The sequence below is a fragment of the Thalassotalea montiporae genome, from assembly GCF_053485855.1.
On the sequence record NZ_JBQRUO010000005.1, the window covers coordinates 57,672 to 279,543 of the forward strand.

General features: G+C 43.0%; 169 protein-coding genes, 7 tRNA genes and 1 pseudogene (1 of these 177 running past the window's edge). 69 read left to right on the top strand and 108 right to left on the bottom strand.

Annotated features, from left to right (window positions below; genetic code table 11):
• On the top strand, window positions 1-246 hold the end of the coding sequence (maiA, locus tag ACSLUR_RS14495) for a maleylacetoacetate isomerase (RefSeq protein WP_448555713.1). 396 nt of this gene lie to the left of the window's left edge; only the last 246 of its 642 coding nucleotides appear in the window; its start codon lies beyond the left edge, outside the window; it ends in the stop codon at window positions 244-246.
• A gap of 6 nt (window positions 247-252) precedes the next feature.
• Here maiA and ACSLUR_RS14500 read toward each other — a convergent pair whose 3' ends face one another.
• Window positions 253-1,197, bottom strand: a complete 945-nt coding sequence (locus tag ACSLUR_RS14500) for a LysR family transcriptional regulator (protein ID WP_448555715.1) — start codon at window positions 1,195-1,197, stop codon at window positions 253-255.
• A gap of 395 nt (window positions 1,198-1,592) precedes the next feature.
• Between ACSLUR_RS14500 and ACSLUR_RS14505 the strand changes: the two genes are divergently transcribed.
• A complete protein-coding gene (locus ACSLUR_RS14505; protein WP_448555717.1) occupies window positions 1,593-2,510 on the top strand; it encodes a DMT family transporter in 918 nt (305 codons plus the stop codon).
• On the opposite strand, the gene ACSLUR_RS14510 is transcribed toward ACSLUR_RS14505, so the two are convergent.
• Complete coding sequence (locus ACSLUR_RS14510) at window positions 2,507-3,409, bottom strand: LysR family transcriptional regulator (RefSeq protein WP_448555719.1); 903 nt, start codon at window positions 3,407-3,409, stop codon at window positions 2,507-2,509. The genes ACSLUR_RS14505 and ACSLUR_RS14510 overlap by 4 nt on opposite strands.
• A gap of 125 nt (window positions 3,410-3,534) precedes the next feature.
• Here ACSLUR_RS14510 and ACSLUR_RS14515 point away from each other — a divergent pair, with 125 nt between their 5' ends.
• Window positions 3,535-4,257: an SDR family oxidoreductase gene (locus tag ACSLUR_RS14515; protein ID WP_448555721.1), complete on the top strand. Its 723-nt coding sequence runs from the start codon at window positions 3,535-3,537 to the stop codon at window positions 4,255-4,257.
• Window positions 4,258-4,418: 161 nt separating this feature from the next.
• Here ACSLUR_RS14515 and ACSLUR_RS14520 read toward each other — a convergent pair whose 3' ends face one another.
• The 4 genes from ACSLUR_RS14520 to ACSLUR_RS14535 form a co-directional block, all read right to left on the bottom strand.
• Window positions 4,419-7,574 (bottom strand): beta-galactosidase, encoded by a 3,156-nt coding sequence (locus ACSLUR_RS14520; protein WP_448555723.1) that lies wholly within the window; start codon window positions 7,572-7,574, stop codon window positions 4,419-4,421.
• A gap of 233 nt (window positions 7,575-7,807) precedes the next feature.
• Window positions 7,808-9,091: an FG-GAP repeat protein gene (locus ACSLUR_RS14525; protein ID WP_448555726.1), complete on the bottom strand. Its 1,284-nt coding sequence runs from the start codon at window positions 9,089-9,091 to the stop codon at window positions 7,808-7,810.
• A 226-nt stretch (window positions 9,092-9,317) separates the two neighbouring features.
• Complete coding sequence (locus tag ACSLUR_RS14530) at window positions 9,318-9,497, bottom strand: DUF2986 domain-containing protein (protein ID WP_448555728.1); 180 nt, start codon at window positions 9,495-9,497, stop codon at window positions 9,318-9,320.
• 140 nt (window positions 9,498-9,637) lie between these two features.
• On the bottom strand, window positions 9,638-10,648 hold the full coding sequence (locus ACSLUR_RS14535) for a threonine dehydratase (protein WP_448555730.1): 1,011 nt from the start codon (window positions 10,646-10,648) through the stop codon (window positions 9,638-9,640).
• A gap of 82 nt (window positions 10,649-10,730) precedes the next feature.
• On the opposite strand from ACSLUR_RS14535, the gene ACSLUR_RS14540 reads away from it, so the two are divergent.
• Window positions 10,731-12,194 carry an aminotransferase-like domain-containing protein gene (locus tag ACSLUR_RS14540; protein ID WP_448555732.1) on the top strand — a complete coding sequence of 488 codons (1,464 nt, stop codon included), beginning with the start codon at window positions 10,731-10,733 and terminating at the stop codon, window positions 12,192-12,194.
• 48 nt (window positions 12,195-12,242) lie between these two features.
• Here the strand turns inward: ACSLUR_RS14540 and ACSLUR_RS14545 are convergent, their stop codons facing one another.
• The 7 genes from ACSLUR_RS14545 to ACSLUR_RS14575 form a co-directional block, all read right to left on the bottom strand.
• Window positions 12,243-12,986 carry a PepSY-associated transmembrane domain-containing protein gene (locus ACSLUR_RS14545; RefSeq protein ID WP_448555734.1) on the bottom strand — a complete coding sequence of 248 codons (744 nt, stop codon included), beginning with the start codon at window positions 12,984-12,986 and terminating at the stop codon, window positions 12,243-12,245.
• Window positions 12,973-13,872 (bottom strand): PepSY-associated transmembrane domain-containing protein, encoded by a 900-nt coding sequence (locus tag ACSLUR_RS14550; protein WP_448555736.1) that lies wholly within the window; start codon window positions 13,870-13,872, stop codon window positions 12,973-12,975. The genes ACSLUR_RS14545 and ACSLUR_RS14550 overlap by 14 nt, the downstream gene beginning before the upstream one ends.
• Window positions 13,873-13,957: 85 nt before the next feature.
• On the bottom strand, window positions 13,958-17,110 hold the full coding sequence (locus ACSLUR_RS14555) for an efflux RND transporter permease subunit (protein ID WP_448555738.1): 3,153 nt from the start codon (window positions 17,108-17,110) through the stop codon (window positions 13,958-13,960).
• Window positions 17,107-18,708 carry an efflux RND transporter periplasmic adaptor subunit gene (locus tag ACSLUR_RS14560; RefSeq protein WP_448555740.1) on the bottom strand — a complete coding sequence of 534 codons (1,602 nt, stop codon included), beginning with the start codon at window positions 18,706-18,708 and terminating at the stop codon, window positions 17,107-17,109. The genes ACSLUR_RS14555 and ACSLUR_RS14560 overlap by 4 nt, the downstream gene beginning before the upstream one ends.
• A gap of 20 nt (window positions 18,709-18,728) precedes the next feature.
• Entirely contained in the window at window positions 18,729-20,156 is a 1,428-nt protein-coding gene (locus ACSLUR_RS14565; protein WP_448555742.1) for a TolC family protein, read from the bottom strand.
• A 232-nt stretch (window positions 20,157-20,388) separates the two neighbouring features.
• Window positions 20,389-20,877, bottom strand: a complete 489-nt coding sequence (locus ACSLUR_RS14570) for a hypothetical protein (protein ID WP_448555744.1) — start codon at window positions 20,875-20,877, stop codon at window positions 20,389-20,391.
• A 107-nt stretch (window positions 20,878-20,984) separates the two neighbouring features.
• Complete coding sequence (locus ACSLUR_RS14575; protein ID WP_448555746.1) at window positions 20,985-23,933, bottom strand: DUF2339 domain-containing protein; 2,949 nt, start codon at window positions 23,931-23,933, stop codon at window positions 20,985-20,987.
• Between the two features lie 225 nt (window positions 23,934-24,158).
• On the opposite strand from ACSLUR_RS14575, the gene ACSLUR_RS14580 reads away from it, so the two are divergent.
• Window positions 24,159-25,349: a MerR family transcriptional regulator gene (locus tag ACSLUR_RS14580; RefSeq protein ID WP_448555748.1), complete on the top strand. Its 1,191-nt coding sequence runs from the start codon at window positions 24,159-24,161 to the stop codon at window positions 25,347-25,349.
• Window positions 25,350-25,400: 51 nt separating this feature from the next.
• Here ACSLUR_RS14580 and ACSLUR_RS14585 read toward each other — a convergent pair whose 3' ends face one another.
• Complete coding sequence (locus ACSLUR_RS14585; protein WP_448555750.1) at window positions 25,401-26,891, bottom strand: coiled-coil domain-containing protein; 1,491 nt, start codon at window positions 26,889-26,891, stop codon at window positions 25,401-25,403.
• A gap of 1,193 nt (window positions 26,892-28,084) precedes the next feature.
• Here ACSLUR_RS14585 and ACSLUR_RS14590 point away from each other — a divergent pair.
• Genes ACSLUR_RS14590 through ACSLUR_RS14600 form a run of 3 tightly spaced genes read left to right on the top strand, consistent with a single transcriptional unit; the run spans window position 28,085 to window position 29,882 of the window.
• Complete coding sequence (locus ACSLUR_RS14590) at window positions 28,085-28,552, top strand: GNAT family N-acetyltransferase (protein ID WP_448555753.1); 468 nt, start codon at window positions 28,085-28,087, stop codon at window positions 28,550-28,552.
• Window positions 28,545-29,303, top strand: coding sequence for a hypothetical protein (locus ACSLUR_RS14595; protein WP_448555755.1), 759 nt, complete (start codon window positions 28,545-28,547; stop codon window positions 29,301-29,303). The genes ACSLUR_RS14590 and ACSLUR_RS14595 overlap by 8 nt, the downstream gene beginning before the upstream one ends.
• Before the next feature lie 3 nt (window positions 29,304-29,306).
• A complete protein-coding gene (locus ACSLUR_RS14600) occupies window positions 29,307-29,882 on the top strand; it encodes a hypothetical protein (RefSeq protein WP_448555757.1) in 576 nt (191 codons plus the stop codon).
• Window positions 29,883-30,766: 884 nt separating this feature from the next.
• Here ACSLUR_RS14600 and ACSLUR_RS14605 read toward each other — a convergent pair.
• The 21 genes from ACSLUR_RS14605 to ybgC form a co-directional block, all read right to left on the bottom strand.
• Window positions 30,767-31,333, bottom strand: coding sequence for a recombinase family protein (locus tag ACSLUR_RS14605; RefSeq protein WP_448555759.1), 567 nt, complete (start codon window positions 31,331-31,333; stop codon window positions 30,767-30,769).
• A 370-nt stretch (window positions 31,334-31,703) separates the two neighbouring features.
• Window positions 31,704-33,209, bottom strand: a complete 1,506-nt coding sequence (locus tag ACSLUR_RS14610) for a KAP family P-loop NTPase fold protein (RefSeq protein WP_448555761.1) — start codon at window positions 33,207-33,209, stop codon at window positions 31,704-31,706.
• A 350-nt stretch (window positions 33,210-33,559) separates the two neighbouring features.
• Window positions 33,560-34,471: a hypothetical protein gene (locus tag ACSLUR_RS14615; protein WP_448555763.1), complete on the bottom strand. Its 912-nt coding sequence runs from the start codon at window positions 34,469-34,471 to the stop codon at window positions 33,560-33,562.
• Window positions 34,472-34,482: 11 nt separating this feature from the next.
• Entirely contained in the window at window positions 34,483-34,944 is a 462-nt protein-coding gene (locus ACSLUR_RS14620) for a hypothetical protein (RefSeq protein WP_448555765.1), read from the bottom strand.
• A 126-nt stretch (window positions 34,945-35,070) separates the two neighbouring features.
• Window positions 35,071-36,234 (bottom strand): tyrosine-type recombinase/integrase, encoded by a 1,164-nt coding sequence (locus ACSLUR_RS14625; RefSeq protein WP_448555767.1) that lies wholly within the window; start codon window positions 36,232-36,234, stop codon window positions 35,071-35,073.
• A 94-nt stretch (window positions 36,235-36,328) separates the two neighbouring features.
• A complete protein-coding gene (locus ACSLUR_RS14630) occupies window positions 36,329-38,041 on the bottom strand; it encodes a DUF6538 domain-containing protein (RefSeq protein WP_448555769.1) in 1,713 nt (570 codons plus the stop codon).
• Window positions 38,042-38,136: 95 nt separating this feature from the next.
• Window positions 38,137-38,224: transfer RNA gene (locus ACSLUR_RS14635), tRNA-Ser, on the bottom strand.
• Window positions 38,225-38,420: 196 nt separating this feature from the next.
• Complete coding sequence (gene nadA, locus ACSLUR_RS14640; protein WP_116000554.1) at window positions 38,421-39,461, bottom strand: quinolinate synthase NadA; 1,041 nt, start codon at window positions 39,459-39,461, stop codon at window positions 38,421-38,423.
• Window positions 39,462-39,991: 530 nt separating this feature from the next.
• A tRNA-Lys gene (locus ACSLUR_RS14645) sits at window positions 39,992-40,067 on the bottom strand.
• Window positions 40,068-40,312: 245 nt separating this feature from the next.
• A tRNA-Lys gene (locus ACSLUR_RS14650) sits at window positions 40,313-40,388 on the bottom strand.
• Between the two features lie 46 nt (window positions 40,389-40,434).
• Window positions 40,435-40,510: transfer RNA gene (locus ACSLUR_RS14655), tRNA-Lys, on the bottom strand.
• A 61-nt stretch (window positions 40,511-40,571) separates the two neighbouring features.
• A tRNA-Lys gene (locus ACSLUR_RS14660) sits at window positions 40,572-40,647 on the bottom strand.
• 65 nt (window positions 40,648-40,712) lie between these two features.
• Window positions 40,713-40,788 (bottom strand) — tRNA-Lys (locus ACSLUR_RS14665).
• A 54-nt stretch (window positions 40,789-40,842) separates the two neighbouring features.
• Window positions 40,843-40,918: transfer RNA gene (locus ACSLUR_RS14670), tRNA-Lys, on the bottom strand.
• Window positions 40,919-41,064: 146 nt separating this feature from the next.
• Window positions 41,065-41,832, bottom strand: a complete 768-nt coding sequence (ybgF, locus tag ACSLUR_RS14675; protein ID WP_116000558.1) for a tol-pal system protein YbgF — start codon at window positions 41,830-41,832, stop codon at window positions 41,065-41,067.
• Between the two features lie 40 nt (window positions 41,833-41,872).
• Window positions 41,873-42,418 (bottom strand): peptidoglycan-associated lipoprotein Pal, encoded by a 546-nt coding sequence (pal, locus tag ACSLUR_RS14680; RefSeq protein ID WP_116000559.1) that lies wholly within the window; start codon window positions 42,416-42,418, stop codon window positions 41,873-41,875.
• 42 nt (window positions 42,419-42,460) lie between these two features.
• Window positions 42,461-43,810, bottom strand: coding sequence for a Tol-Pal system beta propeller repeat protein TolB (tolB, locus tag ACSLUR_RS14685; RefSeq protein ID WP_258872251.1), 1,350 nt, complete (start codon window positions 43,808-43,810; stop codon window positions 42,461-42,463).
• 81 nt (window positions 43,811-43,891) lie between these two features.
• Window positions 43,892-44,836, bottom strand: a complete 945-nt coding sequence (tolA, locus tag ACSLUR_RS14690; protein ID WP_448555772.1) for a cell envelope integrity protein TolA — start codon at window positions 44,834-44,836, stop codon at window positions 43,892-43,894.
• Between the two features lie 3 nt (window positions 44,837-44,839).
• Complete coding sequence (gene tolR, locus ACSLUR_RS14695) at window positions 44,840-45,262, bottom strand: protein TolR (protein ID WP_448555774.1); 423 nt, start codon at window positions 45,260-45,262, stop codon at window positions 44,840-44,842.
• Window positions 45,263-45,277: 15 nt separating this feature from the next.
• Entirely contained in the window at window positions 45,278-45,955 is a 678-nt protein-coding gene (gene tolQ, locus ACSLUR_RS14700) for a protein TolQ (protein WP_116000562.1), read from the bottom strand.
• A complete protein-coding gene (gene ybgC, locus ACSLUR_RS14705) occupies window positions 45,945-46,355 on the bottom strand; it encodes a tol-pal system-associated acyl-CoA thioesterase (protein ID WP_448555776.1) in 411 nt (136 codons plus the stop codon). Before ybgC ends, tolQ begins: the two co-directional genes overlap by 11 nt.
• A gap of 1,076 nt (window positions 46,356-47,431) precedes the next feature.
• Here ybgC and ACSLUR_RS14710 point away from each other — a divergent pair.
• Window positions 47,432-48,301 (top strand): tetratricopeptide repeat protein, encoded by an 870-nt coding sequence (locus ACSLUR_RS14710; protein WP_448555778.1) that lies wholly within the window; start codon window positions 47,432-47,434, stop codon window positions 48,299-48,301.
• 352 nt (window positions 48,302-48,653) lie between these two features.
• Entirely contained in the window at window positions 48,654-49,523 is an 870-nt protein-coding gene (locus ACSLUR_RS14715) for a tetratricopeptide repeat protein (protein ID WP_448555781.1), read from the top strand.
• 147 nt (window positions 49,524-49,670) lie between these two features.
• Here ACSLUR_RS14715 and ruvB read toward each other — a convergent pair whose 3' ends face one another.
• The 5 genes from ruvB to ACSLUR_RS14740 form a co-directional block, all read right to left on the bottom strand.
• Window positions 49,671-50,675 carry a Holliday junction branch migration DNA helicase RuvB gene (gene ruvB, locus ACSLUR_RS14720; RefSeq protein ID WP_448555783.1) on the bottom strand — a complete coding sequence of 335 codons (1,005 nt, stop codon included), beginning with the start codon at window positions 50,673-50,675 and terminating at the stop codon, window positions 49,671-49,673.
• Window positions 50,676-50,740: 65 nt separating this feature from the next.
• On the bottom strand, window positions 50,741-51,361 hold the full coding sequence (gene ruvA / locus ACSLUR_RS14725) for a Holliday junction branch migration protein RuvA (protein ID WP_448555785.1): 621 nt from the start codon (window positions 51,359-51,361) through the stop codon (window positions 50,741-50,743).
• A 129-nt stretch (window positions 51,362-51,490) separates the two neighbouring features.
• A complete protein-coding gene (gene ruvC, locus ACSLUR_RS14730) occupies window positions 51,491-52,021 on the bottom strand; it encodes a crossover junction endodeoxyribonuclease RuvC (RefSeq protein WP_116000568.1) in 531 nt (176 codons plus the stop codon).
• A gap of 144 nt (window positions 52,022-52,165) precedes the next feature.
• The gene (aspS, locus tag ACSLUR_RS14735; protein WP_448555788.1) at window positions 52,166-53,947 is read right to left on the bottom strand and encodes an aspartate--tRNA ligase; all 1,782 of its coding nucleotides are present in this window, start codon (window positions 53,945-53,947) and stop codon (window positions 52,166-52,168) included.
• Between the two features lie 153 nt (window positions 53,948-54,100).
• Window positions 54,101-56,947, bottom strand: coding sequence for a transporter substrate-binding domain-containing protein (locus ACSLUR_RS14740; protein WP_448555790.1), 2,847 nt, complete (start codon window positions 56,945-56,947; stop codon window positions 54,101-54,103).
• Window positions 56,948-57,055: 108 nt separating this feature from the next.
• On the opposite strand from ACSLUR_RS14740, the gene cmoA reads away from it, so the two are divergent.
• From cmoA to ACSLUR_RS14755, 3 genes are all read left to right on the top strand, one after another.
• Entirely contained in the window at window positions 57,056-57,799 is a 744-nt protein-coding gene (gene cmoA, locus ACSLUR_RS14745; RefSeq protein WP_448555792.1) for a carboxy-S-adenosyl-L-methionine synthase CmoA, read from the top strand.
• 15 nt (window positions 57,800-57,814) lie between these two features.
• Window positions 57,815-58,780 carry a tRNA 5-methoxyuridine(34)/uridine 5-oxyacetic acid(34) synthase CmoB gene (gene cmoB / locus ACSLUR_RS14750; RefSeq protein ID WP_448555794.1) on the top strand — a complete coding sequence of 322 codons (966 nt, stop codon included), beginning with the start codon at window positions 57,815-57,817 and terminating at the stop codon, window positions 58,778-58,780.
• Between the two features lie 271 nt (window positions 58,781-59,051).
• Window positions 59,052-60,395, top strand: a complete 1,344-nt coding sequence (locus ACSLUR_RS14755) for an anti-phage deoxyguanosine triphosphatase (RefSeq protein WP_448555796.1) — start codon at window positions 59,052-59,054, stop codon at window positions 60,393-60,395.
• Window positions 60,396-60,428: 33 nt separating this feature from the next.
• Here the strand turns inward: ACSLUR_RS14755 and ACSLUR_RS14760 are convergent, their stop codons facing one another.
• The 11 genes from ACSLUR_RS14760 to seqA all read right to left on the bottom strand — a co-directional run bounded on the left by ACSLUR_RS14760 (window position 60,429) and on the right by seqA (window position 75,689).
• Window positions 60,429-60,698, bottom strand: coding sequence for a hypothetical protein (locus ACSLUR_RS14760; protein ID WP_448555798.1), 270 nt, complete (start codon window positions 60,696-60,698; stop codon window positions 60,429-60,431).
• A gap of 225 nt (window positions 60,699-60,923) precedes the next feature.
• Window positions 60,924-63,755, bottom strand: coding sequence for a TonB-dependent receptor domain-containing protein (locus tag ACSLUR_RS14765; protein ID WP_448555800.1), 2,832 nt, complete (start codon window positions 63,753-63,755; stop codon window positions 60,924-60,926).
• 249 nt (window positions 63,756-64,004) lie between these two features.
• Entirely contained in the window at window positions 64,005-64,388 is a 384-nt protein-coding gene (locus ACSLUR_RS14770) for a VOC family protein (RefSeq protein ID WP_448555802.1), read from the bottom strand.
• Window positions 64,389-64,429: 41 nt separating this feature from the next.
• A complete protein-coding gene (locus tag ACSLUR_RS14775) occupies window positions 64,430-66,337 on the bottom strand; it encodes a protein kinase domain-containing protein (RefSeq protein WP_448555804.1) in 1,908 nt (635 codons plus the stop codon).
• A 553-nt stretch (window positions 66,338-66,890) separates the two neighbouring features.
• Window positions 66,891-68,741: a dihydrolipoyllysine-residue acetyltransferase gene (locus ACSLUR_RS14780; RefSeq protein WP_448555806.1), complete on the bottom strand. Its 1,851-nt coding sequence runs from the start codon at window positions 68,739-68,741 to the stop codon at window positions 66,891-66,893.
• Window positions 68,742-68,755: 14 nt separating this feature from the next.
• Entirely contained in the window at window positions 68,756-69,733 is a 978-nt protein-coding gene (locus tag ACSLUR_RS14785) for an alpha-ketoacid dehydrogenase subunit beta (RefSeq protein ID WP_448555808.1), read from the bottom strand.
• A 2-nt stretch (window positions 69,734-69,735) separates the two neighbouring features.
• A complete protein-coding gene (locus ACSLUR_RS14790) occupies window positions 69,736-70,932 on the bottom strand; it encodes a thiamine pyrophosphate-dependent dehydrogenase E1 component subunit alpha (protein WP_448555810.1) in 1,197 nt (398 codons plus the stop codon).
• 596 nt (window positions 70,933-71,528) lie between these two features.
• A complete protein-coding gene (astE, locus tag ACSLUR_RS14795) occupies window positions 71,529-72,590 on the bottom strand; it encodes a succinylglutamate desuccinylase (RefSeq protein ID WP_448556005.1) in 1,062 nt (353 codons plus the stop codon).
• A gap of 264 nt (window positions 72,591-72,854) precedes the next feature.
• A complete protein-coding gene (locus tag ACSLUR_RS14800; protein WP_448555812.1) occupies window positions 72,855-73,181 on the bottom strand; it encodes a hypothetical protein in 327 nt (108 codons plus the stop codon).
• Window positions 73,181-74,827 carry a phosphoglucomutase (alpha-D-glucose-1,6-bisphosphate-dependent) gene (pgm, locus tag ACSLUR_RS14805; protein ID WP_448555814.1) on the bottom strand — a complete coding sequence of 549 codons (1,647 nt, stop codon included), beginning with the start codon at window positions 74,825-74,827 and terminating at the stop codon, window positions 73,181-73,183. The genes ACSLUR_RS14800 and pgm overlap by 1 nt, the downstream gene beginning before the upstream one ends.
• Before the next feature lie 301 nt (window positions 74,828-75,128).
• Window positions 75,129-75,689, bottom strand: coding sequence for a replication initiation negative regulator SeqA (seqA, locus tag ACSLUR_RS14810; protein WP_448555816.1), 561 nt, complete (start codon window positions 75,687-75,689; stop codon window positions 75,129-75,131).
• A 335-nt stretch (window positions 75,690-76,024) separates the two neighbouring features.
• On the opposite strand from seqA, the gene ACSLUR_RS14815 reads away from it, so the two are divergent.
• The 6 genes from ACSLUR_RS14815 to ACSLUR_RS14840 all read left to right on the top strand — a co-directional run bounded on the left by ACSLUR_RS14815 (window position 76,025) and on the right by ACSLUR_RS14840 (window position 82,524).
• Window positions 76,025-76,801 (top strand): alpha/beta fold hydrolase, encoded by a 777-nt coding sequence (locus tag ACSLUR_RS14815; RefSeq protein ID WP_448555819.1) that lies wholly within the window; start codon window positions 76,025-76,027, stop codon window positions 76,799-76,801.
• A gap of 55 nt (window positions 76,802-76,856) precedes the next feature.
• The gene (locus ACSLUR_RS14820) at window positions 76,857-77,078 is read left to right on the top strand and encodes a DUF2788 domain-containing protein (RefSeq protein WP_448555821.1); all 222 of its coding nucleotides are present in this window, start codon (window positions 76,857-76,859) and stop codon (window positions 77,076-77,078) included.
• 2 nt (window positions 77,079-77,080) lie between these two features.
• A complete protein-coding gene (gene ybfE, locus ACSLUR_RS14825; protein WP_116000584.1) occupies window positions 77,081-77,359 on the top strand; it encodes a LexA regulated protein in 279 nt (92 codons plus the stop codon).
• Between the two features lie 29 nt (window positions 77,360-77,388).
• Entirely contained in the window at window positions 77,389-77,916 is a 528-nt protein-coding gene (gene fldA / locus ACSLUR_RS14830; protein ID WP_116000585.1) for a flavodoxin FldA, read from the top strand.
• 462 nt (window positions 77,917-78,378) lie between these two features.
• Window positions 78,379-80,913 (top strand): EAL domain-containing protein, encoded by a 2,535-nt coding sequence (locus ACSLUR_RS14835; protein ID WP_448555824.1) that lies wholly within the window; start codon window positions 78,379-78,381, stop codon window positions 80,911-80,913.
• Window positions 80,914-80,919: 6 nt separating this feature from the next.
• Window positions 80,920-82,524, top strand: coding sequence for a methyl-accepting chemotaxis protein (locus ACSLUR_RS14840; protein ID WP_448555826.1), 1,605 nt, complete (start codon window positions 80,920-80,922; stop codon window positions 82,522-82,524).
• Between the two features lie 210 nt (window positions 82,525-82,734).
• Here the strand turns inward: ACSLUR_RS14840 and ACSLUR_RS14845 are convergent, their stop codons facing one another.
• A complete protein-coding gene (locus ACSLUR_RS14845; protein WP_448555828.1) occupies window positions 82,735-83,208 on the bottom strand; it encodes a DUF4442 domain-containing protein in 474 nt (157 codons plus the stop codon).
• A gap of 165 nt (window positions 83,209-83,373) precedes the next feature.
• Between ACSLUR_RS14845 and fur the strand changes: the two genes are divergently transcribed.
• Window positions 83,374-83,817: a ferric iron uptake transcriptional regulator gene (gene fur / locus ACSLUR_RS14850; RefSeq protein WP_448555830.1), complete on the top strand. Its 444-nt coding sequence runs from the start codon at window positions 83,374-83,376 to the stop codon at window positions 83,815-83,817.
• Window positions 83,818-83,931: 114 nt separating this feature from the next.
• Here the strand turns inward: fur and ACSLUR_RS14855 are convergent, their stop codons facing one another.
• The 8 genes and pseudogenes from ACSLUR_RS14855 to ACSLUR_RS14890 form a co-directional block, all read right to left on the bottom strand.
• The gene (locus ACSLUR_RS14855) at window positions 83,932-84,693 is read right to left on the bottom strand and encodes a M48 family metallopeptidase (RefSeq protein WP_448555832.1); all 762 of its coding nucleotides are present in this window, start codon (window positions 84,691-84,693) and stop codon (window positions 83,932-83,934) included.
• The gene (locus tag ACSLUR_RS14860; protein ID WP_448556007.1) at window positions 84,690-85,064 is read right to left on the bottom strand and encodes a TM2 domain-containing protein; all 375 of its coding nucleotides are present in this window, start codon (window positions 85,062-85,064) and stop codon (window positions 84,690-84,692) included. The genes ACSLUR_RS14855 and ACSLUR_RS14860 overlap by 4 nt, the downstream gene beginning before the upstream one ends.
• Window positions 85,065-85,091: 27 nt before the next feature.
• A pseudogene (yidD, locus tag ACSLUR_RS14865) lies at window positions 85,092-85,301 on the bottom strand (membrane protein insertion efficiency factor YidD); the annotation flags it as partial.
• 3 nt (window positions 85,302-85,304) lie between these two features.
• Window positions 85,305-85,520 carry a DUF4177 domain-containing protein gene (locus ACSLUR_RS14870; RefSeq protein WP_116000591.1) on the bottom strand — a complete coding sequence of 72 codons (216 nt, stop codon included), beginning with the start codon at window positions 85,518-85,520 and terminating at the stop codon, window positions 85,305-85,307.
• A 121-nt stretch (window positions 85,521-85,641) separates the two neighbouring features.
• On the bottom strand, window positions 85,642-86,199 hold the full coding sequence (locus ACSLUR_RS14875) for a GNAT family N-acetyltransferase (protein ID WP_448555835.1): 558 nt from the start codon (window positions 86,197-86,199) through the stop codon (window positions 85,642-85,644).
• A 118-nt stretch (window positions 86,200-86,317) separates the two neighbouring features.
• Window positions 86,318-86,830, bottom strand: coding sequence for a GNAT family N-acetyltransferase (locus ACSLUR_RS14880; protein WP_448555837.1), 513 nt, complete (start codon window positions 86,828-86,830; stop codon window positions 86,318-86,320).
• A gap of 182 nt (window positions 86,831-87,012) precedes the next feature.
• Window positions 87,013-88,683 carry a glutamine--tRNA ligase gene (gene glnS / locus ACSLUR_RS14885; RefSeq protein ID WP_448555839.1) on the bottom strand — a complete coding sequence of 557 codons (1,671 nt, stop codon included), beginning with the start codon at window positions 88,681-88,683 and terminating at the stop codon, window positions 87,013-87,015.
• A 146-nt stretch (window positions 88,684-88,829) separates the two neighbouring features.
• Window positions 88,830-89,288 carry a VOC family protein gene (locus ACSLUR_RS14890; protein WP_448555841.1) on the bottom strand — a complete coding sequence of 153 codons (459 nt, stop codon included), beginning with the start codon at window positions 89,286-89,288 and terminating at the stop codon, window positions 88,830-88,832.
• A gap of 62 nt (window positions 89,289-89,350) precedes the next feature.
• On the opposite strand from ACSLUR_RS14890, the gene ACSLUR_RS14895 reads away from it, so the two are divergent.
• Entirely contained in the window at window positions 89,351-90,196 is an 846-nt protein-coding gene (locus ACSLUR_RS14895) for a substrate-binding periplasmic protein (RefSeq protein ID WP_448555843.1), read from the top strand.
• A 50-nt stretch (window positions 90,197-90,246) separates the two neighbouring features.
• Here the strand turns inward: ACSLUR_RS14895 and ACSLUR_RS14900 are convergent, their stop codons facing one another.
• Window positions 90,247-91,023: a hypothetical protein gene (locus ACSLUR_RS14900; RefSeq protein ID WP_448555845.1), complete on the bottom strand. Its 777-nt coding sequence runs from the start codon at window positions 91,021-91,023 to the stop codon at window positions 90,247-90,249.
• A gap of 470 nt (window positions 91,024-91,493) precedes the next feature.
• Here ACSLUR_RS14900 and ACSLUR_RS14905 point away from each other — a divergent pair, with 470 nt between their 5' ends.
• Window positions 91,494-91,973 carry an aminoacyl-tRNA deacylase gene (locus tag ACSLUR_RS14905; protein ID WP_116000598.1) on the top strand — a complete coding sequence of 160 codons (480 nt, stop codon included), beginning with the start codon at window positions 91,494-91,496 and terminating at the stop codon, window positions 91,971-91,973.
• Between the two features lie 114 nt (window positions 91,974-92,087).
• Here ACSLUR_RS14905 and ACSLUR_RS14910 read toward each other — a convergent pair whose 3' ends face one another.
• The 3 genes from ACSLUR_RS14910 to ACSLUR_RS14920 form a co-directional block, all read right to left on the bottom strand.
• Entirely contained in the window at window positions 92,088-93,392 is a 1,305-nt protein-coding gene (locus ACSLUR_RS14910; RefSeq protein ID WP_448555848.1) for an inosine/guanosine kinase, read from the bottom strand.
• 303 nt (window positions 93,393-93,695) lie between these two features.
• The gene (locus ACSLUR_RS14915) at window positions 93,696-93,998 is read right to left on the bottom strand and encodes a hypothetical protein (RefSeq protein WP_448555850.1); all 303 of its coding nucleotides are present in this window, start codon (window positions 93,996-93,998) and stop codon (window positions 93,696-93,698) included.
• 286 nt (window positions 93,999-94,284) lie between these two features.
• Window positions 94,285-95,163, bottom strand: coding sequence for a LysR substrate-binding domain-containing protein (locus tag ACSLUR_RS14920; protein ID WP_448555852.1), 879 nt, complete (start codon window positions 95,161-95,163; stop codon window positions 94,285-94,287).
• A gap of 369 nt (window positions 95,164-95,532) precedes the next feature.
• Here ACSLUR_RS14920 and ACSLUR_RS14925 point away from each other — a divergent pair, with 369 nt between their 5' ends.
• Complete coding sequence (locus ACSLUR_RS14925) at window positions 95,533-95,856, top strand: hypothetical protein (RefSeq protein ID WP_448555854.1); 324 nt, start codon at window positions 95,533-95,535, stop codon at window positions 95,854-95,856.
• A 173-nt stretch (window positions 95,857-96,029) separates the two neighbouring features.
• Here ACSLUR_RS14925 and ACSLUR_RS14930 read toward each other — a convergent pair whose 3' ends face one another.
• Window positions 96,030-96,287 carry a DUF2999 family protein gene (locus tag ACSLUR_RS14930; protein ID WP_448555856.1) on the bottom strand — a complete coding sequence of 86 codons (258 nt, stop codon included), beginning with the start codon at window positions 96,285-96,287 and terminating at the stop codon, window positions 96,030-96,032.
• 222 nt (window positions 96,288-96,509) lie between these two features.
• Here ACSLUR_RS14930 and ACSLUR_RS14935 point away from each other — a divergent pair, with 222 nt between their 5' ends.
• Entirely contained in the window at window positions 96,510-96,905 is a 396-nt protein-coding gene (locus ACSLUR_RS14935; RefSeq protein WP_448555858.1) for a response regulator, read from the top strand.
• Window positions 96,906-96,986: 81 nt separating this feature from the next.
• Here the strand turns inward: ACSLUR_RS14935 and ACSLUR_RS14940 are convergent, their stop codons facing one another.
• On the bottom strand, window positions 96,987-97,847 hold the full coding sequence (locus ACSLUR_RS14940) for a LysR family transcriptional regulator (protein WP_448555860.1): 861 nt from the start codon (window positions 97,845-97,847) through the stop codon (window positions 96,987-96,989).
• A 99-nt stretch (window positions 97,848-97,946) separates the two neighbouring features.
• Here ACSLUR_RS14940 and ACSLUR_RS14945 point away from each other — a divergent pair, with 99 nt between their 5' ends.
• A complete protein-coding gene (locus tag ACSLUR_RS14945; RefSeq protein ID WP_448555862.1) occupies window positions 97,947-99,011 on the top strand; it encodes an HlyD family secretion protein in 1,065 nt (354 codons plus the stop codon).
• Window positions 99,012-99,034: 23 nt separating this feature from the next.
• Window positions 99,035-100,075 carry a DUF2955 domain-containing protein gene (locus ACSLUR_RS14950; protein WP_448555864.1) on the top strand — a complete coding sequence of 347 codons (1,041 nt, stop codon included), beginning with the start codon at window positions 99,035-99,037 and terminating at the stop codon, window positions 100,073-100,075.
• Window positions 100,076-100,187: 112 nt separating this feature from the next.
• Here ACSLUR_RS14950 and ACSLUR_RS14955 read toward each other — a convergent pair whose 3' ends face one another.
• Complete coding sequence (locus ACSLUR_RS14955) at window positions 100,188-101,351, bottom strand: alkene reductase (RefSeq protein ID WP_448555866.1); 1,164 nt, start codon at window positions 101,349-101,351, stop codon at window positions 100,188-100,190.
• 84 nt (window positions 101,352-101,435) lie between these two features.
• Between ACSLUR_RS14955 and ACSLUR_RS14960 the strand changes: the two genes are divergently transcribed.
• Window positions 101,436-102,329 (top strand): LysR family transcriptional regulator, encoded by an 894-nt coding sequence (locus tag ACSLUR_RS14960; protein ID WP_448555868.1) that lies wholly within the window; start codon window positions 101,436-101,438, stop codon window positions 102,327-102,329.
• Window positions 102,330-102,438: 109 nt separating this feature from the next.
• Here the strand turns inward: ACSLUR_RS14960 and ACSLUR_RS14965 are convergent, their stop codons facing one another.
• From ACSLUR_RS14965 to ACSLUR_RS14975, 3 genes are all read right to left on the bottom strand, one after another.
• Complete coding sequence (locus ACSLUR_RS14965; protein WP_448555870.1) at window positions 102,439-104,472, bottom strand: EAL domain-containing protein; 2,034 nt, start codon at window positions 104,470-104,472, stop codon at window positions 102,439-102,441.
• Window positions 104,473-104,544: 72 nt separating this feature from the next.
• Window positions 104,545-105,087 (bottom strand): YfiR family protein, encoded by a 543-nt coding sequence (locus ACSLUR_RS14970; protein WP_448555872.1) that lies wholly within the window; start codon window positions 105,085-105,087, stop codon window positions 104,545-104,547.
• 38 nt (window positions 105,088-105,125) lie between these two features.
• Entirely contained in the window at window positions 105,126-106,190 is a 1,065-nt protein-coding gene (locus tag ACSLUR_RS14975) for a transporter (RefSeq protein WP_448555874.1), read from the bottom strand.
• A 467-nt stretch (window positions 106,191-106,657) separates the two neighbouring features.
• Here ACSLUR_RS14975 and ACSLUR_RS14980 point away from each other — a divergent pair, with 467 nt between their 5' ends.
• From ACSLUR_RS14980 to ACSLUR_RS15000, 5 genes are all read left to right on the top strand, one after another.
• Window positions 106,658-107,380, top strand: a complete 723-nt coding sequence (locus ACSLUR_RS14980; RefSeq protein ID WP_448555876.1) for a sulfite exporter TauE/SafE family protein — start codon at window positions 106,658-106,660, stop codon at window positions 107,378-107,380.
• Between the two features lie 237 nt (window positions 107,381-107,617).
• Entirely contained in the window at window positions 107,618-108,427 is an 810-nt protein-coding gene (locus ACSLUR_RS14985; protein WP_448556009.1) for a hypothetical protein, read from the top strand.
• Between the two features lie 195 nt (window positions 108,428-108,622).
• The gene (locus ACSLUR_RS14990; RefSeq protein WP_448555878.1) at window positions 108,623-110,701 is read left to right on the top strand and encodes a S9 family peptidase; all 2,079 of its coding nucleotides are present in this window, start codon (window positions 108,623-108,625) and stop codon (window positions 110,699-110,701) included.
• 240 nt (window positions 110,702-110,941) lie between these two features.
• Window positions 110,942-111,172 (top strand): DUF350 domain-containing protein, encoded by a 231-nt coding sequence (locus ACSLUR_RS14995; RefSeq protein ID WP_448555880.1) that lies wholly within the window; start codon window positions 110,942-110,944, stop codon window positions 111,170-111,172.
• A 3-nt stretch (window positions 111,173-111,175) separates the two neighbouring features.
• Window positions 111,176-112,006, top strand: a complete 831-nt coding sequence (locus ACSLUR_RS15000) for a transglutaminase domain-containing protein (RefSeq protein WP_448555882.1) — start codon at window positions 111,176-111,178, stop codon at window positions 112,004-112,006.
• 120 nt (window positions 112,007-112,126) lie between these two features.
• Here ACSLUR_RS15000 and ACSLUR_RS15005 read toward each other — a convergent pair whose 3' ends face one another.
• On the bottom strand, window positions 112,127-112,357 hold the full coding sequence (locus tag ACSLUR_RS15005) for a glutaredoxin family protein (protein WP_116018757.1): 231 nt from the start codon (window positions 112,355-112,357) through the stop codon (window positions 112,127-112,129).
• Between the two features lie 244 nt (window positions 112,358-112,601).
• Between ACSLUR_RS15005 and ACSLUR_RS15010 the strand changes: the two genes are divergently transcribed.
• The 5 genes from ACSLUR_RS15010 to ACSLUR_RS15030 all read left to right on the top strand — a co-directional run bounded on the left by ACSLUR_RS15010 (window position 112,602) and on the right by ACSLUR_RS15030 (window position 117,936).
• The gene (locus ACSLUR_RS15010; RefSeq protein ID WP_116000615.1) at window positions 112,602-113,060 is read left to right on the top strand and encodes a YHS domain-containing (seleno)protein; all 459 of its coding nucleotides are present in this window, start codon (window positions 112,602-112,604) and stop codon (window positions 113,058-113,060) included.
• 183 nt (window positions 113,061-113,243) lie between these two features.
• Window positions 113,244-113,702 (top strand): VF530 family DNA-binding protein, encoded by a 459-nt coding sequence (locus ACSLUR_RS15015; protein WP_448556011.1) that lies wholly within the window; start codon window positions 113,244-113,246, stop codon window positions 113,700-113,702.
• A gap of 395 nt (window positions 113,703-114,097) precedes the next feature.
• The gene (locus ACSLUR_RS15020) at window positions 114,098-115,417 is read left to right on the top strand and encodes a spinster family MFS transporter (protein WP_448555885.1); all 1,320 of its coding nucleotides are present in this window, start codon (window positions 114,098-114,100) and stop codon (window positions 115,415-115,417) included.
• 447 nt (window positions 115,418-115,864) lie between these two features.
• A complete protein-coding gene (locus ACSLUR_RS15025) occupies window positions 115,865-116,014 on the top strand; it encodes a hypothetical protein (RefSeq protein ID WP_448555887.1) in 150 nt (49 codons plus the stop codon).
• Between the two features lie 701 nt (window positions 116,015-116,715).
• A complete protein-coding gene (locus tag ACSLUR_RS15030; protein WP_448555889.1) occupies window positions 116,716-117,936 on the top strand; it encodes a hypothetical protein in 1,221 nt (406 codons plus the stop codon).
• Between the two features lie 122 nt (window positions 117,937-118,058).
• Here ACSLUR_RS15030 and sucD read toward each other — a convergent pair whose 3' ends face one another.
• The 8 genes from sucD to sdhC form a co-directional block, all read right to left on the bottom strand.
• The gene (gene sucD / locus ACSLUR_RS15035; protein WP_116000620.1) at window positions 118,059-118,931 is read right to left on the bottom strand and encodes a succinate--CoA ligase subunit alpha; all 873 of its coding nucleotides are present in this window, start codon (window positions 118,929-118,931) and stop codon (window positions 118,059-118,061) included.
• Complete coding sequence (sucC, locus tag ACSLUR_RS15040; RefSeq protein ID WP_116000621.1) at window positions 118,931-120,097, bottom strand: ADP-forming succinate--CoA ligase subunit beta; 1,167 nt, start codon at window positions 120,095-120,097, stop codon at window positions 118,931-118,933. Before sucC ends, sucD begins: the two co-directional genes overlap by 1 nt.
• Before the next feature lie 820 nt (window positions 120,098-120,917).
• Window positions 120,918-122,408: a 2-oxoglutarate dehydrogenase complex dihydrolipoyllysine-residue succinyltransferase gene (odhB, locus tag ACSLUR_RS15045; RefSeq protein ID WP_448555892.1), complete on the bottom strand. Its 1,491-nt coding sequence runs from the start codon at window positions 122,406-122,408 to the stop codon at window positions 120,918-120,920.
• A 49-nt stretch (window positions 122,409-122,457) separates the two neighbouring features.
• The gene (locus ACSLUR_RS15050; protein ID WP_448555894.1) at window positions 122,458-125,265 is read right to left on the bottom strand and encodes a 2-oxoglutarate dehydrogenase E1 component; all 2,808 of its coding nucleotides are present in this window, start codon (window positions 125,263-125,265) and stop codon (window positions 122,458-122,460) included.
• 81 nt (window positions 125,266-125,346) lie between these two features.
• Entirely contained in the window at window positions 125,347-126,057 is a 711-nt protein-coding gene (locus ACSLUR_RS15055; RefSeq protein WP_116000624.1) for a succinate dehydrogenase iron-sulfur subunit, read from the bottom strand.
• An 11-nt stretch (window positions 126,058-126,068) separates the two neighbouring features.
• The gene (gene sdhA, locus ACSLUR_RS15060) at window positions 126,069-127,841 is read right to left on the bottom strand and encodes a succinate dehydrogenase flavoprotein subunit (protein WP_448555896.1); all 1,773 of its coding nucleotides are present in this window, start codon (window positions 127,839-127,841) and stop codon (window positions 126,069-126,071) included.
• The gene (gene sdhD, locus ACSLUR_RS15065) at window positions 127,842-128,189 is read right to left on the bottom strand and encodes a succinate dehydrogenase, hydrophobic membrane anchor protein (RefSeq protein WP_116000626.1); all 348 of its coding nucleotides are present in this window, start codon (window positions 128,187-128,189) and stop codon (window positions 127,842-127,844) included.
• A complete protein-coding gene (sdhC, locus tag ACSLUR_RS15070; protein WP_116000627.1) occupies window positions 128,183-128,557 on the bottom strand; it encodes a succinate dehydrogenase, cytochrome b556 subunit in 375 nt (124 codons plus the stop codon). The genes sdhD and sdhC overlap by 7 nt, the downstream gene beginning before the upstream one ends.
• A 370-nt stretch (window positions 128,558-128,927) precedes the next feature.
• Between sdhC and ACSLUR_RS15075 the strand changes: the two genes are divergently transcribed.
• The 3 genes from ACSLUR_RS15075 (at window position 128,928) to tcdA (ending at window position 132,870) form a co-directional block, all read left to right on the top strand.
• Window positions 128,928-130,214 (top strand): citrate synthase, encoded by a 1,287-nt coding sequence (locus tag ACSLUR_RS15075; protein WP_116000628.1) that lies wholly within the window; start codon window positions 128,928-128,930, stop codon window positions 130,212-130,214.
• Window positions 130,215-130,375: 161 nt separating this feature from the next.
• Window positions 130,376-131,914, top strand: coding sequence for a hybrid sensor histidine kinase/response regulator (locus ACSLUR_RS15080; RefSeq protein WP_448555899.1), 1,539 nt, complete (start codon window positions 130,376-130,378; stop codon window positions 131,912-131,914).
• 164 nt (window positions 131,915-132,078) lie between these two features.
• Window positions 132,079-132,870 (top strand): tRNA cyclic N6-threonylcarbamoyladenosine(37) synthase TcdA, encoded by a 792-nt coding sequence (gene tcdA, locus ACSLUR_RS15085; RefSeq protein WP_448555901.1) that lies wholly within the window; start codon window positions 132,079-132,081, stop codon window positions 132,868-132,870.
• A 115-nt stretch (window positions 132,871-132,985) separates the two neighbouring features.
• Here tcdA and ACSLUR_RS15090 read toward each other — a convergent pair whose 3' ends face one another.
• A complete protein-coding gene (locus ACSLUR_RS15090) occupies window positions 132,986-134,659 on the bottom strand; it encodes a SufS family cysteine desulfurase (RefSeq protein WP_448555903.1) in 1,674 nt (557 codons plus the stop codon).
• A 145-nt stretch (window positions 134,660-134,804) separates the two neighbouring features.
• Here ACSLUR_RS15090 and ACSLUR_RS15095 point away from each other — a divergent pair, with 145 nt between their 5' ends.
• Complete coding sequence (locus ACSLUR_RS15095; protein WP_448555905.1) at window positions 134,805-135,032, top strand: hypothetical protein; 228 nt, start codon at window positions 134,805-134,807, stop codon at window positions 135,030-135,032.
• Between the two features lie 80 nt (window positions 135,033-135,112).
• On the opposite strand, the gene ACSLUR_RS15100 is transcribed toward ACSLUR_RS15095, so the two are convergent.
• From ACSLUR_RS15100 to rimP, 9 genes are all read right to left on the bottom strand, one after another.
• Window positions 135,113-136,561: a hypothetical protein gene (locus ACSLUR_RS15100; protein WP_448555907.1), complete on the bottom strand. Its 1,449-nt coding sequence runs from the start codon at window positions 136,559-136,561 to the stop codon at window positions 135,113-135,115.
• 42 nt (window positions 136,562-136,603) lie between these two features.
• Complete coding sequence (gene nlpI, locus ACSLUR_RS15105) at window positions 136,604-137,479, bottom strand: protease adaptor lipoprotein NlpI (RefSeq protein WP_448555909.1); 876 nt, start codon at window positions 137,477-137,479, stop codon at window positions 136,604-136,606.
• Window positions 137,480-137,781: 302 nt separating this feature from the next.
• Window positions 137,782-139,911 (bottom strand): polyribonucleotide nucleotidyltransferase, encoded by a 2,130-nt coding sequence (gene pnp, locus ACSLUR_RS15110; protein ID WP_448555911.1) that lies wholly within the window; start codon window positions 139,909-139,911, stop codon window positions 137,782-137,784.
• 332 nt (window positions 139,912-140,243) lie between these two features.
• Window positions 140,244-140,513, bottom strand: coding sequence for a 30S ribosomal protein S15 (gene rpsO, locus ACSLUR_RS15115; protein WP_116000636.1), 270 nt, complete (start codon window positions 140,511-140,513; stop codon window positions 140,244-140,246).
• A 202-nt stretch (window positions 140,514-140,715) separates the two neighbouring features.
• On the bottom strand, window positions 140,716-141,657 hold the full coding sequence (gene truB, locus ACSLUR_RS15120; RefSeq protein WP_448555914.1) for a tRNA pseudouridine(55) synthase TruB: 942 nt from the start codon (window positions 141,655-141,657) through the stop codon (window positions 140,716-140,718).
• 3 nt (window positions 141,658-141,660) lie between these two features.
• Window positions 141,661-142,077 (bottom strand): 30S ribosome-binding factor RbfA, encoded by a 417-nt coding sequence (gene rbfA, locus ACSLUR_RS15125; RefSeq protein ID WP_448555916.1) that lies wholly within the window; start codon window positions 142,075-142,077, stop codon window positions 141,661-141,663.
• 161 nt (window positions 142,078-142,238) lie between these two features.
• Window positions 142,239-144,899 (bottom strand): translation initiation factor IF-2, encoded by a 2,661-nt coding sequence (gene infB, locus ACSLUR_RS15130; RefSeq protein ID WP_448555918.1) that lies wholly within the window; start codon window positions 144,897-144,899, stop codon window positions 142,239-142,241.
• Window positions 144,900-144,920: 21 nt separating this feature from the next.
• Complete coding sequence (nusA, locus tag ACSLUR_RS15135; RefSeq protein ID WP_116000640.1) at window positions 144,921-146,417, bottom strand: transcription termination factor NusA; 1,497 nt, start codon at window positions 146,415-146,417, stop codon at window positions 144,921-144,923.
• Between the two features lie 28 nt (window positions 146,418-146,445).
• Window positions 146,446-146,901, bottom strand: coding sequence for a ribosome maturation factor RimP (gene rimP / locus ACSLUR_RS15140; RefSeq protein WP_116002404.1), 456 nt, complete (start codon window positions 146,899-146,901; stop codon window positions 146,446-146,448).
• A 461-nt stretch (window positions 146,902-147,362) separates the two neighbouring features.
• On the opposite strand from rimP, the gene ACSLUR_RS15145 reads away from it, so the two are divergent.
• The 8 genes from ACSLUR_RS15145 to nth (ACSLUR_RS15180) all read left to right on the top strand — a co-directional run bounded on the left by ACSLUR_RS15145 (window position 147,363) and on the right by nth (ACSLUR_RS15180) (window position 156,455).
• A complete protein-coding gene (locus ACSLUR_RS15145; protein ID WP_448555921.1) occupies window positions 147,363-149,237 on the top strand; it encodes an EAL domain-containing protein in 1,875 nt (624 codons plus the stop codon).
• 149 nt (window positions 149,238-149,386) lie between these two features.
• On the top strand, window positions 149,387-149,968 hold the full coding sequence (gene rsxA / locus ACSLUR_RS15150; RefSeq protein ID WP_116000642.1) for an electron transport complex subunit RsxA: 582 nt from the start codon (window positions 149,387-149,389) through the stop codon (window positions 149,966-149,968).
• Complete coding sequence (gene rsxB / locus ACSLUR_RS15155) at window positions 149,968-150,525, top strand: electron transport complex subunit RsxB (protein ID WP_116000643.1); 558 nt, start codon at window positions 149,968-149,970, stop codon at window positions 150,523-150,525. Before rsxA ends, rsxB begins: the two co-directional genes overlap by 1 nt.
• Window positions 150,526-150,544: 19 nt before the next feature.
• Complete coding sequence (gene rsxC / locus ACSLUR_RS15160) at window positions 150,545-153,157, top strand: electron transport complex subunit RsxC (RefSeq protein ID WP_448555923.1); 2,613 nt, start codon at window positions 150,545-150,547, stop codon at window positions 153,155-153,157.
• A 3-nt stretch (window positions 153,158-153,160) separates the two neighbouring features.
• The gene (rsxD, locus tag ACSLUR_RS15165; RefSeq protein ID WP_448555925.1) at window positions 153,161-154,225 is read left to right on the top strand and encodes an electron transport complex subunit RsxD; all 1,065 of its coding nucleotides are present in this window, start codon (window positions 153,161-153,163) and stop codon (window positions 154,223-154,225) included.
• Window positions 154,222-154,854: an electron transport complex subunit RsxG gene (gene rsxG / locus ACSLUR_RS15170; protein WP_448555927.1), complete on the top strand. Its 633-nt coding sequence runs from the start codon at window positions 154,222-154,224 to the stop codon at window positions 154,852-154,854. The genes rsxD and rsxG overlap by 4 nt, the downstream gene beginning before the upstream one ends.
• Window positions 154,851-155,555, top strand: a complete 705-nt coding sequence (gene rsxE / locus ACSLUR_RS15175) for an electron transport complex subunit E (protein WP_448555929.1) — start codon at window positions 154,851-154,853, stop codon at window positions 155,553-155,555. The genes rsxG and rsxE overlap by 4 nt, the downstream gene beginning before the upstream one ends.
• A 192-nt stretch (window positions 155,556-155,747) precedes the next feature.
• Complete coding sequence (gene nth / locus ACSLUR_RS15180; protein WP_448555931.1) at window positions 155,748-156,455, top strand: endonuclease III; 708 nt, start codon at window positions 155,748-155,750, stop codon at window positions 156,453-156,455.
• Window positions 156,456-156,500: 45 nt separating this feature from the next.
• Here nth (ACSLUR_RS15180) and ACSLUR_RS15185 read toward each other — a convergent pair whose 3' ends face one another.
• Window positions 156,501-157,334 carry a sulfite exporter TauE/SafE family protein gene (locus tag ACSLUR_RS15185; protein ID WP_448555933.1) on the bottom strand — a complete coding sequence of 278 codons (834 nt, stop codon included), beginning with the start codon at window positions 157,332-157,334 and terminating at the stop codon, window positions 156,501-156,503.
• An 89-nt stretch (window positions 157,335-157,423) separates the two neighbouring features.
• Here ACSLUR_RS15185 and ACSLUR_RS15190 point away from each other — a divergent pair, with 89 nt between their 5' ends.
• The 3 genes from ACSLUR_RS15190 to ACSLUR_RS15200 all read left to right on the top strand — a co-directional run bounded on the left by ACSLUR_RS15190 (window position 157,424) and on the right by ACSLUR_RS15200 (window position 160,162).
• Window positions 157,424-158,200 carry an AraC family transcriptional regulator gene (locus ACSLUR_RS15190; RefSeq protein WP_448555935.1) on the top strand — a complete coding sequence of 259 codons (777 nt, stop codon included), beginning with the start codon at window positions 157,424-157,426 and terminating at the stop codon, window positions 158,198-158,200.
• Between the two features lie 187 nt (window positions 158,201-158,387).
• On the top strand, window positions 158,388-159,020 hold the full coding sequence (gene nth, locus ACSLUR_RS15195) for an endonuclease III (protein WP_448555937.1): 633 nt from the start codon (window positions 158,388-158,390) through the stop codon (window positions 159,018-159,020).
• Window positions 159,021-159,079: 59 nt separating this feature from the next.
• Window positions 159,080-160,162: a threonine aldolase family protein gene (locus ACSLUR_RS15200; RefSeq protein WP_448555939.1), complete on the top strand. Its 1,083-nt coding sequence runs from the start codon at window positions 159,080-159,082 to the stop codon at window positions 160,160-160,162.
• Window positions 160,163-160,228: 66 nt separating this feature from the next.
• Here ACSLUR_RS15200 and ACSLUR_RS15205 read toward each other — a convergent pair whose 3' ends face one another.
• The 3 genes from ACSLUR_RS15205 to ACSLUR_RS15215 all read right to left on the bottom strand — a co-directional run bounded on the left by ACSLUR_RS15205 (window position 160,229) and on the right by ACSLUR_RS15215 (window position 162,557).
• Entirely contained in the window at window positions 160,229-161,113 is an 885-nt protein-coding gene (locus ACSLUR_RS15205) for a helix-turn-helix domain-containing protein (RefSeq protein ID WP_448555941.1), read from the bottom strand.
• Window positions 161,114-161,124: 11 nt separating this feature from the next.
• On the bottom strand, window positions 161,125-161,496 hold the full coding sequence (locus ACSLUR_RS15210) for a DUF2255 family protein (RefSeq protein WP_448555943.1): 372 nt from the start codon (window positions 161,494-161,496) through the stop codon (window positions 161,125-161,127).
• Between the two features lie 134 nt (window positions 161,497-161,630).
• Window positions 161,631-162,557, bottom strand: coding sequence for an alpha/beta hydrolase (locus tag ACSLUR_RS15215; protein ID WP_448555945.1), 927 nt, complete (start codon window positions 162,555-162,557; stop codon window positions 161,631-161,633).
• Between the two features lie 380 nt (window positions 162,558-162,937).
• Here ACSLUR_RS15215 and ACSLUR_RS15220 point away from each other — a divergent pair, with 380 nt between their 5' ends.
• From ACSLUR_RS15220 to ACSLUR_RS15230, 3 genes are all read left to right on the top strand, one after another.
• Complete coding sequence (locus tag ACSLUR_RS15220; protein WP_448555947.1) at window positions 162,938-163,633, top strand: helix-turn-helix transcriptional regulator; 696 nt, start codon at window positions 162,938-162,940, stop codon at window positions 163,631-163,633.
• Between the two features lie 14 nt (window positions 163,634-163,647).
• Window positions 163,648-164,274 (top strand): cytochrome b, encoded by a 627-nt coding sequence (locus ACSLUR_RS15225; RefSeq protein ID WP_448555949.1) that lies wholly within the window; start codon window positions 163,648-163,650, stop codon window positions 164,272-164,274.
• A gap of 314 nt (window positions 164,275-164,588) precedes the next feature.
• Window positions 164,589-165,146, top strand: a complete 558-nt coding sequence (locus tag ACSLUR_RS15230; RefSeq protein ID WP_448555951.1) for a type II secretion system protein — start codon at window positions 164,589-164,591, stop codon at window positions 165,144-165,146.
• Between the two features lie 140 nt (window positions 165,147-165,286).
• Here the strand turns inward: ACSLUR_RS15230 and ACSLUR_RS15235 are convergent, their stop codons facing one another.
• Window positions 165,287-165,895 (bottom strand): TetR/AcrR family transcriptional regulator, encoded by a 609-nt coding sequence (locus tag ACSLUR_RS15235; RefSeq protein ID WP_448555953.1) that lies wholly within the window; start codon window positions 165,893-165,895, stop codon window positions 165,287-165,289.
• 182 nt (window positions 165,896-166,077) lie between these two features.
• Between ACSLUR_RS15235 and ACSLUR_RS15240 the strand changes: the two genes are divergently transcribed.
• From ACSLUR_RS15240 to ACSLUR_RS15250, 3 genes are all read left to right on the top strand, one after another.
• A complete protein-coding gene (locus tag ACSLUR_RS15240; protein ID WP_448555955.1) occupies window positions 166,078-166,779 on the top strand; it encodes an esterase/lipase family protein in 702 nt (233 codons plus the stop codon).
• A gap of 117 nt (window positions 166,780-166,896) precedes the next feature.
• Complete coding sequence (locus ACSLUR_RS15245; protein ID WP_448555957.1) at window positions 166,897-167,427, top strand: hypothetical protein; 531 nt, start codon at window positions 166,897-166,899, stop codon at window positions 167,425-167,427.
• 7 nt (window positions 167,428-167,434) lie between these two features.
• The gene (locus ACSLUR_RS15250; protein WP_448555959.1) at window positions 167,435-167,725 is read left to right on the top strand and encodes an Rdx family protein; all 291 of its coding nucleotides are present in this window, start codon (window positions 167,435-167,437) and stop codon (window positions 167,723-167,725) included.
• 98 nt (window positions 167,726-167,823) lie between these two features.
• On the opposite strand, the gene ACSLUR_RS15255 is transcribed toward ACSLUR_RS15250, so the two are convergent.
• The gene (locus tag ACSLUR_RS15255; protein ID WP_448555961.1) at window positions 167,824-168,630 is read right to left on the bottom strand and encodes a peroxiredoxin family protein; all 807 of its coding nucleotides are present in this window, start codon (window positions 168,628-168,630) and stop codon (window positions 167,824-167,826) included.
• A 220-nt stretch (window positions 168,631-168,850) separates the two neighbouring features.
• Between ACSLUR_RS15255 and ACSLUR_RS15260 the strand changes: the two genes are divergently transcribed.
• Together ACSLUR_RS15260 and ACSLUR_RS15265 are read left to right on the top strand one after the other, a co-directional pair.
• Window positions 168,851-169,267 (top strand): VOC family protein, encoded by a 417-nt coding sequence (locus ACSLUR_RS15260; RefSeq protein WP_116000662.1) that lies wholly within the window; start codon window positions 168,851-168,853, stop codon window positions 169,265-169,267.
• Window positions 169,268-169,514: 247 nt separating this feature from the next.
• Complete coding sequence (locus tag ACSLUR_RS15265) at window positions 169,515-171,344, top strand: bifunctional diguanylate cyclase/phosphodiesterase (protein WP_448555964.1); 1,830 nt, start codon at window positions 169,515-169,517, stop codon at window positions 171,342-171,344.
• A 107-nt stretch (window positions 171,345-171,451) separates the two neighbouring features.
• Here ACSLUR_RS15265 and ACSLUR_RS15270 read toward each other — a convergent pair whose 3' ends face one another.
• Complete coding sequence (locus ACSLUR_RS15270; RefSeq protein ID WP_448555966.1) at window positions 171,452-172,579, bottom strand: pyridoxal-phosphate-dependent aminotransferase family protein; 1,128 nt, start codon at window positions 172,577-172,579, stop codon at window positions 171,452-171,454.
• 192 nt (window positions 172,580-172,771) lie between these two features.
• On the opposite strand from ACSLUR_RS15270, the gene ACSLUR_RS15275 reads away from it, so the two are divergent.
• The gene (locus ACSLUR_RS15275) at window positions 172,772-174,169 is read left to right on the top strand and encodes a M28 family metallopeptidase (RefSeq protein ID WP_448555968.1); all 1,398 of its coding nucleotides are present in this window, start codon (window positions 172,772-172,774) and stop codon (window positions 174,167-174,169) included.
• Window positions 174,170-174,281: 112 nt separating this feature from the next.
• Here ACSLUR_RS15275 and ACSLUR_RS15280 read toward each other — a convergent pair whose 3' ends face one another.
• Together ACSLUR_RS15280 and ACSLUR_RS15285 are read right to left on the bottom strand one after the other, a co-directional pair.
• Complete coding sequence (locus tag ACSLUR_RS15280) at window positions 174,282-175,205, bottom strand: DUF4437 domain-containing protein (RefSeq protein ID WP_448555970.1); 924 nt, start codon at window positions 175,203-175,205, stop codon at window positions 174,282-174,284.
• Between the two features lie 123 nt (window positions 175,206-175,328).
• Window positions 175,329-175,832 (bottom strand): GNAT family N-acetyltransferase, encoded by a 504-nt coding sequence (locus tag ACSLUR_RS15285; RefSeq protein ID WP_448555972.1) that lies wholly within the window; start codon window positions 175,830-175,832, stop codon window positions 175,329-175,331.
• 167 nt (window positions 175,833-175,999) lie between these two features.
• Here ACSLUR_RS15285 and ACSLUR_RS15290 point away from each other — a divergent pair, with 167 nt between their 5' ends.
• Window positions 176,000-177,850, top strand: coding sequence for a DUF885 domain-containing protein (locus ACSLUR_RS15290; protein WP_448555974.1), 1,851 nt, complete (start codon window positions 176,000-176,002; stop codon window positions 177,848-177,850).
• 140 nt (window positions 177,851-177,990) lie between these two features.
• On the opposite strand, the gene ACSLUR_RS15295 is transcribed toward ACSLUR_RS15290, so the two are convergent.
• Window positions 177,991-178,833 carry a mechanosensitive ion channel family protein gene (locus tag ACSLUR_RS15295; protein WP_448555976.1) on the bottom strand — a complete coding sequence of 281 codons (843 nt, stop codon included), beginning with the start codon at window positions 178,831-178,833 and terminating at the stop codon, window positions 177,991-177,993.
• Between the two features lie 87 nt (window positions 178,834-178,920).
• Between ACSLUR_RS15295 and ACSLUR_RS15300 the strand changes: the two genes are divergently transcribed.
• The gene (locus ACSLUR_RS15300; protein WP_448555978.1) at window positions 178,921-179,469 is read left to right on the top strand and encodes a DUF2780 domain-containing protein; all 549 of its coding nucleotides are present in this window, start codon (window positions 178,921-178,923) and stop codon (window positions 179,467-179,469) included.
• 92 nt (window positions 179,470-179,561) lie between these two features.
• Here ACSLUR_RS15300 and ACSLUR_RS15305 read toward each other — a convergent pair whose 3' ends face one another.
• The 5 genes from ACSLUR_RS15305 to ACSLUR_RS15325 form a co-directional block, all read right to left on the bottom strand.
• Window positions 179,562-180,896, bottom strand: a complete 1,335-nt coding sequence (locus ACSLUR_RS15305; protein ID WP_448555980.1) for an HlyD family type I secretion periplasmic adaptor subunit — start codon at window positions 180,894-180,896, stop codon at window positions 179,562-179,564.
• Window positions 180,897-180,973: 77 nt separating this feature from the next.
• The gene (locus ACSLUR_RS15310) at window positions 180,974-182,656 is read right to left on the bottom strand and encodes a type I secretion system permease/ATPase (protein ID WP_448555982.1); all 1,683 of its coding nucleotides are present in this window, start codon (window positions 182,654-182,656) and stop codon (window positions 180,974-180,976) included.
• A 40-nt stretch (window positions 182,657-182,696) separates the two neighbouring features.
• Window positions 182,697-183,386 carry a hypothetical protein gene (locus ACSLUR_RS15315; RefSeq protein WP_448555984.1) on the bottom strand — a complete coding sequence of 230 codons (690 nt, stop codon included), beginning with the start codon at window positions 183,384-183,386 and terminating at the stop codon, window positions 182,697-182,699.
• A 173-nt stretch (window positions 183,387-183,559) separates the two neighbouring features.
• Window positions 183,560-209,179 (bottom strand): Calx-beta domain-containing protein, encoded by a 25,620-nt coding sequence (locus ACSLUR_RS15320; RefSeq protein WP_448555986.1) that lies wholly within the window; start codon window positions 209,177-209,179, stop codon window positions 183,560-183,562.
• A 451-nt stretch (window positions 209,180-209,630) separates the two neighbouring features.
• Window positions 209,631-211,280, bottom strand: a complete 1,650-nt coding sequence (locus ACSLUR_RS15325) for an electron transfer flavoprotein-ubiquinone oxidoreductase (RefSeq protein WP_448555988.1) — start codon at window positions 211,278-211,280, stop codon at window positions 209,631-209,633.
• Window positions 211,281-211,569: 289 nt separating this feature from the next.
• On the opposite strand from ACSLUR_RS15325, the gene ACSLUR_RS15330 reads away from it, so the two are divergent.
• The 4 genes from ACSLUR_RS15330 to ACSLUR_RS15345 all read left to right on the top strand — a co-directional run bounded on the left by ACSLUR_RS15330 (window position 211,570) and on the right by ACSLUR_RS15345 (window position 214,576).
• Complete coding sequence (locus ACSLUR_RS15330) at window positions 211,570-212,322, top strand: electron transfer flavoprotein subunit beta/FixA family protein (protein WP_116002413.1); 753 nt, start codon at window positions 211,570-211,572, stop codon at window positions 212,320-212,322.
• Window positions 212,319-213,242: an electron transfer flavoprotein subunit alpha/FixB family protein gene (locus tag ACSLUR_RS15335; protein ID WP_448555990.1), complete on the top strand. Its 924-nt coding sequence runs from the start codon at window positions 212,319-212,321 to the stop codon at window positions 213,240-213,242. The genes ACSLUR_RS15330 and ACSLUR_RS15335 overlap by 4 nt, the downstream gene beginning before the upstream one ends.
• A 157-nt stretch (window positions 213,243-213,399) precedes the next feature.
• Window positions 213,400-213,729, top strand: a complete 330-nt coding sequence (locus ACSLUR_RS15340) for an SUI1 family translation initiation factor (protein ID WP_116000675.1) — start codon at window positions 213,400-213,402, stop codon at window positions 213,727-213,729.
• Window positions 213,730-213,778: 49 nt separating this feature from the next.
• Window positions 213,779-214,576, top strand: coding sequence for a response regulator (locus ACSLUR_RS15345; RefSeq protein WP_116018113.1), 798 nt, complete (start codon window positions 213,779-213,781; stop codon window positions 214,574-214,576).
• Window positions 214,577-214,689: 113 nt separating this feature from the next.
• Here the strand turns inward: ACSLUR_RS15345 and ACSLUR_RS15350 are convergent, their stop codons facing one another.
• Both ACSLUR_RS15350 and ACSLUR_RS15355 read right to left on the bottom strand, forming a co-directional pair.
• The gene (locus tag ACSLUR_RS15350) at window positions 214,690-215,874 is read right to left on the bottom strand and encodes a hypothetical protein (RefSeq protein WP_448555993.1); all 1,185 of its coding nucleotides are present in this window, start codon (window positions 215,872-215,874) and stop codon (window positions 214,690-214,692) included.
• A 98-nt stretch (window positions 215,875-215,972) separates the two neighbouring features.
• Window positions 215,973-217,523: a sigma 54-interacting transcriptional regulator gene (locus tag ACSLUR_RS15355; protein WP_448555995.1), complete on the bottom strand. Its 1,551-nt coding sequence runs from the start codon at window positions 217,521-217,523 to the stop codon at window positions 215,973-215,975.
• Between the two features lie 278 nt (window positions 217,524-217,801).
• Between ACSLUR_RS15355 and megL the strand changes: the two genes are divergently transcribed.
• Window positions 217,802-219,007 carry a methionine gamma-lyase gene (gene megL, locus ACSLUR_RS15360; RefSeq protein ID WP_448555997.1) on the top strand — a complete coding sequence of 402 codons (1,206 nt, stop codon included), beginning with the start codon at window positions 217,802-217,804 and terminating at the stop codon, window positions 219,005-219,007.
• Window positions 219,008-219,038: 31 nt separating this feature from the next.
• Here the strand turns inward: megL and ACSLUR_RS15365 are convergent, their stop codons facing one another.
• Together ACSLUR_RS15365 and ylqF are read right to left on the bottom strand one after the other, a co-directional pair.
• The gene (locus ACSLUR_RS15365) at window positions 219,039-219,479 is read right to left on the bottom strand and encodes an HIT domain-containing protein (protein WP_448555999.1); all 441 of its coding nucleotides are present in this window, start codon (window positions 219,477-219,479) and stop codon (window positions 219,039-219,041) included.
• A 4-nt stretch (window positions 219,480-219,483) separates the two neighbouring features.
• Window positions 219,484-220,431 (bottom strand): ribosome biogenesis GTPase YlqF, encoded by a 948-nt coding sequence (gene ylqF / locus ACSLUR_RS15370; protein WP_448556001.1) that lies wholly within the window; start codon window positions 220,429-220,431, stop codon window positions 219,484-219,486.
• A gap of 156 nt (window positions 220,432-220,587) precedes the next feature.
• Here ylqF and ACSLUR_RS15375 point away from each other — a divergent pair, with 156 nt between their 5' ends.
• Window positions 220,588-221,097: an acyloxyacyl hydrolase gene (locus tag ACSLUR_RS15375; protein WP_448556003.1), complete on the top strand. Its 510-nt coding sequence runs from the start codon at window positions 220,588-220,590 to the stop codon at window positions 221,095-221,097.
• The last annotated feature ends 775 nt before the right edge of the window (window positions 221,098-221,872 follow it).

The following is a 221,872-nucleotide window of genomic DNA, read 5'->3' on the forward strand; positions in this document are numbered from 1 at the left end:
CACTGGATAACCACGGGCTTTAGTGCGTTAGAACAGCAGCTAGTAGATGTGCAAAGCCAAGGTAACTTTTGTTTTGGTGAGCAGCTCACCCTAGCTGATATCTATTTGATACCGCAGGTCTTTAATGCACTTCGATTTAACGTCGATATGACTGCATTTCCACGTATTATGGCGATTTATCAGCATTGTAATACGTTACCTGCGTTTATTGATGCGCAACCGGCCAACCAGCCAGATGCTAGTTAGGAACATTTAAAATGCATAGCGCTGGCAAAACTGTATAAAGTTTGCCTGCGCGGTTTGGCCCTCATTCATATCAGCCAAATCACAGTCTTTAAAGCCCGTATCTTTATATCCTTTATTTTTAAAAACACTGTCTTTAAACACACAGTGAACACTTGAGCGCATGCTGTTAGCTGGCAGATTAAGCGCGGTCAGTTCGCCCTTTGCAAGTTCTTTGGCAACCGACACTTTGCTTAGTGCAGCGATGCCCATACTTAATTTTACACATGCTTTTATCGTTTCGATGCTGACAAACTCACTGACAGCCGAGGTATTATAAGCCCCAGCACTAATCAACAGCCGTTCGAATTGATTGCGATAACAGCAACCTTTTTCTGTCAGTAACAAGTGTTGCTTGGCAAGTTCATGTACCTCGACGTTTGATTTCGCTGCTAAGGGATGACTGTTAGCACAAACCACCACAATTTCTTCCTGCTGATAAGTATGCACAGTCAAGCCTTGACGCTGAAAAGGCGCTTCTAGAATAAAAGCGACATCTAAATTTTGTGTTAGTAGTTCGTTTTTTAATTTCGATGGGGGTGTTGGCTGAATAGCGAAACGCGCATTAGGGTTTTCTAGGCTGTATTCTTTTAACAGCTTAGGAAGGTAGTAGGTAATAACCGTTTCATGCCCACCAATTTTAATCGGCTCTGCTAACGGTACATTCTGCACAGCAGCCCTTGCCTCATCGCGAAGTGAAAATAATTTTTGCGTATAATCAAACAGTTGAATTCCCGATTGACTAAGCGCCACACCTCTGCCGTTACGTTCGAATAACTGAACATTAAGCTCACTTTCAAGTGCTTTAATTTGATTAGTCACCGCTGATTGCACGTAACCAAGTTGCTCTGCCGCTTCACTAAAATTGAGGGTACGCGCTGCACATTGGAAAGTTCTTAGCTTCTTAAAATCCATCGTTTTTTAAATCCATAGCTTTTTAAAGGCACAGTTTTTTACAGACCTAGTTCATAAAGATAACAAATTCATAATTTTTGATATCTGAATTCATTAACTATCATTTTACATGAACACATGAACTAGCCAAAATTCACTCGCATCTGTGTTAACTAACCTCAGGTTTGGATAAGAAATAGTGAATAACAAATTAATTCAAATGCTTATATTCATCGGTATCTTCTAGTGAGAAATTTTTGCTGATATCAAGGCAAATTTGCGCGTCAATAGCTAGTCTATTGCAAGTAAATTTAACGCTGGTAGCAGTGAAAATAGCCACTAGAAGCACATTAGTTATCCAGAGCTGAGGTTAATTACTTATCGATTTTTTTAACAATAATTACGAGAGAACCTCTGTGCCTATACCCCCTAAGTACTTGCCAAACACTTCATCCTTACCTTACTTGGCAATTGCGCTGGTCGGGCTGGTTTGGGGCAGTAATTTTATTTTTATGAAACTCGCTGCCAGTCATATCACCCCAATGCAAATTGTCTTGATTAGAGTACTGTTTGGTTTTCTCCCTATCGCCCTGTTTGCAGCTAGCCAAAAAGTGCTGAAATTTTCAGATCTAAAACACGCGCCACACTTTATTGTCATGGGCTTGCTGGCAACGGTTATCTACTATTTTGGCTTTGCCAAAGGTACATCGTTATTAAGCTCAGGCATCGCGGGGGCTATTAGTGGTGCTATTCCCTTATTTACCCTTTGCACAGCGTTGTTTGCCCTGAAAGAAGAAAAAGTCACTCTTGGCAAGTTGTGTGGTGCAATGCTTGGCTTTATTGGCGTTGTCGTACTCGCACGGCCTTTTAACGCCCAACTTGCTTCGGCAACAGGCGCTGTTTACATGGTATTGGGTTCAATCAGTGTGGGAGTGTCATTTGTTTATGCCAAACGCTTTATCACTCCTTTAAAGCTATCGGCACTTGCGCTAACTACTTATCAGCTAGGGGCAGGTTTAATTATCCTATGCTTTATTACTGATTTTGAAGGAATCGGCAACATAGCTAACGATACCAGCGTTTTACTCACCACCTTTATTGGCTTAGGTTTATTTGGCACAGGTATCGCCTACCTTTGCTACTACTTTATTATTGAAAAACTAGGGGCGTTGGTAGCATCCTCTGTCACTTATATTCCTCCTATTGTGGCACTGGCTATCGGTGCTGCAATTGTTGGCGAAAATATTGAAATGAGAGACTATGCTGCCACTGGATTAATCTTGTTGGCCGTTACTATTATTAGCATTTCGACTAAACGCGAAGCTGCCCGTTAGCCTCGCAGAATCTGCTGATATCTTTCATTAAAATGATCGGCAATCCAATTCATTAACGCTTGTACCCGGGTAAGTTGGTGTCTAATTGGCGGGCATACCAGTGAAATATCGGTTTGCTCTGACCAATCTGGCAACACTTCCACTAAGCGTCCTTGTTCGATATCTGCCTGACAGTAAACATCAGCCAAACGCGTAATACCTAAGCCACTAATGGCGGCATTATGCATCACCCGGCCACTGACTATTTTTATCCCTTTATCAATGTGAATAACACTTTGCTGATCGCCACGTTTCATTACCCAGTTATCGACAGAGCCATAAATTAAAGGCAATTTCTGTAAATCTTCTGGGCTATTAATTTTAGGGTATTGTGCTAAAAATTCAGGACTTGCGATGTATCGTGTGGTGAGTGCGCAAATTCTACGTGCTATTAAGCTCGAATCTGGCAGTGAGCCCATACGCAAAACTAAATCGTAGTGGTCTTCAATCAGGCCGACTCTAACACTAGAAAAGTCTAAATTTACTTGTACTTCAGGGTGCGCCTGCTGAAAGCTCAACACTAACGGGGCGATTAACTCTTCGCCTAACAAACCACCAACTGAGTTCATGCGAATTTTACCTTTGAGCTCATCTGTTGATTGCGACGCCCACTCTGCAGCACCATCAAGCTCACTCATCGCCCGCTTACAACGTTGATAGTAGCCTTCGCCTACTTCCGTCAGCCTTAGTTGCCGAGTGGTGCGATGCAATAGTTGAACACTTAGGCTACGCTCTAATTCAGTTACCAACTGGCTCAAATTCGCTTTTGAAAAGCCAGAGACTTCCGCTGCCGTTGTAAAGCTGCCATGTTCCGCAACGAATAAAAATGCACGAATGCCTCGCCAAGAAATATTGTTCATCTAATCCTAACAATGTTTTCAAATTACCTATATTTATCATTATAAAGCGAAACACTATAGTTATCACACTGTTGTCGAGTTGTTAAAAACAACAAACCTTTTTTGACCGTGTTGAGGAAAAAATTATGACGAAATCACTTATCGTAATTACAGGCGCAAGTTCGGGTATTGGTGCTGCAATGGCAAAGCGCTTTTCAGCTGCAGGACACTCATTGTTATTGGTTGCGCGTCGTATTGAAAAAATTGAAGCTCTTGGACTACCCAATGCGATGTGTCGACAAGTTGATGTTACAGACGCTGAAGCCTTCAAGTCTGCAATCAAAGAGGCCGAAGCAAAATTTGGCGCGGTTGATTGCCTAATTAATAACGCTGGCCTAATGATGCTAGGCCAAATTGATACTCAAGACCCTAGCGAATGGCAACGTATGTACGATGTTAACGTAATGGCGTTGTTAAATGGTATGCAAGCTGTACTAGCTGATATGAAAGCTCGTAATCACGGTACCATTATGAATATCAGTTCAATTGCGGGTAAGAAATCATTCCCAAATCACGCAGCCTACGTGGGTACTAAATTCGCAGTTTCAGCTATCACTGAAAATGTTAGAGAAGAAGTTGCAGATACGGGTGTTCGTGTTATGGCAATTTGCCCTGGCGCGGTTGAAACCGAGCTTCTAGGTCACACCAGTGATCAAGAAATCATAGACGGTTACCAAGCTTGGAAAGACGCAATGGGTGGCGTATTGCACGCTGACGATATCGCCCGTACTGCTGAATTTATGTATGCTCAGCCACAAGGCGTTAATATTCGCGACGTTGTGATCACAGCAACACGCCAGCAGCCATAACCTGCAGCCTTAATCTGTAACCATAGTCAGAAGCCTTTATCTGAAACCACTATGGGCTTAAACAGTAGGCTTAAAACAATACCTCAAAAAAGCCTGTCGCATGCATTGCTTGCGACAGGCTTTTTGCTATTTGATGCTGTTCACCAACTCGCTCATCTGGCTTATTTGGGCACTAGCACCAATTGATAGCGATAGTTTGAGTCAGCTAATAAGTACTCAGGATGCACGCTTGGGCTCCACGAATCATCGCCACCAATGCCCATATGCTGATGATCGATGTAAACGTGTACCGCATCACTTTTAACCAGCTCGTGCGTATGTTTTGCCAAAATTAAGTTTTCTTGACTGTATTGGCTAACTGCGAAATGGAAATTCCCTTCTACAGTAAGCTTATCGAGCGTCAGTGACTGACAATTAGTGCGCAAACCATTGTCGGTAGGGAAAATATAGTTCGTATGTAATTCATCAAGCGTTGCTTGATAGTGGCCAATACGCGCCGCCGTATTGCGATCGGGGTAGTTTTCAAATGGCCCTTTGCCAAGCCACTCAACACATTTTTTATCTGCAAAAGTTGCAAGCCCTAGTTCAACACCAACACGTGGCAATGGCGGTAATGCTTCGCTTAGTTGCACATCAACATCGACTATTAACTTACCTTTTGGCGTCACTTTACCTTGCCATTTAGTTTGTGCAACAAGTGTATTGCCATGGGTAAATTGGTAAAGCACGGTCACTAATACACTATTACCCGACGGTTTTGCGCTCAAATGCACACAGTTTTGCTGCCACTGCCCTAGCCCTACTTTTTTCCAGCGCTCTGCCCAAGCATTAGGATCAATATTATCCACTTCACTCACGCCAATATCGTTATCCAGTGGTGCTCGATAAAAATTATCCCGTAGCGGGGTCGCTAACAACGCCTGCTCGCCCACATGCCATTGACTTAGCAGGCCGCTAGCTTTTGACCAACTAAAAACAAAGTTATCTGTATTGTCTGCGGTGCCAGCTCCTGTAACGGAAAGCGTATCGTCGTCTTCGTTAATGGTTAACGATTGAGTTTCTGATTCTGCTGGTTCAGGCACTTTAAAAGGCACTAGGGATTGATGATTTTTCAGCGCAAACTGCTCGGTTGCCAATACATGGCCAGCAGGTGCAAAACTTGAATCAGCAATTTGCACAACATCAAGGTTTAGGTGGTATTTAGCGCCCGCTTTACGGGTAAATTCAGTTTGAATAACTAGCGCTAATGACTGCTCTGCTGCAATTAATAGCGGTAGTTGCTGGCTTTCAATCACCTTACCATCTTCTAAAATTTGCCAAACCAGCTGTTCGTTATCAGTTGCTCTGAACAAGAATTCACTGGTAATGGTTAATTCAAACTCTTGGCTAGTGGCCAAATTTGAATCATCACTTAAGCTAAATTGGAAGAACTGCTGACAATATTTTGCTTCATAAATACTTGGGTGAACACTTCTATCAGGGAAAAGTAGGCCATTAATACAAAATTGGCGATCGTTTAGCTCGTCACCAAAATCACCACCGTAAGCCCAGTACTTCTCACCGCTTTTTGTTGTTTTGGTGAGTCCTTGATCAACCCAATCCCAAATAAAGCCACCTTGTAATTTCGGGTAAGCGCGAAACGCTTGCCAATAATCAGCAAAACTACCCAAGCTGTTGCCCATCGCATGGGCGTATTCACATAAAATAAGTGGGCGGGTTTCATTGGGCAGTGACAACCACTTTTTGATCGACCATTTAGGTACTGCCTCAAACGGTTGGTCGCTATCTATACGCGCATACATCGGGCAAATAATATCAGTCGCTTTTGTATTAGCACCGCCACCCTCATATTGAACTGGGCGTGATGGGTCGTAGTCTTTTGACCATGCATACATGGCATCATGCGTGGCACCATGGCCTGATTCATTCCCTAACGACCAAATAACAATCGATGCATGGTTTTTATCGCGCTCAACCATTTGCGTGTAGCGATTTAGAAATGCTGCACTCCACTGAGGGTCAGACGCTAGCCGCCCCATCGGGAACATGCCATGCGTTTCAATGTTGGCTTCGTCGCAAACATACAAACCGTATTCATCGCACAGCTCATACCAGCGCGGGTGGTTTGGATAATGTGCAGTGCGCACCGCATTAAAGTTATGCTGTTTCATTAGCTTAATGTCGCGGATCATATCCGCTTCTGTGACCACATGACCTAGCTCTGGATGATGCTCATGACGATTAACGCCTCTAATAAGCAGCGGTTTACCGTTCAAACACAACTGCCCATCAAGCATTTCGACCTTACGAAAACCCACGTTATATGCTTCAACATCCACCACTTGCTGCTGCTCATCAAGTAACGCAATAACACAGCGGTATAGATTTGGCTGCTCTGCACTCCACTGCTTAGGCGCATTAACCTGAAGCTCGCTAAAACTAACATCTTGCCAAGCGCCCTTTTCATCAACTACTTTTTCATTAAAGCCTGATACCACAGGCTCAGTTACGGCAGTTTTTCCATCAAACAACTGAACTTGTACTTGATAGCTTTCTGGCGCACTAACGCGAGTTTGAATGGCTAAGCTACCATCACGGTAACAAGCGTCTAAATCAGGGGTGATAAACACGTCTTTAATTTGCTGCTTCGGTTTAGCCAGCAAAGTAACATCACGGAAAATACCGCTAAGCCACCACATATCTTGATCTTCAAGATAGCTGCCATCGCTCCAGCGCAATACCATCAACGAAAGGTAGTTCGCCCCTGCTTTTAAGAACGGCGTTAAATCAAATTCGCTGGGCAAACGACTGTCTTGCGAGTAGCCAACCCAATGGCCATTGCACCACAAGTAAAATGCTGAATTTACGCCATCGAAAATGACAGAATGTTGCTTTGTTAATTCAGCCTCGGCCATTTCAAATGCTGTGCGGTAACAACCTGTTGGGTTATCAGCAGGCACATACGGCGGATTGACCTCAAATGGGTATTTAACGTTGCAGTAGATTGGCTTATCAACACCATGTAACTGCCAATTGGCGGGTACAGGCAATGTTGACCAAGCTTGGCTAGCGATTAATGTTTCACTAAATGCTTTGTCATCCGATTCAACAAAACCGCTTTCAACCTGCTCCGGCGCATCATACAGGCGAAACCACCAGTCACCGTTTAGCGATCGTCTTTGCGCATGCTGATGAGAAAGCGCATCTTCGACCGTGCTAAAACCGTTTAACGGACTATGTGCGCGTATTTGATTGACTTGAAAAGACGACTGATTTTCCCAGTCGCGACGTTCAATTACTTGCTGAAAACTTGTCATGGCAATGCCTTAAAAGCTGTTTTATATGTTGTTGTGAGCGATTATTGCTTGTTGGATGTCGCCTTTTAAGTGCACAACAAACCTATTTGTATGACTAATACGATAATTCAAATTGTATCGCCACCAAAACTAGAAAGCTATGGTAAGTTGGCGTCAATCATAACTTATAATAATGACTAAAGTTTGGTGCCTTAGTTTCACATGATAAGTGCTACAAAGAGTTGATAAATACGTTATTTAGCGGTGGGCCTTAACTCTTGAATAAAGACGGCGCCCGATTCATTGCCATTGGCGGCATGATAAGGCGTAGTAATGACCGCAACTCGATCAGATAAATCAAGATTCCAGCCAAATCTATCGCCTGCCATACTGTGCTTAGCCATAATTTTGTTGGCGTAGCCCCAACCATTTTCGTCTTTTTTGTAAACATAAACAGCGCCAGTGTCTGTGCCATTAGCATCGTGATTCATCGCGCTGATAATTGCCGTATCGCCACTAAGGGCAACACCACGGCCAAATCTATCGTCCGCGTGACCATCTGGCGATGTGAGTTTTACCTGCTCTGTCCAAGTCTTACCCTCTCGAACAAAAATATAGGCAGAGCCGGCATCTACTCCCAAGCCGTCAATATCGTCTCGCCTTGCCGAAATTAACGCTGTATCTCCAGAAATGGCGACCCTAACGCCAAAAATATCAGTCTTCCCGCCATCTGATGCCATCAATTTTGCTTCTTGCTGCCACTGATTATCGTCGAACCGATACACATATACGGCACCTGCGTTTTCTGCTTTTGCGTCGTGTAAATCAGCACCAACAAGCATAGTATTGCCATCAATTGCGACACTGATTCCAAATAAATCGCCAGCGGCACCATCATTTGCCGCAATCTTAGTTTGATAGCGCCAAGTATTTTGCTCTCGCAGGAATATATACGCTGCGCCTGAATCCTTCCCCAAGACATCATTACGCGGCGCGCCGATAACTAAGTACTTGTCCGTAAGTGCGATGCTTTGTCCGAAGGCATCTCCTGGCTTTGCGTCAGGTGCGGTAATAATCTGCTTTTGACGCCAATCACTTAATGTACGTTCAAACGAAACAACGGCGCCAGCGTCTTTCCCTTTATCATCGCGTCGCATCACGCCTAGCATGGCAATATCACCTTTTAATGCGACTTTGCCACCTAAAGTGTCTTCTACGAAGGCCGGATCGGCTACCAACCTGGCCTGTTGATGCCAACCATTTTGATACTGATCGTTACTTCCTTTTACAAAAACGTAAGCCGCTCCAGCATCTGTTGTATTGTCGATATCGGCTTTAAATGCACCAACCAATAAAGTGGTGCCATCAATTGCTGCGCTATAGCCAAATGAATCACCAGCTTTGCCATCTTGAGCCAAAATCATCGCTTGGTTAGTTAAGTTGCTTACCTTAGTGGGTAAACGTTCGCTCTGATCATGGCTATTTGCAAAGGCAACTCCACAATAAAATATGGCGCAAAGCTTAATTATGCTTTTCATTGTCAGTGAATCAATCTGGATAGAATTGTGTGCTTTACGACATATAAGCGTATCTATATCGCCTGTGCAACAAACTATTCCTGCTACCAACATTTGGTTACATAATATTCAAGCGGTAAAGGTATTTAGCGCAAAAATAAGTCGTATTTTGTTACTTAAATAGCATAGTTATCAATGGCGTTTGACAAGGAGAATTAGCGCATTTATTGCGCTAGCAAAGGACGAGTTAATCTTTAGTGTCTACTACTGAGCCATTGGTTTCAGGGGCATCTGTTTCTGCTTGTTCGGCAAGCTTAGCGCGCTCTGCTTTCGAGATATATTTAGGCTTATTGCTTTTATGTAGCTTAGCATTGGCTTTTTTCTGCTTCGCCAACAAGGTTGATTTGATTTTCTTTTTACGGTTCATAAACGATTGTGCTTATCATCGCACTTATCAAAGGTAAGAAATAATTTGCCTATTGTAAGCGATTTACCCAACCAGCTGAAACTTAACTGGTAAAAATTAGCTGCTATAAACTGAGCTGATAAAAGCTAAGCGGCTAATCGCTAGGCCGCAGAAGCACCAACGCTTGCCATTAAATCACCGGAAAGGTAAGGCGATATATATTCACTAAAACGAGCAAAGTCGATGTTACCACCAGAAAGTACAACCCCGACACGCTTGCCTTTCATCTTTCCTTTCATCTGGGCTTGTTCAGCAATCAAGCCCGCGAGCGAGACAGCGCCAGCACCCTCACTTAGGTTGTGCGTCGTTTTAAAGTACAAATACATGGCCTGCGTAATTTGTTGTTCGGTCACCGTTATCACGCGACTGGCACCACCTTTAATAATCTCAAACGCCTCAGGAAGCGGCATGCGTGTGGCAACACCGTCAGCTAAGGTATTTACTTCTTGGCCAGGCATGATTTTGCCAGCGTTAAATGATTCAGCAAAAGCCGGTGCGCCCTCTGCTACCACACCCACTATTTCTGTTTTTATCCCCAATAAATCTCGAGTTTTGATCAAACCACAAATACCAGATCCCATGCCGATTGGCACATAAACGACATCTAAATCTTTTACTGCTTGCAAGAATTCAAGCGCATAAGTCGCAACCCCAATCACCAACTCTGGCGCAAATGGCGCTACTGGTTGATAGCCACTGCTTTCCACTAAAGTGGCACTGTGCTGCCTGGCCGCTTCAAAGTCTTTACCATGCACGACTAAATTGGCACCAAAACCTTTTATCGCTGCATTTTGATCCTCACTGTTGCCCTCTGGAACAACTATCGTCACTGGCATTCCGGTTTTTTGACCTGCAAACGACAAACTTTGTCCGTGATTGCCGCGTGTTGCCGACAAAATACCTGATGGTCTGTCAGCGCGTTGCATCAACTGATTCAGTAAATAAATGCCGCCGCGCACTTTAAAGGCAGTGGTTGGCGTGTGGTTTTCATGTTTTACCCAAACATCACAGCCCAATTGCTTTGATAATTGCGGCCAGTTGTATTGTGGCGTTGGCGGCATAATTTGATAAATAACATCGGCTGCGTGGTTAATATCTGACAAGTTAAACATTACGCCCTCGTTGATCTGGCTTGGCTAAAAACTTGACAAAAAGCATAGAAGTCTTAATTGTATGGTTCAAGAATTATATTGTATGGCGGACAATAAAATCTGGGCACCTAACCTTAACGAAGCACTTGCAACTAATACTTCAAAAAAAAAGCCACTTTACCTGCAAATTGTTGATGCGATGGCGCAAGATATCGCCAGCGGTAAGCTTGCGATTGGCGAAAAACTACCACCGCAACGTCAACTTGCATGGCACTTAGATATTAACCTGAGTACGGTTACCAAAGCGTTTCGCCAAGCAGCAAAGCAGCAGTTAATTTCTGGTGAAGTTGGGCGCGGTACTTATGTGCTTGGCCAAAGCGCCGAGGCTGAACTGTTTTTATTAAAACAATCGGCTGAACAAACCGTGATCGATTTAAGTACCCACCAACCTGCAAAATTACTCGACAAGCACGGTCAAGATAATGCGCTAGAGCTAGCAATTGCCAAACTCAGTGAACAAGCTGGTGGGCTTAGCGAATACCTAGATTACCAGTCACCAAGCTTTGTCGCAGAGCTGAACTTAGCAGGGGCAAAGTGGCTATCGGATTTAGGTTACCCGATCAGCGCTCAGCACTGTTTGATCACCAATACCGCACAAAATGCGCTAATGATCAGCCTAATGGCGTGTTGTCAAAAAGACGAGGTGGTATTAGTAAACGAGCTCACATTTCCCGGAATGAAAGCACTCGCCAAACAAATGGGCATCAAGCTTTATGGTGTAAAAAGCGATCATTTAGGGCTAGTGCCTGAAGCCTTGGCACTTGCCATTCGCACCACGGGCGCGAAAGTACTGGTTTCAGATCCGCTTTATCAAAACCCCACGGCTGCGTCGATGAACGACAAACGCATCAGAGATATCAAAGCAATTATTAGTCGTGAAAAGATATTGTTTATTGAAGAGTATGTCATTGGTGCGCTCTCTGGCAGACCGCCTATTTCTGCAGATATTCAATCGCAATCGATTGTGATTTCGAGCTTTGCCAAAGCGATATCGCCAGGTATTCGTTTTGCGGTAATTGCCGGTCAACACCCTGTGCTGACTCAAATTAGCCAACAAAGCCATGCCACAAGCTGGCAGCTTAGCCCACTCACTGCCGCGATTGCAAAACTATGGATTGACGATGGCACAGCGCATGCTCGAACTAAAGCACAGCAGCAAGAGATAGCAGCGCGATTTAAGTTATTTGCAACGATCTTCCCTAGCAAAGTAACTACAGCGAATGAGTTTACGGACGATAAAGTCAGAGGTAATACTCATAACCAAAAAGCTGACAACAAAAAGCAAGCAAATCCGCTTTGCTCCCATGTTTGGTTGCCGGTGAATCAAGATGCTGATATGGTCGCTGAACAGTTGGAAATTCAAGGCGTGCGAGTCGTTCCAGCGCGTGTTTTTGCGGTCAGCCACCATTTTCCAAACGCGATTCGGGTAAGCTTAACCGCAGCAAAAAGTCACAAAGAACTCGTAAAAGCACTTAACACAATCAAGCAATCTGGCTTTATCGAATAGTCATTAAAAGAATCGAAAAGTAATTAGCACTATCGAAAAGTCATGAACTTAATAGCTCTTTTTGCCAATTCGATATTCACCTTTTGCTGCTAGTTGCACAGACCAAATAACACCACTAATGGCGAGCCAAGCGAAACACAAGGCAAAGAAAATAATCAGCCCATGATTAAAATTGCCGCTTTTGCCGTAGTCCATAAAATGCAGCATAAAAGCAATATCGGCTAAGCGTTTGTGTTGGTCGCTATGCCCTATTACTCGTCCTGTCGCGGCTTCAATATAAACACTTGTCGCCAGATCATCTGCAAAATTGACCTGCCAACTTGGGTTTTGCTGATGGGGAAATTCCGGCAGGTTTGACTCATAAAAGCTCGCATTTACAATATCGCCTTGCCCTGAATAGCTTGCCTTGGCTATTTGGCGGATATGGCTTTCGTCCAAGCTAAATAGCTCGCCAGTATAGGCGTGGAATAGGCTGTATTGATTGACAAAATGGCGATACAAACCTTTTTTATGACGAACAATGTAAATCGGATCGCCAAGCAATTGCGTTAGTTGAATATCGGTTGCTGGTGTCGTTTTGCCAAGAATTACACTGGGCTCTATCAACTGACGCATATCAATATCAGATTGTTGATGCGCCGCTAGCACTGCGCTGCTGCTAGCGCGATACGTATTGCCTCGTGCCTTATGGCTATCCATGACATTAAAATACAAACCAGAAAGTAGCCACAGTAATACTTGCAACGCCAGTAGCAAAGATAGCCATTTATGCGTTGTTCTAATCCATCGCATGAGACTCTCCTTGCTGGGCGCTAGATGAGTGCACAGAGTCAGAATTTGGCTGGTGTTCTTGTCGAAGATTTGGCTTAAACTCGAGAAATTCCTTGCGAGGTGCCATGCGAGATGTCATGCGAGATGTCATGCGAGATGTTATGCGAAAGCACAGTAAAATCATACCGCTAAACACCGCAATCAAGCTTGCGATTATTGCCCAGAACAATAATTGGTTGTCAGCTTCGCCGTCTTGATAATCCATTAAATGAAAACGAAAGAAGTAATCAAAAATGCGCCAATAGTTGTGGCGTTTGGTAACCACTTGCCCCGTTAAGACTGACACATAAATACTGGCACCATCTAACCCTTGATAATCAATGCGCCAAACAGGTAAATGTCTTGCACTTAACTCAAATGGCGCATTTTCTTTAATTAACTCGACGCTCGTTACCTCACCTTCGCCCGTATATTCATGTTCAGCAACGGCGAGTGCTAATGGTTTTGAAAGCGGCGATAATTGCTCACCCGTTTGGGCGTCAACGAGTAGCGTTTGATTATTATCAATTGTGTGAGAGCCATCATCATGCTTTTCACTGGATTTTATCGTTAATTGATAAACAGGTTTATCAATTAACATGGCAATAGTGAAAGATTGAATATTAGGGTAACGCCCAGCAAGCTCTTTAACGGGGAGCCTAATATCACTTGGCGTTATTGTCGTTTGATGGTTTTGAACCAACGAGTCGCCGTGAATATAGTGAATATTAATTGCCACCATATAAAGGCCGGTGATTGCCCAAATTAAAAATGGCACACCTAACACCACCATTAGCCATTTATGCCAAATTCGGCTTAGCTGCTGCCAGCTTTTCTTACGCTTGCTTTGTTTGTATTTATTTTGCACGGATAATGGTGGTTAATGAGTTCAATTTTTAATGTTAGGAGTAGGCGCAACTCACTGTTTATAGTTCTGTTTCTTACGCCCTTTCTTACTCACCTTTTTGCCCTTTTCTGCGCCAGAGATAGTAGACAACAGGTAATACCAGTAAGGTTAACACTAGTGCCGACACCATACCACCCACCATGGGTGCGGCAATTCGTCGCATCACCTCAGCGCCCGTGCCGCTGCCATATAAAATCGGCAATAAACCAATGATAATGGTGGCGACCGTCATCACCACAGGGCGAACTCGCATTCCCGCCCCTTGCAAAACCGCTTCAATAAGCATGGTATTCGTCATTAACTGGCCGCTTTGCTGGCATTTATCTAACGCCGCTTGATAAGCTTGATTGAGATAAACCAGCATAATTACGCCAATTTCCACTGCTACGCCTGCCAAGGCAATAAAGCCAACGCCCACGGCGACAGAAAAATTAAACGACTCAAGGTAAATTAGCCAAATGCCGCCAATCATTGCCAGCGGCAACGTTGCCAGAATAATGGCAACTTCAGTGAGTTGACGGAAATTTAAATACAGTAAAATAACGATAATCGCTAACGTCAGCGGCAATACATACGCTAATTTTTCCTGCGCTCTGGCCAAATACTCATATTGCCCCGCCCAAGTGAGCGAATAGCCCGCTGGCAACGGTAATTCTTCGGCAAGCTTAGCTTTTGCGCTGGTCACATAGCTGGCAAGGTCAATACCAGCGTCAACATCAACAAAGACAATGCCATTTAACCGTGCATTTTCACTTTTAATAGCTGGTGGCCCCAATTTAATGCCAATATTGGCAACATCGCCTAGCGCAATATGTAAGCCACTAGCTGTTACTATCGGCAAGCGAGCCAGCTGCTCTGGCGAGTTGCGCAAATCTTGCGGGTAGCGCAAATTGATCGGATAGCGCGCGAGTCCTTCCACCGTTTGCCCGATGTTCATACCACCGACAGCAGTTGCCACCACTTGCTGTACCTCGGCGATACTTAACCCGTAATGCGACGCTTTGATGCGATCAATGTCGATATCAATGTAACGCCCGCCAGCAACACGTTCAGCATAAACAGAGGCTGTACCTTTATGTTCACCTAGCACTTGCTCGATTTGCTGACCAATTTGCTCGATCACCGCTAAATCACTACCTGCGATTTTAATACCAACTGGCGTTTTAATGCCTGTAGCAAGCATATCGATACGAGTTTTAATCGGCATCACCCAAGCGTTGGTTAATCCGGGGAATTTCACCAATTGATCGAGCTCAGCGATTAAATCATCGGTGGTTATTCCCGCTCGCCACTGGCTTTGCGGCTTAAGCTGAATAAAGGTTTCAATCATGGTCAGTGGCGCAGGGTCTGTTGCGGTTTCAGCGCGACCGATTTTGCCAAACACGTTTTGCACTTCGGGAATGGTACGAATCAACTTGTCGGTTTGTTGCAGTAGCTCCCTGGCTTTACCAATCGACAGCCCCGGATACGTGGTTGGCATATACATTAAATCCCCTTCGTCCAGCGAAGGCATAAACTCGCTACCAATTTGATTCACCGGCATAAAGCCAATGTAAGTCACCACCAAGGCCGCTAATACGGTCGATTTTGGAAATTTGAGCACAGCGTTTAACACCGGCAGGTAAATAGCAATCAACAAACGATTAATTGGATTTTTACGTTCAGACACCACCTTGCCACGAATAAAATAGCCCATCAGCACAGGAATTAGCGTGATCGCTAAGCCTGCTGCAGCGGCCATGGCATAGGTTTTAGTGTAAGCCAGTGGCGAAAACATTCGCCCTTCTTGCGCTTCCAATATAAATACAGGCAAAAAGCTAACAGTAATAATCAATAAGCTAAAAAATAATGCAGGCCCTACTTCCGCAGCAGATTTTGCCACTAACTGCCAGCGCGCTTGATTATCTATTGCGCCATTCGAAGAAGCTTTTTCCAGATGCTTGTGCATGTTTTCAATCATCACAATAGCACCGTCTGTCATCGCGCCAATTGCAATCGCAATGCCGCCCAGCGACATAATGTTGGCATTAATTCCCTGCCAGTACATGATGATAAAGGCCACTAAAACCCCAATTGGTAGGCTGATAACCGCGACCACAGCAGAACGCAGATGAAACAAAAATACCGCACAAACCAGTGCGACTATTGCCAATTCTTCTAACAGTTTTGACCATAGATTTTCAACAGCACGCTCAATTAAATTAGCGCGATCGTAAACAGTGACAATTTCAACACCGTCTGGCAGCCCTTGCTTTAACTCGTCAAGCTTTGCTTTGACGCCAGCGATGGTTTGCTCGGCGTTTTCACCAAAACGCATCACCACCACACCGCCAACGGTTTCACCCTCGCCATTAAGCTCAGCAATACCACGGCGCATTTGTGGGCCAAGCTGAATATCCGCAATATCGCCTAACAGCAATGGTTTACCTTGATTGTTTTTGTCGGCAGGGAGACCTAAGGGAATAGCCGCTAGGCCTTGCTTCGATTGAATATAGCCACTGGTGGTAACCATATATTCCGCTTCCGCCATTTCAACAACCGATGCCCCTACTTCTTGGTTACCCTGCTGTATCGCCATTTGAATATGACTCAGCGGAATATTAAAGGCACGCAGCTTATTGGGATTCACCACTACTTGGTATTGGTTGACCATACCACCAACGGCTGCCACTTCCGATACGCCAGCAACCGCTTGCAGTTCGTATTTTAAGAACCAATCTTGAATACTGCGAAGCTGGCTAATATCGTGCTGACCCGTTTTGTCTTGCAGCGCGTAAACGTAAATCCAGCCAACACCAGTTGCATCTGGGCCTAATTGTGGTTTTGCAGCGGCAGGTAAACTGGGCGTAACTTGTGACAAATACTCTAACACCCGCGAACGTGCCCAGTACAGGTCGGTATCATCATCGAAAATAATATAAACGTAAGAATCGCCAAAAAACGAATAACCACGCACCGTTTTTGCGCCCGGCACCGATAACATTGCAGTGGTTAGCGGGTACGTCACTTGATCTTCAACCACTTGTGGCGCTTGACCCGGATATGAGGTTTTGACGATCACTTGCACGTCAGACAGATCTGGAATTGCATCCACGGGCGTTTGTTTTAGTGCAAACAAACCGCCAGCGACAAGCATCAAGGTTAGCAGTAAAACCAATAACCGATTGTGGATTGACCAGTAAATTATACGCGCGATCATTGGCTAGCCTCGTTAGCACCGATAGCGGTTATCTCTGTTACAACAAAATCACCAGCACGTATCTCAAAAGTAAAGCGCACCTTATCGCCGATGTTCACTGCTGATAAATCCAAGTTTTCGCCAGTGATAAAATCCATGGTGGTAGCTGGTCGTTGCCACTTTTCAATCGCGTCACGGGAAATATTGATAATACGTTGTGCATTTCCCTCTTCTGCATCATCGTCAGCATGGACGATGGCATTAACAATACCGTTAACTGTCGCAGTGGCAGCTGTATCACCAGCCATCGACGACATACGCATAAAATCAGATGAAATGCTGGATTCTGAATCAATTAAAAACTGAGCGGAAATAACCACTTCATCGCCAGCTTCTAGAGCATCAAGAATAGCAACCTGCTCGCCACTCACTTGCCCTAATCTAACTGCCACTGACTTAAACTGCCCGTCACCTAATGCCAATAACACGCGATCTTGCAGCCCAGTGCGAATAACTGCCGATAATGGCACATTAACGGTCGGTTCGCTTGGTGTTGCATCTATCGTAACCTGAGCATACATATTCGGCTTTAACTGCTCGTTAGGATTAATAAACTTAAGCCGAGCGCGCAGCGTGCGGTTATCGGCACGTAAGGTTGGATAAATATAATCAACTTCACCTTGCCATGTTTGACCGGGTAAAAAATCGAGCGACATACTGACCTTGTTGCCGACAGCGATAAAGCTTGCATCACTTTCTAGCACTTGTGCTTCAACCCACACGGAAGATAAATCGCCAATACTCATCAAGGTATTGCCCGGCTCAACATAAAAGCCTTCACGAATTTTTAGGTTGTTGATAACGCCTGACTTGGGCGCGTAAAAAGTAACGGTTTGCTGCACTTGGCGTGACTTGGTTAAGAGTTCAATAAAAGATTCACTCAAGTGCAACGCACTTAAACGAGCTTTAGCCGCTTTTACTAAACTGTTATTTGGGGAGTTTTTGGAGGCATGAGCATTAGCAGTGCTAGCAACATTGGCACGGTTAAGCGCGATTAAAAACTCTTCTTGTGCATTAACTAATTCAGGCGAGTACAAGGTATAAAGCGGCTGCTCTGCCTTAATTTGATCGCCCGCAGCTTTGACAAAAAGTTGTTCAACCCAACCAGCAACTCGCGGGTGAATATGCACAATAGAATCTTGATCGTATTGCACCACACCCAGTGTATTTATTTGATGCACAAGTGGTGATTTTTTGGCGATAGCGGTGCGAACGCCAAGGTTGTTAATCACATGTGGGGCAATGGTTACCGCACCTTCACCGTAATCTTTGCCACTAGCTTGTGAGCTTATTTCATCTTCATAAACAGGAACAAGATCCATGCCCATGGGTGATTTACCCGGTTGGTCGCGGCGATAGTTAGCGTCCATTGGTGCGACCCAATACAATGGCTTTTTCTCTTTTTCACTTGCACTTTCGGCTGTTTCACTTTGACCTGTATCACGATGACTCACGCCACTCGACGGGAACAGTAAGTAGCCGCCTAACACGCCTAACGCCATGCCCAGGATTACCAATACAATCGGCTTACTCGCTATTTTTTTTAACTGTGTATTCATAAAATTTCCTAACAACAATCTTATTTACTTGCCGTATTTTCGGTCGTTGTGGTGAAGTAATAATTTAAGCGACTAACCGCTGAGAGCAGCTCTACATCTATGGTCAATGCCGTTACTTTGGCATTAAGCTCAGCGATGCGTGCTCTCACCACATCGGTAAAGTTGCCATTAGCATTGGTATAAGCCGTTAGCGTTGCTTTTGATTGCTGCTGAGTTTGTTCAAGAATTTGCGATTGATATAGTGTTTGGCGTTTTTTCAAACCGACAACATTTGCCAGCTCTTTTTCAGTTTCACCGAGCATTTTTTGCAGTAGCAAACGTTGTTCTGTTTTTACAGCTTCACTTTCTGCCGTTGCCGCTAACAGCCAATTGTCTTGGCGCTTTTCAGTAAACAGTGGCACTTCAACACTTACCCCAATAGAGAAAAAGTCAGCACGCTCGCCATCATTGCGTTCATTGATAAAGCGGTTGTCGGCATCGTCACGATAACCATAGCTCGCATTGAGCTGCCATTTAGGCTGATACTGAGTTTTGGCAAGTTTAACGCTTTGATGCGCAACTTTTTCATCTATGCCTTGCGCGCGAATTTTAGGATGCGTTAAAAAACGTTGCACAAGATTCGCCTGACTATGGCTTTTGTTGCGACCGTTAAATTCAACCAAAGGTAGTTGGCTAGGTAACTGGATTGATAAATATTCTAATCCCACTGCATCGCTCGGCAGGTACTCAAACAAGGCACCTAGTGCAGCTAAATACTTTTGCTGCTCAGTTGCCAACTTATCATCGAGCTGTAGCAACTCGAGCTGCGCCGCAATAATGTCTTGCTGCTTCACCTTGCCGCTAACACTGCCATAACTGGCCTTTGAGCTATCGACTAATTTTTCAAACAAAGCGCGATCGGCTTCAATAAATTGAATCACCTGCTGTGCGCGAAATGCTTCTAACCATAACAAAGAAACTTGGCGTTTAAGCTGCGCACTTCTGTCTAATCTCAACAGAGGTTGCTTGCCTGCTGTTAGATCAAACTGCGACTTTCGTATCGCTCGCTCACCTTTTCTTGGTAATGTCTGACTGATACCTAACCTTAGCTGTGTCATATTTTCTTGGTTAAAATCCCATGAATCGGTGGGCAAGTTTTGTACCCCAAGCGAAATTACTGGGTCTGAAAAGCTCATCGCGGCTTCGCCTTTGGCAAGGCTTGCCTGTTCTTGATATTGGCTTTGATTCAGCCAAGGATCTTCACTCACAGCGAGGTTAATAGCCTTTTCCAAGGTTAAAGTGGAGGGCACATTAGTCGCGCTGGAAACAGTACTAGCATTTCCAGCAGGTAAATAAGCACTAGCACTAACACTAGCAATAGTAATGACCAGCGACAAAGCTGAGTTATACAGCCTACCGCAGTGGCGAACTTGATAATAAAAATTAACGATACATGTAACGAAAACCATAGCGACACTCCAGTGCCTAGCCCTAGCTTCTATGTAAACACACAACCTTTAAAACCATCAGGGATAAAACCACAACCGGAATAAAGGACGTAATGCCAACTTGTAGCTAACAAGCTTTAACAACATGCACTAATCGCTAGTCAAAAAACTAACTAAAAGCGCAAAAACAATAATAAAAGATGAATTTGGGGCGCAATAAACCCTTATTTTGGGCGCAATAACGCCAAGGCTATTAATCGTGTATTGGAGGTTTGAATAAAGAAGAGAATATACCGCGCAAAGCGACTTGTGTAAGGCCAAAAACCTTATCAGAATTAAACGCTAATGCGAGTGAAGAATTGTCATTAAAAGCTGTAACACTTGAACAGCTCGCCGTTGGACATGAACAATCAGCACCGCAGCAATCCATATCACTCATATCGGCGTTATCACTGTCGCTAATAGTGTCGTTCATACTAGCCATATGCATAGCATGCTCTGCGTGCAAACTATCCTTAGATTCAGTTAGTGTTTGAACTTCTTGTTCGAGACTAGCTTGATTGTGGTGGGCTTTATTGTGATGAGCGTGGGTATTTTGTTCGGTAACCTCAGTGCTGGAAGCGTGGTTCATATTGCAGTTATGCATAGCAAATGCCGATGTCTGAGAAGACACCACCATCACCATTAACAACCACAAAATAACTTTAGAGAGAAACGCTTGCATAACAAAAGAATAGATCACAATTGGCGCAAAGGATAAAGCGCTACGCAATAAATGTAAACCCAAGTCGGCGGTATTGGGCTCTTAGCAGGAAGCCCAATAGATAAGATTTACGTAATCTTTAGAAGTTACCCCGCCTCATTAACAAATGACTTATTCAGCTCGTCAGCTTTGCCTGCTTCTTTGTTAGATAAGCGTTGATACCAAAATGATGCAACCAAAATAAATGCGCCTATGCCCATAAATAAGATAACTTTTTGCCAAAGTAAGGCATTTGCAGCGTCAATGATGGCAAGCTTAGCAATGCCAAGCAGAAGTATTGAAAATCCAAACTTAACAACCACTAAACGCTTATCTTTAAGGAATAAAATTAATGCCCCATGAATGGCTAAACTTGGCGCAATGAGCAAATCAAAGCGATAGCTAGCCAACGCCAGCATAGTCACAATATAAGAAACAGCGCCTAAAGCATGTAGCAATAATGGCGTGTTCTCACCAAAGAATCGACCAACAAGCGTGCTTTCCAATAACCCTTTTCTTTGCCAAGCAACTAATAGAAATGCCATTGGCACTATCGCGTACAGCGCGTCAACGAAGGTAAGCCCCCAAGCCAGTATTATCGACGCGCCAACCACAGCGACAATTAACCGCTCGTTGCGCATTAAGTGCGAAGAATACTTTAAGAACACTAATTGAGTAAGCCAAATAGTCGCGCCCAACAACACGCCGGTCAGCATGCTATTGGTATAGCTTGCGATATAAATAGGCAGCGCAAAGCTAAGCGACGCTATTCCCAATGAGCAAATATATTGTTCAAGCGCTTTGTCTATCGCTTGCCTTTCAATATAAAACGCGACGCCGTATAAAATTGCAAACCCAGCGATAGCAAACAGCCCCAATATAGGCTCAACAACCGCAATTAAGCCGATAAATAGTAGACTAGTGAAGAGTGTCAGCAATTTTGCTTCTTTAACAATAATGTCTTGCTTTAACTTATGCGCAAGCAAATGAGCAATCATAGGAGACAGCCAAAGAAGCGCCAGCACATCTTCATCTAAGCGCCTAGTTGCTGTACCAATCCAACAGATAGGCAATAGCAAATAGAACAGAACACGTGCTGTTTCAGCATAAGGAATGAGTTTACTTTCTACCTTTGCTCTTCGATAAAATTCAGCCCATAGCCAAAGCTGAATAAAGGCAGATACAAGCGCTAATTGAGCGAATAATGGTAAGGCTGTATAGCGGTAACTATTAACCAGTTGCGCGCCAACATTCACGTAAAAAAGAGCAACCAAAATCAGTACAACGGCTACTCCTTCAATACTTGCTTGGCGACACTGCTTTGCCCGCATTAAAACCGCAAATTGCCAAAGGATAATCACTGCTCCCGTCCAATTATCTATCCAAATAGACAAGCTAGAAACCAGCAAAATAGACAACCAAACAACTTCGATTAATTGCAAAGCTGGTTTAACGCGTTGTGTGGTGATGTTGCCAAACGGACTTGCCTGTGTGATTAACCGTTGCCAAATACCAATAGTTGCAATAATAGCAGTCGAAAGCAGCCAACCGTCAGCAGTTTGTAACGCAGGTGTTGGAAAGTATGGCGCGAGCCCAAACCAACAATAACCGAGTGATAACCCTATTAATACTTGCCCTTGGTTAACAACATTTGACATTAGGTATTGCCTGCCAAGGTAAAGTAACAGTATTCCTTCTGCCGCCCAAGCGATTCCCCAATAGCTATCGCTGACTAAACTAACAACTGTTAATACCGCCCATAGCACACCAGACAAAACGAAAAAATGTGTGTATGGCAGCTTTATTCGATAAAACATGATACTCACCGCGATTGCAGCAGCAAAATTCAGTAAAAAGCTAGCAGCCACTGCAGTTGAGCTAAAACCACTCGATTGCCAAAAAAGAAGCACTACCGCCCCAATCAAGGCAGCGAAAAAAATGAGTATGTTATTGCTTTGCTTAACACTATCTAGCGGCTTGCTCAGTACTAACGTGGTATAAGCAAAAAAGAGTAAATAGAACATATTAACGACAAACGCTGACACTTTCGTATCTTCAACACCGATCACCCACTCCAGTGCCAATACACAAAATGCCAAACAGACATTCGCTAGCCACGGCATTGCCTTGCGATAAGCCAATAGCAAGCTACTACCAGCGATAAAGAGTAACGATAGCAAATAGTAAAGTGATTCAACCTGCACGGTGTTGGACAAAATCGGCATAGTCGCAATACCGATAATCCCCATACCCGCGACGAGATTTGCCCCAAGCCAAAGTGCTAAGCCATGACAAACAATGGCAACAACAAAATACAAAAACAGTACAACAAGGCTAGGGATAAGCCCATAAACACTGCCGGTAAAATACACTGTGCTATATGCCAGCAATAATCCCAGCATCACGATGGCCGTCGCAAATTCACTAAAGCGAGTTTTAAGCCTTAATCCAATGCCTAAACCGATAACACCAATTGCCGCTAGCGCCATTAATAATGACTTAGCGCCAACGCCGAGTTGATCAATTAACAACTGCATCAGGTAACCAAAGCCCGCCAGCGTTAGGCCCACACCTGCAATAGTTAAAAATACAATGCCTAACATTCCCCGTGACTTGTAGGATTCATAGGCATTGACGAGAGGAGATAACCAATCAAAAATAGAGAACAGCAAAGGCTGTAAAAATGCCCAAATGGAAAAATACGATTTCGTTTTTGATGCCTGTGCTAATAGTGTATGGCTGCCGTCAGCTGTGGTTTCTTTAGGGTGTATTTTGCTAGTTTCTGAAGAATCGTGAGGAATTGGGCTTTGAGAAGATGAAACAGAAAAAGATGATTCAGTATTTGTTTGCCCAGAGTCGATTTGCTTATGATGCAAATCAGAATTGTCTGACGTTTCAGACACACTTGCCAGCTCATCCTGCTTACCCTGTTCACCAGCAACGTCATTACGCGCCAAGCTGTTTAAACGAGATTCCATTGCTCGAAAACGCTGATTAACATCGGCTTCAAGCGAAGCCAGCTCGGCCTTGAGGGCTTCGATTTCCTTGTCCACCATCTTGAACTTCCTGTCACTTTAGATAACTTCAATATATGACAGATAGGTTACTGCTTTCAAGTTGCTACAGCTAAGCTTGTTCATCTGCTGTTAGCCGTGTTCTTAGCGCTACTTAAGTTAATCACCACCACGCTCTAAATAATCGGTAAGCTCGTTTAGTATGTTGGTTGACCTGTCTATTACTTTATAGTTTACAGTAGCAACAAGATTAAAGTGAGCGTCCGCATGTACCGTATCTCTGAGCTAGCAAACCAAGTAGGACTTTCGAGAACAGCCCTGCTCTACTATGAAAAACTCGGGCTTATCAAAGGGCACCGACAAGCGAATGGCTATCGGCTTTATTCAGCATTAGATGTAGAGCAAGTAAAGTTTATTCAACAGCTTCAGCTTGGTGGCTTGTCGTTAAAAGAATGTAAAGCTTGTTTGGCACACCAAGTTGATAAAGAAATGCTTAAACAACGGCTTGCCAAACTAGACGAAGAGATATTACAGAAACAACAAGCCAGAGCAATGCTTGCAGCCATGGCTGGCTTAAACGCTGAGGTTAACGAACAAAGCTGGCACCAAAAGGCCATTCACGAAACACCAGAAGCCCATTTTAATTGGCTTTTAACACAAGGCTTTAACGAAAAAGAAGCCTTTCGACTGAAATGGTTATCAAAAAATATGACAAAACACGATCAATATATGAATGACTTTATGCATATTTTTTATGGGCTAGAAAGATGGGGGCCAGGCGATGAAAGCGAAACACTGCGCGCCCTTTCACTACTAACAAGCAAGCCCCAAAAGGTGCTCGAAATTGGCTGTGGTAAGGGCTTAGCAACCAAAGTACTTGCGCAGCACTTACAAGCTGAAATTACTGCAGTGGACAACGAAGAGTCTGCACTCGTCAGTGTCAAACAAATGCTTCAAAGCCAGCCTAAAGCAAAGATAAGAAGTTCAGTTAACACTCTTTGCGCGAGTATGACCGACTTGCCATTTAAGCCCAATAGCTTTGATATGATTTGGGCAGAATCATCTGCTTATATTATGGGCGTAGAAAACGCACTGACTGCTTGGAAACCACTACTAACTGATAACGGTTTACTGGTGTTTAGTGATCTCGTTTTGCTGACAGATAAGCCAAGCAAAGAAGTGGCAGCGCATTGGCAAAAAGACTACCCAGATATCCAAACCATTGATACCAGAAGACAACAAATTACCAAAGCAGGTTACGAGCCAATTGCTGATTTTACTTACCAGCAAGCCTCTTGGGATAACTATTATCTCCCCTTACAACAGCGAATTAACGAGTTATCACCTAGCATGAAAGGTTCCCAAGCACTGGCTGATTTATCACGCGAAGTTGAGTTTTATCTTAATTATCAAAAAGAATATGGGTATCAGATGTTTGCTGCTCAGTTTAAGTTGTAATAACAATCAATTAAGCAGCTAAATATTCTGAAAACACTGGTTTAAAAAGTTCTATGCTGTGTCTTGTCTTTCGACATTTTCCTCACCAACCTGAGATTTTACAATTGAAGTGACTTTATCATCGGCTTGCTTTATTTTTTCTTTGCCTTCTTTTTCTAGCTTGTTTGCCATAGCGGTAAAGCCAGGGATTTTTCTCAACTTCTCAACAGCATCAGCATATTTCACACTTTTATCTAGGGCATCCATTAAAGGGTGATCAGTTGTATTGTAATCTGAAATCAATTTACCAGGGTTTTCAGAGTTAACATAAAGAAGGTTATAAAGAAGCTTTATTTTCAAATCGTTAGAAATACTGTCTTCACCGATTTCCTCTATTTGATTTGATAAACCTTCATAAGTTTTACTCAACACTCCCTTGTGAGTGTATTCCTCTATTAACCTTTTTGATAAATTCAGTTTCTTATTTGATGAATAGGCAATCCATAGGACAGGGAAATACAATGGAAGTATCGATATTAATAGCTTCGGGGTATCTGATATCACGCTAACAAGATCTTTTCCCAAACCAATAAGTAAATATATATCAATAGCAAATGGCACTAAAGAAATAAGAACAAGAGATAAAATCGCTTTGTTAAAGCTCACTTGATATTTATCAAGTGAGCTTTCTTCCGCTTCTATCTTCTTGTCATATGCAGCACTCAAACCAGCAGTTAACGCTTCTGGAAGTAACTTCCTTATTTCTTTGTGTGTATCGTCAAAAGTTTCCTTACAGCCTTTGATAAATAAATCTAGCTTTTCCTGAGAGTTTTCCAAGATTTTATTGTACTCAATCTCAGTTTCTTCAGATAAAGTAGCCTGTTTATTTTGAAAGTCATTAAGATTCGACTCTAGACTAGTGTATGACTCTTCCAGTTTATCTTTTAAGCCTGATATTTTTATAGACTTCTCGGGGTCGTCTTCATCTTCGACTTCATAGCCAAAAACTTCATCCCTAATTTCCAATACTTTAGAGTGAACAGAGGCTACGCTTTTGAGAAGATTTTGAACCTTGGTTGAACTGCTTTCTGAGGTATCAATAAGCTCCTTAATACGCTCAATTTCACTTCCTAAATTGTCATTTTCAAACAACAATGAATTTATCTGCTCTAATGAACTGTCCAAGCCTCTGTTTTTTTCATTTACACTTTCAACAACACCATTAACTTCACTCATTACCGTTGCGGCTTCAACAGTAATTTCTTGGGCTTTAGTACTAGCTCTATCTAAACTATCCAGATATTTTGTGAGTTCATTCTTTAAACCAGATATTTCTTTACCAGATTCAATAACCTCATCTTTAATTTTCTTAATTTTACTATTATGTTGAGCAGCAGATCGAGCCGCACTCAATGCAGTCTTTTGACTATCGGTTGGCTGAATAATCTTTTCTTCAATATCTTCCAACTTAGTTAAAGTTTTTTCAGAAACTGACTCTAATGCAGATAGGCGCTTCCATAACTTACCTATTTCATCACTATTTCTCTTATCGCTTCCAAACATTTTAAGACTCTTGATATATATTTATATTGCCGAACTATGACATTAAAAATCATTGATTTTCAATAAATAAAATCAACTATTCTTAATGTTATCCAGCTTTAATCGAAATATTTTGGGCACCGATAAGTCAAAAGTCTGCAAACTGTAAATTTATAAACAAAGGGGTTCTAATCAACTTGGAAATAAATAATTTGGATGGTCACATACGAGTCACAAAAAATCAGGGGGATTTTGACAAAGCCAGTGGGAATAAGGGCTAGGGGTGGCGGTGACGGAGAGATTCGAACTCTCGATACGTAAGCAAAAAGGTAAAAACCCAATTTATCAATAAGTTAAGGTTACACAGTTTTCACCTTTTGTACTAGCTTTTTGTACTAGTGTAAAACACCACCTGATACTGCCTAAATAACCTAGCATCACAATGACAACTAACTGTTGAGTAAGGACATAAAAATAGTCAGTAAAATCAATGAACTCCAAAAAAGCCCCCTATTGAAGAACTAAAGGAAAACTCTATATACTCTTATAGAGTACTCCTATTGAGTCTCTGACTGAGTATCTAATAGAGTGTATCTACATCCGCAGACAATATTAATTGTAGTAAGCTGAAGACGCTCAAGAGGAGTCCTTAATGAGTCGTTCCTCTTCTTCTGTTCAAGTCCAATGTTAAGACTACTGTAGCCAGAAGACTCTACTATCTGCTTAGCTAGCCTATAAGATACCTTCAAGACGTATTCAGTGATCCTCTGAGCGACTTAAAAGCTTAAAGCACCCAATCATCTTACTCAGAAGTTAAGTCCTCAGTATGATCTTCTTATGCCCTCTTCTTGCTGCTTTAAGTTCCTGAGTATCTAGGTCTAGTGATGTCTTCATTGTACTAACAGAAGCATGCTCCTCTAAAAAGCCCTCCTTAGGAGAAGAAAGCCAAGCCACCTCAACACAGGCGAACAAAGGCTCTTTTCTGTGGGGGCTATAAAGTAAGCAATTGTTAACCTTGTTCATAGGTCTTCTAGCACACCAGCCCTCCTCATTCATTTTAACCACAAGTCCTATGCTGAGTGGTCTTAACGACCATTACCAGAGCTTCTAAGGAGGTCACAACTCAATATCCTAGCGACATCATAAAGACACCTGAAAGTCTCTAAAAAACACCAAAAATCAACTATCTTCCACTCAAAAAGGAGTGAAAACCATTGAAAGACATCATCCTAACCGAGGCTCGTAAGTCTCACATCGAAGACATCCTAAAGATGTCAATCAGAGCCTTCAAAGAAGGTGAAGAAGGTCATCTAACCGTTGATAAAACAAAGATGCTCAGTGTTATCTCAGAGTGCGTCCTTAGTCCTCATCAGTTAGCTGTAGTAGCTATGTCAGAGGGCAAGATAAGAGGTCTTGTGTTGGGTCACGTAGACTCACACGCCTACTGTAAGGAGCTAGTTGCTGAGGACATCTGCATCTACGTAACACCATCTTACAGACGCTCCCAATTAGGGACTCAGTTAGTAGAGACCTACATCAACTGGTGCAACCGCATACCTAAGTTAGCTGTGAGTTGCCTCGGTCTGTCGCGTCTGAATGAGACCTCTGAAGGTATGTCTGAGCTCTTTGAAAAACACGGTTATCAACTTAAAGGAAAGCAATACGCAAAGCTAAATGTCTAAAGCATTTAAGAAAATAGCAAGAGGCGTCAAGAAGCGCTTCAAGTCAGCAGTCAAGATAGTCAAGAAAGTAGCCTCTTCAAAGGTATTCAAAGCCGTAGCAATTGCAGTAGCCATCTACTTCACAGCAGGAGCAGCGGCAGGAGCATTCGGAACAGCAGCGGCCTCAGGAGGTGCCGCAGCCACAGGAGCAGGTGCAGCAGCTACGACAGCCACAGCAGGAGCTACAGCAGCGTCCACAGCAGGAGCCACAGTTGGAGCAGGGGCAGCAGCAGCTACTGGAGCGGCAACCACTGGAGCAGCGGTGACAGGAGCAGGGGCGGCTACTACGGTTGGTAGCACAGTGGCAGCTAGTGGCGGTGGAGGATTACTTGCTAGTATCGCTAGTGCTATGACCCCTACAACTGCTGGCGGTGCTTTGGTAGCTTCTACTGCGCTTAACGTGGGCGCTAACATGGCTCAGGCTTCTGTAGCAAGAGATGAACAGCGTAAATATGATAGAGAGCTGACTAGAAATAATTCTACTTATCTGCCTGTTGGTGAAGACCTATCGAACCTTAATGGTCGTTACATGCCTAAAGCCCCCTCTGTAGGCAACTCTGGAAACTTACTTGCTCGGACAGCAGAGCTCTCAAGACAAGGGAGTCAAGCGGCCGCTAGCAGCAACTCATTAATTAGTCGAGTCCCTAAGACCTCTAACACTGAAGGATCCTCAGCTCGCTACTACGATTCATCAACTAACTCATGGAGATAATAAGTGTCATTATTACAAGAAATTGAGCAGCGTAACCGTGAAGCTCATCAACAACTACTAGCTAATAGTCAAGAAGCAGAAAGGCAGCTCAACGCTCCTACTGCTCAAGAGAGCTACATCAATTCTCGTAAAGAAGTTTCTCAAGGTATGCAACAGATGCCTGATACTCAGATGCAAGAGGAAGATGCTACGCCAGAAGAGCAGGATCAATATGACCAACTAGAGCAACAAGCTATTAGTATCATCAATGAGCAATACAGCTCTGATTCGATGCTTCAAGCTATCAATACATCTGTGGACGCTGTAGAAGGCATAGGTAATGCTGCATTTGATATCATCTCTCACCTAAAAAGCAAAACGCCAGATATTAGCGGTGATATATTGCAGGCTCTAGGTGAGAATATTGTAGGCTTCATCACTGATTTATCTGAGGTCGCAAACCCGCACCTGAACCTAAGTGAAGATGATGTCGCTGAAGCATATAGCATCGCCTTACAACAGTATATGAGCGCCTACCCTCAGGAGGTGGACGATGATATGAGAGACTACCTAGCTCAGGAGCCACCAAGTCAGTTATAAGGCTTTAAAACACTGGCTTTAAGCTGAGTTGTTATTGACCGCCAAGGAAGGCAGTTGATAGTGAAAATTAAAAAAGCCCCCTTTAGAAAGACTAAAGGAAAACTCTATATACTCTTATAGAGTAGCTACTTGGTTAACTCCTATAGAGACTCAAACTGAGGCTATCAAAGAATACAACTTCATCAGCCACCCAACCAATAATCCATATCATACTGAGGTCTATAATTTCATTAGTGAGGTCATAGATTACTGTATGTCACTATTCAATGCTGAAGCTGAAGAAGTGGGAATTGCCTAGCTGCTGGCTGACCCTTCAACTACGTCAGATAAGGTAGCATCAGCAGTGTAATAATTAGGGTCAGTGGTAAGACTGTCTTGAGCCAGAATTCAATAGATAAGCCTTTCCATAGAAGCAGCTCAAGCACTACCGCAATCGTCAAAATTAACATTCTATCTCGTCCGTAAGTAAGCTGGTTTAGCAACATTGAGAGCAACACACAGTAACTCTCAATGATGCCTCATACTGTCAGTGGTCTATTTAACCCAGTAAACTTGAAACTCTTCTGCGCTAATATAGACCTCAGCTACCACTAGCCTTAAAAAGAAATGTTTCTTAGTTATCTCAAGCTCTATAGCTCCCTCGAATAGGCTAAACTCCACAAGCTTGTAGATTGATTTAATTTTCGTGTTAGCTGATTGAATTGATGATGTAAGCATGTCTGTTACTCCTTGATGCTTTTAATATTAAGTAAATTAGTCTGTTATGCCCCTTAGACACGCCCATAGCGATCCTGTAAGAGGACTTTAGGGAGTGACCTAAGGAATCGTATTGCTTTAGCTAGTTTTGATCGCTAAGACCTGCTAATAGCGTGCTGCTGATGTATCTAGTCTGATTCATTTAAGGTTGCTAAGAGTCGATAAACGGAGCTCTTATTTAAGCCGTATTTAGTGGCAACATCTTTAACTAACATGCCGCCTTCTCTATCCTCTTTCATTTGCAGCAACTGCTCATCTGTCAGCTTAGCTTTGCGGCCAAACTGAACACCTTTTGCCTTAGCTGCTTCAATGCCATCTAGTTGCCTTTCTTTGCGTATTTCATTTTCAAACTCAGCAATACTCGCTAGTAGATTGAACAAGAGCTTTCCCGTTGATGTAGAGGTATCTATTTGCTGGTCTAACACAACTAACTCCACACCTTTCTGCTTCAGCTCTTCAGCTACTCTGGTTAAGTGATAGGTAGAACGAAATAGCCTATCTAGCCTAGAGATAACTAGTTGGTCTCCTGTCCGTATATACTCAAGGCATTGTTTTAGCTGAGGTCTATCAGCAGTTGTACCTGAGTGCTTGTCTTTGAATACCTTGTCACACCCATATGCTTCTAACTTCTGTAGCTGCACCTTTAGCGACTGACCTACAGAAGATACACGAGCATAGCCTACTCTCTCACCCATACTATTAAAACTCCTAATACGTTGTGAAAAATACATTATAAGACATATTTTAAGATGTCAACACATAACATCTCATAAAGTGCACTTTTTAAGATGCTATTGATGATGCTGGCGCAGTAGTGCTTTTGTGAGCCGTTATAGCCAGCTTTAGGTATAAAGAATGAAGACTTAGTGCGGTCGTTACATTAGCTACAAGCCACGGCAGCTAAGGCTCAAAAGAAAAAGAAGAGTGAATTTGTGTGAGGTGAGGCCAACTAGGTTCACTACATTCTCTGGGCTCAGATAGAGGACCCTACCCCTTATATATGAACTCGACCTTGCCCTATCTCAGAATGGGTACACAGAAATTTTTCTAGATTTTTGGTTGGGGTTAGTCGAATAAATCAGCAACTTCAACCATATTGAAGTAATTCGTTCTTCTTTCTTTGTGCTCTTTTTGAAATTTACTCAAAGAAATGTACATCCGAGACTTAACACTAATGGAATGAATATCTTCTTCAAGACTTCTTTCAAATTCACTATCAAAGTAAATCATGTAAGACCATTCTATAATCTGTGAAACATTGACCTCAATAGAGTCAGAATCTGTGTTCGAATACTGATCAACATGTATAAAAAAAACGAACTCTGAGTGCTTTAACTCTTTTTGCAATGACCTTAAGTGCTCTCTGTGTGTAGAGTCAATACTCCCATCAGGAGAAATCCGGGTAAGTTTCCCTTCTTTGAACAGCTTGTAATGAAATGGAAACTTATGGTTAAGGCAAAACAGTAATAGCAGATATATCCAATTAATCGGTTGTGCACGAGATGCTGAAATTATAGAACTCATTAACCTATCCATGACTAGTTCTGAATCTCTCAATTTCATTTGAAATGCAGTCAATATTGCTGAGCACACATCCCGAAAGTCATTTACTTTATTCAATCCTTCTTTGATAACTGGCCACAAGTTTCTATCATATAGATATTCCAACCTATCGTTACCAACAGTCTGACATACATTCAAAAAATGCCTAACTGAGGGTTCGGGAAGCGTAAACCTTCTATGAAAAAACCGTGTCAAATACTGCCTAGAGTCAAATTCAGAACCATATAGAACCTTTATAGCACTTTGAAGTTGCTCGGTATCACTACCTATTACAAAAACAACATTAGGAATATCAAATAGATGTTTTACAACTTCTAAAAGCTCAACTGCAAAGGTAGGCCTACACCTATCGAGCTCGTCAATGAAGATATAAAGTGGATATCTATATTCTTTGTTATCTTGCTGAACTAGGGCTGATACACTTGCCGTTATTAGCAATTTGAATTCGTCAATCGCTCTGGACTGCTCATTATGTTGATCTATCAGTTGTTTAGTAGCCGCTCCAGCAACTTCAGCTAAGTTTTTTCTATCTGTGTTTTCTAGCCCTTCATCTAGTTCGTCCAGCTTAACTCCTGTAGCTTTATAAACCATAGCTTTCGCTATATGAGGAGCAACCCCTTTCAAGAAGTTGCCTACCGATTTATATGCTGTTGATGACTCTTTATGCCCCCTTAGGGTGCTAAACTGAGACTCTAAAGCAGATATTAGAGTTAAGAGCGGGTCATCAGAATAGTCATGCTTCCAAACATCGACATAAATACATGGGTACTGCCGCTGAATAGACATATACCATCGCTTCAAAAAGTATGTTTTGCCTGTTCCCCAATCACTGTCAAGATTGAGAACATAATTACGTTCTCCTAAAGATGCTATGTATGAAGTCAGGTACTCGGCATACTTATTTCTCTCCAACGCATCTGAAGGCATCACCTCTTCATTAGATGAACCTGCTGAAAGTGAAAAGTCTATAGGAGAATCCCAATCAAATTGATGCTTTTGTTCTTTCATAGATTCCTAATCCTGTTTATCGTGCGAAGATATATACTGACACCTGTATATCTAAATTATCATTATGTTACATGCAAAGTTGGTAGCTGTGAGCTCTAGTCTATACTAGTACACATTAACGAACATCGTCGAAAGGTTTTGGAATTGGGTGATTGAGCTAGAGCCGCTGAAAGCAACATCAGCTAAGGCTCAAAAGAAAAAGAAGAGTGAATTTGTGTGAGGTGAGGCAAATTAGGTTCCCTACAATTTTTAAGCTCATAGAGAAGACCCCACCCCTTATATATGAAAGCGACCTTGCCCTATCTCAGCATGGTCTCACAGAATTTTTTTGAGTTATTCTGTAGGGGTACTTATTCGTCCCTGTTTATAGTAATTCTAAACCTTGGCTCGTGGCGTTTTCTCTCCGAGACGGAATCCTGCAAAGAGTTGAAACAAGAGTGACTAAACATACTGCTAATCATTCCTAGATGCTCCAACCCCTTTAGCTTTAATGAGAAGTCATCAACTAATTTTTGACAAAGAGTCACACTTAAACCCGTTGCAATCAATTCAGATAGACACGAGCCGAGTCTGTTAAGCTTTAAGCGGCTACCATAAAGAACATCTTTCGCTACTAACTTGGAGTAATACTCTCCTCTTGAATGCTCTACAGTGGATAAGTAACGAGTATATATATCTAACCCTTTCTTCTGCTCTGACCCTTCATGATATACGCCCATAGATACCTTTTCATCGATTCCTATTAACTGGTTGATGCTGATTCTAGATAGAGAGTAATACTCTGAATGAGCTGCAACAAAATCACGAGGCACTTCCCATTGAATCTCGAAAATTTTATCTAACTCGTCAGTAACTTGCTCGATAACTTTATTAATCTGTTCAATACGGTCTCTCTGTTCCATTAGTTCAGACTGTCTAAGCATTGCTTTAGCTGATTTCTTCGCTTCTTCATTAGCCAGCTTCATCTCCTGACGAGTCAGTTTGAGCTCTTCAGTTGTATTTCTGAGCTCCTGACCTTGAATACGTATTGAATAAATCAACAGCAATACTGTAGAAAAGCCCAAAACAGGGTTTAATAGACCGCCTATATAATCACCAAACTGAGCGAAGGCTTCTTGGTCAGCTTTTCCTGTTATGAAGAAGTTGTAAATGTGGACTGTAACGATGAGCGCAAAGAAGAGAGCTATACCTATTATTACCTTAGTAACTAACCTCTGGAAGTTAGCTAGCTCATCGTTCGTGTCTTGAGGTTCTGTATTCATTGATTACCTTTTTAGTTTCCTTTTGAAGAGTTGTTTAACATATTTAACCAAGCTGCTGCTCCCATAGTTGCTTGAGCCTCTGCCGCTTGCTGTTGTGCTCTTGCGGACTGAGATAATGAGTTGCTTTTCTGGAGCTCAAGGGCATATGCTAGGTCTTGTTTGAATAGGTCTGAGCCGTGGTCATCTCTGCTGATAGTATTCTGATATATGATACCTTTATTACCTGTTAACTGTTGATTCACTGAGTAACCACTCGCCCACTTCAATCTAATGTTTGCTGTGACATTGTAAGCTGTAGGGTGAGTTGTTTGCACTCTCATTGGAGTCTGCCCCAGCACCTGACCATTCTCGTTATATATCCATGCACCGCTAGGTACACTATGAACATCAAAGAAAGCATATTGATTAGTGATTGGTGCAGCGCACCCTGCAAGAAGAATAATTGAAACTAGAGAAGTTACGAGATATCGCATAGACATTTCCTTATGATTACTACTGAAACCTAAAAGATAGGCTCTACGAAGTTTCTCACTTAAAAACAACTATATCAACCACTTAGAAACACGACGAAACCCAAGCCATAGGTTAATATTCAAGCATCAATCCCACAGCCCGCAATCTATCAGGTAGTCCTCAACTTTAGTGAGTGCAGCTAGCTTCTCATCAAAGAAGTCATAGACATTGTAAACAGAGTCAGTAACCTCTTTAAATTTATGACCCAATACCCTCTTCCTGACCTCTAGTGACACTTTCTGTATAGCCATAATTGTTCCCACTGTACGTCTTAAATCACGACAAGTAGCCTTTGCAACTAGTAGCTTTTCTGAGGCTCTTACTAAGGCTTGGTTTACGGTATCTGTCTTCAGTTCATTACCTGCTATTTGCAGAACTAATTTGTCTGTAGAGTTGTATTTAGCGAGTATGAATTTAGCTGACTCAACAAGAGGTACAATACGCTGGCAAGTCTTACTTCTCTCATCGGGAATAATAAACCTCGATTCCCTCATATTAAGCTCAGTAGGTGCTAGTAATCTTAGTTCCTCTTTACGACAGCCAGTAAGAAGGTAAAGCTTAATAGAATCAGAGGTCAGGCAAGATATGGCTTTGCTGCTATTTAAGTAGGCGAACAGCGTTTTTAGCTCATCTTCTGAATGTAATGATCTTCTCCTTGGTTTCTCAGGGTACTTCCTCAGCTTCAGCGTCACATTATAAGGAAGAACATCTGTATCAATTAAGAACTGGATTAGCTTACTAATAGCAGCCTTAGTTCTATTGGCAGTTACAGGAGCCCTGAAAGCTATCGAGTCTAAATATGCCTTCAGAACTGAACGTTTCATTAAGTAGGTGATATCTTTGAAAGGAGGATGATGCAGCAGGTTCTCAATACTTCTCCTGTACTCTACTTGAGTCTTTTCACTGAGCCTCTGCCAATCAAATGACTTATAAAATGAAGGAAGATACCTTCTTAGCCTATTGTCTCTATTACTAGGTTTTATGGGGTCATTAAGCCTATCCACTCGCAGTTCAGCACCGAGCTTTACCGCCTCCCTCCTAGCCTCCTCAACAGACATCTCACCATATGCTCCAAATGTTCTTCTAATCTTTTTGCCATCTACAACCTTATTGATCGTGTAGCAAACTCGACCCGTTTTCATGACTCGAAGCCTAAAACCTACCGTTATCAATTCAGATACAGAATATTCTCTTCCTATAGGCTCAAGGGTCTCAATATAGCTCGCTGTGAACTGAGGCACTTTAGACACAGCCACTCCCTTACTTACTAAGCAACCTGACCCTAGACTAGTAAAGAAAGTTGAATTAGTGAATGATACTTAGTATATAGGTTAAGCTCTAAAATCAATGTATTGGAGATAGTCCCAGTCGAGGAATCTTGTTGATTTCCTCACTAAGAGTCGTTAGCGGCATTTCTCCGTAGCTTCTGCTAACTGAGTTTCCCGAGTGACCTGTCAAAGCATCATGGATGTCTTCTGGTATTTTTAACGAGCGGCAAAGAGTTTTGAATGTGTGCCTAAATGAGTGTAGCGGCTGCCTGCCTTCCAAGCTTGTCGAAAGAGAATCCTCTGCTATTCGTTTAAACCACTTACCGATAGATGAAGCTCTCTTTCCATACTTGTCTTTGGGTAACTGTCCAAATAGCTCATTGCCTGAACATGAGTCGACAAACCTAATAAAGCCAAGCTCAATAAGGTGTGAATGAATTGGAACATCTCGAACACTGGATAAATTTTTGACTGTCTTACCATCCAAATCTTCTGTTATAGAGATGTAGTAGTCTCCGTTGTCGCTCTTGATGTCAGAGCGGTACAACTGAGCTAATTCTTGAATCCTTGCTCCAGTGTAATAGCATAGAATTGGCAACCAGTAGCAAGCAGCTCCGTAAGGGTGGTCAGCATTAGCATCGTTGAAAGCGCTATTACTGAATAACTCCGCAATCTCAGTCTGTTGGTAACCTTTCTCAGCTACCTTCTCCAGTTTGGCCTTTGATTTAGACGCTGTAATACCTGCTCCGTGAGCTGGATTCACAGATATAAGGGCTATATCTACCGCATACTGAAGCACACCTGATAGCAACCTGATATTCTTGTTTACTGTCGATGTAGAAAGTGTTGTCAGCCCTTCTTTTTCGGCTAACTCAACTTGCTCTAACAATGGGAGGCGCTTGATAGCAGCTTTCTTCGATTTTGGCAGCTTCAATAAACAACTTCTATAGTCGATGATATCGGTCTTGGTGATGTCTCTAACATCCTTATCTCCGATAGTTTCAACAAACCGAGTTACATCTAGCTTCGCCTCATCAAGGGTCTTTTCCTTTGAGGCAGTGTTAGCATTTTCATCTATCTTGAGCACGTACTCTCGGTACTCTTTATAGACCATAGATAATAAGCGAACATCAGCAGCTTTCCGCTGAATAGTAATTGCTGGCTTGGTGCTTTCAGATGATAAACGCTCCTGATGAATCGTTTCAGGCTTACTCACCCAATCATCATCTAAACGTTTAAGGCATAGCTGTTCTAACTTTAGCGAGGCGTTATGTACCTTGACCGCTAAGTCTTTAAACTGCTGAGTATCAAAGGGAATGGCTATTGATTGAGCCTTTAGCAAGCTTTCTATCGTGTCTCTATAGTAGCTAGCAAGAAAACTATCGTCTTTATCTTCTAGGTCTAAGAAGTCTGAAGTACCTACAAGATGCTCTCTCTGTTGTCCTCTAGTCTCATCAAAATAAGGAACTGATTGAGTATACTTTGTGAACTCTCCTGAGCTTTCTACTTCAGCAATAGCTTCATCTAACCATCTATCAGCCAATATAGCGAGGTCTCTAGGAGTTAGCTCTGATGTACTAGCTAATGATGCTCTTGCTAGAGCTATTTCATTTTCTGCTTCCGCAATATAACGACCTATACGACTCTTAGCTTCAGCCAGTACCTTAGTATCAAGAGAGGCTTTGAATTCTGTCTTTTTGAGGATGTGTCGGACGTCTTTGGGTACTCCCTTGCGGAAGTAATAAATTCCTGATGATGAATGCTGCTTAGGTGTAGTCATATTTGGCATTTTGTACTAACCTTTTGTACCAGTCAGGGTTAATACAGTTTTTGCTAACTCCTTGAAAACTAAGGACGCCAAGCAGGTTGCGGCTTGCAAGATAATGGCGGTGACGGAGAGATTCGAACTCTCGATACGTTGCCGTATACACACTTTCCAGGCGTGCTCCTTCAGCCACTCGGACACGTCACCTTATTTTGAATAGATTTTCTTGCTAAGCAACTTACAACAAGTCCTTCATTAGCTAGACAGCGCTTTAAAAAAGCTGCGCTATGGTAGAAAAAAAGCCTTGTTTTAGCAAGGCTTTCTTTATTATTTGCAGGTAACTGCTCAGTCGTTAATCAGTTCGCCTGATTTCAGCAACAAATGCTGTTGATTTACTTACAGTTTACCGCTTTAACGAGGCAGAGAATTCCAACATTCGGTTGGTTGAACGCAGTGCACCTTCGCGTAGTTCCATGTCGACGAAGATTTCTTTACCTGATGGGTCAATTAGCGCTTCTTCAATCGCTTTTAGGCCATTCATTGCCATCCACGGACAATGTGCACAGCTGCGACATGCCGCCCCTTGACCTGCTGTTGGAGCTTCGAAGAATTCTTTTTCTGGGCATAACTGCTGCATTTTGTAGAAAATGCCACGGTCGGTCGCAACAATAAACTTCTTGTTCGGTAATTCTTGTGCCGCTTTAATCAGTTGGCTAGTTGAGCCAACCGCATCCGCTAGTTCAACAATTTCCGCTGGCGATTCAGGGTGCACTAAAACGGCTGCATCAGGGTGCAGACCTTTCATGTCTTTTAGCGCTTTGGTTTTGAACTCGTCGTGAACGATACAAGCACCCTGCCACATTAGCATGTCGGCACCTGTTTGCTTTTCGATATAGTTACCTAAGTGGCGATCTGGACCCCAAAGGATTTTTTCACCTTGTTCGTCTAAATGCTCAACGATTTCAAGTGCACAAGAAGAGGTAACAATCCAATCTGCGCGCGCTTTTACCGCCGTAGAGGTATTTGCGTAAACTACTACCGTACGATCTGGGTGCTCGTTACAAAACGCATCGAACTTGTCGATTGGACAGCCTAAATCTAGTGAACAAGTGGCTTCCAGTGTCGGCATAACCACTGTTTTTTCTGGCGTAAGTACTTTGGCGGTTTCCCCCATAAAACGTACACCAGCAACAATTAGGGTGTCAGCTTCGTGCTGGTTACCAAAACGAGCCATTTCTAACGAGTCAGCAACACAGCCACCTGTTTCTTCGGCTAATGCTTGGATTTCTGGGTCTGTGTAGTAATGCGCGATAAGTACTGCATTTTTTTCTTTTAACAGCTTTTTGATACTTTCTTTGTACTGCGCTTTTTGCTCAGCAGTAAGAGGCTGAGGTTTGGCAGGAAATTGAAAATCAATATCAACTGCTAAGTTCGATTGTGACATTACCTTTCTCTAAACTAATTTTTTGACGGGAACAAAATCGGGTGACGATTATACGCCAAAGCCATTAGAAAGTGTACCTAAGGTCATGGCGTTGTCATATATCCTAGTTAAAATCCGAATAACGGTGATTGCTTTCTTCAAAGGCTATAAACAGGTCAATAATCGCTTGGGCTTATTTGATTGTTCTAACGCTGAAATAGCGAGTTTAACTCTAAAGGTTTAAGAATAAAGAGTTGGTTTTAAAGAAATTTGGCTTTTGATTGAGGTACAACAGTTAAAAGCCTTAGCTTTGATTTTTTAGGTAAATTAGGATTTGCAAGTAAGGTGGTCGGTCGTAAAAGATTTGAGCCTTCGGCACTTAATTTGGATAAAAACGTTAAAAGCCTTGGCTTTGGGAATCGCTGTAAATATTGAGTATAAGTGTAAGGTGGTCGGTCGTGAAGGATTTGAACCTTCGACACTTAATTTAGGTAAAAACGTTAAAAGCCTTGGCTTTGATTTCTTAGGTAAATTAGGATTTGAAAGTAAGGTGGTCGGTCGTGAAGGATTTGAACCTTCGACAAATTGGTTAAAAGCCAACTGCTCTACCAACTGAGCTAACGACCGATATAGATTTGATATTTTATCACCGCTCTAAAAAGATTAGAAAGGTGGTTGGCCGTGAAGGGTTTGAACCTTAGACCATTCTTTGGGTTTAAGCGTTAAAAGCCTTGGCTTTTCTCTTTACTTAAACTCATTCACCTGAAAAAGGTGCTCGGTCGTGAAGTATTTGAACCTTCGACCATTCTTTGGGTTTAAGTGTTAAAAGCCTTGGCTTTTCTCTCTACTTAAACTCATTCACCTGAAAAAGGTGGTCGGTCGTGAAGGATTTGAACCTTCGACAAATTGGTTAAAAGCCAACTGCTCTACCAACTGAGCTAACGACCGATATAGATTTGATATTTTGTCACCGCTCTAACAAGGTTAGAAAAGGTGGTCGGTCGTGAAGGATTTGAACCTTCGACAAATTGGTTAAAAGCCAACTGCTCTACCAACTGAGCTAACGACCGATATCAGATTTTTATTTCTGTTACTTACTTAACTGTCAATTACTTAACAAGATTAAGAAAGTGGTCGGTCGTGAAGGATTTGAACCTTCGACAAATTGGTTAAAAGCCAACTGCTCTACCAACTGAGCTAACGACCGATATCAGAAATTTTACGACAATTTACATCACTACTTATTTAGTATTCGCATTGCTGCGAAAAGAGTGGTCGGTCGTGAAGGATTTGAACCTTCGACAAATTGGTTAAAAGCCAACTGCTCTACCAACTGAGCTAACGACCGATATAAATTGTTGTCACAAATGAGTTACCTCACACTTCTCCTTGGTAAGAAAAGTGGTCGGTCGTGAAGGATTTGAACCTTCGACAAATTGGTTAAAAGCCAACTGCTCTACCAACTGAGCTAACGACCGACATTTGTTGTTGCGTTGCCCTCTCGTTCAACGCGCCGCATATGATACTTATAATTTTTGTCAGTGCAACAACATTTTTGATGTTTTTTAGTAATTCAGGTTTGTTTGCCCAAATAGCAAACAAATAGAATAAGTTACCGACAAATTTACTGTAAACTTTGCAATCTAGGCTGGGCTAATTGTGCTGCAGTCGAGTCTGGGTACTGCGCAATCAATTGCTGATACATAGCAACCGCTTTAGCGTTTTGACCTTGCTTTTGTGCAACCATGCCTAGTTTTAGCATAGCATCAGGGCGTTTATTTGAAGTGGTGTGACGCTGAACGACAATATCGAACTCAGCGGCAGCTTGCGCTAACTCACCTTTGTTGAATAACAACTGACCTAGCCAGTAATGAGCATTAGGTGCGTAGGAAGAATTAGGAAAGTTTTTATTGAACGCTTGAAACTCAGGAATCGCCTTATCGTACTGCTTTTCTTTAAGCACCATATTAACTGCACGATCATACGCTTGATTTTCAGTTAAATTGCTACTGTAGTTAGTTGCAGGAGCTGAACCTTGCGGTGCGGCAAGTGCAGCAGGCACTTGGGCAGGCGTTTTAAGCGCTTCAGAAACACGGCGTTCAATTTCTTGATACAGCTCGCGTTGACGTTCAAGCACTTGCGTGAGTTGGTGGCTATGTAACTCAGTTACACCACGCAATTCACTCATCTCTGTTTGTAATTCATCAAGCTGACGTTGAATATTTACTTGTGCTCGATTACGTGCGCTTAATTGACGCTCTAAATTCGCGATACGATCTGACAACGAACCAGAGCCAGCATTTACTTCTAACACCGGTGCCGGTTGCTGAGCTAACACTACAGGAGTGCTAGCTGCAACAAAAAGCCCGAATAAAACTTTATTGAGTTTCATTACCGTCCTATTTACCTAGTTACTTGTAATTAGTTACGAATTAGTAAACTAATACAGCACGACGGTTTTTAGCAAAAGCCGCTTCAGTGCGATCTTTTACCATTGGCTTTTCTTCACCGTAGCTTACAACGCTAAGTTGTGACGGAGAAACGCCCATGTTTTCTAAGTAAGTAACAACCGCTTTTGCACGACGCTCGCCAAGTGCGATGTTGTATTCTGGCGTACCGCGCTCATCTGCGTGGCCTTCAATTAATACTTTAACACCTGAGTTGTTGTTCAAGTATTTAGCATGTGCATCAAGCATTGCTGAGTAAGAGCCTGATAATGATGATGTATCGAAGTCGAAGTAAACAATGTGCTCAGAGCGAAGTTGCTCTAATTCACGACGCTTTTGCTCTTCAATTTCTGCTGCGCGTTGTGCTGCAGTTACTTGTACGTTGTCTGACGTTTGAGTTTGTGAAGCTGTTTGACTTGCGTTGGTGTCAACTTGGCTTTGACCGTCAGTGTCTGAGCTTGAGCTACAAGCTCCTAATGCAAGCATAGGTAATGCAATTGCTACACTCTTCATTACTTTATTCAAGCGCATTTTATTTTCCTTATTCATGTAAATAGAATTAACTAATAATTATTATAAAAATGGTGACCAAGCTGGCGATTTTACTTGTCCATTCAATGCCGGTAAGCGAGCTTTGAAGCGGCCATCAACAGACACTAAACTCAACACTTGGCGACTTCTGTGCATAGTGCTATAGATTATCATGCCACCATTTGGTGATACACTCGGCGACTCATCTAAGCGAGTTTTTGTTAATACTTGGAATACACCAGTATCTAACTCTTGTTTCGCTAAATGGTACTGACCGCGCGTTCGGTTAACCATAATTAATTGACGACCATCAGGAGTTAAACTACCACCTAAGTTCATTTCGCCGTCAAATGTTAAGCGTCTTACTTTACCATCGACTAAATTTACGCGATAAAGCTGTGGTTTTCCACCCCGTTCTGAACTAAAAATCAATGAATTACCATCAGGACTCCAACTTGGTTCAGTGTCGATCGCACGATGGCGAGTCACTCGACGTAACTTATTAGAAGCGATGTCTAACGTATAAATTTCAGGGTTACCATCTTTTGACAGCACTAATGCCAGTTTTTTGCCATCTGGTGAGAAACGCGGTGCGCCATTGATACCAGAGAATGAACTAATTAAACGGCGCTTACCTGTATAGATATCAATAATATGAACTTGCGCTTGGCGGTTTTCAAACGTCACATACGCTAACTGCTCAGCACTTGGGTGCCACGCTGGCGACATTAAAGGTTCTTTTGACTTTAATAGCACTTGCTCGTTGTGACCGTCGTAATCAGCAAAAACCAATTGGTAAGGGAAATCGCCATTGTCACGCACAATGACGTAAGCAATTTTCGTTAAGAATGCACCGCGCTCGCCGGTGAGCTTTTCATAAACCGCGTTACTAATTTGATGAGCAAAGCGACGAAATTGACTCGCACCAATTTGTGCGCCGCTGTCCAACATTAAGTGTGCAGAGTCTGCAACTAAACGACCGCCACTTAACATTTGAGATTTGCCGCCTGTAATTTGGCCGCGAATCACGTCAATTAACTGGTAGTTTACTTGATAGCGCCCAATACCCGCTTCACTTACGCTACCTACTACGATTGCTTCAACGCCTTCTGCTGCCCACGCGGCGTAGTCTACATCTTTATCTGTGTAAACTTGCTGTGGATAGCGACTTGCCGCAATAGGGCTAAACTTGCCACTTCGCAATAAGTCATCACTTACGACTTTGCTGATATTTTCAGGCATAGGGCCTGCGCCTTGCCATTGAAATGGCAAAACAGCGATTGGGCGTGCGCTATCAACACCTTCTGTGATGACAATTTCTAACGTTGCCGAGGCGTGACTCGACATCATTAATAGTGCAAATGACAATACCAGCTTTAGCGACTGGCGCATGGCGTTAAATTGTTGAAACATATATTTTTGCTTTACTCGTTATGGCTCTGTTAATAATTTTTATCTTGCATAGTGACCAATTTAGAACTCTGGCACTACGGTTAAGCTAATTCTTCGCATTTGCGCAAACACTTCTGGATCTTTTGATACCGGTAAAGTTGCCGCTTTATAAACCGCATTTTTAGCTGCGTTACAAACAACCGCACTGCCCTGGCCAGTTTGCACATTAGTCACAAATCCAGATGGTGCTAGAGTTATGGTCAATTTACAAGACTTTCCTTCCATCGTAGAGCGGTCGGTGATCAAGTGTCGCTTTATCGTTTGGGTAATAAGTGCTGTGTAGCGGCTGATTTCAGACTGCATTTGCTGACCACGCGCACGTTGTCTTGCAGCCATTTCTTGCGCCATTTGCTCAGCTAGTAACTGTTCTTGCCTTGCTCGCTCTTTCGCTTCTTGCGCTTTACGTTTGCGCTCTGCTTCAGCTTTGCGCTTGCGTTCTTGCTCTTTCTTTTCGCGAATAGCTTCTTCGCGTTCACGTTTCTTTTTCGCTTCAGCAGCTGCTTTTTCTTTGCGCTTGCGCTCTTGCTCTTTTTTCTTACGCGCTTTTTCTGCAGCTATTGCTTTTTGTTTGGCTTGGCGGGCTTTTTCTTCTGCAATGCGCTTATTTTTTTCCTTTTGCTTGCGCTGCTGTTCGAGCTTTTTAATACGTGCTTGCTCTTTTGCTTTGCGGCGTTTAGCCGCTTCGGCTTTTTCCTTTTGCTCGCGAATGCGTTTTTGCTTGGCCGCTTCTGCTCTTGCTTTTTCTTCACGCAGCTTTTTCGCGTGATTTTCAATTGCAGAATTGTCAACAACAACCGCTTGAATAGGGTTTAAGTTAACTTGCATTGGCGCGGGCTTAGGAGGATGCGAAGTAAAATTACCAAAAAGCAGCACCATGCCCAGCGCAAAGTGCAAACTTAGACTTAAACCAACAGGTGAGGTTAACTTGCTAAGTAGCACTTTCGAAGAAGTCAGTTTACTTGGCACGCCTTATTTCTCCGGCGTGTCTGTCATCAAGCCAACCGAAGGCACACCCGCTTTTTGCAGTAGCACCATCAACTGAATAACCGCGTCATAAGAAACCGCGCCGTCACCGTTAACGACAACGGGCTTTTTTGGGTCTTGCTGCAGCTGAGCGGCAATTTCAATTTCCAACTCTTCTGCGCTAACGCGTTTATTCTTACCTGCGCCTTCTGCAATATAGTAATTACCTTGTGCATCAACTGACGCGACAATTGGCGTTTTGCTATCTTTATCCAGCGGCTCTGAGTCAGCTTTTGGTAGATCGACTTTAACCCCTTGGGTGATAAGCGGCGCAGTAACCATAAAGATGATCAGCAACACCAACATGACATCGATGTAGGGAACTACATTGATTTCCGCAACTTTTCTTCGTCTAACACGGTTATACATAATGTACTCCGCCTCTTAGTGCTCAATCGCAGATTGACGATGTAAAATGGAAGAGAACTCTTCCATAAAGTTGCCATAGCTATTTTCAAGTTTTTCAACTTTATGACTAAAGCGGTTAAACGCCATTACCGCAGGAATTGCCGCAAACAAACCCATAGCGGTTGCCACAAGTGCTTCGGCAATACCTGGCGCGACCATAGCTAACGTTGCTTGTTGCACTGCACCTAGGGCAATAAAAGAATTCATGATCCCCCAAACGGTACCGAATAAACCGATATACGGGCTAATAGAACCTACAGTCGCCATAAAAGGTAAGTGGGTTTCTAAACTATCAACTTCACGTGACAGCGCAACACGCATAGCGCGGTGCGTACCGTCGACTATTGCTTGCGGCGATTGAATATTACTTTTGCGTAATCGGGCAAATTCTTTGAATCCAGCAACAAATAGGCTTTCAATACCTTGTACGTGCTGGCGAGATGAGATTTCGTTATAAAGCTTAGTTAAGTCAGCCCCACTCCAAAATCTATCTTCAAATTGTTTTAATTGATTTGCAGCCTGATCTAGCGCCTTTTTACGCTGAAAAATCATCGCCCAACAGGCAATTGAGAATGCTAACAAGATCAGCATTACCGATTTAACTAATAAACTAGCTTGAAGAAATAAATCAAAAATTGATAATTCAGCTGACACTTTGCAATGCTCCTAGGATAAATGCTGGTATTGGGCAGGGTTTATTTTTCGAAAAATCTACGCAAGCCACGGTAACTTCCACTCGGCAAAGTACCTTGCCGTTTTCATGGGTTATAGACTGTGAAAACATCACACTGGCTTTTTTCAGTCGTGTTATCTCGGAGTGAACCGTAATAAGATCGTCCAATCGGGCGGGTGCAATGTTGTCCATTTCAACTCGTCTGACAACAAAACCCAATGAATGTTCGAGAAAATCTGACTGAGCAATGCCTAGTGCTCTTAACCACTCCGTGCGCGCGCGTTCAAAAAATTTTAAATAATTTGCGTAATAGACAATACCACCCGCATCCGTGTCTTCATAAAACACGCGGATAGGTAATTGAAACGAAGGAGAGGTCATTAATTATTGAGTAATAGAGTTACACTAGTTGTTATGGCGATTATCTTAATAACAAAGCCCTACGCCGACAAGGGCTTGAAGCGCTTAATTCGTCATTAAATTGTAAAAAAGCGCTATCTCGAATAAAAAGCCAACATTTTCCTTACTTAATTTAACCTAATCGTAATATTCATATTTCGCGAATAAAAATTCACAAAACAACGAATAACACGCCATAACTATTCATTAGGCAGTACATACTAATCATACCTATCCATTTCGGATTAGTTTTTCTAATGCTTAAATAAAATTTTATTAGTTTGCCAACACGCTTAACCCTGCCTAAAATACCCTTGTTTTCTGAGCTAGCGCAGTGAGAGCTTCTCACAAGCACAGATACCTTGAAAAGGTGGTGATACACCATCTTCTCTCTGACATGTTTCCTGGAATTTTTTAACTTCCTTCTATCAACTTTATTAAGTTGGCCCGCTTCAAATAAGCGGGCTTTTTTTTTGCCTGTAATATAGGGCGTGTCGATCTTTCGAGATTGAATTTTGTTCAATCTAAACGCTTTCTGATCGCGGCGCTCGTTTTGTCTCATAGTCGTTCTCGGCTTTGTCTCCTGAGTCGCTCTAGCTCCTGCATCCATGCAGTCGCATGTAAAAAGCGAGCAACAAAGAGCAGGAGGCGTTTAGATGAACCCGCAGGGCAGCGTCTGTTTGAATTTTCTACTGTGTTGGCACTTATTTATGGAGAATGACTACACAGCACAAGTGCCGCCTTGTATAAAACCCAAACAGACAGCTGCAAAAGCAACCCTGAAAGATCAACACGTCCTAGTTATTTTTCAAATTGATGATGAGTATTTTTTGCCAAGTGTTTGTAATTATTACTCGTTAGTGATAGTAGTAAATGTACTAACTGCTTCGTAATTCAATTGAACCTTGGATTAAACCTGTTAGTTAAACCTGATTAAAACACTGAGAATATAGCCACTTAATTAAGGCTTTTTGCTGGCTAAATAGGTTTTTGCAGTGTACTTTTGATAGAAGTTGTTAGCGTTATAATCGGATCACACGCATCATGAGAGGGAAAATATGGCAAACTCAACAAGAATAACCTCAGCAAGCAGTACTAATAAGCGTTTATCAACATTAATCGCTGGCTATGTAGCTGCCATGTTACTCATACCTACCACATTTACTCAGCCTGCCAATGCAAATCAATTGGAAGCGTGCAACACTGAAGAGTGTGCTTCTTATTTCAAAAAGTTTAAGCGCGCAGCCCGTAAAGGATATGTTTCAGCACAGTACAATACGGCTAAGTTTTATTACTACGGTTACGGCACCGAAGCAGACAAAGCACTTGCTTTAAAATACTACAGAAAAACAGCTGTAAACGGTTCGAAAGAAGCACAATATATGACAGGCCTAATTTACGTGTCGGAGCCTGACTTGCAAGATCACGAGCAAGGTATTTACTGGCTAGAGCGAGCCGCAGCTAATGGTCACATCCACGCGGCATTTTTACTGGGCAAAGCGCATGCGCAAGGCGACACGATTAATGGTGGTGCACCAAACTATCAAGCATCAGATATATGGCTTACCAAATCTTTTGATAAACGCTACAACAAGTTACCAGCACTCGTTGAAGAGTTAAATGCGAAAAAGGTGTTTAATGAAACTAACTACCCTTCCCTTTACAACAAGTTAGTTGAGCACAATATGTGGCTAGCAAAAAACAGCGACGGCGAAGTTGCCTTGAGCAACTGGGATGGTAAAACTTATGAGCGCATTACAGTTACAGGCTACAGCCAAACAGAAGCGTTCGATAATTTGCTGGCAACTTTCCGTGGTAGAAACAACTCCACAGGCAGCCGATTAGGTAGCGACTGTCAGCTAACCGGAGCTTGCGCACGTAAATCGTTAAATGAAATGAAAGACAGTCAGTGGGTATCACAGCAATAGGAACGCTCATCACCTGAACACTGATTTTCCAATCTTCTCAACAGTATTGCCCGCACATATATGCGGGCTTATTTTTGCTAAAACTTAATAGTTTCAATTACTAACGCTGTTCGCTGATACGATAGATTTGTAATGATTACGCTTTAGTGGTAATTGTATATTTGCTAATCACTTCATAAAATCACTAAACTTGAACAGTAGCGCTGCGCAACAACACTACTGTGAAGCTAGTTGTATAGGCTAAACTTAGTTAGTTAATGTAATAACTACGTAAGTCAATAATTATGCAAGCCAATAATTACGTAAGTCTTTAGAGTTGAACACGGATCAAACACGTCAAGAGAGGGACTATATGACAAACCAAGTAAATACAAATTCCAAACGCGCTTCTTCTAAGCGTATTTCGACACTAGTTGCGGCTATTATGAGTACTCTAGTGTTCGCATCTGTAACCTACACAGGCGCTGCAAGTGCTGCACAAATAACAGCATGTGACACAGCAGAGTGTGTCTCTTATTTTAAGAAATTTAAACGTGCAGCACGCAAAGGTTACATTTCAGCTGAATACAACACCGCTAAATTTTATTACTACGGCTATGGCACCGAAGTCGACAAAACGCTTGCTCTAAAATACTACCGAAAATCGGCAGTTAATGGTTCAAAAGAAGCACAATATATGACGGGGCTAATTTTTGTCTCTGAGCCTGGCTTACAAGATCATAAACAAGGTGTTTATTGGCTAGAGCGCGCGGCGGCTAATGGTCATATCCACGCCTTGTTTTTATTAGGCAAAGCGCATGCGCAAGGTGATATTCAAAATAGTGGTGCACCAAATTATCAGGCCTCAGACAAATGGCTAAGCAGAGCATTTGATAAACGCTACAGCAAATTACCTAAGCTTGTTGAAGAGCTAAACAACCAAAAAGTGTTTAATGAAACTAATTACCCTTCCCTTTACAATAAGCTGGTTGAGCACAACATGTGGTTGGCAAAAACTGATGCTGGTAGCGTTGATTTGACTAACTGGGAAGGTAAAACATACGAACGTATAACAGTTACAGGCTCTACGCTGAAACAAGGCTTTGACATGTTGCTCGCCAACTTTCGCAGTAGAAATGACTCTACAGGCAGTAGACTTGGTGGAGATTGCCAATTAAAAGCGGCTTGTCAGCGCAAGTCACTGAATGAAATGAAAGACAGTATGTGGGTGTCGCAAAAATAACTTGCAGTGAGAGTGTGGTTTTATTTCTCTTAACGCTATTGTTCTCAGCTCACAAGCTAAAAAGGATTAACTAGATCGTTAATCCTTTTTATTATTTTAATTTCTACCGTTCTCGTACCTGTTACTGCGGATACGTTGCTGCTGATACTAAGCGGGTTTAGTTAGCCCAAAATGCTGATAAGTGCGTTCTGTAACAATTCGGCCTCTTGGTGTACGTTGTAAAAAGCCTTGCTGAATTAAAAACGGTTCAAGCACATCTTCAATGGTTTCACGCTCTTCGCCAATGGCCGCCGCTAAGTTATCAAGCCCTACTGGCCCGCCCATAAACTTATCGATTATGGCTTGCAATAGCTTTCTGTCCATAATGTCGAAGCCTTCGTTATCAACTTCAAGCATATCAAGCGCACTAGCAGCACTTTCTTTGTTAACGATACCGCCAGTTTTAATATCTGCGTAGTCACGCACTCGGCGCAATAAACGGTTGGCAATGCGCGGTGTACCGCGCGAGCGGCGAGCCACTTCTAATGCACCTTCTTGATCAATCGTCAGATTAAGGAAATGAGCGGACCGTGAAACGATATCCGTTAAATCTTTAGCTGAGTAAAACTCTAAGCGTTGAACAATGCCAAAACGATCTCTAAGCGGAGAGGTTAATGCACCGGCTCTAGTAGTCGCGCCAATCAGAGTAAAAGGCGGTAAGTCGAGTTTAATCGAGCGAGCAGCTGGCCCTTCACCAATCATAATATCCAATTGATAGTCTTCCATCGCTGGATACAAGACTTCTTCTACCATAGGACTTAAGCGATGAATTTCATCAATAAAGAGAACATCGTTTTCTTCTAAGTTGGTCAGCAGCGCCGCTAAGTCCCCTGCTTTTTCCAATACTGGCCCAGACGTAGTGCGAATACTTACGCCCATTTCATTAGCAACAATATTGGCAAGTGTGGTTTTACCTAGACCAGGCGGGCCAAAAATGAGTAGATGATCAAGCGGTTCATTGCGCTTTTTTGCCGCAGGGATAAAGATTTCCATTTGCGCTTTTACGTGATCTTGCCCTGTGTAATCCGCCAGCATTTTCGGGCGAATCGCGCGATCTACCCCTTCATCTTCTATCGTTGCTGCCGGCTGGATTAGTCGATCTGCTTCTATCATCTATATTCTTCTATTTCTGACTTGTTCTGTGTCTTATTTGCGTTTTAAGCGTAATTTTTTGCCAACTACAGCATGGCTTTGAGCGCATCTTTGATCAACTGCTCGCTAGATTTGTTAGCATCATACACAGCTTTAATTGCTTTATCAGCTTGTGCTTGTGTATAGCCAAGCGAAACCAGTGCGTTAATCGCATCGCCTTTGGCATCGCTAATTGTAAGTGCATTATCAGCGGCTAATTCAAATGGCGCAGTATCGGTTGCAGGCGTCGCTAAATCGGTTTGCCAATCTTTAATGCGATCGCGCATTTCAATTAATAAGCGTTCAGCGGTTTTCTTACCAATACCGGGAATTTTCACTATGGTTGTAACGTCGTCATGGGCAACACAACTCACAAACTGCTCTGCCGACATGCCAGACAAAATCGCGAGTGCTAGTTTTGGCCCGACACCACTGGCTTTAATTAACAAACGAAACAGTTTGCGATCCACTTGATTGGCAAAACCATACAGTAGCTGTGCATCTTCTCGCACAACGAAGTGGGTATAAAGCGTGGTTTCTTGGTTTAATTCAGGTAATGCATAAAGCGTGGTCATTGGCACTTGCACTTCATAACCAACGCCGTTGCAGTCAATGATAATATCAGGTGGCTGTTTGACTAATAATTTGCCACGTAATTGTCCTATCACGGCACATCCTCTTTACGGCTGCTAGCTCAACAACTTCTCGCTCAGCCAACTTCAGTGTTCTAACTTATTTAATAAAGCGAGCTTAACACTAGATATTTATACAGTAAACCGATTTAAATACCTAAGTACTTATTTACGCAGGCGACCTCGTACCGTTTTACTCGCCTGCCCCGCCATTTTTACAATCGAATCGTGGCTGTGTGCATGACAAAGCGCCACGGCAAGCGCATCGGCGGCGTCTGCTTGAGGTGTACCCGGCAGTTTAAGAATGGATTTGACCATATGTTGCACTTGGGTTTTATCCGCAGCACCTGTACCAACCACTGATTGCTTTATTTGGCGAGCGGAATACTCAGCAATCGACATACCCGCATTGGTTGCAGCGACAATGGCTGCCCCTCGTGCTTGCCCAAGTTTTAGCGCTGAATCAGGGTTAGTTGCCATAAACACCTGTTCAATGGCGAACATATCTGGCTTGAACTGGATAATCAGCTCTGATACACCCGCAAAGATGGTTTGTAAACGTGTACCTAAATCTTCCCCTGCCGCAATCGCTTTGATACAACCACTACCTAGATAGGTAAATTTTCGCCCGTGCTGCTCTATCACGCCATAACCGGTGAACCTTGAACCTGGGTCGATACCTAAAATAATTGCCAATGAGTTACCCTAATAATTCGTTAAAAAATTCCATAAAAAAACGCGCTGGCTCAATGCATTAATGCTAATTGATATCCTAGCGCGTTTTACCACTTTACAGAATTGGACTAAGGAAACAACTTAACTCGTCGCTTCCTATCACTACTATTCTTGTTCAGCTTTTTCGTCTTGCTTGGCAATCGTGGCAATGTTTAACTCTGCTAATTGCGCAGGGTTAGCTTGACCAGGTGCGTTGGTTAATGGACATGCCGCTGTTGTTGTTTTCGGGAATGCCATTACATCACGAATAGAGCTTGCACCTGTCATTAGCATCACTAAACGGTCAAGACCGAACGCTAAACCAGCATGTGGTGGCGCACCGTATTGTAGTGCTTCTAATAAGAAGCCAAACTTCTCTTGTGCTTCTTCATCGCTGATACCTAGAATTCTGAATACCGCTGCTTGCATTGCTTGGTCGTGGATACGCACTGAACCACCACCTAACTCACAACCGTTAAGTACCATATCGTAAGCGTTTGAAAGCGCGCCAATTGGGTTTGCTTCAAGCGCTTCTGGTGTCATATTGCTTGGTGCAGTAAATGGGTGGTGAAGTGCATGTAAGTGACCGTCAACTTCTTCAAACATTGGGAAGTCTACAACCCATAGTGGTTTCCACTCATCTGTGGTTAAGCCTAAGTCTTCACCAAGTTTTAAACGCAATGCGCCTAAAGATTCAGTAACTACGTTGTAGCTGTCTGAACCGAAGAAAATAATGTCGCCAGTTTCTGCGCCTGTACGTTCAAGTAGCGCGTTCACTGCTGTTTCATCTAAGAATTTAAGAATTGGCGATTGGATACCTTCCATGCCAGCGGCTTTGTCGTTCACTTTCAGCCACGGCATACCTTTAGCGCCGTAAATGCCAACAAACTTCGTTAAATCGTCAATGTTTTTACGTGAGAACTGGGCTGCACCTTGTGGCACGCGAATAACCGCAACGCGGCCTTTTTCATCATTCGCTGGACCTGAGAATACTTTGAATTCAACGTCTTTTAGAATGTCTGCCACGTCAACAATTTCAAGCGGGTTACGCAAGTCTGGCTTGTCTGAGCCAAAACGAGTCATCGCTTCTGAGTATGGCATACGTGGGAAATCACCTAGGTCAACATCAAGTAATTTAAGGAATAAATCACGGATCATTTTTTCCGTCACTTCCATTACTTGATCAGCCGTCATAAATGACGTTTCAATATCAATTTGCGTGAATTCTGGTTGGCGATCAGCACGTAAGTCTTCATCGCGGAAACACTTAACGATTTGGTAGTAACGCTCCATGCCCGACATCATCAGCAATTGCTTAAATAACTGCGGCGATTGTGGCAATGCGAAGAAGCTACCTTTGTGCGTACGACTTGGTACTAAGTAATCACGCGCACCTTCTGGTGTAGCTGCGGTAAGAATTGGCGTTTCGATATCCATAAAATCTTGCGACTCTAACGATTCACGAACGGCTGCTGTTACTTTCGCACGAAAACGTAAACGCTCTGTCATTTCAGGGCGACGTAAATCTAAGTAGCGGTACTTTAAGCGTTGCTCTTCAGAGTTATCTTGGTTGAAGTCTAAGGGCAATGGCGCTGCGCGGTTTAAGATATTTAGCTCTAAACCTAAAACTTCAATGGCACCTGTTGCCATATCTTTGTTAACTTGGCTTTCTGGGCGTGCACGCACTTTACCTTTAACCTGTACACAGAACTCATTGCGCAATGTGTTAGCCGTTTCAAGTACTTCGGGTAAATCTGGGTCAAATACCACTTGTACAATGCCTTCGCGATCACGCAAATCTAAAAAGATCACAGCGCCTAAGTCGCGACGACGATTAACCCAACCACATAAAGTGACTTCTTGCCCAACGTGAGATTCGTTAACCTCACCACAATAAAGAGTACGCATCTAGAAATATCCTGACATGAAAAACCCGCCATCATTAGCGGGGAATACATAAAATTGCGGATATTATATAGAAAAGCGCGCTAATGTCACCCGATGGAACCAGCTTGATTTCGCTAATTTTTAGATATCGGGTAATTACCCAAAAAGCAGTGCTTACAGATAACTATAATTGTTCTTGCCTGATGATTTAACGCGATACATTAAGTTATCCGCCATTTTAAATAAATCGGCTGCGCTGTCTGAATCATCGGGGAATACTGAAATACCAATACTGGCCCCTAACGTCGCTTTGATTTGATTGCCAATAAATGGTTTAGCAATCAAGTTAATAATTTTTTCAGCGATAAATGCAGCTTCTTCTTTATTATTTAAACTGGTTAGCAACACCACGAATTCATCACCACCAAAACGACAAACGGTATCAGATTTTCGAACACAGCTGGTTAATCGCTCTGCCACTTGTTGCAATACAACATCGCCAAAATCATGGCCGTATTTGTCATTAACGGCTTTAAAGCCATCAAGATCAACAAACATTACCGCAAGCTTCAGCCCTTGGCGCTGATGCAGTGCTATTGCCGACTCCATTTGCGTTTTAATCAATGTTCGATTGGCTAGCCCTGTCAATTCATCATGTGTGGCCATGTGTTTCATTTGCATTTCGAGTGCCTTACGACGACCTACTTCTTTATGCAGTCGACGGTTCCAAAGCACAACAAACAAAATAATCGCGAAAATCACGAAACCGACTTGGGTGGCGATCCGAGTTACGAATCGTTTATCCCAACCCGAGTGAATATTGATATCAAACCAACGGTTAAAAATTTCTTGCCGCTTTTTGTCATCAATCGTTGATAAACCTTGGTTTAAAATACTTTGCAGTACATGGTTACCTTTGTGAATACCAATGCGGCTATCTTGCGATGGAAATTCCGGTACGACAGCAACTTCTAACGGGACTATGCTCTCTTGTTTCGCGAGCTTAGATGCAACAGGCAAACCTTCAACAAAGCCATCAACAAAACCTTGTTGCACCGCTAACACCCCTTCTGTGGTTGAATTGACCAAAACTACATCAATCTCAGGGTAATTCGCTTTCACCCAGTTAGTTAATTGGTAACCTTTGACAATAGCGAGTGTTTTACCGTTTAAATCAGCCAAACTATTTATTCGCCCAAGAATACGGCGGTAAATGATACTCCACGGCATTTGCCAATAGCTGTCGGTAAATTCAAAGTCAGGGGCGCGGCTATTATCGCTCGACACACCCAGAATTAAATCAATCTCATTATCACGAAATCCAGCAACTAGCGCCGCCCAATTATCATAGGCTAAAAATTCAAGTTCAAAGCCAGCACTTTGCGTTACAGATTCAATAACATCGCGATTAATACCAAGTGGCTGACCGTCTTCACCAATAAACTCTAATGGCTCCCAGTCTTTAGTAATACCTACTTTCAATACAGGGTTTTCTCGCACCCAATGCTGTTGTTGCTCCGTGAGTGGAATTTTCGGTTCAAGCAACGAAAAATGAGAATTGGCATGTTCCTTTAGCCAAATAGATTCCAACATGTGCAGCTCTTTGCGCGGAATGCTAGCAAACCCTTGTTCAATATCGCGCATTAATTGTGTATCACCTTTGGCAACTACTGCAAAAATATCGATAGGAAAAGCTGGCTGATCAAGTAAGTAGAACAGCCCCTGCAAATTGGCATTAACTAGTTTGACTTGCATGGTTTCTACTTCAGAAATGGCAGCATCAATTTCGCCACGCTCAGCGGCGGCAATCATCTCCGCTAATTCTGAAAACATTCGGTAGTTAATCTCAGGGTACTGCTTAGTTACGCTGTCGACATAAGGCGCTGCTTTAAAAACACCAACAACTTTACCGTTAAGCTGTTCAAGCGAGGTAATATTAGGCAATCGATTTGAGACAAAAACTTGTGAACTAAGTGAATATACCTTAGCTGACTTTTGTAAGCCGCTGTTCTCGTCAAAAACACTGGTATAAGCAATATGTGCATCAAGGCTACCACGCACTAGCTGTGTGAAAGAGCGATTTAACGAATCGCCAACGAAGTTGACCTGATGACCTGTGTGTTTTGCCCATAGTCGCCACATATCAATAAATAAACCTTGCGGCTGGCCAGATGCTGAATACCCCATATAAGGTGGTAAATTACCTGCAAAACCAAGGTTGAGCACATCGCCTTCTGGCGCCATATTCAGAAACTTTTTCTCGATATCAACGCGCTCAGCTAGGGTTATTTTTGCTAAACCTTGATTGATATAATTAAGTAATTCAACATTATCGTTTGCGACCGCTGCACTATAGTCGCCGGTGAAGTAATTTAAACGCTTATATTTAGGGAAGATCGCGCCTAACTCTTTAATGCGAGGGTAACTATTGTCTAACTCTCCTTGCTCAACAAAAGCGAGTAGCTCTCCGTTAAGTACCGCGTCATAAAGCTCTGGGCGAGACTGAAATAGCTGAATACTGATATTATTGTCGGCGGTAAGAGTTTCAAGGTTAACTAGCCCGCTTACTGCGCCCACTTTGTATGGCGCAACTTGACTGAGCGTAATGGCATCCTGCACTTTACTGTCTAAATAAACAAAGCTATCGTGAGGATACAAGGCGTTAGACATCAATAACTGAAGTTTACGCGTATCACTGGGTAATAAGCCAGCGTGGAAGTCCACTTGCTGGTCAGCAACGGCTGCAAGTCCCTCAGCCCATGAATACCCATGAAATGAAATATCTACACCTTGCTTTTCAGCCCATAGTCGCCAAAAATCGATGAAGATACCTGAAGGCTGGCCTGTAGCATTGATATATTGATAAGGGTAATTCTGCTGGTAAATCGCTATTTTAAAACTTTGTTGACTAACGCTTGTGGCAGGTAACTCTGTTTGATTATTTGCGAAAACATGCCCAGAAAATATAGTGATAAGCCAAAGCACTCCTGCGATGAATGTGCTTACCTTTTTGAAATCCATTAATTACCAACCCTAAAACTACATCACATCAACCATGCAATATTATCTTATCAAGATCAATCCATTCGGGTAAAATAGCCGCCATTTTCCAGATAATGACTGCGTTATATGCAAAAAAACGACACCGACTTAATCTATTCAAACCCACATAGCCAAGTGAAAGACTTCACCTTTGATGCGCAAGTGGTTGAAGTTTTTCCTGATATGATCAGTCGCTCAGTACCCGGCTACAATACCATCATTGACACGATTGGGCGTCTTAGTCAGCAATATGTGCAAGACAACTCAACAGTTTACGACCTAGGTTGCTCGCTAGGCGCAGCCACCTTAGCGATGCGCAGAGCCATTACTGCCAGTGACGCGAAAATCATTGGCATTGACAACTCTCAGGCGATGGTTGAACGCTGCCAAATGCATGTCGCGGCGTTTAAAGGCAACACACCAGTAGAAATATTTAATGACAACATTGAAAACGTAGATATCAAAAACGCTTCAATGGTAGTACTTAATTTCACACTGCAATTTATCGAAAACGATAAACGCCAAGCCCTGATCAATAAGATTTACCAAGGCTTAAAACCGGGTGGTTTATTAGTATTGTCTGAAAAGATTGCCCATCAAAACGATCAAACCAATGAGTTATTAATTGATTTGCATCACGACTTCAAACGCGCCAACGGTTACAGCGAATTAGAAATTGCACAAAAGCGCACAGCCCTTGAAAACGTGATGCGTCCAGATTCATTAGAAGATCATGTCGAGCGTTTATCTCAAGCAGGCTTTATTAATGTTAGCCAATGGTTTCAGTGTTTTAATTTCTTATCCGTCGTGGCTTTTAAAGGTGCTAAATAAAAGGTGAAAAAATAAATGAGCCAATACAACTCTTTCTACCAAGCGATCGCCGGTAATCGATTAAGCCATTGGTTAGATACTTTGCCTGCGCAACTGACAGACTGGCAAAAAAATCATTTACACGGTGAATATGCTCAATGGCAAAAAGTTATTGAACAACTGCCAGTTACGCAAACTGACCACCTTGATATTGAAAATAGTGTAACCGTTGGATTACCTGAAGAAATTGAACCTGGCCAACTTAAACGCCTAGAGCATATGCTGAAAAAGCTAAAACCTTGGCGTAAAGGGCCTTATCATATTCATGGCCTGCACATTGATACTGAATGGCGTTCCGATTTTAAATGGGATCGCCTAGCACCGCATATTAGCGACCTTAGTAACCGTTATGTACTCGATATTGGCTGTGGCAGTGGTTATCACTTATGGCGAATGCGTGGCGCTGGCGCGAAATTTGTTGTTGGCGTTGACCCAACCCAGCTATTCGTCACCCAATTCAATGCTATTCAACACTTTATCAAAGATAATGGTGTTCACCTGCTACCATTAGGCGTTGAGCAACTGCCAGAACTCAATGCCTTTGATACTGTGTTTGCCATGGGCGTGCTATATCATCGCCGCTCACCTATCGATTTTATTTATCAACTTAAATCGCAGCTAGTCAAAGGTGGCGAGCTAGTGCTTGAAACCTTAATTGTTGATGGTGATGAAAATACTGTATTAGTGCCCGGTGAGCGTTACGCAAAAATGCGCAATGTATGGTTCTTACCCAGTGGCGAAGCCATGTGTGCTTGGCTTGAACGCTGTGGCTTTAGCAATGTTCGAATGGTTAATACCGATGTTACTGACCTTGCCGAGCAGCGCAAAACAGATTGGATTGATACCGAGTCATTAAAAGATTTTCTCGACCCGAACGACCCTAGCAAAACGATTGAAGGCTACCCTGCCCCTAAACGCGCGATATTTATCGCCAATAAATAGTTTATTGCTGAAAAGCCATCGATTAAGCCCAAACAGTACACATACTTTGTCCATTTTAACGACAATAGTATTTGCACTGTTTGCGTTGCTACCAAGATTTGGCAGTTTCAACTTCAGTTCAACTGTCTGTTCTCTTATTCACCTTTTTGCCTTTTCACCGCTTCTATAACTGTTCAATCTGCTTTAAGCCTTTCTGTGTATTGCATTTTACTGTCAAAATAAGTCAAGCTAGCAAAGTATTAACTTCGATTTCGACAGGAAAAGGAAGGCTATGAACTCAGATTGGTTAGCACGCCGCTCAACAAGCACTAATAAACGCCAGCAAGATCACCGCAGTCCATTTCAAAGAGACAGAGCCAGAATTCTGCACTCTGCTGCGTTTCGACGCCTGCAATCAAAAACACAAGTGATCAGCTCTGGGCAAAGCGACTTTTACCGCACCCGACTAACCCACTCACTTGAAGCCGCGCAAATTGGCTCAGGCATTACTGCACAGCTTAGGTCGAAGTATCCCGATTTAGCTGCGCAATTATTTCCCGACGATGACACCTTAATTGAAGCGCTTTGTTTGGCACATGATATTGGCCACCCGCCTTTTGGTCACGGTGGTGAAGTGGCACTGCATTATATGATGCGCAAACACGGTGGCTTTGAAGGCAATGGGCAAACATTACGTATTGTGGCGCGCCTAGAGCCGTTTAGCGAATGTCATGGAATGAATTTATCGCGTCGCACACTACTGGGTTTAATCAAATACCCGCAACTCATCGACAACTTAGTGCACAAAGTTCCCAATCAAGCCCCCGTGAGCTATCGCCAATTACAAGCGCGCCATTGGCATCCGCCTAAAGGGTTATATCAAGATGACAGTGACATTATTGATTGGATACTCGCGCCACTTTCATTCAATGATAGAGACTTATTCCAAACCATAGTGACACGTGACAACATGCATAGCAGAACCTGCTACAAATCGTTGGACTGTTCGATAATGGAACTCGCTGACGATATTGCCTATGGAATTCATGATCTAGAAGATGCCATTGTAACTGGGGTTGTTAACCGCAACGATTTTGACGAACACGTAATTAAGCCTTTGCTAGATATTGGCGAAGGCTGGTTGACCAACTATTGCGATGGGTTAACCGATAAACTCTTTTCTGAACATCATTATTTGCAAAAGGACGCCATCGGTGGACTCGTCAACTACTTAATCACAGCTATCGAATTACTTCCGGTCAACACAAATGCTCAAGAGTTTGCTGAGCCGCTGTTACGATACAATGCTAAACTGCCTGAAGAGCAGGCAAACGTGCTCGATATTTTTAAAAACTTCGTTTTAACTTTTGTTGTTAGGCTGCCAGCTATTCAGCGGATCGAATATAGAGGCCAGCAAGTGGTGATGGAGTTATTCGAAGCACTTTCGTCTGACCCAGAACGCTTATTGCCAACAAGCACAGCTAAACGTTGGCGAGCCGCGAGCGACAATGGTGAAAATGCCTATCGTGTAATCGCTGATTATGTTGCCGGCATGACTGACGGCTATGCAACGCGTCTGTATCAAACGTTATTTTTACCGATTAGCACAGGTGATAATTACGACGCGCACAGCTAAGACAGCTTAACAAGAATAAGTTAGCGTGCAGAATTAGCTACAAATACAAGAACCTTCACCGCGTACGCTAATTTGCACCTTATCACCTATCTGCTGCGGGTCTTGAACCTCTATTGCCTCAAATTGAGCTGCTGATAGGTGAAAAGTGCAATTACCTTGCTGACATTGCTTGGTCGAACAAAGCTGCTGACCGTTACTCATAAAGTGATTTAACGCTTTTCGATAGGCTTTCCATTTTCCGGAAGCCCGACCCGTTCCATTACTTTGAACTGTTCCGCCGCACGCTGCTATAACCATCCTCACATAGTCTATTTCCCTCTTTAGGTATAGCAGGTAAACATCAAACCTCAATGCATCGAGTTTAACTGTGACTCTATATATCAGGCTTGTTGACAACAGTTACGCACAACTCAATTACTATTGATATTCAACATAAGGTGTTGAGTATTTTGTAATAAAAAACGGCCTAATGTTTTCACATTAGGCCGTTTTGAGTCACATTTTTCGTTAACTAAAGTTTTTTGTTAACTAGAACTCTTTTGAGTAGCTCAAGTTAAAGTAGCGACCACGGTTCGAGTGCAAGGCACCAAAGTAACCATGGGCAAGCTCATCCGCTAGCGGTGGCTCTTGGTCGGAAATGTTACGAACCGTAAAGCGTATTTTACTGCCATCTAATAGGCTATCACTACCTTCGATACGGTAATCAACATACACGTTGGTTGTTGTCATGCTATCAACTGGTAATTCAATCACTTCGCCATCAACTGTTGCTGTCGTTGAGGTATCAATCACCGAGCCTACATAGTTAGAATTAATACCTGCACCCCATTGCTCATAGCGCCAGTTAATTGATGCACGGCCACGCCACTCAGGGCGACCATTTTGTTTAAGCAAGTCACCAGCACCTTGAATAACGATTGGTTGCGGGAAGCCACCAGCTTCGTTAAAAGCAATTAGCTCGCTGTCAATATCGCTTGGTTCTTGGTCAAATTTCTTCAAATGTGCAGCGTTAACGGTAAACTCAAAGTCACCAAAGTCCGTTTCAAAGTCGTAAATAACACTGAAATCAATACCTGATATTTCACGCTTACCTAAATTCAAATATTCATTATTAATACGAATTACGTCACCACTTACTGGATCACGCTCTACCGCTGAGTTTGTTGAACCTTGCGAGCGGCGCACAAAATCTAACGCTAGGTGTGAAGCTCCAGGTAAAATACCCACCAAGTCTTCTTGCTCTATTTTCCACCAGTCCGCCGTAATGGTTAAGCTTTCAGTTGGCTCAAGCACAATACCAAATGATGTATTTTCGTCATCTTCTGGCTCTAAGTCTGTCGTACCACTACGTACATCGACAACTGAGTAACTTCTGTCTTGAACTGGGTCATAAATTGTATTGGCTCTTGGTACACCTTCAGCCGTTACTTGCGGTAGACCTGGCGCTCTAAAGCCTTCAGCATATGATGCACGTAAGCTAATCCAATCTGCTGGTACCCAAAATAACGCCACTTTAGGTTTTAGGCCACTACCACCAACATCAGAAAAGTCCTCGTATCGTGCAGCTAACTGCATTTCTAGGTATTGAGAGTCACTATCAATTAGCGGAGCAATAAATTCAACAAACGCTGACGCGACATTGCGGCTACCTTTAGAGTCTGGTGTTGGGCTACTACCTAAAACGCTACTCGCGTCTTGACGTGTTGCACCTGTAACTAGGTTAGTAAACGGGCTGCTACCATCAAGTAGTGGATCGCGGTCGTCTTCAAAGCCTTCATGTCTAAACTCTAAACCAAGTGCCACACCGACATCACCTGTCGGCAGGCTGAAAAGGGCTTCATTACTGGCTTTGAAATCGATTGAAGCAAGTTCAGTTTCAGAGTCACGACGCACTGTGGTAATAAATGAATCGATAACACTTTGTGGATTAAGCGTCGAATCACCTTCATTAGGGTTGTTAACGTCACCACCAGTAAAGATGTTATAGGCAGTAGAAGGGTCAGTACTGTTCACCGCTTCTTGGAACAAAATAGCATTTACGCGATTGGCTTTATCATTGGTTTCCGCCGCTGTGTAGAAAGCTGCTGTTTCCCAATACCAATCACCCCACTCACCTTTCAAGCCAAGTAATGCGCGATAACTTGTGTCATCAACTTCGATATTACGAGGGCCAGCATCTAGTGGACGATAGCTGCGCACTAGCACTTCTTCGCCAAACGGGTTGAAAGCGGCATCTGCTGCTACCGTAAAACGCTGAGAGGTTAAGTTTGGCGTTTGCTCACGAGTTCGCTCTGCATTGGCTTCGTAATAAATAGCCTCAGCAAATAACTCCATATCATTGCCTAAATCATGAGTGATATAGGTGTAGAAATTGAAACGATCAACATCTGACACTAACGAACGAGTTGTACCGCGGTCAAAACGTAAATCACGAGGGAAACTGCCACTATCGGCACAAACACCACCAGCTAAGTCAACCACACAGTCGCCTGGTGCCATATCCGCTGGCTGCAAGTGGAAACGGCCAAGTGAATCCGACACAAAATCACCCCATGGAGTTGCAGTGGTTCTATTGTCGAGTTGAGTATCACCAATAAACTCTTCAGGCAACGTTGGGAAGTTTCTGAGATCATGGCTGCGTGAATATCTGCGCTCGCTTGCCATCATACCGTCACGGCTGTAGTAAGCGACAGAGGCTGTAACATGAGTTTTATCGCCAACATCAAAGCCTGTTAAGTAGCTAAATGTCAACTCGTCTAACGGCGTGCCTTCAGACTGGCCGTAAGAAAGGCTCAATTTATTGCCTTCATAATCATCTTGTAGTGCGTAGTTCACAACACCTGCAACGGCATCCGAACCATAAATCGCTGCCGCACCATCACGTAATATTTCTAGTGAACGAAGGCCTGAAACAGGCAAGGTATTCGAGTTAACCGTAGAAACAGGAACAAAGTTCTCAGACTGAGTGCCGGGGTGAGTAACCAAACGACGGCCATTTAACAAGGTTAGCGTGTTACCTGTACCGACACCGCGTAAGTTAATTGATGAAACATCACCACGCGCATCATTCACACCACCATTACCGGTTGAAGCACCAAAGTTCACTTCACCAATTTGTGGAATAGAACGCAATAGTTCATCACCCGTTATAGCTGCGGTATTTTCAATGTCTTGCTCTGTCATCGCTGTGACGGGCAAAGCACCAATGTCAGAAGCTCGCTTAATATTCGAACCAACAATCGAGATACGTTCAATCTCTTCTTCTTGAGGAGCTTCTTGTGCGTAACTTACCGTAGTTGCCATACCGTAACTGGCTATTGCCAACAATAAAGATTCTGAGACTTTCTTTAACTTAAACATGTGATACTTTCCCACTATTTGTTCGCTCTAACAGAGTTCTTAGTTATTAATTTTCAACGCAGTGCAATAAGTAGATTGCTTTATTTTTATTCGCTTATTTAAAATTAGATGACAAGCAACTTCTTTACTAATAAGAATAATTTATCAATCCATACCCTTAGGTTATACGGCTTCTTAATAATTTGAATAAACCATGCTTACAAGCCATTAACAACGGTAACAAAAAGTATATACGGCAAAGCTAATCAATCAACTTGAGCCTTGCTGATAAAGTGCACAAGCAGCACCTGCTGGATCTTTAATGACCACAAATCTGTCATTCCCCATGGTTTTAAATTGCGTACACAAAACGCCACCCAGTGCTTTTACATCAGCCGCAGCTTGTTCGACATTCTTAACTAAAAAATAAGGTAACCACATTGCGGGTAAGTCGGCGTTCGCACCTCGCGCATGACAAATACCAGCGACAGGTTCACCTGCTTTTGTTGGCGCCATGGCGTAATCTTGATAACCATCCATATCAACGGATTGGGCATGCCAGCCAACCACTTGTTGATAGAAGTCTCGTGTTTGCTGAGCGTTTTCAACCGTTAGATCTAGCCAAGCAATGGCGCCTAAATTCTCATCACTCACTGTTGTGCTCCTTTTTGCATTAATGAAGCTGCCAAAATCAGCTAGCGTAATTTGGGATTTTTTGGATAAAACTTATCTGGCAACTGACTAATATGCTCAAAAAACCGCGTATCTTTATAGGGTAGCTTCATAAAGCCAGATATGCCTAAGCCACTAATATTTGGTAACAGTTTTAGAATATTATGAAGGTGTTTAGTGAATTCCGCTTGTTTTTCATGATTCAGTAGCATCAGGTAGCTATGAATTTTAAGGTGAGTTGGTAATACTTCGAAAATAATACAGCCGGTATGATGAATGAAGTTCATTTTGGCAAGCTCTGCCATGATTTCATCAGGTAGGCGCAAATATTCATCTGGGTCTTTACCGTCTTCAAAATAGGAGTGGAGCCTAGTTTCATCATCAAGTTCTGGTACGACACTGACATCAAAAGGAATGGTCATTTCCTCATTGGCGATAAACGGCTCTTGTTCGTTGTCTCGCTCAATGTGCAAGGTGGTACGGGCATTGAACAAACAGCTTTTAAACATACCGATGCGAAATATGCCTTGCGCTAAATAAATCATGTTATTGACGGCGCTTTGAAAAGACTTTTTCAGTGATGGATCAAACAGCGTTAAATTGGAATCGATATAAACACCTTCTTTTTGCCAGCGCACTGCTAAACCACCAACAACCGGAAAATTACCCAGCCGACTAACTGCAGCAACAAAGGCTTTTTCGTTATCTCCCATACCGCTCAGATAGTTTTTATAATATTTTTCTAACTGAGCATCATCGACATCCGTTAAAGACTCGTCATCACTTTGCTCGCGTAAAAAAGATTTTCGCGAGCCATAAACAACAGTATCAATTAGCGCTTCACTATTTCTCACCCAAACCGGAATTAATGGTTCAATTAATGGTTCTGTGGGCTTTTCTGCGAGCACTAATTTCTTAAAAAAGCCTATTTGCTTTAGAAAGTAATCACCCGCTTGCTGCCTTGTTTTCAAGTCTTCACTCAACATACCGTCGAGCACTTGCGCCAGCGGCTTAGGCAAGCCTAAACTGCTAGCGGGGATCACTTGTTTGCCATAACGGCTGGATTGACCTGACGCAAGCGCATATAAAGTAGCTGCTGCTCCTTGTTCATCAAAACGAGGGCTTGAAAGCTCCCCATTGATTTGCTCTGGCCCGATAAAATAAATATCACCTAAGCGAGCGTTGGTATGCTGTAAATCACCACTCATTAAATCCATGACATTATTTGCTGTGGTCTGCCCCTGAGCATCTATTTGTGCGTAAACGGCTGACCCCCAGTCCACTAAATGCAGTTGCCCTGTATGCTCATCAAACACCAAATTAGATGGCTTAATATCACCGTGCACAATCGGCTTAGCCTCGCCATTTTGTTTATTGCCGCGCAAATACGTTAATAGCTCAATAAGCTGAATCGCGAACTGTACTATTTGTTCGGGAGGAAGTGGCCCGTGCTGATGGGAGTATTGTTCGAGGTTAATTCCTGGGGCCCGTGTCATTTGCACCACAGATTGGCGCTTTATTTTTCGATATTCGATAACCTTTGGCACTTGCGGATGACAAATTTGACGCTGCATATGCGCTTCTTCTTCGAATCTGTCTTGTACATGTTGGGGTAAGGTTAATCGAGAAAACTTAAACACAAAGTCTTGTAACTGTTGGCTAGCTTGTTGCTCGTGTTTGTTTTGCTGTTTTTGATGTTCTGGGTTTTGATGCTCTTGGTTTTGATAATCAGGCAAGGCTTCTCCTTGACCAGAAAATACAAAACCATAGGCTCCTTTACCTATCAATTCTATGTTGCTGTAAGCCAATAGATTTAACTGTTGCTGGCACAATTCAACCCAAGTCTTTAACTTGGTCGCATCTTTGTGACTTAGCAAGTAGATAGATTGCTCTTCGGCAATATAAAAGTGTTGTAGTTTTTTTCTTGTCACATTCGCCAGTCGTTATCGAATTGTATTGGACAAAGACTGTGCTTAGTCTTCGATAAATTAAGTGCGTTTAAGCTAACTAGTTTGTTTGCACTATACAATTTTTAGGTAATTCTTAGACAACTAGATTGTTCATTAGCTTGTATAATGTCAACACTATCAACTCAAAGCTGAGCAGCCGAGCATCGCAAAAGTGCATCTGCTGATAACAGAGTGTCACAACAACTTCATTTTTATCGTCACATAACTTTCATAAAGCTACGTTAATCTATGCCTCGTTGGATGAATTATTGCTGACCAATATTGTGAACCAGTATTGTTATCCAACATTACTATCCAAAAATAAAGAGTAAGGTAACCAAACTTATCGTTTAACTGTTGTACTTTTATTCTTTATCGGATTCTTTCTGGACATTAATCTCAGCGCACTTTTCTATGCTATCGCTTCCTTGTAATCGCTATGAAAAGCTCGCCTTTAGCTCTGCTAAGCACTACTTAGCAGAGCTTTTTTTTGCCCAATCTTTTTTTGCCTTGTCTTTTTTGCAAGTAATGCGCGCTAGCGAAGATTTACCAGCATTCGGTTTGGGTTTTCGAGTAGCGCTTTCCATGCATTAGTAAATCTTGCAATCGTGCCGCCATCGATAACGCGGTGATCACCAGACCAACTAATTTGCATAATGTCGCGCGCCTGTACCTCCCCATTTTCATTGAAACGCGGCAGCTTTTGCACTTTACCCAAAGCGACAATTGCGACTTCCGGTTTATTAATAATTGGAGTTGCGACAGTGCCACCTATTGCTCCAATATTGGAAATAGAGATAGTTCCGCCGGTCAAATCTTCAAGGCTAACGCGCCCTGCTCGCGCCTGTTCAGTTAATCTGGCAATATCTAACGCCAACTCTAAAATTGATTTTGTTTGTGCTTGTTTTACATTTGGCACTAACAAGCCAACTTTGGAGTCTACTGCCATACCGATGTTGTGATCCTCAAAATAGGTGATCTCGCTGCAATCATCGTTAACTTGCGTATTCATCAGTGGAAACTCAGTAAGTGCCATAGACATCGCCTTCATAAAAAATGGCATTAAGGTCAGTTTGACATCTTGTTTAGCGTATTGTGTTTTTAGTTGCTGACGTAACGCAATTAACTCTGTCAAATCTAGCTCTTCACAATAGGTAAAGTGAGGAATGCTAGTAACGGAATCAACCATGGCCTTCGCCATCGCCGCTTTCACACCGCGAATTGCCTCAACACGCTTACCCCCAACGGTAATTGACTTACTGCTAATGGATTCTGGCTGACTCGTTTGCTGCTGTATAGCTTGCGCCCGCTCGGCTTTTGCCTGGCTAAAACGAATAACGTCTTCTTTATATACTCGACCTTTTTTCCCAGAGCCCGGCACTTGATGAATATTAATGTCTAGTTCTCGAGCAACACGTCTAACAGCGGGACTAGCCAGAGCTTTTTTACCGTTTTTCACAATATCAGTACTGGAAATTTGTGCGGAGCTTTTTCCTGCGAAAGTGGCACTCTCTTGGTTTTTACTTTGTTGTTTTTGACTTTTTTGATTGGTAATTGCTGGCTGAATACCTGCCTGATGATTTTCGTTAGCGGTTTCAGGTAGCTTTTCTTTTTCCTTTTTGTTGTCATCATCATGGCTAAAAACATTGCCACTTGGCGCAATAGCAAAAAGTGGCGCATGAACTTTGGCAATATCACCTTTGGCATAATAAAGCTTAACGACAGTGCCAGCACAAATTGCCGGGATCTGCACAAGTGCTTTATCTGTCATCACATCAGCAACAGGTTGATCTTCCTCAATCACATCACCTTCAGCGACTAACCACTCAACAATTTCACACTCAACAATGCCCTCACCAATATCAGGCAAAATAAAGTCTTCTGAGATGCAGGCAGATTGCGGCTCAATGGCAGCAACCTTATTTGCTGAATCTAACGATTCTTCTATCTGCTCTTCGTCGCTTGCGCCTTCATCAGACGCTAAAGATTCTAATAGATTTAAGCCAGCATCCAATAATTGCGAGCCTCTAACGCTGTCATTTGTGCTTTGCTTGGCGAGCGAGGTTGCTTGATGAGTTTCAGGGATTGCGCCAACGCCATTTGATTCATTGTCAGCACTTGTTGTATTACCATCGAAAGGTGTCATTGCAACCGGAGTCATTGAAAATAAGGGCTCATGTACTTTGGCAATATCGCCTTGCTGATAATATAGTTTGTCGACCACGCCAGCATGCATGGCGGGAATTTGTACTAATGCTTTATCTGTCATCACATCGGCAATGGGTTGATCTTCTTCAATCTTCTCACCCTCTGCGACCAACCATTCCACTAACTCGCATTCGACAATGCCTTCGCCAATGTCCGGTAAAATAAAATCTATGCTCATTTGCTATCCTACCTTTAGTAATGCACGCTGCGTTTAATGGCTTCGAAAATCTTGAGATGATCTGCCATATGTTCTTTTTCAAGCGATAATGGATACGGCGTATCAACACCGCAAACTCGAGCTATTGGTGACTCTAAATGCAAAAAGCACTCATGTTGAATAGTCGCTGCCACTTCACCAGCAAAGCCACCCGTAATTGGTGCCTCATGGCTAATTAACAATCGCCCGGTTTTCATCACAGATTGAGCGACGGTTTCCACATCCCAAGGCAGAATAGAGCGCAAGTCGATTAGCTCACACGAAACCCCCTCATTAGCAGCCAACTCCGCTGCTTTTTCAATAACTTCCATTTGTGCCCCCCAACCAAGTAAGGTGATATCACTTCCTTGGCTGATAACTTCGGCTTTACCGATAGGCAACTGGTAATCGTCTTCTGGTACCTCTCCTACTGAGGCGCGGTACAAACGTTTAGGTTCAAAGAAAATCACTGGGTTGTCATCGCGAATTGACGCCAACAACAGTCCCTTTGCTTGATACGGGTTACGCGGCACAACAATTTTTAAACCGGGCGTGTGCGCAAAATATGCCTCTGGCGATTGGCTGTGATACAAGCCGCCGGCAATACCACCGCCATAGGGGGTGCGGATGGTAAGCCGACCAACATTGAATTCATTACCACTGCGGTAACGAAACTTGGCAGATTCATTCACAATTTGATCAAACGCTGGGAAGATATAATCGGCAAATTGTATTTCCGCGACCGGACGGCTACCTTGCGCAGCTAGTCCATTGGCAAACCCCACAATCCCCTGCTCCGCAAGTGGCGTATTAAAACAGCGTGCTTTGCCATATTTCTCTTGCAAGCCGGAAGTTGCTCGAAAAACGCCACCAAAGTGACCAACGTCTTCACCAAAGCACAAAGTGCTATCGTCTTCAGCCATGGCGATATCAAGCGCGTTATTGATCGCTTGCAATAAATTCATTTGCGCCATGGTTAAAATCTCCCTGCGGTAAACGGATAGGCTTCTGGATATTTGTTAATGTGCTCTTTTAGATCTGTTAATTGTTTTTCGAGATGTTTCGGCACTTGGTCATAGACATCGGTGACTAAGTCTTCAACCGGTGGTTTTGCGACTTTTTCTGCAACTTTTACCGCCGCTAGAATTTCTTCGCGCAAAGATTCATATAACGCTTTGTCACGCGCTTCATCCCACCAATTTTGATTTATTAACCAAGTTTTAAAACGCGCAATAGGATCGTGCGCTTGCCATTTCGCTTCTTCTTCTTTGCTGCGATAGCCAGACGGGTCATCTGATGTTGAATGGGCGCCCAAACGATAAGACATCGCCTCGATAAGCACAGGTGCTTGGTGCTCTAGCGCGTAACTACGTGCCAACTGCATGGCTTTCATTACCGCCAAAACGTCATTACCGTCTATGCGGATCGTTTTCATGCCATAGCCGACACCACGCGAGGCAATACCATTACCCACGTATTGCTCATCAGATGGCGTTGAAATGGCGTAGCCATTGTTTCGACAAAAGAAGATAACGGGAGCTTGATGAACGGCTGCCATATTCAGGCCCGCATGAAAATCACCTTCTGATGCTGCACCTTCACCAAACATACACAAGGTTACGGCGTCTTTCCCTTGCAGTTTTTGACCATAAGCATAACCGGCGGCTTGTGGAATTTGTGTGCCTAGCGGTGATGATATCGTCATGTAGTTTAATTCATTAGAGCCGTAATGAATCGGCATTTGACGACCTTTACCTAAATCTTTTTCGTTTGAAAACATTTGATTCATAAAGTCTTCTAAGGAAAAACCACGGTAAATTAAACAGCCTTGCTCGCGATACTGCGCCATAATCATATCTTGCGGTTCTAATGCCGCCGCGCCGCCAACTGTCGTTGCTTCCTCCCCTAAGGCGGTCATGTAAAAACTAATGCGCCCCTGACGCTGGGCAGCAATCATGCGTTCGTCAAGCACACGATGAAAGGCAAATGCACGGTAAACCTTTTCAGCTTTTGCTTGATCAAGCTCAGGTAAATCGGCACTCGGGTAAAGTGAGCCGTCTTCTTTTAGGATCTTTAAAATAGGAATAGCAACTGAATGGCCATCGATAAAGGCCGGACTATGAACCTCAGCACCGCTTGGGTACTTTTCAGGCATATGTGTTCTAGCGTTCATATTGTTCTCTTGTTTAGGCAGGCCATAACCGCCAATTGGGGGTTATGGCCTGCATTTCACTACAGAGCCGCCGCACTCATTACTAGGCTTATACCAAGCGCAGTAATAAGTATAGTTAACTCGATGAAACTTCAGCTAATTGCCAGAAATATCATGAGCTAAGGCCAAGCCTGTCATTATTATTTTGCAAGGCCTATGATGCTTCGTACTACACCTTAATACGCAGTATAGCGACCGCATTTGAGTTCTTAATGACTTTCGATCGCAGTAGCTTAGTCAGTGAGTTAACGAGTTATATTTTTGCATGTGTTAACTGCCTGACTCCTCGCTCGTTTTAGCCTAGTTTTTTAATTATGTGGCTGACGAATACGAGTGCATTGGGTGCTCTGTAGTATCGCTTGTTGTAACGGCTAAAAATTTACCTTTACGTAAACTTACATTCAAGAGAGTGGCGAGAGTGAGATGTTTTTGAGCAGAAAATTTGAACAGAAATGTTTACACTTAAGTAAGTTAAGTCAGTTTATATATCGCTGTAAAAGAATGAAAAAAGCCCCATAAAATGGGGCTTTAAACGCTGTTTAACGGTTGATTGTCTGCTACTCAATGGTCGTTGGTTTCACCGTCAGTAATGCGCGTTGGCCAAGTGCCACATTCGCATTTGGGAAGATGATAGCTTCCCCTTGTGTGCGTACTTTATGTTCAATATCGCCATCGGTGGCAAGCACATAGCCAACTGGAAAATCAGTAAAGTTTTCCGCGTCATCTGCAAAGTTTAAGACAAAATCTTCCGTGTGTTTGTTGATGGTTTGATCAATTTCAAAAATATCAAATGTGCTTTCGTCATATTCCGCTAGCTCAAGCGGCTGACCTGAAACAAATTTCGTTAATGTCTCTTTCACTTTGGTGAATTTAGCCATATCGTTTTCGCCAAATGGCATAACTTTACCCAGCTCTACGGTAAATGCATCGGCGCCAAAGTTATTTGAAGAAAAATAGCTAAACGTGGTTGTCGGTGAATGAGACAACAAAATAGTTGAAACATCACATGCTTGTAAGAAGCAAAGTTGCGACTTCTTCCAAGGCTTGCCATGTCGGAATGGATAAACAGCGAACTTATCGTTTTTTGAGCCGCGAATGGCGGTGTGCAAGTCATAATGGTAACGCTCGCGTTCACCATCTTCGCAAAGGTTGTGCTCTGCTAATTGGGTAAAGAAGTTAGTTACCGCTTGCTCAAGTGCTTTTGCGCGATCGCGCTCTTTATTTCGCACATCACCTTCGCTATGTGCCCCCGAAAACAGTCGATTAAGGTTCTCTTCAACAAAACGCTCAGCAATATTCATCGCCGCAGGGTTACCAAATAAAAATAATACACGCTCAGCTAACGCCAATTCACCCTTGATTAACTGCCCAATGATGTCAGCGCATATTTCGATTGGCGCTGTTTCATTGCCATGAACGGCGCTCGATAAAACAATGTCTTTTTGGGTTTTTCTGTCGATAGGCTCAAAAGTAATGATGCCTGTATCAAGCACAGAGACAAGTGACTTAGTGTTTGAAGCTTGATGGGTTACTTCAAAACTAAAAGGTGCAGGAATTGACCATTCATGGTTGCGTGTCAGTGATAAAAAGTCACCGCTTTGTTGTAATTGCTGTTTCATAGATTCAGAGATAGGTTGCGTTACGTTAGATGATGGGCTCACGATTGCTCTTCTGTGTAGTAATTTTGACATCAATGGCTAGTTGTTATTACTAACCACTTTAGAGGAATAATTGCAGCCTTATTGTATTCGATAGCATAGCGCTGCGAAAGGATAGTTATAGTAATGAAAGAGCGGGCGCGCTGCGAGCTTGAACGGAATTGTTTACGTTTTTGCTTTTTTTGCTGCTTTGCTGTTTTGCTGTTTTCTGCACTAAGCCTAGCACTAGTGAGTACAGAAATAGCTTTCCATCATTGACTGTGCTTGCTCAATGCTCAAGCTGGCAATTGCTATGCGCTCTTTGCGATGAATATCTCCAGCTTTGTTGCCATAGGCGACTTCCACTTGCTCTGGTTCGATATCCGGCAGTAAAAACACAATTTTCTTATCAAGTGACGGGGCATCTATGGTGATCGCATCCGCTGCCATGCCTTGTTGGCGAAGTGCCTTGTCGATAATGCCCATTAACGTATCTAAGCGCTGATGTTTTGCCATCAGCGCATCGTTTGCTTTCGCAATCACCTCTGCAAAGGCAGAAAGCTTGGGAGACATTAGATCCCTGCCTTGGCAAAAATATCGCTGACCATTACTTGCGCATCAGCAATAATTTGCTGCAAATGATCCTCATCAATAAAGCTTTCAGCGTAGATTTTATAGATTTCTTCTGTCCCTGATGGACGCGCTGCAAACCAACCATTGGTGGTTTCTACCTTAAGACCACCAATTGCCGAATTGTTACCCGGTGCATGACTGAGCTTACTTACGATAGGCTCGCCTGCAAGCTCAGTGGCGGTAATTGATTCAGGCTGTAATTGGGTTAACACAGCTTTTTGCTTGGCATTAGCAACCGCCTCAACGCGGCCATAACTTGGTGTTCCCAATTTTTCGGCAAGCGCAAGGAAATGCTGATAAGGATCTTTACCCGTTACCGCTAAAATTTCTGCCGCTAATAATGCCATAATGAAGCCGTCTTTATCCGTTGTCCAACAGCTACCGTCACGGGCTATAAAAGATGCACCAGCACTTTCTTCACCACCAAAGGCATAACTTGCTTGATGCAAACCATCAACAAACCATTTAAAGCCTACTGGCACTTCTGATAATTGCTTATCTAAGTCTTTAGCAACTCGGTCAATTAAAGAGCTTGAAACAAGGGTTTTGCCTATTTTGGCACTTTCTGGCCAGTCTCGGTGTGTCATTAAATAATGAATTGAAACCGCTAAATAGTGATTTGGATTCATTAAACCACCAGACTTAGTGACAATGCCATGACGATCAAAGTCAGGATCATTGCCCACGGCAACGTCAAATTCATCTTTTAGCGAAATTAAGCCCGCCATGGCATAAGGTGAAGAACAGTCCATGCGGATTTTGCCATCTTTATCAAGTGGCATAAACGCAAAGCTTGGATCAACAGCTTTGTTTACGACCTCAATATTGATGCCATAGCGCTTAGCAATTGCTGGCCAGTAATCAATACCTGAGCCACCTAGTGGGTCAACACCAATAGTTACACCGGCTTTTGCAATCGCTTGCATGTCAAGCACTTGGTCAAGTTGTTCAACATATTCGGTGACAAAATCACGTTTGATTAAACGTTCAGAAGCCATTGCCTCGCTAAGTGGTAAATCGAGTACATCTTCTAAATCTGCTGCCAGAATTTCGTTGGCGCGAGCTTCTATTTGCTTGGTAATTTCACCCTCAGCTGGCCCGCCATGTGGTGGGTTGTACTTAATACCACCGTCTTGAGGTGGATTATGTGAAGGAGTAATAATCAAGCCATCAGCAACTGTGTCTTCGGTTTTATTGTGGCTAATAATTAAACGAGAAATCACTGGCGTTGGAGTAAAGCCTAAATCTTGCTGAACGACAACATCTACATCATTGGCGATAAGTACACTGAGTGCGGAATTAAAAGCTGGTTCAGATAACGCATGCGTGTCTTTACCAAGATACAATGGCCCAGTAAAACCTTGAGCCTTGCGGTACTCCACTACAGCCTGACATATGGCTAAAATATGGTACTCATTAAAACTCGCTTTTAGTGAGCTACCGCGATGACCAGAAGTACCAAAACTAACCTTTTGTGCAGCGATACTGCTATCAGGTTGCGTGAAAAAGTAATCAGAAACTACTTTTGCGATGTTAATTCGGTCTTCTGGTAAAGATACTTGGCCTGCTCGTTCATGTACCGTCATGTTGTTCCCTTAATTCTTCCCTTCACTTTCCCTTAACAGGGACTCAAGTGTTCGTGCGCAATTTTTAGTGATTAACAGTTAGTTACTAATTCTTAGTGACTAACTATTAGAAAATAGCGTTTAGCACTTATTTCTTAAAGTATAAGAAATGCGTTAGTTTTGGCGTTTCAATACTTTGGTCTTTCAATACATTAAATAATGATTGGCAACCTGGCACGGGTAACTTAAGTGTTGCTTAATCTAGCCACTTTACCCGTTCACTTTGCCTATTCGCCTTAGTATTACACCTTACTCATACACTTTACGAAAGCAATTCGCGAATGCGTTCAGCATCTTTATCTGAATAACCTAGCGCGACAGCTACCTCAGTGAGCATCATTTTCTTTCGTGTGGTATTTGAGTTGGTAATAACCCAGTATGGACTCTCTGGTATTTGGCGAGGCTTAGTACTGCTGCCACTCTCGGCCAATGCACTCTCGTTGTCGGCAAAATAAAGACGATCACGGCCACGAATATCGCTTACCACATTAAATTCGTCTTGATGAACACGGTATAGGGCTTGGAGAATCAACAAAAAGCGACCAACCGCACCACGTTGTGTTGCTAATTCTTCTTTATTGATATGATCGAAAACTGTTCCTTTTGGCTTCTTAGCCGGTGCCTCAACTGCTTTAGTTTCTGGCTCTGAGTTAACGGAATTTAAGTCAACCGAGTTTGACTGAGATTTTGGCTGCGGTGAGGTCTGCACAGCAGTATCGATGGCAAGCAGACGACGTAAAATAGAAGAGGCACTTTCGCCAATAAATTGAGTTTGACTGGCAATATATTGATATAGCTCTTCGTCTATTTCGATGTTCTTCATTCATGATCCGTATATTTTTTTCAAGCGCCCCGATTATACTCACGAAGAAAAAATCTCACCAGCGCTAAATCGGCTTTAATGTTGTTTTATCTGATCCTTTCGGTCGATATTTGAGCGAAAAGATCTAGCTGATAAACTTAACTTGCAAGCGCACTAAGATTTACGAGAGAATTTCTCCTATGGTGCGCATAATTAAGCACAGGTAAGTTCACATAGCTAAGTTCACATAGCTAAGCTCGCATAGCTAAGTTCACATAGTTAATCTCGTGTAGATAAGTGTGAAACTAGCGTCAACCTCTACATAAACAAATAGCAACACAATCAAAAGAAAGCCTATGTCATTGTTAAATTTTCAGATCCGCGGCGAAGGCCAACCGTTAGTATTAATCCATGGACTGTTTGGTAGTCTCGACAACTTGGGAATGGTTGCTAAGCCTATGGCTGAAGATTATCAGGTCATCAGCATTGATGTGTGTAATCACGGTAGCTCATTTCATCGTAAAGACATGAATTACCCAACACTTGCCCAAGACGTTATTTCGGTGCTCGATCACCTGAATATTAAACAGGCAGATTTTCTTGGGCACTCTATGGGCGGTAAAATTGCGATGCAAATCGCCTTGTCATTTAGTCATTATGTTAGAAGCTTAATTGTCGCCGACATTGCACCAATTGCCTACCCTGCACACCACCAAGAAATCATTAACGGCTTGCAGCAAGTAGAGCTTCAGATAGCGAATCAACAAATAACATCGCGTAAGCAAGCCGACGAAGTACTTAGCCACTATGTTGAAACGCCAAGTGTGCGTCAGTTCTTACTGCGCAATCTGACCACTACCGATGGCGAATTGCACTTTAAGTGTCATTTACAAAACATCGCAAACTGTTACCCGCAAATTATGCAAGCGCTTGATCCAAATCAATCTTTTAGTGGAGACACCTTGTTTATTAAAGGCGGTGCCTCTAATTATATAACCGCTGAACATAGTGATGTGATTAAACCCATGTTCCCCAACAGCCGCGCCAAAATTATTGCGGGTGCTGGCCACTGGCTTCACGCCGAAAAAACGGTTGCGTTTAATAAGATTGTTAAAGATTTTTTAAACAGATAAGTGATTGGCCTATTGGGTTGTGATATAGTGCCGCCAGATTTTTTGGGGTAGTAAGATGTTAGCAGAGCATTTCGAATTAATAGAGACGATTGGTCTCAATTTATTTTTTGCTTTTATATTTATTTTCATAGGCTTATCGATAAACGATGTCATGAAAAAAAATGATGTCCCCAAAATGGGACAATTCGTTGTCTATTTCGTATTGTTTTTAGGTTGTGCTGGTTTTATTGCCAAAGGCATTATTCAATTTATCTGGGAAAGTCAGGGCGTTGGCTAACCATGGCAAAAGAAGCAGCAGATTTAACCACTATTGATTTATTTAGTGATGAGAAGCGTCCGGGGCGGCCAAAAACTAACCCTCACCCGCGCAGCGTACAAATAAAAATCAACAAGCGAAATCAGGTCAAACGAGACAAAAATAAAGGTTTAAAACGGGTTGAATTTAAAATTCATCAAAGTTTATTCGACCAGTTAGATGCGCTAGCGAAAGATCAAGGGATCAGTCGTAGCGAGCTGATTGAAAGCATGCTCGTTGACTCGTTAGCCAAGCAAAGTTAAACGAAAGTTAATTAAAAGGTTATAAGTAAATGGCAATTGTAGGTTTATTTTTCGGCAGCGATACAGGTAACACTGAAGCCGTTAGTAAAATGATCCAGAAAAAACTGGGTAAGAAAATGGTCGAAGTCAAAGACATCGCCAAAAGTACCAAAGAAGAAATCGCTGAGTTTGATTTGCTTATTCTAGGTATTCCTACTTGGTACTACGGTGAAAACCAATGTGACTGGGACGATTTCCTACCTGACTTAGAAGAAGTTGATTTCAACGACAAGCTAGTGGCAATTTTCGGTTTAGGTGACCAAGAAGATTACGCAGAATACTTCTGTGACGCGATGTTACCATTAAAAGAAATTGCTGAATCTAAAGGTGCTATTTTAGTGGGTCAATGGCCAACTGAAGGTTATGAATTTGAAGCATCTAAAGCGCTTGTTGACGACAATAACTTTATCGGTTTATGTATCGATGAAGACCGCCAGCCAGAGCTAACTGAAGAGCGTGTTGATAAGTGGGTTAACCAAATCTACGACGAAATGTGCTTAGCAGAACTTGCTGACTAACAGCGTGTTATTAAGTTTTCGAAAAACCGGCCAAGGCCGGTTTTTTTATGTCTGTTCTAAAGTACTTCTCCCTTCAACAGAAAAAGTTCAAAGCTGCTTAACCTTAGCTCGGGAGAAGAAATAGTGAAATACGATTATATTCATAAACTTACAGCTAAATTTTTCTTCTAGTGAGATACTTTTGCTGATATCGAGGCGGATTTACGCGTCAATAGCTAGTCTATTGCAAGTGAATTCAACAAAGATAGCAGTAAAAATAGCCACTAGAAGTGCATTAGTTATCCCGAGCTGAGGTTACTTATACACAAATGTGTAAACCTGTGGTTAACAAAATGAAACTATAAGTTAACCCTCTAATTTCTTTACTGTTACCCAGACTCTCTTGACCTAGATCAACAAGCAAATGTGATGCCTTTGCTATAAGTTTGCGCTTACCTTTACGCGTGACAAAGGAGTACAAGCGTGAATCAGCAAAAAATGGTTACAGCAGAAGATATCGTTCAAAGAGATGTACTAACCTGCCCACCATCGGCAACGCTTAATCAAGCCGCATCACTTATTCGTCAGCACAAAACCAGCTCTATTTTGGTTAAAAGTGAGCAAAATGATATTGTCGGTATTTGGACAGAAGCTGATTGCACTAAACTCGATTTCACGCGCCCTGCCATGTTTGAACAATCGATATCACGCTTTATGAGCTCGCCAGTGATATCGGTACAAACTGATACGCCTTTGCAAGAAATCATACTTGAATTTCATCGCCATAAGATAAGACATATTATGGTGACAGATAGCAACAACAAGATGGTTGGCATTATCAGCCAGTCTGATGTCATTAAACGCCAGCGTATTGAGCACTATCTAGAACTGAGAAAAGTCGAGCAAAGTTACAACCCGCGTATCAAGCTGCTGACTGAGCACGACTCGTTAAACGATGTTGTGCAAATTATGGCGAATAAAAAGCATTCGTCAGTAATTATTCAGCACAGCCAAACAGGTGAATACGGCATCATTACCGAGCGCGACTTACTTAAAGTATTAGCTAAGGGTGACAACAAAAAGCCAGTTTGGGAAATAGCGGCATCACCACTTATTTCAATTGGTATTGATCAATCTCTGCTTGAGGGTTACCTGACGCTACAGCGCTATCGTATTCGCCATTTAGGTGTGCTTGACAAGCACGGCAAGATTTTAGGTGTATTGTCGCAGCAAAATATTTTGTCAGACATTGAACACTCTTACTTTCAGCAGCTTAAAGAAATTATCAACGAGCGTGATCACGCCTTAAGCGCCTCGCAACGTCACCTATTCTTAGCGCAAAAGGTCATTGAATCATCACTTGATGCGATAATGATCAGTGACAAAAATGGCGTTATTTTATCGATTAACCCGGCATTCACCTCAGTAACTGGCTATAAGCCAAGAGAGGCCATTGGTAAGAACGCAAGCCTGCTAAATTCGGGTCGACACGATCAAGAATTTTATAACGCGATGTGGGAAAAACTGACCGAGGAAGGTAAGTGGCAAGGTGAAATTTGGAATAAGCGTAAAAATGGCGAAATTTATCCCGAATGGCTCACCATTGTAAAAATTGACGATGAAATGACCGGAGAAACTCATTACACCGGCATATTCTCAGATATTACTGAACGCAAAAAACACGAAGCCCGTATCAAGGCACTCGCATTTTACGATGAGCTGACTGAGCTGCCGAACCGACGGCTATTTGCCGACCGACTTGATGTTGCGATTTCAACCGCCCACCGAAACAAGCAGTTAGCAGCTCTATTGTTTATTGACTTAGATCGCTTTAAACAAATTAACGACAGTCTAGGTCACAAAGTGGGTGACGAATTGCTCGTTTCTGTATCTAAGCGAATTGCAAGCTCGGTAAAAGAAGGTGACACGGTATCACGCTTTGGCGGTGATGAGTTTGTTATTTTGCTGACAGAAATGAACTGCATGGAAGATATTGAAGGGGTAATTAACCGTATCTACCGCCAATTCAATGAGCCCTTCTACCTTGACGGCAAGGAAACCTACGCGACTTGTTCTATCGGTGCCTCAATTTACCCTTTTAATGGTACAACCGCTGATGAGCTGCTTAAACAAGCAGATATCGCTATGTACCAGACCAAACAGCACGGGCGCAATGGCTATACGTTTTATCAACGCCAAATGCACGAAAACTTGGATAACAAGCTTACCCTGCAAAACAAGTTACGAAATGCACTAAAAGACAATGAATTTCACCTGAGTTACCAACCACAAATTAATAGCGATTCCGAAAAAATTGTCGGCATTGAAACGTTATTGCGTTGGCAGCAAAAGGAACTTGGCAATATCCCCCCTTCAGTCTTTATTCCACTCGCGGAAGAACTAGGCGTTATCGTTGATATTGAGCGCTGGGTGCTAACCGAGTCTTGTAAGCAACGTAAAGCTTGGCTAGATAGCGGGCACGATGTTGGCCGCATCGCGATTAACATTTCCGCGATTCACTTTAACAATAATTTGCTCAGTTCAATTATCGCGGCGCTAGAAGCATCAGAATTGCCAGCCAAGTACTTGGAAATTGAAGTGACTGAGTCTTGTTTCATTGAAAACATCGAGGAAGCGAAGAAAAAGCTACAAGAAATCAAAGCACATGGTATTACCATTGCGCTTGATGATTTTGGTACAGGCTACTCTTCTCTCAGTTATTTAACCAAACTTTCAATAGACACATTGAAAATAGATGCTAGCTTTATTCAAAAGACACCGGAAAACCCTAAAGATTGTCAGCTAGTTAAAACCATCATTAATATGGCTGAAAGCCTTTCCATTAATATCGTGGCTGAAGGTGTGGAAAATAAAGCCCAGCAAGGCTTTTTATCGAATAACCATTGTAATACGCATCAAGGTTTTTATTACTACAAACCCGCTGACGCAGAGAGTTTGTTCTCACAAATGAGTCCAGCCTCAAACTCAAACAAACTAAAAATTGTGGAAAATAAATAGGTATTTATGCAACTTACTATCGCCCAAAAGATATATGCCGCGATCATCTTAACCAGTGTGACTTTGCTGGCCACGACAATCGCCTTTTTCTATCACGATGAAAAAGCCCTGGCAGAAGAGTTAATTGAACAGAACTTGGCAAGTACCGCACAAAACTATTTCGACTCAGTGAACACTATGATGCTAACCGGCACCACCGCCAATAGGCAAATAGTGCAAAACAAGTTGAAAGAGCAAGACGGTATTATTGAAGCGCGGATTATTCGTGCGCCCAAGGTTGCCCAAGTTTATGGTGCAGGCTTTGCCGACCAACAGGTAGAATCTGACATTGATCGCCAAGGGTTGGCTGGCGAGCAAATCACACAGATTTCGCAAAAAGACGGCCGACATATCATGGAATACATCATGCCGATCAGCGCCAGCGAAAACTATCGCGGTACCAATTGTTTGGGCTGTCACCAAGCACAAGAAGGTGAAATTTTAGGTGCGGTTAAAATTAGCTATGACTTAACCAAACTCGATAAGAAAATTAAAAGTTCACTTTATCGCGCTTCATTTATTCAAGTACTTATTTCCGTTGTCGGCTTTGGCGCGCTGGGCTGGGTAGTATACAAACTAGTGATTTTCCGTTTACGACGCCTGCGTAACAACATCAATAACGTAGCTGACAACTTAGACTTAAGTAACACCATTAAAGTGCATCATGACGATGAATTAGGTGCCGTAAGTAGTGCACTTAACCACCTCGTAATCAACTTTAGAAGCAGCTTTGAAACCGTTTCTAGCGCGACGGAAAAAATGATTTCTTCGGCTAAAGAAGTTGATGATATTTCAGATATCAGTAAATCGGCTGTGCTTGCACAAAAAAGTGCAACAGAATCGGTTGCCACCGCAATTAATGAGTTAGACGTTTCTGCTTCAGAGATTGAAAATAACGCGACCCAAACCGCACACAAATCTGTTGAAACTAAAGACATTTCAGAGCAAGGTCACAACCTAGCGCAACAAGCTAACGCAGGTATTAACCAACTCAAAAATGAAATTGCTGACAATGCGCAAATGATTGAGCAGCTAAACGCACAAACCAAAGAAGTTAATGTAGTTTTAGACATGATCACAGGTATTGCTGAGCAAACCAACCTACTAGCACTTAACGCTGCGATTGAGGCGGCGCGTGCCGGTGAGCAAGGTAGAGGTTTTGCCGTAGTTGCCGAGGAAGTCCGTTCATTAGCGATGCGCACGCAAGATGCAATTGGTCAAATTCAAGAGACCATTACGAGCTTACAATCAAATGCCGCGCAAGCTGTCGATTCGATGACGAAAACTAGTGAGCAAGCGCAACTGAAAGCGGAAGACGTTGATAATGTGTCGCAATTACTTGTCCAAATTACCGAGCATATTCATGCTCTTGATGACATGAACTGCCAAATCGACAATGCTGCGAAACAGCAAAACTTAGCGGCTGAAGAAATTAACCAACACATCGTCAACATTAAAGATATTGCCGAGCAATCAAGTGAAGATGTGATCCGTGGTAAATCAGTCAGTGTGCACTTGCTCGAACTTGCCTACGAGCTAGAAGAACAAGTGAAACGCTTTAAGCTAAATTAGCGTCTACTCAATGTATTCAAGGTGCTAGCCCACACACAAGCGAGTTATATACTGTTTTATGGTTCAGTTGGTGCGGATTAAAACACTAAAAAGGGGGACTTATTGTCCCCCTTTTTAATGCGCTAGTAAAAATGTTAATGCGTGAGCAAAAATACTAGTGCGTTACCAAAAATTTTTAAGTGTTAGCAAGCGCTACTTCTCGAAATAGCGCTAGTCATTGCGAAATCGTTTTTTTCGACGAATATACAAGGTGCGATTAACCTTAGCGACAACGTCACCCGTTTCATCTTTAATATAAGTGACCACCTCGGGCAGATACTTATCACCATTAGCAGTGTGTTTTTCGATATCTTCAAGCAATTGATCAGTAATGATAAATTCAGCATATACTCGCCCTTTTCCAGGCTTGATAAAATCGATATCTGCACATTTATCCCAAACCAAGTACTGCTGGCGCATTTTTGCCATTAACATCAACATATAAAATGGGTCTGTCATCGAAAATAGCGCACCACCAAATAAAGTACCGACACCATTGCGATTCCAGGCAGATAATTTCATTGAGACACGGGCTTCGCGAAAGTCATCACTCATATATTCGAGCTTAATTCGGGCAAAAAACAGCGGCGGCCAGATATTAATCAGTAATTTAAATAGCCAAGGGCGAGAATACATTAAATTCATTTACTACTTCCGAAGATTGTGATTAAAAACTCATCGTACCAGTACGATTATCTCAGCTAATTGTTGAAAAAAGCAAAGAAAATTACCTGAGTAGTTAACTAGGGCTTTTATCTCGACTAAGAAACTTCTATAATTTTTGAGAATTATATTTGATAGAAAATATGTATGTCAGAACAAAACGAAGAGCTAAAACGTGCAGGGCTAAAGATTACTTTACCTCGTGTAAAAATCTTAACCATACTGCAAGATCCAAACAATCAGCATATTAGTGCCGAAGATGTGTACAAAATATTGCTGGAACAACAAGAAGAAATTGGCTTAGCTACAGTTTACCGCGTACTTAACCAATTCGATGACGCTGGTATTGTTACTCGCCATCATTTCGAAGGTGGTAAATCAGTATTCGAATTATCACATAAGAAACACCATGACCACTTAGTGTGCTTAAAGTGTGGCAAAGTGATTGAGTTTGAAGACGATACTATCGAACAACGCCAACTAGATATCGCTAAAGAAAACAAAATTAAGCTGACTAACCATAGCTTATATTTATACGGTGAATGTGAAGACGAAATAGCTTGTGAAGCATATCGTAAATCACAACACTAGTTTTCATACATATAGATAACATTAAAAAGGCAACCACTATGGTTGCCTTTTTGTTACTAAGTCGAATAATTGAGTATTTATTGAAATTGGTATCAAGTATATTGAAAAAATTACTCAATCATTAGCCAAATTTTCAATACTGGTTTTACGCTCTCCAAAGGTTGGATGCGTACTCGCCCAATGAAAAGTTTCTAGATCGTTTTGCTCATAAAGAATTTCAAGCGCTTCAATCATCGCTTCATTACTGCCATAGAGCTCTTCAAGCTTCTGAGCCGCGTACGCATCCGCTTCTTTCTCAAAATCTCTGGAATAAGATAAATTAAGGCCTAAAGTCGAACCCTCGATTAGCAAATCACTAACAACACCAACGTCACCAAACATGAGTGACATGGTTATGTAAAACAGCGATACCCGAATCGTGTTTTCCATCAAGTGATTATGTTGTACATGCCCTACTTCATGTAATAAAACAGCCATTAACTGTTGCTCAGTTTCTAATTTAGCAACGAGTGAATCAGTAACAATAATAGAGCCATCCATGAGTGCAAAGGCATTCATTTGATCGTCCCAATAGCGAAAATGCAGTGGATAATCTTCTATCGACAGCGATAAATTTGTCAGTAATTCCTGATAGCTTTTACGCACGCTTTCTTGTTGCTCAGTGGCTAGATTACTTGGTGAGAACTCTGATTCGTCAAAACTCTCCAACGACGATTCACCAATGGTTTGATAAACCGACTCAGGTATTTTTTCGGCAATGTAAGTGGAGGCGGCGGGCAATAACGCGGTATAGGCGCGATAACCGACGACTGACAAACCCAGTAAAACTGCAATAGCAATAAATAGCCATTGTTGCTGCTTTTCACTTAGCTTCATGGTTGTTCGCTGGTTAGTTCACTAAGGGTGTTTCGCATTACCCCGTTATTATATTTTTGCACAATCGATTGGCTTCTAAATAACTGCGGTAATTCAATAACAATCACTAATATAAATAGCACCCAACCGCCGAATTCAAAAAATATAATACCAAGTAACATTGCCAGTAAGTTCAGTGCACCAAACAGGTTTTTACCCAAGTAAAAATGATGCAAACCAGCAAGGAAGAAATAATTTAGTACGGCATAAGTATCGGGGTCTTTAATCCGCTGCTCTTCTGTGCGGAAGTATATTTTTTTTTGTTCTGTTGGCAACGCTGCAATTTCTTTGCGCAGCTCGTCTTCTTCTAGTTTTAATTGTTCCATGCTCATGTTTATCACCTTCTCGGGCACTGGGTCGTGAATTTTATTAACGCAATCAGGATCATTACATCGCCTAATTCTCATTAGTCCCAGTTTGATTCCAGTATATGTGCCATGTTTTGATATTGCTTGATGGGTATATTCGGAGCAACTAGGTTTAAAATTACATTCAAGATTAAAGTGTTGCTTGGCGCCACCTTTAGATTGGTAACGCCGAATAGCAGCCAGAATAGCGCGTTTTAACACACGCTACCGGCCAAGTGTTACGATCACAGCTTCGCGTGACCAGAATAACCAAAAACGTTTATTTTCGATAACTTGAAAAACAACCTGCCAGCCATCCGCAGCTTCTTTGTTTAAGGTAGATTCAAGTTTTTTAAGAGGCAAGCCACTGGCGCCTAAGAAGAGTGTTCCACAGCCACCCTCAACGACATGGATGACTTTATATTCATTGTATTTGCTCATTTTTCTTCCTTTAAAAATATATTACGCTGGGCAGCTAACTATTTGATAATAATAATGCTTTCCCTAGCTAGTCAAAAAGTAACGTATTTTCAGATTAAGATCAATATAGTAAGGCTTTTACCTAATTCATAGAGTATTCTGTTGCCAACAAGCCAAAGCATTTCAAATCGTGAAACTGCCCATTCCAGTAACCACTTTCTCTACGTATACCTTCCAGTTTAAAGCCTAGCCTTTCAAGTAATGCTTCAGACGCATAGTTACCCGGTACCGTATCTGCTTGAATGCGATGAATTGCACCACACGCTAGTTCGCCAGCAAATGCCGCTTTAACAATCGCTTGCACTGCTTCGAAAGCTAACCCTTGTCGCCAAAACTTAGGGTTTAAGTCGTAACCTATCACCGCGTTTTTCATTGCGGGACTCCATGAATTAAAGCCGCAAGTACCAACAAGCTGGTTTGACTGTTTTAACCTAATTCCCCAACGAATCCCCGTAGAATCAGTAAAACGTTTGTGGAAAAAACTAATAAGATCGGTCGCTTGTGAAATTTCAGTAAATTCAGATAAATCATAATATTCAATAACCTGTGGGTTAGAGAATAGTTCCAATATGGCGGCAGCATCATCTTGAGTTAATTGTGTTAACAATAGGCGTTCAGTTGCTAATTGCGGAAAGTTCATGGTTTACCTTTCTAACGTTGTGAAATGATATCGGCTTCTAAATCACTAACGAGCTGTTAATTTAGAGGTTTTGATTAAGAGATCGAATGAATTTGTATCAGTTAAGAATTAGTATCGGTTAAGAAATAGTCCTGCCATAAACAACCTCATGGTAGAAACGCTCATTTTTATACACTGCTTTAGGAAAGTAGCCTTGTTGTGTAAAACCACATTTTTCTAGCACTTTGGCTGAGCCGTGATTCCCTTCAAAGACGCTAGCTTGCAATCTCACTAGCTGAGTTACCTGCTGAAGCTCTTCAATTAATAAACACAGCGCATTGGTTGCATAGCCTTTGCCCCAAAATTTTTCGGCTAACCAATAGCCTACTTCACCGCTAAGTTGATACTCGTGTTGACCTGGCTCAGCGCCAATACAACCGGCAAGCTCGCCATCAACGGTAATTGCGCGAATTAAACCGTTGTGGCTGCCTTTGGTAATCCACCATTTGGCATCATCAGCAGTGTAAGGATTAGGAATGCGTGATGACAGGTAATGAATAACTTGAGGGTCGTTTAAATAGTCGACTAAAAGTATCTCATCCTGCGCTTCAAAAAAACGAAGCTTTAGTATGGTGGCTGGTAAAACGTCCATGTGGCAGTCAATCAAGGGGCTAGATTTCTCTTTAAGCTAACAATACTTAATCGGCATATCAACTATAAAGAACGTTAATTATCAATTAATTGGCATAAAAAAAGAGGAACTATGTTCCTCTTTTCTTTAAGCTGATTCAGCACATTATTGATGTGTACTAGCTACCCACAATTGGTGTGTTATTAGTCGCCAATCTTAGCCCAAGTATCTCTTAGGCCAACAGTGCGGTTAAACACCAATTTACCTTCTTTAGCTTCCTTGTTGTCTAGGCAGAAATAGCCTTGACGTTCAAACTGAAACGCTTTTTCTGGCTGCGCCTGTGCGAGTGAAGGTTCAACTTTTGCTGTGTTGATTGTTACCAACGACTCAGTATTTAATACCGTATGAAAATCTTCAGCGGCACCAGGGTTTGGTACAGTAAACAATCGATCGTATAAACGAACCTCAGCATCAAGTGTTTGTGCAGCGCTCACCCAGTGAATAACACCTTTTGGCTTAGTGCCATCTTCAGGGTTTTTACCTAGAGTGTTTGGATCGTAAGTACAGTAAACCGTGGTAATGTTGCCTTCATCATCCTTTTCACAACGAGTTGCGGTCACTACGTAAGCACCGCGTAAACGCACTGCTTTGCCAAGTACTAAACGCTTGTACTTTTTGTTCGCTTCTTCACGGAAATCTTCCGCTTCAATAAGGATTTCTTTTGAAAACGGTACAATGCGATCGCCTTGGCTTTCATCGCTTGGATGGTTTTTCACCGTCAGCTCTTCAACCTTGCCTTCTTCGTAGTTCTCAATCACCAATTTAATTGGGTCAAGTACCGCCATCGCACGCGGTGCGTTGTCGTTTAAGTCTTCACGAATACAAGCTTCTAGCACACCCATTTCAACAGTGTTATCCATTTTGGTCACACCGATGCGGTTGGCAAACTCGCGAATTGACGCTGGCGTATAACCACGACGGCGGAAACCAGCAATCGTTGGCATACGCGGGTCGTCCCAACCAGACACCAAGTTTTCTTCGACCAGCGTATTGAGTTTACGCTTACTCATTACTGTGTATTCAAGGTTTAAACGCGAGAATTCATATTGACGAGGCTGTGTTTCAATCGAAACATTATCAATAACCCAGTCGTATAGACGTCGGTTATCTTGGAATTCAAGTGTACAAAGCGAGTGCGTAATACCTTCGATAGCATCCGACAAACAATGAGTAAAGTCGTACATTGGGTAAATGCACCACTTATCACCCGTTTGGTGGTGATGAGCAAATTTAACACGATAAATCACAGGGTCGCGCATACACATAAAGCTTGAGCTCATGTCGATTTTCGCACGTAGTGAACATTCACCTTCTTTGAATTCACCGTTTTTCATTTTGTCGAATAAGGCTAAATTCTCTTCAATTGAAGTGTCGCGGTAAGGGCTATTTTTACCCGGCGCTTTTAACGTACCGCGATATTCGCGCATTTCTTCACCATTTAAGAAACACACATAAGCTAAGCCTTTTTCAATTAGTTCAACTGCATAGCCATGTAAGCGATCAAAATAGTCTGACGAGTAACGAATATCGCCAGCCCATTCAAATCCTAACCACTTCACATCTTCTTGGATGGAATTAACGTAGTCGATGTCTTCTTTTTCTGGGTTAGTATCATCAAAACGCAGGTTACAAAGGCCTTGATAGTCCTGAGCAATACCAAAGTTCAAACAAATAGACTTGGCATGACCAATGTGCAAATAGCCATTTGGCTCAGGCGGAAAACGAGTTTGCACATGATCGTGCTTACCAGCACTTAAATCAGCATCAATAATTTGACGAATAAAGTTAGTTGGACGGTGTTCAGTATCCGACATCCAAAGGGCCTCTAAACTAAAAGAAAATAACAAGATAATAGCTCGGCATTATATACCTAAGCCGAGCTAAGATGCGAGTTTCCAATGACAGAAAATCGGAAGAATCAGGATTAACAATATTTACTTTTCAATGAGCGCAAAAGTGATTATTCAAAAAGCGCCTTCATCCGCTCGTTAAGCTCTTGTTCGTCAACATCTTCAATATGTGTCGCGACCGTCCAAACGTGACCATAGGGGTCTTGCAGGGTGCCCGCTCTATCACCATAAAACTGATCGACAACTGGGCGCAGTTCTTTAGCGCCAGCTGCCAACGCTTGGGCAAATAATGCGTCCACATCTTGGTGATAAATCATTAGACTGACCCCTGCTCCACCCAACGTTTCGGGGCTAATAAACCCCATTTCTGGATGTTCATCTGCTAACATAAAGTGAGAATCGCCTATTTTAAGCTCAGCATGAGCAATACCACCGTCTGGGGTATTAAGCTCTAACACATGCTCAGCGCTAAAGGCTTGTTGGTAGAAAGCTAGTGCTGCTTTGGCACTCTTTGCCACTAGATAAGGCGTAATGGCGTGATAACCATCTGGAATTGCAGAAACAGACATATTCGCTCCTGATAACGTTTTTTAACGAGTATTATTGTAGTTGATAAATTATAATTCAGCCTATGCAGCAAAATGGCTTTACCCTAAAATTTAACAACACTCGCTTAACCATATTGGCGAGTGTTTTATGCGTTTTGATTACGCTCATCTTTTCACATCGCGCCTACTCAAAAACTTACGCACTAACCAATACACAAGCTAATAAACACACCAAGGCACAAACCATCACACTTGCTGTCGGTCACGACCATCAAAGCATGCTTGAAAATCGTTATGATATCTATAAAGCCAATTGGGACGCATTAAAGATGGGCTTGGAAGATATGGGACACGAGCTAAAAGCGAGTGCCGCTCCTTGGGCGCGAGCAAAAGCTTATGTTCAATCAGGCAAATTAGACGGTTTATTTATTGCTGCTCGACTGCCAAAGCGCGATAAGTGGGCAGAATTTACCGATACAATTGGTTATGAAATTTATGGTTTTTTTGAACGCCAAAACTTTGTACCGCCCGCCCAAATCTATGCGGGTATTCGTTTAGGTGGCGAAGACCGGGTGTTGTCTTATATTCCACCTGAAAAACTGCTTTATGTGCCAACGGCTCAGCGCGGCCTAGAATTGCTAAACCAGGGTAAAGTAGATCGCTTTGCGATGTCGTATGGCTATGGCGAGTACTTGCTAAAGACTGAGCTCAAAGATTTTAAATCGAATATCAAGTTTAACCCTAGCGAGAGCGAAACCCGAAGCTTGCATATTGCCGTGTCAAAACGTCACCCGAACAAAACGCAAGTATTAAATATACTTAACAAAGCCATTGCCCATAGTATTGCCAAAGGTTACTACCAAGCAGCAATGGAGAAAAATAAAGTGCCTAAACGTATGTGGGTACATTCTGTAGCAAGCATTAATTAACACGCCGTTTCATCTACAAATTCACCAACAAAGTTGGCTCCAGATGATTTTTACGTGCTAATTTTTTCGTACATCGCTTTTACTTGCAGGTCGCCGAAGCCATAGATGCCCATTTGCTGAGAAAATTTTCTAAAAACTGCGCCAAATTCTGCAGTTTGATGATCGCTCGACGCCGACAGTTCACTGATAATCTCTCGTAAAACGCGTTCTGGCTTGCCCAATCCTTGACTATCAGGTGTTCGTGCTAGTTCAGCGTTAACGGCAGCTTGCACGAATGAAAAACGCTCGCCAAGTGCATTGGCAAATTGAGTCATTTCTGCATAATTTTTTACCGCATAGGCAAGCCATAATTGGGCAAAACATTGAACTTCATCAACCGTCAAATTAACAGCCTTATCCAAGGCATCCGTTAGTTCATTATCAGACATGTTGGCAAAACTGTATTCATTCCCTTGATTAGGCGTCACCAAATAAATGTCTTTAGCCGACGTTGTGGCGAGAAAATTCAGACAAAACCATAAGTTACATTGGCAAAAAAGATCATGTTCAAACCAGCAATAAATTTTATCGCCAGAGGTCACACTCGCTAATTTTGTAAACGTTGGTACCACATAGCTAAAATAATCAGGAAAGGTATTATCTACCGCATATTGCTTCAAATATTCGGCTCGTTGCTGAAAGAGCTTTTCGCCAACCATGGCTGTTGAAGGGCCATCAATCAAGCACTCTCGCATCACTAATTGCTCGCCATTAATAGTGGCAGGAAAGCGCTGTTTTAACGCATCACCATTGAGTAAATGAATAACTAAGCTGTTGGGTTCTGACATATTGATTCCTTTCGGTTGTTATGGCGTTCTTTGCTTTATTTGCTTTATTTGCTTTATTTGCATCAAGCTAATTTCATCAAGTAAACGTCATTATTTTCAGTGACTGCATAGCGAGTATAGAGCACCTTATTTATGTGCTCTACCCTTTATCTAGGCTAGTACTAAATGAATAAACTATTTTCAAAAGTGGCTAAAAACTGCGCCTTCGCAATACCGCCAAGTCAACAATTTAGGGCTATAATTATACTCGGTTTAGGTAACCAAATTATGCCAGCAAGTTACGCCAGTATGCGTATCGCATACAGTTGTTGCTTATCGACAAGCTTATCTTCACAAAAAGTGCGTGATATTACATAAAACATCGCATTAGCTTTCAAGTTAAAACATAGTGATAGAGCTTAACGATATAAATTGGTAACAAACGACCATAACTTGAAATAAGGTTACCGCGTTCACTTGTGGAGGTGACTATGACTATTTCTACAAAATTAATGGATTATTTGGCAGATCAGAGAATTGACTACCAAACCATCAAACATAGCCATTCAAATAGTTCGCTTGGCAGTGCTATGAGCGCACAAATACCGCTGCAAAATTTAGCCAAGGCCGTGCTATTAAAAAATCATGAAGATCGCATTGTGATGGCAGTATTACCAGCCAATCGCAAAATTAGTATTTCGGCGATTAATGATCAGCTTATGGGCAGTTATCGACTATTAAAGGAACAGGAGGTTTATCAATTATTCAGTGATTGCGAACATGGCGCAATACCGCCAGTTGCTGAAGCATTTAATATGACCAGTGTGTGTGATAACGAGCTTGATCTGCTCGACTTTGTTTACTTAGAGGCTGGCGATCACGAACACCTACTTAAAATATCACACGATGACTTTGAAAAATTGGTCAGTCGCTGTATGCACTTAACCTTTAGCCATGAGGTGTTTCACTGACGCTCTGCTCGCTACGTAATAACGCTCTTAGCACATAAAAAAACGGCAGCTTTTTAGCTGCCGTTTTCTATTCGCCAATTTATGCGTTAATTAATTCGACAAGCAAAATACGTTTTATTTAGCCCAGTAAGCTTGCTCTAGGCTATCTTCTCGCTCTGGTAAACCTCGAGATAAACGAGGCGAGTGCTGAACAAGTACTTCATAACTTGCGCGGTTAGCGTATTTACTCATTTGCGACAATGACGAATAAGTTAACGCTGATTGAATATGCTTGCTTGAGTTTTCAACATTGCGTTTGTGGTAAACATTCGCACTTAGATCATGCAAAATTGCCGCTAAGGCGGCATCGCCAGCGCCATTGGTATTCTTAATCGAGTCTGGGCCACCCATGTAAGGGGCAGTGTGCGTGTAAATGCGAATTGGCTGTTCGCAATCGCTTAAGCGCATTGGTCGAGAATATTCATAGCGATTGAAATCTGGCACATGACCCGGCATTAGCGGGTATTCAGTTTCGCGTTTGAATTTATCATCTACATAGCCCGCCATGTATAAACCTTCGGGGCCTGCAGTACAGATAACTAAATCAACCCAATCTAAACAACAATCAGCCGCTTGTAGTGGATCGCTATATCCCGTAATCGCCAGCGCTTCTTCTTCATTCATGGTAAGCACATTAACGTGCTTTTGCACAAACTCTCGCCAGAATTCTGGCTCTTTCTCGATCAGGTGTTTAGTACCTAGTGTTAGTACCACAGGAACATTAGCTGCATTAGCGCACTCGACCGCTTTAATTGCCGCCTCGGTCATTGTATCGCCGGGCTGGGTGCGCATTAAATATGAACTAATCACTAAAGCTGATGCATTAGCGATCAACTCTTCATTAATTGATTCTGGACGCAAATGGTTAATTAACCCGGCATTAATACCAAATGTACGTTCGCCTGAGTCATCAATGAGTGTAAAGCAACGACCGATTGGCCCATCAACAGGTTGCAAATGATTTAAATCAACACGAGAAGATGTGTTACTTAAAAAGCGGTAAGCGTAATCACCGACTTTAATATTGTTTGACATCACGCCCAACAACACAGAGCGATCATCTGCTAGTACAGAGTAGTTATGGATAGTGTTGGCAATCGTACCGCCAGCAAATTCATAATTCACTAAGGCTTCATCTTTTAAGCGATTATATAAGCGCTCGGTTACATCATCAGAAATCACTTGCGACATACCGCGCTGCAGACCAAATTCATCTAAAAACGCTTGATCTACTTTTGCTTCAATATCGACTAGGGTTTGATCAATACCGACAATATAGTTTCTGACTAATTGCGAGGCATGATTAACTTGGTTGGTTAATGGGTTTTTATTGTCGACAGGAAAATAATGCTTGTGCTGTCGGCGACCGGGAAACTTCATGAAGCGTAAACTAGGTGAATAATCAGGGGCGCGATTATAACGTAATTGTTTTTCAATTTCCTAGCCATTTCACGGTGATTTACGTGCGCTAATGACTTTATCGGCATACTTACCTAACGCACGTACTCGGCACAGTGCACATAAATGATTATTTTATCGTTATTTTTGTTTGTTCTATCCGACATAGGAGAGTATATACGCGTATAAAAAAGAAAAGCACCAGCCAAATCAATGACAGGTGCTTTATGTGCTTTCAGCTTTTATATGGCGTTATATAAAATTCATAACTTTGCCAACCGAATACTAGCGGCGACTTACCAAAATAACGTCACTCGCTTTGTCTTCTAATGACTTCACTTCAATAAGTTGTCGTTTCGGAAAATATGTTACCGTTGCCAATGCATCACGTTTAGTTTCGAATGTTTGATTAGCTAGCTGATTAAAAAATTCAGCGTTATCACTGTTTTGAGCAATTGTTGCAGCAACACAAGCTTGGTCTGCTGCTAACGTGGCATTATCAACACAATTCCAAATTTTGTCGTTACCAGCAATTGCTGACTGACTCACTGCGACTGTGGTAACTACTGCAAGAATATGTTTGATCATAATCGACCTCCGTTAACCATCTATGGAGTCATATTATCAAACAGACCATAAAACCACCTAGCATATTTTTATGACAACTATATTACAGTGAAAGTTAATTTATTAATTCTTGATACGAATTTTATAACATCTTGTTAATTAATGGCTTTTAAATTTTTAAATCAAAAAAAATCAAACTGCCTTGTTAATTTTGAACCTAAGATTTACGCCTAAATTGACGAAATTAACGTTTTATTTCACAAGTCGTACTATCTATAAATTCATGTTTAATATCGATATGTTGGTGTTATTGAGCAAAAAGCTGATTAATCCACCGTTCAAAGTGTTGCACTTTAGCAAATGAAAAATGATGACTAGGAGCGACTAAATACAAAGCGTGCTCCGTTTCAAAACGATAATCTAGCAACTCAACTAACGTTCCATCGGCTAAAAAGTTGCTGACTAAAGCGCGGCTTACAAAGGCCATTCCTTTGCCTGCCAGTGCGTATTGTATTAAAGGCAAAGAATCACTTGTTCTTAAGCTTATGTTAAGTTGCTCACGGTTTATTTTACACTTAGCTAAAAACTGTACGATTGCCTTTTGATATTCATCACTGGTGTCTTCTAGCAGTGGAATCGATAATATCTGCTCGACCTTTGGTGGTTGCTCACCAATTAGCGTGCTGCTTGCAACAAGCACAATATCATCATCAACGAGCTTTCTACTTTCTAGACCAACGTAATTACCTTTACCTCGCCTGATCGCAATATCTAAATTCTGACTCGCAAGATCATCCAATTTATTATTGGGTGAAAACTGAATATGAATTTCCGGATGAGCTGTATTAAATTGATCAATATTAGGAATTAAGATAAGCGAAGTCAGTGAATGAAAGGTTGTTAATCTCAGTTCATTCGGGTTGCTCGATTGGCTAAGACTAGCTAGGCCCTGCTCGAATTGATTGAACCCTTGCACAATATAAGGCAGTAATAACTCACCTTGCGTTGTTAATACGGTTTTACCTCCGTGACGATCAAATAACTGACAGCCAATGCTGTCCTCCAACAGCCTAATTTGCTGGCTTACCGCCGCTTGTGTTACGAATAAAGACTCTGCCGCTGCTTTAAAGCTACCTTGTTGTGCAGCCAACATAAAAAAACGAAGTGCCTTAAGCGGAATATGCATGCCTATCCTCTTTTATTTTTCCTAACCTGCTCGTCATCAAGCTTTTGAACTAGCTTTTCACCCAAACTTTTAACCTGGCTTTTTATTCTGCTTTTCGCTCGGCTCTTCAGTGGACTTGTCGTGCGACTATTCGTGCAAAAATTCTTTCTGTTAATTACAGCAACCAACAGCCACAACTTAAGATTTACTTAACTCAAGTTAACTTATTATCGTTTGTTTTGCCAGGCTCGACAGGCCAAACTTTGACCGTCGCAAATTAGTTAGCGCTAGCATTAAATTCACAAAGGGAGCCCTTTTTAGTGAATTAAAGAGAGAAGTGCTAACTCACTTAAATTCATTTACTTAAGCAACAATATTTAGGGGCTAAATATGAAATATTTTACACTACTAGTACTGTTATCCATCACTACCAGCCTTCTAGCTTCACCTAATGATAGTAAATTAGAGAAGATTTATAGTCATCAAGGCTATCCCTACAAACAACTGATTAATCGCGCCAACGAAGTTAAGCTTAGCTTTACCGAAACTGAATTAAATAGCACAGTGACTTGTCACGTGCTGGTTCAGTTGAATAATCAATTGTTCGAATCGGAGCAAGTGTCTATCCCTCAACAGGCTTTTGCTGAAAAGCCGTTGGCTAGCTGTTTAGATCGTCAGCAAGCGAAAAAACTTTTAGCTGCCTCATTTGATTGATTAATTGGTTTGGCCGGCTCGCTTGATTGCAATAACCGACGCGTATGAAGAATACTTAGAATAACTAAGACGACAACGAGTTTATGTTATCGTCTTAGCTTTTTTAGCAGCTAAAGCTGGCTGAACTGTCTTGTTTAGAAGTGATAAAATAGAAAAGGTAGTTTTTTATTCGCTTATTGACCTTGTTTAAAGGCTTGTTTTGCTTTTTCCATCGCCTCAACATCTAATCCCAATTCTTCAACCGCTTCTTTAATTAAGCCAGGGTTGGTCATCACTTGCATCATTACTGGTTGTAATTGTTCTTGTGGGATCCCAAGGGCAGCAATAGTATTCATCGCCATTAGAGGGTTGGTTGTTAATTCCGCAAAAATTTCTTTGATTTGATCTTCAGCAATGTTATTCGTTTGTAAAACTTGGATAATTGGATTCATTAATATAGCTCTTTGTATCAGAAAAACTTAACCATTATAACGGTTGTAATTTTATGATTCGAGCAGCAACTATATGTACTTATTTTAGGTATGAAAAACGTATTCAAGCCGTCAAAAGTTAGACTGTATAGTGAGCGGTAACTAAACCCTTGCAATGCAATATTTGGTGCTATAGTTGAATAAGTCGTTGTGTATTGGCAAAAAATAAAAGGGAATAGAATAATGCGAATATTAGTCGTTGATGATATGGACTCAATGCGTCATGTAATGATTCGTATGCTAAAAAGTATCGGTTATGAACAAGTCGAAGAAGCGGTTAACGGCATCCAAGCGTTAGATTTACTCAAAGCTCGACAATATGATGTCATCATAACCGATTACCATATGCCCAAATTAGACGGTTTCGGATTACTTCAGCGTATACGAGGTAACGAGTCGTTAGCGCATATACCTGTACTTTTAGTGACTTGTGAAGATAAGCGCAGTGAGGTTGAGCTATTTATTAAAGCTGGTGTTAACGGCGTAATGTTTAAACCTTTCACTGCCAACACATTAATCAAGCAGCTTAATTGGATTAAAGAGTCGCTGGTGAGCAAGCAAACCGCTTCTGTTGGCTGAATTTATACTAATTAAAGCCAGTATCGCGCTAATTGATGCTTGAGTGAAGGGCTGAATCGCTAAACTTAGCATCGGCACTGCTTAGCTGTATTTCTCACGGAAAATATCAATTAGCGCTTTCACTTTTCGTGGCAAGTATGACGAAGAAGGATAAATCAGCGTTAAATGCTGCTCTGGGTAACTCATCCCCGTTAACACTTCCACCAAAACACCCTGCTCTATCGGTACTCTCGTGTTAACTTTCGGTAAAAACGCTATGCCAGTGCCTGATGTTGCCATGTTCAAAAGCACATAAAGGTCATCAGATTTTAGTGCAATATTTAGGTGTGGGGCTAACAAGTCGGCATTGTATCGATTAGTTAAAATTCGGTGCTCTTTTAAATCAAGCGGTGACGATATTTTATTGTGGCGAGCCAAATAGTCTGGTGATGCAACAAGGTGACAACGGTATGGCAACACACTAAATTGAACATAACTATTGTCAGCCACTTTAACTACACTTGGTAGCACTTGAATATCGAACGACTGACGCTTTAAATCAACGCCCTCTTGGTGATTCTCAACTTCAATATTAATGTCTGGATACGTTTCAATGTATTCCGTTAATATATTGTTGAATAAGTTAGTACTCATTAGCGCCGAAGGTATCGCAATACGCAATTTCCCTGACAGCTCGTCTAAATCTCCTGTCAGCGCATTCACACCATCTAGTATTTGCTCAAGTGGCTGCTTTGTTAAGGCAAACAACTCCTTACCTTGAGTTGTTAATTCAATGTTACGAGTTGTACGAATTAGTAACTCTGTGCCCAATGCTTCTTCGAGCATTCGCAATCGACGACTGACCTTCGAGCGTTGCAAACCGTTGGCATGTGCCGCCGCGCTTATGCCTTCGTGCAGTACGGTTTGAGAAAATAAGTAAATATCGTCTAGATTAGCTTTCATTGTCCTATTTTTAGCACTTATGTGTGTTATCTATCATTCTACTGCACAACCGAGAATATATATATAATTCGCGGGATTTTGGTAACTGAGGTAACAGTTTTGTCTGCTGAAAAAACGTTTAAGCGCTGGATGGGGTCATTAATTGTCCTATTTATTTTACTATTTGCATATATTGTTGTTGCAGATCGCCATGCGCCATTAACAAGTGAAGGTCGTGTACAAAGCTATGTAGTTCAGCTATCACCTGAAATCACAGGTAATGTCGTTGACGTGCATGTTCACAACAACCAGCAGGTCAATAAAGGCGACGTTATTATCTCGATTGACCGCCGTAAGTTTGAAATTGCCTTGGATAAAGCCAAGCTATCTTTGCAATCGGCCATTGATCAAGAGAACACCCTTTACTCGCAACGTGAAGCAGCACAAGCGCGAATCGCACGTGCTAAAGCGACCTACAATAACGCTGAGCTTGAACATACCCGTATTGAAAAATTATTTGACCAAGCATTAATTTCAAAAGCGCAATTAGACGACGCGCTTGCCGCGTTGCAAGTCGCTTCAGCAAACCTAAGAGCAGAGCAAGAAAGCCTTAATGTCGTTGAGAGCCAATTAGGTGAAGCACGCGGTCAAAGTACCCCAGTTAAAATTGCACGTAATAGCATAGAACAGGCAGAGCTTGACTTGCAGTACACGCAAATTATCGCACCAAACGATGGTATTGTTACTAACTTGCAAGTACAAAAAGGTACTATCGCAAGAGCCAACCAGCCAATCTTAACCTTTGTCCCAACTGAAACTATGTGGGTAACGGCAGACTTTCGTGAAAAGTCGTTGGCCAACACCGCACAGGGCAACAGTGCTTTTGTTACCTTTGATGCTTTTCCCGGCAAAATTTATCGCTTTAGCTTAGCAAGCCGAGATTTTGGTATCTCAGCCGTGCAACAAGCGCCTGATGGCACTCTAGCAAAAGTTGAAGTGAACAACCGCTGGGTACGAGATGCGCAGCGTATTCGCGTGAACTTTGACAGTGAAGATGAACTACCTTCAGGCTTATTCGTTGGCTCACGTGCAACGGTGACCATCTACCCAAGTGATAGCGATTTCTGGTCAATGATGGCAAAGGCACAAATTAAATTAGTGAGCTGGTATCACTACATTTACTAACGCGTATTGACGGAGCTATTGGCATGAAAGCAATGCGTATTTGGTTTGTCAGCTCACTTGGGTTGGCACTGAGCATGATATTTGACTGGAACTACGGCTTCTTGGCCGTACTTATTCCAGCCTTTGTGCTTAACTTAGAGAAAGGATTTGGGCTGCCATTTATTGTCATGTTGGTGTTTTCCATCATTTTTGGCTCAGCCGAAGCAACCATTATTCTCGAGCTATTCCAAGCGCACCCGTTATTACTCACTGGTGCAGTTGCCATCTTTATGCTGATTAAATGCATTGCCATGATGCACCAAATTACTTACTTATTTGGTTTTATGGGGATCTTTATTGGCTCTATGGTGTTTAATTACGCCAGCTATGACTACTTTGATATTACCGATTTTAATATCAACATGTGGATTATCGCACTCATTAGTGTCTTCAACTACTTACTTGCGCACTGGCTGTTTCCTGATCCCAAAGGTGCTGAGCCTGCGCCAGAAGAAGACCCTTTTGCCGCTAAAACGGAAGCGGAAAAAATTGCACAAGTTGCAATGGGCTGGATAGTTGCTATGAGCTTGTTCTTTGTTTTCCAAACCATGGATCTGATTGACTCACTGCCAGTACTTGTTTCAGTGGTTATCATGCTGTCACCGCTGAGTCTGCAAGGTGGTATTGGCGTTGGCAAAGTGCGTGTTATCGGCACGGCACTAGGTTGTATTATGGGACTTGTCCTGCATGTAATGCTAGGCAAATGGATAAACAACCCACTGCTATTCTGGCTTGGTTTCACTATTTTGATGGGCGTGATTAGCCTGCTATTTAACAAAGGCATGATCCCATCAGCGATAGGCTTTTCAGCAACATCGGCATTTTCCGTTCCGTTGACAACCGCCTTTATTCCAGGTCAGCAAGATGCGACCTTCTCAATACTCTATCGCTTTAGCTCTATCTTTGTTGGTGTTGTCGTTTTGGTCATGGTGATGACCATTGCCCACCAAAGCATTAACAAATTTATTATTGGTCCTAAGCAAAAGCGTGCAGCGCGCAAGCTTGGCGATAAAAAGCCAGCTTAGCAAATGCTCTGAAAAACGAGTTAAAAAAAATAGTAATATCAAAAATTTAAACGTAAAAAAGCGAACTTAATTGTTCGCCTTTTTTGTACTTTTTAAGTTAGAACGGACTAACTTACACGGCTTGTGCATCAAGCTCTTTGTTGCTACGAGCGTTCTCATTAAAAACAGGGTAATCGGTATAACCGATATCAGTACCACCGTACATCGTTGTTGGGTCAACAGGGTTTAATGGCCAATTATTGGCGATGCGCGCCGGTAAATCGGGGTTAGCAATAAAACCTCGACCAAAGCCAAAAATATCACCCAGATTTTTCGCTAACATTTGCTCCGCTCGTTTTGCGGTGTATTTGCCAGCATACATCACCAAGCCGTCAAAGTTATCTCGAACACCTTGGTAAAACGCTTCTGGTAAACCTGAAGCCTCATCCCAGTCAGCTTCAGCGAGTGACACATAAGCTATGCCAATGTTGTTAACTGTTTTAACTGCCTCGATATAAGTCTGCTGTGGATCACTCTCGACTAACCCAAGGTACACCCTATCTTCAGTGGTGCTTTCAAACAATGGCGCAAAGCGAACGCCGACTTTATCTGGCCCCATGACATCAGCAACCGCTTGAGTGATTTCTTTCAAGAAGCGCAATCGATTCTCCAAACTACCGCCGTATTTATCGGTGCGCTGATTGGTATGCTCAGAAATAAATTGGTTAACGAGGTAACCATTGGCACAATGCAATTCAACACCGTCAAAACCCGCCGCTTTCGCGTTTATCGCTGCTTGTTTGTATAGGCCAATAAGTTCTTCTACTTCGCTGGTCGATAATGCTCTTGGTTGGCTTGGTTCAGCTAAAGCGCCTTGGCCAGGGGCAGTTTCAATGAAAACGCTTACCGCATCTGCGCGAATTGCAGACGGTGCGACAGGCGCATCACCATTTGGCTGAAGCGATGTATGCGAAACACGGCCAACGTGCCAAAGCTGCGCGAATATTGTGCCACCAGCTTGGTGCACGGCATCCGTCACTAAGCGCCAGCCAGCAACTTGGGCTTCACTATAAATACCAGGTGTCCAAGCATAGCCTTGACCACGAGGTTCAATCTGAGTTCCTTCGGTAACCATAAAGCCGGCGCCAGCACGTTGAGTGTAATATTCCGCCATAAGCTGGTTGGGAATATCACCCGGTTGTGAGCTGCGAGAACGGGTTAATGGCGGCAGTACAATACGGTTGCGTAATGAGTATGGCCCTAAATTAACAGAGCTAAATAATGAGGAATGCTGCATTTTATTTCCTGTAGCGAATTTTGTATGGAATTTTAGATTCGCCAAGATACAATTAAAAACAACTATTAACTGTTAGTGTTACAAGTGAATCTTTTATCTAAAATCGATATTCGACAATTGCAAGTGCTCAAAGCACTACTGGAAAAGCGCAACCTGTCAAAAGTAGCAGACCAACTTGGCATCAGTCAGCAAGCGGTAAGCGAACAACTAAAGAAGCTTCGCCACAATTTTGATGATCGCTTATTTATACGCACCAGTAATGGTGTTGTGCCAACGCCTTTCGCGCAATCACTGCAAGTAAAAGTGACTAGAGCACTGGCGAGCATTGAAGATCTTTTGGTCGCAGAAGAGTTCGACCCAAGAACCATTAGTACAACATTTACGATCTGCTCTACTGATCTTGAGCAAACCGTCATACTGCCAAAATTTCTTACCCTATTGCGCAAACATGCGCCCAAGGTGAAGCTGGCAGTAAAAACATTAAGCCTGGATGATATCGACTCTAGTTTGCTTACCGGCAAGGTGGATTTGGTAATAACTAACCCGATGTTTGCACCGAATAACTACCCGAGCGCAACGCTTTATCAAGAGCAATATTTATGTGTTGCCTCGAAAGATAACCAAGATATAGCTGTTCAGTCGAGCATTAGCGATGTCGCAAAGATCCCTCAACTCGTAGTGTCACCTTCAAGAGGAGAATTTAGTGGCGCAGCCAATAAATGGTTTGCCGATCAAGGTCACCCGAGAAATGTCGTACTTTCCGTACCAACATTTACCGCGGCTAAGGCATGTATTGCTCATAGTGATTTATGTGGATTTATACCTGCTCGCTTGCTACCCGATCCAACGTTGAAAATTATTAGCTTAGACAAACAAGTCCCGGGATTTGATGTCATTGCCGTATGGCATCAACGTTCAAGCCAAGACAAACTGCATACGTATATTCGCGAACTACTAATGCAAGCTGCGAGTGAATAGACCAAATAGTGTTGTTAGCATCAAGGAAAACAGCGTACTGGTCATAGACGTTTGTAGTTTCGTTAACAGGCATAATCTTCCATGCACTGCCAGTTCTCACGAATTTCTGCTAGGCCTCGGTTAGCAAAGACTTTTCTAGGAAGGTTTCGGTTAGCTGCTGAGCGGTTAGCGGTCGATGCAAATAGTAGCCCTGCACAAAATCACAACCGTGCTTGTTGAGAAAATCTAGTTGTGCTTGGTTTTCTACACACTCAGCGACCAGTTTTAACTTCAAACTATGGGCAAGCAAAATAGTAGAGCACGCAATCCCGCGACTTGACTCGTTTTCCTCTAAGTCATTCACAAACATACCATCGAGCTTTAAGGTATCAACGGGCAGGTTTTTCAAATACTGTAGCGAAGAATAGCCAGTACCAAAGTCATCTATGGCAATGCGAATACCTAGCGCTTGTAATCGCTTTAGCTGAGTGATGGTTGTGGTTGAATGGTCTAAAAATACGTCTTCGGTAATTTCTAGCTCTAGCTGATGATAACCAATCCCAGCTCTGCTCACTTGTGCTTGGATAAAGTGATATAAGTCAGGCGCGAGTAAGTGACTAGAAGAAATATTAATGCCGACCACTAAGTCGGTGATGTCTTGTTCACGCCATTTTTTAAGCTGTTGGCAAACACTCGCAATGACCCATTTGCCAAGTTCATTAATGTAACCAATCTCTTCCGCGACAGGGATAAAGTCAGCAGGGCTAACTCGGCCAAGTTGAGGATTGTGCCAGCGCAACAAGGCTTCTGCTTTTCGATAGCCACCATTACTCAGGGATACCTGAGGCTGATACACGAGATAAAATTCGTTGTTTGCTACCGCACTGCGAAGATTATTTTCAAGCTCGAGTCGCTTGTACGACAATACATTCATGTCCTTGTTATACAAACTATAGTTGCCAGGGCCTTTCGCTTTAGCGAAGTACATGCTGGCATCAGCATTTTTCAGCAGTGTTGTGCTATCTTCACCATGTTCGGGGTAAATACCCACACCAACACTTGTGCTAACGTGCAGCTCTCGGTCTTGCAGTTTAACTGGTTGAGCAAAGAGTTCATTAATCAAGTGCGCAATATTCGTTGCTTCTGCTTCATGAGGCAGCTGCTCAATCAAATAAACAAACTCATCACCACCAAGTCTTGCCACCACATCAGAGCTTCTGCAAGTTTGCTGGCTTAATCGAGACAAGCGACTGGCTATTTTCTGCAATAGTTGATCGCCGACGTTATGCCCTAAGCTGTCATTGATGATTTTAAAGCGATCAATATCCATAAATAGTACGGCAAGCTGATGGCCGTTACTTTTTGCCCTTGAAATCGCGTCATCTAGACGCGCCATCAACAAATGGCGATTAGGCAACTGAGTCAACGAGTCAAAATTGGCCTGCGTATACAATTGCTTGGTACGCTCATCGACTAATTTTTGCAGATTGTCACTGTGTTGCGTTAGCTTGTCTTCGCGCTCTTGCACGACATCAAGCATATGATTAAAACCATTTGCTAAGGTCGAAAACTCATCTTGGCTAGTTAAGCTAAGTCGCCCTTGATAATCTTTTTTCTCACTTATTTGTTCAACGTACTCCACCATCGACGCCAACGGCACTGTAATAATCCGCTGTAACAGCCGTGCAAGCACGTAGGTCAAAAGTAAACTCAAGAGCAAAACGCTCAGAATGACCTTTTGATAATACGCTCGTTTATCGTTAATTTTGTCAACATTGGCGCGAATATACACATACCCAAGCAATTCACCTTCAAGTGTTACTGGCTCAACCACATCAAAGTAGTTTGCCATCATCATTGGGCTATTGTTGAGGTTTAGTGTCGCCGGCTTTAGCTGGGTATTTTTATCAGACTCGGCAAACAAAGTATTGTCAGCAAGTAATACTGCGACGTATTCAATACCGTTTTTATTGTTGATTAACCGCAGGGTATCGCGCACGGTTGGCAGATCGTTAAAGGCAAGTGCAGACTCAATCGTAGCGCTAATCAAAGATGCCTGTATTTGCACAGTACTAATTTCTGACGCTTCTATCTGCTTAATTTCGTGACGGTAAATAAACAGTGTTGAGCTGGTTAGCACAATCATGCTAATAAGCATCATCATAAGGCTCAACTTATAGCGAATGGATAAACGTCGAATTTTGTTTAGCACTGCTGACAACACAATCTCGTTCCTTTATCGTCCAGTAATTTTCGCTAATTTTAACAGTTGAGAGCTCATTGCTAGCCCTTGCTGCTTGACTTTGGCTAAATTAATCTCAAATTTTAGCCTGCTTTGTGCCAAATAGAAGTTCACCATTCCACCAGTATCGATAAAGTCTTCATGTTGGCCGACAAGTAATATACGCTGTTGTGTGGCCAGATATTCAGCACTTGGCAAACCACTAAAAAAAGCAAGATTGCATCGTTCAAGGCTCTCGCCTTGTGAAATACGATGAATTTGTATGCTAGTTGATGCGCCTTTTGCCACTTTCGCGGCAAGTACCTGATCAATAAAGCCACCAAACATATCGTCACCGACTAAGCACAAGTGAATTTCACTAGAGTTATCTGTCCACTGCACATAGCTAGGTAATTGCAATAAGAAGCCAGCCATTACCTGATATTTTGTGCTAATTTCATCATTAGCACTTGAATGCGTCAGCGGTGCTAGGGCTAAAATTAACGCGAATATTGCTAACCTAACGTTTTGAAAGCGTTGAGTAATTAACTGAAACATGAAATAGCGAGCGTTGTGCTGTATTAAATTAGTGATAATTAGAACTCAGTTTGCCAACGCACTGCCGCATTGCCTTTTTCTTTGGTTTGAACACCGTTTAGCGATTGATAAACTGGCAAGCTATATTCCAAAGAAATTGTATGATCTGCTAACGTAAACTCTACGCCAGCAGCCGTATTCACTTGGCGACCACCATAGTTATTCGGATTCGTAATATTGGCTGGGTAAGGGAAAGGACCTGGTACCGTTATTTCATCATCACGGCCATTAATGCTGCCCCAATCGTGATAACTAACTTTGGCAAACGGCTGAACGCTATCGTTGATAGCTAAGCGTGCCCAAGTAGATAACGCAAATCGATTACCTAAACGGTAATCGCGATCGTTCTTACCTGTTCTCAGTTTTACAAATAAGTCAGCACCCAAGCGCCAATCACCAAGCGTGTGCTGATAGCCTAAGCCACCGACAAAGTCCCAAGTACCCGAGCCAAGCTGCATCGTATAAGGCAGCTGTTGGTCACCAGCAGCCCTTGGGGTATCCCCTTTTTGATCAATCGATCCGGTTGGCAATGAAACACCAACTGAATAGGTAATTTGACGCGCTAAATCACGGAATAACACTGCTTTATAGTCAATTGCCAAATCACCTAACCCCTGTGAATCAATGGTAAATTCAGGGTAGCTGGGCACAATACTGATATGATCTGTACTTTGGCGGATCAGTGGAATGGATAAACCAATCGATTGATTTTCATCGATGCGATAAGCCAGCTGTGAGATCACTGCTTCTTGCGTAATCACCGTTGGTAATATCGGGTAGTTACTGTCAGTGCGAACCTCTCCAGGACGAAATAACACCTCTTCATTGCTCAAGTCGGTGCTACCAGTCATGTAACCATCTAAACGCATTTGTTTATATAACACGCTTGCTTGCCAACGCTTATTTAACGTAGCGGCATCTTCAATGGTCAGCGAAAGTAACTGCTGCAAACTCATGTCAGCCATTTCTGAAGGGGTATTTGCATGCAATTGAAAAGAGGTTACTGACGATGCCAATAACAAAGGAACAACAACTTTTAAAGTAGAACTACAAGGATAATCCATTATATATCCATCACACTTTTTAAATGACGACAGTCCAACACTTAGTTGCCATTGAGCACACCAGCGCTTGAACACGAGTTGCAAATTATAAATTTTTTGAGTATTTATTCAAATCATACCTGTTAGCGCTTTCAATGTACCTTCAAAAACACTAACTCATATCGTTTTTCCGCATAGATTTGTTTTATACATACATAAAAGCGGAACAGTAGACAGGTGATATCGCTTAATAATTTCGCACCTAATGCAATTCACAGATAAAAGTGCTCACAAGTCACACAATCTTACAGATTCAATCGTTAAATTGCATATAATAAGAGGCTCTCGTGGCATCTCAAATCAAAGCGCTAATACTGCGTTTGCACAAGGACTGCGTTTGCACAAGGCAAAGCTAGCAACCTAACGCTGTTAGTTTAGTCACACAAATCAGCTACTAAAATTGAACACTAACCTAAAGCATACGATCGATGGAATATAACCTAATAACCTTATTATTAATTAACCTAGTGGTATTCTTTGGCAGCTTACTGCAAGGACTGATAGGCTATGGTGTCGGTATGTTCTGTGCTCCTTTACTGTTTTTAATCAGCCCAACACTTGTGCCCGCACCGCTGATTTTAATTTCTACCGTACTCACCCTTATGATGATGGTAAGAGACAAAAGTCATTTACAGTTTGATCAAGTGTCTTGGGCAATGAAAGGTGGCTTTGTCGGCACAGTTCTGGCGGGGTTAGTATTGAAAATTGCCACGAAAGATCAGTTTGAATTGTTCTTTGGACTGTTAATCTTAACAGCAGTACTTATTTCACTGCTCGGCTTTAAACCTAAGGTCAATAAACGCAACAATGTTATTGCTGGCTTTACCTCAGGCTTTATGGGCACATTAACGGCTGTGGGCGGCCCGCCAATCGCCCTGCTTTACCAGCATGGCGCGATTAAAAATATTATCGCCAACTTAACCGCATTTTTCTTGTTTTTAAATTTCGTCGCGATTATTACGCTTGCCAGTATCGGTGAAATAACCTTTGAAACACTAAAAATCGTTGCTACTGCTACACCCGGTGTTGCACTAGGTTTATATACTTCCACTAAATTCCAAGGCATTGTCAAAGCGCATTTAGCGCAGCGCTGGATACTGGTGTTAAGCGCAATTACTGCCGTGATTGCAATTGTTAGGTCTTTTTATTAGCTTTGAAGGTAGACATATCGCTTAATACATTAGGGAAATAGTAGAGTAGTGAATACTTTAGGCAGTTTCTCGGTCTAGTGAATCAAACCATAATGACTTTATATTACTCAGCGACTCGTTAATGGCTTGCGCATAGCCCAATGAAATTAACTTAGCTAGAGTGGAATTACCTAGAGTGATATAAAGTAAAGTGCTAGTTTATCTAGTTCAAAAGCGAATTTTCAAAGTTACCCTATGCTGTTATCACTTTTCCAAACTAAACCCTACCTAGACGATTCAACAACACTCTGGATCCTCGATACTTACCATTGGGCACTCACCCATTTTGACGCCCAAGAGTTTAGAAACAATAGCCAGCTAGTATTGCCAACCAGCGATTTTTATCCAGGCAAAGTATCCAGCATTGAGGAAATGGCAGCGTCAGTATTTGAGAAAACGCTCGCCTATGCAGGGATGAAAAATTGGCCAATCAAGTTAATTTCACCAATGGCCTATCAGCAAAACCCGCAGTATCAACAAATGCCCAAATTGCACTTTGGTGAGGCCATTCGCGGTAATAAAGTACAGGTATTCACCAAAGACTTTAGCCAAAACGCAAGTCAATATGTGAATAACAATATCTATGTCAGCTATAACCCAAATCAAATTAATCAGCCACAAGACTTGGTGGCTTCATATGCCCAAGCTTTTGCCGCCATCTTAATCGCTCAAAAAGGCATTACCCCGCCCGGCGGAGAAAAATTTCTGCCGCAAGCGATAGATTTAGTCGCAAGCTTTTTAGGCTTTGGAGTAATGTTTGCCAACACAGCCTATCAATTTAAAGGCGGCTGCGGCAGTTGCTACAACAAGTACGCTAATCGTGAAGTGGCATTGCCCGAAAATGAAATGGTGTATTGTTTGGCCATGTTTGCGGTGTTAAAAGATATTCCAGTAAAACAGGTAACCTTACATTTAAAATCTCATCTGCGCGGCGAATTTAAAAAAGCGGTAAAAGAATTAACCGCGAAAAGTAAAACGCCAGAGTTTAAGTTATTGACGTCAGCATAGTCTAGGCCTAGCTGCGACCATCATTTGTAAACAATACCAGTCGTCTAAACTTACCTGCAAATTAACGTATTCTCGTTGCAGAGTAACTGGAATATCGGCATATTTGACCGACAGCTTTGGCCTTTTAAGGCTCAAGTAAAAAAATAGCTAGCGCCAGCAGCCAAAGCAAACAATAAAAACGATTGGAGTGACAACATGGTTAACAAGCTAGGCAAAATTGCCATTGCCTTATATCTGGTAGCTTCCCCTGCGGTGATGGCAGCTAACACCTTTAGTGCAGAAGATATCTTTTCACTGGAATACGCCAGCAATATACAAGTATCACCTGATGGTGAGCAACTGGTCTACATTCGAAATTCAAACGATATTATGACCGACGGCAAAAACAGAAATTTGTGGTTGGTTGATATTGATAGCAAAACTCAAGTTCCGCTGTTTTCTGATCACAAACAGTACTCATCACCCCTTTGGTCGCCAGATGGCAAACGCATTGCCTTTATCAGCAATTTAACCGGTTCTAGTCAAATACATGTGCACTATCTTGAAGAAAATCGCACCGCTTTAGTTAGCCAAATTCAGGGCAATATCAGTAATTTAACTTGGTCGCCTGACGGCCAATGGTTCGCATACCACCACAAGGTGAAAGATAAACGCACTTCGCTTGTCAAAATGCCGAAAAAACCAAAAGGTGCGAAATGGTCAAAACCTGTCACGGTTATCGACCAAGCCTATTACCAAGCTGACGGCCGAGGACTCGTCGAGCCTGGTTACCAGCATATTTTTGTGATCCCCGCTGATGGCGGCACGCCTCGCCAACTAACCAGTGGTAACTATCATCACAGCGGCAAGCTTGAATGGAGCCAAGATGGTAAGCAAATTCTTTTCTCCGCCAACCGAAGCAAAGATTGGGAATACAAACGCCTAGAAAGCGATTTATATGCGGTCAATGTTACTGACGGTGAACTTAGCCAACTAACCAATGTACCCGGTCGTGAATTCAATCCTGAGTTTTCAGATAACGGTAAGAGCCTCGCCTATTTATCCACCTCAAATGCACTTAACCCATATCGAAACGCCAAATTAAATGTGATGGATTGGGCGAATAAATCAAGCAAAGTTATCGCTGAAGATTTCGACCGTTCCATTCAAAACCCTAAATGGTTATCTGCTTCGCAATTAGCCTTTAGTTATGATGACTTTGGTAAGCGAAAAATCGCCACCATTACCACCAAAGGCAAAATAAAAGACCTTACCGATACAGTTACAGGCACTACTTTAGGTCGCCCTTATATCAGCGGTGAATTTGATGCCAACAGCTCAGGTACTATTGCGTTTACACACGGCAACGCACTGCGCCCTGCCGATGTTGCGGTGGTTTCTAAAAAAGGGAAAGTTAGCCAAATCACGCAATTAAATGAAGATTTACTAGCACATAAAACCTTAGGTGAAGTGCATGAAATTAACTATAAATCGTCATTTGATGGTGAGCCGATTCAAGGCTGGTACATTACCCCACCAAATTTTGACCCAAATAAAAAATATCCATTAATCGTAGAAATACACGGTGGCCCTCACCTAGCCTATGGCCCTCACTTCTCTGCAGAGCTGCAACGTTTTGCTGAACAAGGCTATGTCGTGTTTTATGATAATCATCGCGGCAGTAGCTCTTACGGTGAGCGCTTTGCCATGTTGCTCAAATACAAATACAGCTCGAAAGAAGACTTTGCCGATCACAACTCAGGTGTTGATGCCATGATTGATTTAGGCTTTGTTGATGACCAAAACTTGTTTGTCGCCGGTGGCTCAGCAGGCGGTATTGCCGCAGCTTACGCGATAGGTTTAACCGACCGATTTAATGCTGCCCTAGTCGCTAAACCCGTTATTAACTGGCTGAGTAAAGTGCTAACCGCTGACAGTGGTCTACTGCAAATTCCAACCCAGTTCCCTGGTATGCCGTGGGAGCACGTAGAACATTACTGGCAACGCTCGCCAATGTCGTTGGTTGGTAATGTCACCACACCTACTATGTTGATTACTGGCGAAGAAGATCTGCGCACACCAATGGCAGAAACTGAACAATTCTACCAAGCGTTAAAACTACGTAAGGTAGATACTGTATTAGTGAAAGTGCCAGGTTCACCGCACGGTATTGCTGGTAAGCCATCGCGCATGATCGCTAAAATTGAGCATACATTGGCGTGGTTTGAGAAATACAAGAAAGACACGCAAGAGGCGCAAGAGGTGATGATTAAAAAGCTTAAAGCAGCGAAATAAATATTACACCTCACTATAATCAATAAGCATTAAAGGGAGTTTGGCAACATGCTCCCTTTTTCTTCTGCTTTTTCAAACCGGTACATGTGTTAGCAAAATTCGTAAAAAAACGAATTCCCTTAATACAACCAATAACTCTCTTATAGTAAAGCTTCGACTTGCCAATCGAACTAGACAAGCCATCTAAGTCTTAGTTAAGGTATATAAAAAACGCCCACTATAAGAATAATAAGGTAAATCATGGAGTTTGATTTCTTAACTGCAAGTTTCATTAACTTGCTCATAAACCTGTCTTACACCTTCATCTCACTTTTCGTTGCCGTTTTCGCACTAATCATCGTGGACAAAAAGTTGTTAAAAGGCGTAGATATTCAACAAGAGTTAAAACAAAACAATATCGCAGTTGCCATTTTCGCCTCATCCATCATGATCTTTGTTGCTGTTATTATTAGTTTTGGCCTGCAATCCTAATAAATGAAACTTTTAGTCGCGCTTGTATTTGTCATCGCTGTTATTTTTATTTCTGCGTTTGATAAACCGCCAGTTCAAGACGACTTTGACCAGCGATTGATTTGGCGTGCGGAGCACGCCCAACAGAACATCAGCAGTTATTACACAACTAATCGCTATCAGCGTGGCAACATTCATGCACTTACCGAACAATATGTATTAACCGAACATGCTATGCAGCAGAGAGTAGCTCAATACACTAAGCGCTACCCACAGCGAGGAGCCTATCTACTTGAGTGGCGAGATTCACAGCGCAATACCATTTCACTATCAGCAATGGGCTTAGACTGGCAACATCATTTCGCTAACAGTTATTTGGTAGGAATAAGGCCGTTTAAAGTAGAAAACAAGTGGCTGCCTTTGTATACCATTGCCCAAATGAAAACCTATCAAACTGACAAATTACAGCATAGCGTTCCAGAACTATGGCAAAATTCCGCACAAGCCTACACTATGCCTAGAGGGGACTGCGAAGATCACGCCATTATCTTAGCAGACTGGTTAATATCGGAAGGAATAGACGCTAGAGTTGTCGGTGGTAAATATAAAGGAGGCGGTCACGCATGGGTAATGGCAATATTAGATGATCAAGAGTTTATCTTGGAAGCAACTAGTAAACGAAAAACCAAGCACTGGAATCACTACCCATTGGCAAGCCTCGCTGCCCATTACCAACCTGAATTTATGTTCAATCGTACTCAGTTTTGGTTAAATGAAAAGCCGCAAGTTACTGACAACTATCGCGGTCTGCACTGGCGAGAAATGAGTTACTTTAAAAGTGACCATCATAAATAAAAAACTTTTGTCAGAGTGTTCGACTTCTACCACCTTTGAGCCATTAACACCAATAATGTTAGCTGTATTTTGAGCTTGGTTAGCCCAACTATGGCCTCTCTAACACTAGTTTACAATTGCCTAACCAGCGCCATAGAGCTTTTTAAAGTTCTTAAGGTTCCACCCTATCATCACCTCATTACCAATTTTAAGCACAGGGACAGAGCGTGCGCCAATCGCATCTAACTCTTTTCTACCTCGCTGCATTTTCGCATTGGTTAATCGGTATTTAATACCATTATCATCTAAGTACTTTTGTGCTTCACGACAATGTGGACATTTATCTGAAATATAAAGAACAACGCGCTTCATAGCTGGCCTTTTAAGAATCGTAATTGGCTACTATTTTACTTTATTGCTCACACAAAAACAGCAAAGCCTAGTATGTAAAGCAAGGTAGAAAGCCTATCAAGATAAAAACACCTGCAACCCGCGCCGAACTCCCAAACAATTAACAACTAAATTGCCAATATCAGCAAAACAAATAAATATTCTTGAATAGGTTTTTTGAATTTTAAGGTCTAGGATTAAGTAACTACATTTTAAAGGAATTCTTATGCGTAAACTTGTATCAGTAATACCCGTATTATTTGCTTTGTTGTTAACTGCTTGTGCAACTGTGCCATCAACGCCAGTACTAACCCTTGAAGGCGCAGCTATTGGTGGTTACGACGTTGTTGCTTATCACACCGAAGAAAAAGCGGTAAAAGGTAACGAGCAATTTACTTCACTTTACAACGAATCAGTATGGCGTTTTGCGTCTGCTGAAAATAAAGCGAAATTTGACGCTGACCCAGTAAAATACGCGCCACAATACGGCGGATACTGTGCATATGGCTTATCAAATGGTTTTATCATTGATTCAGACCCAGAAGCCTTTAGCCTAGTTGACGGTAAGTTATACCTGAACAACACGCCAAAAGTTCGCGATATCTGGTTAGAAGACACGGCATACTACATTGAAAACGCCGATGTAAGCTGGGAAAAAGCGAAAGCTAAAGCTGCAGAAAAGTAAGCAATCTATCTACCTCTCTGATTAATGATTAAGAATCCGCAGCCTTTGCAGGCTGCGGATTTTTTATATATACCGCAAACCAACGCTCTTAAGCCTTATCTGACTTCTTATACTGAAATCTGTTTTTTGAATGAGGTGATTAACCGTTATAATAACCTTAGTTTTTATCAATTAGTCACTTTCATGAGCGAACAGTCAATTTACGAAAATAATCCATTACATGGTTTGAAACTCGAAACATTATTAGAAGAGTTAATATCTCACTACGGGTGGGAAATATTGGCCGAATATACGCGAATTAACTGTTTTAAAAACAACCCAAGTATGGAGTCTAGTGTTAAGTTTTTTAAAAAGACCGAATGGGCACGAGAAAAAATAGAACGTTTCTATTTATACGAATTTAAAAACCTACCCAAAGCACCAGATGATCAATTTGAAATCCCGCCAAGAGATAGAATAATCCCTGCTCATCAAAAGCCAAGATCGCCTAAAGTGTTAATTGCAGGCCAAGCGCCGGTGCCTAGACTAGCGCCAAAGGATAAAGGTAGCTTCAACGATAAGAAAAAGCCACATAAGCAAAGAAGTAAAGTTGATAAAGGGCATACGCCCCCAAAAAACCCGTGGGAGAATTCTCCTCAGTAACACCTTTGTTGGAATGCCAGCTGCACTAGTTCAAAAAAGAGGGAAAATCCAATTGTTCCCTCTTTCAAATTCAGACAACTACTCTCTGCGTTGCTCCTTTCGTCACTAAAGATCGCAGCTACATTCATATCACTGGAAATCAGCTACTTCTAATAGGATGCTGCCCCCATTTATAGCTCTGGCAAGGTAGCATTCGTAACAAGAAACAAAGCTAAATCGGGACGAAAGGCAGCTAAGCATTGCTGATTTGAAGTTGACCTAATTTAGTTCTTCTTATCACCAAAAAGCGATGAAGCTGTAAACAATTGTCTAACGAAACTATTGACTTATCAATGTTCTCGCTTGAGTATGAAATTCGCGCCAAATAATGATAATAACCACCTGAAGAGGGAACAATGACGCAAACGAACACTCAGCATCAGGGCGTACAAGCACCCACCAAAGAAGTGAGCTATGCCACTAAAGGACAAAAATATTACGCATTAGGCCTACTCACTATCGTTTACAGTTTTAACTTTATTGACCGACAATTACTGTCTATTTTGCAAGAAGGCGTAAAAGCCGATCTTGGTCTCTCTGATACGCAACTAGGATTACTAACAGGCTTCTCGTTTGCACTTTTTTACGTACTCGCCGGCATTCCAATTGCCAAGTGGGCCGATAGCGGCAATCGCCGTAATATTATTTCACTGGCCACATTTGTCTGGAGTTTAATGACCGCTGTCAGTGGCTTTGTTCAAAACTTTGTTCACCTGCTACTCGCCCGTATCGGTGTGGGTGTGGGTGAAGCGGGCTGTAGTCCCCCCTCACATTCGATTATCTCAGATATTTTTCCACCTAATGCCAGAGCGGGCGCATTAGGCTTTTATGCTACAGGTGCAAATATTGGCGTGTTGTTTGGCTTTTTGCTTGGCGGCTGGCTTAACGAATTGTACGGTTGGCGCGTTGCTTTTATTGTGGTTGGCGCGCCGGGTATTTTACTTGCCATCATAGTGCGTATGACCCTAAAAGAACCCATTAGAGGTTTGAGCGAAAACCGCACATCAACCGAACAAGCTCCAACCTTTAAGCAAGTGATCAGCTTGCTGTTTAGCCGTATGTCGTTTCGACATATTGCGCTAGCGTCAGCCCTCACCGCATTTGTCAGTTACGGCTTAGCGAGCTGGTCGGCGTCACTACTGATCAGAAATTACAATATGCAAACCACTGAACTTGGCATTTGGCTGGCGCTCATTATCGGTGTTGGTGGCGCTATTGGCGTCTTTAGTGGTGGCGTACTCGCAGATAAACTCGCCAAGAAAGATCAACGTTGGTACGCATGGTTACCGGGTTTAGCCTCATTAACAGCATTGCCGTTTTTAATTTCATTTTGTATTGCTACCGATAAAAATGTTGCACTGATCAGCCTAATTTTACCCGCTTTTGTCGGTAACATTTACTTAGGTGTTGTTGTCGCAACCATTCACAGTTTAGTTGGTTTGCGAATGCGCGCGGTGTCATCGGCGATATTTTTCTTAATCATCAATATTATCGGTCTTGGCCTCGGGCCATCATCAATTGGTTTCTTAAGTGATATTTTATCAGCAACACACGGTGACAAATCACTTGGCTTAGCCATGTTATACCTCTTACCAATTATCAGCTTTTGGTCTATTTGCCACTTTTATTTTGCTTCGAGAAACTTACGCGAAGATCTCGCTAACGCACCAGAATAAGGGCAACACTCCCCCTTTAACTCAATATTGAGTTAAAGGGGGAGTCCTCAGTAATACCTAGTTATATTTCTTGCGCTCGTATATCTGAACAGTAAAAAGACTTTATCGAATAGTTAAACATTCCGATTCAATTGCGGCAGTGGTCGCAGCCCCCAAACAGCGAAAACAACAAATAAAATTTAGGTGATTAAAAAATACCTGACAATGTAAAACCCCTGACGCAACGCTAGTTATCAGCATCCATGATGACGGTTAAATATTTTATTTGAATCGCTGACAAGGGATTGGTGTTGAATTCAAGGCTTATTGGTTTTACTGAAAGAAATCCTAGTGCATAGAAATTCATCACTAAACCTAAACGAAGCACTACTCTGCTTAACAAACACCTGAAATAAATAAACCGATTCATGTATTGCCTGCATGGATGCGGGCAAAAGCTGTTAGCACATGGATGTGCGTTACAGCTGTTACATCGAAAATCGATTTATTTATGAAAGATTAGCGTTTGGTAGCAGCGCCATGGGGTTCCAAGGGGACAGTGGCGTTAACGTCCCCTTGGGTGCCGTCGCCACCACGACAATAAACTGGATAGATTGACGAAAGTAAGAAAGTAAGAAAGTAAGAAAGTATTTAGACAAGTCAATGATTCTAACCCCGTTGATTCACTAACTGTACACATAGTCTAATTAAACTATGTGTACGCTTCTTTTTATATTTTCCAAATAAAGTAACTCACTTTGCGAAATTAACCCGAAATACACGCAATGTATTTAATTAGGGTATGACCCCATTTGTTCAAGGGAAAAAGCGTTTGTTTACCTCTTTGTTATTTCGGCAACTTCTCCCTGTGTTACCCTGCAAGCGACATTAGTCACCAAGCTCGAACGAAGCGTTAGTCTGCTTGGCAAAATGTCTGGATGATAAATAAATTTCAGCTATTGCCATCAGGGAAGATGGCAAAGTGAAGTAGCACATGGATGTGCTATCTGAACGATAGCTAGAAAAATTTATTTTTCAGTCAGGTAAAGCATTTTGTAGCAGCGCCATGGGGTTCCAAGGGGACAGTGGCGTTAACGCCCCCTTGGGTGGCGTCGCCACCGCGACAATTAAATTGGATAGATTTACCAAAGCCATAAAGTATTTCAACAAATCAATAACTCTGATGTTTGGATTCACTCGTGTTAATTCGGATCTGATCCCATTTACTTAATTTGAATCATGTCTATTCATTTTCATGCTCCGCTATTTAGGGTAGCCTTTGCTTTATAGTTATATAAATCTAATTTAATAAACTCATTATGGATATTGAATTTATAGACTCTCACGAGTCTCTCATCATAAAAAGCTCAGGGGCGGTAATACTAGAGTTCAATAACGTTATCGATGAAGACGGAGATATATATAGAAAACTAGCAGAAGGTTATGACGAGAATCTTGACTACGATTCTTTTTTTGCGTTTGCTAATTTCTGTATGTCAGACCTACCAGAAGGCTTAGATTTGTATCACAGAGATGAAGAGAGGTTCTACCACTTTAATTCTGAGAAAAAATTTAAAAGTGTAAATTTTAGTTTAGATTTCGATTGGAGGTTATGGTCGAAACCATTCACTATGCTAGATTTTGGTAAAGAGCTGGAAAAAAGAAATCAAACAAATTATAACCCAAATATAACGATAGATTACGGTAGTTCAGAATGCTTTGTGATTGAATGTAAACTTAGCCTTCAACAGGCTACAAAGATTCCAATAAAAGAAGCTATTTTTTCAGCAAAAAAACAAGCATACGACTTATACAATTCGATTTATAAAAAGTTAGATAACAGAGCTACTACCTCTCCGCATTTAGAGAAAGAAATTACTTTCGAAAGGGAGCATCAAAAAGCTGGTATTGCGATTTTACAGAATTTTGGTTCTCTACTGAATGATAAATACCCTGAAGGTGGAGTATCTTTTTCTCTCAAACAAAGCGGGCTAAAAATTTCAATGGTCATTGAACACCCGGAAGGAGAAAAAGAAGTAATTGAGGATTATTTAAATAGATATGGCTTAGTTGTAACAGGACAAATAAAGCCCGAAGAGTTTTCTAATGAACCACTGCAGATCTTGGATTTGAAACGACAACTTATTCAATTGGAATCTGATTTAAAGTGGGCTAACGAGAAACAACAGATGTTGACCACGACCATTCAAGCTCAAGACCGTCAAATTGAATCTCTAGAAAACCATTTGAAATACTTTCAATCGACCCTAACAGATGCTTTACATAGCAGTACAATAGAGGTGCCCGATTTAATTACGATACTTCAGCAAAATGGTAAACAAACTGAAAAACTATTAAAACCGCTGATTAGAGCAATTCAAAGTAAAAATAAAGTACAGGCTAAAATTGAATTAGAAAAAATAGACAAGACTGATAAGTCTTTAAAAGAAAAGATAAATGACTTTGTTTTAACAACACTTGCTTCTGGTGGTGGGAATACGCCAGCTTGGATTGATTTTATAAACCGTTTACCGCAATAAAAAATGCCATTTAGCGCTTTTAATGCACTTAGGCTATCAATGATATTTTTGATTAGTAAGTGTAAAACAGACACAAAAAAGGTCGCCTAAGCGACCTTTTTTCAAGCTAATAAGCTAAGTGCTTACCAACCAGTTTTTTCTTTTAAAGCAGTACCGATATCAGCTAATGAACGAACGGTTTTAACACCAGCCGCTTCAAGCGCTTTAAATTTATCGTCAGCAGTACCTTTACCACCAGCGATGATCGCGCCAGCGTGACCCATACGCTTACCAGCAGGTGCAGTAACACCAGCGATGTAAGATACTACAGGCTTAGTAACGTTTGCTTTGATGTACTCAGCAGCTTCTTCTTCAGCAGTACCACCAATTTCACCAATCATTACGATTGCTTCGGTTTGTGGGTCGTTTTCGAACATTTCTAAAACGTCGATGAAGTTAGTACCTGGGATTGGGTCACCACCGATGCCAACACATGAAGACTGACCGAAACCAGCATCAGTAGTTTGCTTAACGGCTTCGTAAGTTAGAGTACCTGAACGAGATACGATACCTACTTTACCTGGCTTGTGGATGTGACCTGGCATGATACCGATCTTAGACTCGCCCGGCGTGATAACACCTGGACAGTTAGGACCAATCATGCGAACGCCAGTTTCTTCAAGCTTAACTTTAACATCAAGCATGTCTAACGTTGGGATACCTTCAGTAATCGTAACGATTAACTCGATACCTGCATCGATAGCTTCTAAGATTGCATCTTTACAGAATGGAGCTGGTACGTAGATAACTGTTGCTGTTGCGCCAGTTGCTTCTACTGCTTCACGTACTGTGTTGAATACTGGAAGACCTAAGTGCTCTTGGCCGCCTTTGCCTGGTGATACACCACCAACCATTTGCGTACCGTATGCGATAGCTTGCTCTGAGTGGAAAGTACCTTGACCACCAGTGAAACCTTGACAGATAACTTTAGTATCTTTGTTAATTAATACAGACATTATTTGCCCTCCGCAGCAGCTACTACTTTCTCAGCAGCGTCTTTTAGTGATTCAGCAGCGATTACGTCAACGTCTGAGTTAGCTAGTACTTCACGACCAGCTTCAGCGTTAGTACCTTCTAAACGAACAACGACAGGAACGTTTACGCCCACTTCTTTAACAGCACCGATAATACCTTCAGCGATCATGTCACAACGAACGATACCACCGAAGATGTTTACTAGTACTGCAGATACGTTGTCATCAGAAAGGATGATTTTGAATGCTTCTGCTACACGTTCTTTAGTCGCGCCGCCACCAACATCTAGGAAGTTAGCTGGCTTACCACCGTGAAGGTTTACGATGTCCATTGTACCCATTGCAAGGCCAGCACCGTTAACCATACAACCAACGTTACCGTCTAGTGCAACGTAGTTAAGTTCCCACTGTGCCGCGTGTGCTTCACGCTCGTCTTCTTGTGAAGGATCGTGCATTTCACGGATTTTTGGCTGACGGTATAACGCGTTTGAGTCAACGCCGATTTTGCCGTCTAGACAGTGAAGGTTACCAGCTTCTGTGATTACCAGCGGGTTGATTTCTAATAAGTCGAAATCGTGATCAGTAAACATGTTACCTAAGCCCATGAAGATCTTAACGAATTGCTTCATTTGAGTTGGGTTTAAGCCAAGTTTGAAACCTAATTCACGTGCTTGGTAAGCTTGAGGACCTACTAATGGGTCGATCGCCGCTTTGTGAATTAAGTGTGGAGTTTCTTCAGCAACTGTTTCGATGTCTACACCGCCTTCAGTTGATGCCATGAATACAACACGGCGAGAACCACGGTCTACAACAGCGCCAAGGTATAATTCGTTAGCGATGTCTGTGCAGCTTTCTACTAAGATTTTAGCAACTGGCTGACCGTTTGCGTCTGTTTGGTAAGTAACTAAGTTTTTACCTAACCAGTGTTGTGCGAATTCTTTAATTTCTTCTTTGGTTTTTACTAGCTTAACACCGCCAGCTTTACCACGGCCACCAGCGTGAACTTGTGCCTTAACAACCCACATATCGCCGCCAATTTTGTCAGCAGCTTCGGCAGCTTCTTGAGGTGTATCGCAAGCGAAACCTTCAGAAACTGGTAAACCATATTCAGCGAATAGTTGTTTCGCTTGATACTCATGCAAATTCATGGTGTTTTTCCAATTACTATTTGAGTGGAGATTAGTACGTTTGCTAAAAAATACGACATTGAGCAAATGCACTAAACGATTATAATTGTGTCGTGATTATATAGATAAAACTAAAGGGATTAAACCCCCCTTTTCATTTGAGTTTACGGTCAAATCTGCCGCCTAATAGCGATACAATTTACTCACCTAAATCGCAGCTAAATTCGGCCACTAAAATCACTCAAATAAGGTCACTATTGCAGATAAACCGATCAACACATTCAAGCAGTGCTTATAACTCTAGCCTATTTTTTCTATGCTGCTTGGTTTTTAGGAAAGCGCTTTAATATACTGCGCGTATAACCTGCATATCTTAAAACTACAGCCTAGCAGCAAGCCCCTAATACCAATTGAAATAAATACTTAATCATTCAGCGAGAATTAAAAGGCTCAGAGGCAAGGCATTGATTGCAGAGAATGGTCGCTCCCTTGTCCAAATCAATAACGCTGCATATGAGCCTTTTAAACTCGCCCTTTGGGAGCGTGTCAGCGTCGCGATAACTGCACCAAATTGATGAGATGTAGAATAACTATATCAACAAAAATTTGGCTTGTTCTCCCAACGCTGACAGCGCTCTGAATTGCTCAATTAATTAATTCAATTGGTATAACACATAGCCTAAATACATAAGCGATATAACAAAATCAATAACGCCATAAATTACAACAGCTAAAAAACGGGCACAAAAAAGCCGCTTAAAAGCGGCTTTTACGTTTTATACAGTTTATCGCTAGCTTAGATATCTAGTACTTAGATGTCTAGCTCTTAGATATCAAGTACTTATATGTCCAATAAAAGGCGTGTTGGATCTTCTAGTAATTCTTTAATCGTTACTAGGAAACCTACAGACTCTTTACCATCGATTAAACGGTGGTCATAAGAAAGTGCTAAGTACATCATAGGTAAGATTTCAACTTTACCGTCAACCGCCATTGGGCGATCTTGGATTTTGTGCATACCTAAGATAGCTGTTTGCGGTAGGTTGATAATTGGCGTTGAAAGTAGTGAACCAAATACACCACCGTTAGTGATAGTGAAGTTACCACCTTGCATATCGTCCATCGTTAACTTACCGTCACGACCTTTGATTGCTAAGTCTTTAATGCCTTTCTCAATACCAGCCATGCTTAATTGATCAGCATCGCGAAGCACTGGTGTTACTAGGCCACGTGGCGTAGATACGGCAATCGAGATATCGAAGAAGTTGTGGTAAACAATGTCGTCACCGTCAATTGAAGCGTTAACCGCTGGGAAGCGTTTTAATGCTTCAGTTACCGCTTTCACGTAGAACGACATAAAGCCTAAGCGCGTATCGTGAGTTTTCTCGAATACGTCTTTGTACTGCTTACGCAAGTCCATAATTGGCTTCATGTTAACTTCGTTAAACGTGGTTAACATTGCTGTTGAGTTCTTCGCTTCAAGTAGTCGATTAGCGATAGTTTTACGTAAACGCGTCATTGGCACACGTTTTTGGCTACGCTCACCTAATGCTGCAGCCGCGCCAGCTGTAGCTGCTGCAGTTGCCGCGCTTGCTGCTGGAGCTGCTGCTGGCTTGTTAGCCGCTGCTTCAACATCTTCTTTCGTGATACGGCCGCCTTTGCCAGTGCCTTTCACATCGCTCGCAGATAAGCCTTTTTCCGTCATTAAACGACGTACTGATGGTGACGCAATTTCATCACCTGATGCTTGCTCTTCTTGTCCTGGCGCCGCCGCTGGTGCTGCTGATGCCGTTGCACCTGCATTTAGTTCACCAATTTTTTGCTGACCTAATACTGTGTCACCTTCAGCGTTGATAATTTTACCAATCACACCGTCTTCTTGAGCAACCACTTCTAAGACAACTTTGTCCGTTTCAATATCAACTAATTGCTGGTCACGTGAAACTGCTTCACCTTCAGCTACATGCCAAGTCGCTACAGTTGCATCAGCAACTGACTCTGGTAGTACCGGTACTACGATATCAATTACTTTGCCTGAAGCAGCAGGAGCTGCTTGTGCTGGCGCTGCGTCTGCTGCTGGAGCTGCCGCTGCTGCACCAGCTGCCAAGATAGCAATTACCTGTTCACCTAAAACCGTTGCGCCCTCAACTTCTTTAATTTCAGTGATCACACCGTCAGAAGTTGCTGGTACTTCAAGTACTACTTTATCTGTTTCAATATCAACCAGTACTTGATCACGAGTGACACTGTCACCTACTTGTACGTGCCAAGTTGCAACTGTTGCGTCGGCAACTGATTCTGGTAAAACGGGAACCTTAATTTCGGTTGTCATTAATTTATTCCTTACACACTCTTTAATATTCTCTTTAAAAAAAGAGGGTCTATTCTACATTTAGCGCATCGGTTACTAGCGCTTGTTGTTCTTTTACATGGACAGACATGTAACCTACCGCAGGCGCTGCAGACGCTTTACGACCGGCATAAGTCAAATATGTACCTTCAGGAATTGTGGCACGGAAATGGTGCTGCGAGCAGTACCAAGCACCTTGGTTTTGCGGCTCTTCCTGACACCAGACAAACTGCTTAACGTGGCTGTATTGTTCTAATTCAGCAGCAAGCTCTTTTTCTGGGAATGGGTATAGTTGTTCAACACGAATAATCGCAACATTGGTTTGTTCGTTCTTACGACGTTGCTCAAGCAATTCGTAGTAAACTTTACCGCTACAGAATACAACGCGCTCAACATTTTCTGGCTTGATGTTGTCATCAATCTCACCAATCACATTTTTGTATTCGCCAGTCGCTAACTCTTCCAACGAAGAAACGGCTAACGGGTGACGAAGTAGCGATTTAGGTGACATGACCACCAATGGACGACGCATTGGACGCACCACTTGACGGCGTAACATGTTAAATACTTGCGCTGGTGTTGATGGCACACATACTTGCATATTGTGGTCTGCACAAAGCTGCAAGTAACGCTCTAAACGAGCTGATGAATGCTCAGGGCCTTGACCTTCATAGCCATGAGGTAACAACATGGTTAAGCCACATAAACGGCCCCATTTTTGTTCACCAGATGAAATAAATTGGTCAAATACCACTTGTGCACAATTAGCGAAATCACCAAATTGCGCTTCCCAAATGGTTAAACCATTTGGCTCTGCCGTTGTGTAACCGTATTCAAAGGCAAGTACTGATACTTCTGAAAGTACCGAGTCATGAACATCAAACTCACCTTGGCCTTCACGTACATTTTGTAATGGCAAATAGGTGCTTGCATCGTTTTGATTGTGCAATACCGCATGGCGGTGGAAGAAAGTACCACGACCAGCATCTTGGCCTGTAATACGAACGCGATCACCGCCATCAACGATAGCAGCGTAAGCTAAGCTTTCTGCAAAGCCCCAATCAAGAAGCTTCTCACCGGCCGCCATTTTCTGGCGATCGTCATACACTTTCTTAACGCGAGAGTGTACAGGGTGATCTTCTGGATAGCTTGAAATTGCTGTTGCTAGCTCTTTTAGCTTTTCAACCGGAATTTCGTGATTGTATTCGTCATCCCAGTCATGGCCTAGGAATGGAGTCCAGTCAACTGAGTGCTCAGTCATTGGGCGCCATTGTTCAACCGTACACTGACCTTCGTCTAATAGCTTACGGTAATAGGCTGTTAGCTCTTCAGACTTAGCTGCAGGAATTGAACCTTCAGTATTTAACTTGTCTGCGTAAATTTGACGCGGCGTTGGATGTTTCTTAATTTTTTGATACATCAACGGCTGCGTTGCATTTGGCTCGTCAGCTTCGTTATGGCCGTGGCGACGGTAACAAACTAAGTCAATTACCACATCACGCTTGAACTTGTTACGGAAGTCTAACGCGATTTGCGTAGCTAGGATAACCGCTTCTGGATCATCAGAGTTAACGTGAAGAATCGGCGCCTGTACCATTTTTGCGATTTCAGTACAGTATTCACCACTGCGTGTATCTTCTGGCTTAGATGTTGTGAAACCGACTTGGTTATTCACGACAATGCGAATGCTACCACCAACCGTGAAGGCACGCGCTTGCGACATGTTAAAGGTTTCTTGAACGACACCTTGACCCGCAATAGCAGAGTCGCCGTGAATAGTAATTGGAAGTACTGAGTCACCGTCGTTGCCTTCGCGGCGATCTTGACGAGCGCGTACAGAGCCCATCACTACAGGGTTAACAATTTCTAAGTGCGAAGGGTTAAACGCTAGCGCCAAGTGAACATTGCCACCAGGCGTAACAAAATCTGATGAGTAACCCATGTGATATTTCACATCACCTGAGCCCACTAAGTCATCGTGCTTACCGGCAAATTCATCAAACAATTTATTCGGGTTTTTACCCATAACGTTAACAAGCACGTTTAGGCGACCACGGTGAGCCATACCCATAACCACTTCTTTCGTGCCGTGAGTACCTGCGCGAGTGATTAATTCCTTCAACATAGGAATTAACGCGTCACCACCTTCAAGTGAGAAGCGCTTTGCACCTGGGAATTTTGCGCCCAAGTATTTTTCTAAACCGTCAGCAGCAATTAAGCCCTTAAGAATTTCTTCTTTTTGCTCAGCTGTGAATTGACCTTGTGACTGCACAGACTCAAGTCTGCCTTGGATCCAACGTTTTTCTTCCGTTGAGGTCATGTGCATGTATTCTGCACCAATGCTGCCACAGTAGGTTTTACGTAATGCCTTGTATAAATCGCCTAGCTTCATGGTCTCTTGACCAATGGCGAACGAGCCGACATTGAATTCTTTATCAAAGTCGTTTTCAGATAAGTCGTGGTGTGATAATTGAAGATCTCTTACCTTATCACGTTGCCATAAACCGAGCGGATCGATATTGGCATTTTGATGGCCACGGAAGCGATAGGCATTGATAAGTTGCAAAACTTTTACTTGTCTTGCGTCAGAACCACCAGAAACAATGACATTGCGAGCAGGCTGTTTTGCTAGTTCTTTAAATTCGTCACGGACGGCTGAATGTTTGTATTCAACATTCGAACCTTCAATCTTAGGGAGAGAATCAAATACATCGCGCCATTCGGCCGATACAGATTGTGAATTTTCTAAATATAATTCGTACAATTCTTCAATATAAGTAGCGTTGGCACCACTTAAATGGGAAGACTCTAACCAAGCCTTCATTACACCTTCGGGCATTAGCTGTTCCTTTACCAGGGGAAAAAGCAACCAATAAATGTGTTTAATCTGGGTGAGGCGCAAACGCCCCACCCTAGCTGATTAAACGGCTCTTTGTAAAAGCATTGACTTGATATGGCCAATAGCTTTAGTTGGGTTTAATCCTTTCGGACAAACGTCAACACAGTTCATGATGCCGTGACAGCGGAATACGCTGTATGCATCTTGTAATCCGTCCAAGCGCTCTTCTGTGGCAGTATCGCGGCTATCAATTAAGAAGCGGTATGCATGTAGAAGACCTGCTGGGCCGATAAACTTGTCTGGGTTCCACCAGAATGATGGACAAGACGTTGAACAACATGCACATAAAATACACTCGTATAAACCATCTAAGTGCTCACGCTCTTCGATAGATTGCAAGTGTTCACGCGCTGGTTGCTCTTTACCATCGTTAATTAGGTACGGCTTAATTTTTTCATATTGACTGTAGAACTGCGTCATATCAATAACTAAGTCGCGTACAACGGGTAAACCTGGTAGTGGGCGTAATACGATTTTGTTCGCTTTAACAGCAGACAATGGCGTAATACAAGCCAAACCATTTTTACCATTCATGTTTAAACCGTCTGAGCCACAAACACCTTCACGACATGAACGACGGAAAGATAACGTTGAATCTTGCTCTTTTAACAAGATTAACGCATCTAACACCATCATATCTGAGCCTTCTGGAATTTCCAGCTCGTATTCTTTCATGTATGGTGCGTTGTCAACATCAGGATTGTAACGGTAAATCGAAAAAATTTGTTTCATCGTTATGCTCCTTAGTATGTACGAACTTTCGGTGGGAATGCTTCGCGGTGAACTGGTTTCATATTCACATCACGCTTAGACATGTCTTCTGTCTCTGGCGTGTAAATAGTGTGACATAACCAGTTTTCATCATCACGGTCTAAGAAATCTTCACGTGAGTGAGCGCCGCGCGATTCGGTACGGTAGTTTGCAGCTTTTGCCGTACAGTATGCTGTTTCCATTAGGTTATCAAGCTCTAAACATTCGATACGATCAGTATTGAACTCACGAGACTTGTCAGCTAGGTGGGCATTTTTCAGACGTTCACGGATTTCCGTTAGTTCCTTCATACCTTCCGCCATTGCTTCACCTTCACGGAATACAGAGAAGTTCATCTGCATACATTGTTGTAAATCTTTGCGGATTTGAACTGGGTCTTCACCACTAGTAGAAGATTCCCAACGGTTATACCTTGCTAAAGAACTTTCAAGATCACTTTCTGTCGCTTCTTTTGCTGTTTGAGTATCAGCTAGGTATTCACCTAAGAAGTTACCCGCTGCACGACCAAATACCACTAAATCAAGCAGTGAATTACCGCCTAAGCGGTTTGCACCGTGAACAGATACGTTAGCAATTTCACCAACAGCGAATAAACCTTCGATGATCGTGTCTTCGCCAGTTTCTGGGTTGAAGTGAATTGCTTGACCATTAACGTTACAAGGTACACCACCCATTTGGTAGTGACACGTTGGAATAACAGGAATAGGCTCATCAGCAGGGTGAACGTGAGCAAACGTTTCTGAAAGTTCACATACACCAGGTAAGCGTTGCATAAGCGTTTCACGACCTAAATGGTCTAGCTTAAGCTTGATGTGTGGACCGTATTGAGGGTGGTCACAACCACGACCTTCACGGATTTCAGTCATCATTGAACGAGCAACAACGTCACGACCCGCTAAATCTTTAGCGTTAGGTGCATAACGTTCCATGAAACGCTCGCCGTCTTTGTTAAGAAGGTAACCACCTTCACCACGACAACCTTCAGTTACTAGCGTACCAGCACCTGCAATACCTGTTGGGTGGAATTGCCACATTTCCATGTCTTGCATTTGAACGCCAGCGCGAAGTGACATACCAACACCATCACCTGTGTTGATGTGAGCATTAGTCGTTGATGCGAAGATACGACCAGCACCACCCGTAGCTAGTACGGTTGCGCGAGCTTTGAAGTAACATACTTCGCCAGATTCGATATCGATAGCGGTAGCACCAACAACGGTACCTTCACTGTTCTTAACGATATCTAATGCGTACCACTCAGAAAAAACGTTTGTTTTGTTTTTAACGTTTTGTTGGTACAAGCAGTGAAGAAGTGCGTGACCTGTACGGTCAGCTGCCGCTGCAGTGCGAGCAGCTTGTTCACCACCAAAATTCTTAGATTGACCACCGAATGGACGTTGGTAAACCTTACCATTTTCAAAACGAGAGAATGGTAAACCCATGTTCTCCATTTCAATAATGGCTTCTGGGCCGGTTTTACACATGTATTCGATTGCGTCTTGGTCACCAATGTAATCTGAACCTTTAACGGTGTCATACATGTGGAATTCCCAGTTGTCCTCGTGTGCGTTGCCCAACGCTACAGTAATACCACCTTGTGCAGATACTGTGTGAGAACGAGTAGGAAAAACTTTAGAAATCAAAGCACAGCTTTGACCTGATTCAGAAATGGCTAATGCGGCACGCATACCAGCACCGCCAGCGCCAATTACAATGGCGTCAAATTCACGAACTGAAATGCTCACTTACACACCCCATACAATTAAGAAACCTGCTACGAAGTATGTTAGCAAGGTTACAGAGAAAACAAATTGCAATACACCACGTAGGAAAGTTGCTTTGATGTAGTCAGACAATACTTGCCAAATACCAATCCAAGCGTGAATAAGTAGTGCAAATAATGACACTAAGGTAAATACTTTCATCGCTAGGTTAGCGAATAAGCCATGCCAAATTTCAAACGTTATTTCAGGAGTGAAAGCAAAAAAGCCAGCAATAAATAGTACAAAAGCTGCTAATACAACAGCGCTAGCTCTTAGAAGAATAAAGTCATGTACGCCGCTACGGCCTACAGTTGCTACATTATTTACCATAACCAAACTCCCACTACTGCGGTTAGTACTACCCATAGCGCAATGATAAATTTAGCACTAGTGTTGCCAGACACTTTCTCTTCAAAGTGGCCCATGTCCATCAATAAGTGGCGGATACCACCTAGTAAGTGATAGATGATTGCAGCGGCAATGCCTAACATAATTAATTTAAAGAACACGCCATCAAGCATAGCTTTAACTTGCGTAAATTCTTCAGCGGAAGATAAGGATAATGATAGTGTCCACAACAAGATACCAATAGCAAAGATCATCGCCACACCAGAAATACGGTGCAGAATTGACGCTTTCGCTGCTGGGTGCATCTTAATTGTAGTCAGGTCAAGGTTTACAGGACGTTCTTTTTTCACGATTGATGCCTAAAGTGCTCTTGGAGCCTTCAACTTTTTTATTGTTACTCATGAAATTCTGTTGATGAGCAACCCCCCAGTGATCTACATCCGTTTACAGATGCATACGAATGCATCTCCAAACAGATGAAGATCAGACTGATTATATAGTTGAACTTTGGGAATTACAATTTCCGTTCGATTTTAACGAGTTGCGTATACTTTTTAAGCGAATGAGCTATTTATCTATCAATTTCGTAAATTCAAACACACATTTGAATTGACTTTATGGGGTGACTTTGCAGTAGAATACCCGCAGTTTTATATTCAGAAAAACTGACTAACTAGTCATAGTTATGCAGTAAGTAAAAAAATATAGGGGATAAAACATATGGCTGATATTAAAGCCTCTCTTAGTATTGATGGTAAAGAAGTTGCTGAACTACCAGTAGTATCTGGCACGGCAGGCAACGACGTAATCGACATCCGCACTCTAGGTGCTTCTGGCTACTTCACCTATGACCCTGGTTTCTTAGCAACTGCTTCTTGTGAATCAGCGATTACTTTTATCGACGGTGGCAAAGGTGTATTACAACACCGCGGTTACCCAATTGACGCATTAGCAAAAGAAGCAGACTACTTAGAAGTTTGCTACATCTTGTTAAATGGTCAAGCACCTACGGCTGAACAGTATGATGAATTCAAAAACATCATTACTAACCACACTATGGTGCACGAGAAACTAGCTCACTTCTTCCAAGGCTTCTTGCCTGACGCTCACCCAATGGCAATGCTATGTGGTGTAGTTGGTGCAATGTCGTCTTTCTACCACAGTGATTTAGACATTACTGATCACGAACAACGCATGCGTTGCTCACATCGCTTAATTGCTAAAATGCCAACAATTGCTGCGATGGCGTACAAGTACAGCATTGGTCAACCGTTCGTTTACCCACGTAACGACTTAACTTTTGCTGAGAACTTCTTACACATGATGTTCTCTGTGCCTGCAGAAGAGTACAAAGTTAGCCCAACGCTTGCTAAAGCAATGGACCGTATCTTTACACTTCACGCTGACCATGAGCAAAACGCTTCAACATCAACTGTACGTTTAGCAGGTTCTTCTGGTGCTAACCCTTACGCATGTATTGCTGCTGGTGTTGCATCATTATGGGGCCCTGCGCACGGTGGTGCTAACGAAGCATGTTTGAACATGTTAGAAGAAATTGGCGATGTATCTCGTGTTGACGAGTTTGTTGCAAAAGCAAAAGACAAAGAAGACCCGTTCCGTTTAATGGGCTTCGGTCACCGCGTTTACAAAAACTTCGACCCACGTGCAACAGTAATGCGTGAAACATGTCACGAAGTATTAGAAGAGCTTGGTGTTAATGATCCGCTTCTTGACGTTGCAATGGCACTAGAAAAAGTAGCGTTAGAAGACCCATACTTCATCGAGAAGAAATTATACCCGAACGTAGATTTCTACTCAGGTATCATTCTTAAAGCGATTGGTATCCCAACAAGCATGTTCACAGTAATCTTCGCAATGTCTCGTACTGTTGGTTGGTGTGCACATTGGGATGAGATGTTATCTCAACCAGGTCAAAAAATCGGTCGTCCTCGTCAAAAATACACTGGCGAAATCAACCGTGAATTTACACCACTTAAAAACAGATAATCTCTGCTTTATATAGTGTTGATTAAAAAGCAGCCTTTACGGGCTGCTTTTTTAGTTTTTAGCCTTACCTAATACAAGCCATCTAAGCCCGCCATCTATACAAATGAACGGTTCTTTTATATTCTTGATATTACGGGTGTTTACTTTATGGTCACGCAAACTTGAAGCACGTACTAATTATTGATGACAGCAGACTTGCCAGAGAAGCCATTGCCAAAATACTAATTGGTTGCAACTTTGATAAGTCAGCAATTGCGTTTGTTGAAAATGGCCAAGATGCACTTGAATTGATGACCATGCAGCCGGTTGATTTGCTGATCATTGGTGATAACTTAGCTGATTTCACGCCAGTTAAGTTGCTTGAAGAAATTCAAATTTTGGAAAGTGCCCAAGGTACTATTCATTCTGAACAAACTAGCCAATCTGTGCGGACAACTAAAGCACCACGTCTAGTGCTATATCGAGAGCCTGCTACCAAAATAGCGTTAGAGCAACGACCAGATCTTGATGCAACAACTCTCGCCAAACCGTTTGATCGACATAACCTATGCACAACGCTACATCAGCTGACAAATTCAGCATGTTTTGAGCATCATCAGCAACAAGACATCCGCCTAACATCCGAAGAGAAAGCCGAAACAGGTGGCTCAGTGCTGATTGTTGACGACGAATCAAGCAATATTGAAGTTGCTGCTGGTATCCTCAAAAACAGATATCGCGTTATTGCCGCGAAAAATGGCAAGCAAGCGTTAAATATTCTCGCCAAACAACGCGGAAAAATAGACCTTGTTTTACTTGATATCATGATGCCCGAAATGGATGGCTACCAAGTTTGTACTGCGATTAAAAATGATTCAGAAACAGCCCACATCCCTGTTATTTTCTTAACAGCTAAATCTCAAGTGGAAGACATTACCAAAGGTTTTGCGGCTGGCGCGGTAGATTACATTACCAAACCTCTACAAGGCGAAATCTTGCTAGCACGTGTCAATACACATATTACGTTGAAACATAATCAGGAAAAGCTCGCTCGACAGGTCAATCAATTAGAAGAAACCGCGCAATTACGCGAAGATATTGAAAAAATCACCCAGCACGACCTGAAGGCACCGCTCGCCAGCATTCTATTCCACGCAGGAAAAATAACCGATAAGCCATTGGCAAGCGCAATAAAATCTACAGTTAATAACGTGATAGGAATGATTAACCTCTCGTTGGAGCTGTATAAAATAGAACAAGGTATCTATCAATTTTCACCTGTTGCGACTTCTATTGAACCTTTGATCCAAGATGCTATTTCGGGCTGCCAACTAGAGGCTGAAAACAAGCAAATCAAACTGGTTTTCAACAACAACAGTAAACGTCAGGCGAGTATTGAGCCACTGCTATGCCTGTCTGTTTTTAGCAACTTGATTAAAAATGCCGTAGAAGCTGCTCCCATCGGCTCTGAAATTTCCATTGAACTAACCGATGACAACGACACCTTGGTTTTCTCTTGTAAAAACCTTGGCGTAATACCAGAATCATTGCGCAACAACCTATTTGATAAATATGTGTCAGGCAATATCAAACAAGGCTCAGGGCTTGGTGCGTACTCAGCAAAGCTAATGACCGAAGCCCAAGGCGGTCAAATTCAATACGAAATTGAACAAGAGCTATACACTAAGTTTATCGTAACGCTACCAGCCCAAGGCCAATAGCCTAAGACTTTTAAGCCAGATTAAGTTAACCCAAATTAAGTTAACCCAAATTAAGTTAAGCCAGATTAGCAACAATAAGTAGCCACGCTGTGCAAAGCAATTGCAATTTAGCGGGTAGTTCTTGCTATAATACGCGCCTTTTTACTTTGGGGTAATTTAATTGTATGTCAGATTATCAGCTTAGGTTTGGCGGAATTGAACGGCTGTATGGGGTTCAAGGCGCAGCAGTGATTAAAAATGCCTCGGTTTGTGTTATCGGTATCGGCGGCGTAGGTTCATGGATTGCTGAAGCACTTGCTCGTTCTGGCTTTGGTCATATCACCTTAATTGACCTAGATGATATCTGCGTAACCAACATTAACCGTCAGATCCATGCATTAACTGACACCGTGGGTGAAAGCAAAGTTGAAACGATGGCGGAGCGAATCAAACAAATCAACCCAGACTGCAACGTCACCGAAGTCGAAGACTTTATCACACTAGAGAATACTAGAGAGCTTATCACCTCAGGTTTTGATTATGTGTTCGACGCTATTGATTCTGTACAAGTAAAAGCCGCACTTATCGCGCATTGTAAACGTCAAAAAATTCCTATGATTACGGTTGGTGGCGCTGGCGGTCAAACTGACCCGACACAAATTGCCATTGCCGATCTGAGTCAAACCTATCAAGATCCGCTGCTTGCTAAGGTACGAAACTTATTGCGCCGCGACTATAACTTTTCGCGAAACACTAAACGTAAATTCAGCATTGACGCTGTTTTTTCAACTCAGCAACTGGTTTACCCTGATGCCGATGGCAATGTTTGCCATGCCAAACAGAGCCAAGACGGAGCCATGCGTTTAGACTGCAGTGGCGGTTTTGGCGCGGCTACTCATGTTACTGCTAGCTTCGGTTTTTTTGCGGTAGGCAAGGCGATCGATAAACTACTTAAACGAAAGCTTAACCTTAAATAAGCAGCCCACTAATTTGATTACTATCAACTGAACCTATCAAATGGGTTCAGCTGATTATTCAATCGACCGTATTAAATACGTTAAACAGAAAAAGCTTAGCCTGCTAATCGCTAAGTCAATTTTCGCTCACTAGCCTTTTAATACGCTCAACGATTGCCCTTAGCCCGTTACCGCGTGATGGACTTAAGTGCTGAATCAAGCCAAGTTCGTCAAAGTATGATTCAACATCAATTGTCGCGATTTTTTCACTGTCTTGATGATTGAAAATAGCCAACACAATGACCAGCAAACCGCGGATAACTTTCGCGTCACAGTCAGCTTGGAATTGCCATATTCCGCTATCGTCTTTATTGGCTTTGAGCCAAACATCGCTCTCGCAACCTTGCACTAGGAAATCGCTATTACGTTCATCTTTAGGTAAACGTTCGAGTTGCTTACTGAGTAACATGATCTCACGATGTCGACCATCCCAGCCTTTCGCCCTAGCAAACTGCTCAGCTATTTTATCAAAAGGGTTATTGAACGGAGTCGCCTGCTCCGTACTAACATTCATTTGAACACTTGTATGCCCTGCACCGGCAGCTAAGTAACCTTTTAATGCTACGATTAGGCTATCTACTTCACTTATTAAGTTATAGGGTGCTAGAGATACGCGTAGACACCCTGTTTGACCCAAGTATTCCATCAAAGGCATCGCGCAGTGGTGACCTGCTCGTATAGCAATGTTTTGCGTATCTAGGTAGGCAGCAACATCCTGATTATGCTCTCCTTCAATGACAAAAGAGAAAATTGGAATATCTGGTTTTTCATCAAATAAAAACTTTATTTGAGTTATCGTTTTTAACTGGTTATGGGTGTAGTCAATTAGCTGTTGCTCGTAGATAGCCATTGATGCTTGATATTGTTTGGTAAATGCCAGCGCTTTTGCTAAGCCAAGTACGCCCGCAATATTTGGCGTTCCTGTTTCAAACTTAAAAGGTAAGTCGGCAAAGCTAGTGCCATTGAAGCTAACTTTTTTGATCATCTCACCGCCAAACTGATACGGTGGCATTGCCGTTAATAGTTGCTCTTTGCCATACAAGACACCCGCTCCGGTCGGCCCAAACACTTTATGAGCTGAAAAGGCAAAAAAGTCACAATCAAGCTGCTGTACATCAATGCGTTCATGGGCTATCGCTTGCGCGCCATCGATAAGCACTTTCGCACCCACTGCTTTCGCTTTGGCTATAATCCTTTCTATCGCATTTCGCTTGCCAGTGACGTTAGAAATCATGTTAATAGCAATAAGCTTAGTGTTGCTGTTGATAACACTATCAAGGCTCGATAAATCGATACGCCCGCAAGACGTTAATTGCAACACGTTAAGCTTAGCGCCCGTGTGCTCTGCTACTTGCTGCCAAGGCACAATATTGGCGTGATGTTCAGCATAACTCACAACAATTTCGTCATGTTTGGTCAGCAGAGGTCTAGCATAGCACTGTGCAACAATATTAATCGCTTCTGTTGTGCCCTTAGTCCACACGATTTCTTTTTCGTTTTTCGCCCCTATAAACTGCTTTACGACTAGTCTAGCCTTTTCAAACTTAGCGGTAGCATTCGCACTTAATTGATGTGATGAGCGGTGCACATTGGCATTTGACGTTTGATAGTAATCACCAATTTCGTCAATCACTGCAAGCGGCTTTTGCGTGGTTGCAGCATTGTCAAAGTAAATCATTGACGAATTTAACGGGGTTGATGAAAACAGTGGGAATTGTTTACGAAATTGTTTGGGAGAGAATTCAGCCATCAAGAATTTGACATTTTACCTACATAAAACTTCCACAATTATACCTTAGTATCTGTATTCGACAGAGCAATTATTCAGTTCATTCGTTGTCAATTACACAATTTGTGGTCTATACCTATTAGACAATAAAAGAAGGATAATAAATATGACGCTCTACTCTTGGTTTAGAGATTCGGTAGAACAGAATAAAACAACATGGGGTAAATCAGAAAATATTCAATTAAACCAGTCAATGTGGCCTATAGCAGAAGTAAGAGACGGCCTGCTTGCTTCAACTAAAAAGCCCACTACTACGATTAAAGATACGACAACAACGATTAAATATAATCAAGCTATCGAAAACACTGAATCTCTAACATTAAAAAGAAGTTAGCCAGCGCAATTTTTGCTACTTAATAAAGTCGCTGGCAGATAAAAACGACACCATCTGTTCAATCACATTCATATTTGGTGTTAATGTCTAGCCTTGTTTAACCAGCTCAACGCTTCCTTACCCTTTTTTGCTCGATACATCGCAACGCCAAAATTATAGTGATAGCTTGGCATTTTAAACTTACTTAGATTTTGGCCAAGCAAATGAATATACAATGGTGGTAAAGGGTAATCATGATTATTCATCATGGTATTACGCTGTAAAGGCTTTAACGCAGTAACGCTTTTACTCTCCATACAAGTATCTGCAACAAAGACGCCCACACCTTCAGGAGTTAACGTTTGATTCACAGGAATCTTGGTTAGGTTGGTTTGCTTGGCCTGATTAGCTTGACTAGCACTAATCTTCGGCGCAATTTCTGGGAACCAAGGCAATTTTTCTAATTGCTGCAATGAAATATAACCATCAGAAACAGTTTTAGTACTTACCGTTGCGATATTCCAACTTAACTCGCTATTAGTTGATTGACATACTGGGTGTGATTGCTTGAGTTTGTATTCATCAACAAACCCAAGCAAGTGTGCAACTTCATGCGTGAAGATTTTGCCATCATCTGCTCTATCCAAATACAATATTCCCATGTGAACATTAGCGCCGCCTTTGGGGAGCATCAGCGCAATGTAATCACTTGGTAATTGTGCCAGTGATGTTAATTCGCTAGCTAATTTTGCTTCATTACAACGTATCGGTGTTTTCGTTTCAAGCTGACAAGCATGAGTAAATGGTTTGACGTATCGAACATCAGCAATGCACAAGAATTGGTTTAGGTTTGACTTGTGGTACTCTTTAGCAAGCTGTTGCCAGCGCCTTAAGTCACCTAGCTGATTTGCCAATAAGGTAATAGATAATGGGCATTTATTTGCATCAAGATCAGCGTTGAAACGCTGCAACGGCTCAGCCTGCGATATAACCTTGAACTCTACCAGCTCATAATACAAAGGCACTAAATGAGTTTGAGCTCTGAACATAGCAGCGAGTAGCGTCAGCTTGGCTTGCTCGCCTGTTGCCATTAGGCCATTTACTTTGGCGGCTGCTAGGTCGAGGTCCCAATTAGCAATACCACCCACATCAAGCTCATTAATTTTGCTATGCTCTTCATTTTCCTGCCACAGCGCTAAGAGCTTACCGGTCGCTTCATCTATTCCTTGCAGATGACTTTGCATTAAATATCTTTCTGCTTGCGTGAAGTGCCCTTGAGCCAAATGCCAGCTACCAATATCGGTGCTGATCATTGGGTCATTGCGAGCTAAACGCACGCCACTATTTAACCAACTAACACTGCCTTCATCACTATTAGCAAAGTTAAAAAAGTGTGCCTTTGAGTGGTTTTGTTTCAAGGCAAAAGTTTGCAGCGCACTATCAGGCTCTTGGTTTAGCGTAAGTCGATTAAAATAGTCATAAAATGAAAAAGAGCTTGATGGCACAATTGCCATCAAGCTCAAGATTATTAATATTCTAAAGTACGACATAATACGACACAAAGAAGCAGTCAGTAGTAAGTCATTTAACGGCTAAAACTGCTCGCCTTGTCTAACAAGATCAAGCTCTAGTTTGGCATACCTGTGCTCAACAAACTCATAGACATTGGTGCTTAATGCCAACTTAAAAAAGTTTAAAGCAACTTGGCCTTGACCGTTAAATTGTGCATGTTTGCCAAGGTAAAAGTACGCTTCACACAACCTATCGGTTAGTGCTTTATTTGAAGATACATTCTGCGTTAGTTGCCCAATAAACTGACGCTGTGAAAGTTCACCTAAATAAAGCTGAATAATTTGTTTGGCCCAAACTTGATCGCCAACTCGCTGGGCGCGTTCGCGTAAATTAGTCTCGGCTTGTTCTGGTGAATATGCGCGCTCGGCTATGTATAACCATAAAATGCGATAAGGATCGTTTGTTTGTTTGCTCAAAAATACTTGCAAATCATCTGCTGCGAGCTCTGCACGGCCTCCGTAATATAGCGCAATACCCCGGTTTAAGAATGCGTATTCATGCTCCGGTGCTAAATCAATGGCGGAATCAAATTGATCATAGGCTTGGTTAAATTCCTGCATTTGGGTGAAATGAATACCAAGGAAGTTGTAGGCATCAACCAGATCTGGTTTGAGTCGCAAAGCGCGATTAAAGTCTAGGCGAGCCAGATTTCTCAAGCCAACACTGTCGTATATTACACCGCGGTCGTAATAAAGCTGAGCGCGTTCAGCATCACTGATTTCTGCACGTTGAATCACTTCACTTAAGCGTGCAAGTGCAATCTCGCTTTTGAAATTAACTGGTAAAGGCTCTGCAATAACAAGGTTATTAACGGCTGATGTTGATTGCGAAGTAGAAGCACAGCCCTGAATAAACAGAAAGCTGGTGGTTAACGCAAGAATAGCTAATTTTTTCACTCAGAAAGATACCTACTGTTAACTTATCACTAACCTAGATTGCAAAATCTTGTTTATTCACGTCATACCAGAGAAAACTAAACAGCTGCTATTAATACGCAAATGACCCATCAAGTTAGCGAGCTACATGACATTTATACGGTAAAGAATCTAGATTTTTTGAAAGAGTAATTAATAACTTTTTGAGTATATAAAAAAGGGAGCTTGATAGCTCCCTTTTTCTTAGCCAAATTAGCTAGCCAACTTATTGGTTTGCTAATGTTTAGCCTTTAGCTTTTTACTTTTAGTAATGAAGGTGAAGATTAAGCTTCTTCGCTTGGCGCGTCAGTTGCTTCTTCAGCAGCAGGCTTAGCTGCAGCTTCTTTCATGCTTAAACGCACGCGACCTTGACGGTCAACTTCAAGTACTTTAACTGTCACTTCTTGGCCTTCAGTTAACACGTCAGCTACTGCATTTACGCGCTCTTCTGAAATTTGAGAGATGTGAACTAAGCCGTCTTTACCAGGTAAAACGTTAACGAATGCACCGAAGTCTACGATACGAACAACCTTACCTGTGTAGATTTCACCTACTTCGATTTCAGCTGTTAGCGCTTTAATGCGGCTAATTGCATCTTCTGCTTGGCCAGCATCAGTCGCTGCAATCTTGACCGTACCATCATCTTCGATTTCAATTGTAGTGCCAGTCTCTTCAGTAAGTTGACGAATTGTTGCGCCACCTTTACCGATAACTTCACGGATCTTGTCTGCACTGATTTTCATCGTGTGAATACGTGGTGCGAAATCAGAGATATCATCACGTGCTGAATCAATCGCTTGGTCCATTACGCTTAAGATATGAATACGTGCTGCTTTTGCTTGGTTAAGCGCAGTTTGCATAATATCTTGAGTGATACCTTCGATCTTGATATCCATTTGCAGTGCAGTGATACCTTCAGAAGTACCTGCTACTTTAAAGTCCATATCACCTAAGTGATCTTCATCACCAAGAATGTCAGAAAGTACAACATGGTTGTCACCTTCTTTCACAAGACCCATTGCGATACCAGCAACAGAAGCCTTAATTGGCACACCAGCGTCCATCAGTGCTAATGAAGTACCACATACAGAAGCCATTGATGAAGAACCATTTGATTCAGTGATTTCTGATACCACGCGAACTGCGTACGGGAATTCTTCAACCGTTGGCATTACCGCTAACACACCGCGCTTGGCTAGTCGACCATGACCGATTTCACGACGCTTAGGAGAACCGATAAAACCAGTTTCACCTACTGAATACGGAGGGAAGTTGTAGTGCAACATGAAGTTGTCAGTTTTCTCACCAAGAATGGTTTCCACTTTCTGTGCATCACGTTGTGTGCCTAATGTTGCAGTAACCAGTGCTTGAGTTTCACCACGTGTGAATACGGCACTACCGTGAGTACGTGGTAATACGCCAGTCATTACATCTAGTGCACGGATCATTTCTGGATCACGACCATCAATACGTGGGTGACCTTGCGTGATACGACCACGAACAACATTTTTCTCTAAGTCGTGGAATAAATCTTTCGCTTCTTGAACGTTAAGCGCTTCATCTTCAGCAAGTAGCTTTTCAACTACTTCGTTGCGAATTTCAGCAACACGCTCGTAACGCTTAGCTTTTTCAGTAATTTGGTAAGCTTCGTTTACTTGGGCAGACGCTAGCTCGTCGATTTTTGCGATAAGCTCTGCATTTTTCACTGGTGCTTCCCAGTTCCAAGATGGCGTATTTACTTCGGCAGCAAACTCTTTGATTGCTTCAATAGCTTTTTGTGATTGTTCGTGACCGTATACAACCGCGCCTAACATCACCTCTTCAGAAAGAATTTCAGCTTCTGATTCAACCATTAATACAGCAGAATCGGTACCGGCTACCACTAAGTCTAATTGGCTTTCTGCCAACTCAGACTGAAGTGGGTTTAGTAGGTACTGGCCATCTTTATAACCAACACGCGCAGCACCTACAGGACCATTAAAAGGTGTACCTGTAATCGCTAACGCTGCAGATGTACCTAATAATGAAATAATGTCAGGTGAAATTTCTGGGTTAGCAGAAACAACAGTAATAATTACCTGTACTTCGTTCGTGAAGCCTTCCGGGAATAACGGACGAATTGGACGGTCAATCAAACGTGCAATCAATGTTTCTTCTTCAGAAGGACGACCTTCACGCTTGAAGAAACCACCAGGGATTTTACCCGCAGCGTAAGTTTTTTCTTGATAATTTACCGTCAAAGGGAAGAAGTCTTGACCTTCTACTGCCTCTTTTTTAGCAACAACAGATACTAATACTGACGTATCATCCATTGAAGCCATTACTGCTGCTGTTGCTTGACGAGCAATAACACCCGTTTCTAATGTTACGGTATGTTGACCGTACTCAAATGTTTTAGTTACCGGAGTAAACATTTACAGATTCCTTAGTTAAAGACACCAACTTACCTATTTAAGTCAGCTCTGTTTTCTTTCGTTTAATTTGCCCGCTAATTATAGCGATAACAATCGCTATTACTAGCGCTTAAATCAATTAAAACCAGATTGTCACATTTACATCATCAATAGCGTTTATTAAAGAGAATTTAGGCGCTATTTTACGTTAGTAGAGCAGTCAAAAAGTGGGTGTTTGGGAATGTTGAATGGTGGCAGAGGTTCGGTGAAAAAATCACAAAGATCAAAAAAGGCGCCGAAGCGCCTTTCTTTTAACAAACTCAAACGAGCTTGATGGGCAAATAAGCCGTCGATTAACGACGTAAACCTAATTTACCGATTAGCGCAGTGTAACGCTCAACATCTTTACGCTTTAAGTAGTCTAAAAGCTTACGACGTTGGCTAACCATGCGTAATAAACCACGACGAGAGTGGTGATCATGGATGTGCGCTTTGAAGTGACCTTGTAGGTGGTTGATTTGTGTTGTTAACAAAGCAACTTGTACTTCTGGAGAACCAGTGTCACCTTCTTTAACTGCGTATTCAGCAACGATAGCTGCTTTTTGCTCAGTTGATAAAGACATAATAAATACCTTATATAGTTTAGTGTTAAAAATCGCGTCAAGCCGAACACTAAATCAGCAAGACGTTCAAAAGAGCGCGTATTCTAGCACCCTCGCCTATTTTTGCAACCAAGCTTTTAACTGCCATAGCGAAACCTGCACAGATAAATCGCCTTAGCTAAACCGGAATAGATAAATCGCTTCGCAACAAAAGTTATCTAGCTTATTCTTCTGCCGCTGGCACAATTATGCGTTTCGGTGCGACTAAGCCATCATCATTAATCTGACCAACACCCAAGAATTCACCTTGCTCGGTAAAGACTTGTACCAAGCCATCTAGCGGCGCACCTGATGCTTGTACAGGGTTACCGTGGCGAAGGTAAACCACAGAGGCGTCGTCTACTTCCACTTTAGGCATACCTTCAAGTGCAGTTTCCATTGGCAACAACAACTCATCTAGATAAGTAGATGGCGCAACCCCTTCGGTTTTCGCTTGCTGAAGCTTTTCTTCTAACTGCTCAATGGTCACCATTTTATCGCGTGGGTAGCTGCCGACACTGACGCGACGCAACATAGACACATGCGCGCCACAGCCAAGTAATTCACCTAAGTCGTCAACGATGGTGCGAATATAAGTGCCTTTTGATACATGCAGCTCCATATCAATTTCATCGCCATCAATGCGCAGCACTTCTAAACGAAACACTTCAATATCACGTGCTTCACGCGGTACTTCAATACCTTCACGGGCATACTTATATAGCGGTTGGCCTTGATATTTCAATGCCGAGTACATAGATGGAATTTGCTTTGATTTACCGCGAAACTTGTCAACCGCAATCAAAATACCCGCATCAGTCACATCAACTGGTTTAGTACTCACCACTTCGCCATCCGCATCACTGGTGGTGGTGCGCACGCCAAGCTTAGCTGTAACGATATAGGTTTTGTCAGTGTCTAATAAAAACTGAGAAAACTTAGTGCCTTCCCCCAAACAAATAGGCAACATGCCTGTTGCTAGTGGATCAAGCGCACCGGTATGACCTGCTTTTTGTGCGAAGTAAATCCCTCTAACTTGTTGCAACGCCTTGTTTGACGAGATCTCCAATGGCTTGTCTAACAGTACAATGCCGTTAACTGCACGACCTTTTCTGCGTTTCGCCATGGGTTATGCTTCCCCACCTTCGTCTGAGTTTTGCTCGTTAGTAGCGTCTTCACCAGCGCGACGCAGATCTTCAGCAACTGCTTGGTTTACCAAGTTAGTCATACGCACACCTTCCACAAGTGATGCATCATATTCAAAACGAAGCTCTGGCATAATGCGCGCTTTAATACGCTTGGCAAGCAAGGTGCGAATAAAGCTGGCCGCTTCATTTAAAATTTTGACCGATACTTCTTCGTCTTGCCCTTCAAGGGTGAAGAAAGTGACAAACACTTTGGCGTAGGCTAAATCGCGCGTTACTTCAACGGCATTCACTGTCACCATACCTAAACGTGGATCTTTGACTTCACGCTGGATAATGGTGGCTACTTCTTTTTGAATTTGTTGAGCAACGCGATCGGTACGAGAAAAATCTCTGCTCATAAAAACTCCTAGTCTACTCTCAACTCTCTATTCTCAAGTGTCTATTCACAATTCTGTTGCTTAAACGGCTGTTATAGAAACTGCTATAAAAACAGAATAGCTGAGATAAAAAACGGGGGCAAAGCCCCCATTTAACAATATGATTTAACTAAGTGACGCTATTATAGCGTACGCTTAACTTCTACGGTTTCAAATACTTCGATTTGGTCACCGACTTTAACGTCATTGTAGTTCTTAACGCCGATACCACACTCAGTACCGTTACGAACTTCTTGTACGTCGTCTTTAAAGCGGCGTAGTGACTCAAGTTCACCTTCGTAGATAACCACGTTTTCACGTAGTACACGAATTGGCGCGCTACGCTTAATGATACCTTCAGTTACCATACAACCAGCGATTGCACCCAACTTCGGTGACTTGAACACGTCACGTACTTCAGCTAGACCAATGATTTCTTGCTTGAATTCTGGCGCAAGTAAACCACTCATCGCTTGTTTCACTTCGTCAATTAAGTCGTAGATAACGCTGTAGTAACGTAAATCAACGCCTTCCGCTTCAATCACTTTACGCGCAGATGCATCGGCACGAACGTTGAAACCAACCACGATAGCATTTGATGCTGCAGCAAGTGATGCGTCAGTTTCTGTGATACCACCCACACCAGAGCCGATGATTTTCACTTTAACTTCGTCAGTTGATAACTTCACAAGCGCATCAGAAATCGCTTCAAGTGAGCCTTGAACGTCAGACTTAAGTACCACGTTAACTTCAGAAACATCGCCTTCTGCCATGTCTGAGAACATGTTCTCAAGTTTAGCTTTTTGCTGACGAGCAAGTTTCACGTCACGGAATTTACCTTGGCGATAAAGTGCCACTTCACGTGCTTTCTTCTCGTCTTTAACAACCGTTGCTTCGTCACCTGATTGCGGAACGCCAGAAAGACCTAAAATCTCTACAGGAATTGAAGGACCAGCTGATTTAATTTGACGACCTAATTCATCGCGCATTGCACGAACACGACCATACTCTAAACCACAAAGTACGATATCACCTTGCTTCAAGGTACCTTCTTGAACAAGTACAGTAGCTACTGGGCCACGGCCTTTATCAAGCTTAGACTCAACAACAACACCGCTAGCCATCTTATCAACAACAGCCGTAAGCTCTAATACTTCAGCTTGAAGCAATACAGCATCTAATAGCTCGTCGATACCAAGGCCAGTTTTCGCAGAAACATGAACGAACTGCACATCACCACCCCAATCTTCTGGGATAATGTCGTGTTGAGAAAGCTCAGTTTTAACGCGATCTGGATCAGCAGTTTCTTTATCCATTTTGTTAACAGCGATAACAATTGGCGCTTCCGCTGCTTTGGCATGCTGAATAGCTTCAATTGTTTGTGGCATTACACCATCATCGGCAGCAACAACAATGATTACGATATCAGTAGCTTTCGCACCACGAGAACGCATTGCGGTAAACGCGGCGTGACCCGGCGTATCTAGGAAAGTGACCATGCCGTGATCAGTATCTACGTGGTAAGCACCAATGTGCTGAGTAATACCACCCGCTTCGCCCGCTGCAACTTTTGCTTCACGAATGTAATCAAGTAATGATGTTTTACCGTGGTCAACGTGACCCATGATAGTTACAACTGGCGCGCGATTTTCAGCTTCACCAGCATCACCACGATCTGACAATACTGCTTCTTCTAATGCATTCTCTTTAACCAGTACAACATTGCGACCCATTTCTTCAGCCACAAGTGCAGCTGTTTCTTGGTCAATCACTTGGTTAATGGTTGCCATCGCGCCCATTTTGAACATGACTTTAACAACTTCTGCACCTTTTACCGACATTTTGTTGGCTAGGTCGGCGACTGAAATCGTTTCACCGATGCGTACATCTTGCATTTTTGTTTCAGCTGGCTTTTGGAAACCGTGTTTCAAGCTTTGCGGTGCAGATAGGGTTTTCTTCTTACCTTTGCCTGCTCTTACTGGCTTGTCTTGTGGCTTCTTCTTCTTGCGACGACGGCCGCCTTCTTCTTCAGCGTCAACTTTATCTTCTGCTTCTTGCGCGTATACTGAAGATGTTACGTGAACCACGTCGTTTTCGTGTTTCTTGCGCTCTTCTTCTTCAGCTTTCCAGCGTGCTTCATTTTCTTCAGCAAGTTTACGTGCCGCTTCTGCCGCCGCTTTCGCTTCTTCTTCCGCTTTGGCTTTTGCTTCTGCTTCTTGTTGCTTACGAATACGCTCGGCTTCATCAGCTTCTGCTTGTTGCTCAGGCGTTAAAGCTTTTGCCGCTTCAATTTCTTGTGCTTTCGCTTGTGCCGCTTCTTTTGCTTTAGCGTCCGCTTCCGCTTTCGCCTTAGCTTTCTCTTCTGCTTCTACTTTAGCTTTCGCTTCAGCATCTGCCTTAGCTTTTGCTTCAGCCTCAGCAGCTGCTTTAGCTTCCGCTTCTGCTTGTGCCTTTGCTTCTTCAGCAGCTTTAGCTTCCGCTTCAGCTTGTTGCTGTTCTTCTAAGTCACTGCGCTTCACGTAAGTGCGTGTTTTACGCACTTCTACTTGCACTTGTTTAGCTTTTGAGCCACTACCCACAGAAAGTGTTGTTTTCTTTTTGCGGCTAAGCGTCATTTTGCTTGGCTGAGCGTCGCTGTCGTCACCGTGTTGCTTGCGCAGGTGAGTCAATAACGCTTCTTTTTCTTGCTCGGTTACTGTGTCGTTTGACGTTTTGGTAACACCTGTTTCAGCAAATTGACTGATTAGTGTATCAACCGGCGTACCGACTTCACTGGCGAGTTCGGATATGGTTACTTCTGCCATTTAAATAATTCCCCCGGCGTTCTATTCTTCGTTAAACCAACAGATGTTGCGAGCAGCCATGATTAGCTCACCTGCTTTGGTTTCATCAAGTTCTTCAATTTCAACTAAATCATCAACACCTTGCTCTGCAAGATCTTCAAGTGTTGCTACACCCTTGCTTGCAAGTACAAATGCTAAGTGACGATCTAAACCTTCAAGTGCCAATAAGTCTTCTGCTGGCTCAGCACCTTCTAATGATTCTTCGCTTGCTAGTGCTTGAGTGGTTAATGCACCTTTGGCACGCTCACGTAATTCGTTAACGATATCTTCGTCCATACCATCAATTTCCAATAGCTCATTGACAGGTACGTAGGCAATTTCTTCTAACGATGTGAAACCTTCATCCACTAATACACCAGCGAACTCATCGTCGATATCTAGTTTTTCAGTGAATAGGTTTAATACTTTGTCATTTTCCGCTTGGTGCTTAGCGTTCATGTCGTCAACTGTCATCACGTTTAGTTCCCAACCTGTTAGTTGGCTTGCTAAACGAATGTTTTGACCGTTACGACCAATTGCCATTGCAAGGTTACCCTCTTCAACAGCGATATCCATAGTACCTTTGTCTTCATCAACGATAATTGATGCAACTTCTGCTGGCGCCATGGCATTGATAACAAATTGTGCTGGGTTGTCGTCGAATAACACGATATCAACACGCTCACCACCAAGTTCACCAGATACCGCTTGGACACGAGAACCACGCATACCAACACAAGCACCTACTGGGTCAATACGCTTGTCATTGCTTTTTACTGCAATTTTAGCGCGTGAGCCTGGATCGCGTGCTGCACCTTTGATTTCCAACATTTCTTCGCCAATTTCTGGCACTTCAACGCGGAATAATTCAATCAGCATTTCTGGCTTAGTGCGGCTTACGAATAATTGTGCACCGCGAGCTTCAGGTTTGATTGCGTATAACAAACCACGAACACGGTCACCTGGACGGAAGACTTCACGTGGTAACATATCATCACGGTAAACAATCGCTTCAGCATTGTTACCCAAGTCTAGAATAACGCTATCGCGGTTTGCTTTTTTAACAACACCAGTAATTAGCTCACCTACTTGCTCTTGGTATGCATCAACAATTAACGCGCGCTCTGCTTCACGTACTTTTTGTACGATGACTTGCTTAGCGGTTTGTGTCGTAATACGGTCAAACTTTACTGATTCAATCTGCTCTTCAACGTAGTCGCCAACATTCAATTCTGGGTTTTCAAATTGAGCAGCAGCTAAGCTGATTTCAGCAAATGGGTTTTCCATTTCTTGTTCAGCATCATTGATAATTAACCAACGACGGAAGGTGTCAAAATCACCAGTTTTGCGATCGATGCAAACACGTACTTCAATATCGCCTTCGTATTTTTTCTTAGTAGCAGTTTCTAGCGCAGTTTCCATCGCCTGGAAAATGCTCTCGCGAGGTACCGCTTTTTCGTTCGATACGGCATCTACGACCAGTAAAACTTCCTTACTCATGTTCTTTAGCCTTCTACTTACTCAATAATTAAAACTGTGGGACTAGGTTCGCTTTATCAACACTGCTAAATGGCAGTTCAAAAGCTTCGCCGTCAACAACAACAACAAGTGTCTCGGCTTCAACGGCTTCTAGTACCCCTTTAAACTTGCGACGACCATTTAACGGTAAGCCAAGTTTGACATCGACAGTTTCACCAACAACGGCTTCAAAGTGTGCCAAATCAAATAACGGTCGGTCTAAGCCTGGAGACGATACTTCTAGGTTGTACTCTGTGCTAATTGGATCTTCAACATCCAAAATTGCACTCACCTGACGACTAACCTCTGCGCAATCATCAACGTTAATACCGTTTTCATGATCAATAAATAATCGTAAAATTGAGTGCTTACCCGCACTAATAAATTCAACACCTAAAAGCTCTTTACCAAGCTGCTCTACAGCTGGGCGTAGCATGTCTGTTAGCTTATGCTCGAATTTTGCCAATCCTAAATCTCCAGATATAAAAAAAGGGCATAAAGCCCAGCGAAATAAAGCTGTTGTTTGCCGGCGACCGAATAGTAACAACGCAACAAACAAAAAAGGCCCGACAAAAGGGGCCTTAATTTCACTGAGCCCATTGTATTCAATGATGCACCAGCTTTGTAATAAAGCAGCATCAATGAAAAGCTTCATGATCAAAGTAAACGCAGACGTAAACTTCTCAGTGCAATCATGTCGCTCAATTAGATGGGCGGAATTATATAGTTAGCCCACTATATAAGCAAGTTAAAATCGGGAAAAGAGATGTTTTATTTGTTTGTCTTAAACAACGGGGAATTGTCGGGTTTTTTAACACTTATAACTAAATAACATGATTATTTACAACAAGTTAGTTTTATATCGATATTCATGTTATAAAATAAGGGTAAAGAGCGTCAATTCTCAACAGGATCCATAGCAAAGTCATGTACACATTTTCTCAATTATTAGCGAGAAATATATTGTTGGGCGTTGTATTTGTTATCGTAAGTACAGCACTCTCAGTGTTTTTTTTGGCCGAGTACACAATGCAAAAGCACGAGCAGCACCAAGCTGCAATTAGTGCTTTCGCCCAGCAATTGGGCAAAAGTAAAGAGCTAGCGAATGTACTTAGAAAAAGTGAAGACTACAGCCAATTAACTATCAACAGCTACGACGGCGAAAAAATCTACAGTTACAGCAACCCAAGTCCTGGCTTTACCTTTCCGATGACCCAACCGCCGGCGCAAAAGGTTTCCTTAAGCACCGTCGACTTGATGATTAACTACCAATTAAATACGTCAAAAGACTCGTTATTTGTACTTAAAATACTATTCTCACTCACCGGTCTGATTATCTTATTGGTCGTTGTCGCCGCACAAATGAGTGTTCGCAAAAATGGTAAGTTCATGTCGGCGATTAGTCACCAAATTAAAAAAGATTTATCACTTATTTCCTCTAATGACACTGAAGTTTATGACGACTTAATTGAAATACCGGAACTAAAAACCGGCATAGCCGAAATTAAACAATTAATAGAAAAGCAAGTATCAACTTCATCGGTATTAGAGCAACACGCCTACACTGACCACTTAACTGGTTTGGATAACCGAAACCGATTTGTACAATATTATGAGTCGTTGCGAGAGCCAGAAAGCGCCACTAAGTTTGGGGTGCTAGTCATTAGTCGTTGTAGTGAATTGCAGACCGTTAACCAGATTCACGGTTACCATGAAGGTGATAATTATATTAAAAATGTCGCTAGCTTAATTCAAAGTGCAGTAACGGCTTATCGCTCCGGCCGACTGTTTAAGCTAAGCAGCTCAGACTTTGCTACCATTTTGCCAAACATTACGCTAAAAGAGGCGGAAAACTTTGCTAACGATTTAACTCAGCGCTTTAATGAATTCCAACAAAGTGCAGATCTTGACTCTGTTGCTTACACTGGCCTTGTTTATTTTGACCAAACTAAGCCGCTAGGTGAATTGCTTGCCCTAGTCGATACAGGCATCAGTATTGCCCAAACCCAACACATTAATGCTTGGTATATTCAGAAAGACTCTGAAGCACTTAAAAATACTGACTTCAATCAAGGCAATCAAAACTGGCGCCAAGAAATTGATAACGTGATAGACAACCAACGAATCAGTTTATTGGTTCAACCGATTCAGCCTACAACGCGCAACAGTAAAGTATATGGCGAAGTACTGGCTCGCTTCTTAAATTCAAATGATGAGATGCTACCAACCGCATCTTTTATCGCGATGGCCGAAAAGCTCGATAAGATAACTGCCGTAGATAAGTTAATCATTGAAACCGCGATTAATGAGATCATCTCTAAGAATATCGTCGACCAAAGCTTTGGTATTAACGTGAGTGCGCGCTCGATAAGTGATGAGCACTTCTTGATCTGGTTAGAGCGTAAACTATTGCGAGAAGCGAGTATCGCACCTCGTATTATTTTTGAAATCACAGAATTCGGTCTGCAACAAAACATTAAAACCAGTAAGCGTTTTATTGATTTGGTTCATCGTGCAGGTTCACGTGTCACAGTTGAGCGATTTGGTGTTGGTTTAACTTCATTTAAGTTCTTCCGTGACTTAAAGCCAGACTTTATCAAAATGGACAGCACCTATACCCGCGATATTGATGATGATAAAAACAACCAGTATTTTCTGCGCGTGATGGTCGACCTTGCCCACCGGCTCAGTATTACCGTACTTGCCGAAAGTGTTGAAAGCCAAGAAGAGAAACACACGTTGGAGCGCTTATTTATCGATGGTTGCCAAGGCTTTTATATCGGTAAACCCAAACCAATCTAAATTTCGTAATATCCCACTCATGTGGCAAAAAAGGGTTTTTCATTGAGCTTTTCAGAAGGAAAAAAGTGAAAAACCCTACCATCCATAAGTTGTTAATTTGACGATAAACACGGATAATATGGCGAATTTATCCGATAACTTTTTCCTATATGACTGATTACCTGCTGTTGCTGATCGGCACAGTATTAGTGAACAACTTCGTATTAGTTCAGTTTTTGGGCTTGTGTCCTTTTATGGGGGTTTCTTCAAAAACTGAAACTGCCATCGGCATGTCGTTTGCGACTACATTCGTAATGACCTTGGCCTCTATGCTGAGTTACCTCGTACACACTTATATTCTGGCACCACTAGGCTTAGAGTTCCTAGAAACCATGGCCTTTATTTTGGTGATAGCTGTTGTCGTGCAATTTACCGAAATGGTGGTGCATAAAACCAGTGCTAATTTGTACCGTTTATTAGGTATTTTCCTGCCATTGATCACCACTAACTGCGCAGTGTTAGGTGTTGCCCTGTTAAACATTAAAGAACAACACAACTTTTTATCATCGATTGTCTATGGTTTTGGAGCCGCAGCTGGTTTTTCACTGGTGTTAATTATGTTTTCTGCGATGCGCGAAAAACTCGCAGATGCAGATGTGCCAACGCCATTTAAAGGCTCTGCAATCGCAATGATAACCGCCGGACTCATGTCGTTAGCTTTTATGGGCTTTACTGGTTTGGTGAAATTTTAATGACAGCAATTATTGCAATATTAGTACTTGGCGTTATCGCTGCTGCCTTTGGCGCATTGCTTGGCTTCGCCTCAGTAAAGTTTAAAGTAGAAGGCGATCCCTTAGTTGAGCAACTAGACGCCTTGCTGCCTCAAACTCAGTGCGGACAGTGCGGTTACCCAGGCTGTAAGCCATACGCAGAAGCGGTTGCCAATGGCGAAGCGATTAACAAATGTGCGCCTGGCGGTGATGATACCATCAAAAAAATCGCTGACTTAATGGGCGTAGAGCCCGAGCCATTAGATGCCAGCCACGAGCAAGACAATACACCTAAAGTAGCTTTCATTATTGAAGAAGACTGTATTGGCTGTACTAAATGTATTCAAGCATGTCCGGTTGACGCTATTATCGGAGCGGCCAAGCAGATGCATACCATTATTAGTGACGAATGTACGGGTTGCGATCTCTGTGTTGCGCCATGTCCGGTTGATTGTATCGAAATGCGCCCTATCGCCCAAACCACACGCAACTGGCAATGGGATCTAAACGCTATCCCCGTCGTAGAATTAAAGTCATAGAGCTTGATTAGGTATTTCTGTGCAAAACATTATTAATCGAATCCAAAATAATCAGTTCTGGAAGTTTCACGGTGGTGTTCACCCACCCGAGCAAAAGTTTCTGACGGCCGATAAGCCGATCAAACCGTTGCAATTGCCAGAGCTGTTAATTATTCCCGTGCAGCAACACATCGGTGTACCTGGCGATATTCAAGTAAAAGTAGGCGATCACGTCCTTAAAGGTGAACCATTAACTTCACCAAGTTCACCTATGGCGGTGCCTATTCATGCGCCAACCAGCGGTACCATCGAAAAAATTGCCTTACATGTTATCGCCCACCCTTCGGGACTAAGCGAGCTTTGTATTTTCTTAAAGCCAGATAATCTCGAGAGCTGGCGAGAGCGTCATGTTTGTGAAGATTTCACCTCATTATCACGCACTGAAATTATCCAGAAAATTGCTAATGCTGGCATTAGCGGCATGGGCGGCGCAGGCTTCCCAACGCATATCAAAGTAGATAGCAAACCTAATATTGACTTTTTGATCGTCAACGCAGCCGAATGCGAACCCTACATTACAGCTGACGATTTATTGATGCGTGAACAAACGGCAACCATCGTCGATGGTATTAATATCTTAAAGCACTTGTTAATCCCACGTATGGTGCTTATCGGCATTGAAGATAACAAACCGCAAGCAATTGAAGCACTGCGTAATGCGACAGCAGAGCTTGATAACGTTAAAGTGTGTGTATTGCCAACCATCTACCCTACCGGCGGTGAAAAGCAATTAATCAAGGCGCTCACAGGTCAAGAGGTCGCCAGCGGTAGTTTACCTATTCACCAAGGCATCGTGATGCAAAACGTTGCCAGTTGTTTTGCCATTGCCGAAGCTGTGATTCACGATACACCATTAATCAAACGTGTTGTTACGGTTTCAGGCCAAGGGCTTGAGAAGCCACAAAACGTTTGGGCGGCTATTGGCACACCAGTAAAAGACTTAATTACCCAATGCCTGCCGGCAAAAGTGAACGGCTCACAACAAGCCGTTATTATGGGCGGGCCAATGATGGGCTTCACGCTACCTACCGATATGGTACCTGTGGTGAAAACATCTAACTGTGTGTTAGTGCCCGCCAGCCACGAACTTAACTTAAACAACAAAGAAGTTGAATGTATTCGTTGTGGCCAATGTGCGGAAGTTTGCCCCAGTAAACTGCTACCGCAAGAATTGCAATGGTCGGCGAAAGCCAAAGATCACAGCAAGCTCAAAGCACTCAATCTCTTTGACTGTATTGATTGTGGCGCATGTGCTTATGTTTGCCCAAGCCATATTCCGTTGGTGCATTACTACCGAATTGCAAAAGCAGAAATTCGCCAACAAGAGCTGCAAGACTTAAAAGCTGAAAAAGCAAAGTCTCGTTTTGAAGCGCGTAAAGCTCGATTAGAACGTGAGAAAAAAGCACGGGAAGAAAAACAGCGCAAAGCGTCGGAAGCAAGAAGAGCTGCGATGAATGCCGACTCTGGTGAAGGTGCGTCAGCAAAATCTGCTGTTGCCGCTGCGCTTGCCCGCGTAAAAGCGAAAAAAGCCCAATCAGAAGGTACACCCGAAGCTGCGACTAAGGCTGCAGCTACGCAAACCGCAAGCCCAGAGAAATCAAGAGCCGCTGCAGCCATTGCCAGAGCAAAAGCAAAAAAAGCAGCACAAGCCCAACAAGCTGGTGTCGCAGCAGAGACAAACCAGAGCAATGAAACATCGGCTGCAGCAAAAGATGATCGTGTTGCTGCGGCAATCGCTCGCGCTAAAGCAAAGAAACTTGCTAAAGCTGCTGAAAGTGGGGACTCACCTGCTAACCAGAAAAGCGCCGCTGAAAAACCTCAACAAGTCGAAAGTAAAAAGGATACTGACACTAACCCGTCAATATCGGCTGAGGCTTCGCATGAGCCGGAGAATAAGCAAGCCAAAGACGCTTCAAAGAATGCACGTGTAGCCGCAGCTATCGCCAAAGCAAAAGCGAAAAAGGCAAAAGCCGCACAAGAAAATACAAGCGAAGACGCTAAAGCAGACGCACAGCCGTCAGCTGCTTCAGACAGTGCTGATAGCGCCGATAACAAAAAAGCTAAAATTGCTGCCGCTATTGCTAAAGCCAAGGCTAAAAAACAAGCACAAGCAACAGAAGCCGAACCGGATTCGCCAGAGCTGTCACATAGTGACTCAAAGCGCGAGCCAGCAGTCAAACACGCTGACGCTAGTGAAGAAATCCCTGATAGTCAGGCGCAATCTCAAGATTCAGCGCCACAAGGTGCTTCTGATGATGCAGCCAATGCTAAAAAACGCAGAATCGCTAATGCTGTTGCCAAAGCCAAAGCGAAAAAGCTAGCTCAGCAAAAAACTGAAGCTAAATCAGAGGGCGAGGCAAAGAGTGAAGCTTCATTAGAAAGCGAAAGCACTGACAGCAAAAGCACTGACAGCAAAAGCATCGAAGAAAACTCAACCAGCATAGCTAAAACAGAAGAAGCCGTTATTCAGCCCGAACAACAAGCAGCACCTTTAGAGTCAACCAGCAGTGCTGCTGACGAGAAAAAAGCACGTATCGCCGCGGCCGTTGCCAAAGCCAAAGCAAAGAAGCAACAAAGAGAAGAGTCAAAATAAGCCATGGCATTTTGGATAGCAAGCTCACCCCACAACCATATACAAAAACAAACCTCGGCGTTAATGCGCCTAGTGATTTTGGCAACCATTCCCGGTATTGCCGCTCAATGGTATTTTTTTGGTTGGGGTAATTTAATTCATATCGCCTTAGCGGTTGTGACCGCGTTAGTGTGCGAATTTTTAGTCTTGTCGTTACGAGACAAACCCATCAAAACGGAACTGCTGGATGGCAGTGCCATTTTAACCGCGGTACTGCTGGGCATTTGTTTACCTGCCGTCGCCCCATGGTGGATTTCGGTATTGGGTGCCGCCTTTGCCATTCTTGTGGTAAAGCAGCTTTACGGTGGCTTAGGGCACAACCCGTTTAACCCCGCTATGGCAGCTTATGTAATGCTACTCATTTCATTTCCGGTGCAAATGACCACTTGGCTACCGCCAGCTCCGCTGATGGCAATTGACTATGGTTTTACTGACACCCTATGGATGATCTTCACTGAAAGCACCAGCCTAGGTTATTCAGCGGAACAACTGCGTACGCATGTAGACGGTTACACTATGGCAACACCGTTGGACACGTTAAAAACGACGTTTGCAACCGGCTTCACATTAGCAGAAGCTGCTAAGTCTCCGGTATTTGGTGAACACTTTGCCTTGGGTTGGGAGTGGGTAAACCTTGGTTTCCTTGCTGGCGGCTTATTACTACTAGCAAAAAAAGCAATCCCTGTATCTACACCGCTAAGCTTTCTAGCAAGCTTATTTGTTTGTAGCCTAATTGCTCATTTAATTAGTCCAGATCTTAACCCATCAACCATGTTTTACTGGTTGTCGGGCGCTACTATGCTCGGTGCGTTTTTTATTATTACTGACCCGGTTTCAGGCGCAACAAGTGTAAAAGGTCGTATAGTGTTTGGCGCTCTGGCAGGTTTATTGGTGTTCTTGATCCGTAAGTTTGGTGGCTACCCAGACGCTGTCGCGTTTGCCGTATTGCTTTGTAATATGGCGGCACCGTTAATTGATGTATACACTCGCCCACGTACCTTTGGTCATCAGGTGGGAGGCAAGCAATGAAATTAGCCATTACCAATAATGCCAAGATTCTCGCATTATTCGCCGTTGCTTGTACTGCGGTGGTTTCACTGACCTTTGAATTGACTAAAAATCGCATAAAACAACAAGAACAAAAACAACTGCTAAGTACCTTGCATGCCGTTGTGCCGGACGACATCCACGATAATGATATGTCGCAGCGCTGCGTTCTTATTAATGACCCATTACTTGGCAGCTCAGATGATCAACTTGCCTATCTCGCCACGCAAAACGATCAGCCGATGGCCGCTGCCATAACTAGCGTTGCTCCTGATGGTTACAGCGGAAAAATTTTCCTAATAGTTGCAATGCATGTTGATGGCAAGCTTGGTGCTGTGCGCGTACTTAAACATCAAGAAACCCCAGGTTTAGGTGATAAAGTAGAAGAGCGTAAAAGTGATTGGATATTTGGCTTCAACAACCGCAGCAAAGAAGAGCTAGAAAGTAGCCGCTGGGCGGTGGAAAAAGACGGTGGCATGATTGACCAGTTTACCGGTGCGACTATTACTCCTCGCGCTGTTGTTAAAGCAGTGAAAAAAACCGCGAATTACTTTGAACAACACAAAGACACTCTATTTCAGCAAGCCAATGCCTGTGAGGTTGAGCAGTGAAACTAACTGAAGAATATAAAGAACTTGCATGGCAAGGACTGTGGAAAAACAACCCTGGCCTAGTGCAACTACTTGGCTTATGTCCGCTGCTGGCAGTAACTTCAACAGTTACCAATGCATTGGGATTAGGGCTCGCAACCTTACTGGTGTTGATCGGCTCTAACGCAACAGTATCGGCAATTCGCCACTGGGTACCAAAAGAAATTCGCATCCCTATTTTCGTGCTTATTATTGCCGCGTTCGTAACTTGCGTGCAGCTTTTAATGAACGCTTTTACTTTTGGAATATACGAATCACTAGGTATTTTCTTACCGCTAATCGTAACCAACTGTGCGATTATCGGCCGTGCTGAAGCATACGCTTCGAAAAACCCAATCAAGCAAGCGAGCTTTGACGGCTTAATGATGGGGCTTGGCTTTGCAGTGGTACTTGTTGTGCTGGGCGCAATGCGTGAACTGCTAGGGCAAGGCACGTTATTCGACGGTGCACATTTACTCTTTGGTGAATGGGCAACCAGCTTGCGTATTGAAGTATTGCATCTCGATAGTCAGTTTCTACTGGCCATTCTTCCGCCTGGCGCTTTTATTGGCATGGGCTTTTTAATCGCTTTAAAAAACTATATCGATAGCCAAGCAGCTGTGCGCCAACCAGCGCCAGAGCAACAAGAAAACATTGAGCGTGTACGGGTTAATTTTGACTAAAAGGCGATTATAGCCGCGACTAGAGCAGCTCTCCACAAGGAACTCACAGAAGCATAAAGCAACGCCATAAGCCAAGGCACAAACCAATGCATCAGTACGCTTAGGTGAGTTCTTATCAAACCAAAACTAAGGCACAGCCGCTGCTACTCCCTGATTACAAGAAAAACCAGAAAAGACTAGAGAATTTATATTATGACTGACGCGCTTGAGCCTATTTCAAAGAAAGAGGTAATTTCTAAAAAGGAAAAAGTACAAGCAATCATTGAGATTCTTGATGAACTTTATCCAGAAGTCCCCATTCCGTTAGATCACACAGATCCCTATACGCTCTTAGTTGCCGTGCTGTTATCCGCGCAGTGCACCGATGAACGGGTTAATCAAATCACCCCTAAGCTCTTTGCTAAAGCTGACAATCCATACGATATGGTGAAAATGAGCATTGATGAAATCAAAGCCATCATCAAACCGTGTGGCTTATCACCAATGAAATCAAAAGGCATTTGGCACTTGTCTCAAATGATTATCGAGCAACACAACGGTGAAGTACCACAAGATTTTAAAGCATTAGAAGCAATGCCTGGGGTTGGTCACAAAACTGCATCAGTGGTGATGGCGCAAGCCTTCAATGTACCCGCATTTCCGGTTGATACCCACATTCACCGTTTGATGTATCGCTGGGGCTTATCAAACGGCAAAAGCGTAGAGCAAACAGAGCGCGATGGAAAACGCTTATTTCCTAAAGAAAAATGGAACGACTTACACCTACAAATTATTTACTACGGCCGCGAGTATTGCCCGGCAAGAGGGTTTAATTTAGACAAATGTATTATCACTCGCCAATATGGTCGTAAAAGCTTTATTAATGAAGTGCTAAAAGAGCAAGCGAAAAAGCACAAGTAAGAAAATACAGGTAAAACTCCAGCTTACTCAACATTTAGGTACTATCTATAACAAAAGCAGCGTCATCTTGATGCTCAGTAAAATCAGTAACGCTGCAAAAATTTTCTTCAATACACCAACAGGTAAATAGTGCGCCGCTTTTGCGCCCAGCGGAGCGAAGAAAAAGCTGGTGATTGATATAACAATAACCGCAGGCCAATACACAAACCCTATCGTGTAAGCCACTATTTTGTCGGCATTTGCTAAATCGGCATAAACTAAGTCGGCATTCCAACCATTAAGTAAATAGCCCAAGGTGGCGGTAACTGAAATAGGTAAACCTATCGCAGCTGACGTACCAATGGCTTTTTTTACATCAACACTGTGCTTTATCAAATAAGGAACAGTTAACGAACCTCCTCCAATTGACACCAATGCAGATAGCGCTCCAATACCGTTAGCAGCATAAAACATATTAGTTTTGTCTAATGTTCGCGGTTTTTCTATATGAGTCTTACTTTTCATCATGCGAATTGCTGTCCAAAACATAAAGCATGAAAACAGTATTGCCAGATAAAGCGAATTTATATAGGAGGCGATATATGTTGCGACAAAAGTGCCTAAAACAATGCCAAACGACATAACTTTTACTATTTCCCAGACAACCGCATTTTTTTGCTGGTGAGCACGTAGGCTAGAGAACGAAGTAACGATAATACAAGCCATTGAGGTACCCAGCGCAATATGCATAAGACTGTCGCCCCCTACCCCTGACCATATCAAGAAGTAAGATAGTGCTGGCACTAATATCCCGCCACCTCCGACGCCAAGTAAGCCCGCCAAAAAACCAACGATACTTCCCAGCGCTAAAAACATTATGATTGTAACCACGTCCAACATGCTAACCCCGTCTATAGATTGAAGTTGTTCATGCTAATGTGTAAATCAAATGGTAAGGTAACGACATTGAGAACACATATGTCGAATTTATGCCAACTATTCCTCCCTCTATCGAGAGCGAACAAAGCTTAGACAGACCCGTTAAAGTCGTTAATCGAACGATTGCCAATTGCACAACCGTCAAAAGGCACAGCCATGACTGGGGGCAATTTATCTACGCCAATAAAGGGGTTTTGTCTGTTGTCACAGATACTGACAGATATATCGTGCCGCCCGAGCAAGGTGTTTGGGTGCTCCCCAAGATTAGCCATGAAGTCACAACGCTTACTGAAGTGGAACTTACGAGCTTTTATATTCGCAATGATGCAGACAATGCCCTTCCGAGCGAGTGTTGTGTATATGAAATTAATCACTTTCTTAAAACACTCATTCTGGAAGCAAAAAGCTGCAGCAATGACTATCAATGCAATGATGCAGATGATTTGCTACTGTCGCTCATTCAATTAAAACTTGCTACTGCGCCAAAAGTACAGCTACAGCTACCTTACCCGCAAGATAAACGACTTCTTGCCATGCTCTCAATTATCCAAAACAATCCGTCGAATAGGTATGATCTAAAACGATGGGGAGAAATTGTTGGCGCTTCGAGCAGAACATTGTCTCGACTTTTTAAGGCAGAAACGGGGCTTACCTACAACGCTTGGCGACAGCGATTAAATGTACAACTTGCCATTAGCAAGCTAAGTAATGGTGACGCAATCTCAACAATCGCGACTGACCTTGGCTATGAATCCCCGTCTGCATTTGCTTATATGTTCAGAGAGAATACAGGGGTAACGCCAAGCTACTATCGGGATAAAGGGTAATAGCTTGTATTAGCTTTATAAGTCGATATTTAGCAACTAGGCAGCAGATTTACTTAGTAAAATGTTACCATTCGATATTCGAGTAATCATAAACTAGCAAGGCACACTAGTTACCTTACTCATCAATACGGTCAATGCATTCAATACATTCAATACAAGAAAAGAAAACCAATAACAGATAAGAAAAATGAACAAAGAAAAACGCTTGGAAATTCTAACTAGATTAAGAGATGACAACCCGCACCCTACTACCGAACTTAACTTCTCAACACCTTTTGAGCTGCTAATCGCGGTATTGCTATCAGCACAGGCTACCGATGTTGGTGTTAATAAGGCCACTGAAAAGCTTTATGCAGTGGCAAATACACCACAAGCCATTTTAGATTTAGGTATAGAAAAGCTTAAGGACTACATCAAAACGATTGGCTTGTTTAATACCAAAGCCGAAAACACCATAAAAACCTGTGAAATGCTGGTGGACTTGCATGGCGGCGAAGTACCTGAAAACCGCGAAGCTTTAGAGGCCTTGCCGGGTGTCGGCCGTAAAACAGCAAACGTAGTGCTGAACACAGCCTTTGGCTGGCCAACAATAGCTGTAGACACTCATATCGACCGTGTTTCAAACCGCACCAAATTCGCTATGGGCAAAAACGTAGTTGAAGTCGAGCAAAAGCTACTTAAAGTCGTGCCGAAAGAATTCAAGGTCGATGTTCACCACTGGCTGATATTGCACGGCCGTTATGTATGCACTGCCCGTAAGCCAAAATGTGGTAGCTGTATCATCGAAGATTTATGTGAATATAAAGAGAAAACTGAATAATCGGCAGTTTTCGCTATATGTAGACTGTTAATTTTAAACTCAGTAGCTAAGGATACAGGATGTACAAAGGAATTTTACTCGGTCACCCACTAATGTCGGAGTGCAATAAATTCTTAACTCGCCACAAGCCACTTAGTCATAGACAGTGGATTGAAAGAATAGAGCAAAGCTCTGTACTCGACCAACAGGTTGATTTCTTTGGCACAGGACCGACCGTTGAGTTACTTGAACAAAAAATAGCAAGTATTTTAGGAAAAGAGCGCGCGCTTTTTGTTCACAAAGGTATGGTTGGTCAGCATAGTGCGTTGCTGCACTGGTCATCACTTTCTAATTTAAAAACAATTGCGATACACCCTCAATCTCATATGGAGGTTGACGAGGAGCTTGCCTACAAAGAACTATTAGGATTAGAGGCCGTTACGTTCGGCAAACCTGATCAAGCGATTGACGACACAGATATCAAAAAGCTGCCGAAAGACCTTTCTGCCATATGTATAGAATTACCGACGAGAAGAGCTGGGTTTAAACTACCAACATGGCAATCGCTCATTAACTTAAAGCAATTCTCGATAGCGAATAACATTCCATTGCATATTGATGGTGCACGGCTTTTTGAAGCTGCTTGTCACTATAAGAAACCATATGAAGAAGTTGCCGCACTTGGAGATTCCGTATACATCTCTTTATATAAAACACTTGGAGCAGCGGCTGGCGGTATTATTGCTGGAAATTCAGATTTCATAGAGCAAGTAAAGCCTTGGAGAAGTCGATTAGGCGGGGATTTATTTACGGCATTTCCTTATGTATTAACCGCCTTATGGGGTATAGAACACTATTTGCCGAGAATTCCAGAATTTCATGAACGAGCGCTCAAATTGAGCAACTTAATTCAACAAGTGTTTGGCTCCCAAGCTATTCCTTACCCTGTACAGTGCAATGGATTTTTAGTTGAATTACCTATTGAAGCGGATGAATTAGAACGCAGAGCACTTGCGCTCGCTAAAACTGACAAAATTTGGTTATTCGACAGAATTGTGGACACAGGTGATAAAAGCTGCCGCTTTGAAATTCAAGTAGGAGATGCGCTAGATGATTGGCAAGATCAGGAGCTGATTGAGGTGTTAACCAACATTTTACGTTAATCATCAAAATCTAAGTAAAGTGCTGATATAGGCTAATTGATGAAACCCCACAAATGTGGCTATTCATCAATGATACTGGTTTCGATATTGCGTTGGTGTTTGTCCTACTTTCTTTTTAAATAGACGCGCGAAATATTGTGGGTATTCAAAGCCAAGCGCATAGGCAATAGTAGCTATCGAGTCATCAGAGCCTAGTAACATATTCTTTGCTCTATCAATCTGATAGGCGTGGATGTTGTCTAGTGCGGTTTTTCCAGTTTCAACTTTAAGCCCGTCACTCAAATAACGCGGCGTGACATGTAACTTGTCGGCTAGCTCTTCAACAGAGGGAATATGATCAGAGGGCAGCGCTTTTAAACAATTAAAAAATCGCTCTTCCAATGATGACATTGGGCTTTCCATCCGTTGTTGGAATTGACGTTGATAGAATCGGTCGGCGTACGTTAACAATGTTGTTAATTGTGACACCATAATGTCTTTACTAAAGGCATCGTGGTTCTGGTTATATTCCAGCTCAAGCGTATCGAGTATGTTTTTAACAAGATTTTCTTCTCTAGGCGATAAGTGCAGTGCTTCGTTAACGGCATAGGTAAAATAATTAGCGGCTTCGATAGCGCGCTGAATACTCGTGCCGCGTAAAAAGTCTTCATGGATCAGAATGGTTTTAGCATCTGACTTAATATTGAGTTTGGCAATCCGCACGGTTTGTCTCGGTGACATGCATATTAAGCTGCTGCCATTAAAGTCGTAGAGGGTGCGACCGTAATGAATTTCACCCTCAATAATGTGCTTCAAGCTAATGATATAAAAGTCATTACTCAGCTCTATCTCTTCTTCAACACAGCTCGCATCAGACGAAATACTCATCACGGAAATAAGCGGGTGCTCAGGCGCTGGTAAATCAAAGTAGTCATGATACTCACGAATAGAACTAAAATGTACTTTCTTCATTTCAGATACCTTCATAACTGTGGAATAAGCTCTAGCGTAGAAGCTTCGTGTTTTTTGGTATTAAAGCCTAGCTTCATTAGCCCGTAAATGAGGTGATACTTTTTCCAAAAAGCGCCAGTAACCGATTTATTAATACCATCCAAATCCTTCGGTTTAACGCCTTTAATTGCGATGACGGTATCACCGCATTTCATTTCACCATTAGGCTCGTTCAAAAAAGCACTATACCAGCTATTTTTACCAAATTTGTACTGCCTCACGAAAAAGCGCCCTTGCGCTTCGACAATCGATATATCAACAAAGCGGTGTGTTGTACCCGAACGAATTTGGTGAACTCGATGAGCGTTTACTAACTTTGATATGTCGGTTAAATTTTTCATCATTTCATTTCATTTATGTTTTTAAAGCGTATTTTTAAAGAATGCTTTTAAAGGATGTCTTTATTTGATGTCTGTGTTCAATTTAAGGGTCAAGCATCCTCTAACTCTCTGAAGAGAAAGCTAGAGGTTGAGTAGTTCTAGCCATTAAAAAATTCAGCAACAGCATCTGTTGACACTTTTACTGCTTCTGGTTTGAAGTAAAAATCAACATGGCTGAATTCACCTACCGCTAAAACTTCAGGGTCATTGGTTAGCTTTTCAATAAAAGCCGTTGAGCATATGGCTGTCGGCGCATCTTTGCCGTAAATAACCAAAGTTGGTTGAACAATCTTATCGGCATAGTGTTCACACAGTGAAAATAGCGACTGCATTGGCTGGTCGGCAATATGCATATTGGTATAGTTCTCTACCGCTTTAGGGCCTCTGTAGCCATCTCGACCATAATAGCTATAGCTTTCCTCAGCCATGGATGGAAACTCTGCTGCTCCAACAAACTCTTCTTTTGACTGTTCATCGGTCAAGCCAAATGGTGCTGTGTAATCCGCGTTTCCAGTTTCATATTGCTTTTGCTTGGAAGCATTAGCGGCACCGATCATGGCATCTGTTACTTCTCTACCTATCCATTGAAAAGCATCGGCTGCCATCATGCCTGAAACGGTTGCTATCTTTTTGATGCGGTGATCTGTTACTGCCGCTGATGAAATAATTGAGCCACCTTGACACACTCCAAGTCCATAGATTTCTTCAACAAACGGTAAAGTGCCTAAGTATGATACGGCATCCCAGGTGTTCTCAATCAGTCTAAACATGTATCGAGACTGTTTGTGCTCGCCAGCAAGTGCAGGCGAATCACCCATTCCTAGGTAATCAAATGCTAAGAAGACGAAGCCGCGATTAGCCATCTCAACGCCATAGGTTGCAAGCACTTGTTCTTTCACCTGTGGAAACGGACTAGCACCAACAATTGCTTTGTATTTTTTGCTTTCATCAAAGCCTTCAGGAAGGTATAGGTTGCCAACTAGATCTACACCAAATGATTTGAAAGTAATTCTTTTAACACTCATAACACACCTCATATTTTCATTGATAAGCAAGCAACAGTTAATGTGCTCGTCAGTGGTGCTAAGTATTCATGAGTTTAAGTTTGAGGTCAGTGCACAAAACTGCGCGATTTGTATACAAATTCACATAAGGGCTAAAAAGCGTTCACCTAGCTTTCAAATTTCACTGAATAAGCAGCATAAGTGCTTCACCCTCTAGCGAAAGAAACGTTAGAGCATTATCGAAAAAACTTATGCTCATGAAGATAAACTTCTCAGAAAAGCGATTTATATTAGATACTTGGTGCTGAAACTTGGTTATGACAGCGGTTGGCGGCAAACTGTCGTAGCACTGTCATGGAATTTGCGGTTATAAATTCTGTAAGTTTTATCAAGGAAGTACTATGAATATTTCAACAACCAAATTAAAAATGTATCGCGCTGAAAATGGATGGTCACAAGAGCAGTTAGCAGAAGTTAGCGGTATTAGTTTAAGAACCATTCAACGCGCTGAAAAAGATGGCCGATGCTCCAATGAGTCATGTATGGCAATTGCTTCCGCATTTGGTGTTTCCCCAGCAGAGCTTGATGATGAGTTTAAGAGTAGCGTTGGTGACGGCTCATTAAATATTGGTGGCATTATTGGTATCGCCATTATCATCGCGTTGATCTCAACAATTATTGCGTGGGAATGGAACGACTTAAACGTATTTATTAACGTATGGGCGTTAGCGTTCAATATACTCACCCTATTGTCACTATCATTTATGACCTGCGGTTTTACACCAACGTTACAGTCGCTCGCAACCATCAGTTGGTTTGTTAAACAGCCAAAGCAGATAAAACAAGCTAATCAACATTTACCCGTATTAAGGCGCTTAATCATTTACTCCTATACGTCAGGTGTTTTCTGGGCAATTACCGACATAGTTGAAGCATCATACTATTCATTCAATGGTGAAAATGCCCCAGGTTATGTTTATGAAATAGGGCTGACCTCTATTTCAATTCTTTATGCAGTATTAATCGCTGAATTAATATTTAGGCCACTTAAAAATCGCATCGAGTTTTTACTGACACATTCAGAACAAGCCGCATAAAAATAGGTGCACTCATGACAAGAAAGCCAGAATACGATGTGATCACTAAAGTTTTTCATTGGTTAAGTGTTTTAGTCATTTTACCTGCACTATCAATAGGCATTTGGTTCACTTGGACAGATTTAGACACCGACTATGGCTGGGAGCAATTTGAACGCTATATTGATTGGCACGTCGGCTTTGGCATTAGTGTGTTGGTAATAATGCTAACACGCACAATATGGAGGCTGTTAACGCTAAAATCTAACAAAGCCCAAACTGAGAGCACTGAAAACAGAGAGAATAAAAAAGCAAATAGTGTGAGTATCACTTGTAAAAATGACTCGCCAATATTGCTCCCCAAGACAACAATATTGCAATTAAAAATTGCCCGTACATTGCACCTATTGTTATACGTTTTTGCCATTTTAACACCGCTGACAGGCTGGCTTGGTTCTAGCCTGGAGGGGCATACCCTGCACTACTTTTCAGTTATTGAGATTCCACCATTTCTTGGTGTATACCCAAAGCTTGCCAGCATTATGACTACTAGCCACTTTTACCTAAGCTGGCTATTAATTGGTTTGCTATCAATACATTTGTTGGCAGTGGTTTACCATCACTGCTGGCTAAAACACAATGTGCTAGCCCGCATGATGTAATACCAAGAGCAGGCTATTATATCCGTTCATACAATTGAATTACCTAGTCATACAACTGAAATGGCTATTCAGACATCCGACCTGCTTAGTTTGTACAAAATAGCAATATTCTTTTCAGTCATGATTGTCTAAAATCCGCGCCAGCGATTAATTTACAAGTGATATTTACTTGTTAACTATAAGCTTTTGCTAAGTTTTTCGCGCAGTTATCCAAGTGTTGATAGTGATCAATATCTTTATTTGTGGCTTTGAGTAAGATGCTTGTCCACAATCGAATTGATTAGTCATAAATAAACAAAAATATAGGTATTATTTTGTTATTTAATAGCCGTACCCCGAAAGTTCAATCGCAAAAGGGTTTTACCCTTATAGAGTTAGTTGTTGTTATCGTGATTCTAGGTATTTTAGCGGCGGTTGCTGTTCCTAGATTTATAAACCTAAGCAGAGATGCTCGTATTTCCGCTTTAGAGGGAATGGAAGGTGCGCTTCGAGGCGCTATAGAGCTTGCCAACGCAAAAGCCACTATCGAAAATGCCACTACTGGTTCAGATACTATCGCGCTACCTAGCACTACCGACAGCTCGCAAACAATCAATGTACCATTATTAAATGGCTACCCACTTGGCCGTTGGAATACCTCGCTCATGCATTTTGTTAATACAACTAATATTCGGAACTTAGACACTCAACCGCTTAACGCCAATGAGACTTGCCCTGAGAGTTGGTGTGCCGTGAGTGACGGTGGTTTAGTCGAAATTGTTAGAATTATTCCACAAGGTGTTAGCGCCAGTGAAACCAATTGTTCTGTTAACTACATTGGCCCGACAGCTTCTACAGAACCGTTTGTTCGCCCACTGACAGACAACTGCTAATAAAGTGCAATTTGGCTTTAACGATTAGCCAAAACTAAAAAATATAGAATAAAAAATGCCGCTTAACTGCGGCATTTTATTGGTTCATACATACTACGATCCACTAGGGATAAAATATCATCTATCACGCGAGGCTAAAATCAACCAACTTGGTATTTAGCTAAAAATGTTTCTAGGAATTCTTGCGTTAACAGCTCGCAGCGCGCTTTTTCTTGTGGCCCTTGTAATAATGCCATCCAAAAAAATGTCGAAGAAAACATTGACCAAAACACCTCTGCTGCCAGTGCAATATCGTTAATCAACAATTTGCCATCATCTACAGCAGCTTGTAACCAGTTATGTAAGCCATCTTCACTTTTGTCGGTATTTTGCATTACCTGCTCAGCGATTTCGGGGTGAGTTAATAACACACCAAACGCCATACGCATAAAGCTCAACTGTTTAGCATCCTCAGAAATCGATATTTTTAGCTGTGCAAATTGGCGAAGTTGTGAAATTAATGAAGTGTCTGGGTTGTAGTCAATCTGCTTTTGTTCCTCATTGGCTACCACAAAACGGCCAATAACGGCGTTAAATAGCAATTCCTTGCTAGCGAAGTGATTGTATACTGTACGCTTAGATGCACAGGCTTTTTCTGCAATGTAATCCATGCTAGTACGCTCAAAGCCCTGTTCAACAAAACATTCAATCGCAGCATCTAAAATTGCGTTTCTTTTCTTACTCTTATCGCGTGGCTTAATTTCTGACAAATCATCAACCTCTTTAAATTTACACCCGACAGTGTAATTTAGCTTGACCTAGGATTCAACTAACAATAACCTTTTACCGCATTCAAAGAAGCCGACACAGTATTTTAAATCAGCCGTTATTTGTTTCCGCTAATATGAGATCAATATTAAATTTTCTAGCCATAGTAATTGCTTTATTTGCAATGAGTTGTAGCCATACAAGCTCACAGCAGAGTAGCCAAATCCAAAAATCTAATCAGCAAGAGTTGATCGTACTTGCTCATGGTTTAGGGCGCAGCGATACTGCAATGTGGTGGCTTGAACAGCAGCTAGAAAAAGCGGGCTATCAAGTATGCTCGCTAGACTATGACACGATTGGTGAGAGCGTTGATTCGGTTTTTAACTCAACCAGCGAACAAATAGATCAATGCTTAACAACGCAAGCCAACACAGTTCACTTTGTTGGACACTCGTTGGGTGGCTTAGTGATCCGCTCGTACTTGCAAAGCCATCAACAGCTGTTAGCTAGCGACAGGTTTGGTGCGGTTGTGTTGATGGGAACCCCGAACAAAGGCAGTGAAGTCGCTGATTATTATCAGGGCACTTGGCTTATGTCGTTAGGTGGTGAGATTAGTCAATCTCTTGTAACCACTGCACAAGGGCTTAGCCAGCAATTGGAAGACATTGATATCAACGCTGGCGTGATTGCAGGCACCAAAGGCAATACTTTTACTAAATCATTATTTACCAGCGAAAACGATGGTTTAGTGTCAGTGGAATCAACAAAACTCAAACATATGAGCGACTTTATTACCATCGATGTGGGTCATGCCATCATGAGATACAGCAGCATAGTTGCTGAGCAAACTATCCACTATCTGCGTCATGGCAAGTTTAAGCATTAAATAAAAGTACAAAACGTAACAGCGCTGTTTTATCAATATCGACTATTCTACTAAAATGCTAATACCCGAATAAAACGCATGGCAGCCCAGTCACATCAAACACTTCAAGGAAGAACAATGAAATCACTAGTTACCATTTTGATTGCAATAAGCTGCATCACAAGTTCAAGTAGCTTTGCTTTTGAACGTCAAAACCTGCCTTTCAACTACATTAAAATTCGCTCCCATTACCCTGACTATCGATTAGTTTATATCGATGAATGGGAGCGTGTTCGAGTGAATAAGCAATGCCGAGCCATTGCCCGTGGTCTCTACACCGATTTAACCTTGCCTAAAGGCAGCTTCAGCCAATACTCATCAGCACTAATTGACGCTAGGTTCTTTGAGTTACCGGTAGATTCAGCGATTATTTACAAAAAGGAAGCTCAAGGCGAAACCGCTATGTATGCTAGATACTGCGATCACTGCCCGAAAATAACCGTTGAGTTCAACTATATGAAATTTAATCACGCCGTCACGATGCAAAAAATATCAGAACAAGAAACACCGTTGCATTTCGAACAATTCTATTCAATATTAGACGAGCTAAGTCAGGCGGCAGAAAACGCCTGTCACGCAGCAGAATCAAAAGCATCTCAAACTCAATAAGAGCACTATGAATAAAATTGAAATTACTTACTGCGCTAAGTGTCGCTGGTTATTGCGTGCTAGCTGGATGGCGCAGGAAATTCTCTCTACTTTTGAAGAAGAAGTTGACGAAGTTGGCTTAAAGCCCAGCACTGGTGGTATTTACGAAATTGTTGCTAACGGCCAACTCATTTGGTCACGCAAAACAATGGGGCGTTTTCCCGAGATAACCGAGCTAAAGCAAGCCGTTCGTGATGTGATTGCACCAGAGCGAGATTTAGGTTGTATCGATCGTAAAACTGCGAAAAGTAATAGCTGATTTAAGTGAAGCTTGCCTTTGACTTCCTGTTGGGCATCTCAGGCAACGTCTATCTCGCTCGGGGCTCTATTACCCAAAGCTACTAGTAATTAAAGCTATTAGTCACTAAAACTATTGGTAACTGCGGCCATTACACGCTCTTCACTCGCGCGAATACGGTAATCATCCGATTGATCTATCCACACGATTTTGCCGTTTTCATCAACCAATAAGCTTGTTGGAATAGCCATGGCTTTAAAGCGCATTTTCCACGGCAATGGCATCGCAATCCCAAATACGTTTAGTGTATCGTCGGCAGTTGCCCCTAAGCCTTTGTGGTGTTCAACGCCATATTGGCGAATAATGTCCAACGCAGGATCGGCAACTAACTTAAAGCTCAAGTTATCACGCTTGGCATGGGCAGTGGTCTCAGCCTTTGAGTCATTGGAAATAGCAACAATATCAATATTATGCGTTGCTAGCTTAGGTGTTAGCGCTTCAAACATGCTCAGCTCTGACGAGCAATATGGGCACCAAGAGCCACGGTAAAACTTTATCAATGTGCGTTTACCCGCAAGTTCACTCGTATCAAACTGCTCATTCGCAAATGGCAGTAATTGATCACCAACTTTTACTTTAATATCACCAAGCGGAGTTTTTCGTGTGGCTAAAAAATAGCTAAATAACGCCGATGTAGAAAGGTTATTAAACGCTAACAGTGCAATAGCAATGCTCGCAAGATCCGCAGCAAAAGTGTGGTTTGCCAATGCAACCAAAGAAAGCAGTGAACTCACCACCATACCAATAATTAACAACAACGGGGCTCGTGGTGTTTTGCTTTGCTTAACTTTGGCAAAGTAATGCATCATCGCAAAATTCAGTAAAACAAAACCAATAATCGCCAAAGTAATAGAAGAAATTTCCACGCCAACCACCTACTTATTCACAAGTTACTACATTGATTTATATTCTGATTATACACATATGCATACCGTTAGGTACAAATGTTAGTTTGTAGGTTCCTGTAGAACCTTTCAACTCGCCTTTCTCCTTGGTTTCCTGTTACTTAGCGCTATAATTGCGATGTTTTGATGGCTGGTGTTCAGCCGTTTGCTTGGAATTTGCTTGGAACAATAAGAGACTGCTATGAAACTATTACATACCATGGTGCGCGTGCTAGATATCGATGCATCGCTGCATTTTTACTGTGATCTATTGGGTTTAAAAGAATTGCGCCGCCACGAAGTGCCAGAAGGTAAATTTACACTTGTATTTCTTGCTGCAGAAGAAGGTGGCCATGAAATTGAGCTGACCTATAACTGGGGTGAAACAGAGCCATACAGCGATGGTCGTAACTTTGGTCACCTAGCCCTACGCGTTGAAAATATCTACGACACTTGCCAGCGATTAATGGATGCAGGCGTAACGATTAATCGACCACCACGCGATGGCCACATGGCATTTGTGCGCTCACCTGACGGTATTTCTATTGAACTATTGCAAGAAGGCCACTTAGCGCCACAAGAGCCGTGGGCAAGCATGGAAAATACCGGTACTTGGTAAGCTATAGTACCCACCAAGATCACATTAGCTTAACTAACTCATCTATTGAGTAGTGTGATAAAGCAAAGTTGTAAAACATAAAAAAGTCAGCAAGTTGCTGACTTTTTTGTTGTTTAGTTGCTAATTAATTAGCAACTAAGTTCGCTGCTCTGTCATTTTTTAGTCACATAACTTTCATAACATCAAGGTCTTACCAGCAAAGGCTTTATTGCTCTAGCGCTAGCATGTTGTATTAGTAGGCCCCTTTATGAAAAGTTCAGCGATAACAAAATCAGGACTTGAGTCATTAATTCATTCAAAGAATTTTCGTTGCTTCTTCCAGCCAATCTTTGATGTTCATCAATCCACTGCCATTGGCTACGAAGCACTAGTTCGCAGCCCATTTGAGCCGCCAACTTTTAACCCAGCAGAATTGTTTGATAAAGCTTTCGAATTTGGTTTACTCGCAGAACTAGAACAATGCTGTCGCCGCATCGCCATCAAGCAGTTTGTAAAGCTAGGCTTAGACGGGTTCTTGTTCCTCAACGCCAGTCCACTGGCTATCGAACAAACCAAGCATAAAGCGAGTTCTATGCCAGCCATATTGCGCGACTATGGCTTTGATCCTGCAAAAATCGTTATCGAAATCACTGAACGCTATGAGGCAACTGATGAAAACTTGTTAAAAACAGGTTTACAACGTTATCGAGACCTAGGTTTTAAAATTGCCATTGACGATTTAGGTACAGGTCATTCAGGGTTAAAACAGTGGTCAGAAGTTCGCCCAGACATCGTTAAAATCGACCGGTATTTTATTAGCGGCTGCCAGCACAATATTGTTAAACGAGAACTGATCAGAACCATTTTTGAGCTTGGCAAAACCACAGGTGTTAGCGTGATCGCCGAGGGGATTGAAAATGAAGATGAGTATCTATTCCTGCGTAAGCTGGGCATGAAATATGCGCAAGGTTATTTGCTTGGCAAGCCACAAAGTGAACCGGAAACCCAGCTTCCCAAACTGTTAGTAGAAAAGCCTTTACAAAAAGATACCGCTAAGCCAAATGCTCAATTCGAATTAAGTAAACTTATTCAGCGAATCGAACCGATTTTTGCAGATATTTCATGCAAAGCGGTTTACAGCCAGTTCAAAGCAGAGCCAAACTTAAAAAGTATTGCCGTTGTTGATGACATGCAATTACCGATGGGCATGGTGTATCGCGATGAATTAACGGATCTGCTTTCATCTGACTACGGGCATGCCTTATATGATAAACAGCCCATAGCAAAAGTAATGCGCCCAGTGAGCTTAATGGTTGATGAGCATTCAAACCTAGACGATGTGAGTAAGTTTATTACTGACCATAGCGAGTTTGATTTGCACCCTGAATTTATTGTCACCACCCAAGGTAAATATGCCGGCTTAGCCAGCGTTAGGTCTATCTTGAAGATGATGACCGAAGAGAAAATCATGCACGCTCAGCAGGCTAACCCATTAACCATGCTACCGGGCAATATTGTAATTGAACGCAAAGTTAATCAGTTAATAAACCACAAACACGATTTTCAACTCGCTTACTTTGATCTTGATAATTTTAAACCTTTCAACGATGTATATGGTTATGCCGCTGGAGATCAAGTGATCAAGTTAGTTGCCGACGTTATCGTTGAATACAGTAATAAACACGGTAATAAGCACAATCAAGAGAACTTTATTGGCCATGTTGGTGGTGATGATTTCGTTGTTGTTTTTCAGTCTGGCGACGCCCTTGCCTGCTGTCAGGAAATTCTCTTGGTGTTTGAAAAACGTATCATTCAATATTTTGAACTAGAGCATGTAAAACAGTCTGGCTACTTTGCCGTTGATCGCGCCGGAAACTACACCTTAATTCCCTTACTATCACTATCGTGTGGCATTATCAGCCCTGACATTGATGCAATTAGCTCAGTGCATGATGTTTCGGTACAAGCGAGTAAAGCGAAGAAAGTTGCCAAAGAAGCAACGCGTGGAGAAGTGATTACGCTCAGGCAAGGCACTAACGGCCAAAAGCCAGAGCTTGATTGCATTAACCAAGAGAATGTCGCTTACTTGCGAAACTAAGCTGCAATAAAACAAAGTGCCAATAAACTAAAACGCTTTAAGCTATGAAGACAAAAAAGGCACGTTTATGCGTGCCTTTTATTAATGTCAGTTTTCTTGCCTGCGCTTTATTTACATTTAGCGATAGCTTGCTCTAACGCAGCTAAACATAAGGTGACATTTTCTTGTCGAGCGGCAAAGCCCATCAAGCCAATGCGCCATGCTTCGCCAGCAAATTGCCCAAGGCCAGCACCAATTTCTAAATTAAATTCATTTAATAAGAATGAACGTACTTTAGCATCGTCTAAGCCCGCAGGGATCTTGATAGTATTAAGCTGAGCTAAGCGCTCATTTTCAGGCACGATAAACTCAATGTCTAACGCTGCTAGGCCTTCAGCCAGTTTGTTATGCATGTTTTGATGACGTTGCCAGCTGTTCTCAATACCCTCTTCGTGCAGCATCACAAGCGATTCATGCAAGGCATAAAGTGAATTAACAGGCGCTGTATGGTGGTATGCACGCTTACCATCGCCAGACCAGTAACCCATCACCAGTGATTGATCTAAGAACCAGCTTTGGATTTTATCCGTACGGCCTTTTAGTTTTTCGACCGCTTTTTCACTGAAGCTAATTGGCGAAATACCTGGTACGCAAGATAAACATTTTTGACTACCTGAATAGATGGCATCAATTCCCCACTCATCTACTTTTAACTCGCTGCCGCCTAATGATGTTACCGCGTCAACAATCGTTAAACAGTCATGTTTAGCCGCAATTTCACAAAGTGTTTTCGCATCAGAGCGCGCGCCCGTAGACGTTTCAGCGTGCACAAATGCCACTACGCTAGCATCAGGGTTTGCTTTTAAGGCATCTTCTAATTGTTGTGGGTCAACTGCTCTGCCCCATGGTGAATCAACAACCACTAACTTGGCACCAATACGCTCAACATTTTCAATCATACGAGCACCAAATACACCGTTGCGACAAACAACAACCGTATCTTCAGGCGTAACTAAGTTGACAAAACAGGCTTCCATACCGGCAGAGCCTGGAGCAGAAAGTGCAATTGTGTATGGGTTTTTAGTTTGGAAAGCATATTGTAAAAGTGCTTTAACCTCGTCCATCATAGTGACAAATTTAGGGTCGAGATGACCAATAGTTGGTCTCGCTAAAGCAGATAATACACGTGCACTTACATCAGAAGGGCCTGGGCCCATCAGGGTACGCTGCGGTGGAATAAACGAAGAATAATTCATAGCAATAATATCCGATATTGTCTTTTGGGCAATGTAACATGTGAATACGCCATCAATTAAATTAATCCAAACTATGTAACGTATTCACAAATTTTATTTTTTATCTATTGCAAACTAAGCAGTTATTGCGCTTGTCGACAGTTTGAAAAATAGTAAGATTAGATCAGCCTAAAGTAAACAATAATAACCATAATGAAATTCAAACATTTAGCCAGTTCTTGCTGTGTGTTGACAGCCACATTAGCTTTTATTAGCCAGCCAACACATGCTGAAATCCCACATAATGCCGAAATATCTGCACCTCAAGACCACATCATTTCACTCGCCAATATTAAAAAAGATGTTGAGTTTTTAGCAAGTGACGCACTGAAAGGTCGCAAAGTATTTACGCCGGAACTAGACCGAGCGGCAAACTACATCGCCGCCCGCTTTAAACAAGCCAAACTTGAGCCCTTTAAAGCAAGTTACCGCCAGCAATTCGATATTTACAATATCAAACCAGCTGCTTTAGCGGTGACGCTTAATGGTAAAGAAGTGCCCAACGAAATGCTGGCATTGGCGAGTACCGCGAAAAGCTTTAATTGGTCGGCGGATAGTAAGGTTGCAACCCATATTGTTAGCAAAGAACAAAATCTGCGCCAAACACTGAGTAAGATTAACCAGCAAGGGGGCGATCATTTCCTTATTATTCACCCTAGCCACCAAGACTTATTCAAACGCTATCAAGCCTATTTTGCAAAAGGGTTAACCAAGCTAAGCGACACCCCAACAGGCACTATTTTGATGGTACTTGACGATAGCAAGCAGATTGATGAGTACAGTGCATCGGGCAGCAATATAATGACCACAAAGGCGCTAACCAATGTGATTGGAGTGTTGCCGGGCAAAACCAAACCTGAAGAAGTTGTGTTGTTTACTGCTCATTATGATCACATTGGCACTGTGCTTAGCCCCAGCAAACATAGTGATAAGCACAGTAATACCCTTGAGCAAAAAGACCTTATTTATAACGGTGCTGACGATAATGCCTCAGGTGTAGCCGGTGTGCTTAATCTCGCTAGATATTTTGCCGCAGCGAATAATAATGATCGGACACTAATATTCGTCGCCTTTACCGCTGAAGAAATTGGCGGGTACGGCTCAAAGCACTTTGCTAAACATTTACCAGCAGATAATGTCGTGGCTATGGTGAACATGGAAATGATTGGTAAAACGTCTAAGTTTGGCGCAGGAAAACTATGGATGACTGGCTTTGAACGCTCTAATTTAGCGACAATTATGAATCAAGCAATCGCTCATCAAGCTAACGACATTCAAGCAGACCCATACCCTGAGCAGCAACTATTTTATCGCTCGGACAATGCGACGTTCGCAAGGCTGGGAGTGCCAGCACACAGTTTTAGTACGGTTCAACTCGATCAAGACAAACACTATCATGCAGTTAGCGATGAAATCGCGACATTAAACTTAGCGTCACTTCAGCAAGTGTTAACCACAATTACCAAAGGTATCACTCCGGTTGTTTCAGGTGTAGCAACACCGGGCCGAGTTGATTCCGCTAAAGTTGCCAGTGAAGGTAAAATCTATTAACGCTCACTGACTAAGTTTAGTTATTCTCACTGAACAGATAACAAGTGACGCTGAACGAAAAAAGGAAGCACACCATGTGCTTCCTTTTGTTTTTATGGCTTATGCGACCAAGCTAGTTGCTGGTATTTAAAATTAGGTGTCCATCGGTACGAATATAAAGAATGGTTTCCTGCGCACTACGAAGCTGGTAGTTATTCGACTGATCAGCGCCAAAATAGCTACCTGGCGCTAAACTTCTCAATTTGTTGGCATGACCAACCTTGGCATTACTGCCATCAACCAAATGGCTATCAACTAAACCTAGCTGACCCGTAATAACAACCGCTCTAAACTCTTCAGCGCTACTAATTAATTGTCCGGCAAATCCTGCTGGTAGTTTTATCAGCGAGCCATTAATTTCACCTTTGCTGGTATTTCCCCACAAGAAAGCACGCTCGCCCGCACCATACGGCTGCCATACCAAGTTATTTGCATGAAGGTTAATCGGCGCTTCACCATTGTTGAATGCTTGGTTTGAAGGCTTAACTAAATATGGGCCACGGTCAATTTCTAGATAAATTAAATTACTCTCACCGTCGGCTGCAGTAATGTGATCTTCGCCCGCAGGTTGCGTCCAGTAAGATCCCGTTGGCATCCACATTCTTGCAGCAGTTGGGTCGTCGTTATGCAATAAGCCATTAATGACAATACCGCGATAGGTAATATTGTGAATATGTGGTGGTGAAGAAAACCCTTTCTTAAACCTAACTAACATACCTGTGGCTGTATCTTTTGTACGATCCCCCCACAAATTTGCGGCACCAGGGCTTTTGTCACCTCGAAGAGGATTTAGGTAACCCCAGTCAACATCGTCAGCTTCGATAATATCGACACCTTGTAGTTGAACCTCAGCCGACACACGCTTGACCGGTAGAGCTTCAGATGCGTTTTCAGATGCATTGTGTGCTAATTCAGCCGACATTGGTTTGGCAAAAGCAAACTGGCTTGTTAGCGAAAGAGCTAGTGTGAAAGAAAGGGCAACAGATAACTTGTTCATTAGGGTTACATTTACGAGCGATTAATAATTGCGGCAGAGGGTAACTTTTTTCTGCGCGCTAAATAATCAAGATTAATTTTAAACAGATTTAACTTACCTTTAATAATCGGTTACTGCTAAGTATTAAGGTGATGTGAAACGCATAAAGTGTTGAAGACTATCGGTTTGCTCGATGACAAAGCCGTGGCGTAAATAAAGCTGCTTGGCGGGGTTATCAAGCAAGACATTAAGGGTCAGTGAACGCCCTTGTTCGCTGGCCTTGCGCTTACAAACCAGTAACACCTTATCGCCTATACCTTTGTTTTGATATTCTGGCAAAATTTGAAATTGGCGTATATGTAGGCTGCCATTTTCTACTCCTAGCTTGATCAAGCCAACGGTCGAGTGGCCTAACTTGATTAAGAAGGAATCATTAAAATGTTCGTGAATTCGAGCCACGTGCTGCTCATCACTCATTTCAATGCCCGCCTTTTTCAAGTGGGATTCCATGGTTAACTTACGCAGGTAGGTTAAAAAGCCGATGTCTTGGTAACCCGCTTTAACAAACGATATCGTGACATTCGTTTGCTGGCGACTAGGGTTATGCTTGGCTTCTTTGCTTGGCGTCGAAGATTGTTCTTGTGTCACACGTTGTCTTAACTATCAGGCAAGGGATGATTTTCGCGCCAATATCGCGAATTTAGCCGCAATATTCAACCATTAGTCTTATCAATTGCGCTTTTTATCGTGCACTTCTTGCATTTACTAAATATTCCAAGGCAAACTCAACCAGTTATATAAATGAAGGAAGCACGATGCAATTTAACAAGTCATTATTAGCTTTAGCCCTTAGCACTGCCGTTCTAGCAGGTTGTGGTTCAGAGCAATCAACAAACACAGCACCCGTTGCAGAAAAAGCCACAGAGCAACAAGCCGTTGCCACAGCGCAAACTGAATCAGAAAAAGCAAATGCGCTATTTGATCAGATTTTTGACGAAGGTATTGATCGCAGTCCAATGATGCAGACTTTCTTAGGCATCAAAAAAGACTACGATAAATGGAATGACATTTCAGAAGAAAACGCGCTTAAAGAACTGGAAATTACCAAACAAGATTTAAAGCGCATTCAAGCACTTGATGTGAGCAAGCTTGACCAACAAACATCGGTTAGCTACGCCTTGTTAGAACAAAAATTACAACAAGAAATTGATGATTTTCAGTGGCGCCATCACAACTACCCTGTTAACCAAATGTTTGGTTTACATTCGCAAGTACCAGCCATGCTGATTAACCAGCAAACGATTGCCGATGAAAAAGAAGCGAACGATTACATTGCACGTGTCAATGGCACGAATAAACTGATCAACCAATTAATTGACCAGCTAAAAATTCGTGAAACCAAAGGTATTATCGCCCCTAAATTTGTATTCCCACATGTTATTCGTGATTCGAAAAACATTATTGCGGGCGCCCCTTTCGAAGCCGGTGAAGACGGCACAATTTTGGCTGATTTCCGCAAAAAGGTGAACAACCTGGAATTAGACGATGCCAAAAAATCAGCTTTAATCGCTGACGTTGAAAAGGCATTAGTTGAGCAATTAAAACCTGCATACGACAGCTTAGTTGCTTACTTAATGGATCTGGAAACCAAAGCCGATACACGTGACGGCGCGTGGAAGTTCCCTGAAGGTGAAGTGTTCTTTAACAACGCCCTAAACCGCACAACAACGACTGATTTAACATCTGATCAAATTCATGAAATTGGCTTAAGCGAAGTTGCACGTATTCACGATGAAATGCGCGCCATCATGAAAAAAGTAAACTTTGAAGGCGATTTAGCCGCATTTTTCGAGTTTATGCGCAATGACAAACAGTTCTACTACAACAGTGACGAAGAAGGTCGCGCTCGCTACTTAAAAGAAGCAACAGCATACATCGACACGATGAAAGAGCGCCTAGACGAGCTGTTCTTAACCAAGCCAAAAGCTGGCCTAATAGTTAAAGCCGTTGAACCTTTCCGCGAAAAATCAGCAGGTAAAGCCTTCTACCAACAACCAACACCAGATGGCTCTCGCCCGGGTATTTACTATGCCAACCTTTACGACATGGAGGCCATGCCAACTTACCAAATGGAAGCCTTGGCTTACCACGAAGGTATTCCGGGTCACCATATGGAAATTGCTATGAAGCAAGAGCTTGAAGGTATTCCAAAATTCCGTAAGTTTGGCCGCTACACTGCTTATACTGAAGGTTGGGGTTTATACTCTGAAATGATCCCGAAAGAAATTGGTTTCTATCAAGACCCATATTCAGACTTTGGTCGTTTAGCAATGGAACTATGGCGTGCCTGTCGTTTAGTGGTTGATACGGGTATTCACGCGAAAAAATGGACGCGTGAGCAAGGTATCGAGTACTACGTAACCAATACGCCGAATGCAAAATCTGACGCAGTAAAAATGGTTGAACGACATGTTGTGATGCCATCACAAGCAACTGCATACAAAATTGGTATGTTAAAAATTGTTGAACTGCGTGAAATGGCCAAAGAAAAACTTGGTGACAAGTTCGATATTCGCCAATTCCACAACGTTGTGTTAAGCCAAGGTCCTGTGCCGTTAAACGTACTAACCGATATGGTGAACGAATATATCGCGAAAAATAGCTAAGCAGGATTAGATGTAGCGGCTTTATGTAATGCTACGCAGACTTACACTAGCTATAATCAGCCCGTGATTAACTGTGTCTAACACGTTTAATCACGGGCTTTTTTAGGTCTAAAATCAGCGCTATTACTTCGCTAAAACCTCTATCGCCCTGTTAGCGGCTCACTTCCCACCACCTGAACATTTTGTTTGGGTGTGGGCATACTAATCCCCGCTTGTTTCAGCGCCTGATAAACACTTAAGTTCAATTGAAAACGCTTCGCGAAGTATTCTGCAGTAGGCACCCAACAGCGATATACCAAATGCAACCCGAGTGGCGAAAATCGATCAATACCCACTTGAATTTTAGCGGCGTCACTTAGCTTGCTGGCTAGCATATCTTGAATTAAGCCAATTGCCACTTCAGGATCGGCATCATAGCCAATGGCAATTTCGGCCTCCATTAACTTGTTTTCTTGGCTATTGTGAAATATTTCCCCAACCACCTCTTTGTTGGGAATAAAAATGCGCTCACCATCTTCATTTCTAAGCACTGTCATCGCGAGCTTAATATCATCAACAATTCCGCACCGCTCTTTTAAAATAATCGTGTCTCCTAGCTTGTAGGGCCTTGTTAAAATTATCGCCAACCCTGCGCCGTAGTTAGATATCGGCCCCTGAATCGCCAAACTAATACCAAATGTTAGCGCGCCAATGGCAGCGATTAGCGGAGCGATGGTAAAACCCAGTTGGCTAACCGCAACCACAACAAACAGTAGAATGACCGTTGTTTTGGCTAGGCTACTAAAAAAGCCGCTTAAGGTTGCATCAAGGTTTCGTTTTTCACAAACCTTGCGAACGAGTTTGCTAACCTTTGACGCCAGCCACCAACCAATAATCAGAATGATAACAGCACCAAGAATTTGGAAGCTGTATGTCACTAAATATTCTGCAATTAACTCGTAGAGCTTTTTAAATTCCTGCAACTGTGCCGGCATTTCATCCATGTGGTTCTCCCAATAGTGTTAAAAACTTGTATCTCATGATAATAATTGGGATATGATAACAAGCACAATAATTAATCAAGGAAAGTTATGTCTACTAAGCCTATCGCCCTATTACTAAGTTCCGCACTGTTGTTTTCAGCGCCATCTCACGCCGAAGGTTGGCTTGAAAGTATAAAAAGTATGCTCGGTATTGGTACCAGCGAAAGCCAAGAAGCTGAACAACCTCAAGCCAGTATTGAAGGCTTGATGGCCAGCTTAGAGAGCTTGGGAGTTACTGAAGCACAAATTCAGGGCGGTTTAGCCGCGATTATGAATTTTGTCTCTAACAATATTTCGAATGAAGAATTCAACCAACTTGCTGAAGCTTTACCTGGCAGCAAAGAATTATTGGATGCGGTACCTGATATTAGCCAGCTCAAATCAGGCTCTGGCCTTTCCGGTTTACTTGATAAAGCAAGTGAGTACAGCGACACCTTAAAAGCTGCCAATGATGTGAAAAAACAATTTGAAGTTATCGGCTTGTCGCCGGAGATGATTGGTCAGTACACCACTAAAATTCAAGAGTATTTAGATACACCAGAAGGCGCTCAAGCTAAACAAATTATTCAAGATAGCTTGGGTAAGCTACTCGGCTAGTACTTCTATCGTTTCATTCGTTTTTTGCTGTTAATTGGTACTGCTAATTTCAACTGCTATAAATAGGGCCTCGGTTGAGGCTCTATTTAGATCTAACTTTCCCGCCAAGCCCGATCAATGGTGTCCACTAAAGGTTGTAATAAATATTCTAGCGCCGTGCGTTCCCCAGTTTGAATAAAAACTTCGGCTGGCATGCCAGGGATGAGTTCCAATTCATTGAGCTTTTTTAATTCGTCAGTAGATACACTTACCCTCACTAGGAAAAAGGTTACGCCACTGCGCTCATCTAACATACTGTCTGCCGACACATATTTTACCCGACCCTGCAGTTCCGGCGTGGTGCGCTGCTGAAAACCAGAGAGCTTAACTCGTGCTTGCTGGCCAACTATAACATCATCTATATCAGTGGGAGTAACTTGCCCCTCAATGATTAGCTTGTCATCTGCTGGCACAATTTCCAGCAATAGTTGCCCCGGCACAACAACCCCGCCAATTGTGTGGACGTTAAGACCCACCACAGTGCCAGTCACTGGCGCTTTAACCACCATTTGTTGCAAGGTATGAGCGGCAGCTATTTCACGCTCTTGCAAATCAATAATCTGTTGCTCGACTTCTTGCAGCTCAGCTAACACTTCTTCATTGAAGCTGCGCTTGATTCGAATCAATTCTAGTTTTTTCTCATCAATACTTGAACGAGCTCCTGCGATTAAAGAGATAAACTCGCCACGCTCTCCTTCAAGCTGCGCCAGATTGCGTTCAAGTTCCAAAAGTCGGCCGTTATCGACAAGTCCTTGCGATCGCAGCTGTCTAAGGTTAACTAACTCGTCACTACTAATGGTCACTTGCCGCTCTGTGGCCTTTTTTTGAGCTCGATAGCCATCAATTTGCGTTAACAAATTGTCGATTTGCTGGGCCAATATTTCTTGTTGAGATATTTGAACTTCACGGCGAATAGCGAATAAAGATGTTTGCGCAGCTATCAACCCCTGCTTATCTTGGGCACTTTTACTTTCAGATGGTTGTGCTGTGCTAACTAACGAAAAATCTGGAGCATTTATGCCATCTCGCTCTGCTTGCAACCTAGCTCGTTGAACACGAGCGGCAAATAAGGCACTGCGAACAACAGCTAATGAGGACTCCGCCTGAACAGGGTCTAGCAACACCATCACATCACCATTAGTGACTTGCTGACCATCTTTCACTAACACTTCACGTACGACACCACCATCTAAGTGCTGTATTTGCTTGCGATTAGTGTCTACTTTAATTTGACCGGAAGCAATAATGGCACTGGCAAGAGGCGCCGTCATTGCCCATAAGCCACTGCCCACCACAAAGACAATAATGATCAATAGCCCCAGTAACATCGGCTGTTTTATCGACGTATTTACGCTGGTAACTTTAGCTGCTTGAAAAGCGTTTGCCATATTTCGCTCGACATTAATTGATTCACTATAAATTAATTAAGTGCTAGCTAACTAGATATTAACTAATCCAAATTCAGTTAACTCGACTTTGTTTCCACTACCGGTCTGATCAACTGGCTAATAATTTCCTGTGTTTCACCAAAAGCGGCTATTCGTCCATCGCGCAGCACTAACAACTGATCAGTAACATTCATTAGCGCTGGCCTATGACCAATAACGATCACTGTTGCCCCTTGTTGCTTAAGCGCCACAATTGCTTTCATCACACTACGCTCGGCTTCTGCATCAAGTGATGAAGTTGGTTCATCTAATAGAACCAATTTAGGTTGCCCAAATACGGCTCTTGCAAGGGCAACACGCTGGCGCTGACCACCCGATAGAACTTCACCAAAATCACCAGCGGCACAGTTATACCCTTGATCAAGGTGTAAAATCATGTCGTGCACACCAGCGAGTTGACCAGCTTCCATTATTTGCTCGGGTGATGCGTCGTTAAATCGCGCGATATTCTCTGCTATCGAGCCTGGGAATAATTCAACTTCTTGCGGCAAATAACCAATATAAGGGCCGAGTTGCTCCCTGTCCCATTGATCATAAGTCGCATTATCTAGCCTTATCTCACCATGTATTGGATTAACCAAGCCAAGTAATAATTTTCCTAACGTTGTTTTGCCAGCGGCATTGGGACCTGTAATGCCAAGCACCGTACCTGCTGATAAGTGAAAGCTGATATCTTTTAACAACGGCGACTCACTGCCATCAAATTGATAAATAATATTTTTTACCGCCAAATTACCGACTGGCGCGGGCAAAGGTAAAGGCTCTGTCGGCTCAGCAAAGTGTTGTTGAAACGCGATCAACCTTGCTTTGGCATCTCGTGCTTGAATAACTAGCCTCCAACCACTAATACACGCTTCAATTGGAGCTAACCCGCGCCCCATGATTATAGATGCCGCAATCATAACGCCCGGCGAGGATTCTTGTTGAATAACTAAGAATGCCCCCATGCCTAAAATACCGACCTGCAAGCTAAAGCGAATACCTTTTGATAGCGATGAAATATAGCCACTGCGCTGGGTTGCGACAGCACTTGTCGCTAAGCTTTGCATGCGCGGCTCACGCCATTTAGCTTTTAAGTTATTGGCCATACCCATCGCATAAATAGCGCTTTGCTGACGGGCACAAATATCGGTAAAACGATACGCTTCACCACTGGCGCTGGAGCTTTCTGATTGCACCTTGCGGGTTAAGCTTTCGCCGATAAGTGCTAGAGTGAATAAAACAATGGCACCAGCTAAGGCTAAATGTCCTAACCAAGGGTGTAAGACATAGATAAGCCCTAAGTAAAGTGGTGTCCAAGGGGCATCCATAATCGCCGCCAGTGCAGGGCTAGAGATAAATGAGCGCACTGTTTCAATATCTCGCAGCGGTTGGCTGTGACCTCCTTGCTCTAATATATTTTTAAAAGTATAGCTGGCGACATCATTTTCAAAGCGACAACCTACTCTTGAGAGTACAAGACTTCGCACACTATCTAGAGCAATAAGCACCATCAGTGCAGCAATAGCAAACAAGGTCAAAAACAGTAAGGTGGGCTGACTCGCCGAGATCAGGACACGATCATAAACTTGCAGCATATACAGCGGTGAAACCAACATTAAAATATTGATCACACAGCTAAAGAGAATAACCGGAACAAGCGAGCGCTTAAGTTGGCTAAGCGCTCTATAAAAAGGGAGGTCTTCACTATTAGTTGCCATTAGCACTAATCGCGCTTGCTAGTACGTAAAGTCTGCTGAATTACATTTTTCTACGCAGAAAGTACGCGCTAAATACTAATGCTAGTAACCAAAATGTACCTGGTGAAGGTATAGGTATTGTCTGAATAAGGTTACCAGATAGCCTAAACGCCATATTGGTGTTTATATCACCAAATATAATCTGGTTACTTTGAGGGTTAATCGCCGCAGGAGGAGCCCCCGGTGTGCCTGATATAGTTGAGAGTTGCCAACCTACTGGCGACGGTGAGCCGTTTGTAGGGCTTGCTGCAACTTGAAAAAAATAATCACCAGCCAACAAGTTTTGCGGTGTGGCTAAGGTTAAAGTATGCGAATACAACTGTCCAAACTGAGCGCCAAAATCAGTTACTAGTGTTTCAACTAGCTGATTTCGAGATACCATAGTACTCCATATTGGCGCATCGATTGTCGTTCCACCTAAATTACTATATATCGCCAGATCAAATTCGTTTGATACAAATCCTTGCCCTTCAAATGTCCAAAATTCGATCTCTATCAATTCAACACCACTAGTCAGCATAAAATTGTCAATCACTTTCCCCAAACCAAGTGAGATGGGCCCAGATGCAACAGGGGATGGACCGGTTAGCGGGTCTTGGCTAAACAACAATGCCGCATTGCTACTCGCGGTAAACAATAAACAAAACAACAACAATAGATGACTCAAACGTACGGATAATAACTTAACCATTCCTTGACTCCTTATTTTTGTTTTCTTCTGTATGTTATGGCAGCTATTTAATGCCTGACAAACTTCTATGCAACAATTACGCCTGGATAATATTTTCTTTAATAACAAAAAGATAAGTGATACTGATTGCAAAACAGTGTGTCGATGTTAAAAACCTCGACACACTGAGTTCGCTATCTTAACCACATTTGAAAATCATCATAACGATCAATCAATTGGTCTTCCCAAGGGATAGTTTCAGCATTTGCATATTCAACAAGTTCTGGTAGTTCCAGTAATGGCGAGCCTTTCGTTGCTGCTAACTTAGCGACCATTTCAACATTGTCAGTGGCTTTGCTTTCTGTGCTCATTAATCGGTCAAAATCGAATGTAACGTCGAATGTGTGATCACTATGGATGCTCTCCTTCTCTCCATCAATCACTTGCTGTGGCACATTTGCATCACTTTGACGAACAACCTGACCCGCTGCCAACGAGTCATAATCAAACTTAACATCAAAGCTATGTAGGTTTGGAGCAAAGGCTTTACCTGAGTCATCAACTTTCTCAGGTAAATGAGCATCACTTTGACGAACAACCTCGCCCGCTGCCAACGAGTCATAATCAAACTTAACATCAAAACTATGTAGGCTTGGAGCAAAGGCTTTACCTGAGTCATCAACTTTCTCAAGTAAATGAGCATCACTTTGGCGAACAACCTCGCCTGCTACCAACGAGTCGTAATCAAACTTAACATCAAAGCTATGTAGGTTTGCCGCAAATACTTTGCCTGAATCACCAACTTTCTCAGGCAATTCAGCGTCACTTTGGCGAACAACCTCGCCTGCTGCCAACGAGTCGTAATCAAACTTAACATCAAAGCTGTGTAGGTTTGCTGCATTAGACTTTCCTGAATCACTAACGCTCTGCAAATCAACATTAATTTCCTTCAATCCACCTTTATCTGGAATTGCTTCAAAGTCCTTGGATAAGCTAATTGAGGCTGATTGGCTAAGCGCTGCGCTATTGGCAAATTCACTTCCTTGGTCAGATGCAGGTCGATAGCCAAATTGAAGATAATCAATATAGAAATCGCTGCCAGTATTCGGATCGCCTGCTGCCGCGGCACTGCTATCGTCGGCATAACTGCCATAGACAAAGTTACTGCCATCGTATGCGCCTGCATTAAAGACGACATAGCTGAACGCCAGATTAGTGGCAAAGCTGACATCGACATTACCGTCGGCTTCACCTAAAACCATCATTTCTTCAATTAAACTGCCATCATCTGCCAATAATTGGATTCTCGCCGCTTCATGCAGACCAGCACCTTCATTGGCAAATAGGTTGGTAAAGGTGAGCGAGCCATTAAACGCCGCATCGGTTAGCGAGATTCGCAACCCCTCTGTGCCGTCAAGCTCTTGGAATACAGGGCTAGTGAGTGAAGTATTACCGCTAACCCCCAAATCACCCAGTGCAATATCCTGTCCGGGTAGCTGCCATGAATCAAAGCCAACAAATGACGCTGGCGTCCACGCTTCACCCGCATTGTCAGTTTGCGCTTTATGCTCAATCGCCAAACCTTCAGTAGTCCAGCTATTTTGCCATCCCAGCGGATCGAAGAAACTTAAGAACTGTGCCGCTTCGCCTACTTTTAAACCGATATCAATATTGTCGATTACACCTAAATCAAACGTACCTGAGTCGGTCACCACTTGCACACTCACATCGAACAAGCCTAAATCGGCATATTGATGTGTCAATGCAGAAGTATCAGGGAAAGACTCTACTGGCGAACCATCACCCCAGTCGATCAGCACCTCATTGATAGGTTCGCTACTGTTGATGGCTAAATCCAGCGTTACCGTATCATTGCGTAAGCTAAATTCTGGCATATTACCGCTCCCTGTTGGTGGCGTGAAGGTATCTTCAACAGTGACATTTTTGGTCGCTACATCTGTAAAGACACCATCTTCATCTTCAAGGCTAACACTAATAGTAAAATCACCCGCTGCTATATAGGTATGAGTGACATCACCTACACTATTAAACGACTCAATCGTGCCATCGCCCCAATCAACGCTAATACCATTAGCAACCAAGGTATCATCACCGGGATCAACAATGTCGCTAAGCGTTAACGTGTAAAGGGCATTAACATCAACCGTATTGGCACCTGTTGCTGTGGTAACTGGTGCAACGTTATTCACTGTAATATCTAACGTGCCAGCCGGGAAGGTTCCCTCGGTATTAACAATACTGACGGAAATCGTACGAGCATTTGGACCATCGCTAAAGACATGCGGGTGATCACCTAAACTCGCTACCGACTCGACTGGTGAACCATCGCCCCAATCAATCAAGTATTCCGTGACCGTATCATTGCTACCCGGGTCAATTAGATTAGATAGATTTAAGGTATAAGTGCTGCCTTCATCTACCACTAAATCGCCCGAAATAGTCAGCGCTGGTGCAACATCATTAACACTAATGGCTAAACTGGCAGCGATAAAGATACCGTCTTCATCGGTTACTTCCAGCTCGATAGTGGGTGTGGTATCACCATCAGCAAAGATATGGTTGTAATCACCTGCGCCAGTATATGGTGTACTAGTGCCATCGCCCCAGTTGATCACCGCATTGGTGACGGTATCATCGCCGGGGTCGACAATATCACCGAGCGTTAAGGTATAGGTGCTGCCTTCATTGACACTGGCATCACCGGAAATGGCTGCTGTTGGCGCAACATTTGCGACATTGACGGTAAAGCTCTCACTATCACTCTCGCCTGCCTCATCTGTGACAGTGACGGTCACAGTTGGTGACGCATCACCATCGTCGAAGTTATTGCTAATATCAAAGCTGTTGTTTGTTGTGACAAAACTTTGATCGGCACTGCCATCGCCATCCCAATCGATATCAACCGTCCAACCCGCTGTGCCATTATCTTCACCGTCGGTAAAGTTAATGGTGCGAGTAAAAGTGTCGCCCTCATTAATATTGGCATCGCCCTGTGTCACCACATCCACCGAAGTTGCAGGAGCATTAACCGTAACCGCTTTGGTAGCAACATCACTAAATAGCCCGTCTTCATCTTCTAAGCTAACACTAATAGTAAAGTCACCCGTTGTGACATAAGTGTGAGTAACATCGCCAACACTGTTAAACGATTCAACACTGCCATCGCCCCAATCAACCGTAATACCATTGGTGATGATAGTGTCATCACCCGGGTCGACTATTGCACCGAGTGTTAAGGTGTATAGCGCATTTTGAATGGCGGTATTGGCACCCGTAGCTGTGGTATCGGGTGCAACGTTATTAACGGTAACGTCTAAGGTGCCAGCAGCTGGGAAAACACCATCGTCATTAACAATAGTCACCGAAATCGTGTGGTTTTCATCACCATCGGCATAGACATGGTTATAGCCGCCAAGGCTGGCGACTGATTCGACTGGCGAGCCATCGCCCCAGTCAATTAGATATTCACTAACTGGATCATCTCCGGGATCGGCAAGGTTAGACAGGCTTAAGGTGTATGTACTACCTTCATTAACACTGGCATCACCAGAAAGCTGAACACTTGGCGATACATCATTAATAGTGATGTTTAAACTGGCGGCGATAAAGGTATCATCTTCATCAGTGACTAGCAGTACCACTGTTGCGCCACTAACGCCATCCGCAAATACATGGTTGTAATCACCCGCACCTGTATATGGTGTGCTAGTGCCATCCCCCCAGTTGATCAACGCATTGGTTAAGGTGTCATTACCGGGGTCGACGATATCACTGAGCGTTAGGGTATACGTGCTGCCTTCATCGATACTAGCGTCACCGGAAATAGCAGCAGTTGGTGCAACATTTGCCACGTTAACGGTAAAGCTCTCACTATCACTCTCGCCTGCTTCGTCGGTAACAGTCACAGTAACAGTAGGTGTTGCATTTCCATCAGCGAAGGTATTGCTGATATCAAAGCTGTTGTTTGTGGTGGCAAAACTTTGATCGGCATTGCCATCACCATCCCAATCAATATCAACTGTCCAACCCGCCGCGCCATTATCTTCACCGTCAGTAAAGTTAATGGTGCGAGTGAAATTATCACCCTCGTTAATATTGGCATCTGCTTGCGCAGCCACATCCACCGTAGATGCTGGTGCATTAACAGTAACTGCTTTGGTGGCGACATCGCTAAATAACCCGTCTTCATCTTCCAAACTGACGCTGATAGTAAAATCACCTGTGGTTGCATAAGTGTGGGTAACGTCGCCAACACTGTTAAACGACTCAACAGTGCCATCGCCCCAATCAACCGTAATACCATTGGTGATAATAGTGTCATCACCCGGATCAACGATTGCGCCCAGTGTTAAGGTATAAAGTGTATTTTGAATTGCTGTATCAGCACCTGTGGCTGTGGTGTCTGGCGCAACATTGTTAACGGTAATATCGAGTGTACCTGCTGGGAAAGTTCCCTCGGTATTAACAATACTCACTGAGATAGTGTGATCATCAGGCCCATCACTGTATACATGTGGATGATCACCTAGACTTGCCACCGATTCGACAGGCGAACCATCGCCCCAGTCAATTAGGTATTCGGTCACCGTATCATTAGCGCCCGGATCTATTAAGTTCGACAGGTTTAAGGTGTAAGTGCTACCTTCATCAACCGTTAAATCGCCTGCGATAGTTAGGGTTGGCGCCACATCATCAACACTGATACTTAAACTGGCCGCGATAAAGGTGTCATCTTCATCAGTAACTTCCAGCTCGATAGTTGGTGTGGTATCGCCATCAGCAAAGATATGGTCGTAATCACCAGCGCCAGTATATGGTGTGCTAGTGCCGTCGCCCCAGTTGATTACCGCATTAGTCACAGTATCATCACCCGGGTCAACAATATCACCGAGTGTTAAGGTATAGGTGCTACCTTCATCAACGTTAGCATCACCGGAAATGGCAGCGGTTGGCGCAACATTGTTAACGGTAATATCAAATGTGCCAGCTGGGAAGGTGCCATCATTATTGACAATACTTACTGAGATAGTGCGAGCGTTCGGTCCATCACTGAAGATATGCGGATGATCACCTAAACTGGCCACCGATTCAACAGGTGAACCATCGCCCCAGTCAATGAGGTATTCCGTCACCGTATCATTTATGCCCGGATCAATTAGGTTCGATAGGTTTAAGGTGTAAGTGCTACCTTCATCAACCGCTAAATCGCCAGCGATAGTTAGTGTTGGCGCAACATCATCAACACTGATACTTAAACTGGCCGCGATAAAGGTGTCATCTTCATCAGTAACTTCCAGCTCGATAGTTGGTGTGGTATCGCCATCAGCAAAGATATGGTCGTAATCGCCAGCGCCAGTGTATGGTGTGCTAGTGCCATCACCCCAGTTAATGACCGCATTAGTCACGGCATCATCGCCCGGATCAACAATATCACCGAGTGTTAAGGTATAGGTACTACCTTCATCTACATTGGCATTACCAGCAATGGCCGCTGTTGGCGCAACGTTCGCCACATTCACGGTAAAGCTCTCACTATCACTCTCGCCCGCTTCGTCGGTAACGGTGACAGTCACGGTAGGCGATGCATCGCCATCATCGAAGGTATTACTGATATCAAAATTCGTGGTCGTGGTGGCAAAACTTTGATCGGCATTGCCATCACCATCCCAATCAATATCCACTGTCCAACCCGCCGCGCCATTATCCTCACCGTCGGTAAAGTTAATGGTGCGAGTGAAATTGTCACCCTCGTTAATATTGGCATCGGCTTGTGGCACCACATCGACAGTGGCTGCAGGTGCATTTACGGTGACCGCTTTGGTGGCAACATCGCTAAATTGCCCATCTTCATCTTCCAGGCTAATACTGATGGTAAAGTCGCCTGCGGCGGCGTAGATATGGGTGACGTCACCAACGCTAGAGAAGGTTTCAACCGTACCATCACCCCAATCAACGGTAATGCCATCCACAATTATGGTGTCATCGCCGGGGTCGACTATCGCGCCAAGTGTTAAGGTATAAGGTGTTCCAGCAACCACATCGTCGTTGCCACTAAGCGGCAGTGTCGGTATGACGTTTTCAACCGTTAAGCTAAAGGTTTGAGTGGCAATTTCTTCACTGCCTGAGTCAAATAGGTTAACGGTAATGTCACTGGCTGCTTGGTCATCCGCGAAAAAACGCGTTAGATTAAAGCTGGTACTGCCCGGAGCAACCTCGCCCGATTCATCTTCAATACCGTCGTTGTCCCAATCAACCGAGTAACGCCAACCATCAAAGGCGGCATCGCGACCATCAGTAAAGTCGATATCAAGGCTTAAAGTATCTCCTTCGTTAATGGTTTGATCACCCACTGGCGACATGGCAAGTGCCGCGGTAGCACCTCCATCTTCCAAGATAGTACCAACAATAGGTGTTGTACTAATATCTGCATTAGCTGCATTAAAGAGCACCAAACTAAAGGTTTCATCAGGCTCTAAAGAAGTGTCATCAACAATAGGTAAGCGAATGGTTTTAACGGTCTCGCCCGGTGCAAACCGCAATTCTTCTGCGCCGGGGAAGACAACGTCCGTCACAAAATTAGGGGTGTTAACTGTAGCAGTGCCAGTCACCGCATTATAGCTAACCGTGACTTCACTCGCGCTTGGTGCCGTTAACTGGACAACAAATTCGATATAACCATCACTTTCATAGGCAAAAGCGTCATCAGCAAATAAAGTAGGCGTCGAAGCGGTTGCTTGATCGCTGGCAGCAATTGTTGCCGTTGCCATTTCATCGGCGAAAATTGCACCATTGACATTGCTAATCTGCAATTGGAACTGCTCTTGCGTTTCAGCCAAGGAATCATTAATCAGTGGTACACGTACAGTTTGCACCACCTCAAATGGACGGAAACTAGCGGTACCTGATACTGGGGTAAAATCGCTGGTATCAGCCGTGTCAACAACCGTTGCATAATCAAAAGTTACTGTATCCGCACTTGGCCGTGTCAGCTCAAGTACAAATACCACCTCACTGCTGGCTTCATCGACAATGGGATCAGATAGCAAGATAGCGGGTAAGCCAGTGGCATTATCGTTATCAACAATGGTGATGGTATTTTCACTGCGCTCTAGCGTAGCGTTAACCTCATTAAACAAGTTTAAGAACACGACTTCACGCTGTTGTTCATTACTCGTATCATTCACTACAGGCAGGCGAATGGTTTTAACCGTTTCACCCGGTGCAAAGTTCAGTGTTTCGGTGTTCGGTAGAATTGCATCAACTACAAAATTAGGTGAACCACTGGTACCGGTACCATTACTATTGCTGTAACTGACACTAACTGTTTGCGTACTTGGCGCACTCAAGCGCACCACAAGTTCAACATAACCTTGGTCTTCACTAACCGTTGTATCTGCAACACTGATAATTGGAGTTGAAGCCGTTGCTTGATCATTCTTATCAATAGACGCTGTTCCAACGTCGTCTGTTAGCAAGCCATTACCGGCATTGGATAGCACTAAGTTAAAGGTTTCCAATGTTTCTGCCAGCGAGTCGTTGATCAGCGGCACACGGACATTTTGTACCATTTCAAATGGGCTAAAGCTCGCCGTACCTGATACCGCAACATAATCAAGACCACTTTCAGCACTACCATTTTGCGTGGTGTAATCAACCGTGACGGTATCGGCACTAGCCCTATCAAGCTCTAGACTAAACACCACTTCAGCCGTATTTTCATCCACCACCATATCGGCGATTTGAATTACGGGTAGTCCAGTCAGGTTGGTTTCATTGTCTATAATCGTGATGGCATTTTCGGTGCGTTCTAAGGTTGCATTAACTTCACCAGATAAGTTTAAGAATACGACTTCACGCTGCTGTTCATTACTTGTGTCGTTCACCACTGGCAGGCGAATAGTTTTAACCGTCTCACCCGGTGCAAAGTTCAGTGTTTCTGCATTTGGTAATACAGCGTCAACCACAAAATTAGGTGAGCCACTGGTACCGGTCGCATTACTATTTGCATAAGTCACACTAACCGTTTGGCTACTTGGCGCACTTAACCGTACCACTAACTCAACATAACCATTGTCTTCACTTACTGTGGTGTCATCGACGCTAATTACAGGTAAAGCAGCTAATGCTTGGTCATTCTCGTCAATGGTCGACGTACCAATAGCATCGGTTAGCAGGCCATTATTGGCATTGGATAGCACTAAATTAAAGGTTTCCAAGGTCTCTGCCAACGAGTCGTTGATTAGCGGCACACGGACATTTTGCACCATTTCAAATGGGCTAAAGCTCGCCGTACCTGATACCGCAATATAATCAAGGCCACTTTCAGCACTACCATTTTGGGTGGTGTAATCAACCGTTACGGTATCTGCACTGGCTCTATCGAGTTCTAAGGTAAAGACAACCTCTGCACTGTTTTCATCCACCACCATATCGGCAATTTGAATGACTGGCTGCCCAGTTAGACTCGTTTCATTATCGATAATCGTAATGGCATTTTCGGTGCGTTCTAAGGTTGCATTCACTTCGTCAAACAAGTTGAAGAAAACAACCTCACCCTGCTGCTCGTTTGACGTGTCATTGGTGATTGGTATACGAATGGTTTTTAACGTTTCACCGGGAGCAAAATTAAGTAACTCGGCATTTGGTAAAACCGCATCAACAACAAAGTTAGGCGAGCCACTTGTTGCCGTGCCGTTGCTATTGGTATAGCGAACACTCACTATATCAGCGCTTGGTGCACTTAATCGAATAGCTAGCTCAACAAAGCCGCCGTCTTCACTAATTATGCTATCTGCAACACTGATCACAGGCAATGCTGACACAGCTTGGTCGCTTGCATCTATCGTCGCAGTGCCGATGGCATCTGTTAGCACGCCATTGCTAACATTGGATAGTAGTAAGTTAAAGGTTTCCAAAGTTTCTGCGAGCGAGTCATTGATCAATGGCACTGAGATATTCTGCACCATTTCGCCCGGATCAAAGCTGGCCGTGCCTGACACTGCGGTATAATCGCTACCACTTAGCGCACTCGCATTCTGGGTGGTGTAATCAACCGTGACTGTACTACTGGTTGGTCGATCTAGCTCGAGCACAAAAATAGCTTCTGTATGGCTTTCATCAACGATCACATCATTAACACGAATAACTGGCGCAGTGCCTGGTATCACTTCATTATCGATTATCGTACCCGTTACTTCAGAGCGGCCAATTATCGCATTGGTTGCGTTAGCAAGGTTGATAAAGAAAGACTCACGGTTCTGCTCATTTGACGTGTCATTAACAATTGGTATTTGCACCAATTGTTCAGTATCGCCGGGGTTGAAGGTGACTAGGATCGTAGACGAGAAAGTAGCATCTCGGCTAAAGCTAGGTGAGGCAACACTGGCAGTACCCGACACAGCATCCACTTCTACCGTTACCGTTTGTGTGCTTGTGTCACTGAGTCTTAAGATAAAGTCAGCGCTACCACCATCTTCTGAGACAACCAAGTCTGCGACATTGATAAATGGCAATGGCCCCGGAACAGTAACCGTAACATCTTTGCTGGCGACATTAGTAAAGATGCCATCTTCATCTTGCAAATCAACTGAAATGGTGAATAAGCCATCACTGGCATAAGTATGGGTAACATCGCCAACTGATGAGAAAGTGTCAACCGTGCCATCGCCCCAGTCGACAGTAATACCGTTGGTAACAATAGTATCATCACCGGGATCGACGATTGCACCTAAGGTTAAGGTGTAAAGTTCATTGACATTAACATCGTCGGCACCAGTTGCCGTGGTATCTGGTGCCACGTTATTAATGGTGACATCCAAGGTGCCCGCTGGGAAAGTATCATCATCATTGACGATACTAACTGAAATCGTATGATTGTCAGGACCGTCAGCAAAGATATGATCAACATCGACATTTGTATCACCGCTAATTGGCACTGATTGCACAGCAGAACCATCACCCCAATCAATCAAGTATTCGGTGACTGGATCATCACCAGGGTCAATCAAATTCGACAGGCTTAAGGTGTAAGTGCTGCCTTCGTCAGCACTCGCAGCACCACTGATGGTGAGGGTCGGTGGTACATCATTGATGGTGACAAATTGACTGGCCGCGATATGTGTACCGTCTTCATCAGTAACTTCTAAACGGACATTCGGTATCGTATTGCCAAGGCTGTTGCCATCAACAAAGGTGTGGGTATAATCGCCTGGGCCAGTGTAAGGTGTGGTTGTACCATCCCCCCAATTAATCACGGTTGAAGTGACGGTTTCCACACCAGGATCGGTTATATCACCAAAGGTAAAGGTGCCCTCCTCACCTTCGTCAAGCTCTGTCGGACCAGAGATTGTTGATGTAGGAGCGACGTTCAAAACGCTAATAAAGCGACTACCGGCATCGAGGAAAGTACCGTCATCATTGGTGACATCAACACTAATGGTATATCCAAATGGCCCATCCGCGTAGGTATGTTCAATTGAGGTAAAGGTATCAGAAGTGATGGTTTCCACTGTGCCATCGCCCCAGTCAATCACATACTCTGATACTGGGTCATCGCCTGGGTCAACAATGGCGCCCGTTAGGGTCAAAGGTGAACCTTCGTTAACACTTGTTGCACCGAATAATGAGACGGTTGGAATAACGTCATCAACAGTGACATCAAAGGTATCTGTACCTATCTGATTAGCTGCGTCGTCGGTGACCGTTACAACTACGTTGTATACGCCATCATCCGCGTATTGGTGGAAAATATTAAAGTCGCGATCGTTCGAGCGTAAGCCAGTTTGCACTGTGCCATCACCCCAATCTATTTCATAATTCCAGCCAACTGGGTCTTGATCGGTTGGATCAGTAAAGGTAACAAGGCGACTAATTGCATTGCCTTCGTTAATCGTTTCATCTATGCCTGCATCAACCGTTATAGTTTCCGCCGGAGCACTTACATCAATGTCCTTAGTCGCGACGTCCTCAAAGGTGCCATCTTCATCCACCAAATCAACACTAATGGTAAAGCTGTTAATTTCTGTGTAAGTATGGGTGATGGTTTCCGGTAGAGGTGCGGTAACATTGTCAAAAATATCGACAGTGCCATCCCCCCAGTCAACAGAGTACTGGGTCACAGTGTCATCACCGGGATCGCTGACTCCGCCCAGCGTCAAGCTATAGGTGGCATTTTGCTCAACCGTATTGTCGCCAGTCAGGTTGAGGGTTGGCGCAACGTTGTCGATAACAACGTTATAGCTGTCTTGCTCGACGCTGTTCGGTTGACCAGCCTGATCATCAACGGTGACGGTAACCGTGTAATTGCCATCATCTCGGTAAAAGTGCGAAGTATTGACTGTCGTATTGTCGGTTGAGATTTGCTGAATCGGCGTGCTATCACCCCAATCTATACTGATAGAGAAAGTATCGCCATCAGGATCGGTAAAGTTGATCGTATGCGTAAACAGGTTGGTCGCGATACCTTCAATCCCAGTATCATCACTGCCAACATCTAAACCCGGCGCGTCGTTAATCGGTAATAAGGTAATATTAGTGGCTGCTGGGTCGGCAAAATTAACACCATCACTGCCCGACCAAGTGAACTGGTCAATGCCATTGAAATTAGGGTTTCCTAAGAAACTCAAAGTACCATTTTGCAAATCAACAACATCAATAAGTTGACCCGGAGTCACTGGGCTGCCATTAAAGCTTAAGACCCCATTAATGGGCGGGGTAATAATTTGTACTTGTTGTAGTGGCTCACCTTCAGGATCGTCGAAGGCATTGATAAACAATGACGCGTCAATGGTGACAACTTCATCTTCATTGCCTTGCACGCCAAAATCGGTGACCTGTGGTGCCTGATTTTCAAAACGCTGTACTTGAATATCATAGTTATTGGGGCTGTTAAAGCTACTCCAACTGACGATAAAGCCACCATTAGGCAGTGCCGCCAATGCTGACTGGTATTGGGTACTGGAAGTATTTTGATTAACTTGCTGTGCTCGGTCGATTAACTGGCCATTAGTATCAAACTCTTGAATAAAGATACCGTCGCCACTGCCATCAAATTGCGAGTAGGAAACGACAAACCCTCCGGTATCTAAGCCAACGATATGTGGATCAGTTTGTGAATTAGCCTGAATATCATTAACTCGGAATTGCTGACCAACCGAAACCGGATCGCTGCCAGAGAAAGTATAGCGTTGTCCATAAATGCCCGTGCCACCTAAATCAGCACTAGGCTCTTGCCAAACAATAACAAAGTCGCCATTAGCTAGGCCACCAACCGAGATATTGGTTTGATTACCACTGGTGATTGAATTAACGGCCAGTTCAGGGCCAACTAAATTGCCATTATTATCTAGCACCTGGGCAAATACACCGTCGCTGCTGCCATCTGGGCTTTGCCAAGTAACTATATAGCCGCCCTGTGGCAAGGCACCACTGGGAGATAAAGGCGAAACATCCGGTAAATCTTGGGCGCTGGTTGTCGTGGTATTAATACGGAATTCGCCGCCTAAGGCATTACCATCAACGTCATAACGCTGTGCGATGATAGCTACACTGCTGCTATCCCCTAGTGCACCACCATTGTCTTGCCAAACGACAATAAAATTACCATTTGGCATGGCTGCCAACTGTGAATTGGTTTGCGTACTGCTGGTGGTGGTATTAACAATAAATTCATTGCCGCCGTGGCTCGCACCTGCATCTATGGTACCGTCATTATTGAAAATGCGAGCAATAATAGCATCGCCACTGGCATCTTGCGCATCGTTGCCGTCTGAGTTCCAGCTAACCACAAAGGTGCCATTGGCAAGCCCTTGCACTTGGGCATTGTCTTGCGTATTTAGTGTTGTTTGATTGACTTGAATTTCACTGCCAATCGGATTGTTATCCGCATCATAGATGCGCATAAACACTTCACCACCGCTTTGCCAAGTAACGACATAACCAGCGAGTTCTCCAGTAGTCTCATCGAACAGCGCTGTTGCAGCAGATACATCCTGACTCCCTGCCAGCGTGGTGTTAGCAATGCGCTCAGGAACCAGTGTTGGCTCATTGCCATCAAGGTTTTGGCTAATATTGACATCTATAGAGCTAGCAAAACTGCTACCACCGTCGCCATCAGTTACGCGAACACTATAAGTGCGCGTTGGCTCCGGTGCGTCTGAGATATTGCGATAATTAACCGCCTCCAACAGTGCCTCTATTCCCTGCGCGGTAGCATTGGCATTAAAGTTAACCACCAAGGGGCTATCATTAAGGCCACTGGATGCTAGTGTGCCGATTTGCGCGCCACTATAAAATACGGCGTTACCAGTTAAGCCAATTTGCCCCGGATTACTACCTTGATCGAAAATGCTCAGGTTATCTTGTGGGAAGAAAGGTTGGCGCCCTAGCTGATCCCCTTGGCCATAAGAGGAAATTCGGCTAATCACCAGCTGACCGCCATCGAAATCTGTGGAATCAATATCAGCAACACCTGCGCCAATAATTAAGGTTTGCGGCGCAAAATTCACTTCATTTTCGGTAAAGTTAATGGCACTCGCAGCCAATTGAACTTCAGGTGCCTGGCTGCGCACAAATTGGCCATCACTGCCAAATAAGCGCATGAAAATACCATACGTATTGGTATTGCTGTCTTCCTGATTAAAGCCAGACCAAGTGGTGACAAAGCCGCCACTACTGAGGCCAGCAATGTTAGGCTCCCAATCGGTACTGACATTACCCTGATTGGCAACAATCGGGCCATCAATAAGGTTAGCGTCTTGATCAAATTGCTGGACAAAAATACGGTCTGGGTTATTGGCGGTGTAGTAACTGACAGCAAAACCACCATTAGCAGTGGCTGTCACCTCTGGCTGCGACTGGCCATTAGCTGTTGCTTCGTTAACCCTAAATTCACTGCCCACAAAATTGCCACTGTTATCCAGTAGTTGGCCGTAAACGCCGGAGCCGGAGCCATCAGTCGAGTTGGTATAAATCACCACAAAGCCGCCGCCACTTAGAGCGGCAATAGCGGGTTCTGACTCATTCCCCGGATTACCGGGAATACTGAAATCGCCAGCGAATGGTGTGCCATCGCTATTAAACAAGCGCCCTTCAACCGCGCTACTTTCTAGCCAAACAACTGCCAGCTTGCCATCGCTGAGTTGACTGATTCTCGGGACCGTTTGCGTACCTGTGGCCACTTCATTCGCTAAGATTTCGGAAGTGGTAGGATTACCATTGGCATCAAATAGGCGCAGGAATATACCGTTCGCGTCACCAGCGCCATTACCATCCCAAACTGCGGCAAAACCGCCATTAGCAAGTGCGGTCAAGTTGACCATATCTTGAGTACTGGTTAACGTGTCGTTAAGGGTAAAATCGCCACCTTGTGGCACACCATTAAGATCAAAGAGTCGCGCATGAACCCCAGCTGTATCTGACTCGCCTCGGCCTTGCCAAGCAACAACAAAACCACCGTTAACAGCAGCAACGCTCGGCAGATTTTGACCTTGCGGGGTGTACTCATTGACAATAAATTCGTTACCTATCGGCGCGCCATTGCTGTCAAAACGCTGGGCAACAATGCCTTCTTGCCAGCCGTCTTGTAAGTTAGAGCGCCACACCACAACAATGCTACCATCACTTAATTCAGTCACTGCTGAATTTTGCTGGTCGTTGGCTTCAAAAGTGTTCACCTGAATATCATCACCTTGTGGCGTTGCACCATCAGGAATCGGATTAACCGTTAAGTTAACCATATTGTTCAAGGTTGATGCGCCATTGCCATCGTTTACCCGCACCGAAATTGTCCGGTTATTGGCAGGACCATCTGAACCATTAAGGTAAGTGATATTTTGAATTAGCGCGGTAAGTGCTTCTTGTGTCGCGTTGGCATTAAACTCAATCGCTAGGCGGCTGCCATTTTGACCATCATCAACTATAGTGGCGAAAGCCACGCCACCGATTGAAATGGTCGAGCCAGATACGCCAATTTGCCCTGCGCCATTACCTTGATCGCGCACTGAAAAGTTATCTTGTTGATTTGAATCTGGGAACTGAGCCGCTTCACCGTATCCCTCAATCACGTTGATCCACAGCATACCGCCATCAAAGTTATTACCAATGCCACCATCAAGATCAACGGAGGGGATCAACAATTGTGGGACATCACTTTCATCCAAGCTGATAGTAGCTGGTAAGCCCGCCAAATTCAGTGAGCCAATATCCGCTGAAAATTGGCCATCAGTGCCGAAGTTGCGGACAAAAATACCATAGGTGCCATTCGCTGGATTAGTCTCTAAATTAAACCCGGACCAAGTTACTGCAAAGCCGCCGCCCGGCAAACCAGCAACATCCGGTTGTTGGTCAGTACTGACATTACCAACATTGACTGTGGTTTGATTATCAATGCGCTCGCCCGTTGCATCAAATTGTTGGGCAACGATGCGATCTGGGTTTGCCGTGTCATAGAAGGCAACTACAAAGCCGCCATTGTCGGTTGCCGCAACACGTGCTTGGTACTGAAGACCGCTGACATTATCATTAACCCTGAATTCATCGCCGACCGTATTGACACTATTATCATAAATTTGCGCATAGGTGCCCCAGCTATTGCCATCAGAGTCATTGGTATAAACAACAACAAAGCCACCACCGCTCAGTGCCACGATATCTGGATCAAATTCACTGCCCGGATTACCCGGCACAGTAAACTCACTACCTGCTGGCGAACCATCAAGGTTGTATAAACGACCATTGATGGTGCCACTGCTATCTTGCCATGTCACCGCTAAGGTATTATTGGCAAGCTGGGTCACTTCCACTTGCGACTGGGTGCCGGTTGCTAATTCATTAACCAAGATCTCGCCGGTGGTTGGCAGCATGTTGCTATCAAATAGGCGCAGGAAGGCGCCGCTGTTATCAATATTACCGGTTTGATCGCCATTGCCTTGCCAGGTTGCGGCAAAGCCGCCGTTATTCAGTGCGACGAGTCCAGGAGCCGCTTGCGTACTAACCGTCGTTTCGTTAACAATAAACTCATCACCGATGGGGTTACCGCTAAAGTCAAATTGGCGGGCAATAATGCCGAAACCACTAGCATCAACGCCATTATTATCTTGCCAGGCGATGACAAAACCATTAGCGGTTTCAACCACGATTGGCAATGTTTGCTCACCAAACGTTGACGTATTAACGACGACTTCATTGCCGTAATGGGTACCGTCTGGCGAAAAAATTTGCGCAAAGATGCCGTTGCCACTGCCGTCTTGTGCACCATCCGATTGCCAAGTGACCACATAGTAACCGTTAAAATCGCCTGTGGTTTGGCTAAAGGCAGTAATATTAGGTAACGTCTGATTACCCGGTAAATAGCTGTTAACCAGCACATCGCCACCTTGCGCGGTGCTGCCATCAGCAACCGGTGTCACTTCCAATGTAAAGGTTTGATTGCTATTCGAGCCGCCATCTCCATCACTAACGCGAATCGCAACTTCGCGATTTAACACAGGCCCTGCAGAGTTATTGGCATAGGTGATATTTTGCAGCAACGCTGTGACCGCATCAGGAGTAGCATTAGCATTAAAGTCGATTTGTAGCGGGCTGCCCGCCTGCCCGTCACTGACAATGGTACCGATATTAGTGCCTTGATAGCTGATCGTCGAGCCACTTACCCCAATTTCTCCGGTACCTGTGCCTTGATTGCGCACTGACCAATTGTCTTGACTTGCCGCATCTTGCACTTCATCTAAACTGCCATAACCACTGATCACGCTCAGCCATAACGAGCCACCGTCTAAATCAGCCGAATCAAAATCCAATAAATCAACGCCAGCTAAGAAGGTTTGTGGGCCACTATCCTCGGCCAGTGAAACCGTGCCAGGTAAGTTACTAATATCAGGATTTAGCTGACGAACAATATCGCCCGCTGGGCCCACTAACTGTTGGCCAATTTCATAAGTACTGTTGGCCGGTGTGGTTAAGTTAAAGCCAGACCAAATCACTGCCGCACTATTAGCACCGACCGCCACTACGGTATTTTGATGATCTGTGCTTGGCCCATTGCCTACAAAGAGTGGGCCATCAATTTTCGTTGGTGTGGTGCCAGAGACATCAAATTCTTGCGCATAAATATTGTCAGCACCGCCGCCAACACTACTGCCCCATACCACCATCACATTGCCATTGGCCAAGGTAGTCACTTCAGCGGCGTCTTGGCTCGTCCAAACGGTTTGGGCGGTATTAACAATAAATTCGTCACCAATAAAGCTGCCATCTGCGCCGATACGTTGCCCTCTAAAGCCCCAGAAGTTGGTGTCAAATTCATCGATAAAATGACCCCAAATTACTAAGAATGAGCCATCGTTGAGCGCCGTAACACTAGGTTCAATCCAAATATCACCGGATTCAGTGCTATTAACCTGAAACTCTGCCACTAGCTCGTTACCGTTGGCAGGGTTAAAAATGCGGGCATCAATATCATCACCTGTTGACGTATTCCACGCCACCAACAACGCACTGTTGGTGGCCGCCATGGCAGCATAATTCTGGTTGCCAGAAAAAGAGGTATTAGCCAAGGTTTCTGGGCCGGTTGGCACACCAGCGTTATCAAAATAACGCAGCGCAACAGCATCACCGCTAATATCGGCTAGCGAGCCATCATTGCTGGTAAATGAAACGACAAAGCCGCCACTGGGAATGGCAGTAACAAAGGGCTCATTTTGGGTATTTGCAGCTAAGGTATTCACCTGAATTTCACTGCCTAATAAACTGCCGTCAGCAGCGACACGCTGGGCAAAAACATTAGTATTGCTGCTTTCGTCACTCAATGGCCCAGACCATACCACGACGAAACTGCCGTCGCTTAAACCTGCGACCCGTGGCTGCTGCTGATCGCCAAAAGTGCGCTCGTTAATTTGAATTTCATTGCCCAAGGCCTCACCAACATCATTAAAACGTTGTGCGAAAATACCGCCGCTATTGCCATCTTGTGCTTCTTGCGACTCCCAAACCACCACATAGCCACCGCCGACTAAAGTCGCTGCCGCTGGCGTGACTTGATTACCAGTTTGGAACTGATTGATGATGTCGCGATCAAATAGCAGCTCGCTACCGGTATCGTCTTGATTAAAGGCAAGTGCAATGCTGGATAAATTGGAGATTTGATTGCCACTGTCGGCGACAAATACACTCAAAGCGCGGCTTGGTGGTGCGTCACTGGTGGTGCCATATCCTAACGCTTCTAATAAGGCTTCAACTGATTGCTCTGTGGTGTTAGCGCCAAGATTAATGGTTAAGTCTTGGCCATTTTGACCATCTAGCACACCGTCAATCGTGGCAAAGTTAGTTCCTTCAAAACTGATATCTGTACCAGATACGCCAATTTGTCCGGCACCTGTGCCTTGATTAACCACACCTAGAGTATCTTCAAAGCTAGATACTGAAGTAAATGACAGCTCTACGCGGCCATTAACTAAGCTATTACTGCCGTTATATTCGAAGTTAATCGCCGGATCGATAATTGCTAATTGGTTTTGAACATCAGCTTCATCAAAGATCGCGCTCGGTTCAAAATCCTCAACCAACAAGTTTGGCGGGTTAATGGCGGTAGTATGGTCAATAAAGATCTGCATCGGCCCAGTAACGCCGCCATCTCCATCGCTAATACGCAGGCCAAGGTATTGATCGCCAATGACATTATTTTGCGAGGCGTAAGTCAGACTCTCAACCAGCGTTTGCACCGCCATCGCCGTTGCGTTGCTATTAAAGTCAACCCGCAAACCAGCCCCGCCGGTGCCATTTTCAGTGCTATCTAGCGTACCTATGCTAGTACCTTGATATTGCACATCGTTGCCAGTCAGTTGTATTTGGCCAGTGCCAGTGCCCGTTGAGGCAATCGCCAGCAAATCGTCGGCATCACTTGCGGTTAAGTGGAATAGGTATAAATAACCGCCATCAAAATTCGCAGAGTCGCTATCGGTAAGTAACACATCCGCGTCAATATGCACAGGCACGGCAGAGTTGGACTGCACAATTTGGCGAACGCTGGTTAAATCATCCAGTACTGGATTTGCTTGGCGGTTAAAGTCAGCGGAATTGCCAAAAATATTTTGGTAAATATCCCATCCACTGCCGCCCGCACTGGTAATGTTATTATCCGCCCAAACCCCTAAATAATTGCTGGTATTGCCTAGTGTCACCAAATTTAGTGTGTCGGTTGATGATACCGAGGTACTGCTGACTAACACCTCGCCATTGATGGGATCACCATTAGTGTCAAATTCTCTGACAAACGCACCGTCACTATCACCAGCACCATTACCGTCCCAACCGACAACAAAGTTACCGTTAGCCAGCGCAATCACGCTCGGGTTAGCTTGCTGATTAATTGTCGTTTGGTTCGCTTGAATAGCACTGCCATTGGTGGTGCCGTCCGAGTTAAAGCGCTGAACAAAGACGCCACTGCTGCTGCCGTCGTTATCCGTTTGGAAGGCAACGACAAAACTACCGTCATTAAATGCCGCCACTTGCGCAACAGATTGGTTACCACTGCCTAAGAAAACGTCAATTTCAGCGCCAACTGGATTACCATTGTTATCAAAACGCTGCGCAACAACATCATTGCTACTGCCACCAGTTTGGCCGTTAGAAATCCAAGTGGCAATAAAGCCGCCATTAAAGCTGGCAATGTGTGAAGAAAACTGACTGCTAGTGGTGGTTGTATTAGCAATAAATTCATCCGCTACTGGACTGCCATCAGCATTAAATAAACGAATGGCAATATCGCTGTTGTCTGTCCATGAGGCGGCAAATTTACCATCACTCAATGCGGTTAAGGCAACACTGGACTCCGATGTATCGGTTAAGGCGCGCAGGTTAAATTCGGCGCCAAGCGGCGTGCCGTCGGCGGCAAAGCGTTGCGCATGAACCCCTTGGCCCGGATCGTTAATGCCCGCACCATCCCAAGCAATCACAAAACTGCCATCAGTAAGCACAGCAACGTCTGGATTAGTTTGGTTGCCAGTGGTACTGGTATTAACCTGAAATTCACGCCCTTGCGCAATACCATTGGCATCAAAACGCTGGGCATAAATCCCCTGCCCACCGCTATCTTGGTTTTGTGAATACCAAGTGACCACATAACTACCATCTGAGCCACTGTCGGCACGCGGATCGTATTGGGTGTTATTGATATAGCTATTGATGCGCTCTACCCCAAACACAGACTCACTGCTTTCTGATGATGGTGTAATAGCAATGGTAAAGGGAATATGGCCAGTACTACCGCCATCGCCATCGGCTAAGTTTAGCGATAGGCTGCGACTGGTCAGTGGTGATTGCGAGGTATTGGCATAAGTGAGGTTCTCTAACAGTGCTTCAACCGCGGCAAGGCTCGCATTGGCCGTTAAATCAATGACTAACCGGGTACCATGGCTACCGTCATTACTGGCTTGAATAGTGCCGATTTGTGTCCCTGAATATGAAATATTATTGCCGGACACACCGATTTGACCTAGGCCATTACCTTCATTGAAAACGCCAAGTTGATCATCGGTTCGAGCATTTTGCAAATAGCCAAGGGTTAGCTGGCCACCGTCAAAGTTAGCCGAGTCAATATCAACAAGTGAAACACCGGGGTCGATAATTTGCGGTGCATTGTTGACATCATTTTCGAGAAAAGTTGTTCCAGAAAAGCCGGAGATTTCAGGGTTAGATTGCAAGCCACTGGGGCCAAATAAGTTTTGTAATACGCCAGTGCCATTGCCATCTTCGCCGCCATTGGAATCAAACGCGATAACATAGTTACTATTGCCCAAGTGACTGATCGCCGGATTGTTTTGTGTTGACGAAAAGCCCGGTATATTGACGGTCTGCTGGCCGTCAATGGCATTGCCATTACTATCGAATTCGCGGCGCAGGACATCAGAGCTCGCGGGGTCATACCAAGTGACGACAAAATTACCGTTGGCAAGATAGCTCACCTCTGGCACCTGTTGATTGCCAGTGAAAGTTTGATTAACTAAAAACTGACTGCCAACTGAGCTACCAGCACTGTCAAAGCGTTGCCCGACAATTGCATAGCCATTACCGTCAGAAACCCCTGATCTATCTTCCCACACCATGACAAAGCTGCCATCACTTTGGGCACTGACATGGGCATTGCGTTGATCGCCAGACTGCCCAAGCGAAACATCAATATCACCACTAGCAAAACTGCCGTCATTATTAATTTGGCGCGCGATAATGTCGTAATCACTGCCGCCCGTTTGACCGAACGACTCCCAGCCGACGACAAAACCACCATTATAGGCACTCACCGTGGGGAAGAATTGACTAGAAGACGTGAAGTTATTAACCACAAATTCATTCGTGACTGGCGTACCATCTGGCTGATAAATGCGAGCACTTATGCCCCAACTGCTGCCATCACCGCCATTTGAGTGCCATACGGCGGCAAAGTTGCCATCACTCAAGCGCGTTAGTTGAATCGATTCTTGAGTACTACTGGTAAATTGGTTAATTAAGAAGGTATCACCAACGGGCACACTATTGGCGTCAAAGCGTTGTGCAAAAATACCAACACTATCGCCATTGCCGGCACCACGCCAAGCGACGACAAAACTGCCATCGGCAAAGGTCACCACATCTGGAGTAATCTCCGAAGTGTTAATAAACGGAATTTCATTTTGATTAATCAGTAGCTCGACGCCTATTGGGTTACCTTGGGCGTTATAGCGCTGACCGTGAATGCTGGCAAAGCCAGTGCTGACATCAGCTTGACCATAGCTTTCCCAAACAATGATATAACTGCCGTCATCAAAACCATCAACACCGGGGCGCTGCTGGGTGCTGCTAAAGTAACTATTAACCACCGATGGCCCACTGGTACTTGGCGTTGAATCAGGGTCGGCATTAACATTAATGATGGAAAATTGATTCGCTGATGCACCGCCATCACCGTCGGTTAAACGCACCGACACACCACGGCTTTCTGTTGGGCTTTGCGAGGTATTTTGATAAGTCAGGTTTTCCAGTAGCGCCTCAACCGCCGCCGACGTTGCATTGGCATTAAGGTTGATACTGAGCGGCGCACCATTGCTGCCATCAAGCACTATAGTACCAATTGCAGTGCCGCCAAAGCTGATGGTATTTCCGCTCACCCCAATTTGCGCCGGATTATTACCTTCGTTGCGAACACCGAGCTGATCCTCACTGCCACCACCTATGTTATAGCCAGCGGTAAGGTTACCGCCATCAAAGTTAGCGGAATCAATATCTGTCACTGAAATACCGGTTTCTAGAATAACAGGTGCCGCATTGACCTCACTTTCAGAAAAGGTATATTCCGTCTCAAAGCCGACCACTAAGGGGTTGCTTTGCAGGTTAAAGCTGCCAAATAGGTCAAGTAAAATGGTCGAACTGTTGCCGTCTTCACCGCCATTGGATTGATAGGCAATCGCATAGTTGTTGCCACCAGTATGGGCAATGACTGGCAATTGCTGGGTATTACTAGTAAAGGTATTGTTGACCCGGACTTCACTATCTATCGGCGTACCATCGGCGGCAAATTCGCGGCGAAAGACATCGGCGGTGTTTGAGCTATACCAAGTCACGACAAAATTACCATTGTCTAGAATAGCAACCTCTGGCTGGTTCTGTGTGTTAACCGTAGTTTCGTTGACTCTAAAAATACTGCCCAACGGGTTGTTACTGGCATCAAAACGTTGACCAAAAACGCCGTTGCTGTCGTCGGTGCCGACACCACTCCAGATCACAATAAAGCTACCATCTGAATAGGCCGCCACTGTGGCTTGTATTTGAGAGCCTGCTTCTCCTAAATTGGCAACAATTTCAGTGCCATCTAAGGTACCGTTGTTATTGACGCGCTGGCTAACAATATCGTTGCTATTGCCTCCTGTTAAGCCTTCCGCATGCCAGCTAACCAAATAACCACTATTATATGCATCAATAGATGGGTCTCGCTGATTACTGGTCGTGGTGGTATTGATCACAAACTCACTGGTGACTGGTGTACCCGCTGGCGTATATATGCGCCCGACAATCGCGTAACTGCTGCCATCTGCACCGAAAGACTCCCATACCGCAGCGACATTGCCATCTGATAAACGTTGCAACTCGACAAACTGCTGGGTGCTGGAGGTAAATTCATTTAACTGAAAATCATCTGTCGCAGGGGTGCCATCAGCATTAAAAATTCGCCCATATGTCCCTTGGTTATCTTCACCAAAGCCGCCAGCACCAGTCCAAGCTAGCATAAAACTGCCGTCGGCAAAGGTTGCTACCGCCGGATAGCGCTGTGACGTGTCGGTAAAGCCATGGTCGGTTTGGTTAATTTGCAGCTCAATGCCTATCGGTGTGCCATCAGCGCTATAACGCTGCGCATGAATACCATAATTGAATGGGTCGTTTTGCGAATAACTATCCCAAGCGATGATAAAGCTGCCATCGTCAAAGGCAGCGATATCGGCATTTTCTTGTGTCGAATTAAAGAAAGTATTAACTATGCTAGTTGACCCCGCAGACACCGTGGAGTCATTTACTTGGGTGACATTGATCACAGTACTCACATTTTCACTACCACCGCCATCACCATCGGTTAAACGTAAAGATAAGGTCCGTTGTGACTGCGGAGACTGGGAGGTATTCTGGTACTGGATATTTTCCAGCAAAGCTTCTACCGAAGTAGGGTTAGCGTTAGCATTTAAATCTATCACTAAGCTACTACCCGTTAAGCCATCTGCGGAAATGGTGCCAATCGCCGTACCTTCATAGCTAACGGTATTGCCACTGACACTAATTTGATTAGCGCCGTTACCTTGGTTGCGAATAGTCAGGTTATCTTCACTACTACCGCCAACAATATATTCAAATGACAAGCTACCACCATCAAAGTCACTGGAGTCGCTATCGACCACAGCAACCGCAATATCGAGTATCTGCGGCGCGGCATTAACGGTGTTTTCATCAAAAGTAATATTGGAGACAAAGTCCAGCACTTGTGGGTTTGCTTGGCCAGTAAAGCTGGCTAAATCTCCAAATAGTCGCTGAACTGCAGTACTTCCAGCACCATCTAGGGCACTGTCTGTCCAATCAATTAAAAAGTTACTACCTGATAGTGCGGTGACCGATGGCAGCGATTGTGTACCTGCTGTGGTGCTATTGGCGAGCTGCTCAGTACCAACAGGCGTGCCATCTTGTTGGTATTCGCGATAGAACACGCCATTACTATCGCCAGTGCCATTGCCATCCCAAGCAATCACAAAGTTATCATTACCCAGCACTGCAATACTGGGCAAATCTTGGTTAGAAGAGGTGGTGTTATTAACCAAAAACAGCCCTGTCGTTGGCGTACCAGTATTGTCAAAAACCTGCGCATAAACCCCATGACTACTGCCATCTAAGCCCTGATCATCCCACCAAGTGACGACAAAGCCGCCATCGCTAAAATAAGCTATATCGGGGCGGCGTTGGCTACCCGTTTGTAAGCTGACGGATATTTCACTGCCAACCAGCGCGGCATTATTATCAAAACGCTGAGCGGCAATATCATTACTGTTACCGCCGGTTAAGCCAGGTGACACCCAAGTTACGGCAAAACCACCAGCAGTCGCATCTACACGCGCTTCAAACTGAACACCTGCAGTTGTGCTATTAATTAAAAATTCACTACTGGCAGCACTCATATCGGCATTAAATAATCGGCCAATCACGCCATCGGAACTAGCATCCAGTGCTGGCGTATCGTCGCGCCATACGACAACAAATTTGCCATCAGACAAGGCGACAATGTCTGCAGTGTCTTGCACATCTGATACTTCTTCATTAACCAATAACTCATCAGATAAAGGGTTGCCTGAAGCATCAAAGCGGCGCATAAAAACGCCAGAACCGTCACCAACACCTGAGCCATCCCAGACAATGACAAAACTGCCGTCGTTAAGGCCGGCAATACGCGGATTGGTCTGATTGCCATCAAAGGTCTGATTGACGGCAAATTCGTGGCCTATTGGGCCGCCCTCGGCACTGAAACGCTGCGCATAAATTCCCCAACCGCCATTCTCGCGAATCGATTGCCACGTTGTGACATAACTACCATCCGCTAACACACTGGTCGTAGACGCTTGTTGCTCATTGGCAGTGATGGTATTAACCACATGTTCGTCGGTTAACGGATCTAGTAAGCCGGGATAATGCGCCATCGTACTGGCTGGCAATATCGGCGTACTTAATTGCTGTTCCAGTGCGCTGTCAAAGTAATCGTCAACTTGCTCATTAAGGTGTGCATTTAGCCGCACATTCAACCAATCAGAAAACGATGTGAACTGCCACTGGCCACCTAGCGCCGCGTTACCCAGCTTGTCAGACGAGGCGTAGATAGGGCATTGGCAGATCTCCTGCCATTGGCGAACAAAGGCTTGCCCTAGCTCCCCCTTGGCAAGCTGACAGGCATAAAAGTGCACGGCAGTAACGTTAAAAATTGGTGTCGGTAGAATCACTTGCGCATAGTCAGCAAGCGCTTGCGCATCTAACTTGTTATCGCCAAGCTGCAAGTGCCCAGACTGACCATGACAGAATATATGTAAATGCACCGAGGATTGGGACGAGATAACTTGCTCAAGCTGACTAAACAGCTCGGTAAAATGATTGAAAAAATAAATTTGGTTAGTCTCAGCTAATTCGCCTAATAGATAATCGGAATGAGCGAGATCACCAGCGATAAAAACGACGTTGGCCGCAGTTGATGCTTGATTAGTTGTTTGAGGGTAAAGTGCAGAGTAAGAATTAAAGGCCGACACGACTATCTCCATTGTAGTTGTCAACCATCAGACTGTTAGCCGATCACAACACTCTCCTCTTGGTTACTACTAACTACAACACTGAAATAAATGCTGTGTTCATTCACCTACCGCTTACCCCTACCCCTGGTGATAATCCGGATACACTACCTACTATTTAACTTACCCGAGCTTTCAGCCTTAATGGCTTGTGAATTCTAGACTGTTAGAAACTAAGTTATCAGCTTGGACAAAGCATAAAATGTTCCCACTGCTTGATTTCACTATTTTTCATAGAGTTATTTCGCAAGCGCCTTATTAAAAGAGCCACGATTGTAAATATTTCTGACGTTGAATAGCGTCTACTAAGATGTACTCCACATTTCAATAGCCATAAAAAAACCACTTCAATTGAAGTGGTTTTTGTTAGCACAGTTTTCTTAGCGTAGTTTTGTCGGTAACAATCGCTAAATTACATGTTCGGGTAATTTGGACCGCCCGTGCCTTCTGGTGCTACCCAGGTAATATTCTGGCTTGGGTCTTTAATGTCACACGTCTTACAGTGGATACAGTTTTGTGCGTTAATCACAAATTGCTTGCCGTCTTCAGTTTCTTGCACTTCGTATACGCCAGCTGGACAGTAACGCTGTGCAGGCTCGGCATATTTTTCCATGTTTACTGTCATTGGGATGGTTGCATCAGCCAATTTTAAGTGACACGGCTGCTCTTCTTCATGGTTAGTGTTCGATAAGAACACAGAAGATAAACGGTCAAAGCTTAATTTACCATCTGGCTTAGCGTATTCAATCACAGGTGCTTCACTTGCCAATTTTAATTGCGCGTGATCAAGTGAGTCATCACGGAAGTTAAACGGCAATTTACCACCAAAGAAATTTTGGTCGATAGTCGTGTAAGCACCACCCCAGAATGTACCTAGTTTGTGCATTGAAGGTGTGAAGTTACGCGTGCTGTGCAACTCTTCGTATAACCAAGACGCTTTAAACTTCTCATCGTAAGTCGTTAGGTCTTTGCCGCCTTCATCGCCACTTGCTAGCGCTTCAACAATCGTTTCAGCCGCTAATAGGCCAGATTTCATCGCCGCGTGGTTACCTTTGATTTTTGCTGCATTCATGGTGCCAGCATCACAACCAACGATAATACCGCCAGGCATCGTTTGCTTGATCAATGAGTTAAAACCACCTTTAGCAAGTGCACGTGCACCGTAAGAAACACGCTTACCGCCTTCTAAATACTGGCTAATTTTTGGATGATGCTTGTAACGCTGGAACTCTTCAAACGGGCTTAAATGCGGGTTTGAGTAGCTTAAATCAACAATTAAACCAACAAACACTTGGTTGTTTTCCGCGTGGTATAAGTAACCACCACCACCAGTGTCATTGCTTAATGGCCAGCCAGCAGAGTGAACCACTAAGCCTTCTTGGTGCTTCTCAGGGTCAATATCCCAGATTTCTTTAAAACCAATACCGTAGTGTTGTGGCGATTTACCGTCGCTTAAGTTGAACTTATTAATCAGCTCTTTACCTAGATGACCACGACAACCTTCAGCGAATACAGTGTACTTAGCGCGAAGCTCCATACCCGGCATAAATGAATCTTTTTCATTACCTTCGCGATCTAAGCCCATATCGCCAGTAATAATGCCTGCCACGCTGCCATCTTCGTTGTAAATCACTTCTTGCGCAGCAAAGCCAGGGAAAATTTCCACGCCCAGCTCTTCAGCTTGTTCAGCCAACCAACGACAAATATTACCCATACTGACAATGTAGTTACCTTCATTGTGCATAGTCTTTGGCGTCATAAAGCCCGGTAATTTGTGTGCGCTATTTTCACCATTAAAGTAATAAATGTCATCACCGGTTACTGGCGTGTTTAACGGCGCACCTTTTTCTTTCCAATCAGGGAAAAGTTCAGTAAGCGAGCTTGGCTCAAATACCGCACCAGAGAGTATATGTGCACCGACTTCAGAGCCCTTCTCAACCACACATACCATTAACTCTTGTTCTTTTTCTTGAGCTTGCTGCATGATACGACAAGCTGTAGCTAGACCTGATGGACCGGCACCCACGATGACGACATCAAACTCCATCGATTCGCGTTCCATAATTCCCCCTTGAATGTTTTGTTCCGCGTCATTCAAACACTCGTTTGAATTTCAAACATGCGTTTGATAATATCAACCCATTATAGATATTTTGCCGACAAATACTATCCTGTAAGTAACAATTTACTGGTTAACCATTGATTTTGCGCAATCGAGTCTAAAGATTAGATAATTGTGACATTGACGTAACCGTAAACTGAAAGTAGTCTGTCGAGCGTTTACTCAAATAATGATGTTAATACAAAGGTATTGGCATCTCTAACATGACAAGAAACAAACAGAGGCGATGATGAAAGTATTAGTACCCATCAAACGCGTAATTGACTATAACGTCAAAGTGCGTGTTAAACCTGACAATTCAGATGTTGACTTAGCTAACGTAAAAATGGCGGTTAACCCATTCTGTGAAATCGCAGTAGAAGAAGCTGTACGTTTAAAAGAAGCTGGTACAGCAACAGAAGTTGTTGTTGTGTCTATCGGCGACAAGAAGTGTGAAGAGCAAATTCGTACAGCGCTAGCGCTTGGTGCTGACCGCGCTATCCGCATTGAAACTGAAGAGTCTTTAGATTCAATCAACATCGCTAAATTGCTACAAAAAGTGGTTGAAGAAGAAGCGCCACAACTAGTAATTCTTGGTAAGCAGTCAATTGACTCAGACAACAACCAGACTGGCCAAATGTTAGGTGCGCTAACAGGTATGCCACAAGGTACATTCGCTTCTGAAGTTAAAGTTGAAGGCGACAAAGTTAACGTTACTCGTGAAGTTGACGGTGGTCTGCAAACTGTAGCGCTTAACCTACCTGCAATTGTGACAACTGACCTTCGTTTGAACGAACCACGTTACGCAAAATTACCAGATATCATGAAAGCTAAGCGTAAGCCTTTAGATGTTAAAGCCGCTGCCGATTTTGGTATCGACTTAAGCCCACGTGCTAACGTAATCAAAGTAACACCACCTGCAGAGCGCAGCGCTGGTATTATGGTTGAGTCTGTTGACCAATTAATTGAGAAGTTAAAAACTGAAGCGAAGGTGATCTCATGATTTTAGTTTACGCAGAACACGACAACAGCAGCTTAAAAGCTGAAACGTTAAAAACTGTTGCGGCAGCTCAAAAAATTGGCGGCGACATTCACCTTTTAGTTGCAGGCCACAACTGCGGCGCAGTTGCTGAAGAAGCAGCAAAGGTAAGTGGTGTTGCAAAAGTACTAGTGGCAGACAATGCTGCTTACGCAAACCAGCTTGCAGAGAACGTATCGTTACTAGTTACTGAATTAGCAGCAGACTATGACGCAATCATCGCAACAGCACTTACTACGGGTAAGAACTTTATGCCACGCGTTGCAGCGTTATTAGACGTTGCTCAAATTTCTGACATCATTGGTGTTGAAAGTGCTGACACATTCGTTCGCCCAATCTACGCGGGTAACGCAATTGCAACCGTACAAAGCTTAGATGCTAAGAAAGTAATCACAGTTCGTGCAACTGCTTTCGACGCAGTAGCAACTGACGGTAATGCAGAAGTTGTAGCCCTAGGCCAAGCAACTGACGCAGGTATTTCTAGCCACGTTTCTGACGAACTAACTGAATCAGAGCGCCCTGACCTTGGTGCAGCACCGGTAGTTATTTCTGGTGGTCGTGGTATGCAAAATGGCGACAACTTCAAACTACTTGAAGGCATTGCTGACAAGCTTGGCGCAGCAATCGGTGCATCTCGTGCAGCGGTTGATGCTGGCTTCGTACCAAACGACATGCAAGTAGGTCAAACGGGTAAAATTGTTGCTCCTGACCTTTACATTGCTGTGGGTATTTCTGGTGCAATTCAACACTTAGCGGGTATGAAAGACTCGAAAGTGATTGTTGCGATTAACAAAGATCCAGAAGCACCTATTTTCCAAGTAGCTGACTACGGCCTAGAAGCTGACTTATTCGAAGCATTACCTGAATTAGAAGGTAAGCTATAAGTTATCGCTTGAAGCTTATTTAGCTGAAGCTAAGCTTTTCTAAAGTTTGGCGTAAATCAAAAAACCAGCGAGTTCGATTAGAATCGCTGGTTTTTTTTCGCCTGTTATTTGGATTGTGGTTATAATTGCCTAAATTTCATCAAAAGCAGTTACGCCTATGTCTTGGCAAGATCAATTATCTACCCTCGTTTACTCCACCGATAAAGGTCGAATCAAAGAAGAAACCGAAGAGACCGTTACCCCAAGTGATGGCTTTGCCAAAGTGCGCCGAGAAACAAAAGGCAGAAAAGGGAAAGGCGTTGTGGTGATCTCCGGTCTAGGCTTAGCAGCAAAGGAATTAAAGAACCTAGCCAGCAAGCTAAAAAAAAGCTGTGGCACAGGTGGTAGCGTCGTTGGTGAAACCATCGAAGTGCAAGGAGACAAGCGCGACGTGATCAAAACAGTGCTAGAAAAAGAAGGTTTTAAAGTTAAGTTTATTGGCGGCTAACCTTTTTGCTACACAAGAGAATTAAGTATAAAAATAAACGGAAGCAGTAATGGCAAATATTACCCCAAGCGAACTCTCTATTTTATTGATAGAGCCCTCGGACACTCAACGTAAAATTATTGTTGGCGAATTAGAAAAGGCTGGAATTACACAAATTACCACCGCGAACAATGTTGCCGAAAGTATTGCGATTGTCGATCGTCATCCACCCGATTTAATCACCAGTGCGATGTATTTTGATGACGGCACTGCACTTGATGTGCTCAAACATATAAAAACCAGTGACAAGCACGCTGATATTGCCTTTATGTTGGTTTCCAGCGAATACAAAAAAGAAAGCTTGGAAGAGTTTAAACAATCAGGCGTTGTTGCCCTGTTGCCTAAGCCTTTTACGCCTGAACACTTAAGTGCGGCTATTAACACTACCATTGATTTGCTATCACCGGATGAAATGGAGTTAGACTACTTTGATGTTAACGACATTCGCGTATTACTGGTCGATGATAGTACTCTTGCCCGTAACCACATCAGACGAGTGCTTAACAACCTTGGACTACAAAAAGTAACGGAAGCAGAAGATGGTAAACAAGCCATTGGTATCTTAGAAGACAATATGTTTGATATTGTGGTTACTGACTACAACATGCCAGAAGTTGACGGCAGAGAGCTGACGAAATACATTCGCGAGCAAAGCCAACAATCGCACCTTCCTGTGCTAATGGTAACCAGTGAAAGTAGCGAAACTCACTTAGCGAATATTGAGCAAGACGGTGTTAATGCACTGTGTGACAAGCCGTTTGAACCACAGTTTGTTAAACAATTGCTGTTTCAACTATTGCAACAATAACATTCTATCTGAGTCTGATATAAATCAAACTGCCAGAGTCTTGTGTTGCCGCTAATAGCCCTTAACCTCTCTGGCAGTTATACATTGGTTTAGAACCAAGATTATGTGTTCAATTAAGAACCTCTAATCTCAGCTTGGGTGTCAGCTTTAGCACGACAATTTTGTTGATATTTCGCAACTGAGGACTGATTTTCGTCTATCACTAACTTTATCGCTTCTAGTTCGCCAATATTGTCTATGTTATGAAGAAATTGACGCATTAAAGACTCATCCGAGAACATCATCATTTCAGCTGTATTGAAACTTTCATCGGTTCTTATTTTCAAGAATTCTTTACGTCTCTCATCTAATAAATCTAACGACTCCTTATCGCCATAATGTCGATACACTGTACTTTGCAATGCCGAGCCTATTGAACGAGTTATTTCTAGAGTACCGCGAGCAGTTAGCTCCTGCCCTAACTTCATGCAAGTATCAGCTTTAACGCTGTTGTCTAAGTCAGCTTCGCACCAGTCTATTATTGGCATTACTGGTATTATCGTTGTCGAGTGGATACCAATACCTACCATAGCATCCAAATTAAAATTAGCACCTTCTTCCCCTGATAATGCCTGAACATAAGTAAGTGCCCATTCTCCATGCCTTTCATTGAAAAAAGCAGTTTTTGCTAATTCTTCAACGTTATTTGTAAATGCGATATCGTCGCCGCTATTCGCATAGAAAGCTGCAGCTGATAACCTAGCCATTCCGTTATATTTATCAACTATTACAAGGCGTTCAATAAGTGCTTTATCACAGCGTTCGTCAAGTGACTCAGCACACAAATTGAGTAAAGCATTTGATAACAAGGGACTCGTTTGATCTTGCTGGAAATGATTATAAAGCTGATCAAATTTGCTGCTTCCTTCAGTCGTAGTAGCAAACAATGCGTGATACAGCCTTTCATCTATACTGTCAGCACTGGCTAAGGAGTTAAAGTAATCCAAATTTTGTTCAAGCCTTACTTTAGTTGGCCTTGAATAATCAAGGGAGCAATCTATATCACTGGCTCTTGCTTCTATGTCATCAGTTATCGTTGGTAAAATTAGGTAAGTATTTACATCGTTAGTGGGTTGCTGCGGGTTAGCCTGACTTCGTTTTATTTCAGCTACTTCCAACTGATTGTTGGTCACTGCAATGCTTAGCTCCTCGGGAGGTACAACATTAGATGTTTCAATTTCGCTGGTATTAATTAAATACATAAAAACTGAAATCGTAAATACTACGCTTAGCGCGATTGCTACGTGGTGTCCTTTCATCGCGAGTTTCCTTGAAATCTAATAAACCCTAAAACACTTTATCTAAACCTTTATAGTACATCATTGAATTAAAATACTTTACTGGATATTTGGCAATTTTAATTTGTTATTTGGATGCCATATTGCCTCAGCTTTATCGCAATTTTGTTGTGGGAAACAGCTAGCCGTTGTGCAAGCTTACGTGTACTAGGGAAATGCGGATAAAGCGCCTTCAATAAGCTACTTTCAAACCGAGATTGCGCTTCTTGCCAATTATCTACACTCAACCAATTTGATGTTTCCCCTTCCTCCATAACGTTTAATGAATCAACCGCAGCCTTGTCATCAAATGTTGATGTAAATTGATTCAGCACTTGCTTGATCATTGGCGCGGTTATTTGTTTGCCACTATTTAATGCCGTTAGCCTAAACATCACATTTTGTAGCTGCCTAATATTTCCTGGCCAGTTGTAAGCATGCAAAACGCTAAGCGCATCTGGCAGCAATTCTGGTTTAGCTAATTTGGTTTGCTCGCAAGCTTGGCAAATAAAATGATCACATAGTTGTTTAATATCTTCGACTCTGGCCTTAAGCGGTGGGAGCACAAGATTTAACACGTTAAGCCGATAGTATAGATCTTGCCTAAAGTTGCCTTGGGCAATGAGTTGTTCAAACGGTTGATGACTAGCAGAGATAATTCGCACATTCGCTTGTGTTTCCTTATCTCCACCCAATCTTCGAAAGCTATAATCTTGCAAAAAACGTAATAATTTTGCTTGCAAGTAAACTGACATTTCTGCAATTTCGTCGAGAAATACCGTGCCGCCATTTGCTAACTCAAATAACCCTGGTTTACCTTTGGCACTTGCCCCTGTAAAAGCACCAGCAACATAGCCAAATAGCTCACTCTCAAGTAATTGTTCAGGTAGCGCCGCGCAGTTAATCGCTAAGAATGGTTTGTCTTTACGATGACTTTGCAGGTGAATTGCGCGAGCAACCAGCTCTTTACCTGTACCTGTTTCGCCATTTATCAATATCGGTAAATCTAGCCCCGCAAACTTGAAAAGCTGCTCTTTGACCTGAAGAATCGGTGGTGAATCACCGACAATATCTTCCATACCGTTAAAACTAATGGATTGTTGAAAGTTGGATAATTGATTTGCAACTTTATCTAGCGATTTAAGCATAACAACAGCACCGCTAAAAACACCATCAATCCATAAGGGAGTAACTTCAGCTTGGAAAGTTTGTTCTTCAAAGCTTACATCTCTGCTAAAGGCGGCTTTCTGCCTAAGTTCTGTAAGCGTAATCCCTAATACTTGCTCGCTTGGGCGCGACAAATAGATATGACTATGATGATTACATGAGATGACTTGCCCCGCGGTATCAAGATCAAAGATGGGGTCGGGAATGCGTTTAAGTAGTGCTTGTAAATGTTGCTGCTTTAGCTCGCTAGGCAGCAGGTCGAGCTGCTGGCAAAGACTGACGCCATCTACCTTTGATATTGATTGCTGAATAGTTTCAAAGTCTAAATCTCGGCTTTCAATATTCAGATAAATAACACCACTGGCAACTTCCATTGCCTTAATATTTAGGCCTAGATTAGCCAGTTCATTCAATATTTCCTGACTAATACCAAGTCGATCGGTTGAGTACACTTCAAATCGCATGTAATTTTTTTGATACGTGTCACTTTTTTATTACATAGAAGTATTGCTAACTATTGGTCGATTATCAACCAAGACATCAAGTAAACATTATGCCTAGCAATAAAAACTTACATTTCACTATGCTGATTGTTATTTTCTTACGTAATATTTTTGTGACACGGTTTGAATTGGTTAACGCTACCCCTTTGTTAAATATACTTTTATTTTTAGGCTCATAATTTGCTTTGTCTTTGGAATCCTTAGGAAAATAACAACAATAAGTAGACTTGGAGTTGACCATGACATTAAGCAAGCATATTGCCACGAAAGCTATTCATGCTGGACGCATTAACGATGAGCAGTTTGGCTCACTAGCGACACCGCTTTATCAAACATCAACGTTTATATTCGATAATGCTATGCAAGGCGCTAATCGCTTTGCAGGTGAGGAAGCCGGCTTTATTTATACCCGTTTAGGTAATCCAACCACTCGTCAACTAGAAATGCGCGTTGCTGCAATGGAGGGAATGGAAGACGCGGCTGCAACCGCTACAGGCATGGGGGCTGTATCTGGCGCCTTGTTAGCTAATTTGTCTGCTGGTGACCATTTAATTGCTTCTAAAGCCGTTTATGGCTGTTCATATGCATTAATGGCTCATCAATTAACTAAATGGGGAATTGAGGTCACGTTTGTTGATATGACAAACATCGACAACATAGAAGCGTCAATTCAATTCAATACCAAGGTGATTTTCTTAGAATCGCCCATTAACCCCAATTTAGTGGTACTTGATATTGAAGCTATCGGAAAGCTAGCCAAAGAACATCAGATTATTTCCATTATCGACAACACATTTTTAACCCCAATCTTGCAACAACCAGCCCAATTTGGCTTCGATCTTATTGTTCATAGTGCAACTAAATATCTAAATGGTCATGGTGATGTTGTCGCCGGTATCATTTGCGGCTCAGCTGATATGATCAGCCATATCAAGCTAAGCGTGTTAAAAGATATCGGAGCAACGATTAGCCCACACGATGCATGGCTGATACTCAGAGGATTAAAGACTTTACCTATTCGTGTAGAGCAGCACTGTAAAAGCGCACAGATAGTCGCTGAGTTTCTAGCCCAACACCCTATGGTAGACAAAGTTCACTACCCGGGTCTAAAAGAACACCAAGGATATAAATTTATAGGTAAGCAAATGAAAGCTGCTGGCGGTGTTATCGCCTTTGAGATTAAAGGGGATATTGCAGAAGGAGCGGCTTTAATTAACCGCATGAAACTTTTTTCAATAGCGGTAAGCTTAGGAGATGCAGAATCGCTAATTCAACACCCCGCCTCAATGACGCATTCTCCTTACTCACAAGAAGAGCGACTAGATGCTGGGATCAGCGACACGCTAATACGTATTTCAGTTGGCCTAGAATATGTTGAAGATCTAATTGCTGACCTAAAACAATCGCTTGATCAGGTCAGCAATAACGCGCAGCGGGTCGCCTAACCCTTAAAAAGCTACTTAATACTGTGGCATTTTAATTGTTGGCTAGTACTGCCTCTATACTGGGTAGTACTTTAGCTTTCAGTTGTTCAACTTCTATTTCAGTGTATGGTCTCATAGGCAATTCACCCCAAATCGGTTTTGGCCAAGCAGGGTCATTTGCAAAGCGTACAATGTGATGTATATGTAATTGCGAACAAACATTACCAAGGGCTGCTACATTCATTTTGTCACCCTGAAAAAGCTCTATTAATATTTCGCTTAACATACTGGATTCATTCTGCAGTTGCTGCTGTTGCTCCCAGTCTAACTGATAAATGTCTTTAATATTTTCCACCCTAGGAACCAAAACAAACCAAGGGTATTGCGAGTCATTCATCAAAAGTAATTTACTCAGTGGTAAGTCAATTAATTCGATACCATCGCGCACCAATAACTCATGAAGTTGGAATTCATTTAATTGAACATCTGTCATGTGTTTATCTCTTTTTCTTTTTCGGTTTATTTTTACGGCCACGACCGCGAGCTTCTTTGCGTGCTTCACGTTCAGCTATTTTCTTTTCTTCTAACTCATTAAAGTGGATGATTTCTTTTTCCACTATTTCAGGAGTTTCAAAAGTAAGTTCGCCCAGCGTTTTATCTCGAATTTCATTCACTAAGATAGCTGAGGCCTTATGGAAGTCGACATAACCACCACTTTTCACACAGCCGCGATTACGACCAATTTCCTCAATCAGTTCAACTTCCGTAAGTGGCAATTCATCAAGCTTGTAACGCTCTTTTAATCGCTCAGGATATGCCTCCAATAAATATTCAGCAGCAAAACAAGCGATTTCTTCATGATCAAAAGCTGTATCTTTGACGGCACTGGTTACTGCTAAACGATAACCACTATTTTCATTTACTATCTTGGGCCATAGCATGCCAGGCGTGTCATAAAGATATAAGCCATCTTCTAGTCGAATACGTTGCTGACCTTTGGTTACCGCAGGTTCGTTACCCACTTTCGCCTTTGCTTTACCCACTAGCGTATTGAGTAATGTCGATTTACCAACATTGGGTATGCCCATGATCACAGCATTAATTTGTTTGCCTGTCTCATCTTTATGCGGCACTAGCTTTCTGATCAACTGAGGAATTTGTTTTGCAATAGACGGAGACTCAGTGGTCAAAGCAATCGCCTTCACATTTTGCTGGGCGTCTAAGTAGTCCAACCATACTTTAGTCATTACTGGATCAGCTAAGTCAGACTTATTGAGAATTTTGATCAATGGTTTGTCACCGCGAATTTCAGTGATCATCGGATTTTCGCTGCTAAACGGCAAGCGTGCATCACATACTTCAATTACAACATCAATTGTCGGTAGGATTTCTTTGATCTCTTTTTGGGCCTTGTGCATATGACCCGGGAACCAGTTTATTGCCATTCTTAAAGGGGAGTTAAACGAAAATACATAAATAGATTTTATCACCCAACAAGTTAAAAATCTTAACTAAAATAGCGTTAAATCCCACCTGACAAGTTCGCTAGCAAGTTAATTTTATTCTAAGGTTTAAGTAAGCCGTCTTATTATGTTTGTTCAATGAAATTATTATTATTGTTGGTAGTGTTAATTGCACAAAGCAGTGTAAGCGCTCATAGCCTTTACTATGCAATTGGAGAGTCGACAGCTAAAGACAGATCTGACACCCAAAAGCTTGGTCTTATATTCAAGCCCCCCACAAATATAGGGCTACTAGAACGAAACAACCTCTATCTTACACTTGATGTTTCAGCCGCATCTTGGCAAAACTTGTATGGCCCTGACTTAAAAACAGGTGCTCTTATTCCAATGTTCAATTACCCACTCAGACAGCAAGACCAATGGTGGTTTATCAAATTTGGGATAGGCGCCGCTTACGTTGATCAAACGCGCTGGGGAAACAGAAGACTAGGTAGTAATTGGATGTTTGAAGATAAATTCGAAGTTGGAATTAGAGCAAATCCTAATCATCAAATAGCTTTATCTTTCTCACACTACTCCAACGCTAATACCAATAAGAATAACGACGGGCTGAACATTATCTCTCTACTTTATCAATACAACTGGTAACAGCGGCGTCAAATACCAACCAAATAGCTTAGCAAATTTAATTCAGCCACACTCTGACTAAGTTATTTAATCAGTTAAGTGTGTGGCGAGCGAAACGGTGCAGCGCATCACCTTCTTTTAGTACAGCGATGATCTGAGATTCTGTAAAACGTGATTTTTTCATAGTTGTCTCCCGCTTAAAGCGTTGCAGTAAACTCTAATTATGCCTGTGTCAGTTTAGGGGAGTGGACAATATGTTTAGGTGGTGCTCAAGGGTTAATTTCACTGAGCGATGCTGCAGTAAAATTTTTAAAGGCTATAGATGCAAAAAACCCGTAGCGTTAGCTACGGGCTTTTCTTAATTAAGTGCCTAGCGATGACCTACTTTATTACAGGCATCCTGCCTTCGACCCTACGGGTCGCACAAGTGCGCTCAAAAATGTTCCCGACATTTTTGTCACATGGAACCTCCCATGGACCATAGACACACGTTGCATTTGACGTGCAAGGATGCACTAATGCCGCGAGAGCATGGATGCTCAAGAGCGGTCACTTCAGCCTTTTTTGGTAATAGCGCATTCCCTACATGGATGTAGGTGATTAGGACAACGCAAGGAGCAGTTGCCGAGGGATCAGGTGGTACTGCAACGCTATTGTCGCTAAAGTTTTTTAAGTAGCCAATACGAAAAAGCCCCTGTCATAAGACAGGGGCTTTTCTTAATTAGATGCCTAGCGATGACCTACTCTCACATGGGACCTCCCACACTACCATCGGCGCAGTTGCATTTCACTTCTG

Excerpts from the sequence above, each read along its gene's own strand:
- ACSLUR_RS14500 (WP_448555715.1), bottom strand. The coding sequence starts at position 1,197 with ATGGATTTTAAGAAGCTAAGAACTTTCCAATGTGCAGCGCGTACCCTC.
- ACSLUR_RS14510 (WP_448555719.1), bottom strand. The coding sequence starts at position 3,409 with ATGAACAATATTTCTTGGCGAGGCATTCGTGCATTTTTATTCGTTGCG.
- ACSLUR_RS14515 (WP_448555721.1), top strand. The coding sequence starts at position 3,535 with ATGACGAAATCACTTATCGTAATTACAGGCGCAAGTTCGGGTATTGGT.
- ACSLUR_RS14520 (WP_448555723.1), bottom strand. The coding sequence starts at position 7,574 with ATGACAAGTTTTCAGCAAGTAATTGAACGTCGCGACTGGGAAAATCAG.
- ACSLUR_RS14525 (WP_448555726.1), bottom strand. The coding sequence starts at position 9,091 with ATGAAAAGCATAATTAAGCTTTGCGCCATATTTTATTGTGGAGTTGCC.
- ACSLUR_RS14530 (WP_448555728.1), bottom strand. The coding sequence starts at position 9,497 with ATGAACCGTAAAAAGAAAATCAAATCAACCTTGTTGGCGAAGCAGAAA.
- ACSLUR_RS14535 (WP_448555730.1), bottom strand. The coding sequence starts at position 10,648 with ATGTTTAACTTGTCAGATATTAACCACGCAGCCGATGTTATTTATCAA.
- ACSLUR_RS14540 (WP_448555732.1), top strand. The coding sequence starts at position 10,731 with ATGGCGGACAATAAAATCTGGGCACCTAACCTTAACGAAGCACTTGCA.
- ACSLUR_RS14545 (WP_448555734.1), bottom strand. The coding sequence starts at position 12,986 with ATGCGATGGATTAGAACAACGCATAAATGGCTATCTTTGCTACTGGCG.
- ACSLUR_RS14555 (WP_448555738.1), bottom strand. The coding sequence starts at position 17,110 with ATGATCGCGCGTATAATTTACTGGTCAATCCACAATCGGTTATTGGTT.
- ACSLUR_RS14560 (WP_448555740.1), bottom strand. The coding sequence starts at position 18,708 with ATGAATACACAGTTAAAAAAAATAGCGAGTAAGCCGATTGTATTGGTA.
- ACSLUR_RS14565 (WP_448555742.1), bottom strand. The coding sequence starts at position 20,156 with ATGGTTTTCGTTACATGTATCGTTAATTTTTATTATCAAGTTCGCCAC.
- ACSLUR_RS14575 (WP_448555746.1), bottom strand. The coding sequence starts at position 23,933 with ATGGTGGACAAGGAAATCGAAGCCCTCAAGGCCGAGCTGGCTTCGCTT.
- ACSLUR_RS14580 (WP_448555748.1), top strand. The coding sequence starts at position 24,159 with ATGTACCGTATCTCTGAGCTAGCAAACCAAGTAGGACTTTCGAGAACA.
- ACSLUR_RS14585 (WP_448555750.1), bottom strand. The coding sequence starts at position 26,891 with ATGTTTGGAAGCGATAAGAGAAATAGTGATGAAATAGGTAAGTTATGG.
- ACSLUR_RS14595 (WP_448555755.1), top strand. The coding sequence starts at position 28,545 with ATGTCTAAAGCATTTAAGAAAATAGCAAGAGGCGTCAAGAAGCGCTTC.
- ACSLUR_RS14605 (WP_448555759.1), bottom strand. The coding sequence starts at position 31,333 with ATGGGTGAGAGAGTAGGCTATGCTCGTGTATCTTCTGTAGGTCAGTCG.
- ACSLUR_RS14610 (WP_448555761.1), bottom strand. The coding sequence starts at position 33,209 with ATGAAAGAACAAAAGCATCAATTTGATTGGGATTCTCCTATAGACTTT.
- ACSLUR_RS14615 (WP_448555763.1), bottom strand. The coding sequence starts at position 34,471 with ATGAATACAGAACCTCAAGACACGAACGATGAGCTAGCTAACTTCCAG.
- ACSLUR_RS14620 (WP_448555765.1), bottom strand. The coding sequence starts at position 34,944 with ATGCGATATCTCGTAACTTCTCTAGTTTCAATTATTCTTCTTGCAGGG.
- ACSLUR_RS14630 (WP_448555769.1), bottom strand. The coding sequence starts at position 38,041 with ATGCCAAATATGACTACACCTAAGCAGCATTCATCATCAGGAATTTAT.
- nadA (WP_116000554.1), bottom strand. The coding sequence starts at position 39,461 with ATGTCACAATCGAACTTAGCAGTTGATATTGATTTTCAATTTCCTGCC.
- ybgF (WP_116000558.1), bottom strand. The coding sequence starts at position 41,832 with ATGAAACTCAATAAAGTTTTATTCGGGCTTTTTGTTGCAGCTAGCACT.
- pal (WP_116000559.1), bottom strand. The coding sequence starts at position 42,418 with ATGCGCTTGAATAAAGTAATGAAGAGTGTAGCAATTGCATTACCTATG.
- tolB (WP_258872251.1), bottom strand. The coding sequence starts at position 43,810 with ATGCGCCAGTCGCTAAAGCTGGTATTGTCATTTGCACTATTAATGATG.
- tolR (WP_448555774.1), bottom strand. The coding sequence starts at position 45,262 with ATGTATAACCGTGTTAGACGAAGAAAAGTTGCGGAAATCAATGTAGTT.
- ybgC (WP_448555776.1), bottom strand. The coding sequence starts at position 46,355 with ATGACCTCTCCTTCGTTTCAATTACCTATCCGCGTGTTTTATGAAGAC.
- ACSLUR_RS14710 (WP_448555778.1), top strand. The coding sequence starts at position 47,432 with ATGGCAAACTCAACAAGAATAACCTCAGCAAGCAGTACTAATAAGCGT.
- ACSLUR_RS14715 (WP_448555781.1), top strand. The coding sequence starts at position 48,654 with ATGACAAACCAAGTAAATACAAATTCCAAACGCGCTTCTTCTAAGCGT.
- ruvB (WP_448555783.1), bottom strand. The coding sequence starts at position 50,675 with ATGATAGAAGCAGATCGACTAATCCAGCCGGCAGCAACGATAGAAGAT.
- aspS (WP_448555788.1), bottom strand. The coding sequence starts at position 53,947 with ATGCGTACTCTTTATTGTGGTGAGGTTAACGAATCTCACGTTGGGCAA.
- ACSLUR_RS14740 (WP_448555790.1), bottom strand. The coding sequence starts at position 56,947 with ATGGATTTCAAAAAGGTAAGCACATTCATCGCAGGAGTGCTTTGGCTT.
- cmoA (WP_448555792.1), top strand. The coding sequence starts at position 57,056 with ATGCAAAAAAACGACACCGACTTAATCTATTCAAACCCACATAGCCAA.
- cmoB (WP_448555794.1), top strand. The coding sequence starts at position 57,815 with ATGAGCCAATACAACTCTTTCTACCAAGCGATCGCCGGTAATCGATTA.
- ACSLUR_RS14755 (WP_448555796.1), top strand. The coding sequence starts at position 59,052 with ATGAACTCAGATTGGTTAGCACGCCGCTCAACAAGCACTAATAAACGC.
- ACSLUR_RS14765 (WP_448555800.1), bottom strand. The coding sequence starts at position 63,755 with ATGTTTAAGTTAAAGAAAGTCTCAGAATCTTTATTGTTGGCAATAGCC.
- ACSLUR_RS14780 (WP_448555806.1), bottom strand. The coding sequence starts at position 68,741 with ATGAGCATAGATTTTATTTTACCGGACATTGGCGAAGGCATTGTCGAA.
- ACSLUR_RS14785 (WP_448555808.1), bottom strand. The coding sequence starts at position 69,733 with ATGGCGCAAATGAATTTATTGCAAGCGATCAATAACGCGCTTGATATC.
- ACSLUR_RS14790 (WP_448555810.1), bottom strand. The coding sequence starts at position 70,932 with ATGAACGCTAGAACACATATGCCTGAAAAGTACCCAAGCGGTGCTGAG.
- astE (WP_448556005.1), bottom strand. The coding sequence starts at position 72,590 with ATGAAACAGCAATTACAACAAAGCGGTGACTTTTTATCACTGACACGC.
- ACSLUR_RS14800 (WP_448555812.1), bottom strand. The coding sequence starts at position 73,181 with ATGTCTCCCAAGCTTTCTGCCTTTGCAGAGGTGATTGCGAAAGCAAAC.
- pgm (WP_448555814.1), bottom strand. The coding sequence starts at position 74,827 with ATGACGGTACATGAACGAGCAGGCCAAGTATCTTTACCAGAAGACCGA.
- seqA (WP_448555816.1), bottom strand. The coding sequence starts at position 75,689 with ATGAAGAACATCGAAATAGACGAAGAGCTATATCAATATATTGCCAGT.
- ACSLUR_RS14815 (WP_448555819.1), top strand. The coding sequence starts at position 76,025 with ATGTCATTGTTAAATTTTCAGATCCGCGGCGAAGGCCAACCGTTAGTA.
- ACSLUR_RS14820 (WP_448555821.1), top strand. The coding sequence starts at position 76,857 with ATGTTAGCAGAGCATTTCGAATTAATAGAGACGATTGGTCTCAATTTA.
- ybfE (WP_116000584.1), top strand. The coding sequence starts at position 77,081 with ATGGCAAAAGAAGCAGCAGATTTAACCACTATTGATTTATTTAGTGAT.
- fldA (WP_116000585.1), top strand. The coding sequence starts at position 77,389 with ATGGCAATTGTAGGTTTATTTTTCGGCAGCGATACAGGTAACACTGAA.
- ACSLUR_RS14840 (WP_448555826.1), top strand. The coding sequence starts at position 80,920 with ATGCAACTTACTATCGCCCAAAAGATATATGCCGCGATCATCTTAACC.
- ACSLUR_RS14845 (WP_448555828.1), bottom strand. The coding sequence starts at position 83,208 with ATGAATTTAATGTATTCTCGCCCTTGGCTATTTAAATTACTGATTAAT.
- fur (WP_448555830.1), top strand. The coding sequence starts at position 83,374 with ATGTCAGAACAAAACGAAGAGCTAAAACGTGCAGGGCTAAAGATTACT.
- ACSLUR_RS14855 (WP_448555832.1), bottom strand. The coding sequence starts at position 84,693 with ATGAAGCTAAGTGAAAAGCAGCAACAATGGCTATTTATTGCTATTGCA.
- ACSLUR_RS14860 (WP_448556007.1), bottom strand. The coding sequence starts at position 85,064 with ATGAGCATGGAACAATTAAAACTAGAAGAAGACGAGCTGCGCAAAGAA.
- ACSLUR_RS14870 (WP_116000591.1), bottom strand. The coding sequence starts at position 85,520 with ATGAGCAAATACAATGAATATAAAGTCATCCATGTCGTTGAGGGTGGC.
- ACSLUR_RS14875 (WP_448555835.1), bottom strand. The coding sequence starts at position 86,199 with ATGAACTTTCCGCAATTAGCAACTGAACGCCTATTGTTAACACAATTA.
- ACSLUR_RS14880 (WP_448555837.1), bottom strand. The coding sequence starts at position 86,830 with ATGGACGTTTTACCAGCCACCATACTAAAGCTTCGTTTTTTTGAAGCG.
- glnS (WP_448555839.1), bottom strand. The coding sequence starts at position 88,683 with ATGTCGGATACTGAACACCGTCCAACTAACTTTATTCGTCAAATTATT.
- ACSLUR_RS14890 (WP_448555841.1), bottom strand. The coding sequence starts at position 89,288 with ATGTCTGTTTCTGCAATTCCAGATGGTTATCACGCCATTACGCCTTAT.
- ACSLUR_RS14895 (WP_448555843.1), top strand. The coding sequence starts at position 89,351 with ATGCAGCAAAATGGCTTTACCCTAAAATTTAACAACACTCGCTTAACC.
- ACSLUR_RS14900 (WP_448555845.1), bottom strand. The coding sequence starts at position 91,023 with ATGTCAGAACCCAACAGCTTAGTTATTCATTTACTCAATGGTGATGCG.
- ACSLUR_RS14905 (WP_116000598.1), top strand. The coding sequence starts at position 91,494 with ATGACTATTTCTACAAAATTAATGGATTATTTGGCAGATCAGAGAATT.
- ACSLUR_RS14910 (WP_448555848.1), bottom strand. The coding sequence starts at position 93,392 with ATGAAGTTTCCCGGTCGCCGACAGCACAAGCATTATTTTCCTGTCGAC.
- ACSLUR_RS14915 (WP_448555850.1), bottom strand. The coding sequence starts at position 93,998 with ATGATCAAACATATTCTTGCAGTAGTTACCACAGTCGCAGTGAGTCAG.
- ACSLUR_RS14920 (WP_448555852.1), bottom strand. The coding sequence starts at position 95,163 with ATGCATATTCCGCTTAAGGCACTTCGTTTTTTTATGTTGGCTGCACAA.
- ACSLUR_RS14925 (WP_448555854.1), top strand. The coding sequence starts at position 95,533 with ATGAAATATTTTACACTACTAGTACTGTTATCCATCACTACCAGCCTT.
- ACSLUR_RS14930 (WP_448555856.1), bottom strand. The coding sequence starts at position 96,287 with ATGAATCCAATTATCCAAGTTTTACAAACGAATAACATTGCTGAAGAT.
- ACSLUR_RS14935 (WP_448555858.1), top strand. The coding sequence starts at position 96,510 with ATGCGAATATTAGTCGTTGATGATATGGACTCAATGCGTCATGTAATG.
- ACSLUR_RS14940 (WP_448555860.1), bottom strand. The coding sequence starts at position 97,847 with ATGAAAGCTAATCTAGACGATATTTACTTATTTTCTCAAACCGTACTG.
- ACSLUR_RS14950 (WP_448555864.1), top strand. The coding sequence starts at position 99,035 with ATGAAAGCAATGCGTATTTGGTTTGTCAGCTCACTTGGGTTGGCACTG.
- ACSLUR_RS14955 (WP_448555866.1), bottom strand. The coding sequence starts at position 101,351 with ATGCAGCATTCCTCATTATTTAGCTCTGTTAATTTAGGGCCATACTCA.
- ACSLUR_RS14965 (WP_448555870.1), bottom strand. The coding sequence starts at position 104,472 with ATGATGATGCTTATTAGCATGATTGTGCTAACCAGCTCAACACTGTTT.
- ACSLUR_RS14970 (WP_448555872.1), bottom strand. The coding sequence starts at position 105,087 with ATGTTTCAGTTAATTACTCAACGCTTTCAAAACGTTAGGTTAGCAATA.
- ACSLUR_RS14975 (WP_448555874.1), bottom strand. The coding sequence starts at position 106,190 with ATGGATTATCCTTGTAGTTCTACTTTAAAAGTTGTTGTTCCTTTGTTA.
- ACSLUR_RS14980 (WP_448555876.1), top strand. The coding sequence starts at position 106,658 with ATGGAATATAACCTAATAACCTTATTATTAATTAACCTAGTGGTATTC.
- ACSLUR_RS14990 (WP_448555878.1), top strand. The coding sequence starts at position 108,623 with ATGGTTAACAAGCTAGGCAAAATTGCCATTGCCTTATATCTGGTAGCT.
- ACSLUR_RS14995 (WP_448555880.1), top strand. The coding sequence starts at position 110,942 with ATGGAGTTTGATTTCTTAACTGCAAGTTTCATTAACTTGCTCATAAAC.
- ACSLUR_RS15000 (WP_448555882.1), top strand. The coding sequence starts at position 111,176 with ATGAAACTTTTAGTCGCGCTTGTATTTGTCATCGCTGTTATTTTTATT.
- ACSLUR_RS15005 (WP_116018757.1), bottom strand. The coding sequence starts at position 112,357 with ATGAAGCGCGTTGTTCTTTATATTTCAGATAAATGTCCACATTGTCGT.
- ACSLUR_RS15010 (WP_116000615.1), top strand. The coding sequence starts at position 112,602 with ATGCGTAAACTTGTATCAGTAATACCCGTATTATTTGCTTTGTTGTTA.
- ACSLUR_RS15015 (WP_448556011.1), top strand. The coding sequence starts at position 113,244 with ATGAGCGAACAGTCAATTTACGAAAATAATCCATTACATGGTTTGAAA.
- ACSLUR_RS15020 (WP_448555885.1), top strand. The coding sequence starts at position 114,098 with ATGACGCAAACGAACACTCAGCATCAGGGCGTACAAGCACCCACCAAA.
- ACSLUR_RS15025 (WP_448555887.1), top strand. The coding sequence starts at position 115,865 with ATGGATGTGCGTTACAGCTGTTACATCGAAAATCGATTTATTTATGAA.
- ACSLUR_RS15030 (WP_448555889.1), top strand. The coding sequence starts at position 116,716 with ATGGATATTGAATTTATAGACTCTCACGAGTCTCTCATCATAAAAAGC.
- sucD (WP_116000620.1), bottom strand. The coding sequence starts at position 118,931 with ATGTCTGTATTAATTAACAAAGATACTAAAGTTATCTGTCAAGGTTTC.
- sucC (WP_116000621.1), bottom strand. The coding sequence starts at position 120,097 with ATGAATTTGCATGAGTATCAAGCGAAACAACTATTCGCTGAATATGGT.
- odhB (WP_448555892.1), bottom strand. The coding sequence starts at position 122,408 with ATGACAACCGAAATTAAGGTTCCCGTTTTACCAGAATCAGTTGCCGAC.
- ACSLUR_RS15050 (WP_448555894.1), bottom strand. The coding sequence starts at position 125,265 with ATGCCCGAAGGTGTAATGAAGGCTTGGTTAGAGTCTTCCCATTTAAGT.
- ACSLUR_RS15055 (WP_116000624.1), bottom strand. The coding sequence starts at position 126,057 with ATGAAACAAATTTTTTCGATTTACCGTTACAATCCTGATGTTGACAAC.
- sdhD (WP_116000626.1), bottom strand. The coding sequence starts at position 128,189 with ATGGTAAATAATGTAGCAACTGTAGGCCGTAGCGGCGTACATGACTTT.
- ACSLUR_RS15075 (WP_116000628.1), top strand. The coding sequence starts at position 128,928 with ATGGCTGATATTAAAGCCTCTCTTAGTATTGATGGTAAAGAAGTTGCT.
- tcdA (WP_448555901.1), top strand. The coding sequence starts at position 132,079 with ATGTCAGATTATCAGCTTAGGTTTGGCGGAATTGAACGGCTGTATGGG.
- ACSLUR_RS15090 (WP_448555903.1), bottom strand. The coding sequence starts at position 134,659 with ATGGCTGAATTCTCTCCCAAACAATTTCGTAAACAATTCCCACTGTTT.
- ACSLUR_RS15095 (WP_448555905.1), top strand. The coding sequence starts at position 134,805 with ATGACGCTCTACTCTTGGTTTAGAGATTCGGTAGAACAGAATAAAACA.
- ACSLUR_RS15100 (WP_448555907.1), bottom strand. The coding sequence starts at position 136,561 with ATGTCGTACTTTAGAATATTAATAATCTTGAGCTTGATGGCAATTGTG.
- pnp (WP_448555911.1), bottom strand. The coding sequence starts at position 139,911 with ATGTTTACTCCGGTAACTAAAACATTTGAGTACGGTCAACATACCGTA.
- rpsO (WP_116000636.1), bottom strand. The coding sequence starts at position 140,513 with ATGTCTTTATCAACTGAGCAAAAAGCAGCTATCGTTGCTGAATACGCA.
- truB (WP_448555914.1), bottom strand. The coding sequence starts at position 141,657 with ATGGCGAAACGCAGAAAAGGTCGTGCAGTTAACGGCATTGTACTGTTA.
- rbfA (WP_448555916.1), bottom strand. The coding sequence starts at position 142,077 with ATGAGCAGAGATTTTTCTCGTACCGATCGCGTTGCTCAACAAATTCAA.
- infB (WP_448555918.1), bottom strand. The coding sequence starts at position 144,899 with ATGGCAGAAGTAACCATATCCGAACTCGCCAGTGAAGTCGGTACGCCG.
- nusA (WP_116000640.1), bottom strand. The coding sequence starts at position 146,417 with ATGAGTAAGGAAGTTTTACTGGTCGTAGATGCCGTATCGAACGAAAAA.
- ACSLUR_RS15145 (WP_448555921.1), top strand. The coding sequence starts at position 147,363 with ATGTACACATTTTCTCAATTATTAGCGAGAAATATATTGTTGGGCGTT.
- rsxA (WP_116000642.1), top strand. The coding sequence starts at position 149,387 with ATGACTGATTACCTGCTGTTGCTGATCGGCACAGTATTAGTGAACAAC.
- rsxB (WP_116000643.1), top strand. The coding sequence starts at position 149,968 with ATGACAGCAATTATTGCAATATTAGTACTTGGCGTTATCGCTGCTGCC.
- rsxD (WP_448555925.1), top strand. The coding sequence starts at position 153,161 with ATGGCATTTTGGATAGCAAGCTCACCCCACAACCATATACAAAAACAA.
- rsxG (WP_448555927.1), top strand. The coding sequence starts at position 154,222 with ATGAAATTAGCCATTACCAATAATGCCAAGATTCTCGCATTATTCGCC.
- nth (WP_448555931.1), top strand. The coding sequence starts at position 155,748 with ATGACTGACGCGCTTGAGCCTATTTCAAAGAAAGAGGTAATTTCTAAA.
- ACSLUR_RS15185 (WP_448555933.1), bottom strand. The coding sequence starts at position 157,334 with ATGTTGGACGTGGTTACAATCATAATGTTTTTAGCGCTGGGAAGTATC.
- ACSLUR_RS15190 (WP_448555935.1), top strand. The coding sequence starts at position 157,424 with ATGCCAACTATTCCTCCCTCTATCGAGAGCGAACAAAGCTTAGACAGA.
- nth (WP_448555937.1), top strand. The coding sequence starts at position 158,388 with ATGAACAAAGAAAAACGCTTGGAAATTCTAACTAGATTAAGAGATGAC.
- ACSLUR_RS15200 (WP_448555939.1), top strand. The coding sequence starts at position 159,080 with ATGTACAAAGGAATTTTACTCGGTCACCCACTAATGTCGGAGTGCAAT.
- ACSLUR_RS15205 (WP_448555941.1), bottom strand. The coding sequence starts at position 161,113 with ATGAAGAAAGTACATTTTAGTTCTATTCGTGAGTATCATGACTACTTT.
- ACSLUR_RS15210 (WP_448555943.1), bottom strand. The coding sequence starts at position 161,496 with ATGATGAAAAATTTAACCGACATATCAAAGTTAGTAAACGCTCATCGA.
- ACSLUR_RS15215 (WP_448555945.1), bottom strand. The coding sequence starts at position 162,557 with ATGAGTGTTAAAAGAATTACTTTCAAATCATTTGGTGTAGATCTAGTT.
- ACSLUR_RS15220 (WP_448555947.1), top strand. The coding sequence starts at position 162,938 with ATGAATATTTCAACAACCAAATTAAAAATGTATCGCGCTGAAAATGGA.
- ACSLUR_RS15225 (WP_448555949.1), top strand. The coding sequence starts at position 163,648 with ATGACAAGAAAGCCAGAATACGATGTGATCACTAAAGTTTTTCATTGG.
- ACSLUR_RS15240 (WP_448555955.1), top strand. The coding sequence starts at position 166,078 with ATGAGTTGTAGCCATACAAGCTCACAGCAGAGTAGCCAAATCCAAAAA.
- ACSLUR_RS15245 (WP_448555957.1), top strand. The coding sequence starts at position 166,897 with ATGAAATCACTAGTTACCATTTTGATTGCAATAAGCTGCATCACAAGT.
- ACSLUR_RS15250 (WP_448555959.1), top strand. The coding sequence starts at position 167,435 with ATGAATAAAATTGAAATTACTTACTGCGCTAAGTGTCGCTGGTTATTG.
- ACSLUR_RS15260 (WP_116000662.1), top strand. The coding sequence starts at position 168,851 with ATGAAACTATTACATACCATGGTGCGCGTGCTAGATATCGATGCATCG.
- ACSLUR_RS15265 (WP_448555964.1), top strand. The coding sequence starts at position 169,515 with ATGAAAAGTTCAGCGATAACAAAATCAGGACTTGAGTCATTAATTCAT.
- ACSLUR_RS15270 (WP_448555966.1), bottom strand. The coding sequence starts at position 172,579 with ATGAATTATTCTTCGTTTATTCCACCGCAGCGTACCCTGATGGGCCCA.
- ACSLUR_RS15275 (WP_448555968.1), top strand. The coding sequence starts at position 172,772 with ATGAAATTCAAACATTTAGCCAGTTCTTGCTGTGTGTTGACAGCCACA.
- ACSLUR_RS15280 (WP_448555970.1), bottom strand. The coding sequence starts at position 175,205 with ATGAACAAGTTATCTGTTGCCCTTTCTTTCACACTAGCTCTTTCGCTA.
- ACSLUR_RS15290 (WP_448555974.1), top strand. The coding sequence starts at position 176,000 with ATGCAATTTAACAAGTCATTATTAGCTTTAGCCCTTAGCACTGCCGTT.
- ACSLUR_RS15295 (WP_448555976.1), bottom strand. The coding sequence starts at position 178,833 with ATGGATGAAATGCCGGCACAGTTGCAGGAATTTAAAAAGCTCTACGAG.
- ACSLUR_RS15300 (WP_448555978.1), top strand. The coding sequence starts at position 178,921 with ATGTCTACTAAGCCTATCGCCCTATTACTAAGTTCCGCACTGTTGTTT.
- ACSLUR_RS15305 (WP_448555980.1), bottom strand. The coding sequence starts at position 180,896 with ATGGCAAACGCTTTTCAAGCAGCTAAAGTTACCAGCGTAAATACGTCG.
- ACSLUR_RS15310 (WP_448555982.1), bottom strand. The coding sequence starts at position 182,656 with ATGGCAACTAATAGTGAAGACCTCCCTTTTTATAGAGCGCTTAGCCAA.
- ACSLUR_RS15315 (WP_448555984.1), bottom strand. The coding sequence starts at position 183,386 with ATGGTTAAGTTATTATCCGTACGTTTGAGTCATCTATTGTTGTTGTTT.
- ACSLUR_RS15325 (WP_448555988.1), bottom strand. The coding sequence starts at position 211,280 with ATGGAACGCGAATCGATGGAGTTTGATGTCGTCATCGTGGGTGCCGGT.
- ACSLUR_RS15330 (WP_116002413.1), top strand. The coding sequence starts at position 211,570 with ATGAAAGTATTAGTACCCATCAAACGCGTAATTGACTATAACGTCAAA.
- ACSLUR_RS15335 (WP_448555990.1), top strand. The coding sequence starts at position 212,319 with ATGATTTTAGTTTACGCAGAACACGACAACAGCAGCTTAAAAGCTGAA.
- ACSLUR_RS15340 (WP_116000675.1), top strand. The coding sequence starts at position 213,400 with ATGTCTTGGCAAGATCAATTATCTACCCTCGTTTACTCCACCGATAAA.
- ACSLUR_RS15345 (WP_116018113.1), top strand. The coding sequence starts at position 213,779 with ATGGCAAATATTACCCCAAGCGAACTCTCTATTTTATTGATAGAGCCC.
- ACSLUR_RS15350 (WP_448555993.1), bottom strand. The coding sequence starts at position 215,874 with ATGAAAGGACACCACGTAGCAATCGCGCTAAGCGTAGTATTTACGATT.
- ACSLUR_RS15355 (WP_448555995.1), bottom strand. The coding sequence starts at position 217,523 with ATGCGATTTGAAGTGTACTCAACCGATCGACTTGGTATTAGTCAGGAA.
- megL (WP_448555997.1), top strand. The coding sequence starts at position 217,802 with ATGACATTAAGCAAGCATATTGCCACGAAAGCTATTCATGCTGGACGC.
- ACSLUR_RS15365 (WP_448555999.1), bottom strand. The coding sequence starts at position 219,479 with ATGACAGATGTTCAATTAAATGAATTCCAACTTCATGAGTTATTGGTG.
- ylqF (WP_448556001.1), bottom strand. The coding sequence starts at position 220,431 with ATGGCAATAAACTGGTTCCCGGGTCATATGCACAAGGCCCAAAAAGAG.
- ACSLUR_RS15375 (WP_448556003.1), top strand. The coding sequence starts at position 220,588 with ATGAAATTATTATTATTGTTGGTAGTGTTAATTGCACAAAGCAGTGTA.